The sequence below is a fragment of the Sphingobium sp. 22B genome, from assembly GCF_001580035.1.
Lineage (GTDB): Bacteria > Pseudomonadota > Alphaproteobacteria > Sphingomonadales > Sphingomonadaceae > Sphingobium > Sphingobium fuliginis.
This window is the reverse complement of record NZ_LTAB01000003.1, coordinates 1-209,266: the sequence shown is the minus strand read 5'-3', so window position 1 is coordinate 209,266 and position 209,266 is coordinate 1. Positions and strand designations below refer to the sequence as shown.

General features: G+C 65.0%; 229 protein-coding genes, 1 tRNA gene, 1 other RNA gene, 2 pseudogenes and 1 riboswitch. Of the genes and pseudogenes, 118 read left to right on the top strand and 115 right to left on the bottom strand.

The annotated features are described in order from the left end of the window. The 6 genes from A0J57_RS05540 to A0J57_RS05515 form a co-directional block, all read left to right on the top strand. Positions 1–567: alpha-L-arabinofuranosidase C-terminal domain-containing protein (locus tag A0J57_RS05540; RefSeq protein ID WP_328587032.1), on the top strand; the 567-nt coding region annotated here is incomplete at its 5' end. Positions 568–697: 130 nt separating this feature from the next. Continuing rightward, positions 698–1,705 carry an arabinan endo-1,5-alpha-L-arabinosidase gene (locus A0J57_RS05535; protein WP_173664345.1) on the top strand — a complete coding sequence of 336 codons (1,008 nt, stop codon included), beginning with the start codon at positions 698–700 and terminating at the stop codon, positions 1,703–1,705. Positions 1,706–1,824: 119 nt separating this feature from the next. Further along, on the top strand, positions 1,825–3,246 hold the full coding sequence (locus A0J57_RS05530) for a family 43 glycosylhydrolase (protein ID WP_061937217.1): 1,422 nt from the start codon (positions 1,825–1,827) through the stop codon (positions 3,244–3,246). A 248-nt stretch (positions 3,247–3,494) separates the two neighbouring features. Further along, on the top strand, positions 3,495–6,320 hold the full coding sequence (locus A0J57_RS05525; RefSeq protein ID WP_061937220.1) for a TonB-dependent receptor: 2,826 nt from the start codon (positions 3,495–3,497) through the stop codon (positions 6,318–6,320). A gap of 118 nt (positions 6,321–6,438) precedes the next feature. Beyond that, positions 6,439–6,744 (top strand): hypothetical protein, encoded by a 306-nt coding sequence (locus tag A0J57_RS25185; protein WP_061937223.1) that lies wholly within the window; start codon positions 6,439–6,441, stop codon positions 6,742–6,744. Positions 6,745–7,347: 603 nt separating this feature from the next. After that, the gene (locus A0J57_RS05515; protein ID WP_061937226.1) at positions 7,348–8,121 is read left to right on the top strand and encodes an alpha/beta fold hydrolase; all 774 of its coding nucleotides are present in this window, start codon (positions 7,348–7,350) and stop codon (positions 8,119–8,121) included. Positions 8,122–8,147: 26 nt separating this feature from the next. On the opposite strand, the gene A0J57_RS05510 is transcribed toward A0J57_RS05515, so the two are convergent. After that, entirely contained in the window at positions 8,148–8,525 is a 378-nt protein-coding gene (locus tag A0J57_RS05510; protein ID WP_061937229.1) for a VOC family protein, read from the bottom strand. 357 nt (positions 8,526–8,882) lie between these two features. Next, complete coding sequence (locus A0J57_RS05505) at positions 8,883–9,461, bottom strand: TetR/AcrR family transcriptional regulator (protein WP_061937232.1); 579 nt, start codon at positions 9,459–9,461, stop codon at positions 8,883–8,885. A 134-nt stretch (positions 9,462–9,595) separates the two neighbouring features. Here A0J57_RS05505 and A0J57_RS05500 point away from each other — a divergent pair, with 134 nt between their 5' ends. The 13 genes from A0J57_RS05500 (at position 9,596) to A0J57_RS27360 (ending at position 18,446) form a co-directional block, all read left to right on the top strand. Then, positions 9,596–10,351, top strand: a complete 756-nt coding sequence (locus A0J57_RS05500; protein ID WP_061937235.1) for an SDR family oxidoreductase — start codon at positions 9,596–9,598, stop codon at positions 10,349–10,351. Positions 10,352–10,896: 545 nt separating this feature from the next. Next, a complete protein-coding gene (locus tag A0J57_RS05495; protein ID WP_061937238.1) occupies positions 10,897–12,183 on the top strand; it encodes an integrase family protein in 1,287 nt (428 codons plus the stop codon). Between the two features lie 94 nt (positions 12,184–12,277). Then, a complete protein-coding gene (locus tag A0J57_RS25885) occupies positions 12,278–13,024 on the top strand; it encodes a hypothetical protein (protein WP_153017831.1) in 747 nt (248 codons plus the stop codon). 139 nt (positions 13,025–13,163) lie between these two features. Continuing rightward, positions 13,164–13,370, top strand: coding sequence for an AlpA family transcriptional regulator (locus A0J57_RS25880; RefSeq protein WP_076605727.1), 207 nt, complete (start codon positions 13,164–13,166; stop codon positions 13,368–13,370). A 243-nt stretch (positions 13,371–13,613) separates the two neighbouring features. Beyond that, positions 13,614–13,859 (top strand): hypothetical protein, encoded by a 246-nt coding sequence (locus A0J57_RS05480; protein ID WP_153017832.1) that lies wholly within the window; start codon positions 13,614–13,616, stop codon positions 13,857–13,859. Next, on the top strand, positions 13,852–14,043 hold the full coding sequence (locus A0J57_RS05475; RefSeq protein ID WP_061937247.1) for a hypothetical protein: 192 nt from the start codon (positions 13,852–13,854) through the stop codon (positions 14,041–14,043). Before A0J57_RS05480 ends, A0J57_RS05475 begins: the two co-directional genes overlap by 8 nt. Further along, complete coding sequence (locus A0J57_RS05470; protein ID WP_201030925.1) at positions 14,040–14,240, top strand: hypothetical protein; 201 nt, start codon at positions 14,040–14,042, stop codon at positions 14,238–14,240. Before A0J57_RS05475 ends, A0J57_RS05470 begins: the two co-directional genes overlap by 4 nt. Next, a complete protein-coding gene (locus tag A0J57_RS05465) occupies positions 14,233–14,622 on the top strand; it encodes a hypothetical protein (protein WP_061937250.1) in 390 nt (129 codons plus the stop codon). The genes A0J57_RS05470 and A0J57_RS05465 overlap by 8 nt, the downstream gene beginning before the upstream one ends. Further along, a complete protein-coding gene (locus A0J57_RS05460) occupies positions 14,615–14,884 on the top strand; it encodes a hypothetical protein (protein ID WP_061937253.1) in 270 nt (89 codons plus the stop codon). Before A0J57_RS05465 ends, A0J57_RS05460 begins: the two co-directional genes overlap by 8 nt. A gap of 98 nt (positions 14,885–14,982) precedes the next feature. Further along, a complete protein-coding gene (locus A0J57_RS05455; RefSeq protein WP_235600797.1) occupies positions 14,983–15,789 on the top strand; it encodes a toprim domain-containing protein in 807 nt (268 codons plus the stop codon). Beyond that, positions 15,782–17,548, top strand: a complete 1,767-nt coding sequence (locus A0J57_RS05450; RefSeq protein ID WP_158298510.1) for a DUF927 domain-containing protein — start codon at positions 15,782–15,784, stop codon at positions 17,546–17,548. Before A0J57_RS05455 ends, A0J57_RS05450 begins: the two co-directional genes overlap by 8 nt. Continuing rightward, positions 17,545–18,156, top strand: coding sequence for a hypothetical protein (locus tag A0J57_RS25875; RefSeq protein WP_153017833.1), 612 nt, complete (start codon positions 17,545–17,547; stop codon positions 18,154–18,156). Before A0J57_RS05450 ends, A0J57_RS25875 begins: the two co-directional genes overlap by 4 nt. Further along, entirely contained in the window at positions 18,153–18,446 is a 294-nt protein-coding gene (locus A0J57_RS27360; RefSeq protein ID WP_062017046.1) for a DNA-binding transcriptional regulator, read from the top strand. The genes A0J57_RS25875 and A0J57_RS27360 overlap by 4 nt, the downstream gene beginning before the upstream one ends. 151 nt (positions 18,447–18,597) lie before the next feature. Here A0J57_RS27360 and A0J57_RS25870 read toward each other — a convergent pair whose 3' ends face one another. The 5 genes from A0J57_RS25870 to A0J57_RS05420 are packed head-to-tail and all read right to left on the bottom strand — an operon-like array spanning position 18,598 to position 21,018. Beyond that, on the bottom strand, positions 18,598–18,915 hold the full coding sequence (locus tag A0J57_RS25870; RefSeq protein ID WP_153017834.1) for a hypothetical protein: 318 nt from the start codon (positions 18,913–18,915) through the stop codon (positions 18,598–18,600). A 2-nt stretch (positions 18,916–18,917) separates the two neighbouring features. Beyond that, positions 18,918–19,541: a hypothetical protein gene (locus tag A0J57_RS26520; protein ID WP_061937265.1), complete on the bottom strand. Its 624-nt coding sequence runs from the start codon at positions 19,539–19,541 to the stop codon at positions 18,918–18,920. Next, entirely contained in the window at positions 19,535–19,978 is a 444-nt protein-coding gene (locus A0J57_RS05430) for a hypothetical protein (RefSeq protein ID WP_061937268.1), read from the bottom strand. Before A0J57_RS05430 ends, A0J57_RS26520 begins: the two co-directional genes overlap by 7 nt. Before the next feature lie 3 nt (positions 19,979–19,981). Further along, the gene (locus A0J57_RS05425; protein WP_061937272.1) at positions 19,982–20,371 is read right to left on the bottom strand and encodes a hypothetical protein; all 390 of its coding nucleotides are present in this window, start codon (positions 20,369–20,371) and stop codon (positions 19,982–19,984) included. A 2-nt stretch (positions 20,372–20,373) separates the two neighbouring features. Continuing rightward, the gene (locus A0J57_RS05420) at positions 20,374–21,018 is read right to left on the bottom strand and encodes a hypothetical protein (RefSeq protein ID WP_061937276.1); all 645 of its coding nucleotides are present in this window, start codon (positions 21,016–21,018) and stop codon (positions 20,374–20,376) included. Positions 21,019–21,152: 134 nt separating this feature from the next. On the opposite strand from A0J57_RS05420, the gene A0J57_RS05415 reads away from it, so the two are divergent. Beyond that, positions 21,153–21,518: a hypothetical protein gene (locus tag A0J57_RS05415; RefSeq protein WP_153017835.1), complete on the top strand. Its 366-nt coding sequence runs from the start codon at positions 21,153–21,155 to the stop codon at positions 21,516–21,518. 170 nt (positions 21,519–21,688) lie between these two features. Here the strand turns inward: A0J57_RS05415 and A0J57_RS05410 are convergent, their stop codons facing one another. After that, positions 21,689–22,039: a thermonuclease family protein gene (locus A0J57_RS05410; protein WP_061937282.1), complete on the bottom strand. Its 351-nt coding sequence runs from the start codon at positions 22,037–22,039 to the stop codon at positions 21,689–21,691. A 13-nt stretch (positions 22,040–22,052) separates the two neighbouring features. Then, positions 22,053–22,322 carry a hypothetical protein gene (locus A0J57_RS05405; RefSeq protein ID WP_061937287.1) on the bottom strand — a complete coding sequence of 90 codons (270 nt, stop codon included), beginning with the start codon at positions 22,320–22,322 and terminating at the stop codon, positions 22,053–22,055. A 244-nt stretch (positions 22,323–22,566) separates the two neighbouring features. Here A0J57_RS05405 and A0J57_RS26315 point away from each other — a divergent pair, with 244 nt between their 5' ends. The 4 genes from A0J57_RS26315 to A0J57_RS05390 are packed head-to-tail and all read left to right on the top strand — an operon-like array spanning position 22,567 to position 28,686. Beyond that, on the top strand, positions 22,567–22,716 hold the full coding sequence (locus A0J57_RS26315) for a hypothetical protein (RefSeq protein WP_158298509.1): 150 nt from the start codon (positions 22,567–22,569) through the stop codon (positions 22,714–22,716). Then, complete coding sequence (locus A0J57_RS05400; RefSeq protein WP_061937290.1) at positions 22,713–23,159, top strand: hypothetical protein; 447 nt, start codon at positions 22,713–22,715, stop codon at positions 23,157–23,159. The genes A0J57_RS26315 and A0J57_RS05400 overlap by 4 nt, the downstream gene beginning before the upstream one ends. Continuing rightward, positions 23,159–24,205, top strand: a complete 1,047-nt coding sequence (locus A0J57_RS05395) for a hypothetical protein (protein WP_061937293.1) — start codon at positions 23,159–23,161, stop codon at positions 24,203–24,205. Before A0J57_RS05400 ends, A0J57_RS05395 begins: the two co-directional genes overlap by 1 nt. Then, entirely contained in the window at positions 24,205–28,686 is a 4,482-nt protein-coding gene (locus A0J57_RS05390) for a thermonuclease family protein (RefSeq protein WP_158298508.1), read from the top strand. The genes A0J57_RS05395 and A0J57_RS05390 overlap by 1 nt, the downstream gene beginning before the upstream one ends. Positions 28,687–28,745: 59 nt before the next feature. On the opposite strand, the gene A0J57_RS26825 is transcribed toward A0J57_RS05390, so the two are convergent. Next, positions 28,746–29,096, bottom strand: a complete 351-nt coding sequence (locus tag A0J57_RS26825) for a hypothetical protein (protein ID WP_061937299.1) — start codon at positions 29,094–29,096, stop codon at positions 28,746–28,748. An 84-nt stretch (positions 29,097–29,180) separates the two neighbouring features. Between A0J57_RS26825 and A0J57_RS05380 the strand changes: the two genes are divergently transcribed. Further along, positions 29,181–29,606 (top strand): type II toxin-antitoxin system PemK/MazF family toxin, encoded by a 426-nt coding sequence (locus A0J57_RS05380; RefSeq protein WP_061937302.1) that lies wholly within the window; start codon positions 29,181–29,183, stop codon positions 29,604–29,606. A gap of 322 nt (positions 29,607–29,928) precedes the next feature. Here the strand turns inward: A0J57_RS05380 and A0J57_RS05375 are convergent, their stop codons facing one another. Beyond that, positions 29,929–30,540 carry a hypothetical protein gene (locus tag A0J57_RS05375; protein WP_153023163.1) on the bottom strand — a complete coding sequence of 204 codons (612 nt, stop codon included), beginning with the start codon at positions 30,538–30,540 and terminating at the stop codon, positions 29,929–29,931. Between the two features lie 433 nt (positions 30,541–30,973). Here A0J57_RS05375 and A0J57_RS05370 point away from each other — a divergent pair, with 433 nt between their 5' ends. Continuing rightward, the gene (locus tag A0J57_RS05370) at positions 30,974–31,273 is read left to right on the top strand and encodes a hypothetical protein (protein ID WP_061937306.1); all 300 of its coding nucleotides are present in this window, start codon (positions 30,974–30,976) and stop codon (positions 31,271–31,273) included. On the opposite strand, the gene A0J57_RS05365 is transcribed toward A0J57_RS05370, so the two are convergent. Further along, positions 31,270–31,569, bottom strand: coding sequence for a hypothetical protein (locus A0J57_RS05365; RefSeq protein ID WP_153017837.1), 300 nt, complete (start codon positions 31,567–31,569; stop codon positions 31,270–31,272). The two genes, A0J57_RS05370 and A0J57_RS05365, sit on opposite strands and share 4 nt — an antisense overlap. A 719-nt stretch (positions 31,570–32,288) precedes the next feature. On the opposite strand from A0J57_RS05365, the gene A0J57_RS05360 reads away from it, so the two are divergent. Further along, positions 32,289–32,453 carry a hypothetical protein gene (locus A0J57_RS05360; protein ID WP_235600796.1) on the top strand — a complete coding sequence of 55 codons (165 nt, stop codon included), beginning with the start codon at positions 32,289–32,291 and terminating at the stop codon, positions 32,451–32,453. Positions 32,454–32,527: 74 nt separating this feature from the next. On the opposite strand, the gene A0J57_RS05355 is transcribed toward A0J57_RS05360, so the two are convergent. From A0J57_RS05355 to A0J57_RS05335, 5 genes are all read right to left on the bottom strand, one after another. Next, a tRNA-Arg gene (locus A0J57_RS05355) sits at positions 32,528–32,604 on the bottom strand. A gap of 34 nt (positions 32,605–32,638) precedes the next feature. Beyond that, positions 32,639–33,121, bottom strand: a complete 483-nt coding sequence (locus A0J57_RS05350) for a DUF1178 family protein (RefSeq protein WP_025547733.1) — start codon at positions 33,119–33,121, stop codon at positions 32,639–32,641. Then, the gene (locus tag A0J57_RS05345; RefSeq protein WP_061937315.1) at positions 33,118–33,948 is read right to left on the bottom strand and encodes a carbon-nitrogen hydrolase family protein; all 831 of its coding nucleotides are present in this window, start codon (positions 33,946–33,948) and stop codon (positions 33,118–33,120) included. Before A0J57_RS05345 ends, A0J57_RS05350 begins: the two co-directional genes overlap by 4 nt. A 5-nt stretch (positions 33,949–33,953) precedes the next feature. Further along, positions 33,954–34,211, bottom strand: coding sequence for a glutaredoxin 3 (gene grxC, locus A0J57_RS05340; protein WP_061937318.1), 258 nt, complete (start codon positions 34,209–34,211; stop codon positions 33,954–33,956). A gap of 44 nt (positions 34,212–34,255) precedes the next feature. Next, positions 34,256–35,014: a ComF family protein gene (locus tag A0J57_RS05335; protein ID WP_061937321.1), complete on the bottom strand. Its 759-nt coding sequence runs from the start codon at positions 35,012–35,014 to the stop codon at positions 34,256–34,258. Positions 35,015–35,054: 40 nt separating this feature from the next. Between A0J57_RS05335 and A0J57_RS05330 the strand changes: the two genes are divergently transcribed. The 7 genes from A0J57_RS05330 to A0J57_RS05300 all read left to right on the top strand — a co-directional run bounded on the left by A0J57_RS05330 (position 35,055) and on the right by A0J57_RS05300 (position 44,254). Continuing rightward, entirely contained in the window at positions 35,055–35,903 is an 849-nt protein-coding gene (locus A0J57_RS05330) for a class I SAM-dependent methyltransferase (RefSeq protein ID WP_025547740.1), read from the top strand. A 146-nt stretch (positions 35,904–36,049) separates the two neighbouring features. Beyond that, positions 36,050–37,165: an ABC transporter substrate-binding protein gene (locus A0J57_RS05325; RefSeq protein WP_061937405.1), complete on the top strand. Its 1,116-nt coding sequence runs from the start codon at positions 36,050–36,052 to the stop codon at positions 37,163–37,165. A 12-nt stretch (positions 37,166–37,177) separates the two neighbouring features. Then, positions 37,178–37,921, top strand: a complete 744-nt coding sequence (locus A0J57_RS05320) for a class II aldolase/adducin family protein (RefSeq protein ID WP_061937323.1) — start codon at positions 37,178–37,180, stop codon at positions 37,919–37,921. A gap of 201 nt (positions 37,922–38,122) precedes the next feature. Then, positions 38,123–39,481, top strand: a complete 1,359-nt coding sequence (locus A0J57_RS05315; protein WP_061937326.1) for an LLM class flavin-dependent oxidoreductase — start codon at positions 38,123–38,125, stop codon at positions 39,479–39,481. A 59-nt stretch (positions 39,482–39,540) separates the two neighbouring features. Next, positions 39,541–40,599 carry an ABC transporter substrate-binding protein gene (locus A0J57_RS05310; RefSeq protein WP_025547746.1) on the top strand — a complete coding sequence of 353 codons (1,059 nt, stop codon included), beginning with the start codon at positions 39,541–39,543 and terminating at the stop codon, positions 40,597–40,599. 8 nt (positions 40,600–40,607) lie between these two features. Next, positions 40,608–42,389, top strand: coding sequence for an ABC transporter ATP-binding protein (locus tag A0J57_RS05305; protein ID WP_061937329.1), 1,782 nt, complete (start codon positions 40,608–40,610; stop codon positions 42,387–42,389). Positions 42,390–42,394: 5 nt separating this feature from the next. Then, complete coding sequence (locus A0J57_RS05300; protein WP_061937332.1) at positions 42,395–44,254, top strand: ABC transporter ATP-binding protein; 1,860 nt, start codon at positions 42,395–42,397, stop codon at positions 44,252–44,254. Between the two features lie 7 nt (positions 44,255–44,261). Here A0J57_RS05300 and A0J57_RS05295 read toward each other — a convergent pair whose 3' ends face one another. From A0J57_RS05295 to A0J57_RS05280, 4 genes are read right to left on the bottom strand one after another with little or no spacing between them, the layout of a single operon-like run. Further along, the gene (locus A0J57_RS05295; protein WP_025547750.1) at positions 44,262–44,465 is read right to left on the bottom strand and encodes a hypothetical protein; all 204 of its coding nucleotides are present in this window, start codon (positions 44,463–44,465) and stop codon (positions 44,262–44,264) included. Beyond that, positions 44,452–45,261, bottom strand: coding sequence for an SDR family oxidoreductase (locus tag A0J57_RS05290; protein WP_061937335.1), 810 nt, complete (start codon positions 45,259–45,261; stop codon positions 44,452–44,454). The genes A0J57_RS05295 and A0J57_RS05290 overlap by 14 nt, the downstream gene beginning before the upstream one ends. A 12-nt stretch (positions 45,262–45,273) precedes the next feature. Then, positions 45,274–46,467 carry a zinc-dependent alcohol dehydrogenase gene (locus A0J57_RS05285; protein WP_061937338.1) on the bottom strand — a complete coding sequence of 398 codons (1,194 nt, stop codon included), beginning with the start codon at positions 46,465–46,467 and terminating at the stop codon, positions 45,274–45,276. Beyond that, on the bottom strand, positions 46,467–47,036 hold the full coding sequence (locus tag A0J57_RS05280) for an SRPBCC family protein (RefSeq protein ID WP_061937341.1): 570 nt from the start codon (positions 47,034–47,036) through the stop codon (positions 46,467–46,469). The genes A0J57_RS05285 and A0J57_RS05280 overlap by 1 nt, the downstream gene beginning before the upstream one ends. A 179-nt stretch (positions 47,037–47,215) precedes the next feature. Between A0J57_RS05280 and A0J57_RS05275 the strand changes: the two genes are divergently transcribed. The 6 genes from A0J57_RS05275 to A0J57_RS05255 all read left to right on the top strand — a co-directional run bounded on the left by A0J57_RS05275 (position 47,216) and on the right by A0J57_RS05255 (position 52,421). Continuing rightward, positions 47,216–47,764: a hemerythrin domain-containing protein gene (locus A0J57_RS05275; RefSeq protein WP_061937344.1), complete on the top strand. Its 549-nt coding sequence runs from the start codon at positions 47,216–47,218 to the stop codon at positions 47,762–47,764. A gap of 28 nt (positions 47,765–47,792) precedes the next feature. Continuing rightward, positions 47,793–48,080: a hypothetical protein gene (locus tag A0J57_RS05270; RefSeq protein WP_061937348.1), complete on the top strand. Its 288-nt coding sequence runs from the start codon at positions 47,793–47,795 to the stop codon at positions 48,078–48,080. Between the two features lie 110 nt (positions 48,081–48,190). Then, positions 48,191–48,703, top strand: coding sequence for a hemerythrin domain-containing protein (locus A0J57_RS05265; protein WP_061937351.1), 513 nt, complete (start codon positions 48,191–48,193; stop codon positions 48,701–48,703). A gap of 167 nt (positions 48,704–48,870) precedes the next feature. Beyond that, the gene (locus tag A0J57_RS26515; protein ID WP_165363302.1) at positions 48,871–49,035 is read left to right on the top strand and encodes a hypothetical protein; all 165 of its coding nucleotides are present in this window, start codon (positions 48,871–48,873) and stop codon (positions 49,033–49,035) included. 123 nt (positions 49,036–49,158) lie between these two features. Then, positions 49,159–51,054, top strand: a complete 1,896-nt coding sequence (htpG, locus tag A0J57_RS05260) for a molecular chaperone HtpG (RefSeq protein WP_061937354.1) — start codon at positions 49,159–49,161, stop codon at positions 51,052–51,054. 128 nt (positions 51,055–51,182) lie between these two features. Further along, positions 51,183–52,421 carry an NAD(P)/FAD-dependent oxidoreductase gene (locus A0J57_RS05255; RefSeq protein ID WP_061937357.1) on the top strand — a complete coding sequence of 413 codons (1,239 nt, stop codon included), beginning with the start codon at positions 51,183–51,185 and terminating at the stop codon, positions 52,419–52,421. 15 nt (positions 52,422–52,436) lie between these two features. Here the strand turns inward: A0J57_RS05255 and A0J57_RS05250 are convergent, their stop codons facing one another. After that, the gene (locus A0J57_RS05250) at positions 52,437–52,940 is read right to left on the bottom strand and encodes a 2'-5' RNA ligase family protein (RefSeq protein WP_061937360.1); all 504 of its coding nucleotides are present in this window, start codon (positions 52,938–52,940) and stop codon (positions 52,437–52,439) included. A gap of 107 nt (positions 52,941–53,047) precedes the next feature. Here A0J57_RS05250 and A0J57_RS05245 point away from each other — a divergent pair, with 107 nt between their 5' ends. After that, entirely contained in the window at positions 53,048–53,467 is a 420-nt protein-coding gene (locus A0J57_RS05245; protein ID WP_061937408.1) for a hypothetical protein, read from the top strand. Between the two features lie 297 nt (positions 53,468–53,764). Here A0J57_RS05245 and metA read toward each other — a convergent pair whose 3' ends face one another. The 3 genes from metA to A0J57_RS05230 form a co-directional block, all read right to left on the bottom strand. Next, positions 53,765–54,691 carry a homoserine O-succinyltransferase gene (gene metA, locus A0J57_RS05240; RefSeq protein WP_062017043.1) on the bottom strand — a complete coding sequence of 309 codons (927 nt, stop codon included), beginning with the start codon at positions 54,689–54,691 and terminating at the stop codon, positions 53,765–53,767. Between the two features lie 43 nt (positions 54,692–54,734). Next, positions 54,735–54,841: riboswitch (SAM-I-IV-variant riboswitch) on the bottom strand. 136 nt (positions 54,842–54,977) lie between these two features. Continuing rightward, a complete protein-coding gene (locus A0J57_RS05235; protein WP_025549744.1) occupies positions 54,978–55,946 on the bottom strand; it encodes a diacylglycerol kinase family protein in 969 nt (322 codons plus the stop codon). Positions 55,947–55,955: 9 nt separating this feature from the next. Then, positions 55,956–56,450, bottom strand: coding sequence for a DUF2141 domain-containing protein (locus A0J57_RS05230; protein WP_025549743.1), 495 nt, complete (start codon positions 56,448–56,450; stop codon positions 55,956–55,958). A 130-nt stretch (positions 56,451–56,580) separates the two neighbouring features. Between A0J57_RS05230 and lptF the strand changes: the two genes are divergently transcribed. Further along, entirely contained in the window at positions 56,581–57,801 is a 1,221-nt protein-coding gene (lptF, locus tag A0J57_RS05225) for an LPS export ABC transporter permease LptF (RefSeq protein WP_044660030.1), read from the top strand. A gap of 3 nt (positions 57,802–57,804) precedes the next feature. Then, positions 57,805–58,908, top strand: coding sequence for an LPS export ABC transporter permease LptG (gene lptG, locus A0J57_RS05220; protein ID WP_025549741.1), 1,104 nt, complete (start codon positions 57,805–57,807; stop codon positions 58,906–58,908). Positions 58,909–58,930: 22 nt separating this feature from the next. On the opposite strand, the gene A0J57_RS05215 is transcribed toward lptG, so the two are convergent. Then, a complete protein-coding gene (locus A0J57_RS05215; RefSeq protein ID WP_061937366.1) occupies positions 58,931–59,998 on the bottom strand; it encodes a fatty acid desaturase in 1,068 nt (355 codons plus the stop codon). Positions 59,999–60,151: 153 nt separating this feature from the next. On the opposite strand from A0J57_RS05215, the gene A0J57_RS05210 reads away from it, so the two are divergent. Beyond that, positions 60,152–61,309, top strand: coding sequence for a hypothetical protein (locus A0J57_RS05210; RefSeq protein WP_061937370.1), 1,158 nt, complete (start codon positions 60,152–60,154; stop codon positions 61,307–61,309). A 118-nt stretch (positions 61,310–61,427) separates the two neighbouring features. On the opposite strand, the gene A0J57_RS05205 is transcribed toward A0J57_RS05210, so the two are convergent. Then, on the bottom strand, positions 61,428–62,330 hold the full coding sequence (locus tag A0J57_RS05205; RefSeq protein ID WP_025549739.1) for a diacylglycerol kinase family protein: 903 nt from the start codon (positions 62,328–62,330) through the stop codon (positions 61,428–61,430). Between the two features lie 66 nt (positions 62,331–62,396). Between A0J57_RS05205 and A0J57_RS05200 the strand changes: the two genes are divergently transcribed. After that, entirely contained in the window at positions 62,397–63,278 is an 882-nt protein-coding gene (locus A0J57_RS05200; protein ID WP_061937373.1) for a metallophosphoesterase, read from the top strand. 89 nt (positions 63,279–63,367) lie between these two features. Here the strand turns inward: A0J57_RS05200 and A0J57_RS05195 are convergent, their stop codons facing one another. The 7 genes from A0J57_RS05195 to A0J57_RS05165 form a co-directional block, all read right to left on the bottom strand. Next, the gene (locus A0J57_RS05195) at positions 63,368–63,901 is read right to left on the bottom strand and encodes a DUF2239 family protein (RefSeq protein WP_061937376.1); all 534 of its coding nucleotides are present in this window, start codon (positions 63,899–63,901) and stop codon (positions 63,368–63,370) included. A 67-nt stretch (positions 63,902–63,968) separates the two neighbouring features. Further along, the gene (gene xth / locus A0J57_RS05190; protein ID WP_044660035.1) at positions 63,969–64,742 is read right to left on the bottom strand and encodes an exodeoxyribonuclease III; all 774 of its coding nucleotides are present in this window, start codon (positions 64,740–64,742) and stop codon (positions 63,969–63,971) included. A gap of 109 nt (positions 64,743–64,851) precedes the next feature. Further along, a complete protein-coding gene (gene erpA / locus A0J57_RS05185) occupies positions 64,852–65,178 on the bottom strand; it encodes an iron-sulfur cluster insertion protein ErpA (RefSeq protein WP_061937379.1) in 327 nt (108 codons plus the stop codon). Positions 65,179–65,255: 77 nt separating this feature from the next. Then, positions 65,256–65,978, bottom strand: coding sequence for a peptidoglycan DD-metalloendopeptidase family protein (locus tag A0J57_RS05180; RefSeq protein ID WP_025549735.1), 723 nt, complete (start codon positions 65,976–65,978; stop codon positions 65,256–65,258). A 109-nt stretch (positions 65,979–66,087) separates the two neighbouring features. After that, positions 66,088–66,897 (bottom strand): ferritin-like domain-containing protein, encoded by an 810-nt coding sequence (locus A0J57_RS05175; protein ID WP_061937382.1) that lies wholly within the window; start codon positions 66,895–66,897, stop codon positions 66,088–66,090. Next, positions 66,894–67,355: a thioredoxin-dependent thiol peroxidase gene (gene bcp, locus A0J57_RS05170; RefSeq protein ID WP_061937385.1), complete on the bottom strand. Its 462-nt coding sequence runs from the start codon at positions 67,353–67,355 to the stop codon at positions 66,894–66,896. Before bcp ends, A0J57_RS05175 begins: the two co-directional genes overlap by 4 nt. Before the next feature lie 2 nt (positions 67,356–67,357). Beyond that, complete coding sequence (locus tag A0J57_RS05165; RefSeq protein ID WP_061937390.1) at positions 67,358–70,045, bottom strand: bifunctional [glutamine synthetase] adenylyltransferase/[glutamine synthetase]-adenylyl-L-tyrosine phosphorylase; 2,688 nt, start codon at positions 70,043–70,045, stop codon at positions 67,358–67,360. Between the two features lie 82 nt (positions 70,046–70,127). Here A0J57_RS05165 and A0J57_RS05160 point away from each other — a divergent pair, with 82 nt between their 5' ends. After that, positions 70,128–70,319, top strand: a complete 192-nt coding sequence (locus tag A0J57_RS05160) for a hypothetical protein (protein WP_025549732.1) — start codon at positions 70,128–70,130, stop codon at positions 70,317–70,319. 154 nt (positions 70,320–70,473) lie between these two features. Next, positions 70,474–70,806 (top strand): hypothetical protein, encoded by a 333-nt coding sequence (locus tag A0J57_RS05155; protein WP_025549731.1) that lies wholly within the window; start codon positions 70,474–70,476, stop codon positions 70,804–70,806. 9 nt (positions 70,807–70,815) lie between these two features. Here the strand turns inward: A0J57_RS05155 and A0J57_RS05150 are convergent, their stop codons facing one another. Beyond that, positions 70,816–71,685, bottom strand: a complete 870-nt coding sequence (locus A0J57_RS05150) for a neutral zinc metallopeptidase (RefSeq protein WP_025549730.1) — start codon at positions 71,683–71,685, stop codon at positions 70,816–70,818. 158 nt (positions 71,686–71,843) lie between these two features. On the opposite strand from A0J57_RS05150, the gene A0J57_RS05145 reads away from it, so the two are divergent. The 4 genes from A0J57_RS05145 to A0J57_RS05130 all read left to right on the top strand — a co-directional run bounded on the left by A0J57_RS05145 (position 71,844) and on the right by A0J57_RS05130 (position 76,031). Further along, complete coding sequence (locus tag A0J57_RS05145; RefSeq protein ID WP_044662741.1) at positions 71,844–73,022, top strand: patatin-like phospholipase family protein; 1,179 nt, start codon at positions 71,844–71,846, stop codon at positions 73,020–73,022. Next, complete coding sequence (locus tag A0J57_RS05140; RefSeq protein ID WP_025549729.1) at positions 73,019–73,813, top strand: 3-hydroxybutyrate dehydrogenase; 795 nt, start codon at positions 73,019–73,021, stop codon at positions 73,811–73,813. Before A0J57_RS05145 ends, A0J57_RS05140 begins: the two co-directional genes overlap by 4 nt. A gap of 159 nt (positions 73,814–73,972) precedes the next feature. Next, positions 73,973–74,527 (top strand): hypothetical protein, encoded by a 555-nt coding sequence (locus A0J57_RS05135; protein WP_025549728.1) that lies wholly within the window; start codon positions 73,973–73,975, stop codon positions 74,525–74,527. A gap of 142 nt (positions 74,528–74,669) precedes the next feature. After that, positions 74,670–76,031 (top strand): amidohydrolase, encoded by a 1,362-nt coding sequence (locus A0J57_RS05130; RefSeq protein WP_061937393.1) that lies wholly within the window; start codon positions 74,670–74,672, stop codon positions 76,029–76,031. A gap of 239 nt (positions 76,032–76,270) precedes the next feature. Here the strand turns inward: A0J57_RS05130 and ftsH are convergent, their stop codons facing one another. From ftsH to ptsP, 6 genes are all read right to left on the bottom strand, one after another. Beyond that, on the bottom strand, positions 76,271–78,220 hold the full coding sequence (gene ftsH, locus A0J57_RS05125; protein ID WP_025549726.1) for an ATP-dependent zinc metalloprotease FtsH: 1,950 nt from the start codon (positions 78,218–78,220) through the stop codon (positions 76,271–76,273). A 67-nt stretch (positions 78,221–78,287) separates the two neighbouring features. Beyond that, entirely contained in the window at positions 78,288–78,479 is a 192-nt protein-coding gene (locus tag A0J57_RS05120; RefSeq protein ID WP_025549725.1) for a hypothetical protein, read from the bottom strand. Positions 78,480–78,607: 128 nt separating this feature from the next. Next, positions 78,608–79,552 (bottom strand): tRNA lysidine(34) synthetase TilS, encoded by a 945-nt coding sequence (tilS, locus tag A0J57_RS05115; RefSeq protein WP_061937396.1) that lies wholly within the window; start codon positions 79,550–79,552, stop codon positions 78,608–78,610. Positions 79,553–79,559: 7 nt separating this feature from the next. Further along, positions 79,560–80,471: a tetratricopeptide repeat protein gene (locus tag A0J57_RS05110; protein WP_061937399.1), complete on the bottom strand. Its 912-nt coding sequence runs from the start codon at positions 80,469–80,471 to the stop codon at positions 79,560–79,562. Between the two features lie 100 nt (positions 80,472–80,571). Further along, positions 80,572–81,474 carry a helix-turn-helix domain-containing protein gene (locus A0J57_RS05105; protein WP_025549723.1) on the bottom strand — a complete coding sequence of 301 codons (903 nt, stop codon included), beginning with the start codon at positions 81,472–81,474 and terminating at the stop codon, positions 80,572–80,574. 102 nt (positions 81,475–81,576) lie between these two features. Beyond that, positions 81,577–83,853 (bottom strand): phosphoenolpyruvate--protein phosphotransferase, encoded by a 2,277-nt coding sequence (gene ptsP, locus A0J57_RS05100; protein ID WP_025549722.1) that lies wholly within the window; start codon positions 83,851–83,853, stop codon positions 81,577–81,579. Positions 83,854–84,004: 151 nt separating this feature from the next. Here ptsP and A0J57_RS05095 point away from each other — a divergent pair, with 151 nt between their 5' ends. From A0J57_RS05095 to A0J57_RS05085, 3 genes and pseudogenes are all read left to right on the top strand, one after another. Then, positions 84,005–85,162, top strand: coding sequence for a pyridoxal phosphate-dependent aminotransferase (locus tag A0J57_RS05095; protein ID WP_025549721.1), 1,158 nt, complete (start codon positions 84,005–84,007; stop codon positions 85,160–85,162). A 123-nt stretch (positions 85,163–85,285) separates the two neighbouring features. After that, complete coding sequence (locus tag A0J57_RS05090; protein ID WP_062017040.1) at positions 85,286–86,464, top strand: pyridoxal phosphate-dependent aminotransferase; 1,179 nt, start codon at positions 85,286–85,288, stop codon at positions 86,462–86,464. Between the two features lie 44 nt (positions 86,465–86,508). Beyond that, positions 86,509–87,213, top strand: a pseudogene (locus A0J57_RS05085) (IS630 family transposase); the annotation flags it as partial. Positions 87,214–87,483: 270 nt separating this feature from the next. Here the strand turns inward: A0J57_RS05085 and A0J57_RS27130 are convergent. The 3 genes from A0J57_RS27130 to A0J57_RS05070 all read right to left on the bottom strand — a co-directional run bounded on the left by A0J57_RS27130 (position 87,484) and on the right by A0J57_RS05070 (position 89,636). After that, complete coding sequence (locus A0J57_RS27130; protein ID WP_268873875.1) at positions 87,484–87,606, bottom strand: hypothetical protein; 123 nt, start codon at positions 87,604–87,606, stop codon at positions 87,484–87,486. Positions 87,607–87,825: 219 nt separating this feature from the next. Continuing rightward, positions 87,826–88,587 carry a Crp/Fnr family transcriptional regulator gene (locus A0J57_RS05075; RefSeq protein WP_158298507.1) on the bottom strand — a complete coding sequence of 254 codons (762 nt, stop codon included), beginning with the start codon at positions 88,585–88,587 and terminating at the stop codon, positions 87,826–87,828. 410 nt (positions 88,588–88,997) lie between these two features. After that, positions 88,998–89,636 (bottom strand): Crp/Fnr family transcriptional regulator, encoded by a 639-nt coding sequence (locus tag A0J57_RS05070; protein WP_025547767.1) that lies wholly within the window; start codon positions 89,634–89,636, stop codon positions 88,998–89,000. A 404-nt stretch (positions 89,637–90,040) separates the two neighbouring features. Here A0J57_RS05070 and A0J57_RS05065 point away from each other — a divergent pair, with 404 nt between their 5' ends. From A0J57_RS05065 to A0J57_RS05050, 4 genes are all read left to right on the top strand, one after another. Further along, positions 90,041–90,520, top strand: coding sequence for a DUF4142 domain-containing protein (locus tag A0J57_RS05065; RefSeq protein WP_235600794.1), 480 nt, complete (start codon positions 90,041–90,043; stop codon positions 90,518–90,520). Then, positions 90,517–90,708, top strand: a complete 192-nt coding sequence (locus A0J57_RS05060; protein WP_061938388.1) for a DUF3606 domain-containing protein — start codon at positions 90,517–90,519, stop codon at positions 90,706–90,708. Before A0J57_RS05065 ends, A0J57_RS05060 begins: the two co-directional genes overlap by 4 nt. Before the next feature lie 120 nt (positions 90,709–90,828). Beyond that, a complete protein-coding gene (locus A0J57_RS05055; RefSeq protein ID WP_025551728.1) occupies positions 90,829–91,050 on the top strand; it encodes a hypothetical protein in 222 nt (73 codons plus the stop codon). A gap of 8 nt (positions 91,051–91,058) precedes the next feature. Next, a complete protein-coding gene (locus A0J57_RS05050) occupies positions 91,059–91,436 on the top strand; it encodes a response regulator (RefSeq protein WP_235600793.1) in 378 nt (125 codons plus the stop codon). A 9-nt stretch (positions 91,437–91,445) separates the two neighbouring features. On the opposite strand, the gene A0J57_RS05045 is transcribed toward A0J57_RS05050, so the two are convergent. From A0J57_RS05045 to A0J57_RS05015, 7 genes are read right to left on the bottom strand one after another with little or no spacing between them, the layout of a single operon-like run. Further along, the gene (locus A0J57_RS05045) at positions 91,446–92,489 is read right to left on the bottom strand and encodes an NAD-dependent epimerase/dehydratase family protein (RefSeq protein WP_235600791.1); all 1,044 of its coding nucleotides are present in this window, start codon (positions 92,487–92,489) and stop codon (positions 91,446–91,448) included. Between the two features lie 32 nt (positions 92,490–92,521). Further along, complete coding sequence (locus tag A0J57_RS05040; RefSeq protein ID WP_061938382.1) at positions 92,522–93,598, bottom strand: glycosyltransferase; 1,077 nt, start codon at positions 93,596–93,598, stop codon at positions 92,522–92,524. After that, complete coding sequence (locus tag A0J57_RS05035; RefSeq protein ID WP_061938379.1) at positions 93,595–94,701, bottom strand: glycosyltransferase; 1,107 nt, start codon at positions 94,699–94,701, stop codon at positions 93,595–93,597. Before A0J57_RS05035 ends, A0J57_RS05040 begins: the two co-directional genes overlap by 4 nt. Beyond that, positions 94,698–95,801 (bottom strand): glycosyltransferase, encoded by a 1,104-nt coding sequence (locus A0J57_RS05030; RefSeq protein WP_061938376.1) that lies wholly within the window; start codon positions 95,799–95,801, stop codon positions 94,698–94,700. The genes A0J57_RS05035 and A0J57_RS05030 overlap by 4 nt, the downstream gene beginning before the upstream one ends. Further along, complete coding sequence (locus tag A0J57_RS05025) at positions 95,798–96,880, bottom strand: glycosyltransferase family 4 protein (protein ID WP_061938373.1); 1,083 nt, start codon at positions 96,878–96,880, stop codon at positions 95,798–95,800. Before A0J57_RS05025 ends, A0J57_RS05030 begins: the two co-directional genes overlap by 4 nt. Further along, complete coding sequence (locus tag A0J57_RS05020) at positions 96,877–97,950, bottom strand: SDR family NAD(P)-dependent oxidoreductase (RefSeq protein ID WP_061938370.1); 1,074 nt, start codon at positions 97,948–97,950, stop codon at positions 96,877–96,879. The genes A0J57_RS05025 and A0J57_RS05020 overlap by 4 nt, the downstream gene beginning before the upstream one ends. Then, on the bottom strand, positions 97,947–99,059 hold the full coding sequence (locus A0J57_RS05015; protein WP_025551718.1) for an NAD(P)-dependent oxidoreductase: 1,113 nt from the start codon (positions 99,057–99,059) through the stop codon (positions 97,947–97,949). Before A0J57_RS05015 ends, A0J57_RS05020 begins: the two co-directional genes overlap by 4 nt. A gap of 273 nt (positions 99,060–99,332) precedes the next feature. Between A0J57_RS05015 and A0J57_RS05010 the strand changes: the two genes are divergently transcribed. Genes A0J57_RS05010 through A0J57_RS04980 form a run of 7 tightly spaced genes read left to right on the top strand, consistent with a single transcriptional unit; the run spans position 99,333 to position 105,151 of the window. Continuing rightward, a complete protein-coding gene (locus tag A0J57_RS05010) occupies positions 99,333–99,959 on the top strand; it encodes a histidine phosphatase family protein (protein ID WP_061938367.1) in 627 nt (208 codons plus the stop codon). Next, the gene (locus A0J57_RS05005) at positions 99,956–100,780 is read left to right on the top strand and encodes a TIGR04290 family methyltransferase (protein WP_025551715.1); all 825 of its coding nucleotides are present in this window, start codon (positions 99,956–99,958) and stop codon (positions 100,778–100,780) included. The genes A0J57_RS05010 and A0J57_RS05005 overlap by 4 nt, the downstream gene beginning before the upstream one ends. Next, positions 100,777–101,700: a glycosyl hydrolase gene (locus A0J57_RS05000; RefSeq protein ID WP_061938364.1), complete on the top strand. Its 924-nt coding sequence runs from the start codon at positions 100,777–100,779 to the stop codon at positions 101,698–101,700. Before A0J57_RS05005 ends, A0J57_RS05000 begins: the two co-directional genes overlap by 4 nt. Before the next feature lie 12 nt (positions 101,701–101,712). Beyond that, on the top strand, positions 101,713–102,828 hold the full coding sequence (locus A0J57_RS04995) for an inositol-3-phosphate synthase (protein WP_061938361.1): 1,116 nt from the start codon (positions 101,713–101,715) through the stop codon (positions 102,826–102,828). Further along, positions 102,825–103,829 carry a zinc-binding dehydrogenase gene (locus tag A0J57_RS04990; RefSeq protein ID WP_082718734.1) on the top strand — a complete coding sequence of 335 codons (1,005 nt, stop codon included), beginning with the start codon at positions 102,825–102,827 and terminating at the stop codon, positions 103,827–103,829. Before A0J57_RS04995 ends, A0J57_RS04990 begins: the two co-directional genes overlap by 4 nt. Next, positions 103,826–104,854 carry a Gfo/Idh/MocA family protein gene (locus A0J57_RS04985; protein WP_061938357.1) on the top strand — a complete coding sequence of 343 codons (1,029 nt, stop codon included), beginning with the start codon at positions 103,826–103,828 and terminating at the stop codon, positions 104,852–104,854. Before A0J57_RS04990 ends, A0J57_RS04985 begins: the two co-directional genes overlap by 4 nt. A 15-nt stretch (positions 104,855–104,869) precedes the next feature. Beyond that, positions 104,870–105,151 carry a hypothetical protein gene (locus tag A0J57_RS04980; protein WP_025550104.1) on the top strand — a complete coding sequence of 94 codons (282 nt, stop codon included), beginning with the start codon at positions 104,870–104,872 and terminating at the stop codon, positions 105,149–105,151. Between the two features lie 38 nt (positions 105,152–105,189). Here A0J57_RS04980 and A0J57_RS04975 read toward each other — a convergent pair whose 3' ends face one another. Genes A0J57_RS04975 through A0J57_RS04960 form a run of 4 tightly spaced genes read right to left on the bottom strand, consistent with a single transcriptional unit; the run spans position 105,190 to position 108,915 of the window. Beyond that, on the bottom strand, positions 105,190–106,563 hold the full coding sequence (locus A0J57_RS04975; RefSeq protein ID WP_061938353.1) for a Coenzyme F420 hydrogenase/dehydrogenase, beta subunit C-terminal domain: 1,374 nt from the start codon (positions 106,561–106,563) through the stop codon (positions 105,190–105,192). Next, positions 106,560–107,648, bottom strand: a complete 1,089-nt coding sequence (locus A0J57_RS04970; protein ID WP_061938351.1) for a polysaccharide pyruvyl transferase family protein — start codon at positions 107,646–107,648, stop codon at positions 106,560–106,562. The genes A0J57_RS04975 and A0J57_RS04970 overlap by 4 nt, the downstream gene beginning before the upstream one ends. After that, entirely contained in the window at positions 107,626–108,021 is a 396-nt protein-coding gene (locus tag A0J57_RS04965; RefSeq protein WP_061938411.1) for a DUF6165 family protein, read from the bottom strand. The genes A0J57_RS04970 and A0J57_RS04965 overlap by 23 nt, the downstream gene beginning before the upstream one ends. A gap of 15 nt (positions 108,022–108,036) precedes the next feature. Beyond that, the gene (locus A0J57_RS04960) at positions 108,037–108,915 is read right to left on the bottom strand and encodes a glycosyltransferase family 9 protein (protein ID WP_235600790.1); all 879 of its coding nucleotides are present in this window, start codon (positions 108,913–108,915) and stop codon (positions 108,037–108,039) included. Between the two features lie 271 nt (positions 108,916–109,186). Between A0J57_RS04960 and A0J57_RS04955 the strand changes: the two genes are divergently transcribed. Further along, the gene (locus A0J57_RS04955) at positions 109,187–110,422 is read left to right on the top strand and encodes an NRAMP family divalent metal transporter (protein WP_061938345.1); all 1,236 of its coding nucleotides are present in this window, start codon (positions 109,187–109,189) and stop codon (positions 110,420–110,422) included. Position 110,423: 1 nt separating this feature from the next. Here the strand turns inward: A0J57_RS04955 and A0J57_RS04950 are convergent, their stop codons facing one another. From A0J57_RS04950 to A0J57_RS04915, 8 genes are all read right to left on the bottom strand, one after another. Then, positions 110,424–111,152 carry a Crp/Fnr family transcriptional regulator gene (locus A0J57_RS04950; protein WP_048576829.1) on the bottom strand — a complete coding sequence of 243 codons (729 nt, stop codon included), beginning with the start codon at positions 111,150–111,152 and terminating at the stop codon, positions 110,424–110,426. A gap of 81 nt (positions 111,153–111,233) precedes the next feature. After that, positions 111,234–111,473 (bottom strand): hypothetical protein, encoded by a 240-nt coding sequence (locus A0J57_RS04945; protein ID WP_048576830.1) that lies wholly within the window; start codon positions 111,471–111,473, stop codon positions 111,234–111,236. A 73-nt stretch (positions 111,474–111,546) separates the two neighbouring features. Then, complete coding sequence (locus A0J57_RS04940) at positions 111,547–113,619, bottom strand: NAD(+) synthase (protein WP_061938342.1); 2,073 nt, start codon at positions 113,617–113,619, stop codon at positions 111,547–111,549. Next, positions 113,600–114,139, bottom strand: a complete 540-nt coding sequence (locus A0J57_RS04935) for a CinA family protein (protein WP_061938408.1) — start codon at positions 114,137–114,139, stop codon at positions 113,600–113,602. The genes A0J57_RS04940 and A0J57_RS04935 overlap by 20 nt, the downstream gene beginning before the upstream one ends. Positions 114,140–114,156: 17 nt before the next feature. Next, on the bottom strand, positions 114,157–114,510 hold the full coding sequence (locus A0J57_RS04930; RefSeq protein ID WP_025550112.1) for a response regulator: 354 nt from the start codon (positions 114,508–114,510) through the stop codon (positions 114,157–114,159). 6 nt (positions 114,511–114,516) lie between these two features. After that, positions 114,517–115,419 carry an iron-containing redox enzyme family protein gene (locus A0J57_RS04925; RefSeq protein WP_044662676.1) on the bottom strand — a complete coding sequence of 301 codons (903 nt, stop codon included), beginning with the start codon at positions 115,417–115,419 and terminating at the stop codon, positions 114,517–114,519. A gap of 124 nt (positions 115,420–115,543) precedes the next feature. Beyond that, a complete protein-coding gene (locus tag A0J57_RS25860) occupies positions 115,544–115,693 on the bottom strand; it encodes a lmo0937 family membrane protein (protein WP_130029753.1) in 150 nt (49 codons plus the stop codon). Positions 115,694–115,828: 135 nt separating this feature from the next. After that, a complete protein-coding gene (locus A0J57_RS04915; RefSeq protein ID WP_044662678.1) occupies positions 115,829–116,443 on the bottom strand; it encodes a hypothetical protein in 615 nt (204 codons plus the stop codon). Positions 116,444–116,709: 266 nt separating this feature from the next. Between A0J57_RS04915 and A0J57_RS04910 the strand changes: the two genes are divergently transcribed. Both A0J57_RS04910 and A0J57_RS04905 read left to right on the top strand, forming a co-directional pair. Then, positions 116,710–117,198, top strand: coding sequence for a hypothetical protein (locus A0J57_RS04910; RefSeq protein ID WP_061938339.1), 489 nt, complete (start codon positions 116,710–116,712; stop codon positions 117,196–117,198). Between the two features lie 13 nt (positions 117,199–117,211). Further along, positions 117,212–119,275 (top strand): glycoside hydrolase family 65 protein, encoded by a 2,064-nt coding sequence (locus tag A0J57_RS04905; RefSeq protein ID WP_061938405.1) that lies wholly within the window; start codon positions 117,212–117,214, stop codon positions 119,273–119,275. Here the strand turns inward: A0J57_RS04905 and A0J57_RS04900 are convergent. Both A0J57_RS04900 and A0J57_RS04895 read right to left on the bottom strand, forming a co-directional pair. Continuing rightward, on the bottom strand, positions 119,257–120,243 hold the full coding sequence (locus A0J57_RS04900; RefSeq protein ID WP_048576837.1) for a DMT family transporter: 987 nt from the start codon (positions 120,241–120,243) through the stop codon (positions 119,257–119,259). The genes A0J57_RS04905 and A0J57_RS04900 overlap by 19 nt on opposite strands. Next, entirely contained in the window at positions 120,243–121,124 is an 882-nt protein-coding gene (locus A0J57_RS04895) for an SDR family oxidoreductase (protein WP_061938336.1), read from the bottom strand. The genes A0J57_RS04900 and A0J57_RS04895 overlap by 1 nt, the downstream gene beginning before the upstream one ends. Before the next feature lie 238 nt (positions 121,125–121,362). On the opposite strand from A0J57_RS04895, the gene A0J57_RS04890 reads away from it, so the two are divergent. Continuing rightward, entirely contained in the window at positions 121,363–121,758 is a 396-nt protein-coding gene (locus A0J57_RS04890; protein ID WP_061938334.1) for a DUF6766 family protein, read from the top strand. Positions 121,759–121,897: 139 nt separating this feature from the next. Further along, positions 121,898–122,935 (top strand): PAS domain S-box protein, encoded by a 1,038-nt coding sequence (locus A0J57_RS04885; RefSeq protein WP_061938331.1) that lies wholly within the window; start codon positions 121,898–121,900, stop codon positions 122,933–122,935. Between the two features lie 6 nt (positions 122,936–122,941). Here the strand turns inward: A0J57_RS04885 and A0J57_RS04880 are convergent, their stop codons facing one another. Then, entirely contained in the window at positions 122,942–123,352 is a 411-nt protein-coding gene (locus A0J57_RS04880) for a low affinity iron permease family protein (protein WP_061938328.1), read from the bottom strand. Between the two features lie 208 nt (positions 123,353–123,560). On the opposite strand from A0J57_RS04880, the gene A0J57_RS04875 reads away from it, so the two are divergent. Continuing rightward, the gene (locus tag A0J57_RS04875; protein WP_061938325.1) at positions 123,561–124,469 is read left to right on the top strand and encodes a dimethylarginine dimethylaminohydrolase family protein; all 909 of its coding nucleotides are present in this window, start codon (positions 123,561–123,563) and stop codon (positions 124,467–124,469) included. 136 nt (positions 124,470–124,605) lie between these two features. Next, positions 124,606–124,785 carry a hypothetical protein gene (locus tag A0J57_RS04870; protein WP_044662684.1) on the top strand — a complete coding sequence of 60 codons (180 nt, stop codon included), beginning with the start codon at positions 124,606–124,608 and terminating at the stop codon, positions 124,783–124,785. 155 nt (positions 124,786–124,940) lie between these two features. Here A0J57_RS04870 and A0J57_RS04865 read toward each other — a convergent pair whose 3' ends face one another. Further along, positions 124,941–125,582 (bottom strand): DUF4142 domain-containing protein, encoded by a 642-nt coding sequence (locus A0J57_RS04865; RefSeq protein ID WP_061938323.1) that lies wholly within the window; start codon positions 125,580–125,582, stop codon positions 124,941–124,943. After that, positions 125,579–125,803, bottom strand: coding sequence for a hypothetical protein (locus A0J57_RS04860; protein WP_025550128.1), 225 nt, complete (start codon positions 125,801–125,803; stop codon positions 125,579–125,581). Before A0J57_RS04860 ends, A0J57_RS04865 begins: the two co-directional genes overlap by 4 nt. A 228-nt stretch (positions 125,804–126,031) precedes the next feature. On the opposite strand from A0J57_RS04860, the gene A0J57_RS25180 reads away from it, so the two are divergent. From A0J57_RS25180 to A0J57_RS04845, 4 genes are read left to right on the top strand one after another with little or no spacing between them, the layout of a single operon-like run. Continuing rightward, positions 126,032–126,220, top strand: a complete 189-nt coding sequence (locus A0J57_RS25180) for a hypothetical protein (RefSeq protein ID WP_076605726.1) — start codon at positions 126,032–126,034, stop codon at positions 126,218–126,220. A gap of 16 nt (positions 126,221–126,236) precedes the next feature. Next, complete coding sequence (locus A0J57_RS04855) at positions 126,237–126,458, top strand: hypothetical protein (RefSeq protein ID WP_025550130.1); 222 nt, start codon at positions 126,237–126,239, stop codon at positions 126,456–126,458. An 8-nt stretch (positions 126,459–126,466) separates the two neighbouring features. Then, on the top strand, positions 126,467–126,670 hold the full coding sequence (locus A0J57_RS04850; protein WP_061938320.1) for a hypothetical protein: 204 nt from the start codon (positions 126,467–126,469) through the stop codon (positions 126,668–126,670). Then, the gene (locus A0J57_RS04845) at positions 126,667–126,849 is read left to right on the top strand and encodes a hypothetical protein (RefSeq protein ID WP_061938317.1); all 183 of its coding nucleotides are present in this window, start codon (positions 126,667–126,669) and stop codon (positions 126,847–126,849) included. The genes A0J57_RS04850 and A0J57_RS04845 overlap by 4 nt, the downstream gene beginning before the upstream one ends. 6 nt (positions 126,850–126,855) lie before the next feature. Here A0J57_RS04845 and A0J57_RS04840 read toward each other — a convergent pair whose 3' ends face one another. The 4 genes from A0J57_RS04840 to A0J57_RS04825 are packed head-to-tail and all read right to left on the bottom strand — an operon-like array spanning position 126,856 to position 129,408. Continuing rightward, positions 126,856–127,623 (bottom strand): ZIP family metal transporter, encoded by a 768-nt coding sequence (locus A0J57_RS04840; protein WP_061938314.1) that lies wholly within the window; start codon positions 127,621–127,623, stop codon positions 126,856–126,858. Further along, positions 127,620–128,132, bottom strand: a complete 513-nt coding sequence (locus A0J57_RS04835) for a ferritin-like domain-containing protein (RefSeq protein ID WP_061938312.1) — start codon at positions 128,130–128,132, stop codon at positions 127,620–127,622. Before A0J57_RS04835 ends, A0J57_RS04840 begins: the two co-directional genes overlap by 4 nt. A gap of 1 nt (position 128,133) precedes the next feature. Next, positions 128,134–129,105: a manganese catalase family protein gene (locus tag A0J57_RS04830; RefSeq protein WP_044662691.1), complete on the bottom strand. Its 972-nt coding sequence runs from the start codon at positions 129,103–129,105 to the stop codon at positions 128,134–128,136. A gap of 12 nt (positions 129,106–129,117) precedes the next feature. Continuing rightward, the gene (locus tag A0J57_RS04825) at positions 129,118–129,408 is read right to left on the bottom strand and encodes a hypothetical protein (RefSeq protein WP_061938309.1); all 291 of its coding nucleotides are present in this window, start codon (positions 129,406–129,408) and stop codon (positions 129,118–129,120) included. A gap of 387 nt (positions 129,409–129,795) precedes the next feature. Here A0J57_RS04825 and A0J57_RS04820 point away from each other — a divergent pair, with 387 nt between their 5' ends. The 3 genes and pseudogenes from A0J57_RS04820 to A0J57_RS27355 form a co-directional block, all read left to right on the top strand. Then, positions 129,796–130,302 carry a hypothetical protein gene (locus tag A0J57_RS04820; RefSeq protein WP_061938306.1) on the top strand — a complete coding sequence of 169 codons (507 nt, stop codon included), beginning with the start codon at positions 129,796–129,798 and terminating at the stop codon, positions 130,300–130,302. A gap of 114 nt (positions 130,303–130,416) precedes the next feature. Then, positions 130,417–132,657 carry a CheR family methyltransferase gene (locus A0J57_RS04815; RefSeq protein ID WP_076605725.1) on the top strand — a complete coding sequence of 747 codons (2,241 nt, stop codon included), beginning with the start codon at positions 130,417–130,419 and terminating at the stop codon, positions 132,655–132,657. Positions 132,658–132,668: 11 nt separating this feature from the next. Beyond that, positions 132,669–133,196 (top strand): annotated as a pseudogene (locus tag A0J57_RS27355) (chemotaxis protein CheB); the annotation flags it as partial. 43 nt (positions 133,197–133,239) lie between these two features. On the opposite strand, the gene A0J57_RS04810 reads toward A0J57_RS27355, so the two are convergent. Continuing rightward, entirely contained in the window at positions 133,240–134,247 is a 1,008-nt protein-coding gene (locus A0J57_RS04810; RefSeq protein WP_064232630.1) for a chemotaxis protein CheB, read from the bottom strand. Between the two features lie 119 nt (positions 134,248–134,366). Between A0J57_RS04810 and A0J57_RS04805 the strand changes: the two genes are divergently transcribed. Both A0J57_RS04805 and A0J57_RS04800 read left to right on the top strand, forming a co-directional pair. Next, complete coding sequence (locus tag A0J57_RS04805) at positions 134,367–136,142, top strand: sensor histidine kinase (RefSeq protein WP_061938301.1); 1,776 nt, start codon at positions 134,367–134,369, stop codon at positions 136,140–136,142. Beyond that, positions 136,139–136,507, top strand: a complete 369-nt coding sequence (locus A0J57_RS04800; RefSeq protein ID WP_044662694.1) for a response regulator — start codon at positions 136,139–136,141, stop codon at positions 136,505–136,507. Before A0J57_RS04805 ends, A0J57_RS04800 begins: the two co-directional genes overlap by 4 nt. A gap of 24 nt (positions 136,508–136,531) precedes the next feature. Here the strand turns inward: A0J57_RS04800 and A0J57_RS04795 are convergent, their stop codons facing one another. Then, positions 136,532–136,714 carry a hypothetical protein gene (locus A0J57_RS04795; protein WP_025547543.1) on the bottom strand — a complete coding sequence of 61 codons (183 nt, stop codon included), beginning with the start codon at positions 136,712–136,714 and terminating at the stop codon, positions 136,532–136,534. 42 nt (positions 136,715–136,756) lie between these two features. Next, positions 136,757–137,452, bottom strand: a complete 696-nt coding sequence (locus A0J57_RS04790; RefSeq protein WP_025547545.1) for a CDP-alcohol phosphatidyltransferase family protein — start codon at positions 137,450–137,452, stop codon at positions 136,757–136,759. Positions 137,453–137,853: 401 nt separating this feature from the next. Between A0J57_RS04790 and A0J57_RS04785 the strand changes: the two genes are divergently transcribed. From A0J57_RS04785 to A0J57_RS26510, 3 genes are read left to right on the top strand one after another with little or no spacing between them, the layout of a single operon-like run. Further along, positions 137,854–138,069, top strand: coding sequence for a hypothetical protein (locus A0J57_RS04785; RefSeq protein WP_025547547.1), 216 nt, complete (start codon positions 137,854–137,856; stop codon positions 138,067–138,069). Continuing rightward, positions 138,066–138,308, top strand: a complete 243-nt coding sequence (locus A0J57_RS04780; protein ID WP_025547548.1) for a hypothetical protein — start codon at positions 138,066–138,068, stop codon at positions 138,306–138,308. Before A0J57_RS04785 ends, A0J57_RS04780 begins: the two co-directional genes overlap by 4 nt. A gap of 2 nt (positions 138,309–138,310) precedes the next feature. After that, entirely contained in the window at positions 138,311–138,481 is a 171-nt protein-coding gene (locus A0J57_RS26510) for a hypothetical protein (RefSeq protein WP_162195972.1), read from the top strand. Positions 138,482–138,582: 101 nt separating this feature from the next. Here A0J57_RS26510 and A0J57_RS04770 read toward each other — a convergent pair whose 3' ends face one another. Then, entirely contained in the window at positions 138,583–139,404 is an 822-nt protein-coding gene (locus A0J57_RS04770) for a spermidine synthase (protein WP_025547550.1), read from the bottom strand. A 344-nt stretch (positions 139,405–139,748) separates the two neighbouring features. On the opposite strand from A0J57_RS04770, the gene A0J57_RS04765 reads away from it, so the two are divergent. The 7 genes from A0J57_RS04765 to A0J57_RS04735 all read left to right on the top strand — a co-directional run bounded on the left by A0J57_RS04765 (position 139,749) and on the right by A0J57_RS04735 (position 148,241). Continuing rightward, on the top strand, positions 139,749–140,042 hold the full coding sequence (locus A0J57_RS04765) for a hypothetical protein (RefSeq protein ID WP_128830691.1): 294 nt from the start codon (positions 139,749–139,751) through the stop codon (positions 140,040–140,042). Between the two features lie 158 nt (positions 140,043–140,200). Beyond that, entirely contained in the window at positions 140,201–140,701 is a 501-nt protein-coding gene (locus A0J57_RS04760) for a spore coat U domain-containing protein (RefSeq protein WP_082166166.1), read from the top strand. Positions 140,702–140,712: 11 nt separating this feature from the next. Continuing rightward, positions 140,713–141,450 (top strand): molecular chaperone, encoded by a 738-nt coding sequence (locus tag A0J57_RS04755; RefSeq protein WP_061938298.1) that lies wholly within the window; start codon positions 140,713–140,715, stop codon positions 141,448–141,450. Then, complete coding sequence (locus A0J57_RS04750; protein WP_235600789.1) at positions 141,431–143,761, top strand: fimbria/pilus outer membrane usher protein; 2,331 nt, start codon at positions 141,431–141,433, stop codon at positions 143,759–143,761. Before A0J57_RS04755 ends, A0J57_RS04750 begins: the two co-directional genes overlap by 20 nt. Then, the gene (locus tag A0J57_RS04745; RefSeq protein ID WP_061938293.1) at positions 143,758–144,264 is read left to right on the top strand and encodes a spore coat U domain-containing protein; all 507 of its coding nucleotides are present in this window, start codon (positions 143,758–143,760) and stop codon (positions 144,262–144,264) included. The genes A0J57_RS04750 and A0J57_RS04745 overlap by 4 nt, the downstream gene beginning before the upstream one ends. A gap of 235 nt (positions 144,265–144,499) precedes the next feature. After that, positions 144,500–147,361 carry a TonB-dependent receptor gene (locus A0J57_RS04740; RefSeq protein ID WP_235600788.1) on the top strand — a complete coding sequence of 954 codons (2,862 nt, stop codon included), beginning with the start codon at positions 144,500–144,502 and terminating at the stop codon, positions 147,359–147,361. 316 nt (positions 147,362–147,677) lie between these two features. Next, on the top strand, positions 147,678–148,241 hold the full coding sequence (locus tag A0J57_RS04735) for a Crp/Fnr family transcriptional regulator (RefSeq protein WP_082718732.1): 564 nt from the start codon (positions 147,678–147,680) through the stop codon (positions 148,239–148,241). A 177-nt stretch (positions 148,242–148,418) separates the two neighbouring features. Here A0J57_RS04735 and A0J57_RS04730 read toward each other — a convergent pair whose 3' ends face one another. The 7 genes from A0J57_RS04730 to A0J57_RS04700 form a co-directional block, all read right to left on the bottom strand. Continuing rightward, positions 148,419–149,876 (bottom strand): TRAFs-binding domain-containing protein, encoded by a 1,458-nt coding sequence (locus A0J57_RS04730; RefSeq protein ID WP_061938288.1) that lies wholly within the window; start codon positions 149,874–149,876, stop codon positions 148,419–148,421. Between the two features lie 52 nt (positions 149,877–149,928). Next, complete coding sequence (locus tag A0J57_RS04725) at positions 149,929–150,528, bottom strand: hypothetical protein (RefSeq protein ID WP_044662700.1); 600 nt, start codon at positions 150,526–150,528, stop codon at positions 149,929–149,931. Further along, positions 150,529–152,241 carry a toll/interleukin-1 receptor domain-containing protein gene (locus A0J57_RS04720; RefSeq protein WP_061938285.1) on the bottom strand — a complete coding sequence of 571 codons (1,713 nt, stop codon included), beginning with the start codon at positions 152,239–152,241 and terminating at the stop codon, positions 150,529–150,531. It lies immediately after the preceding gene. A 409-nt stretch (positions 152,242–152,650) separates the two neighbouring features. Beyond that, positions 152,651–153,466 carry a ferredoxin--NADP reductase gene (locus A0J57_RS04715; protein WP_025547564.1) on the bottom strand — a complete coding sequence of 272 codons (816 nt, stop codon included), beginning with the start codon at positions 153,464–153,466 and terminating at the stop codon, positions 152,651–152,653. A gap of 159 nt (positions 153,467–153,625) precedes the next feature. Next, the gene (locus A0J57_RS04710) at positions 153,626–153,838 is read right to left on the bottom strand and encodes a hypothetical protein (protein WP_235600787.1); all 213 of its coding nucleotides are present in this window, start codon (positions 153,836–153,838) and stop codon (positions 153,626–153,628) included. Positions 153,839–153,982: 144 nt separating this feature from the next. After that, positions 153,983–154,300: a hypothetical protein gene (locus A0J57_RS04705; RefSeq protein ID WP_061938282.1), complete on the bottom strand. Its 318-nt coding sequence runs from the start codon at positions 154,298–154,300 to the stop codon at positions 153,983–153,985. Between the two features lie 112 nt (positions 154,301–154,412). Then, a complete protein-coding gene (locus tag A0J57_RS04700) occupies positions 154,413–156,008 on the bottom strand; it encodes a phosphoenolpyruvate carboxykinase (protein ID WP_061938393.1) in 1,596 nt (531 codons plus the stop codon). Positions 156,009–156,297: 289 nt separating this feature from the next. On the opposite strand from A0J57_RS04700, the gene A0J57_RS04695 reads away from it, so the two are divergent. From A0J57_RS04695 to A0J57_RS04655, 9 genes are all read left to right on the top strand, one after another. Beyond that, positions 156,298–157,005 carry a response regulator transcription factor gene (locus A0J57_RS04695; protein WP_044662702.1) on the top strand — a complete coding sequence of 236 codons (708 nt, stop codon included), beginning with the start codon at positions 156,298–156,300 and terminating at the stop codon, positions 157,003–157,005. Beyond that, positions 156,971–158,566: a stimulus-sensing domain-containing protein gene (locus A0J57_RS04690; RefSeq protein ID WP_044662703.1), complete on the top strand. Its 1,596-nt coding sequence runs from the start codon at positions 156,971–156,973 to the stop codon at positions 158,564–158,566. Before A0J57_RS04695 ends, A0J57_RS04690 begins: the two co-directional genes overlap by 35 nt. Before the next feature lie 228 nt (positions 158,567–158,794). Continuing rightward, positions 158,795–159,244: an HPr kinase/phosphorylase gene (locus tag A0J57_RS04685; protein WP_025547576.1), complete on the top strand. Its 450-nt coding sequence runs from the start codon at positions 158,795–158,797 to the stop codon at positions 159,242–159,244. Continuing rightward, positions 159,241–160,173, top strand: a complete 933-nt coding sequence (gene rapZ / locus A0J57_RS04680) for an RNase adapter RapZ (protein ID WP_048576855.1) — start codon at positions 159,241–159,243, stop codon at positions 160,171–160,173. The genes A0J57_RS04685 and rapZ overlap by 4 nt, the downstream gene beginning before the upstream one ends. A gap of 32 nt (positions 160,174–160,205) precedes the next feature. Next, complete coding sequence (locus A0J57_RS04675; RefSeq protein WP_025547579.1) at positions 160,206–160,610, top strand: PTS sugar transporter subunit IIA; 405 nt, start codon at positions 160,206–160,208, stop codon at positions 160,608–160,610. Beyond that, entirely contained in the window at positions 160,607–160,879 is a 273-nt protein-coding gene (locus tag A0J57_RS04670) for an HPr family phosphocarrier protein (RefSeq protein WP_025547580.1), read from the top strand. Before A0J57_RS04675 ends, A0J57_RS04670 begins: the two co-directional genes overlap by 4 nt. Positions 160,880–160,996: 117 nt before the next feature. After that, entirely contained in the window at positions 160,997–161,992 is a 996-nt protein-coding gene (locus tag A0J57_RS04665; RefSeq protein ID WP_048576856.1) for a sensor domain-containing diguanylate cyclase, read from the top strand. A 134-nt stretch (positions 161,993–162,126) separates the two neighbouring features. Further along, the gene (locus A0J57_RS04660; protein WP_061940124.1) at positions 162,127–162,927 is read left to right on the top strand and encodes an RNA methyltransferase; all 801 of its coding nucleotides are present in this window, start codon (positions 162,127–162,129) and stop codon (positions 162,925–162,927) included. A gap of 44 nt (positions 162,928–162,971) precedes the next feature. Further along, complete coding sequence (locus A0J57_RS04655; RefSeq protein ID WP_101756451.1) at positions 162,972–164,234, top strand: MFS transporter; 1,263 nt, start codon at positions 162,972–162,974, stop codon at positions 164,232–164,234. Here the strand turns inward: A0J57_RS04655 and A0J57_RS04650 are convergent. The 9 genes from A0J57_RS04650 to A0J57_RS04610 form a co-directional block, all read right to left on the bottom strand. Continuing rightward, positions 164,218–164,742, bottom strand: a complete 525-nt coding sequence (locus A0J57_RS04650) for a GNAT family N-acetyltransferase (RefSeq protein WP_061940128.1) — start codon at positions 164,740–164,742, stop codon at positions 164,218–164,220. The genes A0J57_RS04655 and A0J57_RS04650 overlap by 17 nt on opposite strands. Before the next feature lie 101 nt (positions 164,743–164,843). After that, the gene (locus tag A0J57_RS04645; RefSeq protein WP_061940130.1) at positions 164,844–167,468 is read right to left on the bottom strand and encodes a TonB-dependent siderophore receptor; all 2,625 of its coding nucleotides are present in this window, start codon (positions 167,466–167,468) and stop codon (positions 164,844–164,846) included. A 343-nt stretch (positions 167,469–167,811) separates the two neighbouring features. After that, positions 167,812–168,180 (bottom strand): 50S ribosomal protein L19, encoded by a 369-nt coding sequence (gene rplS / locus A0J57_RS04640; RefSeq protein WP_025547586.1) that lies wholly within the window; start codon positions 168,178–168,180, stop codon positions 167,812–167,814. A gap of 11 nt (positions 168,181–168,191) precedes the next feature. Then, positions 168,192–168,923 carry a tRNA (guanosine(37)-N1)-methyltransferase TrmD gene (trmD, locus tag A0J57_RS04635; protein WP_061940132.1) on the bottom strand — a complete coding sequence of 244 codons (732 nt, stop codon included), beginning with the start codon at positions 168,921–168,923 and terminating at the stop codon, positions 168,192–168,194. Beyond that, positions 168,920–169,192: a hypothetical protein gene (locus A0J57_RS04630; RefSeq protein ID WP_061940134.1), complete on the bottom strand. Its 273-nt coding sequence runs from the start codon at positions 169,190–169,192 to the stop codon at positions 168,920–168,922. Before A0J57_RS04630 ends, trmD begins: the two co-directional genes overlap by 4 nt. Before the next feature lie 133 nt (positions 169,193–169,325). Further along, on the bottom strand, positions 169,326–169,805 hold the full coding sequence (gene rimM, locus A0J57_RS04625; protein ID WP_025547590.1) for a ribosome maturation factor RimM: 480 nt from the start codon (positions 169,803–169,805) through the stop codon (positions 169,326–169,328). Between the two features lie 5 nt (positions 169,806–169,810). Further along, on the bottom strand, positions 169,811–170,263 hold the full coding sequence (rpsP, locus tag A0J57_RS04620; protein WP_025547592.1) for a 30S ribosomal protein S16: 453 nt from the start codon (positions 170,261–170,263) through the stop codon (positions 169,811–169,813). Between the two features lie 79 nt (positions 170,264–170,342). Next, complete coding sequence (gene ffh, locus A0J57_RS04615) at positions 170,343–171,794, bottom strand: signal recognition particle protein (RefSeq protein ID WP_061940136.1); 1,452 nt, start codon at positions 171,792–171,794, stop codon at positions 170,343–170,345. A 203-nt stretch (positions 171,795–171,997) separates the two neighbouring features. Beyond that, on the bottom strand, positions 171,998–172,717 hold the full coding sequence (locus tag A0J57_RS04610) for a hypothetical protein (RefSeq protein WP_061940138.1): 720 nt from the start codon (positions 172,715–172,717) through the stop codon (positions 171,998–172,000). A gap of 177 nt (positions 172,718–172,894) precedes the next feature. Here A0J57_RS04610 and A0J57_RS04605 point away from each other — a divergent pair, with 177 nt between their 5' ends. From A0J57_RS04605 to A0J57_RS04575, 7 genes are all read left to right on the top strand, one after another. Then, positions 172,895–174,295, top strand: a complete 1,401-nt coding sequence (locus tag A0J57_RS04605; protein WP_044662714.1) for an amino acid permease — start codon at positions 172,895–172,897, stop codon at positions 174,293–174,295. 41 nt (positions 174,296–174,336) lie between these two features. After that, entirely contained in the window at positions 174,337–175,137 is an 801-nt protein-coding gene (dapF, locus tag A0J57_RS04600) for a diaminopimelate epimerase (protein WP_044662715.1), read from the top strand. Position 175,138: 1 nt separating this feature from the next. Then, a complete protein-coding gene (gene mtaB / locus A0J57_RS04595) occupies positions 175,139–176,401 on the top strand; it encodes a tRNA (N(6)-L-threonylcarbamoyladenosine(37)-C(2))-methylthiotransferase MtaB (RefSeq protein ID WP_061940140.1) in 1,263 nt (420 codons plus the stop codon). Positions 176,402–176,528: 127 nt separating this feature from the next. Next, positions 176,529–177,461, top strand: a complete 933-nt coding sequence (ftsY, locus tag A0J57_RS04590; RefSeq protein WP_025547600.1) for a signal recognition particle-docking protein FtsY — start codon at positions 176,529–176,531, stop codon at positions 177,459–177,461. A 106-nt stretch (positions 177,462–177,567) separates the two neighbouring features. After that, on the top strand, positions 177,568–178,218 hold the full coding sequence (gene ispZ / locus A0J57_RS04585) for a septation protein IspZ (protein WP_044662717.1): 651 nt from the start codon (positions 177,568–177,570) through the stop codon (positions 178,216–178,218). Positions 178,219–178,390: 172 nt separating this feature from the next. Then, positions 178,391–179,005: a superoxide dismutase gene (locus A0J57_RS04580; RefSeq protein WP_061940142.1), complete on the top strand. Its 615-nt coding sequence runs from the start codon at positions 178,391–178,393 to the stop codon at positions 179,003–179,005. 123 nt (positions 179,006–179,128) lie between these two features. Next, positions 179,129–179,566, top strand: coding sequence for a hemerythrin domain-containing protein (locus A0J57_RS04575; protein ID WP_061940144.1), 438 nt, complete (start codon positions 179,129–179,131; stop codon positions 179,564–179,566). Positions 179,567–179,568: 2 nt separating this feature from the next. Here the strand turns inward: A0J57_RS04575 and A0J57_RS04570 are convergent, their stop codons facing one another. From A0J57_RS04570 to mscL, 11 genes are all read right to left on the bottom strand, one after another. Then, positions 179,569–179,907, bottom strand: a complete 339-nt coding sequence (locus A0J57_RS04570; RefSeq protein WP_025547605.1) for a hypothetical protein — start codon at positions 179,905–179,907, stop codon at positions 179,569–179,571. Further along, a complete protein-coding gene (locus A0J57_RS04565) occupies positions 179,880–180,428 on the bottom strand; it encodes a J domain-containing protein (RefSeq protein ID WP_025547607.1) in 549 nt (182 codons plus the stop codon). Before A0J57_RS04565 ends, A0J57_RS04570 begins: the two co-directional genes overlap by 28 nt. A 100-nt stretch (positions 180,429–180,528) precedes the next feature. Continuing rightward, an RNA gene (gene rnpB / locus A0J57_RS04560) (RNase P RNA component class A) lies at positions 180,529–180,914 on the bottom strand. A gap of 60 nt (positions 180,915–180,974) precedes the next feature. Then, positions 180,975–181,673: an N-acetylmuramoyl-L-alanine amidase gene (locus A0J57_RS04555; protein ID WP_025547608.1), complete on the bottom strand. Its 699-nt coding sequence runs from the start codon at positions 181,671–181,673 to the stop codon at positions 180,975–180,977. Positions 181,674–181,787: 114 nt separating this feature from the next. Continuing rightward, positions 181,788–182,696: a protein-glutamate O-methyltransferase CheR gene (locus A0J57_RS04550; protein WP_235600786.1), complete on the bottom strand. Its 909-nt coding sequence runs from the start codon at positions 182,694–182,696 to the stop codon at positions 181,788–181,790. Further along, on the bottom strand, positions 182,696–183,775 hold the full coding sequence (locus A0J57_RS04545; protein ID WP_025547611.1) for a chemotaxis protein CheB: 1,080 nt from the start codon (positions 183,773–183,775) through the stop codon (positions 182,696–182,698). Before A0J57_RS04545 ends, A0J57_RS04550 begins: the two co-directional genes overlap by 1 nt. Positions 183,776–183,842: 67 nt before the next feature. Beyond that, complete coding sequence (locus A0J57_RS04540; RefSeq protein ID WP_025547613.1) at positions 183,843–184,208, bottom strand: response regulator; 366 nt, start codon at positions 184,206–184,208, stop codon at positions 183,843–183,845. Positions 184,209–184,302: 94 nt separating this feature from the next. Next, entirely contained in the window at positions 184,303–184,740 is a 438-nt protein-coding gene (locus A0J57_RS04535; protein WP_044662721.1) for a chemotaxis protein CheW, read from the bottom strand. Between the two features lie 18 nt (positions 184,741–184,758). Then, on the bottom strand, positions 184,759–187,128 hold the full coding sequence (locus tag A0J57_RS04530) for a chemotaxis protein CheA (protein WP_044662722.1): 2,370 nt from the start codon (positions 187,126–187,128) through the stop codon (positions 184,759–184,761). 147 nt (positions 187,129–187,275) lie between these two features. After that, complete coding sequence (locus A0J57_RS04525; protein WP_025547617.1) at positions 187,276–187,551, bottom strand: hypothetical protein; 276 nt, start codon at positions 187,549–187,551, stop codon at positions 187,276–187,278. A gap of 135 nt (positions 187,552–187,686) precedes the next feature. Next, on the bottom strand, positions 187,687–188,115 hold the full coding sequence (gene mscL / locus A0J57_RS04520; RefSeq protein ID WP_025547619.1) for a large conductance mechanosensitive channel protein MscL: 429 nt from the start codon (positions 188,113–188,115) through the stop codon (positions 187,687–187,689). A 101-nt stretch (positions 188,116–188,216) separates the two neighbouring features. Here mscL and A0J57_RS04515 point away from each other — a divergent pair, with 101 nt between their 5' ends. Genes A0J57_RS04515 through A0J57_RS04500 form a run of 4 tightly spaced genes read left to right on the top strand, consistent with a single transcriptional unit; the run spans position 188,217 to position 190,858 of the window. After that, positions 188,217–188,819, top strand: a complete 603-nt coding sequence (locus A0J57_RS04515) for a LemA family protein (protein WP_025547620.1) — start codon at positions 188,217–188,219, stop codon at positions 188,817–188,819. 7 nt (positions 188,820–188,826) lie between these two features. Beyond that, positions 188,827–189,642 (top strand): YgcG family protein, encoded by an 816-nt coding sequence (locus A0J57_RS04510; protein WP_062017037.1) that lies wholly within the window; start codon positions 188,827–188,829, stop codon positions 189,640–189,642. After that, positions 189,642–190,319: a TPM domain-containing protein gene (locus tag A0J57_RS04505; protein WP_061940496.1), complete on the top strand. Its 678-nt coding sequence runs from the start codon at positions 189,642–189,644 to the stop codon at positions 190,317–190,319. The genes A0J57_RS04510 and A0J57_RS04505 overlap by 1 nt, the downstream gene beginning before the upstream one ends. Further along, a complete protein-coding gene (locus tag A0J57_RS04500; protein WP_044662726.1) occupies positions 190,316–190,858 on the top strand; it encodes an NUDIX hydrolase in 543 nt (180 codons plus the stop codon). The genes A0J57_RS04505 and A0J57_RS04500 overlap by 4 nt, the downstream gene beginning before the upstream one ends. 137 nt (positions 190,859–190,995) lie before the next feature. Here the strand turns inward: A0J57_RS04500 and A0J57_RS04495 are convergent, their stop codons facing one another. The 4 genes from A0J57_RS04495 to sdhC form a co-directional block, all read right to left on the bottom strand. Then, the gene (locus A0J57_RS04495) at positions 190,996–192,012 is read right to left on the bottom strand and encodes a 50S ribosomal protein L11 methyltransferase (protein WP_061940498.1); all 1,017 of its coding nucleotides are present in this window, start codon (positions 192,010–192,012) and stop codon (positions 190,996–190,998) included. A 203-nt stretch (positions 192,013–192,215) separates the two neighbouring features. Further along, positions 192,216–194,030 carry a succinate dehydrogenase flavoprotein subunit gene (gene sdhA, locus A0J57_RS04490; RefSeq protein WP_025547629.1) on the bottom strand — a complete coding sequence of 605 codons (1,815 nt, stop codon included), beginning with the start codon at positions 194,028–194,030 and terminating at the stop codon, positions 192,216–192,218. Continuing rightward, complete coding sequence (gene sdhD, locus A0J57_RS04485; protein WP_061940500.1) at positions 194,030–194,419, bottom strand: succinate dehydrogenase, hydrophobic membrane anchor protein; 390 nt, start codon at positions 194,417–194,419, stop codon at positions 194,030–194,032. Before sdhD ends, sdhA begins: the two co-directional genes overlap by 1 nt. Beyond that, positions 194,419–194,814 carry a succinate dehydrogenase, cytochrome b556 subunit gene (sdhC, locus tag A0J57_RS04480; protein ID WP_044662729.1) on the bottom strand — a complete coding sequence of 132 codons (396 nt, stop codon included), beginning with the start codon at positions 194,812–194,814 and terminating at the stop codon, positions 194,419–194,421. The genes sdhD and sdhC overlap by 1 nt, the downstream gene beginning before the upstream one ends. A 283-nt stretch (positions 194,815–195,097) precedes the next feature. Here sdhC and A0J57_RS04475 point away from each other — a divergent pair, with 283 nt between their 5' ends. Next, on the top strand, positions 195,098–196,429 hold the full coding sequence (locus tag A0J57_RS04475; protein ID WP_025547635.1) for a methyl-accepting chemotaxis protein: 1,332 nt from the start codon (positions 195,098–195,100) through the stop codon (positions 196,427–196,429). A gap of 45 nt (positions 196,430–196,474) precedes the next feature. On the opposite strand, the gene A0J57_RS04470 is transcribed toward A0J57_RS04475, so the two are convergent. The 5 genes from A0J57_RS04470 to A0J57_RS04450 form a co-directional block, all read right to left on the bottom strand. Continuing rightward, positions 196,475–196,753, bottom strand: a complete 279-nt coding sequence (locus A0J57_RS04470; RefSeq protein WP_025547636.1) for a DUF2218 domain-containing protein — start codon at positions 196,751–196,753, stop codon at positions 196,475–196,477. A gap of 2 nt (positions 196,754–196,755) precedes the next feature. After that, positions 196,756–197,376 (bottom strand): PadR family transcriptional regulator, encoded by a 621-nt coding sequence (locus A0J57_RS04465; protein WP_025547637.1) that lies wholly within the window; start codon positions 197,374–197,376, stop codon positions 196,756–196,758. Between the two features lie 275 nt (positions 197,377–197,651). Continuing rightward, positions 197,652–198,206: a nucleotide exchange factor GrpE gene (gene grpE / locus A0J57_RS04460; protein ID WP_025547639.1), complete on the bottom strand. Its 555-nt coding sequence runs from the start codon at positions 198,204–198,206 to the stop codon at positions 197,652–197,654. Next, positions 198,203–199,246, bottom strand: a complete 1,044-nt coding sequence (gene hrcA / locus A0J57_RS04455) for a heat-inducible transcriptional repressor HrcA (RefSeq protein WP_044662731.1) — start codon at positions 199,244–199,246, stop codon at positions 198,203–198,205. The genes grpE and hrcA overlap by 4 nt, the downstream gene beginning before the upstream one ends. Positions 199,247–199,289: 43 nt before the next feature. Beyond that, a complete protein-coding gene (locus A0J57_RS04450) occupies positions 199,290–199,805 on the bottom strand; it encodes a DUF6438 domain-containing protein (protein WP_044662732.1) in 516 nt (171 codons plus the stop codon). A 97-nt stretch (positions 199,806–199,902) separates the two neighbouring features. Here A0J57_RS04450 and rph point away from each other — a divergent pair, with 97 nt between their 5' ends. Continuing rightward, positions 199,903–200,619: a ribonuclease PH gene (gene rph, locus A0J57_RS04445; RefSeq protein ID WP_025550035.1), complete on the top strand. Its 717-nt coding sequence runs from the start codon at positions 199,903–199,905 to the stop codon at positions 200,617–200,619. A gap of 48 nt (positions 200,620–200,667) precedes the next feature. After that, on the top strand, positions 200,668–201,297 hold the full coding sequence (gene rdgB, locus A0J57_RS04440) for an RdgB/HAM1 family non-canonical purine NTP pyrophosphatase (protein WP_025550034.1): 630 nt from the start codon (positions 200,668–200,670) through the stop codon (positions 201,295–201,297). Positions 201,298–201,486: 189 nt separating this feature from the next. Here the strand turns inward: rdgB and A0J57_RS04435 are convergent, their stop codons facing one another. Next, complete coding sequence (locus A0J57_RS04435) at positions 201,487–202,344, bottom strand: SMP-30/gluconolactonase/LRE family protein (protein WP_061940502.1); 858 nt, start codon at positions 202,342–202,344, stop codon at positions 201,487–201,489. Between the two features lie 13 nt (positions 202,345–202,357). After that, on the bottom strand, positions 202,358–203,455 hold the full coding sequence (locus tag A0J57_RS04430) for an aldose epimerase family protein (RefSeq protein WP_101756450.1): 1,098 nt from the start codon (positions 203,453–203,455) through the stop codon (positions 202,358–202,360). A 175-nt stretch (positions 203,456–203,630) separates the two neighbouring features. Between A0J57_RS04430 and A0J57_RS04425 the strand changes: the two genes are divergently transcribed. Next, positions 203,631–204,935 carry a sugar MFS transporter gene (locus A0J57_RS04425; RefSeq protein ID WP_061940506.1) on the top strand — a complete coding sequence of 435 codons (1,305 nt, stop codon included), beginning with the start codon at positions 203,631–203,633 and terminating at the stop codon, positions 204,933–204,935. A 184-nt stretch (positions 204,936–205,119) separates the two neighbouring features. Here the strand turns inward: A0J57_RS04425 and A0J57_RS04420 are convergent, their stop codons facing one another. Continuing rightward, on the bottom strand, positions 205,120–205,875 hold the full coding sequence (locus A0J57_RS04420) for a FadR/GntR family transcriptional regulator (RefSeq protein ID WP_173664344.1): 756 nt from the start codon (positions 205,873–205,875) through the stop codon (positions 205,120–205,122). Positions 205,876–206,121: 246 nt separating this feature from the next. Here A0J57_RS04420 and araD1 point away from each other — a divergent pair, with 246 nt between their 5' ends. The 3 genes from araD1 to A0J57_RS04405 form a co-directional block, all read left to right on the top strand. Then, positions 206,122–207,114 (top strand): AraD1 family protein, encoded by a 993-nt coding sequence (gene araD1, locus A0J57_RS04415; RefSeq protein WP_061940508.1) that lies wholly within the window; start codon positions 206,122–206,124, stop codon positions 207,112–207,114. 4 nt (positions 207,115–207,118) lie between these two features. Continuing rightward, positions 207,119–208,045 (top strand): Gfo/Idh/MocA family protein, encoded by a 927-nt coding sequence (locus A0J57_RS04410; protein WP_025550028.1) that lies wholly within the window; start codon positions 207,119–207,121, stop codon positions 208,043–208,045. Between the two features lie 28 nt (positions 208,046–208,073). Beyond that, positions 208,074–209,266, top strand: a 1,193-nt coding sequence (locus tag A0J57_RS04405; protein WP_061940510.1) for an alpha-N-arabinofuranosidase, incomplete at its 3' end; no start/stop codon positions are given.

Below are 209,266 nucleotides of genomic sequence, written 5' to 3'. Positions count from 1 at the left end.
GTGCGCATGAGCGCCATCGCGCAGATGGTGAATGTGTTGCAGGCGATGATCCTGACCGAAGGCAGGAAGATGGTGCTCACCCCCACCTATCATGTCTTCGAAATGTACAAGCCCTGGCAGGAYGCGACGGTGCTGCCGATCGACATCGACACGCCCTGGTACAACAAGGACAGGTTCGTCATGCCGGCGGTCAGCGGATCGGCGGTGCGGGCCAGGGACGGCAAGGTCCATGTCGGCCTTTCCAANGACACGCCCTGGTACAACAAGGACAGGTTCGTCATGCCGGCGGTCAGCGGATCGGCGGTGCGGGCCAGGGACGGCAAGGTCCATGTCGGCCTTTCCAATCTCGATCCCAGCCAGACCAATATGGTGACGGTGAAGCTGGACGGGTTGAACGCGGCCAATGTGTCGGGCCGCATCCTGACTGCTCCCGCGATCAATTCGCACAACAGCTTCGACGCGCCGGAGGTGGTGAAGCCCGCCGCCTTCACCGGCGCGCAGGTGAGCGGCGGCACGCTGACGGTGGCGCTGCCGCCCCGGTCCGTGGTCGTGCTCGACCTGCAATGAAGCCCTTGGAGCGGACGGAGGGTGGAATCGCCGTCCGCTCCATCCTCTTAGCTGTGCCGTGTTCCTGCGCAGAAGCACGTTGCGCCCGGAACCATTATCGGAGAGAGCCTATATGGCGCGGCAGATTATCATGAAACTCATGGGCCTCGCGCTGCTGGCGGCTGCTGGCCAGGCCTGGGCCCAGCAACCCGCCGTCACCCTCAACAGCCGCCTGACCGGCGACCTGACGCCGACCCACGATCCGGTCATCATCCGCGAAGGCGACAGCTATCATGTCTTCAGCACCGGCCACGGCCAGCGCCTGATCGAAACGCGCACGTCGAAGGACCTGGTCCACTGGACCGCCGGCGATCCCGTCTTCACCGCCCTGCCCGGCTGGGCGACGAAGGCGATCCCCGGCAGCAACGGCATGTGGGCGCCCGACATCAGCTTCGTGAACGGCCGCTACCGGCTTTATTATTCCGTCTCCACCTTCGGCTCCAACCGCTCGGCCATCGGGCTGGCGACCAGCCCGACGCTCGATCCCAAGGCGAAGAATTACGGCTGGCGCGACGAAGGGCTGGTGGTGATGTCGACCAGCACGGACGACTTCAACGCCATCGATCCCAATTTCATCGTTGACCGGGAGGGTCGCCACTGGCTGGCGCTGGGCAGCTTCTGGACAGGCATCAAGCTGTTCGCGCTGGACCCGAAAACCGGCAAACCCAAGGACCCCAAGGCGAAACCCCATGCCATCGCCCGCCGCCCCGCGCCCACAGGCGGCCCGGCCCCGGTGGAGGCGCCCTTCATCGTCGACCATGGCGGCTATTACTGGCTGATGGCGTCCTATGATTATTGCTGCAAGGGCGTGAACAGCACCTATTATACGGTGATCGGCCGGTCCAGGGCGATCACCGGCCCCTATCTGGGCAAGGACGGCAGTTCGATGATGCAGGGCGGCGGCACCATCTTCCTGCGCGCCGACCTTCAGGAGCAGCAACGCTGGCGCGGGCCGGGCCATGCGGGCTGGCTGCACGACCGGGACGGTACGGACTATGTCGTCTATCATGCCTATGACAAGCAGGCGAACGGCGCCCCCACCCTGCGGATCGCGCCGGTCCGCTGGGGCGCGGACGGCTGGCCGGTGGCTGAATATTGACCCCGTCGCCCTCCCCCCTTCCGGCGCTTCGCGTCTCCCTCCCTCTCCCGCCGGGAGAGAGGGGGTCCGCCCCCAAGGGCGGTGGGAAGGGCAAGGGCGACCCAAGAGGAGAGCTTTTCATGAATCCAATCGATCGCCGCCTGTTCCTTGCCGGGACAGCCGCACTGTCGGCAACGCCGCTGATCGCGCGCACCAAGGCCGAAGTCCCTGCCCCCGCCCCCCTCAACCCGTTGGTCAAGCAACGCGCGGACGCGCAGGTCTTCCGTCATGAGGACGGCCATTATTACCTCACCGGTTCCGTCCCCGAATATGACCGGCTGGTCCTGCGCCGGTCCAAGACGCTGGCGGGCCTCGCCACCGCGGAGGAAGCCGTCCTTTGGCGGCATGAGAAGACAGGCCCGCTGTCCGGCTTCATCTGGGCGCCCGAACTGCACCAGATCGACGGGCGCTGGACCATGTATTTCGCCGCAGGCCCCAGCGGCGGCGGCGAGGACGTGTTCCGCATCCGCACCTATGCCATCGTCTGCGACGGTCCCGATCCGATGACCGGCCGATGGAAGCTGCTCGGCCAGTTCCAGGCGCCGTGGGACAGCTTCAACCTCGATTCCACCAGCTTCGTGCACAAGGGCAGGCGCTACTTCGCCTGGGCCCAGCGCGAACCGGGGATCGAGACCAATTCCAACCTCTATATCGCCCCGCTGGCGTCGCCGCTGAAGCTGGCGGCCAGGGCGACGCGCCTCACGATCCCGACGCTCGACTGGGAAACAGGCGGCTACAAGGTGGCGGAGGCGCCCGCCGTCCTTCACCGCAACGGCCGGCTGTTCATGACCTATTCGGCCAGCGCCACCGACGCGCGCTATTGCCTGGGCCTGCTGACCGCGCCGGAGGATGCGGACATCATGGACCCCGATGCCTGGGTGAAATCGCAGCAGCCGGTCTTCACCAGCTGCCCGGAGACCAGCGTGTACGGGCCGGGCCACAACAGCTTCACCGTGGATGAGAAGGGCCGCGACATATTGGTCTATCATGGCCGCGACTATGAAGCGATCAAGGGCGACCCGCTGTTCAATCCGGACCGCCATACGCGCGTCCAGCGCCTCTATTACAAGGCGGACGGCACGCCCGACTTCGGCGTGCCCGTCGGCAACGGCCCGCTGCCAGAGCGTTTCGCCTCCGCCGTCGATCCCAGCGCGCTGCTGGCCCATGACGGCACCCGCCTGATCGCCGGCAATCCTTCGCTGCCCGCGACCCAGTTCCGCCAGACCGCCGGACGCGCCGGGCCGCAGAGCATCATGCTTTCCCCCATTCTGCTGCCAGACCATTATCTTTTGGCCGGCAAGGACGGCTCCGTCACCCTCGCCCGCGATGATCGCAGCGCCGATTTCGCCATGCGCAGCCAGTTCGTCCGATTCTCCGACGACAGGTCGAACACGGTCCGCTTCGTGTCCATCGCGGTCACGGGCAAGGCGCTTGCGGCGGTCGGGAAGGAGATCCGCCTTGCGGGCAGCCACGACGCTACGGCACGGTGGATCGCGGACTGAAACCCAGCCCCCAAGTCTGACAAATAAAAGGATTAAAAGCCGCCTCCCCATTTCGGAGGCGGCTTTTTCTTTTCGCCGGAAACGGCAGAAAAGCGCCGGTTTTTCGGATGAGACATATTTGTCACTAGGGAAAATTTTTTCGTGAACGGCAGTGCAAATTCCCTCTTGCCTTCTATTACTCCGAGAAATAATTAGTCCGAGTAATTCATGGCGCCCAAGCGCTCGCATCTCCAAGGGGAGGATCAAACATGGCTTTGAAGCCGCTCGCTTTCACGTCTGCATCCCTGCTCGCGCTCATGTTGGCGGGCACGGCCCATGCCCAATCCGCAGCAGCGCCGCAGGATGAAGAGGCCAACGACATCATCGTCACGGGCGTCCGCGCCTCGATCGTGGGCGCGCTCAACGTCCGCAAGGAATCGACCCAGATCGTCGACTCGATCGTCGCGGAGGATGTCGGCAAGCTGCCGGACAACAACGTCGTCGAAGCGCTCCAGCGCGTCACCGGCATCCAGGTGACCAACCGCACCGGCGGCGAAGCGGCGGCGATCTCCATCCGCGGGCTGCCCGATGCGCTGACCACGCTCAACGGACGCAACATCTTCACCGCCGCCGGCCAGGCTTTCGCGTTGCAGGACGTGTCCGCCAACCTCGTCAAGCGCGTCGATGTGTTCAAGACCCGCTCCGCCGACCAGATCGAGACCGGCCTTGCCGGACAGGTCAATGTCGAAACCCGTCGTCCCTTCGACTTCGACGGCTTCGCCATTTCCGGCCTTGCCCGCGGCATCTACAATGAACAGGCCGACAGCTATAACCCGAACGTCGCGCTGCTGGTCAGCGACCGCTGGGAAACGGGCATCGGCGACATCGGCCTGCTGGTGAACGGCAGCTACAGCCGAACCAAATATCGCGACCAGACCGTGACGGCGGGCGCCTTCGTGCCGTTCGCGACGATGAACCCGGCGACGGGCACCGGCCTGACGCCTTTCCAGCGCATCTTCCCCGCCGGGCGCGATCCGATCACCGGCCAGTTCGTCGTCGCACCCGCCCTCGGCGCGTGGGACCCCGGCCTGGACCGCGGCCTGCCCACCGCGACCGGCTCCACCATGCTCGTCAACGGCGTCGAAACCCCCTATTATCTGTCGCGCGACGCGGTGTTCAGCTCCGACCTTTACGGCAAGCGGGAACGTCCGTCCTTCAATGTCGCGCTGCAATGGGCGCCCAACAGCAGCTCGGTCTATACGGCCGAGGTCTTCTACGCCGGCTTCCGGGGCGAGACCTTCAACAGCCTGCAGTTCAGCTTCGTCGACTTCTGGGACAATCCGCAGGCGCCGACGCTCTATGACGGCACCAACATCGTCAAGTCGCGCGTCGCCAACAATGTCTACGGCTTCAACAGCGGCGACTTCACCAAGACCTCGACCGACAGCTTCGTCTATGCGCTGAACGGCAAGTGGGATCTGGGCGACCGCGGCAAGATCGTCGGCGACATCGCCTATCAAACCAGCAAGGTGAAGACCTCCTTCATCGCGATGCGCACGGACCGCGTCGCCAGCCAGATCACCACGGATTTCAATGCCGGGGGCGGCATACCGTCCTATCATTTCAGTGACGACAGCCTGCTGAACGACACCGGCATCTGGAACGTCGCACAGCTCTACGACAATGCGAACCGGGACAAGGGCAGCGCCATCACCGGCACGCTCGACGGCTATTACACCTGGGACGAGGGCTTCCTGCGCCAGATCAAGGCAGGCATCCGCATCGACCAGCGCAAGGCGTCGACCGCCGTGCGCACCCAGGACGCCGGCGCGCCGCTGGCCGCGACCACGCTGGCGGGGCTGGGCGAAGGCGCCGCCTTCACCAATTCGGACTTCTACCAGGGCCGCGCCGACGTGCCGACGAGCTGGACGCTCGCGAACGGCTACTGGCTTCACGACAATGCGGACACGGTGCGCGGCCTCTACGGCCTCAGGACATCCGACCAGCTCTCGCTCCAGAGGGTGTTCGACATCGATGAAAGCACCATCGCCGCCTATGTGCAGGCCGATGGCGAACTGTCGATCTTCGGCCGCCCGCTGAAGCTGCAGGCCGGTGTCCGCTACGTCACGGTCGACACCGACTATAATTTCTTCGACCGCTACAATGGCGGCGCGCAGACCCGCGTCTCTTCGGGTTCGGATCGCTTCCTGCCCAGCTTCACCGCGCGCTACGAGATTTTGGACAATCTGCGCCTGCGCTTCAACTATGGCGAAACGCTGCGACGCCCGAACTTCAGCGACATCAACCCCAATTATTCGCTGACCGGCGACCTCACCAATGTCGGCTATGGCAGCGGCACGGCGGGCACGGCGACGCTGAAGCCCACCCATTCGAAGAATTTCGACGCCGCGATCGAATGGTATTTCGAACGCAACAGCGCGATCACGCTGACGGGCTTCCGCCGCGAGATCAACGGGCTGGTGGTGCCGCTGACGGTGATGGAATTCATCCCCAACAACGGCATCGTCGCGGGCGCGACGAACAATTTCGCCATCACCCGGCCGGTCAACGCCTCCAACGGCGTGCTCAAGGGCCTGGAACTGGGGCTCACCTATTTCCCGAGCTATCTGCCGGGTCCGCTGGACGGCCTGGGCTTCGTGGGCAGCGTGACGGTGCTGGATTCCAAGCAGAACATTCCGCAGACGGATGCTGCGGGCAATGTCACAGGTCAGGCGACCTCGTCCTTCTTCGGCGTGTCGGACCTCAGCTACAACGCCACGCTCGCCTATGACAACGGCCCGATCGGCGCGCGCCTGTCCTATATCTGGCGCAAGGAGTTCCTGGCGAACAACGAAGCCCGCCTGTTCGCCAACCCGATCGGCGTTTGGCGCAACCCGGAAAAGAGCCTGGACTTCCAGCTCACCTGGAATGTCAACGACCGTCTGGGCGTGACTTTCGACGCGGTGAACCTCACCAAGTCCAAGCAGCAGACCTATTACAAGTTCGAGGATGTCGGCGGTCCCGAGCAATATAATCTTGGCACGACCCTGCTGGCGCGCACCTTCGCGCTCGGCGTCCGCTACACCTTCAAGTGAGTGCCCGATGGGATGCGGTGTCTCCTCACCGCATCCCATTTCCATGGCGGCCGGTCCGGGACCCCTCTCCATTCCCGGGCCGGCCGCCATATCCTTTGCGGTCATGGGAGGGTGAGAGATGCATGCTTCGATGAAGGTCCTGCTGGCGGGCGCGGCGCTGTTGGGGGCGGCCGCCGCTTCCCCGCCCCCGTCGCGGCCGGGGATGGACAGGCACCACATCGCCGTGCAGCGCTTCGGCAACGATGCCCCCTGGTACGAACAGCGCATTCCCTTCTTCGAGTCCGCCGATCCCCGGATAGACGCCGTCTATTATTATCGCTGGTCCCTCTTCCCCGCGCATCAGCGCGACCTGGGGGAAGAAGGCTTCATCTCCACCGAATTCCTGGACGATGTCGACTGGCAGCGGCACCCTATGCCAGCCTGAACGACGCCACCGGCTTTCATCTGGCGGAGGGGCGCTGGCTGAACGACCGGCGCTATGCCGACGATTATCTGAACTTCATGTATGCCAGCGGCGGCAATGACCGCCACTTCACCGACTATATGGCCGACAGCGTCTGGGGGCGTTATCTAGGCTCAGGACCTATTACTGGCGGGGTCGAGGTTTGAGGCAAAATGGCTCAGGGCAAGAAGGCGAGGCGCAGGAATATGTCGATATTTCCAGCCTGCCGACGCAGCACTGGGCCATTTTGGTCAAATTCCCGCGGGACGCCGAAATGGCGCCTCGAAGTAATGGGTCCTGAGCCCAAAGGGGCTGTAAAGGCGCGACATGCAATGTTGCGGTCGCCCCGCGAACCGGGCCCGCGCCATGGCGTTCAAGAGCGCTGGCCGCGTCCGGCACTGCCGCGCCTGCTCCACAAGGAAGCCGTTACACAAGCATGCGTCTTTCCATCGGCGGCCGATCGGCATAGTGCTTCAAGGCCGTTTCCTTCTTTCCGGCTTCCACAACCAGAATGTGCGCCATTCAGCCGGCCCCGGAAGCAGCACAAGTTGCACGATGACCCCATTTCCAGAAAGGAACGGCATAGTGACCGTCGATCGTCGTACATTCATGCAGACCGCCCTTATCGCCGGAGCCGTCGCCGCCTCCGCCAACGCATTCGCCCAGACCGTCGCAAAGACGAAGGCGCGCAACGTCGTGCTGGTGCACGGCCTGTTCGCCGATGGCTCGTCCTGGTCGGAGGTGATCCCCCTGTTGCAGGCCCACGGGCTCAACGTCACCGCAGTCCAGAACCCGCTGACGACATTGCCCGATGCGGTGACTGCGGCGCGGCGCGTGCTGGATCGTCAGGATGGGCCGACCGTCCTCGCCGGGCACAGCTTTTCCGGGATGATCGTCACCGAAGCGGGCATGCACCCCCATGTCTCCGCCCTCGTCTATGTCGCCGCCCGCGCGCCCGATGCGGGCGAGGATTATGGCGCGCTGGCGAAGACATTTCCGACGCCGCCGGCCAGCGCCGGCATCGTCTTCGACGGGGATGAGGGGCGATTGACCGAAGCGGCCTTCCTCCGCGATTTCGCGGGCGACCTTCCGGAGGCCAGGGCGCGGGCGCTCTTTGCCGTCCAGTGGCCGTTCCACAGGGAACTGCTCGCGGGCCGCACGACGAACGCGGCGTGGCGCAGCAAGCCCAGCTATTATGCGGTCTCGACGGAAGATCGCACGATCGACCCCAACCTCCAGCGCTTCATGGCGAAGCGCATGAACGCAAAGACGATCGAGCTGAAGTCGAGCCATGTGTCGCTGATCTCCCACCCCCGCGCCGTTGCGGATCTAATCCGCGAGGCGGCGGGACCGGCCTGACCCGGGTGCCGGCGAGCATGGAAAGCCTAAGGCTCAAGGCAATAGGCGCACAGCTTATTGCCATCGAGGTCGCGGCAGTAGGCGAAGTACCATCCCGGGCCGCGCACATGGGGTCCGCCCTCGGTTGCGCCACCCAATGCGAGGGCGCGCTGATGAAAAGCGTCCACCTCCTCGCGCCGATCAAAGCAGAAGGCGACCATCGATCCATTCCCCACCGTTGCTGGCTGCCCGTCATAGGGCCCAAGGACCGCGAAGCTGAAGGAACCATCTCGCCCGTACACACGACCTCCAGATGGATGCTCGAACAAAGGCGCAAGCCCGACCACCGCAAGCAGCGCGTCATAGAAGGCCTTTGCACCGGCGAGATCGTTCGAACCAACTGTGCAATATGCTAAGACGCCCATGCCGAAGCCTCCTGTTCGCTGAACCTCCATCCATCCGTGGAAGAGCGATGATGCGCAACCGGTCTTTGGCGGGCCCCTCCCTGAATTCGGACGCACCGCTTCAGCCAAGCGCCCTCATAACGGTCATGATGCTCACCCTATGGCGAACGTGAAGGCAGCGTCACGCCGCCGGCTGCACGCGAATGAGGGGATGACGCCACGACCCGCCGCCCGAAACGGATGAAAGTTCCAATATGAACATGGCAGTACCAGCAGGTCGAGCGTCTTGGGCGCCCTGCCAGTTCGGTCATCGACCCCAGATCGGTCGTTTAGCGCCCCTGTCGAATCTTCATGATCGGATCTTCATGACCGGCATGTCTATGCCAAGGCGCCATTACTCGCGGCCACGAGATAGGCGTGGCAAGCTCGGGGCAATTCACAGCGCAGCCGGGCGAAATTCTCTTCGGATGGCTCAGCCTCCATGACGACCCGCACCGAGCCGCCCAGAAGGGCCGCGAGCATGAAGGCGGCAGAAGATCGGTCGGCGAACCGCGCATCCGGGGCATTGGCGAGCAGCGTATCGATCACCTGCGTCATGCGTTGCGCCGCCCGGCTCATCATTTCCGACAGGTCGAACTCGGCGGCGATGCCATAGATGGCGCGGGAGGCGACCATGTCAGCCATCTTCGCGTCCAGCCATGCCGTGGCCAACCCGTGCGCGACCGTCCCAAGGTCCGATCCCGCCAGCCGCGCCGCCGCATCCCGCATCGCCGTATCGATCAGGTCGAACTGCCGCTGAACGAGGGCGAAGAGCAGCGCCTGCTTGTGCGGATAATATTGGTACATCGTCCCCACGGAGACGCCGGCGCGCGCCGCCACACGGGTGGTGGTGAGCCGCCCCACGCCGCCCGCGAGCAAAACCTGAATGGTCGCGACGTGAATCGCCTCGATAGTCACTGCGGAGCGCGCCTGTTGCGGCGCTTTGCGAGGTTTCAGCAAGGCTGGCGGTGGGCGGTTCATATGCGAATACCGAAACTGAAGGATCGTTCATATCTATAATGCTCCAACGATCGCCCGCAAGGAGCTTCACGATGAACACTGTCCTCATCACCGGCTGTTCGACCGGCTTCGGCCGTGACACCGCCCTCCATTTCCTGAACCAGGGCTGGAATGTCGTCGCCACTATGCGCGATCCCGCAGCCAGCACCCTGCCCGCCTCCGACCGGTTGCGCATATTGCCGCTCGACGTCACGGATATGGGCAGCATCGCCGCGGCGGTCGCGGAGGCGGGGCCGGTCGACGTGCTGGTGAACAATGCCGGGGTGGGCTGGCTCAATGCCGTAGAGGGCACCCCCCTGGAAACGGTGCGCGCCATCTTCGAGACCAACCTGTTCGGCGCGATCGCGATGATGCAGGCGGTGTTGCCGGGAATGCGGGCGCGGCGCGCGGGCGTGATCGTGAACGTCAGCTCCAGTTCGCTCTACAAGCCGTTGCCGCTGCTCTCGGTCTATCGCGCCAGCAAGGCGGCCATGAATGCGCTCACCGAGTCCGCCGCGCACGAACTTGCGCCGTTCGGCATCAGGGTGCGGATCGTCATGCCCGGCATGGCGCCCTCGACCAGCTTTGGCGACACGGCGCGGGGCCAGGTGATGAAAGATGGCGGCTTCCCCGCGGCCTATGCCGATTATGCACAGCAGACGCTGGCCGCGCTCATGGAGGCCGCCAACGGTCCGGTCACGGTCGGACAGGATGTGGCGGACGCTGTCTATCGCGCGGCGACCGATCCGGAGTGCCCGGCAGTGCTGCCGGCCGGCGCCGACGCCGTCGCCTGGGCAAGAGACGCCTGATCTGTCAGGAACGATCCATCCATGCGATCCCGCAATCGCCATGATGCAGGGCCCGTCTCGCCTCATGTCGACGGGAGTCGCTTCCTGAACCCGCCGGGGAGAGCATCGTGCAGAAAAGTGGGAACCGGTTTTCGGCTTAAAGCGATGCGACAACAGAAAGCTGGAGCGCGCGACCAGCGCCCAATTTAACGCAGCGTGTTCTGGAGACCTATGGGATTTGGGCTTCCTATTTTGCCTGAGAAGCGATTCATGCTTTGGACGGACATTTGTACTGACGGAGGCCCAATGAGCACGGATGTGATTGCCGATGCAAAAACGCCACCTCCTGCAATTTGCAGAAAGTGGCGGTTTTCCTTGGTGCACCCGGCGGGATTCGAACCCACGGCCCTCAGATTAGGAATTTGAGGGTCATCAACGGCGGCCTGCGGGGTTAATAGCCGAATCGCCGCAGTATCCTGTCAACCTTGTTCCCGCTGTTTCCTTGTTGTTCACGCTTGTTCCTGCTATCGTGATTGCTAGGTGCTTACTAGAGCGGTCTAGCAATCATGGCGCAGAACAAGATTACGAAGCGGGTTGTCGACGCGGTGGAGAAAGCTGAGCGCGATCAGTTCATCTGGGATGATGAGTTGCGCGGCTTCGGGCTGAAGGTCACGCCTGCGGGCAAGAAGGTCTATATCGTGCAGTACCGCACAGGCGGGCGCGGCTCCCCTACTCGCCGCTATACCATTGGCGCGCACGATCCATGGACTCCGGCAAAGGCGAGGGAGGAAGCGGAACGCATATTGACGAAGGTGCGTCAGGGAATCGACCCGAACGAGGAGAAGGCCGAGCGCAACAGGCTTGCCATCGATCTCGCCTTCGATGCCTACGCAGATCGCTTCCTCAAAGATTATGTGCAGCATGAATGGGTCGCCTCATACGCCTTCGCGGAGGGCATCCTGCGGCTGCACGTCAAGCCGGTATTGAAGACGAAGCCCCTCCCCTCCATCAAGCGTGCCGATGTGACGAACGTCTTTGACCGGCTCCCTGCCGGTAAGATAGCGCTTCGGCGCAATGTGTTCGCTGTCATCCATCGCCTTTTCCGCTGGGCGGTGGGGCGCGGCGATCTGGAGCGCAGCCCGCTTGAGGGTATGGAGACGCCACCCACGGCCAAGGATCGCGACCGGGTTCTATCGGACGCAGAACTGCGCCTAGTGTGGGGCGCCGCCGCGCAGTTGGGCTATCCTTTCGGGCCCCTCTACCATTTGCTTATTCTCACCGGACAGCGACGGGAGGAGGCGGCGGGGCTGAACTGGAAGGAACTGCACCGGGCTACAGCACAGTGGAAGCTGCCGGGCGAGCGGGCAAAAAATGGTGAGCCGCACATGATCCACCTCCCCGCCCCTGCTATCGCTATTCTGGACCAGCTTGCGAAAGGCGACAAATGGCCCCGGCGCGGACTGGTGTTCACCACAACCGGCGAGACGGCGGTATCTGGTCATTCGCGTGGCAAATCTCGGCTGGATGCTCAGATGCTCAAAGATGCCAAGGAAGAGGCGAAGCGCGCAGGCGAGGATTCCAACAAGGTGGAGATCGAACCGTGGCGCGTCCACGATCTGCGGCGCACGGTCGCCACGGGCATGCAGCGCCTCGGCGTCCGCTTCGAAGTCGTGGAGGCGGCGCTGAACCATAAATCTGGCATCAGTCGCACAGGCGTTGCGAAGGTCTATCAGCGCCATAGCTGGGAGCCTGAGAAGTGTGCGGCATGGGACGCTTGGTCAGCCCATGTTGACGCCGTGATAACGGGAGTTGACCATACGAATGTTGTTCCGCTCGCGACTGCGCGAGCGTGACAGATGGCGCGGCTAGGTTTGGCCGCCGAAAAGCTGGCTCCGCACCAGCCCGCCGCGCCATTGTCACCAATGCGGATCGCCAGCGGAGGCGCGCTTGCCAGATCAGTTCTTGGCAATTCCCGATCAGATGATCGGGGCTACATTATTTCCACAGGAGGCCGTGGACTGGTTGGCATTCGGAGCGCCAGAACAGGGCGCACGATTCAGCCTGTCGCTCGATGATCAAATACTATCTGCCCACCAGGCTGCTGGCACCTTGTTGCTGGCAATGTGGGGAGATGACTTGCCGGCTTACGTGCATTCGCCATCATCGCGGACTTGGTATCAGGTGCCCGCGCTTTATTGGGGGCGGCAAGCCCCCGAAGAATTGCAGTCAGCTATGGAAAGGCCGGTGCTGCCTGACCGCCTACCTGGGCAGCCCCGTCCGATTGATCCGCGTTACGGAATAGATCTGCAAATCTATCCCCATCACCTTCCAGCAAGCGACTTGATTGGTCAGGCCGTCGCGTTTCGAAAGGCAGAAGTTGAGCGCTATTGTTCGATCACCGGGCCTGTTTTTCAGTGGAAGCTAAAAAATCATGGAAGCAAGGGCCAAGGCAATTCCGCGTCAGATGCCGAAGCCCGAAACAACCATACTATCGCTCCGCTGAGATTTAAAGTTGACGCCGAGATATGGTATCGCGAACGGGTCGCTGAGGCTCGCCGTCTGGGCATACGCTACTCGCGAGAAGAAGATCAGAAGGCCGGAAGATCGCAGGGTATTTCTCGCCCGCGCGTTCGTGAACTGCGGCGCATCCATGCGCTCGATTGGACGCAGAAAAAAGGGCGTCCGACACGATAGAGTAAGTTGGCGAGATAAGTTGGCGAAAAACACAAGCCGCCAATTTTGCCAATTTGGACTGCCAATTTTTCGGCTGCGAACCTTCATCCACGTCCACGGAAGGCCATGCATAGCGCATCGCCGGGCGTGTGGTGAACACATGAGCGAACTACTCGATACCATCAAAGCCGCCCCCCTTGTGGGGGTGGCAGCAGGCACCTTGGAGAATTGGCGCAGTCAGGGCGTCGGTCCCAAATTCATCAAGACCAATGCAGGCCGTCGCGGCAAGGTTCTTTACGATCCCGCCGATATAGAGGCGTGGAAGGATGCAAATCGCTTTAGTAGCACGAGCGAGGTTGCAGCTTGATGGCGGTGGCCACGGCGAGGCTGCCGGACAAGCCCAAAAAGAAAAGCCGCCCCGGCACAGGGCGGCTCCTCCAGAACTTCAATTACAGCAGCAACACCAATGATAATGTTCATGACTGGCGAGTGCAACGGCTAGTCGATCATCACCATATCTCTGAGCCTCTGGCGAATGTCATTGCTACCCTAATCTTCGGGGAGGCACGCGATGTCTAATCCCCCGTTGGTCACGCCCGAAGCGGCGGAAATGCTGTCGATCATGCTGCATGAGATTGTCCTTCCGGATGGTTGGGATGTGTCGGGCTTCTGGCTCGAATCTGCCCAGCAACTTGCGCAGTTCCTTGCCGATCATCGCGGCAAGATCGGGCTTGAGGATGCTGCCATGCTGGCCGGTATCGGTGGCATGCTCGTTGTTATGGCGAAGCGTGAACGGGAAGCATCGGCCGCCGCTGGCGCATTCCTTCGCGGTGAAGGAGGCGCTGGCCATGCCTGATCAGATCGTCATCAGCAAGGCCGCGATCGGTGGCCGCTTCATCGTCAGCTTTGAGCCGCGCACGGTCTCTTGGCCCAGCCTTGAGTTTCGCCACCACGGCGTGGCCAAGCGCTGCGCCGAAGCCCGCCACGCTGCTCATGGCTGGCCCGTCATCGACCAGACAGCGGAAGGGGGTGAGGCATGATGGCCCCCTTCATCGACCATAGCGCAGCCGCCTTGGCGCTGCTGAACAGCGGCGAGCGCCTGACGCGGAAGGCTGGTTCCTTCCTCGGTCAACTCGCCGTCGATCCCACGCCCATGACCACGGCGCAGGCTGAATGGCTTGCCAAGCTGCTGGACCGGGCGGGGCTTCCTCCTGTCGCGGGAGATGAAAATGTCTGATCTGTTCGACCGTGAACTCCATGCAAGCCGTGCAGGCGGCTATTCCTCTCCCGGCCATATCTATCCGAACAATGCTGGCTTCAAGGGATCGGCGGAGACGGGACGGGAAGCAGCCGAAGCGATCAATGAGAGGCTGGGCGGCCTTCAGCGTCGAGTGTTCGATGCGGTGAAGGGCCGTGGCACCAATGGGCTGACCCCGGAAGAGGCGGCGGATTTGCTTGCCGAAAGTCGCGTGTCCGTCCAGCCCCGCTTTTCGGAACTGAAGGCGAAAGGACTAATTGCCGATAGCGGCAAGCGCCGGGTGAATCCCTCCAGCCGCAAGAGGGCGGTGGTCTGGGTGATCCGGGAACTGGCTCCGAAGATGGAGGCGGCCCATGGGTGATGTCGTCGCCTTCTTCCGTCCCGATGCAGCGCAAGAGCCTGCGGCGGGCGGGACCATCCATATCTGGATGGGAAACCCTCAGCATTTCGAGATTGGGCACGAAAGCCGCTCCGGGGACAGTTGGGGATATTTCTCGACCTTCAACAGCGCGGAGGCGGCCATAGGTGCCGCCCACCGGCTGAACCGCGAGGAATTGGACGGGAAAGCAGAGGTTTATATCCCTGATGCGATCCTGGCCCATATGGCGGGAGGTGTGGAATGACGGGGGCATTTTCCCACGGCGAGCCGCGTCGTTATCGTTCCGCCCCAATGGAACAAGATACGGTCGCGGCCTTCCTATCGGCCATGGAAGCGGCAGGGATGCGTCCTGCCGAACCTATCGCGGATCGCCTTGGCTCTGACCTGATCCGCTTCGCATGCGACGGTGACGGCAAGGGCAAGCGCAATGGCTGGGCGATCCTGCATATGGATGCCACCCCAGCCGGGGCGTTCGGCAATTATCGGCTGCAAATATCGGAACGGTGGCGCGCTGGCACAGTCGAACGCCTGACGCCAAAGGAGCGCCGGGAGCGTGCCGCTCGTTACCGCGCAGAGAAGGCGAAGCGGGATGTCGCCAAGCTGGCCGAACAGGGCGAGGCGGCGGAACAGTGCCGGGTCAGGTGGGCCAATGCGAAAAGCGCCGATCCCAGCCACCCCTATCTCGTCCGCAAGCGGGTGTCGGGTGAAGGGCTGCGGCAGGATGGCAATCGGCTGCTGGTGCCGATGTTCGATGCTGGCGGGTCGCTTTGGAACCTCCAGGCCATTGCGCCCGATGGTTCGAAGCGCTTTGCGAAGGGCGGCAGGCAAGCGGGCCTGTTCTGCCTGATCGGCCAGCCTGACGCCGTGGTGATGGTCGGGGAAGGCTTCGCCACCTGTGCCGCAGCACGCCGGGCAACGGGGCATGCGGTGGCGGTCGGCTTCTCCGCAAAGAACCTGACGGCAACCGCGCTGGCGATGCAGGCCGCCTATCCTGACTGCGATCTGGTGATCCTCGCGGACGATGACGCGCACCTGATCGACCATCCGACAATCAAAGCAAATGTGGGGCTGGAAGCCGCCCGCGCCGCTGCTCAGGCAGTTGGTGGACGTGTGGCGCTTCCGGTTCGGGAGGACAGCAATAATGGCTAAGGTCGCAACTGCCATGGACATGGCGGACATGAAGGATGACGCGGCGCTGGCCGACGCCATCAACATCGGGTCGAAGCGGGAGCCGAAACTCCCCAGCGGCTATCATATCAAACCTGACGGCCTCTATTTCGACGGCGGCGAAGGTCCGGAGAAGATCGCGGGGCCGGTGCGCGTGATTGCCCAGACCCGCGATCGCAACAGTCAGGCATGGGGCCTGCTCCTGCGCTGGCGCGACGATGACGGGGTGGAGCATCAATGGTCGCTGCCCCGTTCGCTGATGGCCGGCGATGGTCGCGAGGTCCGTTCCGCCCTGCTGGACGGCGGGCTTTATGTCAGCCCCAGAACCAGCCACCGCAATGCGCTACAAACCTTCCTTGCGTCGATCCGGGTCGAAGACCGCGCCCGTGCCGTAACGCGGGTAGGATGGACCGATGGCGCTTTTGCTCTGCCGGATCGCACCATCGGGGAAGATGGGCACCTTGTGGTCTATCAGGGCACGGCGGCGCTCGATCACGAATATCGGGTGAGCGGGGATCTAGGTCAGTGGCAGCAAGCCGTTGCAGTCTATGGCGTCGGTAATAGCCGCATCGCCGTGGCGCTCGCATCCGCCTTCGTCGGGCCGCTGCTGGCCGCTATTGGAGAGGAAGGTGGCGGCGTCCATTTCCGGGGTCCGTCATCCATCGGCAAGTCCACCACGCTCCTTGCGGCGGCGTCGGTATGGGGCCCGCCCTCCTTTGTCCGCCAGTGGCGCGCAACCCAGAACGGGCTGGAAGGGCTGGCGGAGCAGGCCAATGAAACCCTGTTGATCTTGGACGAACTGGCCCAGCTAGACGCGAAGGAAGCGGGCAGCGTGGCCTATCTGCTGGCGAACGGGACCGGCAAGTCCCGCGCCTCGCAATCGGGTGAGGCGAAGGCCGCGAAGCGCTGGCGCGCATTCTTCCTGTCATCGGGTGAGATCAGCCTGAGCGATCATGCAAAGTCCGATGGCCGGGGCCGCCGATCCGCTGCTGGGCAGGAGGTCCGCATTCTCGACATCGAGGCGGACGCGGGCGAAGGGTTGGGCCTGTTTGAAACACTGCATGGGGCAGCGTCGGGCGAAGCCCTGTCCCGGATCATCAAGGCGGGTGCAGCCGAATCCTATGGGGTGGCGGGACCGGCCTTTGTCGAGCGCCTCATTGGTCGGCTTGATGTGGTCGCGCAGGGCGTGCGCCAAGGCATTGATGCATTCGTGGCCGACAATATGCCGAAGGGCGGCAACGGTCAGGTGTCGCGGGCCTGCCGCCGCTTCGGCCTGATTGCTGCTGCTGGCGAAACCGCCGCCCGCCTTGGCGTGCTGCCATGGGGTGAAGGCGTGTCGATCGATGCGGCGAAAAAGGTATTCACCGCTTGGCTCGCTGCTCGCGGTGGCGTCGGCGCGGCGGAGGATGAGGCGGCAACCGATCAGGTCCGCGCCTTTCTCATCTCGCATGGCATGTCCCGCTTCCAGCCGGTCCATGATGACACGTCCGCGCCGATCTATAACCGGGCAGGCTTCTGGCGTGCCGATGCGATGGAGCGGCGGGAATATCTGATCCCGGCCGCGACATGGAAAGGGGAAGTCTGCCAAGGCATGGACCCCGGATCGGTGGCCCGCGTGCTGGCTGCTCGCGGCTTCCTCGGCGTCGATGGCGCGGGCAAGTATTCGGTCCCGGTCACTGTCCCCGGCATCGGCAAATCGCGCTTCTACATCGTCCTCCCTGCCATCTTCGGAGAAGAATGATGAAGGTCGAATGGCTCGACTCCCTACCAGATATGCGTGTTCCGGGTGTTCCCGGTGTTCCGCCGCAGAAAACCGTGGGTTTCGCTGGAACACCTTCTTTTTCGCGAGGTGTTCCAGGTGTTCCGGAACACCAGTCGGAACACCTTGGAACACGGAATGGAACACCAATCGAAGAACGCAAAGCATTGAAAAACAAAGAGGAACACAAAGAACACCAAGAACACCCAAAAATGAAGCATGGTCCTGTGTTCCTGCTGGAAGAATGGGAGCGCGGCGTTGCCTCCCTCGATCCTGACAGGCCGTTGGGCGGCTATGATCCTGACCACTGGCGGCGGATCGTCCGCGACTGCGACAACCTGATTGCGGACTTCGGCAGGGGCGCGGCGGCGATGGGCTGGTCGACCATCGATCTATTCGGCTTCGATCCAGCGGGCGGCATTGTCGCTGGCCTGATTCGGCGTCTCGATGGCGGGCGGATCGTTGCCATGGATGACAATTGCGCAACCTACCGCTGGCCCTTCTCGGATCGGACAAGCCGGTTTGCGAAGGGCTATCTTGAGAACTGTCTGGCGCAGCAGTTCGTGCCGGTGTGGGAGTTGGGTGGATGATTTTCGATCCGGCCTTTGGCAAAAGGGGGTTCGCCCGTCACCTCTTCATGCTGCGCTTCCGCGACCTGAAATTGAGCCAGCGGGCTTTCGCTGCGCGGTATGGCTTGGGCTACTCTACCATCCGGGACCTTGAGCAAGGCACGACAAAGCCGACGCCAGCAATTCGATTGATAGTTGCGGCCATTGCACGTGACCCACATGGAATGGAACAGGCCGCGAAGCTGGCGCGCGTGCCTTGTGATTGCCGCCCTGACCGAAGTCGTTGCTGTGCCCGAGACCAAGAGGTCTAATACAGAGGGTCGGTAATAAGTGGACGCGGTAAAAGGGGATGCCGCTCACCGGCAATTATTGCAGGCCTTAAACGCCGCGTGAGAAGTTGTGGATATGCCTCCGCCCCGATCCTTCCGAACCGGGGCGGAGGTGTTGCCATGATGGCAATCGCTAGAGGTCGTTGATCGCCTCGACGCTCGATCCCCAATAGGTGCGACCGTCGATCACGACCGCGCCGCATCCGTCATCCCCCGCAAGGCAATAATCCACGTCTCCATCTTCAAGATCGGGATCGCTGTCCATGTCGTCCATGCGATCGATCATCCGTTGAACCAGCCGCCCAAGCTCTGGGCGGGACAGGCTCGGAATGACCGTCAAGAGGGCCGCCAGCGTCGGGACGGGTTGAGGCTGGCGCTTGTCCCTGCGTCGGCGGGTGGTGGGGTTCCTGCGCGGCTGGTAGGCTCTGGCGCGTGGTGCTTTGCTCGCCATGGTCAGGGCCTCCATTCCAGCTTGGCGAGATAGGCGACGACCTTCTCCCGCGTCTCATGCCGGATTCCCGCCCCTGTCTTGATCCTGTCGATAAGATCGGGCGCATTGGCGACGTTCCGTCCAAACCGGCTCGGCAGCATGTCACGCTCCGCTATGGCCTTTTCGATGCGGGGAATGAGATCGAGCGCACAGACGGCCTTGCCCTTCGGTCGTGGCTTATGCTGGCGCGCTTTGTCCTCCTTCTTCATGTAGGCCCTGACGCGAGCGACGACGCGGGAGGATGGATCGCGACCCCTGCGAAGATCGCGCAAAAGGTGGCTATCCCCCACGGCTTCACGCCCGAACTTGCTTGCGGGCATTCCCGCTTTCTTCAACCAGCGCTCAATTTCCATCAGGATCGGCGCGGAATAGTTTCGCTGCGGTCTAGCGCTGCGCGGCTTGGGCTTCCGTGGTGTGACGGACGGCTGTTCGGGCTGCGCAGGCGCGACGGGAACCAGCTTCGGGGCATCCGTTTTCCGGTCGCGCTTCTCCCTTAGGCGCTGGTCGATCCATGCAATGTCGGGGTCCGGCGCAACGGGGCTGCGATCATGGGCCAGGGCGGAATAGTTCTGCCGATAGATCAGCATGGCCCCTCCTCCCCGCGCAGCTTGTCGATGGCGCGATAGAGGTCGTATTGTTCGCCCACGGTCATGCGGGCTGTCTGGATCAGGGCTAGAGCTTCAAGATAGGCCTGCCGCCCGGCCATGGCACCTCCCGCCAACTGCTCCGCAATCTTACCCCTCTGCTCATCCGTGAGAAGGGCCAGCAGCGCATGGACAAGAAGCATGGCGGGGGTCTGGTTGATGCCCATGAGGATCGCAGCTTTCCGCTCCGCTTCCATCCGCTGGGCACGGGCTGGACCATGCTCATAGGAGCCGGGCCATGGGTGGGCTTCCCGCAAGGCCTTGCGCGCCGCTCTGGTGCCTTTGTTGTGGAACTGCTTCACCTGTCGCCGCGCTGCGGTGGGCAGGCGCACGACATTGGTGGGGGCCGAAGCCCCCTGAATAGTGTTCTTGATGTGCATGGCTCAGGCCCTCCCGCCAAACTGCTTGGCTTCCGCCTCAAGCAGATCATCCCAGCAATCGAGGTCCCGGCCGTTGCCGTATGCGATCAGATACTTGAGCGCGAAGGCCGAAGCATCCGGCGAGGGGCATTCCATCAGCGCCTTTTCGGCTGCTAGGCGCTCGTCTCCTAAACGCTCCAGATGATCCCACATGTCGGCGGTGATCGGCTTTGCCGCCCTTCTCCAAGCCTCTTGATCGTTGGTGTCGATGCCAGCGAAGAGCGGTTCGATAGCGCTCTGGTCATAGGCATCTTCTGCTGCTTGGGCTGCACGGTAGGCCGCTGCGAGGGCGGCCCACTGGTCGTTGCTGGTAGGTGAGCAGCACGCAGCAGGCGCGGCTTTTGCGTTTTTCATGATCAGGCCTCCCCTGCTATGCGGCGAAGGTCTGCAAGAAGATCGACAGGTTCAATTTGCCCCTGCGTCTCTTCGATAATCTCAACCTTTGCGATCAGGTCGGCAATCGTCGCGACAGGGAACTCCTCAATCTCGGTCAGCAAGTCGTCCCGGATGTCGCCCAGCCGGTCATCTTCTTCGGCCAGCGCTGACACATTATAGCGCCGCGACAACTGCTTGCTTTGGGCCTCTCGCCTTCCTTCGGCTTCAACAAGCTCGGCCGCAGCCAATTCGTAATCGCGAAAGTGGCCCGGTTTTGCGGTTTCTACGATCTTTTTCGCCATCGCCACCATTCCTCGGTCTGCGGTGGTCAAATGGTCAAAAGTGGCCCAGCCCTTGAAGCTGGCTTTGGTAGTGAAATGCGGGATGGCGTCTGCTTCAGCCCTCCACGCCTCCCACGCTGGACCGTATACATCGGTGGAGAATTTGTCGCATCTGGCGGAAGCTTCCCGATATGCTTTGATCGCGGCGGCCATGCCTTCGCTGATGCCGGTGGGGTTGCAGACCAGCCCGGTAGCGGCGCTGGCGGCAACAGGTGTCGCAATTATGGACGGTATGACGGCGAGCGCGCGCATGACATTGCGGCGCGAAGTTGCTACTTCGTGCATAGCTTCAATCCCTCTCGAACAGGGGTTGCGGTTAGGCCGGGGCGGTCGTTGGTAGCTTCCGCTCTGGCCGTTCGTTACGTAACGAAGTTAACGGCACCCGTCAATAGGCGTTACGTAACGCGCTTGCCTTTTTGATGGTGAACCGTTACGTAACTGTCATGGCACTATCCAATGCAGAACGACAGGCGCGGCTCCGCGAGCGCAAACAGCAGAAGTTGAGCGAGTGCGTGACGCCCGCCGACGTCGATAGGGCGGTGCAAATCCTCTATGAAGGTTTCCGGCAGGAGCAGGGCGATTTAAGCCTCCCCCCATGGAATGAATGGGTCGCCGGTCTAGACAAAAAGTCGGCTCAGAAAGCTGGGCGCGAATGGTTTGAGTTGGTGCCTGACAGGGACGACCCGGAGGATTACCCCGATTGCATACCGCTGGAGGATCGGCAGTTTCTTGCGAAGGTCGGCACTGTGATCCGGGCGGCGCGCTGGCCCGCCAGCCATCGGTAATTAAGGGATCAGGCCCCCGATCCAGCGACCAGCCGAAACAATGCCGGTGGCAATGGCCGCAAGAGACAGGCAGGCCAATAGAGCAAACTCGACCCGCAGCGGCCAAGGATTGCCCCTGTTCCGGTTCACCAGATCGTCATGTCGGTCTTTCCAGCGGTAGCGATAGCGGCTCACTGGCAGTCCGCCGCCAGCAGCCCGCCATTGTCCCAGCGCTCGACATAGACCGCCTGCCCCCGCCTGATCTGCTCGCACGCGACGTTCCGGCCGCCGACATAGACCTGGGCGAGCGTGCGGCCATATCGATCCTGTCCGACACGCTGGACGCTGATCCGCCCGCCCATCATGGCCTCAAGACTGCGCTTGCTGGCATTGCCGTCGCCGGGGATGCATACCCGGCCCTGTCGGCATCCATGAATTTCTGGTGCGTCGATGCCCAGCAGGCGGATGCGCTCCCCGTCACAGCGGAGCGTGTCACCATCGACTGCGAAGCATGAGGCGAGGATCAGGGCCAAGGTGATCATAGGCGGGGGCCGCTCAGTTCTGGTTCTGGATCGTGAACCCCGGAGGCGGCGGAGGGATATTGGTTCCCGGCCATTCTTCCGACTTGATCTGATCGCGATCTACAATGACTCGACAAGCCAACTCTCGGCACCCGACCATGCTTCCACTCAGGCGGTCTAGGCGGATGCTGGCGCCCTGTCCGATAGTGGTAAGCGAATAGCGGGGCATCAATGCCCAACTAATTACCCCTACGCCCAACACGACTATCAGCGCGGCGATAATGATCGAGCGAGCTACGGTCATGACGATCCTCCTTGCCCTTAATAAGTCTCACGGCGTTCCGGCGCTGACAAGCCCGGCCTCGGCGCTGTCCCGATATGGCTCGCGTCCGAATCGGTGGCGGTCAGTCATGACGCGGCCTGAAATGGCGCAAGTCTGCGGCATAAAGGGGCGTTCTCAGGCGGTAGCGACTCGGCAGAAAAGCCCCGATTTTCTTTGCTCCTGTATAACATGAATGGTATTCTGATACCTGTCAAAGGAGCCAGTCATGCGGGACCAGATACACACATCGCTAACAGCCTTTCGGATCAATCCCGCGCTGCTCGCCGCCGCATCTGCAAAGGCGAAAAAGGAAGGCGTCACGCTGTCCGAACTGCTGCGCCACGCCGTGCGCAAGGAAGTGAGGGACGCGTCATGATGGACGCCTCCTCCATTGCAAAGCATGCGCTTCGACCGGAAGTTGCGGCGGTCATGACCGCCGCCGCAAAAGGCGATATTTCGGCTCAGCGGCAGATGAGGAATGATAGCATCGATGCCCTAGTGGATAGCGCGGCTATGCCGAACGTCCGGACACTGTTGGTGTTTGAAGCCCTATTTTTCGCAAGGCTCTGCGCCTGCCATGGCAACGCTGACGATGCGCGTCGTCTTGCCGGGATGCTTATCCACGCGGCCGGAATTATACGATCATCGTCTCTTGCAGCGATTGGGGACAGCCTCATGACCGAGAGCCTTTGTATTCTGGAGGAGCTTTCCGCTGCCGGTGATGAAACGGCTGCAAGCGCGGCAATCACTATAGCGGCGTCGGAGCCAATCCATGTTGTTCAAACTGCAAACAAGCTATGCCGTGAGGAGGTCGCCTGATGTTGCTCGACAATACCCCTTTGCCCCAATCGCCTTTCGATGTCCGTCCGCAGGCCTATGGCACGCCCGGCATCGGTGATGGCCTCCCACAGAACCAGCCCTTCGTTTGGGCGGAGGGCGGTCGTCGTCTGACGCCGGAGCAGCTTTTAGCTGAGCAGGAGGACGCGCGGGCTCGAATGGCGGCGGGTGCTGACTATTCGCCTGTCCAGCACTGGACGCAAGGACTTGCCCGCCTCGCTGACGGGTTTATTGGGGGGCTTGAGGAGCGTCAGGCGCGGAAGGCGGCGGAAGCAAATACCGCCGAGAGCGGTCGGGTCATGCAAGCGCTTCTCGATCCCCTGGCATCGGGTACAGGTACGGGCGATGCTCAAAGCGCCATCATCGCTGCCCTAACTAATCCCTATGTCAGCGATGAAGTTCGCGCGGTGGCGGGCAAGATGTGGGATCGCGACTATGAGCAGAACAAGCCGCAATATTTCATGTCGGGCAACAACCGGGTCGGTTTTGATCCGCGAACCGGAGAATCGACGGTCATCTATGAGGGGCAGAGCGATGCGGAGGATTATGCCGCATCGCTTGGCTTCCAGCCCGGCACGCCTGAGTTCAGCGCCGCGATGCAAGACTTTGTTCTGCGTGGCAACGGGCCTACGGCCTTCGGGTTCGACACTGATCTTGAAGGTGTCCGACAGGATAACCGGAAGGAGATCGAAGGGGTACGTCAGCGCAATCGGCTGGCCCTGCGCCAAACCCCCACATATGCCAACCTTCATCCTCAGCCTGCCGGTGGTTCGGGTGGCGGAAACCGTGGCGGCCCGCCGCGCTCAACCGGACAGGTCTATGCGCCGATCTTCGCGAAGGTGGCGCGTGGTGAACCCCTGACGCCGGGCGAACAGCAGATTTTCAACCTCTATGGCCGTGGCAGTCGCGGGACGGGCGGCAAGTCCGCTGGCTCCGCGTCCGGTGGCGGCAATCCTGTTGCGACCGACGGTAAGGGCAATAAGGTCCAATATGATCCCGCGTCCAAGACATGGAAGCCGGTTCGCTGATGGCTGGCGCACCTCCGCCCCCTCCCGGCTTCCGGATCATCGACCAGCCAGAACCGGCTGCGCCCAGCTTTGGCGCGGGGGTGCCTCCTCCCCCTCCGGGGTTCAATCTGGTGCCCACAGGCGAAGCCCATGACGGCGACACGTTCCGACTGAACACAGGGCAGAATGGACGACTTTTTGGCGTCGATGCCTTCGAATTGAAACAGCAAGGGATGCAGCACGGCAATCTCGTGCCATTGGGAAAGGAAGCGAGGGATGCGCTCATTCCCTATTTGCTGGCTAATCCCACAGTCACCGCCACAGGAGCGCAGACCTATGGCCGTCCTGTGGTGTCGGTAGACGCGGCCGGCGATGACGTTGCGCAGGCATTGCTTAATCAGGGCATGGCGCTCGCTACGCCGCAATATTTGAAGGGCAGTCCGCTCCTTACGGACTATATGGAGGCCGAACGCGGCGCACGCCTTAACCGGCGCGGGGCCTTCGCTGGCCAGTTCCAGAATCCTGCCGATTATCGGAAGGGGAAGCCTGATCCTTGGGCGCAGCCGGAATGGCAGGACGCGCCGACGCCCGGAAGCCGCGCCGTGTTCTTCGATGATCCCACGCCATTTCAAGGCCTGCGCCCGGAGATCGCGGAGGGCTATCAGAAGATTTGGACGGACCCCAAATCCACGCCTGATGATCTGCTGGCCTATGCCAAGGCGAACGGCTTCATCATCGACCCTGAGACGACGCGCAAATCCTATGCGGAGCGTGCGAAGCGTGGTGCTGATCCGACCATCCGCTATGCAGCGGAGCCTCCCCGCCTGCTGACCAATCAGGGCGATGGCGCGATAGGCGCTGGCGTCCGTGGCCTGTCGGACCCCATCAACATGCTTGATGAGATGGGCGGCGTAGTGGACTCGCTCGGCCTGACGCCGGGGCGCGAAAATGTCTGGGACAGTGATCGGCGCTTTGCCGACATTCTGGCGAACAACATCGATCAGAACCGCAGCGTCCTTGCTTATGACGACGCGAACCATCCCTATGCACGCTTCGGCGGCCAGCTTGCCAGCGGCCTGATGCTGCCGGGGGCATCGGTGGAAGGCGTCGGCCTTGCTGCTGCCCGGCAAGCGCTGCGTGCAGGTGGATCGCGGTTCGTGGCGAAGGAGGCCGCGCAGGCGGCGGCGCGTCTGAGGCTGGCGCAGGCTGGTGCTATAGAGGGCGGATTTGCCGGGTTCGGCGCCGGAGAGGGCGGGGTGGTCGACCGTCTGCCTTCTGCTGGCGTCGGCGCTCTGACAGGTGGTGCTCTTGGCTATGGGACGGGGGCGCTTGCGCAGGAGCTTGGCCCGGTCGCCCAGCGTGTCATTGCACAGCTTCGGGGTCAGGACGCGGCGGATGCTATACCGTCCCCAAATCCGGGATCAGACATTCCGTCGCCACCGCCCGGCTTTCGGATCAGCATGGAGAATGTGGGGGTGATGCCCTCGCCGTCCATCTCTTCCCCCCGCCTTGTTGACCGCATCGACGTCAATGCGGGGCCGCGTCCGTTGCTCGATCCCGCAACCGAGATGCAGCGCCGCGCCATGGCGGAGCGGGTGAACCCTGCTGATCTGTTGCCGCTGCCTTCGAATGTCGTTGCCAGTCAGGAAGAGGCCGCATCGATCGGTGCCGGACTGTATCCGACCATCAAGGCTCCCAACGAGGCGTCGGCGCTGGAAAGCCGCATGTTGCCGCGTGGCGACGATCCGGCGCGAACGATGCCGAAGCGTGGCCCAGCCGATCTTGTCACCTTCCTGCGCAGTCAGGGCGGCGTGATCGATCAGGGCGGCGAACTGCGCGCCTTGGGGGTCACGGACAACGCCGGGCGCGATCTGGACTTTGCACGCGGGGAACAGCGCTTCGGCAGGCTGGTGGACAATGAGAACGGCATGCCGCTCGATCAGGCGGCGGACCTTGCATGGCGTTCGGGCTATTTCCCCGACCATGCAGAGCGCCCGACCATCGGGGAATTTTTGGATGCGGTCGACAACACGAACCGGGGCGTCAATCGGTCTTTCCGTCCTGATGATCTGGCGGAGGTCGACGCCTTCAACGCTGCTCGCGATCAGCGGTTTGCGGTCGAACGGGCGAGGGATCGGGGGACACCTCTTGCGGAGGATCGCGGCCAGCCCGTCAGCATGGACGATCTGGAAGCGAACCAGCCGCCGCTGTCGGCCTATGAGGAATGGGGCGATCAGGCTCCAGACTTCGCGGGCAATATCCGTCTGTCGAAGCTGGACAGCCCGCAATCGATCCAGCGTGCATTGAGCCAGGTCGACCGCATGACGGGTGGATTCGACGCAGCCCGGCGGGGTCGCATCACCCAGGCAGAGACGCAGAGCCTTGCCGATGAGTTAGGCATGACGCTCGATCAGCTATTGTCCCGGCGCAAGGGGCAGGCGTTCAATGCAGAGGAAGCGCTGGCCGCCCGTCAAATCCTTGCCAAGTCGGGCAATGAACTGGTGAACATGGCGCGGCGTATCCAGCGCATGGACGATCCGGGCGAAGAGGCGCTGTCCGCCTTCCGGCAAGCTCTGGTCCGTCACGTCGCCATTCAGGAGCAGATTGCCGGGGCGACGGCGGAAGCTGGGCGGACCCTCGCGCAGTTCCGCATGGTGGCCGATGGCCGCAATGTTCGTGGCGGCGTCCTGAATGCTTTGGCGCAGGGGGGCGGTGGGTCTGGTCGGCTGAAGGAAGCTGCGGACCTGATCCTTGAGAATGCCGACACACCGCAGCGCCTAAACCGGGCCGCGCAGAACGCGACGAATCCGAAGTTCATCGACAAGGTGAATGAGCTTTGGATCAACTCGCTGCTGTCGGGCCCTGCGACCCATGTCGTCAACGCGGTATCCAACACAATGACGGCGCTTGCCCAGATCCCAGAACATGGCGTGGCTGCTGGCATCGGAGGTATGCGAAAGCTGGCAAGCCGTGGCGTTGCCGATGATCGCGTACTGTTCACGGAAGTCGGGGCGCGTTCGGTCGGACTGCTTCAGGGCATCAGGGAAGGGCTGCGCCAAGCGTGGCGAACGCTCCGCACGGGGGAGGAATCCGACTTTGCCAACAAGATCGAAGCGCGGACGCAGGAGGCAATTCCTGGTATAGCTGGCAAAATCATCAGAACGCCTACGCGGATGCTCTCATCGGCGGATGAGCTATACAAGGGCATCGCTCGCCGCATGGAGTTGAACGGCCTGGCTGTCCGTCAGGCTGCTGCGGAAGGACTGCGCGGCGAAGATGGCAAGCGCCGGGCGGCTGAACTGGTGGCGAACCCCACAGACGAGATGCTCGACAAGGCTTTCGACTATGGCCGGTATGTCACTTTTCAGCGCCCGCTTGGCGAAGGCATGCAGGGTATATCGCGGGGCATCAATGCTTTGCCCGGCCTGAAGTTCATCGTCCCCTTCGTCCGGACACCTACCAACCTTCTGAAATTCGCGGTCGAGAGGTCTCCTGCTGCGCCGCTTTTGAAGGAGTGGCGGGCTGACATGCTGGCGGGCGGTGTACGCCGTGATCTTGCCTTGGCGAAGGTTATGGTCGGTTCCGGCGTCGGGGCGCTTGCTGCTGAATTGGCTGCGCAGGGCCTTATCACCGGCAATGGACCTGCGGACGAGAAGGCTGCTCAACTGCTTCGGGCCGATGGGTGGCAACCTTATAGTATCAAGGTGGGGGACCGCTATTACAGCTATTCCCGCCTTGATCCGTTCGCGACAACCCTTGGCGTTGCGGCTGGGATGGTCGAGCTTCAGGACTATATGACGGAAAAGCAGCAGGATGAGGTTGCCAATCTGCTTACTGCGTCCGTCATTCAGAACCTTTCCAGCAAGACCTGGCTGTCTGGCATGAGTGGCTTGATCGAGGCCATCAATGATCCGGCGCGCTACGCCGATAACTGGCTTGAACGTCTGGCTGGCTCCATGGCGGTTCCTGCCGGCGTTGCTCAGGTAGCCCGCACGGTGGACCCGACCATAAGGGAGGCGGAGGGCATCCTCGATGCGGTGCGGGCTCGTGGGCCTTGGGCATCTCAGGCCCTCCCTGCTCGCCGTGACATCTGGGGAAAGCCGATCATATTGGAAGGCGGCTTGGGTCCCGATCTAATATCACCGTCACGAGTATCGACGCAGAAGCACGATCCCGTCACGGCGGGATTGCTCGCGGACAATATCCATATCAGCAAGCCCAACCGGACAGTTGGTGGTGAACGCTTGTCGGCGGAAAAGTGGGATCGTTTTCAGCAATTGCGGGGAGAAGAATTGCACAGGCGAGTAGCGGAATTGCTGGCCTCCTCCGAATGGAAGGCCTTGGACAAGGACGGCAAGCAGGACATGGTGACCAAAGCGTCCCGCGCCAGCACAGAGGTTGCAAAGGCATTGTTGAACGGCGTCGGCGCGGGATCTATTCCGCCGCCACCTCCGGGCTTCTCGATCCCGCCTCCACCGCCTGGGTTCACGCTGGCGCAATGAGCTTGCGCGGCCTCACAGAATGGGAGCAACAAATGGCAGGAACCATCCCTATTGATCTTCTATCCCGTTTGAACCCGTTCCCGCAGCCATTCGACGGCGGGGCTTTGGATTCTGCGGAATTGTCCGCGCATGGTGGTTTCCAACACTACAACCCCGTCATCGTCGTCAATGGCGCCAACGCGGAACAGCGCGTCGATGACCTGATTTGCGCTAAGCGGCGTTTCAATGATCCAGTGTGAGAATAGAGGTTTGCACCAATCGGAGGCAGTGCGGAGAGCTTCGCCTATCCGTTGGTAGGCGTCTTGGCTTTCATTGCCGCGAAGGTCATAGCTAACCACGTACCAAGGCATAGTTTTCTCCTCGAATCGCTCCGCCATTACGGCAAAGGAATAATCGGGAGTCGAGTCCATGCGGCGAGTCCTGCCACCCCATCCCTGACGGTGCTTTGTGGGGTGGGGCTTGCGGCGAATCGTTGAGACGCGGTAACGAGCCTGATGCCGATAAAAGAACACCCGAAGCCGGGCACCATCTTGATGTGCGATTTTAGTAACGGCTTCAAAATTCCAGAGATGGCCAAGCACAGGCCGGTTGTGGTCTTAACTCCGAAGATTATGAACCGCCACAAACTATGCACGATAGTGGCCTTGTCTCAGACAGCCCCCGACCCCATTATGCCTTATCATAGGCAGATCGATATCACCCCCGCGCTTCCGCATCCCTGGTCTAGTACGGGGGTATGGGTAAAGGGTGACATGGTGAATGCTGTCGGCTTTCACAGGCTGGATTTTATCCGAACTGGCAAAAATCCGGACGGCACGAGGCGCTATCATTACGATCCGCTGGATGCAGATAACTTCAAGATCGTCCGCCAATGTGTGTTGCGGGCGCTGGGGCTATCGACATTGACGAAGCACCTCTGAAAACCTATATGAGGATGGCTAGCGGCTCTCCATCGCGATCCGCGTCTAAGACCTCTCCCTTTTAGGGGAAGGCCATCGGACAACCGGGTGATAACAAGCCTTTGTCCGATGTAGATACCGCCAGCAGCGCCCCGGCCTAACCCGCCGGGGTTTTCTTTTGCCATCCCCCATTCTCGGTATGCGAATCAACCCATCTTCGTGATCTACTGGGCTGCGGGCTTTGCCCGTGTGCGACCCTACTGCCCCCGCCTCTCGCCTGAGGGGTGGGGCTTTTTTGTGGCGATAGGCGGCTCAAGCTTTTCCAAGCTGAGCCGCCAGAAACTCAATGCCAGGTAGCCCCCATCTCCTCCAGCCAATCGCTGGATGATTCATCTACCAGCATATCGATGCGCCGCAGATCGCCGTCGGCATCGATCGTTTCATCGAGAGATCGGGAGAGATAGGCGTTTGCAAACTCCTGAAGCGCCCGATTGCCGAACGACCGCGCCCGTTTCTCTATGTCGCTGATCGGTACGCTGCCGCTGACAACCGCCAGCATCAGATCGGCGGCGGCATCGGCCGCGATGTCGCGCGGGAGGGACGTGCCGATGGCCTTCACGATCCTGTCTTGCAGATCGTGAATTTGCCGCGCCCTGTCTTGCCTCCGCCTGAATGCATTGCTCTGGTTTGCGGGAAGGCTATTGGACCGGCGCCAATCCAGTACAGCCGCCGCTGAAACGCGCTGCTCCTTGGCGATATGCGGGTCCCGCCATTCCAGATCATACAAAAACTTGCGGCACTGAGCGACAGGACGCGGAGCCTTCTGGGCCACAGTATTCACTGGAAGACCATTACGCTTCCTCCAATGCGCTACCGCATTCGGGCTGACCTGCTGGATGCGGGCAATCTGCCCATCTTTGAGGCCCTGCTTGTAGAGCTTCTGACGCTTAGACATTTGGTTTTGCATTGCATTTCTCCCGCCGACTGAATGCCGGTGGAAGATCGCATGATCCTTCCTAGCGCTGCGTGCGCAGGCTTTTTGACTGATTGTGGCGGGGCGACGCTGAAGCGGCCGGTTCGTCGCGCAAGTGTGCGGAACCGCCGCCAGCCTGATCGGCGAGTGCCGGACCGGCCCCTTTAAATCCGATCGACTCAGTGCTGGCCATGCCATGCGAGGCTGATCGAGGTTAGGGATCCGCTATGGGTGGAGGTGTAGCATTGCTGTTTCAGGGATGAGGCGGCGGGAGCCTGCGTGTCACGATGAAGGCTCCCGCTTACCCTTGTTGACGCAGCGGCGGGCCGTCCCCTACCCGCGCCACCTCGCCTTGGCACGCAGATGCGAGCGGGCGTTTATTGACTGGCTAAGCTTCCGGCGCAATCATACCCCCATGACACCGCTCGAACGCGCCGCCCGTGCCATTTGCCACGATTTTGGGGTCGACCCAGATTACACGATGACGGACGAAGACGATGTTCACGTTGGTTTTGGCTTCAAGCCACCGCATCCTGCATGGACGAGGTACGTCAGTCTGGCGCGAGCGGCGTTTCTAGCGGTACGTGATCCGAGCGAAGCCATGATATATGCGCATAGCGAGGGCGGCCTCGGGTTCAACGACAAGGTCATTGAAGACTGGCAAGCGATGATCGACGCCATGCTGGAGGAGCAACCTGCCATATCCAGGCGCTAACTCGGGCGTGTTCTGTTCAACGCGGGGGCGTCCATGGACATGACCGTTATCTCGAAAAGGTAGAGGCCGTTCTCATCCATGGCCGTGAGTTGCAAAACACCCGCCTGCCAGAGAGACACAGCGCTATCCCGCACCATGTCGCCCATGAAGCGGGCCGCCTCCAGCCGCGCAGCGTCAAGGTCTGGGAGATCCAGCCAAGCCTCATCGTTCTCAATGCCATCGTCGATCTGGAAGCGGAATCTCGGCATCATCACTGAAAACGAGACGACGCCTTGTGTTTCGCAAAGGCTGACCAAATTCCACTTATGTTAGCGTAGATATACCTGCTCCATAAACATCAGCTAATCGGCATCTATGCTGATCCCATTGGCAAGCAATCAAGAGGCTGTTTGCTGAGACGATATTGACGCGCTAACCAGAGCGCATTCCGGAACTCGACCATTCATCATGCGTATTGGCGATGCCTCGCCCCGGCTTTCAGCCACGCAAACCTATGGGGCGGAGCAACCGTTGGGCGGCCCCATGCTACGCCACGCACCACGGAGCCGCCCTCCGCCCCCTTTGGACAGAAGCGGCGGCATATCAAGGGTTAAGCTCTGAGCCAAGCCCTGAGACCGGTTCCGGCTCCACCTTCACCGCCGCCTGCTCTGCTGCCCATTCCCGAAGTTTGATCAGGTTCCACGCCTGCCGCTCGGCTATCCGGAGCTTGGCAAGAAGTCCGTCACAACTGGTTCCTCCATAAGCTCGGCAGGTGGCGTCGCTGGTGATGGACAAGGGGGCTGTTTCGGAACTGCGGCCGATCGGTCGCGGTGCGGTGCCGCGCCGCCGAGATGTCCTAGGCCGTGACGTAACAAGCCGCTCGCCCGATTTGGCGAGCAAAGCCAAGCTGCGCCATGAAAAACTTCCAAGGTTTCAATTGCGGCCCGGTTCGCGCCATGGCGGCGCAAACCTATCTTCCCAAGCTCGCTTCCCATATCCTGCCCGGATGATGACCCGCGATCAGGAGCTATGGGGCATGGCGTCGATGGTCCTGCGCCAGCATGGCGACCGGGCGCCGGTCGTGGTGGCGGAGAGGATCGGCCAGCTTGCCAGCGAGGGGAAAGCGGAAGGCGTAGCACTGTGGAGGGAAGTTGCGCGACGGCTAGATCAGATGGTGCGGTCGCCGGAGAGGCGAAATTGAGTCCCGTGCTTTCTATGTGATTGCTGATGCAAAAATGCCACCTCCTGCAATTTGCAGAAAGTGGCTGTTTTCCTTGGTGCACCCGGCGGGATTCGAACCCACGGCCCTCAGATTAGGAATCTGATGCTCTATCCTGCTGAGCTACGGGTGCCCGGTGACGGCTCTATTGCGAGAGAGCGGCGCGGTCAATTCTTCGCGTCGGGGGGAATGACCGGAAAAGGCAGCGGCGCAACCTCCACGCCCTCCGCGATCAAGGCCCTGGCCTCGCTCAGGGCCACTTCGCCATGGATGCTGGTGCGATCCTGCTCGCCATAATGCATGGCGCGCGCCTGTTCCGCGAAATCGCGCCCGACCCAGGTCGAATCCTCCAGCGCCTTCTGCTGCGCCTTCGCCAGCGCAAGCACCAGTTCGCGCATTTTCGCTTCCTCGCCCGCACCCATGGTGATCGAAGCATCGCCCGAAGAAGCGATCTGCGGCATGGTTTCCGGCCGGCTGTTCCCCTTGGCAGCGACGGCGGGAGCCATCACCGCCTTGCCGACATGCCCGTCGCCGCAAAGCGGGCAGGCGAGCAGCCCACGCGCCTTCTGATCCTCATAATCGGCGCTGGAACCGAACCACGCCTCGAACACATGGCCTTGGGATTCGCATTTGAGGTCGAAAACGATCACGATAGCGTCACATCCATGGGCAGGGATCGCCGGTTGGCGAGCGCGGGCACCCGCCCGCGCACCTCCTCTATGCGCGACAGGTCGATCTCCGCAAGAGCAAGGCCCGCCTGCTCGCCCATGTCGAGCACCATGTCCCCCCATGGGTCGACGATCAGGCTATGCCCATAGGTGTCGCGGCCATCCGCATGATGGCCCGTCTGCGCGGCGGCGATGACGAAGCAGCCCGCCTCTATGGCGCGCGCCCGCAGCAATATGTGCCAGTGCGCCTTCCCTGTCGGCACGGTGAAGGCAGCCGGCATCAGCAGCACCGTCGCGCCTGCGTTGGTGAGCGCCCGGTAGAGATCGGGAAAGCGCATGTCGTAACAGACCGACAATCCCATGCGGGCCCAGGGGGTGTCGACCGCCACGACCCGCTCGCCCGGCCCATAGACCGACGATTCGCGCCAGCTTTCGCCCGTCGCCAGATCGACGTCGAACAGATGGATCTTGTCGTAGCGGGCCCGAATCGCGCCGCCATCGTCGATCATGAAGCTGCGATTGGCCCAGCGCCCGTCGCTCCGCTCATCCTTCAGCGGGGTCGAGCCCAGATGCACCCACAGCCCCTGCTTCGCCGCCGCATTGCGCACCGCGGCGAGGACAGGGTCGTCCGCCTCCGAATGCAGGGTCGCCGCCGCCCTTTGCCGATCTCGGTCCAGATAGCCCGCCATTTCGGGTGTGAAGAGAATATCCGCCCCCTCCCCCTTGGCACGTGCAGCCATGTCCGCGATGGCGGTGGCATTGGCGGCGGGATCGATCCCGCTGGTCATCTGGAAGATGGCGGCGCGCATCCGGCCTATGCCCCCAGCAGGGCGTCGAGCTTGCCCTGCCGCTCAAGCATCGCCATGTCGTCGCTGCCGCCGATATGCCGGCCGTCGATGAAAATCTGGGGCACGGTCGTCCCGCCATTGGCGCGGTCCAGCATTTCCTGCTGCCTGGGCCCGCCCATGGTGATGTCATATTCCTCGAACGTCACGCCCTTTCCGTTCAGCAGCGCCTTCGCCCGGGCGCAATAGCCGCACCAGGCCTTGGTATAGATTTCGACCTTCGCCATGTCTTACTCCTTGATCGTCGAAATTGTGGTTCGGCGGCTGTTTGTCAATCGGCGCCGTCCGGCAGCACCCGCGCCCAGCACAGCAGATGAACGCTTGCCGCGCCGCCGCGTTTCAGCGCCCGGGCGCAGGCGGCCGCCGTTGCGCCGCTGGTCTGCACGTCGTCGATCAGCAGAACGGCGCGTCCCTTGAGCATATGACCCGGGGCCAGGGCGAAGGCGCCGCGCACCGCCTTCGCCCGCGTCTTGGGACTCATGCCGCGCAGGGGCCGGGTCCGGCGGGTGCGGAGCAGCGCATGATTGTCGACCGGCAAGCCGGTGAGCCGCGCCAGATGGCGGGCGATCAGCGCCGACTGGTTGAAGCCCCGCCACCACAAGCGCCAGCGGTGCAGCGGCACCGGCACGATGACGGCATCGCGCACCGCCGGAACCTGCCGCGCCATCTGCCTCGCAATCAGCCGCGCAAAACCGATGCGCCGCCCATATTTCAGCCGCAGCGCCACGGTGCGGGCGACATCGCCATAGGCCAGCACCGCCCGCGCGCTGTCATAGGGCGGCGGATCGGCCAGACAGGCTCCGCATTCCGCGCCATCCCCGCGGTCATAGTCGAAGGGAAGCCCGCAGCGGGCGCAGCAGGGCGCGCCCAGGAACCGCATCCCGCTCCAGCAGGCAAGGCAGAAGGCATCATCCGCAGCCACGATCTCGCCGCAGCCGGGGCAGCGTGGCGGCAGGGCATAATCGACCAGCGGGCCGAGCGCGGTTTTGAGGAGCGGGACGCTCTTGTGAAGCAGGGCAAGGGACATCATCTCCCTTGTTCCCGCTCCTTCGCCCATGCACAAGGCCCCGATGACCAATCCCGACATCTTCGACCGAGCCCTGCGCGCCAAAAGGCGCGACCGGATGATGGCGCGCTTTGCCGAGCATGACTTCCTCTATCGCATGATGCTGGACGAACTGCTGGACCGGCTGGGCGACGTGCAGCGCGAGCTGAAGGAAGTGCTGGTGATCGGCTGCCCCGATGGCAGCGCGAGGGCCGCGCTGGAGGCGATGGGCAAGAGCGTCGTCTGCGCCGACCCCGGCTTTGCGGCGGCGAAGGCGCAGGGCGGCGTGCAGGCCGATGAAGACGCCCTGCCCTTTGCCGATGAAAGTTTCGACCTGGTGATCGCCTGCGGCACGCTGGACAGCGTCAACGACCTGCCCGGCGCGCTGATCCTGATGCGGCGGATATTGCGCCCCGACGGGCTGATGCTGGCTGCTTTCGCGGGCGCAGGCTCGCTGCCGCTACTCCGCGCCGCGCTGATGACGGGCGAAGGGGACCGGGCGGGGCAGCATATCCATCCGCAGGTCGACGTTCGCTCGGCGGGTGATCTGCTGGCGCGGGCAGGCTTTACCATGCCGGTCGCGGACGGCGAAGTGCTGACGGTGCGCTACGGCGATATATTGCGGCTGATGCGCGACTTGCGGGGCATGGGGGCCGGCAATGTGCTGGCTTCGCGGCCGCCCGCGTTGCGGCGGGACGTTCTGATCGGGGCCACGGAGCATTTCGCGGCGGCGGCCGACATCGATGGGCGGACGGCGGAGCAGATGGCCGTCATCTATCTTAGCGGATGGAAGGCCGATCCCAGCCAGGCGCAGCCCGCGCGACGGGGCAGCGCGACCGTTTCCCTGGCGGAGGCGCTGAAGCCGAAGCATTGACGGCGGTGAAAATGCAGCAAGGGGACTGTTCAATATGCCGCACCCATGCCCGCGTCCCTTTCCGAAATCCCGCATAATTCCGCCATTTTACCGGTTGGCACACGTCTTGCGATTTTCTCCGGGCAACAACCGGAGACTTGCCAGCCGTGCCGACCCTATCCGACAGCGCCCCCATAAAGGCCAAGCAGCCCGATGAGATCTGGTTCACCCGCTGCCCCGTTCCGACTGCCACCGGCATCGCCTACAAGCTGGGCTGGCTGACCGAGAGCTTCGAGGGCGACGGCATTGCGCTGCGCACCTTGCAGGAGTCGGGATCGGAACTCGGCCGCCATCATTATGACCACCGCCTGCCCACGCTGATCCGCGAGGGCGGCAACATGCTGGCCATCGCCGCCCGCGCCCAGGGCGAGCCGACGAAGCTGATCGGCCTCACCTGGATCGAGGAGAGCCAGCTCATCCTGGCGCGGCCGGATTCCGGCATCCGCTCCGCCGCCGATCTCAAGGGCAAGCGGCTGGCCCTGCCCGGCTGGAGCCACAACGACATCCCCAGCCATGTGCGCGGCACCAGCATCGCGCGCGGCATGTCGCTCGCGGGCTATAAGGGCGCCCTGGCGTCGGCGGGGCTGAGCTTCGACGATGTAGAACTGATCGAGACGCCCGACCGGCTGCGCAATATCGGCGGCAGCGGGCGCGACCTGCAACCACGCGGGTCGGGCCAGCGCAGCGGCGTAGGCCGCCTCTGGCCGATCGAGGCGCTGGTCGAGGGCAAGGTCGACGCCATCTATGTGAAGGGCGCCGCCGCGCTGGATCAGGCGCGGGAGAACGGCCTGGTCGTCGCCATCGATCTCGACGCCCTGCCCGACCCGCGCTTTCGCGTGAACAACGGCACGCCGCGCCCGATCACGGTCCATCAGAGCCTGATCGACGATCATTTCGACCTGCTGGTCCGCTTCCTGGCCGTCACCCTGCGCGCAGCCGATTGGGTCGCGGAGCAGCCCGACCGGCTGCGCGACATCCTCGAATATGAAACGGAGGGCAGCGCGCAGGCCGTCGACCGGGCCTATGCCCGGCTGCACGAAGGGCTGCACCCGACATTGGACGACGAACGGCTCGCCCTGTTCGACCTTCAGAAGAAGTTCCTGTTCACCCACGGCTTCCTCGATGCGGATTTCGCCCTGTCCGACTGGGTCGATCCCCGGCCGCTGGAGGCCGCCCGCGCCCTCAACGCCCAGCGTCCCCAACCTGTCGCCATTCCAGCCTGAAAGGAAATAAGCATGTCTGACACCAACGGACTTTCAAGGGAAACGATCGGCTTCGTGCTGCAGACGGAGAAGGACGCCCGCCGCGCCTTCCGCGTCCTGCGCGAGACCCATACCATCTCGGCCAGCGGCACCCTGTTCTTCGCGGTCCGCATCCCCGGCGAAGACAAGATCATCACGCTGAACTATGCCGGTCTTTGGGAGGACGATCCCGACCAGGCCGTGACCAGCGTCATCGGCTTCGACGGCGCGCTCCATTGGGGCAACGCGCCGGGCGGGGCGGCGCGCTACCTCAAGATCTTCAAGAAATATCCGGACTTCCAGGCGATCAGCCACGTCCACACGCCGCATCTGGGCGCCTATTCGCAGGCGCATTCGGAACTGCCGCTGCTGTACGTGCCCAACCGCCGCTTCCGCTTCACCGCGCAGCTTCCGGTCTATATCAACCGCCGCCAGCCTGAACCCGACTTCATCCTGGAGGCGATCGAGCAGGATCGCGAAGTCCCCGGCATCGTGGAAGCCAATGGCGGCGCGACCATCTGGAGCTGGAAGGGTCTGCGCGACCTCACCAACACCATCGTGCTGCTGGAGGAAGGCGCGCAGTTCCAGATATTGGGGCAGGCGCTCGGCGGGTCAAAGCCCTTCGGCCCCGGCGTGCTGGAGCAGCAGTGGAAGATGGGCAAGCTGGTGCCGCCCGACGCCCGCGTCGATGATGACGGCACGATCCATCTGCCTGAAACCGCGCAAGCCGCCGAATGATGTTTGAAGTCCGGCGCCGTTGCTGACGCATTTGCGCGGTTAATCGGACCAGACCCCTCCCGTTCGGCTGAGCCTGTCGAAGGGCCCTCCTTCTCCTGAAGAAGTAAGGGGCTTCGGCAAGCGCAGCCCGAACGGAGGTGGGATTGGTTCCGGTCAACCGCGCCATGCTCCAGCAGCGGCGTCGCTTTCCGGAGCGATCCCATGTCCCAGAAGAAGCGCCAGCTTGCGCTCGCCGTTTTCCTGACCCGCCACGGCCATCATCCCGGCGCCTGGCGCCAACCGGGCACCGCCGACACCGGCAAGCCCGATTTCCGCTATTGGGCCGGCCTCGTCCGCACCGCCGAGCGCGGCAAGCTGGACGCCGCCTTCTTCGCGGATTTCGTGGGGCAGAGCGGCGACAGCACCAAGGGGATCGCCCGGCGGCACGCTTTCCTCGATTTCGAACCGCTGACCGCAACGGCGGCGCTGGCCAGCATCACCAGCCATATCGGGCTGGTGGCGACGGTGAACACCAATTTCGAACAGCCCTATGCGCTGGCGCGGCGCTTCGCCTCGCTCGACCATATCAGCGGCGGGCGGATCGGCTGGAACATCGTGTCCTCGCTGGCGGACGGCGCGGCGAAGAGCTTCGGCATCGACCAGCCCGCCAGCCACGCCGAACGCTATGCCCGCGCCCATGACTTCGTGGAGTTGGCCAAAGCGTTGTGGAACAGTTGGGAAGATGACGCCTTCGAGGGCGCGGACAAGGACAGCGGCATCTACCTCAATGCCGACGCCGTGCACCCGGTCCATTATCGCGGGCCTTATTACGGCATCGACAGCGTGCTCGACATGCCGCGCCCGATCCAGGGCTATCCGGTCTTCGCGCAGGCCGGCAATTCGGAGGTCGGCCGCGATTTCGCCGCCCGCCATGCCGAGATGATCTATGCCGCCGCCCAGTTCATCGAGGATGCGCAGGCCTTCTACAAGGATGTGAAGGCGCGGGTCGCGGGCTATGGGCGCGATCCCGACACGCTGAAAGTGATGCCGGGCCTGTCCTTCACCATCGGCTCCAGTCTTCAGGAGGCGCAGGACAAGTTCGGCGCGCTGGAGGAGAAGGTCGATTTTTCCGGCGACCTCAATCTGATGGGCCATGATGTCAGCGCCTATCCGCTCGACGGCCCGCTGCCCGACCTGCCGGAACCGGAGAATGGCAAGGGCCGCTGGCGGCAGCTCACCGCGCTGGCGCGGCGCGAGAATCTCACCATCCGCCAGCTTTTCCTGCGCTTCAACGCGGTGCGCGGGCATCGGGTGGTGCTGGGCACGCCGGTCGACATTGCCGACCAGATACAGGACTGGTTCGAGCGCGACGCCGCAGACGGTTTCAACCTGATCCCGCCGCTGTTGCCAAGTTCGCTGGAGGATTTCGTGGACCTTGTGGTACCGGAACTCCAGCGGCGCGGGCTGTTCCGGACGGAATATGAGGGCACGACGCTGCGCGAGCATCTGAACCTGCCGCGTCCGGAGAATCCGAATGAGCGGCACGCTCCCGCCGAAGCCGTTCTGGAGTCCGCCGCTTAGAACTGTCCTGCTCCTGCCGGCGCAGGAGCATATCCTACCAACATCGAAAGGATTGCCGAATGAGCAACACACTCGACACGCTCTGGTACACGCGCTGCCCGGTGCCGACCGGCCTTGGCATCGCCATCCAGCAGGGCTGGCTGGAGGAAGCCTTCCGCGCGCAGGGCACCAGCCTGTCCTCGCTGCTCGAATCCAGCGATTTTTCCAAGCGGGAGTCGCATTTCTCGCACACCGTCCAGAACAGCGTGCGCCATGGCGGCAATATCCCGGCGATCAGCGCGAAGGCGCGGGGCCGCGACACGCGGGTCATCGGCCTGTCCTGGGCGGACGAGACGCAGTTGATCCTGGCCAGCCCGGAATCCGGCATCGAGACGGTGCGCGACCTGAAAGGCCGCCGCTTCGGCCTGCCCAACTGGAAGAATGTCGAGATCGACTTCACCCGCGCCCAGGCCATTCGCGGCCTTGAAAATGCCTTGCGGCTGGAGGGACTGGAAGTCTCCGACGTCGAGATCGTCGATCAGGACATCGAGACTCATTATAGCGACGGACAGGCGCAGACGGTCGGCGGCACGCTTGCCTGGAACGGGCGCAGCACCAGCCGGGCGCGGGCGAATAATCTCGAACTCATCGCCCTGCTGCGCGGCGAGGTCGACGCGATCTTCCTGAAAGGCGCGAGCGGCGCCCAGATCGCGCATCAATTCGGGCTCAAGACGGTGATCGACACCGGCATCCATCCCGATCCGCTGGTGCGCTCCAACAACGGCACGCCGCGCACGCTGGCGGTGGACGGGCATCTGATCGACCATCATTTCGACGCCGCCGTCACCATCGTCGAGCAGGTGCTGCGCGCCGAACGTTGGGCGCAGTCGCATCCTTCCGACGTCCGCCGTTATCTCGCCCGCGAAACCAACAGCAGCGAATATTGGGTCAGCATCGCCTATGGCGAGGACGCGCAGACGAAGCTGAAGACCGATCTTGCCGAACAGTCGGTCACGGCAATCCAGGACTTCACCAACTTCCTGCACCGCTGGAACTTCATTCCGCAAAGCTTCGACGTGCGCGACTGGATCGACGCCCGTCCGCTGGAAGCAGCGCAGTCGCTCGCGCTCGCAAGCTGAACGGAACCATGGGGGAGAGAGGATTTCCGCAAGGCAGCCCGTTGCTGCGCTGCCTTGCCATCTATGGCGAGATGCCGGGCCGGTTCGCGCTGACGGCGGTGCTGCTGGCCGCCGTCAACGTCGCGCTGGTCGGCCAGCAGGTGATGGTCGGCCATGCCGTGCAGGAAGCGCAGCATGGCAGGCTGGTCGCTGCCGGTCCGGACGGGGTGCTGCATTATGACCGCGCCTGGTTCTGGGTCGCGCTGCTGATCGGCCTCTCGCTGGCGCGGGCGGCGGTGCAATATGGCGCGGGCCTCCTCTCCCTCTCCATCGGCCAGCGGCTGCTGACCATCCTGCGCGGGCGGATATTGACGCAGATACAGCGCCTCGACCTTGCCTATCACTGGCGCCATGGCGTGGGCGAGATGGTGACGCGCATGACCCGCGACGCCGACAAGGTGCGCGACGCGCTGATCAATTTCTGGCGGCAGATATTCGAAACCGGGCTGATCGTCGCCATCTCGCTTGGCCTGCTGGCGCTCTATTCGCCCTGGCTCGCTCTGGGTCCGCTGGTCCTGCTGGCGATCGGCATCGGCCTGCTCTGGTCGGAAGCCGACACGCTGGTGGCGCTCGACCGGCGGATCGGGGATGCCTATGACGCGGTGACGCAGGACCTGTCGGAAGGCGTCAACGGCGTCCGCGTCATCAAGGCCTTTTCGCTGGGCGAAGCGCGGGCCGAGCGCTTCCGCCGCCATGTCGACCTGTTCCGGGTGGAGGCGCGGGCGGCGATCCGCCACGCCTGCCGCCGCATTCCCCTGCCCCAGACGATCATCGCCCTGTCCCATGCCTGGGTGCTGGGCCTGGGCGCCTGGATGGTGGCGCATGGCGCGCTTGGCCTGGGCGCGCTGGTGGCGGCGATGCTGGTCGTCAACACGCTGGTCCTGCGGATCGAGAGCATCGGCCGCCTGTTGCAAGTGATCGCGGACGCCCGCGCTTCGGCGGCGCGCATCTGGGAAGTGCTGGATGCGGAGCCGGTCATCAATTCGGGCAGTGCGCCGCTGCCCGAAGGCCCGATCGGTTTCCGCCTCTCGCATGTCGCCGCCTCGCCCTTGGGCGATGGGGCGACCGTGCTGCGCGACCTCAGCCTTGCCGTGCGGCCGGGCGAGGTGGTGGCGCTGGTCGGCGCGACCGGATCGGGCAAGAGCATTCTCACCGCCCTGCTCCCCCGGCTGGTGGAGGTGGACGAGGGCCGCGTCGAACTGGGGTCGGCGGAAGCCGGCTGGCGGGACGTGCGGACGAGCGACTTGCATGCGCTGCGCCGCCGCGTCCATGTGCTGCCGCAGGAAAGCTTCCTCTTTTCCGACACGCTGGCCGCCAATCTGCGCCTCTGCGCGCCCGACGCGACCGATGACGAACTGCGCGCGGCGCTGGACAAGGCGGCGGCGGGCGAATTGCTGGCCCGCCTTGAGGACGGGCTGGAAACGCGGGTGGGCGACCGGGGCGCGACCCTTTCGGGCGGCCAGCGCCAGCGTGTGTGCCTGGCCCGCGCATTGCTGGCGGACGCGGACATATTGGTCCTGGACGACGCCACCAGCGCCCTCGACGCGCAGACCGAAAGGCGGGCCATCGACAATATCCGCAAGCTCCGCGCCGAACGCCCGGTCACCCTGCTGATCGTCGCCAGCCGCCTGTCGACCGCGCTCGCCGCCGACCGGGTGGCGGTGCTGAGCGGCGGCCGGATCGTCGCGGAGGGCACGCATGAGCAATTGTCGCAGGACAGCGCGGCCTATCGCGACCTGATGGGACTGTAAGACAGATGAACGCATTCAGAGGCGACAGCGCCCTGTCCGACATCGAGCTGGAGGAGAAATTCTCCCAGCGCAGCCTGAACCAGAGCGTGGTCGAACGGCTGATCCCGCTGCTCGCGCCGATCTGGCGACCCATCGCGGCCGTCATCGGCATAGAGATGGTGCAGGTGCTGGCGATCTTCGCCCGGCCGCTGCTGATCGGCCTCGTCATCGACCAGGGGCTGCGCCATGCCGAGACCAAGGCCGGAGGCGGCGTCGACGCGCCGCTGATCGCCTGGGCCTGCGCCGGGCTGGCGGCAAGCTGGGCCGTGCGTTTCGCGCTGGGCGGCCTGTCGCAATATTGCGCCGGGATCGCGGCGATCCGCCTGCTCAACGACCTGCGCACCCGCGTCTTCGCCCATGTCCAGACGCTGAGCGTCGGCTATTTCGACCGCACCAAGGCGGGCCGCATCATCGCCCGCGCAGACCGCGACGTCGACACGCTGGAACCGCTGCTGATCCAGGGACCGCCGGAATTCCTCTCCGCCCTGTTGCGGCTGTGCCTGTCGGGCTTCCTGCTGTGGCTGATCGCGCCGGTGCTGCTCGCGGGGCTGGTGGCGGTGGTGCCTGTCCTGATCGCCGCCACCTTCCTCTTCAAGCGCGTGGCGCAGCGCAGTTGGGCCAAGGTGGCCGAAAACCGCAGCCGCTTCACCGCCCATCTGGTCGAGACCGTGGCTGCCGTCCGTCTGATCAAGCAATCGGGCCGCGAGCAGGAAAATCTGGCCAAATATCAAAGGCTGCTGGAGGACTTCAATTCCTCCCTGATCTACGGCTCCGTCCGCTCGGGCTGGTTCGCGCCCTTTACCGGCCTGCTCACCACGGCGGGTCTGGCGCTGACGCTGGTCGTTGGCGGACGCGGCATCGCGCTCGGCACGCTCACACTGGGCGAACTGACGCAAAGCCTGTTCTACGTTTTCCTCTTCCTTGCGCCCCTGCAGGAATTCAGCGACCTTTTCGAACGTTTCGCCAACGGCATCGCCTGCGCCCAGCGCGTCTTCCTGCTGCTCGATACGCAACCCGACATCGTGGACCGGACCGATGCCGCCGTCCTCGACGCGGTGGAAGGCCGGATCGAGTTCCGCAATGTCCGTTTCGGCTATCGTCCCGGCCAGCCTGTCATTCGCGACCTCAGCCTGGATATAGAAGCGGGCGAGCTATTGGCGATCGTCGGTCCGACCGGCCATGGCAAAAGCACGCTGGTCCAGTTACTGACCCGTTTCTACGATGTGGACGAAGGGTCGATCCTCCTGGACGGGCAGGATATTCGCGCCGTTTCCGAACGCAGCCTGCGCCGCCATATCGGCGTCGTGCTTCAGGACAATGTCCTTTTCGGCGGAACGGTGCTGGAAAATCTCCGTCTCGCGAGGCCCGAGGCCAGCGACGAAGAACTGATCGCGGCATCGAAACGCATAGGCGCGGATGAAGTGCTCGATGCTTTGCCCCACGGCTATGCGACCCATGTCGGTCCGCTCGGCAGCCAGCTCAGTCAGGGACAGCGGCAACTGGTTTGCCTTGTACGCGCCTATCTCGCCGATCCATCAGTGCTGATCCTGGATGAGGCGACCTCCGCCATCGACGTCAGCACCGAAAGGCGCATCCAGCGGGCCTTGCGGGTGCTGTGCGAGGGGCGAACCTCCATCGTCATCGCCCATCGCCTGGAAACCATCCGGTCTGCCCACCGCATCGCCGTCATCGAAAATGGCGGGGTGCGGGAAATCGGATCGCACCGCTCGCTGCTGGAAAGCGGCGGACGTTACGCCGCCATCTATCGGGCGCATGAGGAAACAGCGGTCTTGATGGAGCAGCCAATGGCGGCTGCCCTGCCCTGATGCACGATCAGGGCGTGGAATCGCGCCTGTCCTTTTCCGGATAATCCTCCGGCTTCACCTGCCCGACCACCGGACGATCCTCTACCCGTTCCTGATCCTGCCCACCGGTCGTCCGGGGGTCTTCCTCTTCGCGCCCGGGCAGGGCGTCGCCCAGCGGTCCCTTGGGCGTCCGCGCCTTTTCGGGCGCATGATCGCGGTCATTCCGATCCATCGCTCGCCTCCACTTTTTCGGCAGTGCCCGGCTCGGCCATCTTGCGATGCCGCTCCGCCAGTACGCCCGCCGGCGTGACATGCGCGGCGGCGGCCTGCAGCTTGTTCTTCCAGCCGGACACGATATGCGCCTTCCCGTCCATCAGCGCGTCCCAGCCGTCCCTGGCGACCTTGGCCGGATCGTCCTTCTCGTCCGCGCCGACCTTGGTGTCCAGCATCTCGGCGCGGTCGAAGAACTCGGTCTCCGTCGGGCCGGGCATCAGGTTGGTGATGGTGACGCCATCGGCATCCTTGATCTCGTTCCGGACCGCATCGGCGAAACTGTCGATGAAGGCCTTTGTGCCATTATAGACCGCCTGGAAGGAGCCGGGCATGAAACCGGCGATCGATCCGGTGACCAGCACCTTGCCCGCATTCCGGGCGACCATCGGCCGCAATATCTGCTGGAGCAGGTAAACGGTGCCCGTGATGTTGGTGTCGATCACCCGGCGCCAGTCGGCCACGTCCTGCTCCAGAAAGGCATGGCCCAAACCCCGCCCCGCATTGGCGCAAAGCAGGTCGACCCGCCGCCCGCCGGTACAGGTGATCAGGCGGTCCACCCCTTCCATGGTGGAAAGGTCGGACTCCACCGCCTGCACGTCGACGCCATGACGCCGAAAGTCGTCCGCCGCCGCATGGATCAGCGGTTCGTCGGCCACCACCAGCAGATCATAGCCGTCCTGCGCGGCGAGATGCGCAAGTTCGAAGCCGATGCCGGTCGACGCACCGGTCACGATCGCGAATTTCTGCGAAGCCATATGCTTCTCCTTTCAGGCGTCCCGGGCGGGCTGCATGCCCGGCTTCAGGACGATCTTGGTCACTTCGTTCTGCCTGTCGTGGAACATGCGATAGCCCTCCGCCGCCTGCTCCAGCGGCAGGCGGTGGCTGATCAGGAAGGTCGTATCGATCTTGTCCTCCATGATCGCGTTCAGCAGGCCCGGCATATAATGCTGCACATGGGTCTGGCCGGTCTTCAGCGTCAGCCCCTTCTCCATGAAGGCGCCCAGCGGAAATTTGTCGACGAAGCCGCCATAGACCGCCGGCATGGAAACCCGCCCGCCCTTGCGGCAGGCGAGGATCGCCTGCCGGATCGAATGGGCGCGGTCGGTTCCCATGAAGGTCGCCACCTTGATCTGGTCCCAGACATTGTCCGCGAAGAAGCCATGCGCCTCCAGCCCGACGGCATCGATGCAGGCGTCGGGGCCGATGCCGCCGGTCATCTCCATCAGCGCTTCATAGGTCTTGCTTTCCTCATAATTGATCGTCTCCGCGCCGAAGCGGCGGGCGAGTTCCAGCCGGTGGGGGAAATGGTCGATGGCGATCACCCGCTCCGCCCCCATGAGGAAGGCGGACTGCACCGCGAACAGGCCGACGGGGCCGCAGCCCCAGACGGCGACGGTGTCACCCGGCTCGATCTGCGCATTTTCGGCGGCCATCCAGCCGGTCGGCAAGATGTCGGACAGGAACAGCACCTTGTCGTCGTCCACCCCATCCGGGACGACGATGGGACCCACATCGGAAAAGGGGACGCGAACATATTCCGCCTGTCCCCCCGCATAGCCGCCCGTCATGTGGCTGTATCCGAACAGGCCCGCCATCGGCTGTCCGTAGATCGCCTGGGCGATGTCCTGATTGTCGGCGGGCAGGCCGTTGTCGCAGGCCGAATATTGATGCTTGCCGCAATGGAAGCAGCTTCCGCAGGAGATGGTGAAGGGCACGACCACCCGCTGCCCCTTCTTCAGCATCGAACCCGGCCCTGTCTCCACCACTTCGCCCATGAACTCGTGGCCCAATATGTCCCCCGCCTTCATCGTCGGGATATAGCCGTCATAGAGATGCAGGTCCGATCCGCAGATCGCGGTGGAAGTGATGCGGATGATCGCGTCGCGGGGATTGACGATTTCGGGATCGTCCACGGTTTCGACCCGGACGTCATGCTTGCCATGCCATGTGAGCGCGCGCATCAGGTGCCTTCCTCTTCATATTCACGGCGGTTGCGCGCGCTGGTCGCGATCTCGCCGGTTTCCATCAGTTGCTTGAAGCGCCGCAGGTCGCGGCGCGCCTGGATGGCCGGTTCGCGCTGGAACATCCTGGCGATGGCCTTGCCGATGAAGCCGCCGGGCGGATCATAGAGGATCGTCGCCGTCACCCAGCATCCCCGGCCGCCCGGCGCGTCGCGAAAATCCACGCGGCCGCTATTGGGCACGTCCGCGCCCTCCTCGGAAGCCCAGGCGATGGTTTCGCCCGGGCGATCTTCCGTAATGGCGGATACCCATTCGACGGTGCTTCCGGCGGGCGCCTTCACCACCCAGCGGGAACGGCGATCGTCCAGAGGTTCGACAGCGACGACATTTTCCAGAAACAGCGGAAGATTGCCGACGTCGCGCCAGAAGGCATATAGCTCCTCCCGCGGCCGGTCGATCGTCACCGTCTTGCCGATCAGATCGTCGCCCTTCGCTTCCACCAGGCTGTCGGCGGCCTGCGCCGCCGCATCATCCTGTTTCGCCGTGGTGAGCGGTGCGTCATCACTCATGCTGACCCTCCTTGAAAGGTCAGACAGCAACCAGTTCATCCGCTCCGCCGTTCCGCCCGACCCCAGCCGAAAAGCGGCAAAACGCCGGTTTGCTAACATGGGTAAGTCCTGCCGCAAGCCGGGGAACAGGGGCTGACGGCCCCTCGTTGTCACGGGCAGGAGACCCGGAGGAGAAGATCATGAAGCAGGCGCATTTCAGAAGCGGCGGGACATTGATCGGGGCCGGCATCGGCGCCAGCCTGGCGCTGCTCGGCATGGTCGGACGAAAGCTGGCGGTTCAGGCTCCGACAGCGCTGGCCGGCGATTGGGACCGGGCGCTGGCGGCGGAACATGCCATGACGCTCATGCTGTTCGACAAGCTGGGCGAGACACAGCCGAGCGGCAAGCGCAGGATGCTGTTGATGCAGCTCAAGCATGCGCTCGGCAAGCATGCGCTGGAGGAGGAGAACGCCGTCTATCCCGCCATGCGCGCGGCGGGCCTTAAGGAAGAGGCCGACGCGCTGAACGGCGACCATGGCTATGTGAAGCAATATCTCTACGACCTGAGCGATCTGGTACAGGATGATGCGGGGTTCCGGAGCAAGCTGGCGGCGTTCCGCGCCGACATCCAGGACCATATGCGCAAGGAGGAGGATGAGCTTTTCCCCCGGCTGAAACAGGCGCTCGATCCGCAAGCCGTGAGCCGCCTGACCCGGCGGATGAACCAGGAGGGGCTGAAACTGGCCTGAGGAAACTGGCCTGAAAAAGGAGAACATCATGGACGAGCCCCGAAAGACGCGCTCCCTGCCCACCGAACATACGCGCAATCCGAACATCTCTACGGAGAACCAGCCCGAAGGCGCAGCCCGCCGGCCCAGCGACACGTTGGACCGGGAGCCGGATCGCGATCCCCTGAGCGGCGGCGCCATCCCATCCAATTACGACCCGCGCACCATGACGCGGCGGGGCGAGGAAGAGGACAGCCGCGCCGGGCGGGAGGACGCCGGCGCGAAAAGCCGGCGGGAGGAAGGCAGCGGATCACCGGCCGAAAAACGTTCCGACTGACCCTTTTCGCGATCCGGACGGGCAGATTCCGCTCTTGCGAACGGTTCGCTTGGAACCGACGCATGGTTGGCGACTTCCACCGGAAGCAACGCCCACGGAGGAGGAAGACCATGGCCAATCAGCAGTTCACCGACGCGATCGCCCTTCTGAAAGCCGACCACCGCAAGGTGGAGGATCTGTTCGAGCAGTTCGAAAAGGCCGGATCGCCCGCGCGCAAGAAGACGCTGGCGCGGCAGATCTGCCTGGAACTCAAGATCCACACGCTGATCGAGGAGGAAATCTTCTACCCCGCCTTCCGCGGCAAGATAGAGGACGATACGCTGGACGAGGCCTATGTCGAGCATGACGGAGCCAAGCTGCTCGTCAACGACATAGAGGAAGGCGATCCTTCCGACGATTTCTTCGACGCCAAGGTCAAGGTGCTGTCCGAAGAGATCAAGCATCATGTGCATGAGGAGGAAATGCGTGGCGAGGGCATGTTCGCCCAATGCCGGAAGACCGATGTGGACCTGATCCGGCTCCGCGACGCGATGCTGGCGCGCAAGGAAGAATTGTTGAAGGAGGCGGGGAATGGCGGCCTTCCGCCGGCCAGGCCGCGCGTCATCCAACTGGTGCCGGCCTGACGGCTGCGGACCGCCGGCCGAAGCCTCCCCCCTTCGGCCGGCCTGTTTCCGGCAGCGGCTGTCCATGGCGCAGGCCAGCTTCGAAAGGCCGATTCCGACTAACCTGAGTGATGGGCGGCCCCGCCCGCTCCAGCTATGATCGCCTGGCAACGACAAGGAGAGAGCCCGTGTCCCGCCATGATGATGCGTCCTATTTCGAAGCCCGGGCCCGGGAAGAAATCCGCAAGGCGAGCGAAGCCAAGCAGCGCGGCGACAAGGGCGTGATGATCGCCGTCCATGCCGAACTGGCCGTGCGGTACCAGGCCAAGGCCCTGCAATTGCAACGCCACTGATCCATTTCCCCGATCCTGCTTTCCCCTCATATAGGGGAAGGCAGGGCGGCAGGCCTTGAAAGCTGTCCCCTGTCCCGCCATCTGGCGGTTCGGATTCCACTGGGGAGAGATTTCGATACTGCCATGACCACCACGACCGGCACCGCACCCGAAACCCGTTCCTTCGAGGCCGACGTCGCCCGCCTGCTGCACATGATGGTGCACTCGGTCTATTCGGACAAGGACGTCTTCCTGCGCGAGCTGATCTCGAACGCGGCCGACGCCTGCGAAAAGCTGCGCTACGAACTGCTGAGCGATCCCGCGCTTGCCGGGGACGACGGCCAGCCGCGCATCACCGTCACGCTCGATCCCGAAGCGCGGCAGCTCATCGTCGAGGATAATGGCATCGGCATGAGCGAGGTGGAGCTGGCCGAAGCGCTCGGCACCATCGCCCGATCCGGCACGCGCGCCTTCATGGAGCGCGTCGCGGCGGTCAGGGAAGGCGCCAAGGAAGGGGAAGGCGCGCAACTGATCGGGCAGTTCGGCGTCGGCTTCTATTCCGCCTTCATGGTCGCGGACAGGGTGGATGTCTTTTCCCGCCGCGCCGGGGCCGATGTCGCCGCGCATTGGGCGTCGGACGGCCTCGGCAGCTACACCATCCAGCTTGTCGACATCGCTGACGCGCCCGCTCGCGGCACCCGCATCGTCCTCCATCTGAAGGAAGACGCCGCCAGCTATACCGAGCCATTCACCACCCAGCGCATCGTCACCGCGCAGTCGGGCCATGTCCCCGTCCCCATCTTCCTCAAGGAAAAGCCGGATGCGGAGGAAAAGCAGATCGCGGACGGCGCGGCGCTCTGGACCCGCCCCAGGTCCGACATCACGGCGGAGGAATATGCCGACTTCTACCGCAGCACCGCCGGACAGTTCGATGAGCCCGCGCTGACGCTCCATTATCGCGCGGAGGGGCTGCACGAATATTCGGTTCTCGCCTTTCTCCCCTCCATGCGCCCCTTCGACCTGTTCGATCCGGACCGCGCCGGGCGGATGAAGCTCTATGTCCGCCGGGTCTTCATCACCGACGAGGCGCAGATATTGCCGCGCTACCTGCGCTTCGTGCGCGGGCTGGTCGACAGCAACGACCTGCCGCTCAACGTCTCGCGCGAGATGATCCAGGAAAGCCCGGTCCTCGCCGCGGTCCAGAAGGGCGTCGCGAACCGCATCCTTTCCGAACTGGACAAGCTGGCCCAGAAGGATGGTGAAGCCTATCTCAAATTCTGGGACAATTTCGGCGCGGTGCTGAAGGAAGGGCTGTACGAGGATTTCGCCCGGCGGGAGGCGCTGCTCGGCCTCGCCCGTTTCAAAAGCACGGCGTCGGGGGAAGGCTGGCGCTCGCTCAAGGACTATGTCGAGGCGATCAAGGACAATCAGACCGCGATCTACTATGCCACCGGCGCCGATCTCGACCGGCTCGCCTCCTCTCCCCAGCTCGAAGGCTTCCGCGCCCGCGGGATCGAGGTGCTGCTGCTCACCGACCAGGTCGACAGCTTCTGGGTCACGGCCGGCGTCGACTATCAGGGCAAGCCGTTCAAGTCGGTGACGCAGGGCCTGGCCGACCTCAGCCTGATCCCGCTGGCGGAGGGCGAAGCGCCCGCCGCAGAGGCATCGGCGGAGGTGGACGGCTTCATCGCCTATGCCAGGGACGTGCTGGGCGAGGCGGTCTCCGACGTCCGCGCATCGGAACGGCTGACGGAAAGCGCCGTCTGCCTGGTCGCGCCGGACAATGCGATGGACCGCCAGCTTGAAAAGCTGCTGGCGGGGGCCGGACGGATCGACAATGCGGCCAGGCCGGTGCTGGAGATCAATCCCCGCCATGACCTCATCGTCAAACTCGGCACGCTGCCCGACGGCAGCGATCTGCGCGCGGACGCCGCATGGCTGCTGCTTGACGAGGCGCGGATCGCGGATGGCGAATTGCCGGCCGACCCGCGCGCCTTTTCCGCCCGCCTCGCCCGCATGATCGGCGGCGCGATCGAATAGGATGACGGGTGGCCGGGACCGCGCCCGGCCACCCCATATCGGGGCGGCATCGAACGACAATCCGCTTGCCAGCCCCGCGAAAGCGCGCCAAGCACGCGGCAACAGGAAAATGAGGGGATAGCGCGTCGATGAGCTATTATGACGTTCTGATCGTAGGTGCCGGCCATGCCGGGGCGCAGGCGGGCATTTCGCTGCGCCAGCTCGGCTTCGAAGGGTCCATCGCGATGATAGGCGATGAAAAGGACCCGCCCTATGAGCGTCCGCCCCTCTCCAAGGAATATTTCGCCGGCGACAAGAGCTTCGACCGCATCCTGATCCGCCCGGCCAGCTTCTGGGAAGAACGCAAGATCGACATGCTGCTCGGCCTGCGCGTGAAGGCTGTCGATCCGGCGGGCAAGTTCGTGACCGCGGGCGACCGCGAAATCGGTTATGGCAAGCTGATCTGGTGCACCGGCGGCTCCCCGCGCATGCTGACCTGCAACGGGGCCGACGCGCCCAATGTCCATGCCGTGCGCCGCCGCGACGATGTCGACGCGATGATGGCGAAGCTCGACCGGATCGATCATGTGACCGTGATCGGCGGCGGCTATATCGGGCTGGAAGCGGCGGCCGTGCTCAGCAAGTTCGGCAAGAAGGTGGTGCTGCTCGAAGCACTGGACCGCGTGCTGGCTCGCGTGGCGGGAGAGGAATTGTCGCGCTTCTACGAGGCGGAGCATCGCGCCCATGGCGTCGACCTGCGCACCGGGGCGCGGATGGACTGCATCGAAGTCACCGACGCAGAGGATGCTCCTCGGGCGACCGCCGTGCTGATGGAGGATGGCGAGCGGATCGAAACCGACATGGTGATCGTCGGCATCGGCATCGTCCCCGAAACGGGCCCGCTGATCGCGGCGGGCGCGGTCGGGGGGAATGGGGTGGACGTGGACGAATATTGCCGCACCAGCCTGCCCGACATCTATGCGGTGGGCGATTGCGCCGCCCATGCCAACGGCTTTGCACGCGGCGCGCAAATCCGGCTCGAATCGGTTCAGAACGCCAATGATCAGGCGAAGACGGCGGTCAGCCACATCATGGGCAAGGAAGAACCCTATCACGCCGTGCCCTGGTTCTGGTCGAACCAATATGATCTGAAGCTCCAGACCGTGGGCCTGTCGATCGGGCACGACCAGACGATCCTGCGCGGCGATCCGGCGACCCGCAGCTTCTCCGTCCTGTATCTGAAGGGCGGCAAGCTGATAGCGCTCGACTGCGTCAATGCGGTCAAGGATTATGTGCAGGGCCGCGCCCATGTCATTTCGGGCGCGGTGCTGGACCAGGCGCAGCTTGCCGATGCCAACGTGCCGCTCAAGGAAGTCGGCCTCGCCTGACCGGAAGGATGAAGGTCAGCCCCGAAAGCTGGCCTTCATCGCCAATTCCCAGGGTCCGCCGCGATAATGCCAGGCAGCAAGGCCGACGATGGCAAGCGGCCTTGGGTGGAAGCCCCGCCGCAATTCGGTGGCCAGCGCCTTTGCCTCAGCCGGTTCGGCCTTGTTCTGCACCGTGACGTGGAAGCGCGGCCGCCCCCGATCCTGCGACGACAACAATCCTGCGAAGGCTTCCGCCAGTTCCTCCCGCATCGCCATCAGCTCCGGACTTTCCACCTTATAGGCGACCCCCCGCCCCAGCAGCATGACCTCCGCCAGCCTCGCGCCCGGCGGCGGACCCGCGCAGAGCCGCTTCAGCCGCAGCGCCACTTCCGCCAGGGCGGAGGGCGGCAGATGATGGAACAGCGTGATATGCGCCGGCACCAGATTGCGCTCCGCCGGGAAATGCGCGCGGCGCAAACCGTCCGCCCAGGCGAAATCCGCCGCGCCCATCAAAGCCGTCACGACGATCGGCGCCGCCAAGGACTCACCCGCCAAAATCCGGCATCTCCTTTCGCAAAATCCCGTCAGCCGCTATGATCCATCCCGGCGGTCCCGACAGGGAGACCGCCGATATAGGGGGAACCGCCATGACAGCGCCAAGATCCTTTCGAGCCATTGGAATCCTGTTGCTGCTCTGGAACCTGATGGGGGTAGCCGCCTTCATCATGCAATATGGCGCGGACCTCGGGCAACTGGCGAAGACCGATCCCTATAGCGCCAGGATCTTCGCCTCCATGCCCGGCTGGGCCTGGGCCGCTTATGCGGTCGCGGTCGGCGCGGGCACGCTGGGCGCGATCCTGCTGCTGCTCCGCAAAGCCGCCGCCGCGCCCTTGTTCCTGCTCTCGATCCTCGCCGTGGTCGTGCAGTTCGCCTACAGCTTCATCCACACCGACCTGCTGGCGGTGAAGGGCCCCACGGCCGCGATCTTTCCGGCCATAATCCTGATCATCGCCCTCTTCCAATGGCGCTATGCCCGCAACCTGATTGAAAAGGACGTTCTCCGCTAGGGTGTATGGGGATTCAGCCCATGGCGGGCTGCAAATGGCGGCTTTCTGCGCTTCCAGTGCTCACGTACTTTGAGTACGCTCCGCGCCGGTTCTCGAAATCCACCATTTTCGCTCCACCCTGAACTGAATCCCCACACACCCTAGAGTAGCGTGCAGAAAAGCCTGTCCTGAACCTACGGAAACTTGGAGAGCGGGGCCCGCGCCCGATGCAACGCAGCGCGCTCTCGCATGTGGAGCGTTCAGCGTGCTCGCGGTATCGGTCTGCCCTCTCCGGGCTCCATTCGCGCGAAGAGCGCCTTAAGCCGCCGACAACACCGGCGTCTGCCCGACAGCATTCAGATCGAAGGGCACGGTCTGGTACATTTCGTCGATCCAGTTGCCGAACAGCAGATGCGCGTGGCTGCGCCAGTGATTTTGCGGCGCCTGCGTGGGATCGTCGTCAGGGAAATAATGGGCGGGCAACTGCCTTGCCCCATCGCGCGCATATTCCTCCGCCAGCGTCATCGTGTCATATTCGAGATGGTTGAACATGTGCAGGAAGCCGCGCCCCGGATCGCCGATCAGGCAAAGCCCCGATTCGTCGCTCTCGGCCAATATCTGCAATCCCCGCCCCTCCGGAATATCCTCCCGCCGCACCTCCGACCAGCGCGACACGGGAACGCGGAAATCGTCCGAAAAACCCCGCATCCAGGGCGATGACGGCACATGAACATGATGACGGAACACACCGAACGCCTTCCGCTCCAGCCCATGTTTCTCCACGCCATGGAAGTGATGCAGCGCCGCCTGCGCCGCCCAGCAGATGCTGAGCGAGCGATGCACATGGGTCTGCGTCCAGTCGAATATGGCGCGCAATTCGTCCCAATAGCTCACCGCTTCGAAAGGGAGCTGCTCCACGGGCGCTCCGGTGATGATGAAGCCGTCGAACCGCTCGTCCCGGACGTCGCTCCATGGGCGGTAGAAGGATGCCATATGGTCGGCGGAGGTGTTGCGCGACACATGGTCGCTGATCCGCACCAGCGTCAGTTCGACCTGCAACGGCGTCGCGCCGAGCAGCCGGACAAGCTGCGTCTCCGTGCTGATCTTGTCGGGCATGAGGTTGAGCAGCGCGATGCGAAGCGGGCGAATGTCCTGCCGGACGGCGTCGGCTTCACGCATGACGACCACGCCCTCGGCCTCCAATGTGCGGCGGGCGGGCAGGTCGTCGGCTATCTTGATCGGCACTTCACGTCATTCCTTGTTCCGGAGCGACGCTTCATGATGTGGCTTGGGTCCGCTTGGTTGCCGGATCGGCCACATCCTCCTTCACGGAGTGCCACCTTGCCCGGATCGGCAGGTTGGCGTTGGGCGTCGTCCCAACTCTTGATGCTGTGCGCTCAATAGGCGGACGACAGGCGTTTGGCAATCGCTGCTTTCGGGAAGAAAAGGAAAACTTTGAGGCGCGCCCTTCAATTTCGGCGTGAAATCCTTCCCAACGCGCCATGATGCTCAACCAGCCTTCATGCCGCTTCTAGGCCGCCAATCTCAAGAAAGGCACCGGCTCTGTCGAGCGCAGGACGATGGGCTTGCCTTCCGACGCCTCGAACAGTTCGCCGTCCAGAATGACGCTGCTATGGTCGCCCTCGATGCGGATGACATCGCCCTGTTCCAGATGGATGCCCTGCATCTGCGATTTGCCGACCCGTCTGGTGATGCTTGCCCAGAACAGGCGCAGCAGGGCGGACAGGCTCTGGTCCACCGCCATCAGCTTCATATTGCCGCGCCGGCTGTCCCCCGGCTGCACGCCAAGCAGCAATCGTTCCAATGTCGTCACGATCAGCACGGCGAAACGCCCCGCCAATTGCCCGTCGCGGATCAGGGAAATCCGCACCGGGCGGCTGGATTGCGGCAGGAATCGGGCACGGATGCCGAAGATCAGCGACACCAGCACCGCGATCACGGTCAGGAAATGGCTGAGGCCGTTGGACAGGCCCAGCGGATAGATCTGGTTGCGGCAATAGAGCATGTAGTCGGCCAGCCCCGCTCCGCCCAGGAACATGCCCAGCACCGGCCGGCTTTCCGCCTGCCCGTCCGACAGGGCGATCAGCTCGCGCGCCACCACATGGTCGTCGACGCCCGCCTTGGCGATCTGCACGATCCGCTCCAGCGCCTTGATCGGATCGCCATGGATGCCGAGGTCCAGCGCGATCAGATTGGTCTTGCCGTTGGGCAGCACCGCGATGGGCGGCACGCGGCCCTTGAAATGCTCGCCCTGATACAGTTCCGTCAACGCCGCCTGCACCGTGCCGTCCCCGCCGTTGATGACGATGACGACGGGATCGACGCGGGCGATGGTCTGTAGCGCCCGGCCGATCTGGTCGACATGCTCCACCTCATAATGGAAGATGTCTGGATTGCTGGCGCAATAGCTGCGCACGCGCGGAAGCGTCTGCCGGTTGCCCGTGGATTTGGGGTTGGACAAAAGGGCGACGCGGACCATGGTCGGGGATCACATATATTTGAGGTTGATGGTGATCTTCGTCACGCCCGGCCCTGCATAGAAGGCGGCCTTTTCGACCCCCGGCTTGCCCAGGTTGAAGATGCTGATCGACGGATTGTTCGAAAATCCGCCGCCGTCCCGCGAAATGTCCGTCTTGCCGTTGCCGTCGCGGTCGTGGCGCACGGCGATGCCATATTTGCCGGGTTGCGGCACAGGCATGCAGAAACGCATTGCGCCGTTGCTGGCCTTCACCGGAACGTCGATACGGCCCAGCCATTCGCCCTTGGCGAGCCAGGCCGCCTTCGTCGCGGGATAGGATTGCACGCGCACCTTGCCGGTCGAGGCAGCGAAGCCGCGCACGTCGACCAGAACCGCCGGGCCCTTGGCGTCCGTGGAGCAGCGTTCCAGGTCGTTGCCGATCTCCATACCATGGGCGATGGCCGGGGCGGCGGCGAACAATGCCCCTACCGACATCAGACCCACTGCAACTTTGAACATGACCATCCAACTCCGTGAAGCTATAGCCGCCCAGTGACACCGGACGGCGAGCCCCTGTTCGCCCCGCAACTTACCTGACTCGCATATGGGGGGGGTTTGCGGCCAAATCATGGTGATGGGACGACCACATAGAGAAATGCTGACCGCCACCGACAGATACCTCGCCCGCCTGATCGCCCTGCCCATGCTGGGGACGCTGGTGATCTCGGCCATGCTGCTGGTGCTCGACAAGATGCTGAGCCTGTTCGACTTCGTCGCGGCGGAGGGCGGGCCGGTCAGCGTCGTGTGGCGGATGCTGGCGAACATGATGCCCGAATATCTGTCGCTGGGCATTCCCATCGGCCTGATGCTGGGCATCCTGCTCGCCTTCCGGAAGCTGGCCCTGTCGTCGGAACTGGACGTGATGCGGGCCGTCGGCCTGTCCTATGGCCGGCTGCTGCGCGTGCCCTATCTGTTTGCGATCGCGCTGGCGCTGCTGAATTTCGGCATTGTCGGCTTCGTCCAGCCGCTGTCCCGCCATGCCTATGAGGCGCTGCGCTTCGAACTGCGGTCGGGCGCGCTGGGGGCGTCGATCAAGGTGGGCGAATTCACCAATCTGGGCAAGCGCATGACCCTGCGGATCGAACGCAGCCTGGACGAGGGCCGCAACCTGCAAGGGATTTTCGTGCGCGCCGTCGGCAAGGACGGCCAAACCGTGGCGGTGACGGCGGCGCAGGGCAGTTTCCTCGCCACCGACGATCCCGACACCATCATCTTCCGCCTGCGCGATGGCGTGCTGGTGAACGACGCGCCCAAATACAAGTCGCCGCGAATCCTGTCCTTCTCCAGCCACGACCTGCCCATCGACCTGCCGCAGATCGAGAAATTCCGCGGCCGCGACGTCGACCGGGAAAAGACCATCCCCGAACTGGTGGTGATCGGCCATGATCCGGGGACGCCCGACAAGCTGCGCAACGAGATCCGCGCCAATTTCCATTTCCGCATGGTGGAGGTGGCGATGATGCTGCTGCTGCCGCTGGCCGCGCTCGCCTTCGCGATTCCGCCGAAACGGTCCACATCGGCGCTCGGCGTGTTCCTCTCCATCGTGTTCATCGTGACCTATCACAAGGTCAACGAATATGGTCAGGGCGTGGGATCGCTGGGCAGGATCGACCCGATCATCGCGCTGTGGGGACCGTTCCTGCTGTTCGCGGGCCTGATCCTGTGGATGTACCATGTGATCGCGCACCGGCCCGGCGGCCAGCCGATCGCCGCGCTGGAATATGCCTTCGCCAAGATCGCCAAGCAGTTCCTGCGGCTTATCGGCCTCGTCCGGCGGCGGCCAAGGGCGGAAACCCCGGCGGAAGGAGCCGCCTGACCCATGCATCAGCTCAACTTCTTTCCATCGCGCCAGCTTAGCTGGTACATGGCGCGGCTGTTCCTGACCCGGACCTTCGCGGTGCTGGCGATGCTGGTTGCGGTGCTCCAGACGCTCGACCTGCTGGGCGAATCGGGCGACATCCTTGCCTATGCCGGCAATGGCGATGCGCAATTATGGCATTATGTGGCGCTGCGGGCGCCGCAGATCGTCGCCCGCTTCCTGCCCTTTTCGGTGCTGCTCGGCACGCTGATCATGCTCGCCAGCCTCAACCAGAACAGCGAGATCATCTCGATGAAGGCGGCGGGGCTGTCGGCGCACCAGATATTGGCGCCGCTGCTGGCCGCAGCGCTGGGCGTGGCGCTCATCAGCTATGCCTTCAACGAGCGGATCGTGGCGCGGTCCACCGCCCGCCTTTCCGCCTGGCAGGCCGTCGACTATGGCCCCCTGCCCCCCGACAGCGGGGTCAAGACCAGCCCATGGGTGCGCGACGGCAATAATCTGGTGACGGCCGCCATCGTCGCCGGACGGGGCACGGCGGTCCAGCTCCGCAAGGTGGAGATATTCAACCGGATCAACAACACGCTGACCACCATCGTCCAGGCGCCCAGGGGCCATTATGACGCTTCGGCCAGAAGCTGGGTGCTGGAGGACGCGCGGCAGTTCGACGTCGCGCGTGGGACGGAGCGGCAGATCGGCACGGTGCGCTTTGGCCACGACATACGGCCCGATCAGTTCACCTTGGCGAAGGTCGACCCGGATGCGCTGACCTTCGGCCAGTTGCAGGCGGCGATCAGCGACCTGCATGATGCGGGGCGGCCGACGGCGGAGCTGGAGGGCAGCCTCTGGCACAAGCTGTCGGGACCTTTGTCGGCGCTGCTGATGCCGATTCTGGGTTCGGTGGCCGCTTTCGGGCTGGCTCGATCGGGACAGTTGTTCGTGCGCGCGGTGATGGGGATGGCGCTCGGCTTCGCCTATTTCGTGGCGGACAATTTCTCGCTCGCCATGGGGAACCTCGGGGCCTATCCGCCCTTTCTGGCGGCCTGGGCGCCGTTTCTGCTGTTCCTGCTGGTGGGCGAGACGGTGCTGTTCCGGACGGAGGAATAATCCTCCAGCGGGGGCGGTGGAGTTAACGCTTCCCCATCGTCGAGCGCGCGATCTTCCCCACCAGCGGCCACATTCCGGGATAGTTGCCCTTGTGATAGGGCGAATCGCTCGCCAGCGTCGCCACCAACCGCTTATGGGCCTCCCCCAGCGCGTGATAGGGCACGCTCGGCAGCAGATGATGCAGCGCATGGTAGCGCAGCCCCACCGGCGCCCAGATCGCGGCGAAGGGCGACGGCGGCGGCACGTTCACCGAGTCCAGATATTGCGCGGTGACGGTCATCGCCTCGCCCTCATTTTCCCACAGATGCGCGACCAGCGTGCGGAGCTGGTTGATGACGGTCATGCCGGAATGCACCGCCATATAGGTGAGTAGCGGCTTCCATCCGAAGGCGAAGATGCTGCCGACCAGCGCCAGCGCGAAAAGACACGCGCCCGCCTCCTGCCACATCCACTGGCGGGCAAAGTCTCCCTCCGGCGCGCGGCGGCGATAGGCGGGGTTGATCGAGAGCGCGGAAAATTCCGCCACCACCTTTCGCCGCAGCGGCGGGACCATCAGGCTGAGCGGCGTCAGCACGGCGAAACGCAGGATGAGGCCCAACGGCGCCAGCGCCGCCACCAGGATGAACAGCGGCAGCGACCATGGCTTCATCAGCGCCAGCGGCAGATATTCCGGATCATTCGCCGTGCCATAGCGGGTGCGGGCATGATGCTGCGTATGCACCTCTTCATACATGAATGACGGGATCATCAGGGGGATGCCGACGATCAGGTTCCAGCCAAGGCGGAAACCCGGCAGCGCGCCCTTGCGGATGTGGGTCAGCTCATGGATGAAACTGGCCGCGCGATAAAGCGCCAGCATCGCCGCCAGGCCGAACGCCAGCATGAGAGCGGCATCGCCGGTCAGGATCGCCCCGGCCAGCGCGGCATAGCCGACAAGAGCCGATGCCAGCATGTCGGGCCAATAGATGGCGGGCCGGGCCGTCGACAGTTCGCGGGTCAGGTCGGCCGCCGCGCGCAGCATCGCCGCATCGTCGGGGATCGCGCTTTTCGTCCGCGACGCGGCTGCAATAAGGGGATCGTGCACAGTCATGCCGTGGTTCCTAAAGGGTAAATGCGCTGCAATTGGGGCAGCAACATGACGATTTGGTCATGATGATCCCATCCGCTCATGTCCCGATTGACATTCCCGGAACAAGCGCCGAACTGCTCTGCCCAAACCTCTCCAGCGAAAGCGTCCTGCGCCGTGGCCAATCAAGAACTGGTGATTACCCCCGTAACTTCCAAGGCCGACCGCAAGGCTTTCGTCGATCTGCCCTGGCGGCTCTATGCGGGCGATCCCAACTGGGTGCCGCCGCTGAAGGATGAGGTCTACAGCCTGATCACGCCGGGCAAGAACCCCTTTTTCGGCCATGCCGAGGCGCAATATTTCCTGGCCCGCCGCGGCGACAGGGTCGTGGGACGGGTGTCGGCGCATCTCGATCATCTGGCGCTGGCCCAGCCCGCCCAGCAGGGCATGGGGCCGGGCACCGGCAATTTCGGTCTGTTCGAGGCGGAGGATGCCGAAACCGGCGCAGCCCTGATCGCGACGGCGGAGGGGTGGCTGCGGGCCAAGGGCATGACCCGCGTGCTGGGGCCGATCTCACTGTCGATCTGGGAGGAGCCGGGGCTGCTGATCGAAGGCTTCGACCACAGGCCGACGGTGATGATGGGCCATGCGAAGCCGGAATATCGCGCCATGGTGGAGGACGCGGGCTATCGGCCGGTCAAGCAGCTCAAAACCTATGAACTGGACATCACCCGGCCATTCCCGCCGCTGATCCAGCGCATCGTCCAGTCGGGCGAGAAGAACGAACGCATCCGCATCCGCAAGGTCGACAAGTCGAAATTCGACAGCGAAGCGGCGATCATCCTCAGCATCCTGAACGACGCCTGGGGCAATAATTGGGGCTTTGTGCCGATCACCGACGAGGAGGTCGCCCATTTCGGCAAGCAGTTGAAGCCCATTGTGTTCAACGACCTCATCATGATCGCGGAGCTGGAGGGTGAGCCGGTCGCCTTCATGATGACGCTGCCCGATCTCAACGAAGCGATAGCGCCGCTCAACGGCTCGCTCTTTCCCTTCGGCTGGGCGAAACTGCTCTGGTGGCTGAGGAAGCCGAAGGTGCGGACCATGCGCGTGCCGCTGATGGGCGTGGTGCAGCGGTTGCAATCTTCCCGCATGGCTAGCCAGCTTGCCTTCATGATGATCGAATATATCCGCCGCAACGCGACCGCGCATTACGGCGCGACGCGCGGCGAGATCGGCTGGGTGCTGGACGACAATCAGGGCATGAACGCCATTGCCGACGCCATTGAGAGCAAGGTGAACAAGGTCTATCAGGTGTACGAAAAGCCCCTTTAGGCGCTGTCTGCATCCCATAGGCTCCCCGTTGGAGGGGATGAAGGGACGCGAGCAGAAGCACGCTTCTGCTTTGGCGCCCATGCTGAATTCAGCCTGAAAGCCCGCCCAAGGAGAATGGTTAAGGCACCGCCACATCCACCGCACCGGCCGCGATCTTCACCATGGCCGGCGTCTTCGCCAGCACTTCGCCGTCGATGGAAATGCTCTGCGGCGGCGCCGTTTCGATCCGGAACGCCTTGCCGCGAAACTCCTCCGTCTGCGCGTCCCGGTCGCGCAGCTTGAAGAATTTGGCGTACCAGTCCCAGGCCAGCCGGGCGTGGCTGCGCCCCACCACCGCCTGGATCACGATCTCCCCTGTGTCCACATCGGCCTGATCGGACAGTTCCACCCCGCCATGATAGGGGCCGTTGAGGATGCGCACTTCCGTCGCCCACATGCTGCGCTGCCTGATCCCATCGTCCAGCATCAACCGGAAGGCGCGAAAGCCTATGGAGCATTTGACCGCCCAGAGCAGATAGCCGATCCGTCCCAGATAACGCTTCAACTTGTGCGGCACCGTCTCCCCGATCCGGGGGGACAACCCCAGCGAGGCCGCATTCACGAAATAGTCCCGGTCGATCATGCCCAAGTCGATTCGCCGCCGCCGGCCGCCGGATATGACCGCCACCGCCCCTTCCAGATCGAGCGGAATGCCCAGCGTCCGCGCAAAACTGTTCGCGGTGCCCAGCGGCAGCACGCCGAAGACGCAGTCCTTGCCCACCAGCTCATCCACGGTGCCGGACAGCGATCCATCGCCGCCGCCGACGATCACCATCGGCGCGCCGTCCGCGATGGCCCTGCGCACCGTTTCCTGCAATCGCTCCGGCTCCTTCACCGCATGGGCTGCGATCAGGCGCAGGCCCGCTTCCTCCAGCCTGGCCTTGGCATCCTTGAACAGGGCTTCTCCCCGGCGGGAATGCACATTGACGATCAGCGCCGCCTCATGCGGCAGGTTCCTGACGGGCGGGGATGTCGTTTCCATGCCTCGACAACACGCAACTGCGCTCCAAGGTCCGAAACCATAAAAGGCCTTGCCCGTTCATGGTTCATGGCCCGCATCGCTCATCTGTCGGATATTCATTTCGGCGCCCATGATCCCCGCATCGTCGCCGCCACCGAGGCCTGGCTGCAACAGCATCAGCCGGACCTGGTGGTCATCAGCGGCGATTTCACCCAGCGCGCGAGGCGCGAACAGTTCCGGCAGGCCGCCGCCTGGCTCAACCGGCTGCGGTCGGCGGGCATGAAGCTGCTGGTGATTCCCGGCAATCATGACATTCCGCTCTACGATCTGGCGCGCCGCTTCGGGGCGCCGCTGCGCCGCTACAAACATTATATCAGCAATGATCTGTGCCCTTTTTACGAGGATGATGCGGTCGCGATACTGGGGCTCAACACCGCGCGATCGCTGACGATCAAGGATGGGCGGATCAACCATGACCAGATGGACATGCTTCGCGAAAGATTCGCGCGGGTCGCGCCGGAGAAGACGCGCATCCTCGTCACCCATCACCCGCTCTTCGCCATGCCGATCGGCAAGGGCGGCGAGTTGAGCGAAGCTGTGGGAAGGCATGAGGATGCCGTACGCGCGGCGGCGGAAGCAGGCATCCATATCGCGCTGGCCGGCCATTTCCATCGCACCTATGCGGAGGCGGCGGAGAAGATGGTGGCGCATTCGGGCGGCGCGCTGGTGATCCAGGCGGGAACGGCGACCTCCACCCGCCTGCGCAATGCCGAGCCGCAAAGCTTCAACTGGCTGCACGTTCACCGCCATGACGAGATAGAAGTGCAGGTGGTGGTATGGGACGGCGCCAGTTTCCAGCGAGGCCACCATATCGGCTATTTCAAACAGGGCGGCGCGTGGATCGGGCAGGACATGGCCGATCCGGGGGCCCTGCCGGGAATTCAGGTAGCGGAAAAGGCGAGAAGCTGAGGCTGGCAGGCTGTGTGGGGATGTGGGAACCGATGTCTGCTGAAAAGGATGCGACAACGCAAAGTTAGAACGAACGCCCAGCGTCCGATTTAACGCGGCGCGCTCTGGTCGAATGCTCCCCGGGCAAGGGCCGCGCCATGATCCCGGATGGCGCTGGGCCAGTCGGCAGCAGCAAGGTCGAACCCCGCCTTGTCCCTTGCATAAAGCGCGCGGATGGCGTCCTCATAACCGGGCCGGTCGCCCGCCATCACCGTCAGGAAATGATAAGCCGCGTCCATCGCCGCGCGAGGCGATGGCTTTGTGTCCGCATCCTTGCGCGCCGCATCGACCAAGCGCCGCAGCGTCACGGAAGCACCGCCGGGCTGCGCCGCCAGCCAGTCCCAATGCCGGGGGAGCAGAGTCACTTCACGCGCCTGAACGCCCAGCCGGGGCCGCCCCCGGCCGCGGGAAATCTCCTGCACTGGACCGCGCAGATCGATATCCACCTGCCGCCCGGTGCTGTCGTCGAACAGCAGCAGAGACTGCGCCTGCGTCCCCATGGCATGAAGCGTTGCCCGCAGCTCTTCCTCGTCACCCGTCGCAATCCAGAGGTCGCCCGCAAAGGCGGTCAAAGTGCGCGTCATGCCGAAATCTCCTTCGGCACAACATTTATTATCCGGGTAAAATAGAGTCAATAACGTCCGGGTAAAATTATTCGGTCAGTTCCGCCCAGACAGGGGCATGATCGCTGGCCTTTTCCCGCCCACGAAAATCCTTGTCGACCTGCGCGTCGATCAGGCGGTCGGCTGCGGCGGGACTGAGCAGCAGATGATCGATCCGGAACCCCGCGTCGCGTGGCCAAGCGTTCATCTGATAATCCCAATAGGTCCATATCCCGCCCGCCGGGTGCCGGGAAGCGATGGCATCCGTCCAGCCGTCGCCCAGCAGGCGACGATAGGCGGCACGGCTTTCCGGCTGCATCAGCGCGTCGTCGGCCATCGCCTTGACCGAATAAACGTCCCTGTCACGCGGAATCACATTATAATCGCCCGCCAGGATCGCCGGCACTTCCTCCGCCCAGATTTCCGCAGCGCGAAGGCGCAGACGCTTCATCCAGCGCAGCTTGTAATCAAATTTCGGTCCCGGCTGCGGATTACCGTTGGGCAGGTAGATGCTGGCGACGCGCAGCCCCTTTACATCGGCTTCCAGATAGCGGCTATGCTCGTCCTCCGGCTCCCCTTCCAGGCCGCGGCGGACCTCCACCGGTGTCTCGCCGCGCGCAAGGATGGCGACGCCGTTGAACCCCTTCTGCCCGTGCCATATCGCGCCATAGCCGACATCTTCGATGTCCTTGACCGGGAAAGTGTCGTCGGAGGTCTTGATTTCCTGAAGGCAGGCGATGTCGGGGCGGGTCTCGTCCAGCCACTCCAGCAAGCGCGGCAGGCGCGCCTTGATTCCGTTGATGTTGAAGGTGGCGATGCGCATAAGGGCCTGTCTTTCTTTCGGTCGGCCTGAATCGCATCAAACCGGCGCGTGCCCTTTTAAGGAAATGAAGGGCTTCGACAAGCTCAGCCCGAACGGGGAGAGAGCGCTATCAGACCGAGAAGCTGGTGCCGCAACCGCAGCCGGCGGTGGCGTTGGGGTTCGTCACCTTGAAGGCCTTGCCCCCCAGATCGGACACGAAATCGACCGCCGAACCACGCACCAGATCGATGCTGACGTCATCCACCACCAGCGTCACGCCGTCGCGCTCGACCATGATATCGTCGGGCTCCACCGCCTCGGCCAGACCGAAGCGATATTGGAAGCCGGAACAGCCCCCGCCCTCCACTGCCAGACGCAAGATGGCGCGCTTTCCCTGCTTGGCGGCAATGGCGGCCACGCGGGCAGCGGCAGAGGGCGTAAGATCGATGTCGGTCATGACGTTTAAATAGGATCAAGCAAAAGGCCCGACAAGCTTTCGCGTGCCGGGCCTTGGGAAAGAGAAAAAAGTTCGGCTCAGTCCGCAGCCTTTTCCTGGGCCTTGGTCGGGCCGCCCATGGCGATCGGCGGCTTGGTGTTCATCGCCACCAGATAATCGGGTCCGGCCACGAAGGGGATCGGGTTGATCGCCTGGCCGTCGACGCGCACCTCATAATGCAGATGGCTGCCGGTGGAACGGCCGGTCGAACCCATCAGGCCGATCAACTGGCCGCGATGGACATAGCTGTTGGCGGCGACCAGCAGCTTCGACATGTGGCCGTAGCGCGTTTCCATGCCGCCGCCGTGAGAAATCTGGACCAGATTGCCGTAACCGCTGGCCCAGCCGGCGCGGCTGACGATGCCGTCGGCGGTCGCGTAGATCTTGGTGCCGGTCGGGCCGGGGATGTCGATGCCCTTGTGCATGCGGGCGCCGCCATTGAACGGGTCGGAGCGGACACCGAAATTGGAGGTCAAGGAGAGTTTCTCGACCGGACGCCCGGAGGGGATGTAGTTGCTCGACTTGGCCTGCCCGTCGAGCCGCTGAAGGCTGGAGAAGAGATTGGAGAAGCCGACATCGGCCGGGCCGAGCGTGCTGGTGTTGATTTCCGACGCATCGCCATAGGGATCGTCTTCGTCTGCCTTGGCCTGAGCCGGGACTGCGGCGCAGAGCGCTCCCGCCATACCCATCGCTCCAGCGATTTTAAGTGCAGAACGGAACCATCGCGCAGCGCGCGCATTATCAGAATGAAGAACCAACATGCCGACCCCGACTCTCGACCGGAGGCTTTGCGCCTCTCGGCCTAATCCCCACGTTTCCAAAATGCGGCTGATGCCGCCACCCGCTGGAACAAAGAGGACATGTCCCGCCTTATTGTGCAAGCGGCGTGTAAAATTCCCGCGTTAAACCGGCTTGTCGGCGCGCCGAGTCGTTGAACGGAGGTTTCAACGCACCCCGAAAGTGGCGTTTCACAAGGATTTGGTAATGTTTTGCGGGGTTCACGCCCAGTCGTTTCGTCGCATGGCCGAACCATGTCGTCCCGGCGGAGACGTGGCGAATCTCATCTGTCATGATCCTCTGCAACATGCGCGCCGACATTTCATCGCCCGCTCCCCGGAAGCGGACGATGGTGGCCGGAGTGATGTCCAGCGCACGCGCTTCCAGCACCATCGGCACGATGGCAAGGCGGGCGAGCGCATCGTGCGCCGTCTCGCTCGCGGCCTGCCATAGCCCGTCATGCGCGGGCAAAGCGCCGTAAAAGCTGCCCAACCGCCGCAGACGCCGGTCAAGCAGCGCGAAATGCATGGCTTCGTCGGCGCCCACCCGCATCCATTCCCCGGTGAATTCCGGCGGGAATTCCGCGCCGAACCGCCCGATCAGGTCGAAGGCGAGATCGATGGCCACGAATTCGATATGGGCAAGCGCATGGAGCATCGCGATCCGCGCCCGTTCCGAACCGATCCTGCCGCGCTTGGGCATTTGGTTGGGCGGCAAAAGTTCGGGCTTTCCCGGGCGCGCCGGGCGATCCGGCATGGCGGCGTCGAAGCGATGCGCCAGCCGCCCAAGCCGCCAGCTCCTTGCGACCGCCCGGGCCGCCATCAGCTTGGCCAACGGATCGGGGGTCAGCAGCACATGGGCGCAGGCCGCGCCGACGCTGTCGATGGAAACAGGAAGCGTCAAAGGCCTTGTCCGGCCTCCAGCACCTCGGCGGCATGGCCCTTGACCTTCACCTTGGGCCAGACGCGCAGGATCTTCCCGTCAGCCCCCACCAAAAAGGTCGCCCGCTCGATCCCCATATATTTGCGGCCGTAAAGCGACTTCTCGACCCAGGTGCCGAAAGCCTCGCACATCTCGCCCGGCTCGTCGGAGGCGAGCGTGACGGTCAGCCCGTATTTTTCGGCGAATTTCTTGAGCTTGGCGGGCTTGTCCTTGGATATGCCGACCACCGGCACGCCCAATGCCGCGAAATCGGCGGCGAGCGCGGTGAAATCCTTGGCTTCGCTGGTGCAGCCGGGCGTGTCCGCCTTGGGATAGAAATAGACGACCAGGGGCTTGCCCCTGTAGCGCGCCAGGGTGAAATCGACCCCGTCCGCATCCTTCAGCATCACTTCCGGCACGGCATCGCCCACGTCCAGCATCGTCATTCCTCCTTGAAGGGCGCGGCCAGCGCCGCCCATGCGTCACCGACCCTTTGCCGGGCCTTACCGTAGCTTTCAAGCAGCGCGTCCCAGCTTTCGACGCCGCAGGCCCGCGCGACGAGAGGCCGGGTGGCTTGCGGAGGTTCGGTCGATTTGGGCGAAACGAGGCGGGAAACGACGAGAAAGCGGGTGATGAGATCATGGGCCGGGATCAATTCGCCCGGCAGGTGGCCGGCCGCCGCAAGCTGCTCCAGCGCGGCGCGCAGATCGGGGTCGAATGCCATATTGTGGCGGAACTGGGTGACGTGGATCAGGAATTCCAGGTCGACCAGCCCACCCGGCACCAGCTTCACGTCCAGATCGCTCGCGGGCGGTTTGTGCCTGGCGATGTCGCCCCGCATCTTCACCGCGTGGCGCGCCAGTTCGTCGAAATCGCGCTGCCGCTCAAGCGTTTCCGTCAGGATCGCGCCCAGCGCCGCGCGTGCGGCATCGGAGCCGAAGACCGGGCGCGCGCGCGTGAGCGCGAGATGCTCCCAGGTCCACGCCTCCTCCCGCTGATAGCGGGCGAAGCTGTCCAGGCTGACCGCCAGCAGACCCTGCGCACCGGAGGGGCGAAGGCGCGTGTCCACCTCATATAACGGGCCTGCCGCGGTGTGCACCGACAGGGCATTGGTGATGCGCTGGCCAAGGCGGTTGAAATATTGCGTCGCGCCCAGCGGCTTCGCGCCGTCGGATTCGGTTTCGAAGCTGCCGGTGAAGAGATAGACGAGGTCGAGGTCGGACGCATGGGTCAGCACTCCGCCGCCCAGCCGGCCCAGCGCCAGGATCACCATCTCGCCGCCGGGCACTTTTCCATGGGCGCGCTCGAACTCCGCGACGGTGGCGGCGCCCAACGCCTCGATGGCGGCTTCGGCCACGCGGGAATAGCCCCGGCCCGCCTCCAGCGGATCGCCGCCGCGAATGATCTGCGCGCCCAGGGCGAAGCGGCGGTCGTTCACCCGTTGGCGCACCCGGTCGAGCAGCGCCTGATAATCCTCCCCCTCCTCCAGCCGGGCGAACTGGTCGGCCAATATCTCCACAGGAGGCGGCGGATCGAAGGCAGAGGTGTCGATCAGCCCGTCGAGCAGTTCCGCCCGCCGCCCCAGCGCGTCGGCCAGCGTCGGCGCATGGCTCAGCAGTTCGGCCAGCAGTTCCACAAGGCCGGGTCGCGCCGCCAGCAGCTTGAAGAAGTTGATCGCGCTCGGCAGGCGGCCGACCAGATCGTCCAGCCGGTTGAGCGCCCGCGCCGGATCGGGCGCCGCGGCCAGCGTCCGCATCAGGCCCGGCAGCAATTGCTCCAGCGCCTCCCGCGACGCGCCGCTGCGCAATGCGCGGACCGTGCCCGATCGCCAGCGCGCGATCCGCGCCAGCGGCGTTTCCGGATCGGCAAAACCCAGTTCGGTAAGCTGCGCCTTCAGCCTCTCCTCGTCCAGCGACAGGGATTCATCGGGCGTCGCTGGGGTCAGCCGGTCGTAATTGCCGCCCACCCACTGCACATGCGGACGCAGCAGGTCGAGCAGCGCTCCGCCATCCTCCAGCCCGTGCAGGCGCGCGACATTATCCAGCGCCTCGGCCGACTTGGGCAATTCATGGGTCTGGCGATCCTCCACCATCTGCAACCGGTGCTCGACGGTGCGGAAGAGGACATAGGCCTCGTCCAGCCTGGCGGCGACCTCCGCTTCGAACACGCCGGCCGCCGCCAAGGCACGCAAGGCTTCCCGCGTATTGCCCGACCGCAGGGAAGGATCGCGCCCGCCATGGATGAGCTGGTGCACCTGCGCGAAGAATTCGACTTCCCTTATGCCGCCGCGCCCGCGCTTGAGGTCATAGCCCGGCCCGAACGCCTGACCCTGCGAATAATGGTCGCGGATTCGGCGGGAGATGTCCGTGATCGCATCGATGGCCCCGAAATCCAGACTGCGGCGCCAGACGAAGGGGCGGATCGCCTGCATGAAATAATCGCCCAGCGGCAGGTCGCCCGCCGCCGGTCGGGCCCGGATGAACGCCGCCTGCTCCCAGCCGAGCGCGGTCGATTCATAATAGCCGATCGCCGCCTCCACCGGCAGGGCGATGGGCGTCGCCTCCGGAGAGGGGCGCAGGCGAAGGTCGACGCGGAACACATAGCCGTCGCCGTCCCGGGCATTCAGCAGTTCGCTGACCCGCCGGCCGATGCGCACGGCTGCGTCCGCCGGGTCTTCCCGCTCGCCATGGGGCAGCGTCTTCGGGTCGTAGAGCAGGATCGGATCGATGTCCGACGAATAGTTCAGTTCCCGGCTGCCATGCTTGCCGAGCGCCAGCACCACGAAACCCCGCTTCTCCGCGTCCGGATAGCGCTCCGCCATGGCGGCGGCCAGCGCCTCCTCCAGCGCCTGGTCGGCAAAGTCCGACAGGGTGCGCGTGACCCGGTCCAGTCCCCAGACGCCCGCCAGATCGGCGGCTGCGGTCACCAGGGCCACCGCGCCACGCCTGCGCCTCAGCGACCGGGCAATGCCGTCATCGGGCGCCGCCACCTGCTGCGCGGCGGCCCAGGCCCCCTCGAAATCTCCGCTCTCCACCAGATCGGCAACATCCGGAAAGCGATCCAATTGCCGGGCCAGGAAAGGCGAATGCGCCCTGATCCTTGCCGCGACCGCCAAACGGTCCGTCACCATGAATCTCCCATAATGGAGCCGATATTGCGTGCCATTGCGACGAACACCAGAAACTTTTGCGCCGCTTGGCAGTTATCTTACCATGGAAATGCAACGAAAACCCCTCAGCCGGTCGGCCCGGATTCAGGATGGCGCGATCCGCCGCGTCCTGAATATCGGCGTTCCGCAGCCCTATGAGGGCATCGGCAATGCGTTGCGTTCGACCTTCCGTGCGGGTAGCGGCGCTGTTCCGGACGACATGCTGGACCTGCTGGAGAAACTCGACCGGCATTAGTTTCCGTCGGATCGGCCCAGACCCACCGCGCTCCTGCGGAGGAGCGGGGCGTCGGGGGGATCGCCGCAATCAGGCCAGCCACCTCCAAAGGGGGCGACAGCATTTTATTTACGATCCGCGCCTATGATGACGTGATCATGAATGGACGCGCCCCATGATCTACAAGGCCTTTGCCGCCGTGACCCTGATCGCGGCTCCGATCATCGTATTGACGGTGGAAAGCTTCGTGCCCCAATCCAGTCAGGCCGTGCCGTCCGCTGCGATTGTTCCGGCTTCAGCGCCCGTGGTGATGCCCGCCCAGGCCGCGCCGTCGCCAACGCCGCCCCAAGATAGCGGCGCCCAAGATCCGGGCGCTGCGGACTTGGGCCAGCCCATGCCCGAAGCCGGCAGACCCTTCCTCGCCCCGGGCGCAGGGCTGCCCGCTGCGCCCGTATCGAACCCGACGCCGGTCGAAGGCGTGCAGCCGTCCGACGAGGTGCCCGAATAAGGCCGGACCTCATATTTCCTTGAAGGTGTCGCATTGCGCGGGATCGCCGCTGTCGAGTCCCTTGCGCAGCCAGGTCATACGCTGTTCGCTGGTGCCGTGGGTGAAGCTTTCCGGCACGGGACGGCGGCCGGCCGCCTTTTGCAGCGTATCGTCGCCTATGGCTTGCGCCGCCTTCATCCCCTCCTCCAGATCGCCCGATTCCATGAGGCCGGTGCGCTTGGCCCAGACGCCCGCATAACAGTCCGCCTGCAATTCGACCCGCACCTGCAGCGCATTGCCCTGTTCCTCGCTGACGGCGCGCTGCCGCTGGTTCACCTCGCCCAAAGTTCCCTCCAGATCCTGCACATGATGGCCGACTTCATGCGCGATCACATAGGCTTGGGCGAAATCGCCGGGGGCGCCGAAGCGCTGGCGCAGTTCGGTGAAGAAGTCGGTGTCGAGATACACTTTGCGGTCATTGGGGCAATAAAAGGGGCCCATGGCGCTTTGCGCCGCGCCGCAGCCGGACACGCCGCTCTGGGAATAGAAGTAAAGGACCGTCGGCTGATATTGCCGGCCGGCCTGCTGGAAAAGCGGGCCCCAGACGCGCTCGGTCGATCCCAGCACCTTCAGGGACCAGTGCTGTATATCGCTGAGTTTGGAGGTGTCGCGGCTGACCTCGCTCCCCTGCGGCATCTGGCCGCCACCCCCCATCAGGCTCAGGGGATTGACGCCCATGACCGCCAGAATGATCAGCACCACGACAATCCCGCCGCAGCCGAAACGGCTGCCGATCAGCGGCAGCAGCAGGCCCAGACCACCGCCCATCCCGCCGCCGAAGCCGCCGCGACCCTCCTGGATCTCGAAATTGGTGCTTTCCCGTTCGTCGTCGAGCCGCATCTCGTCCCTCTCTTTCCTTGCCCTGCCTATTCCATTCCGTCGCCGGTGGAAACGTCCCCGATGCAATGCGGGTTGCGGCGAGCGCACCGTTCCATGAAGAGAATGTAACGAGACATTCAGTTGGAATGCCGGAAGACTATTCTATATTGCGCTGCGACATGGCCGACACCGAATCCCAGCCGCGCAGGCGCGCCAATATGCCGCTTCCCCTCCCCCGCGAAGTCGCCCTGTTGCTGCAGGGCGGCGGAGCGCTCGGCTCCTTCCAGGCGGGCGTCTATCAGCGGCTGGACGAGTTGGGAATCGACGTCAGTTGGGTCGCGGGCATTTCGATCGGCGCGGTCAACGCCGCCATCATCGCCGGCAATCCGCCGCACAAGCGCCTCAGCCGGCTCAAGAAATTCTGGCTGACCGTCTCCGGCGGCATGCCCAATGTCGTCCTGCCGGAAATCGACCATATCCGCGAGGCCGCTCATCTGATGGCGGCGGGCACGGTCGCGACCTTCGGCGTGCCGGGCATGTTCCGCCCACGCCTCTGGCCCGCGCCGCTGATGCCGGAAGGGACGGCCGGCGCGATCAGCTTCTACGACAGTGCGCCGCTGAAGGACACGCTGGACGCCTGCATCGACTGGGACCTGCTGAATGACGGGCCGGTGCGGCTGTCGGTGGGCGCGGTGGATGTGGAAAGCGGCAATTTCGCTTATTGGGATACGCGCGGCCGGGGCGGCAACACCCGGATCGACGCGCGCCACATCATGGCGTCGGGCGCTCTGCCACCGGGCCTGCCGCCCATCGAGATCGACGGGCGCTGGTATTGGGATGGCGGCATCGTGTCCAACACCCCGCTCGCCCATGTGCTGGACCATCAGAGCGAGGATATGCTGGTGTTCCAGGTCGACCTGTTCCCCGCCGAAGGGCCGATGCCCCGGCAGATGACCGATGTCTATTCCCGGACCAAGGACATTCAATATTCCAGCCGCACCCGCCAGGTGACGGACCAGTATCTGCGGCTGCGCAAGGAGCATAAGGCGATCCGCGCCCTGCTCGACAAACTGCCGCCCGAATTGCAGGAGGACGCGGACGCACAGCGGCTGCGCCAGTTGCTGGACGTGGGTTCGGTCAACATCGTCCACCTCATCTACCGCAGCCGCGCGTGGGAAAGCGGAGCGCGCGACTTCGAATTTTCCCGCTCCACCATGCTCGACCACTGGGCGCAGGGCCGCGACGCGGTGGAGGAAGTGATGCACAAGGGCGACCTCATCGCCCGCAACATCGTCAACGGGAAAAGCTCCACCTTCGACCTCGACGCCCCCGACCATCTCAAGGAGAAGCAGGCATGAGCAGCCAATTCCTGTCCGGCAAGACCGCCCTCATCACCGGATCGACCTCCGGCATCGGCCTTGCCTATGCCAAGGCGCTGGCCGGGGAAGGCGCGAATGTCGTCATCAACGGCTTCGGAGATGCGGACGCGATCGAGAAGGAACGCGCCGGGCTGGAGGCGTTGAGCGGGGCGAAGGCGCTCTATAGCGGCCATGACCTCACCAGAACCGAGCAGATCGAGGCGATGATGAAGGAGGCGGCGGACGCATTCGGCGGCGTCGACATCCTCATCAACAATGCAGGGGTGCAGCATGTCGCGCCGGTCGAGGATTTCCCGGTCGACAAATGGAACCTCATCATCGCGCTCAACCTCAACAGCGCCTTCCACACGTCCCGTCTCGCCATTCCCTTCATGAAGGAGAAGAAATGGGGACGGATCATCCAAACGGCTTCGGCGCATTCGCTGACGGCCTCTCCCTATAAGAGCGCCTATGTGACGGCCAAGCATGGCCTGGCGGGTTTCACCAAGACGCTGGCGCTGGAGCTGGCGACCTTCGGCATCACGGCGAACTGCATTTCGCCCGGCTATGTGTGGACGCCGCTGGTGGAGAACCAGATTCCCGACACGATGAAGGCGCGCGGCATGACGCGGGAGCAGGTGATGAACGACGTGCTGCTGGCTGGGCAGCCGACCAAACAGTTCGTCACGGTCGATCAGGTGGCGTCCATGGCGCTTTATCTGTGCAGCGATGCCGCCGCGAACATCACCGGCGCCAATATGAGCATCGACGGCGGCTGGACCGCGCAATAGCCATATCCATCCCGGTCATCGGCGCGCAATTCCTTAACATGGATTGTGTCATATTGGGGACAGCGGGAAGGATTTGTTTTCATTGAGGAAACCTGATGCGACCAGCGCAGGTTATCCCCTCCGACACGCCATGCGGCGAAATTGGAAAAGGGACTCCTCATGAAGAAATATCTCGTTGCGGCCGCACTTGTTGCGGCGCTGCCTTCCGTCGCGTCCGCGCAGGAGGAAACGGCGCCCGACGGCACCCAGGCCTTCGGCGTCGAACCCTATGTCGGCATATTGGGCGGCTATCACACCTTCGACCGTGGCACCGAATTCGGCAGCGTGCCCGGCGAGACGATCATGAACGGCGCGATCATCAGCGGCGTCGCGGGCGTCAACGTGCCGCTCGGTCCCGTCTTCGTGGGCGTCGAGGGCAATGCGACCAAGGGTTTCAGCGACATTGACTGGGAATATGGGGTGAAGGGCCGTTTCGGCGCGCGGGCCGGTGAAAGCGGCATGATCTTCGCGTCGGCCGGCTATCAGTGGGTCAACGGCAAGGGCGGCTGGCCGGACCGCAAGGACTGGATGTACGGCCTGGGCGTCGAGGTCGGCCCGAAGGACATCGGTCTGGGCGGCGTCACGGGCAATAGCGGCATCCGCCTGCGCTTCCAGACCGAAACCTATGATTTCGACAGCTTCCGGCCCACGGCTGGCGTGATCTTCCACTTCTGATCCCTCCCATGGCATCGGCAGGAGCGCCCGTCGGCAACGGCGGGCGCTTTTGCTTGGGGGAAACAGGCTGGACATGCCGAAGCCCCTTAAAAGGCGCGGCAAATCCGCTTATGGTTGCTTCTTCCATCAGGGAGACCCATCGATGCGTCATGCGTTGACGGCCGTCATGGCCGCCGCCAGCCTTATCTCCATTGCCCATGCCCAGTCCCCTGGCGCGCCTGTGAATGGGGCGACGCCCGCGACGCCGCCCAATGCCATCGCAGCGACCATCGCGAAGGACATGGATGGGCTGATGACCCTCTATCGCGACCTGCATGCCAATCCCGAACTGTCCGAACAGGAAAGCGCCACCGCCGCCAAGCTCGCCCGGCGGTTGAAGGCGATGAAATTCACCGTCACCGAAAAGGTCGGTGGAACGGGCGTGGTCGCGGTACTGAAGAACGGCTCCGGCCCGGTGCTGCTGATCCGCGCGGACATGGACGGACTGCCCGTGACCGAGCAGACGGGGCTGGAATTCGCCTCCAGGGTGAAGGCCAAGACCGCCGACGGCACCGAAACCGGCGTGATGCACGCCTGCGGCCATGACACGCACATGACCGCCTTCATCGAAACCGCGCGGCTGCTCTCCACGATGAAGGAGGGATGGAAGGGCACGCTGGTGATGATCCTCCAACCGGCCGAGGAAGTGGGCCGTGGCGCGCGGCTGATGCTGGAGGATGGGCTCTACACCCGCTTCCCGCGCCCGACCCATGCCATCGCCTTCCACGACGCCGCCAATCTGGAGGCGGGGAAGATCGGCTATACGCCGGGCTTCGCACTCGCCAATGTGGACAGCGTCGACCTTTTGGTGCGGGGCGTGGGCGGCCATGGCGCCTATCCGCAGACGACGCGCGACCCGATCGTGATCGGCGCGCGGATCGTGACCTCGCTGCAAACGCTGGTCAGCCGGGAACAGGACCCGTTCGACCCGGCCGTCGTCACCGTCGGCAGCTTCATGGGCGGCGCCAAGCATAATGTCATTCCCGACGACGCGAAGATGCTGCTCACCGTGCGCAGCTATTCCGATGAAACCCGGGAAAAGCTGATCCGGGGCATAGAACGCGTCGCCCGCGGGGAAGCCATTGCGGCGGGCGTGCCGGACGACAGGATGCCGGTGATCTCCGTAAAGGACGAATTCACGCCCTCCACCTACAATCCGCCCGCCTTCGCCAACCGGATGGCGGACGTGCTGAAAGCCCATTTCCCCGAGGGCACCGTCAGCGAAACCAGACCCTCCATGGCGGGAGAGGATTTTGGCCGCTATTACCGCGCCGACAAGAGCATCGAAAGCTTCATCTTCTGGGTCGGCGGCGTGCCGGCAGACCAGATGGCGAAGGCGAAGACCGGTGAGGTCAGCCTGCCGTCGCTGCACAGTCCCTTCTGGGCGCCCCAGGCCGACCAGGTGATCGCCACCGCCAGCGAAGCCATGACGGTGCTGGCGATGCACATATTGAAACGGGATTGAGGCTGAAGCCCCTCATTCCCCCTCCCGCAGGCGGGAGGGGGCTAGGGGGTGGGCGCGAGCGAAGCGAGCTTCCAGGTTAGGGGTTGCAAAACGACGCAGATGTCGCGCCAGCCCACCCCTAACGCCTCCCGCAGGCGGGAGGGGGAATGTCTTGGCCTGGCCAAAAGCCACCCCGCCCCGCAACCCATGAAAAAGGGCGCCACCTCCCGGCAGCGCCCTTTCCCAATCCATAAACCCGGTCAGGCGCCCGCAGGCGACGGATCACCGAATGGCCCCTTGCGCCGGCGCGTCTTCGGGATCGAAGACCCGGCCGCCGGGATCGCGGACGGCTTGATCGTCGTGCCGTCGTCACGGGTGATCTCGCCCTTGTCGAGCAGCGTCTTGATCTCCTCGCCGCTCAGCGTCTCATATTCGAGCATCGCATTGGCGAGCAGGTGAAGCTGGTCCTCATGACCCTTCAGGATTTCCTGCGCCCGCGCATAGCCCTGCTCGACCAGCCCGCGGATTTCCTTGTCGATCAGCTTGGCCGTCTCGTCCGACATATGGACGCGCTGGCTTTGCGAATAACCGAGGAATGTCTCGCCCTGCTGCTCTTCATATTGCAGGGGGCCGAGCTTGTCGGACATGCCCCATTGCGTAACCATGTCGCGCGCGAGCTTGGTGGCATATTGAATGTCGCCCGAAGCGCCCGACGACACCTTGTCATAGCCGAAGATGATCTCCTCGGCCACGCGGCCGCCCATGGCGACGGCCATGTTCGCGTGCATCTTGTCGCGGTGATAGCTGTAGCTGTCCCGCTCCGGCAGGCGCATCACCATACCCAACGCGCGGCCGCGCGGAATGATCGTCGCCTTGTGAATGGGGTCCGAGGCCGGTTCATGGACAGCGACGATGGCATGGCCCGCCTCATGATAGGCGGTCATCTTCTTCTCATCGTCGGTCATCACCATGGAGCGGCGCTCGCTGCCCATCATGACCTTGTCCTTGGCCGCCTCGAACTCGTCCATGGCGACCAGACGCTTGCCGCGGCGGGCAGCCATCAAAGCCGCTTCGTTGACGAGGTTCGCCAGATCGGCGCCGGAGAAGCCCGGCGTGCCCCGCGCGATCGTGCGCGGATTGACGTCCGGCGCCAGCGGCACCTTCTTCATATGCACGGCCAGAATCTTCTCGCGCCCCTCGATGTCGGGACGCGGCACCACGACCTGCCGGTCGAAACGGCCCGGACGCAGCAGCGCGGGGTCCAGCACGTCGGGACGGTTGGTCGCCGCGACGATGATGATGCCCTCATTCGCCTCGAAACCGTCCATCTCCACCAGAAGCTGGTTCAGCGTCTGCTCGCGCTCGTCATTGCCGTTGCCGAGGCCCGCGCCGCGATGGCGGCCGACCGCATCGATTTCGTCGATGAAGACGATGCAGGGCGCATTCTTCTTCGCCTGCTCGAACATGTCGCGGACGCGACTCGCGCCCACGCCGACGAACATCTCTACGAAATCCGAACCCGAAATGGTGAAGAAAGGCACGCCCGCCTCACCCGCGATCGCGCGGGCCAGCAGCGTCTTGCCTGTACCCGGCGAGCCGACCAGCAAGGCGCCCTTGGGAATCTTGCCGCCCAGCCGCGCGAACTTGCTCGGGTCCTTCAGGAACTCGACGATTTCCTGCAATTCCTCACGCGCTTCATCAATGCCGGCGACGTCATCGAACGTCACCTTGCCGTGCTTTTCGGTCAGCAGCTTGGCCTTCGACTTGCCGAAGCCCATGGCCCCGCCCGCGCCGCCGCCCTTCTGCATCTGGCGCAGCACGAAGAAGGCGATGCCCAGGATCAGCAGGAACGGCAACGACTGGTAGATCAGGATCATCCAGAAGCTCGGCTGTTCCTCCGCCTGCCCGGAATATTTGACATTATAGTCGTCCAGCAGGCCGGTCAGGCCAGGGTCGTTCACCGGGACAGTGCTGAATTTCTGCCCGCTGCTCAGCGTGCCGGAAATCCGGTCGGTGGCGATGGCGACATCCTTGACCTGGCCTTCCTGCACCTTGGCGCGGAATTCGGAATAGGCGATGCCGGTCCCGGCGGTCGACGCCGTGCGGCTGTCGAACATGGAGACGAACAGCAGCAGGGCGACAATCACCCCCGCCCATATCATCGCGCTCTTGATCCAGGGATTACCCTGCGGGTCCTTCTCGTCGTTCATTCACCACTCTCTTTCACCCGGCAAGATAGGATGCCGCAGCAAAATCGCAAGCGCGCGCCTGCTAAGGTCAGCCGCCGATAAATTGCGACAGGGCGATATAGGCCAGGATCACCGCGACCCCCGCCGACAGACCGCAAAGCATATAGCCGGTATAGAGCAGCATCGGCGGATGGGGTCGCTCCATCCGGTGATTACGCTGCGCCGCCGAAAGAATGACGCTGGCCAGCAGGCCATAGGTCACCGCCGCAAATTCAAACATGAATCGAAAATTCCCACGCTCAACTGGCCTCATTAACCAACATAGGCGTTAAGGAAAGGTCATTGCGCCCGATCAAATCGACGGATTGTTCGACGGATGCGCCAAGCCGTGGAACCTTTCCGTAACGATCATTGCCAGCGTCGCTGGGACGCCAGCGTCAGAGTCCAGCAGGCCCCGCCCTTCAGGATGAGGCGACCGATGCTCATCTTCTCGCCCCGGCGCGCCGCCGCGACCAGCCTGTCCACCGCTTCCCCGCGTGGCGGGGCGGCATCCGGCTGCAATCGCGCGATCATGCGGAGGATCAGGCGGCGCAGCAATTCGCGGGGCAGGTCGGTCCGGTCCAGCGTCAGCCCGCCTCCACCCGCGTGCACATGGCGCGCTTCCAGATCGTCGACCGTCCAGTCCAGCGCCTCCTCCGCCTCGGCCAGAGCCGCCGCGCTGCGTCCCGCCGCCGCGGCGTCGATCCAGTCGACACCGGCCAGCGCGATGCGCAGGGCAGCCCGGTCGAAGCGCGAATCGCTGTTCGACGGATCGTCGACATGGGGCAGGCCGCGTTCCAGCGCATAGGCGAGCAAGTCGGCCTTGCGCACGCCCAGCAGCGGCCGCAACACCACGCCCTGCCGCGCCCGCACGCCGGCCAGCCCACCCACGCCCGCGCCCCGGTTGAGCCGCATCAGCAGCGTTTCCAACTGGTCGTCCCCATGATGCGCCGTCAGCAGCCAATCCAGCCCCCGCGCTGCCCGCCAGCCTTCCAGCAGCCTGTACCGTTGCGCTCTCGCCCAGCTCTGAACATTGCCGCGAACCGCGCCGGTGGGATGCAGGGTAGCATGCGCGATCCCGGCGCCTGCGCACCAGTCCGCCACCATCGCCGCCTCCGCTGCCGAAGCCTCGCGCAAGCCATGATCGACCGTGGCCGCCTCGACACGCCCCGGAAAGGCGCGCGCGGCGAGGTCGAGCAGCGCCATGCTGTCAGGCCCGCCGGAAACCGCCACGCCGAAACGAGCGCCGTCGGCATCCCCGACCAGCGCCATCATCGCCCGGCTCAGTTCCGCGACGGGATCGCCCTCGGCCATGGGGACTTCAGACGGTGCACTTGGCCCTGGTCCGGCCCTTGTCCATCATGCCGCGCAGGCCGTTCGACAGGCTGGCGCCGTAGACCTGCTCCAGTTCCGCATAGACCTTGCAGGCGTCGGCGGGCTTTTTGAGCTGGATCAGCGCCTCGCCCAGATAGGCCAGGCTGTCGGCCGCACGGTCGCCCTTGGGCCGCTTCTGGTAATTTTCATAGAAGGCGACCGACGCCAGCGCCGGCTTGCCGTCGTCCAGATAGGCGCGGCCCAGCAGGTTCGCCGCCTTGCTGGCGACGGGACTGGCGCCATATTTATCCACGGTCGCCTTCAGCTGCGCCTGCGCCTCCGGATAGAATTTCGCGTCCCACAGGCGGAAGCCATAGGTGTAGGCGTCGTCGGCCTCATTACCCGTCGAGGGCCGCTCGATCGCGGCGACGGCGGTCTTTCGTTCCTCGCTCGCACCATTGGCGGCCGGGCGCGGCGTACCTGGCCGCGCCGATGCGGTGGTGGAGGCCGGAGCGGCCGAGGCGGAGGGGCCGACCGCCGGCGGCACGACGGCGGGCGCGGCACGGCTTTCCTGTTCCGCCTTGTAGCGGTTGAACGCCTCTTCCAACTGCTTCAGCTTGAAGCTGTTTTCCTCCACCTGCCCGGTGATCGAGGCCAGTTGCGATTCCAGCGCATTCACCCGCGCCGTCAGATCCGCCACCGGCGTGGAGGCAGGCGATCCCGGCACCACGGCCGGCGCGGCGGGACGCGTGATCTCCGCCTCCAGCGGCGCGCCGGCCGGGAACACCTTGCGCTGGACCGCGCGCATTTCCTTTTCCAGACGGTCGACCCGAACATCGACGCTGACATTCTGGGCCGCGAGCGGCGGCGCGAGCGCAATGAGCGCCAGTGCAGCCGTCGCGAAAAAAGCGTTACGCATGGATGATCCCCGACTTATATCCGGTGTTAACCATAGGGCGATAATCCGCCCGGTAAAGCGCGACTTTGCGCCAAATTCCGCTGAATCGCCCCTGAACGGATCAGTCGGCCGCAGCGGGCGCTGGTGCGGCAGGCACCGGAGCGGCCGGACCCGTGGGAACCGGGGCCGTGGAGGCCGGAGCCGCCTGCCCCTGACCCTGCCCCTGCGCCGCGGCAGGCGCAGCCCGCGCCAGCAGCGCCTCCGCATTGACCGGCACATCGGCAATGGTCCGGTCCGGCGGCCCCAGCGGCGCAATCGGCTTGCCGCCGACCGTCACGGTCAGCGCCTGCGGCCGGCCTGTCAGGATCATCGGATTGCGGGCATTGGCGGGAAGGGTGAAGCTTTCCCCCTTCTTCATCAGCCCGTCCTTCAGCCTCTCTCCCGCCTCGTCATAAATGCGCAGCCAGACATCGTCATTGGCGGTGAACAGCACGGTCTGCACCACCGGCGGCGCCGGGCGCGCGCCTGCTGCCGGCTTCGCGGTCGCGGGCGCGGGGGCACTTTGCTGCGCGGCGATCTCCTCGCCTGTCGGCGGCGTCATCACCTGCGTGCGCCAGACGGCGAAGCCGGCGACCAGGATCACGACGATGGCCGCCGCCGTCCAGGCCAGGGCCCGCGAGGGAACCCGCGCCGGATCGGCCGGCTCGAACGCCTCATAGCGGTTGCTGCCAAGGTCGGAATTATGCACCGCGTTGCGCACGTCGGCGGCGATCGCCACCTCGTCCACATCGATGGCGCGGGCATAGGCGCGGGCAAAGCCCACCGCATAGGGAATGCCGGGCAGGGCGGCATAATCGTCGCGCTCTATCGCCTCCAACTGCCGCTGGGCGATGCGCGTCCGCGTGGCGACATCCTGTATCGACAGTCCTTGCGCCTCCCGCGCGGCGCGCAGGCGCGCCCCCGGAGTATTGGGCTGCCGTTCCGGCGCCGCGACGCCGGGTTCCAGTTCAGGTTCTTCTGCCATGCTGCTCCGCGACTTTTGAAGGCTGGCCTTGTCTCATTGCGGGACGGGGATTGTCAACGCCGCGCCGCCCCGGAAAGGCGGGATGCACCGCCGCGATCCCCATTAATTCAATTCAATAGCATGTTCGCCGGCCCAGTCGACCAGCGCCGAACGAATATCCGTCACGCCCTTGTCCAGCAGATCGCGCATGAACCGGCGCAGTTCCGCAGCATCGATGGTCCGGATCATCGCCTTCACCGGGCCGACCGATGCCGGGGTGATCGACAGGCGCCGCACGCCAAGGCCGATCAGCGCCATCGCTTCCAGCGTGCGCCCGCCCATTTCGCCGCAGACGCCGACCGGCACCTCATAGGTTTCACAGGCGCGCACCACGCGGTCCAGGAAGCGCAATATCGCGATGCTCAGCCAGTCGTAGCGCTCCGCCAGGCGCGGATGCGCGCGGTCGGCGGCGAACAGGAACTGCGTCAGGTCATTGGTGCCGATGGAGAGGAAATCGAGCCTGGGCAGCAGGAGGTCCAGCACCTCTGCCAGCGCGGGCACCTCCAGCATCGCGCCATAGCGCACCGCGACCGGCAGCTTCTTCTTCTGCGCCACCAGCCATTCGCGCTGATGTTCGACGAGCGCCTTCGCCTGCTCATATTCCCAGGGCTCCGACACCATCGGGAACATGACGTGCAGCACCTTGCCTGCCGCCGCCTCCAGCAGCGCGCGGGCCTGCGCCTTCATCAGGCCGTCGCGGTCAAGCGCCAGCCGCAAGGCGCGCCAGCCCATGGCCGGATTGTCCTCCAGCTCCTCCTCATCGTCGCGGGACATGTAGGGCAACGCCTTGTCGCCGCCGATGTCGACAGTGCGGAAGATCACCGGCCGGTCGCCCGCAGCATCGAGGACGTCTCGATAAAGCCGCTGCTGCTTTTCCCGCTGCGGCAAAGTGGCGGAGACGAGGAACTGGAATTCGGTGCGGAAGAGCCCGATGCCGTCCGCCCCCACGATGTCCAGCGCCTGCGCATCCTCACGCAGCCCGGCATTGACCATCAGTTCGATCCGCTGGCCGTCGACGGTGACGGAGGGCAGGTCGCGCATCGCCGCGAATTCGGCCCGGCGCTTCTGCGTCACATGCAGCTTGTTCTCGAACGCCTCGTCCATGTCGGGCGTCGGGCGGATCAGCAGGGCGTTGGCGCCCACATCCATCAGGATCAGGTCGCCCTCGTTCACCTGATGGCGGATGTCGCGCACGCGGCCCAGCACCGGCACGCCCATGGCCCGGGCCACGATGGTGACATGGGCGGTCAGCGACCCTTCTTCCAGGATCACGCCCTTCAGGCGCCGCCGGTCATATTCCAGCAGTTCCGCCGGTCCCAGGTTGCGCGCGATCAATATGGCGTCCTGCCGCAATCCCAGTTGCGCCGCCGTTCCCAACTGCCCCGACACGATGCGCAGCAGCCGGTTCGCCATATCCTCCAGATCGTGCATCCGGTCCTGAAGCAGCGGGTCGTCGATCTGGCGCATGCGCATCCGGGTGCGCTGCTGCACGCGCTCGATGGCGGCCTCCGCGGTCAGGCCACTGTCGATCGCCTCGTTGATCCGCCTGATCCAACCCTCGTCATAGGCGAACATCTTGTAGGTTTCGAGCACCTCCTGATGCTCGCCCTCCGTGCCGAACTCGGCCGTGCCGGTCATCCGGTCGATCTGCTCGCGCATCTTGGTGAAGGCGGAAATCACGCGCTGACGCTCGGCCTCCGTATCCTCCGCGACGGTATGTTCGATATGCACGCGCGGCTGGTGGAACACCGCATGGCCGCGCGCCATGCCCATGACAAGCTGCAACCCGTGCAGGACCGACGTGCCCGTATCCTGCACGCGCGAGTCCGTCGGGCCATCGTCGGCCAGTTCGGCATTGGCGATCAGTTCGGACAACACCATCGCCACGGTCTGGAGCGCCTCGATCTCCACCTCCTCATAACGGCGCGGCTCGACATGCTGGACGCAGAGCACGCCGATGGCGCGCTCCCGCCGCACGATCGGCACGCCGGCGAAGCTATGGAACAGTTCCTCCCCCGTTTCCGGGCGATAGCTGTAATCGGGGTGCGAGGCCGCCTCGTCCAGGTTGAGCGTCTCGACATTGGTGGCGATCATGCCGACCAGACCCTCGCCCATCGCCATGCGGGTGACGTGCACGGCCTCCTGCTTCAAGCCCCGCGTCGCGAACAGTTCCAGCAGCCCTTCGCGCACCAGATAGATGGAGCAGACCTCGCTCGACAGCGATTCCCCGATGATCTCCACCACCTTGTTCAGCTTCGCCTGCGCGCTGGTGCGCGCGGCCATGACTTCCTGCAGGCGGATGAGGATCTGGCGGGCGGCGGCGGCGGGCGTGCTGGGCATGTGCCAAGCGCTAACAGATCGCGCGTCCGCTTTCCAAGGCGAATATGCGCGGTTCCAGCGGATTTTCCGTCTATGGATATGGCGGAAATGGACGAGGCTTTCGTTTACAGCCTTAAAATCTCGAAAGTCAGCGAGTCAGGGAGACGAGCATATGGCAGAAATCGATACTAAAGCCTTCGAACAGGATCTGATCGACCGCGGCTATTCCCGCCGCCAGATGGGCAAGGTCGCGGCCTTGCTGGGCGCGGGCGCGGCCGCCCTGCGCGTCACCGGCGCCATGGCGCAGCAGGCGGCGAAGCCGGTGGAAGGCGCGGTGCGCATCGGCGCCAATGAATGCTGGACCGGTCCCTTCCCCGTCGCCGCCGAAGCCGCGTTCAAGCTGGTGCAGGAAGGCAATCGCTACGAACCGAATGACGAACATGCGAAGCTGTTCGCCGCCGTCGCCGCCGTGGAGGGCATCCCGGCCGACCGCATCACCGCCTGGCCGGGCTCCAGCGATCCGCTGAGCCGCGTCGCCGTCGCCTATGCATCGCCGACGCGCGGCATCGTCACCGGCAACCCTGCCTATGAGGCGATCTGGCGCACCGGCGACTGGCTGGGCGCGAAGGTGACGAAGGTACCGCTCACCAAGGATTATGCCCATGACGTGAAGGCGATGCTGGCGGCCGATCCCAATGCGGGCGTCTATTATATCTGCTCGCCCAACAATCCGACCGGCACGATGACCCCGCTGGCCGACATCCAGTGGCTGGCCGACAACAAGCCGAAGGACGCGATCCTGGTCGTCGACGAAGCCTATATCCACTGGTTCGATGGCCCGAACGCCGCGAAGATGGCGGCCAGCCGCGACGACGTGCTGATCCTGCGCACCTTCTCCAAGCTGTTCGGCATGGCGGGCATGCGGCTGGGCCTCACCTTCGCCAGCCCCGCGATCATGGAAAAGATGATGCGCTATGACGGCGGGCAGGTGACGGCGATGCTGCCGATGACCGCCGTGGCCTGCGGGACCGTGTCGGTGGCGCAGGCCGACCTCATCAAGGCCCGCCGCGCGGAAATGGTCGCCAATCGCGAAATGGCCATCGCCCACCTCAGGAAGAAGGGGATCAAGGTCATCCCCGGCAGCCAGGCCAATATGTTCATGGTCGACTGGGGAAAGCCGGCCAAGGCCATGCAGGCCGCGATCCTTGCCGAAAAGGTGCAGATCGGGCGCAACTGGCCGATCTGGCCCAACGTGTCGCGCGTCTCGGTCGGCTCGGCCGATGAGATGAAGGCCTTCTGCGATGCCATCGACAAGGTTTGGAAAGCCTGATCCAGGTTAACGGCTCATAAATTTCAGGAATCCGGAGGCGGCGCATTGTGGAAATGCGCCGCCTCCTTCGTTTCCCCCGGTGGAATATGCGCAGTTGATGGAACAACTAGGGGAACAGACGACATGACCATGATGTTGGAAAAGGACGCCCGCGAAGACCTGCTCGACCGGGGCTATTCCCGCCGCACGATCGGCAAGATTTCCGCTCTGATGGCGGCCGGGGCGGCTGCCGGCAACCTGTTGATCCAGCCCGCCCTCGCGCAGCAGCAGGCGGCGCGCGGGGTGAAGGGCGCAGTGCGCATCGGCGCCAACGAATGCTGGACCGGCCCGTTCGAACCGGGCGTTCAGGCCGCGGCCAGGGCCGCCGCCGTCGGCAACTGGTACGATCCCGACAATTACAAGGGCGACCTGATCGCCACCATCGCCAAGGTGGAGGGGATTCCGGAATCGCACATCATGCTGTGGCCGGGTTCGGGCGGGCCGCTGGTCAGCACGGTCGCGGCCTTCTGTTCGCCCACCAAGGGCCTCGTCACCGCCGATCCGACCTTCGAATCCGCCTGGCGCACCGCCGATTATCTGAAGGCCCCTATCGCCAAGGCCCCCCAGGCCATTGGCAAGGGGCACGATGTCAAGGCGATGCTGGCCGCCAATCCCAATGCCGGGCTCTATTATATCTGCACGCCCAACAATCCGACCGGCACCATCACGCCGCTGGCCGACATCGAATGGCTGCTGGCGAACAAGCCCAAGGATTCGTTCCTGCTGGTCGACGAAGCCTATATCCACTGGTTCGACGGCCCGAACGCCGCGAAGCTGGTGGCGGGTCGCAAGGACCTGATCGTCATGCGCACCTTCTCCAAGCTGTTCGGCATGGCGGGCGTGCGCCTCGGCCTGACCTTCGCGGACCCCGAAGTGCAGAAGCGCATCAGCCTGTTCGGCCCGACGGCGGGCGGTCTGTCGATCACCGCCATGGCCTGCGGCAATGCGGTCTATCCCGAAGCCGGCCTCATCAAGGCACGCCGCGCGGAAATGATCGCGAACCGCGAGGAAACCATCGCCTGGCTCACCAAGAAGGGCATAGAGGTGCACCCCGGCAGCGAGGCCAATATGTTCATGGTCGACTGGAAGACCAAGCCGGCCAAGGAGATGCAGGCGGCCCTGATCGCCACGCCGGAAAAGGTGCAGATCGGGCGCAACTGGCCGATCTGGCCTACCGTCTCGCGCGTGACAGTGGGTTCGGCCGACGACATGGCGAAGTTCCGCGCCGCCGTGGACAAGGCTAGTCACCTGGAACTAAAGTAAGCATCACTGTATATGTGCTGTTTGGACGAGCAGGAGCATCTGGGATGGCGGGCAAACAAGCGGACTTGGTTGTTTTGAGCGCGGAGGATCGATCCTTTCTGGAAGGTCAGGTTCGACGGCACAAAGCGCCGCGTTCTCTGTCCGATCGGTGCCGGATGGTTCTGCTCTGTGCAGAGGGACTGCAGAGCAAGGAAGTTGCCGAACGCCTTGGTGTCCACGAGCATACGGTCGGCAAATGGCGGCGGCGGTTCGTGCAGGATGGCATTGAAGGGCTGACTGACGAATATCGTGCGGGCCGACCCCGCACGGTATCGGATGGGCAGGTGGCTCAGGTGATCGAGCGCACGCTGAACACCAGGCCGAAGGATGCCACTCATTGGTCGATCCGCTCGATGGCGGCCCAGTCTGGTCTGTCGCACACCACCATCCGCCGCATCTGGGGTGCATTTGGCCTGCAGCCGCACCGGTCAGAGACATTCAAGCTGTCGAGCGATCCCCTGTTCGTCGACAAGGTGCAGGACATAGTTGGCCTGTACATGTCGCCACCGAACCGGGCGGTCGTTCTGTGCGTGGACGAAAAGTCGCAGATCCAGGCGCTGGATCGCGAGCAGCCGGTCTTGCCCATGGCGCCCGGCGTACCCGAGCGGCGCACTCATACTTACGTCCGCAACGGTACGACATCACTGTTCGCTGCGCTCGATATCGCCACCGGCGCGGTGATCGGCAAGTGCTACAAACGACACCGGGCAACMGCCATACAAATGGGTGAAGTCAGCCGACGAGATCCTCGCCTCGGTCAAACGCTTCTGCCAAAAAACAATCAACCGAACTTCGGATTCAGGTGACTAGGGTGTGTGGGGATTCAGTTCAGGGCGAGGCGAAAATGGTGGAATTCGAGAACCGGCGCGCAGCGTACTTCAGTACGTGAGCACCGGAAGCGCAGAAGTCCGCCATTTGCAGCCCGCCATGGGCTGAATCCCCACACACCCTAGAGCATCCACGCGCCGCATGGCGCCGCTTCAGCGCTTTTCGTTCGGCGTCAGGCCCTCATGGTCGTCGGCCCTGTTCTCGCCCGTCTGCTGGTCTTCCTTCAGCACGTCATGATGCCAGAAATTGCGCCCGATGAAGACGACGGCGATCACCAGCAGGACATTCCCACCACCCAGATCGCCGCCAGCCCGAGACGCCGATCGCTGGGACGTTCCGGTTCGTGCATGTCGGCGGTTCCTCTGGTTTCATGGTCTTGAGGGGAAGCATATGGCCATGCCTCCCAGCACACAGAACGGCGGCGGACGTTCCCCCGTTCCTGGCCGGCCCATAACCTGGATCATGGCCGGCGCGCTTCTTCGCCCTTCCGCCGGCTAGCCCTGTTCTTCCTCCAACTCCACTTGCCGGTCCATCCGGCCCAGCCAGGCTTGGGGGCGGAAATCGGACAGTTCGGTCAGGCGGCGCCAGTTGGGGATGGTGATCCGCCGCCGGTCGCGCTCGATCACCCCCGCCTTTTCCAGCGCCTTCAGCGTCCGGTTGACATGCACGGTGGTCATGCCGGTGGCGTCGGCCAGCTCCACCTGGGACAGGGGCAGGATCAGCCGGCACCCGTCCGATCCCCCTTCCGGATAGCTGCGCATCACCAGCTCGCAAAGCAGATAGGCTATCCTTCCCCTGGCGTCCCGCCGGCCCATATTGCTGATCCAGGCGCGGAAGACCGATGTTTCGGCCGTCATCTCCGCCCACAGCGCATCGGCGATGTTCGCCCGCTCGCGCATCAGCGCCAGCACGTCCTCCAGCGGAATGGCGGCGACGCGCACATCGGTCAGCGCCTGGACGAAATCCTCCGATGGAAAGAGCTGCACCGGCGGCAGCGTCAATATGTCGCCCCGGCCATGTATTCCCACGATATGGCGGCCGCCATTGGACGATATGCGATGGCGATGGGCAAAGCCCGACAGCAGGATCAGGCAGGATTGCGGCCGGTCGCCCTCCCGGATGATATAGTTCCCCGGTTCGCAATGACGCAGGCTGTGCGGCAGGGATAGCAGAGCGGCGCCGTCTTCCTTCGAGAGAGCCGTGCGCCCGCCAAGGCGCGCCAGCAGCGGCAACAGGATCGGTGATGGCATTTTCATGAGCGGGATGGGATGCCGTCTCCGCCGCGGCCGCGATGCTCGCCGCTGGCCGTCCGGCTGTCCATGGCGGAATGCCGGCCTGCCGCATGCAGGACCGGGCCGTCGCGACGCGGCGCTCTCCCCCCGGCGGGAAGAACGACGGAGCAGTGCGGCATGGGACTCATTATAAGGGTGGAGGAATTCATCCCGGATCGTGTCATGACTCGTCGTCTTGGTGGCGCTGCTCATTCTCCTTCGGTCGACCGGCCGGCGCCGGCGTTCGAACGAAGAAGGATTCACCTTGCTCCAGCCGCCTACCGACGCTCGCTAACATATGCTAATGCAGGTGCAATTTTTGCCGTTGGGCCTCATTTTCCGGGGCTGGACGGTTGCAGAAGTTGCGCGACATCAAGAAGTTCGCGCCCGTCCGATCAGGCCGCCATGTCCTGGCCGGTCAGGGCGGCCACTTCGCGCAGGGCCTGAAGCTCCGGTATCCGCAGCCATTTGGATTGCAGTTCGACCAGACCGCGCGCGCGCATGGACTGCAGCGTGCGATTCACATGGACCGGGGTCAGCCCGGTCATGTCCGCGATCTCCATCTGCGTCAGCGGCATGGCGCATTGCTGGCCATAGGCAAGGCCCGCCTGCCGCATGCGTTCGAACAATTCCAGCAGCAGATGCGCCACCCGTTCGAGCGCCGTCTTGCGGCCCAGGGTGACAAGCCAGTTGGCCTGCCGTTCGATCATGCCGGACAGCGCCTGCCAGAAGCCGTTATGCCCGTCGAAACCGGCGTGCGACGGTATGCGACAGGGCAGCCGGAGCGCCCTGACGTTGGTGATCGCCACCACAGGCTGGGACGCCACCCCGCCCAGCGCCCATTGCGGATCGCAATAATCGCCCGGCAGATAGAGCGCCGTGATCTGGCGGCGGCCATCCGACAGCAGCCGGTATCGGCACGCCCACCCTTCCTGAACATAAAGCATGGCGTCGGGTTTTTCATTTTCCCGGGCCAGAAACTGATGCATTCGGAAATGAACCTGGTTTTCGCCTTCGGCAACCTGGCTTAACATGGACTACTCCCTGTTAAGCCCCCCTGGACCAATATCGATTGAACCTGCCCCCACCATAGCGCTTCTGGTTCATGCTGGATTCACCTATGTTTCCTCGCAGCAAATAATTGGGAGGGAGCGAGAAAAAGAGCCGATGAACGCGGCACGCCCTCCGGCGGCCTCCGGAAAATTGCCGTTTGTCTAGGGTGTGTGGGGATTCAGTTCAGGGTGGAGCGAAAATGGTGGCTTTCGAGAACCAGCGCGCAGCGTACTCAAAGTACGTGAGCACTGGAAGCGCAGAAAGCCGCCATTTGCAGCCCGCCATGGGCTGAATCCCCACACACCCTAATGCAGGTTATCGCGCGGGCGTGGGGCCGTGGAACCTCCTAACCCCGAAAACCGCTGGCTTTGCAGGAGGAACGACCATGTCCAAAATGCTCTTGCTGATGCCGCTGATCGCCGTGGCGATGCCCGCCGCCGCGGCGGAATCGCCCACCGCCTATCTGGGGAAAGCGGGCGCGGGCGACCTGTACGAACAGACATCCAGCAAGATCGTGCTGGAAACGACCAGGGATGCCAGGGTCAAGAGCTTCGCCACCATGATGGTGGGGGATCACGGCAAGAGCACCGCCATGCTGAAAAGCGCGGCTGCGGCATCGGGCGTCAAGGCGCCGCCGCCCAGTCTGACGCCCGATCAGCAGGCGAAGGTCAGGGCGCTGAAGCAGGCGAAGGGCGCTACCCGCGACACCCTCTACTGGCAGCAGCAGAAGGCCGCTCACAGCCAGGCGCTGCAACTGCATCAGGATTATGCCGCCCATGGTTCCGACCGGTCGCTCAAGGACGCGGCGGCGAAGATCGTGCCTGTGGTGAAACATCATCTCGACCTTCTGAACGCAGGCCGATGACGGACGTCCATAGCCTCGCCGCCCCTGCCGCTCCGCCGGACCTGAAGCATGTCTCGCTGGATCGGGAAAGCGATGCGCGCTACTGGCAGCAGCGTTTCAGCACATCGCGTGCGCGGCTGGAGCAGGCGGTCGAGCAGGTCGGCCATAATGTGAGCGCCATAGCGGAGTTCCTCCGCCACAGCCGCTGATGGCGGGCGTGGCGGCCAGACCCTTGTTGCAACCGGATAAAAGATCGACCAGGGCCGCGCCTTTCCGGGAACCAGCCCGTCGGCGCGCCTGTTCTCTCCTCAACGAAAGGAGAGTTTTCGATGCACAAGGAAGAGGAAGACGGCCGCATCGTCACCCATGTCTCACGGCAGGAGGCGCGAAGCGGCGCTTCCACCCATGTCACCCGCTATGTTCTGGGCATCAGCCTCTTACTGGTCGTGATCGCCTTCGCCATCCTTCTGGCGGGCGGCTTCTTCAGCACTGCCGAAACGGGCGCCGACGGATCGCACATGGCCAGCCCGGCCGAAGCGAACGGAGGCTGAGTCCCGGCATGATGGGCCAGACCGACCTTGCGGCACAGACGGTGTTGATCGTCGAGGACGACTATTATCTCGCCTTCGATACGGCGGAAGCGCTGCGAGGCGCGGGAGCCGGGATCATGGGGCCTTTCCCGACCGAGGAGAAGGCGATAGCGGCGATCCGCCAGGAACGCCCCACCGCCGCCGTGCTGGACATCAACCTGGGAAACGGTCCCTCCTTCGACCTTGCCCGGTTGCTGAAGGAACGGGGCGTGCCGTTCCTGTTCCTGACCGGCTATGACGAGGAGATCATACCGCCCGATCTCGGCGATACATTGCGGCTGCAAAAGCCGGTCGCGCCCCGGGAGATCGTCGCCTCGCTCGCCAGGCGCCGCCAGGGCAGCGCCTGACGCCCGGATTCATTCGGCCGCGATGCCCGCGCCCCCCACGAAGGAGGCGCCGCTCAACGCAGGACTGCATGCAAAGCCCGGCATGCGATCGTAAAGCTCCTTCTCGAAAAAGGCGCAGGTGATCGCCAGCCCCTCGCTCAAGGGGACACGCGGTTCCCAGCCAAGCAACTGGCGCGCCCTGCGGATGTCCGGCCTGCGCCGGCGCGGATCGTCGACCGGCAGCGGCTGGAACACGACCTGGGACCGCGTGCCGGTTGCGGCCACGACCTGATCCAGCAGTTGCAGGATGGTATATTCCTCAGGATTCCCCAGGTTGACCGGCGCCATGTCGGACAAGGGCGCCTCCATCAACCGGATCAGCCCGTCCACCATGTCCGACACGAAGCAGAAGCTGCGCGTCTGCGATCCGTCGCCATAGATGGTGATGGCCTCGCCCGACAACGCCTGGCAGACGAGGTTGGAGATCACCCGGCCATCGTCGGGATGCATGTTCGGGCCATAGGTGTTGAAGATCCGCGCCACCCGCACATCGGCGCGGCCCAGCCGGGCGAAGTCGAAGGCCATGGCCTCCGCCGCGCGCTTCCCCTCGTCATAGCAGGCGCGGGGGCCGGTGCAGTTCACCCAGCCACGATAGTCCTCGCGCTGGGGATGCGCCTCCGGATCGCCATAGACCTCGCTGGTGGAGGTGAGCAGGAAGCGCGCGCCGACCTGCTCCGCCAGCCGCAGCAGGCGATCGGTTCCGACCACGCTGGTCAGCATCGTATGTTCGGGATCGGCCTGATATTGCGGGGGAGAAGCGGCGCAGGCGAGATTGTAGATCCGCCCGATGTCACGCCGCCGCGTGACGGCGTCGGGGAGCGGGTCCACTATGTCGCCGCGCACGAAGGTGAAGGCGCGATGCCCCTCCAGCATCCGCAGGTTGACCTCCCGCGAGGTCTGGAGGTTGTCGAGGCAGATCACCTCATGCCCCCGGTCCAGCAGCGCCCGGCACAGATGCGACCCGATGAAGCCGGCTCCTCCGGCCACCAGGGCTGTTTCACGCTTTCCGTTCATCGACCCTCCGTCCTTTTCTGTCCTGTCGTTCTTCATTCGGCCGCCGCCATGTCCCGCGTGCGCATCCGGGCGGCCTCTTGCAGCCAGTTTTCCAGCTCGGCGGCGCGGCTGCCCGATATATGCCGGTCCAGGATGCGGCGGCGTGCGGCCTCGCCCACATCGGCGCGATCCTCATGGAGGGCGACGATCACCTGCTCCGGATTCCAGGCGAAGATGATTTCGCGATTGGGCTCCAGCAGTTCATTGAGCCCCGGCCAGACGTCGGAGATGATAGGCGTGCCGCAGGCCGCCGCCTCGAACAGCCGGACGGAAGGGGACCAGCCCGCCTCGATCATGTCGGCGCGCGTGACGTTCAGCGTGTAGCGCGAGGCGGAATAGAAGGCGGCGTGGTCGCGCGGGGCGAGATGCTCGATCCGCTCGACATTGGCGGGCCAGTCCATGTCGTCCGGATATTGCGGCCCGGCGACGACGAAACGCCTGTCGGGCAGCAGCCGCGCCGGTTCGATCAGCAGCTTCTCCAAGGTGGGCTGGCGATCCGGGCTGTAAGTGCCGAGATAGGAGAGATCCCATTTCTTCGGCACGTCCATCGGCCGATAGGCCGACGCATCCACCGAGCAATAGAGCGCCCGCGCCATGGGGGAACGATAATGCCGCTCCAGCAGGTCGAGCGTCGGGCCGCCGGTGAAGGAGCAATAGCAGTCATAGCCCGCGATCAGTTCCGCCGATAGATAGTCGCACCGCCCTTCGCGCAGCGCCGCCAGCGTGACGGGCGTATCGATGTCGTAGAAGGCGGTGACCCCGCGCGCGATGCGCTGCACATAATGGCCGACCGCAATGCCGTCGGGCACATAGGAGCCGACCATGACCGCGTCCGCCGTCTCGATCTCATGCCGCCAATCTTCCAGCGCTTCCACGCTGTCGTAGAATTCCAGCCGGCAGAAAGCGGGATCGATGAGGTCGCGCTGGCTGGCATACCAGGGTACGTCCCGCTCCAGGAAGAGTATCTCATGCCCGCGCCCGGCAAAGGCCGAGAGCAGGGCGCGGAAGGTCGTGGCATGACCATTGCCCCAGGATGAAGACAGGCTGAGGCCGAGGACGACGAGTTTCATGCTCCCTCCATCTGATGCTGCCTGGCGGCGCGCCGCCCGGACCGGTCACGCAGGATTTCGTCGACCTGGCGCCCGCGCAGTTCATAGCTGTGTTCGGCCCGGACACGGGCAAGCGCCGCCTGCCCGATCGCCCGCGCCCGCCCCGGCGTCAGCGCCGCCAGATGATCCGCCACATCCTGCCCGTCGCGGGCGACCAGCACCTCCTCGTCCGGGGTCAGGAACATCTCTATCCCCTCCCACGCATCGGTGATCAGGCAGGCCCCTGCCCCCGCCGCTTCGAACACGCGGGTCGCGGGGGAAAAGCCGATATGCGCCATGCTGTCGCGGGCGACGTTCAGCACGGCCAGCGGGCTGCAATTGAAGGCGTTGTGCTCGGCGGTGTAGACATGACCGCGATGGCGGACATTGCCGGGCATCGCCTTGCTGTCCCAGCCATTGCCGCCGATCAGGAACTGGCGGCCGGGCGACAGGGCGGCGGGTTTCAGGAAGAATTCCTCCACCCGCGCCTCCCGGTCGGGCAGGCGGTTGCCAAGGAAGGCGAGATCGGCGGTGAAGCGCGGATCGGGCGGCACGGGATGGTGGCTCTGCGGATCGAGCGCATTGTAGACGGGAACGCACTCCACCGCGCCGAAGCCGCGATAGGCGTTCACCACCGGATCGCCGCCGCCATAGGTCAGCACCATGTCGAGTCCGGGCAAGGCGCGGCGCACGGCATGATCCGGATCGGCGCGCATCTCGTCCAGCGTCGCGGCGGCGTCCACATCCCAGAAGATGCGCAGCGCATGGGGCCCGGCGCGGCGCATGACGCCATCCAGCAGTTCGTCGTCGAACACGCCGACGCCGCTGGCCTTCACGACGACATCGGCATCGGCGGCCTCGTCCATCACGCCCTTCAGCGCGTCCGGCGTGGCGGGATAGACCACCACCCGCGCCCAGTCTGGCGGGTCGATGTCACGGTGCTGCTGCCGGTCGAAGGCATCCGGTTCATAGAATGCGATGCGATGGCCATGCCGCGCAAGCTGCTCCAATATCCCGCGATAATAGGTGGCCGCGCCGTTCCAGTAGGAGGAAAGCAGGCTGGAGCCGTAAAAGGCGATCTTCATGCAACGCTCCTGATCGGCTGCGCGTCGAGCGACGCCGTGATGTCCATCAGCTGCTGCGCGCGATGGGCGCAGCTATGGCGGCTGCGGATCGTCTCCAATCCGTTGCGGACGAGGCTGGCGCGAAGGTCCGCATCCTCGCTGATGGCGCGCATATGGCCCTTCATCTCGTCGCCGGTCCGGGCGAAGAGGAAATCCTCGCCGGGCCGGAACAACCCTTCGCTGTCGTCCCAAGGGGCGGACAGCAACGGAATGCCGCAGGCCAGCGCCTCGAACACCCGGATCGTCGGAATGCCGGGCAGAAGCTGCGTATAATAGCGGCGCGGCACATGGACGGTGGCAAGGTGGCGGGCGAAGATAGCCGGCGCGGCGGCATTGGGCGCCCAGCCATGATAGGCGACGCCATAGCGTTCCAGCGTCGCCAGCGCCTCCTGAGGATAGCGCACGCCATAGATGTCGAGCGGGAGCTTCGCCTGCCTCGCCGGGCGGAAGAGGTAATCCTCCAGCTCGGCGGTACGCTCCCCATCGCCCCAGTTGCCGATCCAGACGAGGCCGCTTTTCTCACCGGGCAAGGGACGGAAATGCCTTGTGTCGGCGGCTTCATGCCAGGTCCAGACGCGCTCGCCCCAGCCCCAGCTTCGATAGACCTCCGACAGGGCCTCGCCGAACGCCAGCACGCCGTCATAGCCCGACAGGTCGAACGCCCGGATCGCGTCGGGATCGGACACGGCGCGATGATGGGTGTCGTGGAACAGCAGCGTGAAATCGCTCCGCCCCGCCCGGATCAGGCCGAGCGCCCCGACCAGCGAAGGCTCGTTCCATTCATGGACGATGACGAGGTCCGCGCCGTCGAGCAGGGCCACCAGATCGTCCTTCATGCCATAGCCTTGGGCACGGAGTTCGGGATAGGCCTGACGATAGGCGGCGAGCCCCTCCTCCCCATGGTCGGACAGGAGGTTGGCGAGGCTCCAATTGCCCTCCGGCTCCAGCGCCAGCACGTCATGGCCCATGGCGACGAGTTCGCGCAGCACGCCGCGCAGGAAATGGGCATTGCCATGGTTCCAGCAGGACAGCAGCGAATGGGTGAAATAGAGGATCTTCATGCGGCGACCTTCCGCTGAACGGCGCGATAATGGGCGGCCATGTGCGCGGCCGTGGCGGCGGGGGTGTAGGCGCCCGCCCGTGCTTGGGCGCGCTGGCCCATTTCCCCGCGAGCGGCGCCGTCGCTCAGCAATGCCTCTATCGCCCAGGCGAAGCCCCGCGCGTCGCGAGGATCGACGAAGGTGGCGGCGCCATCCCATAGCTCCCGGAACGTGGGAATATCGGACAGCACCAGCGCGCAACCGGCCAGCGCCGCCTCCAGCACCGCAAGGCCGAAGGGCTCATAGAGCGCCGCCGAGGCGAAGACCGGTCGGCTGGCCAGATGCCGGGCCAGCGCCATGCTGTCGAGCGGGCCGAGCGGCACCAGCGAACGCAGACCGATCGCTCCTCCCTGCGGCCCCTCAAGCGGCCCGGCGGCCCTGAACGGCACAGCGATGCGGGCGGCCGCCTCATCCAGCACCCGGACATTCTTGCCCTCGTCCCAGAGGCGGCCGGCGGTGAACACATGGTCCTGCATCGCCTCCGGCTTCACCGGAAAGGACCGGCCATTATGGACCGCCATGGGGAGCACGCCATAGTGGCGGCGCGCCGCCTGCGCAAAGGCCATGCTGGGCGCGATGATGCGGCTCACCTGCCGAAGGCCGGCCGCGACCAGCGCTGTGCGCCAGTTGAAATCCTCCGGCATGGGACCGCCGCGCACCGCTTCCCACCAGGTCGCGACGCAACTGTGCAGCAGCGCGATCGCCGGGCAGGGATAACGGCCGGCGCTGACCAGCGCCGGCGTATGCAGTTGCACTGCGTCGGCGCGAAGGTCGCCCGCCATTTCCGCCAGCCGCGCCTCGGCCTGCACGATGGGCGCCGCTTCCGCCGCCAGCCATTCGAGTTCGAGGCCGGTTTCCACCAGATGGCAATTGGCTATAGCCGCCGCCTCCGCCCGCTGGGCCTCGCTCAGCGCAGGCCCCATGACGGCCAGCGTCACCTCATAGCCATGGGGCTGGAGCGCGCGGATGAGGTCGGTCGAATATTGCCAGACGCCGCCCACCGCGTCGGCGGACAGCAGCAGATGCCCGCCGCCCCTCACAGCGCGCTCGCGGTCATCAGCCTGGGCCCGGCGCGCTCCGCCCGTTCCTCCGCCAGCCAGCGGGCCAGGTCGGCGACGCCCTGCCGCCAGGGCTTGCGCGCCTTCAGGTTCAGCGCCGTGCGCGCCGCGCCGGTGTCCGCGACGAAATAGCGCTGGTCGCCCGCCCGCCAGGGCGCGAAGTCGGGCACGATGGACTTGCCCAGATGGACGCCGATGAAGGCCAGGATCTGCCGCAGGCTGACGGCATTGTGCGGCCCGCCGCCCAGGTTGAAGGCGCGGCCGCCCACCCGTCCGATCTGCCGCCAGACCGCCAGATAGGCGTCCACCGCATCCTGCACGTCCAATATGTCGCGCACCTGATGGCCGTCGCCATAAAGGGTGATCGGTTGTCCTTCCAGGGCGCTGATCAGGAAATGCGCGACCCAGCCCTGATCCTCCGTCCCCATCTGCCGCTGGCCGTAGATGCAGCTCATGCGCAGCACTGCGGCGGGCAGATCGAAGCTGCGGGCATAGTCCAGCACATATTGGTCCGCCGCCCCCTTGGAGCAGCCATAGGGCGTATGGAAATCGAGCGGGCGGCTCTCGTCGATGCCGCTGGCGCGCAGATGCTCCGAGGCCGGCTGATAGGCGCCGTCGATCAACGGGAAGTCCAGGTCCTCCAGCCCGCCATAGACCTTGTTGGTGGAGGCGAAGATCACCGGCGGCGGCGTGGAGCGGCGGCGCGCAGCCTCCAGCACGTTGAGCGTGCCGAGCGCGTTCACCTCGAAATCGGCGCGCGGATCGGTGAAGCTGGTGGTGACGGCGACCTGCGCGGCCATGTGGAAGACCGCCTTTGCGCCGGCGACCGCCCGGTCCACCGCCGCATCGTCCCGCACATCGGCGATGACCGGCGTGATCGCCGCGCCGTGGCGCTGCTCCAGCCAGGCAAGGTTGCGCTCGACGCCGGGCCGGGCCAGCGAGTCATAGACGACGACCTGCTCGCCCTCCCCCGCCAGCCGGTCGGCGATGTTGCAGCCGATGAAACCGGCGCCGCCCGTGACCAGCACGGGCCTTCCGTCGGCGCGCTTCACGCGACCAGCCCCCGCGCTTCCAGCTCCGCCCGCGCCTGATTGACGCGGTCGTCGGCGGTCTGCCGCGCCACCCATTCGGCCAGTACGGCAAGGCCCTGCTGGAAGTCCTGCCGCGCCCTGAAGCCCAGCACCTCTTCCGCCTTGCCGGTGTCGCAGAAGCAATGGCGGATGTCGCCGGTGCGCGCCTTGCCGACGATTTCCGGTTCCCCATCGTTCCGGCCCATCGCCAGCGCAAGCGATTGCGCCACCTCCGTGACGGAGCGGTCCTGCCCGGAGCCGATGTTGAAGGTGCCGCCCGCCGCCTGCGGCAGTTCCAGCGCATCGGCAAAGGCGCGCGCCACGTCGCCGACATGCACGAAGTCGCGCCGCTGCCCGCCATCCTCGAAGATCATCGGCTTCTGCCCGTTCAGCAGGCGCGACGCGAAGATCGCCAGCACGCCGGTATAGGGATTGGACAGCGCCTGCCCCGGCCCATAGACGTTGAACAGGCGCAGGCAGACGCCCTCCATGCCATAGGGCGCGGTCATGATATGGGTCGTGCGTTCCTGCACATATTTGTTGAGCGCGTAGATGGAGGCGAGATTGGGCTGCTTCCATTCCGGCGTGGCGATGGGGGTGAGCGGACGGCCCTGCCGGTCGACCGGGTCCCAGACCTTCTGATTGTCGCGGATCGACCCGCGCTCCGCGTCCTGGACGATCCGGCCGTCCTCGTCGCGGTACAGCCCCTCGCCATAGATGCTCATCGAGGAGGCCGTCACCACACGCCGCACCGGACGGTCGATCAGCCGTTCGAAGAGGACGGCGGTGCCGACGTCGTTGACGGAGGTATAGCGCTCCACTTCATACATGGACTGGCCCACGCCGACTTCCGCGGCGAGGTGGATGACGGCGTCGACGCCTTGCAAGGCGCGATCCACCGCATGGCCGTTGCGCACATCGGCGCGGATCAGCTCAACCTCCGGATCGAGATCGGCCGGCCGCTCGATGTCTCCATGAACCTGCTCGATCATGCTGTCCAGCACGCGAACGGCATGGCCGCGCTCCAGCAACTCCCGGCAAACCGTCCGGCCAATAAAACCGGCGCCACCCGTGACAAGAATCTTTTCCACGGCCGCTCCCCTTCATTGATGATGATTTGCCAAGGATTGGCCGCGAGGATGTGATATTCCCCGCAACCGTGGCAACGGGATCATGAACATCTTCTTCTACCGTCAGGTTCCGGAAATATTTCAGAAAACCTTTGAATCTCTACTCAATATAAACTCATGAAAATAACTCATGTTATACGGCAAAAACACATGTTATTCATAATGTTTCCATTTACCTGTTTGAGAATTACGACTATGGAACTTTCCTTCTCTTAATCCTGTTAAGCAGCATCTATGTTGATGCTGTCCTCCTCTCGCGAACCGCCCCGCACCTGCTTTCACCTGATCCGTCATGGGATGCATGGCGAATATGGCCGCCTGCTGAGCGGGCGGGCGGGCGCGTCGCCCCTCACTGCGCGGGGCCGCATGCAGGCAGCCGGGGTCGCGGCATGGCGCGGCCTGCACGACATAGACGCCGTCCATGCCAGCCCGCGCCAGCGCACGGTGGAAACCGCCTCCATCATTGCCCGGTCCCTGGGGCTGGAGGTCGCCATCGTCCCCGATCTGGACGAGGTCGATTTCGGTTCCTGGAATGGACAGTCCTTTCCGGAACTGGAGGAAGATCCGCGCTGGCGCGATTGGAACCGCAACCGCTCCACCAGCGCGACGCCGGGCGGAGAGACGATGGGCGGCGCGGTCGCCCGAACCGTCCGGCATCTGGAAATAGTCGCGCGGGAAAAGGCGGGCGCGACCATCCTCTGCGTCACCCATTGCGACATCATCCGCGGGACGATCGCGCATTATCTCGGCCTCAGCCTCGACAATCTGCTGAGGTTCGAAGTCGATCCCGGTTCGATCAGCACGATCCTGCTGGGACCAGGCGGCGGTAGCGTGACCCGATTGAACGAGGTACCCGCATGAAGACAGTGAATCTCGCCGCAGACCGCAAGACCGACGCATTGCGCCGCCAGATCGAAGAATTGGGCCCATGGTTCCACAATCTTCGCATCGGCGGCATGGAAACCGCGCCGGATCATTTCCTGGGCGATTATCCGGCTTTCAAATTCGCGCGCTTTGCGGATGCCGTTCCCGAAGACCTTTCCGGAAAATCCGTACTCGACATCGGCTGCAACGCCGGTTTCTATTCGCTCGAGATGAAACGCCGGGGCGCAGCCGAAGTCCTGGGCATCGATTCCGACGACCGGTATCTGGCCCAGGCCCGTTTCGCCGCCGAAGCGCTGGGCCATGACGGCATCGAGTTCCGCAACCTGTCCGTCTATGACGTCGGAAAACTCGGTCGCCGCTTCGACCTCGTGATCTTCATGGGCGTGCTCTACCATCTGCGGCACCCGCTGCTCGCGCTCGACCTGATCCGCGAGCATGTGGCGGGCGACATGATGCTGTTCCAGACGATGCAGCAGGGTTCGTCCGACGTGCTGCTGGTGCCGGAGGATCATCCCTTCCACGTCCCCGGCACCAGCCGCCCGCCCGGCTTCTTCGACAATCCGGCCTATCCGCGCCTGCACTTCATCGAACGGAAATTCGCGCATGACTGGACCAACTGGTGGGCCCCGAACAAGGCCGGCGCGCAGGCGCTGCTGCGCGCCGCCGGCTTCACCATAGAGGCCGAGCCGGAGGAGGAAGTCTATCTCTGCCGCGCCGCGCCGATCCCCTTCGGGGAGCTGATGGGCAGGCCGGCCGTCTATCCAGCCCAAGGGCCAGAGGAGGGAACCGACGCATGATCGAAGCCGCGATGATCTGGAACGAACCCAATAACAAGTCGCATTGGGACCCGGAGGTCGACCCCGACTGGTCGCTCTATGCCGACATGGTGATCCGCGCGGGCGCCGCCATCGCCGACGCCAATCCCGCCGTGACCCGCGTGCTGGGCGGCATGTCGCCCATCGATCCGCATTGGGTGAACCGGATGCGCGACCATGGCGCGCTGGACGCGGTGGATGTCGTGGCGGTGCACGGCTTCCCGCTCGACTGGAACCTCTGGCCGCTCAATGACTGGCCCGCCCGGATCGCGGAGATCGAGGCGGTGGCGCCCGACAAGCCGGTCTGGGTGACGGAAGTCGGCGTCGGCTCCTTCGGCGCGGAGGAAGTGCAGGTCTTCGGCCTCAACCGCACCGCCGAACTGCTGATCGGGCGGGTGCCGCGCATCTATTGGTACAGCCTTTACGACCTGCCGCAGGAATGGGGCGCGACCACGCGCCATCGGGAAGCGGAAGGATCGAGCTATTACCGCCATTTCTACATGGGGCTGATCCGCGCCGACGGCACGCCCAAGCCCGCACTGGACGACTATGCCAGGGTCGCTGGCGAGATGGGGCTGATGCAATGGTTTCATTTCGAGGACCCGCGCCTGAACGATGCCGTCGACTGGATGAAGCGGCTGGGCGTCAGGCAGTTGCGCACCGGCCTGAGCTGGGCCGACAGCTTCCGCCCCAATGCGGTGGACTGGTTCGACCGGCAGATGGAGGCGCTCAGCGATTTCGACGTCACCGTCACCTTCTGCTTCACGCCCGAACATCTGGGCATCGCCCCCCATCACAGCAGCGCGGTCCACGATCCGCAGGCCTTCGCGGATTTCTGCGCCTGGATGATCGACCGCTACGCGCCGGCATCGGCCGCCCTGCCGGTCGCCCGCACCGCCTGACGGAGACGCATCATGCAACCTATCAACATCGGCATCGTCGGCGTCGGCAATTGCGCCAGTTCGCTGGTGCAGGGCCTGTCCCACTATCGCGCCGAGAGCAACGACCATAGCGGCCTGATGCATTGGGAACTGGGCGGCTATCGCCCCTGCGACATCCGACTGGCGGCGGCCTGGGACATCGACCGGCGAAAGGTCGGCCGCGACATTGCCGAAGCGATCTTCGCCCGGCCCAATTGCACCCAGACCTTCTGCGGCGACGTCCGCCCCAGCGGGGTGAAGGTGGAGATGGGCCGCCTGCTCGACGGCTGCGCCGATCATATGGCGGACCATCCCGACGATCGCACCTTCCTGCCTGCCGACGCCGCCGAACCCGACCGCGCGCAGGTGGTCGAACGGCTGCGCGAGGCGAAGGTGGACGTGCTGCTCAACTATCTGCCCGTGGGATCGCAGCAGGCGACGGAATTCTACGCGCAATGCGCGCTGGAGGCGGGCGTCGCCTTCGTCAACAACATTCCGGTCTTCATCGCCAGCGACCCCGCATGGGCGGACCGGTTCGAGCGGGCAGGCGTGCCGATCATCGGGGACGACATCAAGGCGCAACTGGGCGCGACCATCGTCCATCGGGTTCTCACCGACCTGTTCGCCAAGCGGGGCGTGAAGCTGGACCGCACCTACCAGCTCAACACCGGCGGCAATACCGATTTCCTCAATATGTCGAACCGTTCGCGGCTGAAGTCGAAGAAGATTTCGAAGACCGAAGCCGTGCAATCGGTCGCGGAAACCCGGCTGGAGGATGAGAATATCCATATCGGCCCATCCGACTATGTCGCCTGGCAGAATGACAACAAGGTCTGTTTCCTGCGCATGGAGGGCCAACTCTTCGGCGGCGTGCCGATGAACCTCGAACTGCGCCTGTCGGTGGAGGACAGCCCCAATTCGGCGGGCGTCGCCATCGACATGATCCGTTGCGCCAAGATCGCGCTGGATCGCGGTCTGGGGGGCCCCATCCATCCGGCGGCCGCCTATTTCTGCAAGCATCCGCCGATGCAGATGACGGATGACCGGGCGCATGAAGCGCTGGAGGCCTTTATCCGTGGGGAGGGCGCGATCGCGCTGGCGGCGGAATGAGCGAATTGCTGATGGCGGAGCGCGAACCGGCCGAAAAGGCGGCGACCATGCGCGCGGCGGTTGTCACCGGCCCCGGCGCGGTGCGGATCGACCGGGTTCCGATGCCGCGGCCCGGCCCCGGTCAGGTCCGCATAAGGCTGGAGGGATGCGGCGTCTGCGCCTCCAACCTCACCCCCTGGGCGGGACCGGAATGGCAAAGCTTCCCGCTGGAACCGGGTGCGCTCGGCCATGAGGGCTGGGGCATTGTCGATGCCATCGGGGAGGACGTGACCTCCGTAACGGTGGGGGACCGCGTGGCGGCGCTTTCCTATGCCAGCTATGCCGACCATGACCTCGCGGACGAAAGCGCCATCGTGCGGCTGCCGTCCGAACTGGACGGGCTGCCCTTCCCCGGCGAACCGCTGGGGTGCGCATTCAACATCTTCCGCCGCGCCGACATCCATCCCGGCCAGACCATCGCGATCATCGGCATCGGCTTTCTGGGGGCGCTGCTCACCCGGCTCGCGACGGAGGCCGGAGCCCGCGTCGTCGCCATTTCGCGGCGCCCCTCCTCGCTCGCCCTCGCCCGCGATCATGGCGCGGCGGAGACGATCGCGATGGACGATCATCAGGCGATCATCGACCGGGTCGGCGCGCTCACCCAAGGACGCTTCTGCGAACGGACGATAGAGGCGGTGGGCAAGCAATGGCCGCTCGACCTGGCGGGCGAACTCACCGCCGAGCGCGGCAAGCTGATCGTCGCGGGCTATCATCAGGACGGGCCGCGCCAGGTGAACATGTGGCTGTGGAACTGGCGCGGCATCGACGTCATCAACGCCCATGAGCGCGATCCCGCGGCCTATGCAGAGGGAATGAGGGAAGCAGTGGCGGCGGTCGCTTCCGGCCGCATCGATCCCGCGCCGCTCATCACCCACCACTATCCGCTCGACCGGCTGGGCGAGGCGCTGGACGCCACGCGCGACAAGCCGGACGGTTTCGTAAAGGCGATCATCGTCCCATGAATGCCGCTATCGCCCCTGCACCGACCCTCCTCACCCGCCCGCGCATCGGCTTTCTGGGCGTGGGCTGGATCGGCCGCAACCGGATGGAGGCCATGCTGGCGACCGGCGGGATCGAGGCGGCCGCCATTGCCGACGCCCTGCCCGGCAACGGCGCGGAGGCCGCCCTGCTCGCTCCCGACGCGGTGCGGCTGGACTCGCTCGATGCGCTGCTGGAACAGCCGCTCGACGGCATGGTCATCGCCACTCCCAGCGCACTCCACGCAGAACAGTCGATCCGCGCGCTGGAGCGGGGCGTCCCGGTCTTCTGCCAGAAGCCGCTGGGCCGCACCGGGGCGGAGGTCCGGGCCGTGATCGACGCCGCCCGCGCGGCCGACCGGCTGCTGGGCGTCGACCTGTCCTATCGCGGCACCGCAGGCATGCGCGCCCTGCGGGAGCATGTCCGCGCCGGCCAACTGGGCCATGTCCATGCCGTCGACCTCATCTTCCACAATGCCTATGGCCCGGACAAGCCGTGGTTCCACGATCCCGCACTGTCGGGCGGCGGCTGCATGATGGACCTTGGCGTGCATCTGATCGACCTGGCGCTCTGGGTGCTCGACTTCCCCGAGGTGGATCGGATCGAAGCCGCCCTCTTCGCGAAAGGACGCCCGCTGGAGGATCGCGGCCGGCAGGTCGAGGATCTGGGCATGGCGACGCTGCATCTGGCGGACGGGCGCATGGTCCGGATCGCCTGCTCCTGGAACCTCCACGCCGGGCAGGATGCGGTGATCGCCGCCGATTTTTACGGCGACAGGGCGGGAGCCGCATTCCGCAACATCGGCGGCTCCTTCTACGACTTCCGGGCAGAGCTGTTCCGCGGCACGGCGCGGGAAACGCTGTCGGAGCCCGGCGATCCATGGGGCGGCCGAATGGCGGCGGAATGGGCCGAAAAGCTGGCGCGCTCCCCTCGCTTCGATCCGGAATGCGAAGAACTGGCGCATGTGGCCGACATCATGGACGGCATTTACGCCGCGGCGACAGGATAAGGAAAGGAATTCATCATGAGCACATCGGACACGACCACCGACCATGACACCATCCGCAAATGGGTGGAGGATCGCGGCGGCCGCCCTGCAGTCGTCAAGGCGACAGAAGACAATGGCAAGGGCGGCGGCCTGCTGCGCATCGACTTTCGCGAAAAGGATGAGGCGCTGGACGAAATCGAGTGGGATGAATTCTTCCGCATCTTCGATGAGAACAATCTCGCCTTCCTCTATCAGGACAAGACGAAGGACGGGAAGGAAAGCCGGTTCAGCAAATTCGTGGAACGCGACAAGGGGTAAGCCCGCAGCAGGCGCCCCCTGACCATTGCGGCCAAGGGTCAGGCAAAACGGTCGAACAGCTTCCCCAGCCAGCCGCGCGAATAAGCGAGGCCATGGTAGAGCTTCAGCATGGCCCGCGCCCAGAGCAGGAACAGGCCGGGCCTGCCCAGAGCCTCGGCCAGCCGGAACACCGTGCCGCTGCCCCTGCTGATCGCGTGGCGCAGCCGATAGATCATCCTGCGCCGCCACGGCAGGCCCGCGCTGCCCGGCCGCACGCGCTTGCGCGGCCGGACGCCCGCCTTGCGCCAGCAAAGCCGATAGGCCAGTCCTTCCCGCCGCTGGCGAAAGCCCGCCGCCTGCGTTTCCCGCACGAAACCGGCATCGACGGGTTGCAAGGCCAGCCTTCCCGCATCGATGCCTTCGCGCAGCATCGCGTGCAGCGCGGGCGACCGCACCACCACGACATTGGTGCCGCGCCCGTCGGAGGAATAGGGTTCCACCCAGGCATCGCCAAAGGCGATGTCGGCGGTCTCTGCCACCACATCGTCGCAAAAGTCGCAGGCGCTGTTCTGGAAGAACCCCGACCCCCAGTCACCATCCACCAGATGCCACCAGTCCCGCATCCGCTGTTCGCCGGCACGATCGGTCAGCCGCGCCCTGTACCAGTTGGCCGGCCGCTCCGGGTCCTTGACGCGATAGTCGATCTGCCGGACAGCGGCGGGATCGAAACCCATCTGCCGGGCGAAGCTGGACGCCATATGGCGGCTTTTCATATGCCCGCACACCAGGCCCAGCGTAAAGACAATACGCTCCCGCAGCAGCGGATCGGCGGCGCGGGCGAGATGCACCGCCTTGATGAAGCAGGGAATGCCGACGACGGCATAGCGGCCCGGCACCTCCCGGATCTCGCGCAGCACCTCGGCCATGTCGACGGGATAGTAGCGCGACTGCGCGCCCTCCCACAAAGCAGGAAGATCGCGCGCTATGCGATAGCGGAACAGACGCCCCTCGGTCGCAGGATCGGCCCGCGTCACATGCGCCACGCCATCCACCATCCCCCGGCGCAACAGTTCGCCCGCGACCCAGCTCACCATGCCGCCCGAACTGCCCCTTTCGCGATAGCCGGCTTCGGCGGCGTGGCCGACATAGGCGGCGTCGAACCGGCCGATATACTCGTCCTGCGCCGCCGCTGCCGGAAAGCGCTGTCCGGCGATCTCATCCTCATTCATGGCGTGCGGGGAAAAAGGACAGCATGCCGAAAAGCCCTCGCTCCGCCGCCGGTACCAATCCGGATCGCCGGCCGGGTTGCGCTGGCCGTCCCTGTTCCACTCCAGCCGGGCCTGCTCGGGCCGGGCCTGCGCGACGCAGCCGCCGCAGCCGATGCAGAGGCCCGACGAAACCATGTCGCGGGGGCTGACCGCCGCCGCGCTCATGACGGCATCGCCAGCGCCCGCCGCAGGAAATCGCCCGACTGCGCCCGCAATCGATCGATGCGCTGCTGCACGGCCGATGCCGGCGGTTCGTCGAGGCTCCGGGCGACGACCCGATCATCATCCTCCGGCTGGATCATATGCCCTTCCGCGCCCAGCTCCCAGAGGAGATCGCGCACCTTGTTCATGCGGTAGGCGGAGGGCGCCGTGACGAAAGGACGCCCATTCAGCAGGGCGAAGACGCAGCCATGGAAGAAATTGGTGACGACGGCGTCGGCGCCCGCCATCAGCTCGGCGAATTCCAGCGGTCCGGCCTCCAGCCATTGCTCGTCCGCCCAGTCGTTGCGATAGCCTATGCTGCGGATCGGGAGCCCGCGCGCCCTTGCCCAGTGGCGGACGGAAAGACAGAACCACTCCGGGAAATTATGACCGTAAAGCGCCACATAGCCTTCGCCCGACGCGCCCCTGCGCGCCGCCGGTCCGGGAAATTGCAGGCAAGGGTCCAGCACGATGTCGGGGTCATGACCCAGCGCGGTTCTGATCATCCGGCGGCTGTTCTGGTCGCGCACGGAAATGGAGGCGAAGTTGCCGATCTGGCTTGCCCAATGGTCGGACAGTCCCTCCGACGCGTTCTGATTGCCGAAACTGGCTGCATAGGAGATCAGCGTCCCGCGAACCCCCTTTCCGTAAAAGGCCGAACATCCGCCATACCAGGGGTGGCGCAGGTTCCACACCTCGTCGCTGCCGACGATGACGGCGTCATAATCGCCCATCTCTTCCGGCCGGTCGATGGGAAAGCGGCGCGACAGCGGCAACCGCTCGAACGCCTCGCGAAATTTCCGGGTCTTGCGGGCATAGGCCGGAAAATCGCTGCGCGGCGTCCGCTGCGGCAGGGTGGGGCTGAGCGCGCAGCGAAGCTCCGCCCGGGTGACTCGCGGCGACTCATGGTCCAGCAATTCGGCCTCGACGCCCATGCGCCGCAACCCTTCGACCAGACAGCGCGCCTGCCAATAGGAACCGTAGTTGATGCAACGGTGGAATGTCAGGACGCCCAGCCGCCGCATCTCAGTCCGCTGCGCAGGCGGCATAGCTTTTTTCCTCCACCAGTTCGGAATCCAGCAGGCGGTTGATCTCCCGCTTGATCGCGGCGCGCCGGTCGTTCATCCGGTAGACCGACCGGGCAAGGTCGATGAAGGACGCGCCGAACCGCGCTGCCGCCTCTTCCCCCCGGATCGCGTCCTCGATTTCCCAAAGCGCCTCGTTCACCCGCTTCAGGCTTTCGACCAAACCGCCCACGGCCCCGTCGCGCAGGGCCTGTTCGCCGATGGCGCTCAGCAACCGATATTCCCTGCCCACATTGTCCCGCGCGGCGGGCGCGGCGATCCGCTCCTGCTTGATCTGCAGGATCGTCATCTTGTCCAGCAACTCCCCCCAGGACACCGGCACGGAAGGGGTCGGCATATATCCCATGTTCAGCTACCTTTCCGCTGCGAGCGCCGGACAGGCGGCAACGTCGCGCGCCAGTTCGGCCAATGGCGTTTCCCAGTCGCCGGCGCTGGGCTGGGCATAGATCCGCATCGATGGATACCAGGGCGTGCCGCGCGCGCCGACCGGCCAGCGCCAGTCGGGATCGGACTTCAGCAACAGCCAGGTCGGCTTGCCCATGGCGCCGGCCAGATGGGCGATCATCGTGTCGACGGTGATGACCAGATCCGTCGCGGCGACCAGGGCCGCCGTCGCCTTCATGTCGAAGGGGCAGCCGTCCGGATTGAGCACGGGCAGCGTCGTCGCCTCCGGCATCAGGCTGATGCAGGGCGCCATGGCGCAGATCGGCGCCAGCAGGTGCGGCGGAATGGACCGCGCGGGGTCCCACGGTCCCGCGCCATGGCAAAGCCCGACGCAACCATGCGGCAGCACGCCGCTTTCCGCCGCGAGATAGGGCATCGCCGCATCGGCGGGCGTCAGCCGAAGCGCGAAGTCCAGTTCCGTGATCTCCAGATCGCATTCCGACTGCGGCAGCGGATGGGCGTCGATAAAGGGGACGAAGCGGATGCCGCCGCCCGGTCCGGCGATGAGGTCGATCAGCCGCGGCTGCATCTCCACCGTCAGCGAGGCCGTGCGCGCCGCCAGCATCGGCAGGAAGCGCGCGAACTGGATGCTGTCGCCCAGGCCATGATAGCAGCGCACCAGACAATGCCTGCCTTCATAAGGCCGCCCGTCCCATACCCAGCGCTGATGATAGGGCAGCGTCGGATCGTCCCGGCGGGCGGGATCGCGCCGCTGCAGTTCCCGTTCCGAAATCGCCCAGGCGGCGGCATGGTCCCCCGCGCGCATCGCAGCCGCCCAATCTGCCATGTGATCCGCCATGCCGTCCCCAATTCCCGCCCGGTGGAGCGCGTTCCGGACCGCCGGCGCGACCCGGACGATCCGCTAACCTATGTGATCGAAATTCCGGCATCGGCGCGTCGTGGAAACCGGCCCGCTATCATGGGTTAACGGCCATGCACCTCCCGCCGTGCCTGCCGTGTTGAACCACGGCTTTGCCCGTTCGAGGTGGAAATTGACTGCCCAATCCCGTGACCCGCTGAAAACCCGCAGGCCGGCGGACAGGCCGCGCCGGGGCTTCATGAAGATGCTCGCCGCCGGCATCGTGACGGGCGCCGCCGACGACGATCCTTCCGCGATCGGCACCTATGCCAGCGCGGGCGCGCGCTACGGCCTTGCCTTCCTGTGGATCGCGCCGGTCCTGCTGCCGATGATGTATGTCGTCGTCTATCTGTCCGCGAAGATCGGGCAGGTCTATGGCAAGGGCCTGTTCGCCTGCATCCGCGATCAGTTCCCGCGCTGGCTGCTGCTGCCGCTGGTGACGCTCGCCTTCGCCGGCAACATCATAGAGGCGGCGGCGGACCTGGGCGGCATCGGCGCGGCGCTCAACCTGCTGGTGCCGATCCCGGTGCCGCTGATCGTGGTGGGCGCGGCGGCGATCATCTTCGCCCTGCAATATTTCGGTTCCTACATGCTCATCCGGCGCGTGTTCCGCTGGCTGGCGCTCATCCTCTTCGCCTATGTGGCGGCAGCGGTCATGGCCCGCCCCGATCCCATCGCGGTGCTGCGAGCCACCTTCATCCCCGCGCTCAGGATCGATGCGCAATCGCTGCCGCTGATCGTCGCCTGCATAGGCACCTCGCTTTCCGCCTATATCTATACCTGGCAATCCAATCAGGAGGTGGAGGAGCAGATCGCCCTGGGCCGCCGCCGGCTCTGGCAGCGCAAGGGCGCGACCGCGTCGGAGATGAAGCGGACGAGCCGCGACGTGCTGACCGGCATGATCTTTTCCAACCTCATCCTCTATTTCATCCTGCTCGCGACCGGGATCACCCTGCACGCCGCCGGACGGACGGAGATCGAGACCGCCGCCGACGCCGCCGCCGCGCTGGAACCCATCGCCGGTCAGGCCGCGAAATTCCTGTTCGCCGCCGGCGTGGTCGGGGTGGGCTTCCTGGCGGTGCCGGTGATGACCACGGGCGCGGCCTATGACGTGGTGCAGGGGCTGGGCCGCGCGGGCAGCCTGCATGACGCGCCGCAGGACAACAGGCTGTTCTATGCCATCATCGCGGCGGTGACGGTGCTGGCGGTGGCGATGAACTTCCTGGGCTTCAACCCGATGAAGGCGCTGGTCTGGTCGGGCATCGTCCAGGGCTTTTCCGTGCCGCCGCTGCTGCTGCTCATGATGCTGCTCACCAACCGTCCGGCCGTGGTCGGCGCGCGCACCAATGGCCGCTGGACCAACCTGCTGGGCTGGACGACGACCGGCGTCACCTTCCTTTGCGCCCTGTCGCTGGCGGCGAGCTGGCTGCTATGAGCTATTCCCGACGCATTTCCAGATAACCGCTGTCGAAGCTCGCGATGCGGACGAGGCCGTCCCAGTCCAGCACGCGGATGGTCCGCCCGGTCCAGGACAGGACACCCTGCTGCCTCAGCCAGCGCACGACGCGGTTCATGTGCACCGGCGTGATGCCGAGCGCGTCGGCAATATGCGCCTGCGTCGCCTTGAATTCGAAGGCCGTGCGCGAACCCTGGCCCGCGCATTCCAGCCGCAACGCCATTTCGCATAGCAGATGCGCGGTGCGCGCCGCCGCATCCCGCCTGCCAAGGCTGACCACCCATTGGGCGATGATCGAAGCGTCGACCACGCAGTCGCGCCAGAAGGCCTCCGCCACGCGCGGATGGGCGCGCGAGACCCGCAGCAGTTCCTCATGCGGGATCTTCAGATAGGTGAGCGGCGCGGAAAGGGCCTGAACCGCCCATTCCACGCGCGGCAGCATGGCGGAATGCAGGTCGCACATGTCGCCGGGAATATACATCGCCGTGATCTGCCGCATGCCGTTGGGCAACTGCCCGAACCGCCCCGCAAGGCCTTCCGCCACCAGGCAGGAATAGGTCACCAGATGACCGGGAGGGACGATGTCGACATTGGGCGACACCTGCGCCAAATGGAAGCGCATGGACAGGATCGCCTGCCGTTCCTCCTCCGTCAGCGGGGAACGGATCAGAAGCCGGTTCAGGAAATATTGCAGGGCTGGATGCGGCATCAGCCGACGCTCCCCACAAGAGGGCGCAACCGCCGCAGGGCGATGATGCGCGAGGGGGGCGGCCTGCAGAATCGCCGCAGGTCAGCCATCGAACGTCACGACATCGCGAAAATAGATCGTTTCCAGCTTGCGGCCCTGATCGTCCTGCAAGACCAGATGATGATCGAGATTGACAGGCCGGCCGTGGATGACATGTTCCGCGATGATTTCGCGCCCGCTGCGGATCGCTTCGGCCCGCGCCTCCGCCACGTCAGCAAATTGCTGGCCGGCTTCGTCGATCACATTGTCGTCGTTGAACAGGTGAATGTGGAATATCGGCATGGGTGATAAAATCCGTGTTCGAAACATTGTTCCGGCGTCAGGCCGCGTTATCCCACGACGACTTCGGCGGAGGTCAGCCCCCGTTGTCGTCGCCATCCAGACCACGCGCCAATTCGTCGAGCCACACCGTCGCGGTCCCGTCCGACGGCGCCCGCCAGTCGCCTCTGGGCGACAGCGCGCCGCCGGAGGAGATTTTCGGGCCATTGGGCAGCGCGGACCGCTTGAACTGGCTGATCGTGAAGAAGCGGTAGAGGAAATTTTCCAGCCAGTGCCGGATGGTCGGCAGATCATAGGCGCGTTTGGCGCTCTCCGGATAATCCGTCGGCCATGCGCCGCTTCCGGCGTCGCGCCAGGCGTGCCATGCCAGAAAGGCGACTTTCGACGGCGGCAGGCCCAGGCGCACGATATGATGCAGGAAGAAATCGTTGAGCGCATAGGGGCCGACCCGATCCTCCGTGCTCTGCAAGGCGCCGTCCTCCCCCGCCGGCACCAGTTCGGGCGAGATTTCGGTATGCAATATCGCGTCCAATATCCGCGCAGTCGCCGCATCGAACTGGCCGGTCGCGATGCACCAGCGGATCAGGAACTGGATCAATGTCTTGGGAATGGCGCTGTTGACCGCATAATGGCTCATCTGGTCGCCCACGCCATAGGTGCACCAGCCCAGCGCCAGTTCGCTGAGGTCGCCCGTCCCCACGACGAAGCCGCCATGCCTGTTGGCCAGCCGGAACAGATAGTCCGTGCGCAACCCCGCCTGCACATTTTCGAAGGTCACGTCATAGACCGGCTTCCCCCGCGCGAAGGGATGTCCCATGTCGCCCAGCATCTGGCGGGCGGCGGGGCGGATGTCGATCTCCTCCCCCTTCACCCCCAATGCGTTCATCAGCGCCCAGGCATGTCCCTTGGTCAACTCGCCCGTGGCGAAGCCCGGCATGGTGTAGCCCAATATGGCCGAGCGCGGCAGGCCCAGCCGGTCGCAGGCCTTGGCGGCGACGATCAGGGCATGGGTGGAATCGAGGCCGCCCGACACGCCGATGACGAAATGCCGGCCCGCGGTCGCCCGAAAGCGCGTGACCAGCCCCTCGACCTGGATATTGAAAGCCTCGTAGCAATCCGCCGCAAGCTGCCCCGGATCGGCGGGGACGAAGGGAAAGCGCCGGGGCGACCGGTGCAGGCCGACATCCTTGCCGCCGCGCAGAAAGGGAAAACGGACGGTACGGAAGCGGGTTTCCGGATGCCCGGCCGCGGCCGCATTGTCGTTGAAGGTGCCGTTGCGCATCCGCTCCAGCCGCAGCCTCTGCACATCGACATCGGCGTAGAGCAGTTCCGCCGCATCCCCGAACCGCTCCGATTCCGCCAGCAGTTCGCCCATCTCATGCACCATGGCCTGCCCATCCCAGGCCATGTCCGTGGTGCTCTCCCCCGTGCCCGCCGCCGAATAGGCATAGGCCGCCTGACAGCGCACCGACTGGGAGGCGGATAGCAGATGCCGGTCGCGCGCCTTGCCGATGGTGATGTTGGAGGCCGAAAGATTGCACAGGATCAGCGCGCCCGCCATCGCCCCCATGGTGGAGGGCGGCAGCGGCGCCCAGAAATCTTCGCAGATCTCGACATGGAAGATGAAGTCGGGACAGGTGTCGGCCGCGAACAGCAGGTCCGTGCCGAACGGCGCGACATGGCCGCCGACGTCGATTTCCAGCCCGGAAAGACCGGCTCCGGACGCGAACCAGCGCTTTTCATAATATTCGCGGTAATTGGGCAAATAGCTTTTCGGCACCACGCCCAGCAGCCGCCCGTCCGCAATGACCAGCGCGCAATTGTAGAGCCGCCCGCCGCGCCGAAGCGGCGCACCGATCAGCAACACCGGCCAGCCGGCGCTCGCCTCGATCAGCGCCGCCGCCTCCCGTTCCACCCGGTCGAGCAGCGCTTCCTGCAGGTGCAGGTCGTCGATCGCATAGGATGACAGGCATAGCTCGGGAAACAGCAGGAGGTCGGCCGCGCCGCCCGCCGCCTGCCGCGCAAGCGTCCGGATCGCCTGTGCATTGGCTCCGACATCGCCAACGCTGCCCTTGGGCGTCGCCGCGGCGACACGGACAAGGCCGTGGCTATGGATCGACGCGAACCTTTCAACCTCGCTCAAGGGCATGCCTCATCATCTCGAGCGCGACCCGGATGGACCTGATCCGCACGGGTCCTCGCCCTATGTCCCCGAAATGCTCTTCCCGATGCTCGGTCGCCCCGCCTCGTCCGGCGCAGGCGAAATGGACCAGGCCCGCTTCTTCCCCGGGCGGGGCCGCGCCGGCATAGCCCGTTATGGCAAGCGCGATGTCCGCATGGGACCGTTCGATCGCGCCATCCGCCATCGCCATGGCGACCTCCCGGCTGACCGCACCGCAGGCCGCGATCCGCTCGCTGCGGATGCCCAGCAATTCGCATTTGGCATCCTCGCTATAGACGACGAAGCCGCGTTCGAAGGCGTGGCTCGCGCCCTCCACATCGGTCAGCAGCGACGCCAGCAGCCCGCCCGTGCAGCTTTCCGCCGTCGCCAGCGTCAGTTCGGCGGAACAACAATCCTTCAGCAACGCGGCGGCGGCGTTCTCAATATCTTCGGGAATGATGGGCGACAGGGTTTCCGCCCTATCGCCCTTCCCATCCGATGCGCTCATGGCGGGCCATCCTCATTCTAATGCACGATCCGGCGCAGGGCATCGATCAACTGGCGGGACAGAGCCCATTTGGGCACGAGCGGAGCGCCGGGATGAGCGTTGACGGCGGGATGCGCAAAGGCGCCGGTACAGAACAGATAAGGGATGTCATATCGGTCCAGATCGTCGGCGAGCAGACCGACATCCCCATCCCTCACCCGCACGTCGAGCACCGCGCCCGCCGGGAAATCCGCCGCGACCGCCGCCATGCCGTCCGCCAGGCTGGCATATGGACCGTCCACCTCATAATCCGCGTCTTCCAGCAGGTCCGCGATGATGCCCGCTATCGCCGGATCATCCTCCACCAGCAGGATTTTGGGATTTGCCGCCATGGCGCCTCATCCCAATCCGAAATGCGCGCGATAGCGCTCGAAACAACGCTCCCCGCATTGAAGGCGGATCAGCGCGCCTTCCGCCATCGCCGTCGCCCGCCGTGGGTCTTCGGCGACGAGCGGCACTATGGCTTCATCGTTCCAGTCGCGGCTGTGCTTGACGTCCAGCACGGCATGCAGATCGAAATAGCGCCTTTCGCTGCCGCTGAGCCCGATGCGGCGCAGGCCCTGGGCGGTATGGGCGGAACGGCCGGGCGCGGTCAGTTCGATCACGCCCAGCGCGCCGACGCTGTGCCAGGCATAACAGCGCGACGTCGCCATCGCCGTCATCGCATTGGCGAGGGCCAGGCTCTGCCAGACCGTGCTCTCGACCCCGATGTCGAGGTGGAGTATGTCGACCAGCTGGCCCAGCATCGGGCCGTGCATGCCCTTGGCATTGCCGCGGCCCATCTCGTCCCAATAGTTGCGCGCCAGTTCCAGCTTGGCGCGCGGCGGCAGCTTCACCTGAGTCAGGGCGACCAGATCGTCGAAACCCGCTTCCCCCGCCGCTTCCTGCGAAAGGAACCATCGAATCTCGTCCCGGCTCGCCTCCTGCGCCAGCCAGGGGAAAAGCGCGTCCTTCTGGCCGGGTCCGCTTTCCTTCAGTCCTTCGAACCAGGCGATGAACCCGTCCGGGTCGGTCGGCGCCTGCGCCGCTTCCTCGCGAACCTCCGCGCGCAGCTCCTCGATAAAGCCATGCTCCAGACGAAGCATCCGCCGATCGCGGTCGAATCTCTCCGCGGTCATGTCCGAAGGAAATGCTGGCGAAAGCCGTTCACGATTCCAGTAGGTAAGTTCCTCCTGAAACGGCTGCTGCAGAAATTGTGACCCGTGATATTCCCATTGTGTCGCCACGATAAAACCTCTCATTCATCATGGCTAAAAATCCCGGGACAGGCGAGCGTTCCTGAAAATCTTACTGATCCGGATCAACTCTGCAGGAAACGGCCATGATGACTGCCGGACGGGTGCCGACAATCATCCTGGCGAACGATCAGGGAACCCGTCGGCCCGCCACAAGCTGATAGACGAGGACGACCAACGCCAATACCAGCAGCAGGTGGATCAGTCCGCCGCCCACCGGCACGATGAATGCGCCCAATGCCCAGAGGATGAGGAGGATGATAAGGATGGTCCACAACATGATCGGCCTCGCTGTCGCTAAGTCAGGCTGGATAAGTCGCGCCGCCTGCGATTGTTCCGACGCGATCCATTCCCGTGCATGAAACAAGGCGGCTCCGCTCAGGAAGCCGCCATGTCCGGGGTCCGGCGTCGGCCGTCAGCGCTGGGTGACGGTCGTGGTCGTCTTCTCCACCACGGAAGCGCGGGCCGGGCTCGTCGTGCGCTGCACCACCTTGCGCTTGACCGGAGCGGCCTTGCGCGTCGCAGTGGGGGTGGTCTTCACGGTTTCCGTGGTGACCGTGGTGGTCGCGGGCGCGGGCACCGCTGCGGCGGCGCGGGCGGCGCGGGCGTCTGCGGCCGCGGAAGCCGCTGCGCGTTCGGCGGCTTCGGCGCGCGCATTGGCCGCCGCGGCATCCTGTTGCGCGGCCACGGCCGTCGATGCATGCACCTGGGCGTCGGCATCGGCGCGCAGGCGGCTTTCACCGATGGCGGTGTCCGCAAATTGCTGCGCTTCCACCGCCGTCCGGATGGCGGCCTGTTCCTTGCCGCTCTTGAGATGCTCCTGCGCCAGACGCAGGGACGCCTGGGCCTTCGCCAACACCGCCGGATCGAAGTCGCCGGCCTTCAACTTGCCCGCGGCGTCGATTTTCCCCTGGGCCTGCGCAATCGCCGCAAGCGCGCGTTCTTCATCGCCCGCCAGCGCGGGCGTGCTTGCCAGGAACAGGGCCGATGCAGCAGCGAAAGCACGCATGGAAAAGCTGATCTCACGCATATACTCTCCTGTATTCGTTTCTTGAGGCGACGAGAACGAATTATGTGGCGACTGTGTTCCACTTGGATGATACGGATACCGACTGTCGCATCCTCCGCCAAGGTCAAGGCCTGATCTTCGATGCCGATATATTTCTCTTCCGGATGGGAACAGGATTGCATCGGAATATAAGGTGACCGCCCTAACATGCATTATATGGCTTGCCCCGGCATTGGGGAACCTGCCCGCGAGAGCCGCCGTTCTTCCGCCGAGGAGGCCGTTTGCACATGACACCGAAGAGCTGGAGCCTTGGACTGGGCCTTTTCTCCATCGGTCTGGGACTGGCGGAAGTCGCACGACCACGCGCCATTGCGAGGCGGCTGAGGCAGGACCATGCCGCCGCCCGTGCGACGATAAGGCTGTTCGGAGCGCGCGAGCTGCTGGCCGGCGCAGGCATCCTCGCGGCGCCGGCGCATTCCACGCGGGGCTGGAACCGCGTGGCGGGCGATGCCCTCGATCTTGCGGCGCTCGCCCTGGCCAGCCGGCGCCGCCCGCTCTGGGGGCCGATTGCCTTCGTCATGGGCGCCACGGTGGCGGACATCATCGTGGCGCGCGCGCTGGACCGAAAGACCGGGAAGATGTTGCCGCTGTCTCCCGGCAAGCCGCGCACACCCCCCGATCCGCCTGCCGACAAACAAGGGGCCCCCACCACCATAGAGCCGGACGACATGGCGTTTCACCATGCGCCGCCGGTGCCCGCGCGACAGGTGCGATGACCGGGGCGGGGAGATGACCTCCGCTCCCCTCAATCCCCCGCCCTGTCGTGGCGCCCGCGGCAGCGACCTGCCGGCCTATGTCGGCAACGGCATGATCGGCCTTCGGGTGCGGGAAATCCCCCTGCTGGCGGGTTCCGCGATCCTGAACGGCGTCGTCGGTCCCGATCCGGACAAGGGGATCGAAGCGGCGGTGCCCATCCCCTATCCGCTCGCCGCCGACATCGCGATTGGGGAGGCATGGCTGTCGGACCAGCCCTGGGCCGCCGAAGACCTTCTGCAGAGCTATGATTTCGGCACAGCGGAACTGTTCAGCCAGTTTCTGTTCCGCATCGGGGACGTGGCGCTGACCGTGGAGGTCACGACTTTCGCCAGCCGCAGCGACTGCTCGCTGGTCCTGCAGGAAAGCCGCATCACCGCCGGGCAGGCCTGCTCGATCCGGCTGCGCACGCTGGTCGATTCCTGCCCGGCGCAGGGGCGCATGGCCGAAAGGCGGACCGGCGGCCCCTCCGCCGGCGGGGGCGAAGGGTCGCTGCTCTGGGTGCCCGAGGGCGATCTCAGCCATTGCGGCATTGCCTTCCACAGCCGCTGCTCGCTGACGGACGACAGCATGATCGCGCCGAAATTCGGCTCCGGCCCTCTGGTCGCCGAATATCGCGTCGACCTGAGGGCCGGCCAGCGGGTGGACCTGCATCAGATCGCCGCCCTCATCCCCTCCATCGTGCATCACCGGCCAAGGGAGGAGGCGGTCAGACGCGCCAGTCTGGGCGCGCGGCGCGGGCTGGCCCGTCTGCGCGCCCTCAACCGGGAAAGCTGGGCGGAAATCTGGAAGGGCCGCATCGTTGCGCAAGGCGCGGAACCCCGGCATCAGCAACTGATCGACGCCGGCTTCTACTATCTCAACGCCTCGGCCCACCGCTCTTCACCCGCCGCTACATCCATGTTCGGCCTCGCCCATTGGCCGGGCTATCATTATTATTACGGCCATGTGATGTGGGACATCGACGCCTTTTGCGTGCCTCCCCTTCTGCTCCTGCAACCCGGCGCCGCCCGCAGCCTGATCGACTTCCGGGCGCGCCATGTCGAGGCTGCCCGGCGCCATGCCCGGCTGGATGGGAAGCCGGGCATGCGCTTCCCGTGGCAGGCCGCGCCCCTGAGCGGGGAGGAGGCCGCTCCGGACGATGGCCCGGCGGCAGCCTTCGCCGCCCATCTGTCCCTCCACGTCGCCCGCGCCTTTTCCCTGGACGCCGATTGCACGGGCGATCTGCGCTACCTGCGGGACCGGGGTTGGCCGATCATCGCCGGCGTTGCCGACTGGCTGACCGGGAGGCTGGAACGCACCCAGCGCGGCGCAGAGCTGCCCTGCGCCACCGGCCCCGCCGAAGTGCCGGATCCGCCGGACAATGACAGCTTCACCCTGATGACGGCCGCCGACCTGCTGAAGCGCGCGATCCGGATCGGCGCCGGCATCGGCGCCGACATCCCGGCGGCCTGGCAGGACATGCTGTGCGCGCTCTACCTGCCGCGCCGGAGCGACGGGGTCATCCCCGCGCATGAAGACTTCCGGATCGACGAGGACAAGGGCGCCACGCCCAGTCCGCTGGCGGGCCTGTTCCCGATGGACTATCCCGCAGGGGAAAGGGAGCGGCAGGCGACGCTGGATTTCTTCCTGTCCCGCTGGCGCGATTATGTGGGATCGCCCATGCTGGCCGCCTTCTATCCCGCCTGGGCGGCCATGGCGGGCGACCGGAAGCTGGCGCTCGACCTGTTCGAGGAGGGCTATGCCGCCTATGATGCGGGACGGTTCCACCAATGCCTGGAATATCGCGTCGACCATCCGGACTCGGCCGTGCCCGCAGGCCCCTTCCTCGCCAATATCGGCGGCATGCTGATGACGATGCTGTTGGGACTGCCCGGCCTCCGCATCAGCGGCGACAGTCCGGAGGCATGGCCCCACCGCCCCGTGACGCTGCCATCGGGCTGGTCCTCCATCGCCGTCGATCGCCTCTGGGTGCGGGGAAGGCCGATGCGGCTGATCGCGGAACAGGGCAAGGATCGCGCTCAGATCCTGCCGGCATAGCCCGGCCGCCGCAGCAGGCGCCCGCCCCGCAGCCGCAACCGGCCGAGAAATCCTTCCCGCTGCAGCGTATAGGCTCCGCCCGCCGCCACCAGGGCGATGCCCAGCAGCGAAACGCCGTCCGGCAGGGCGCCGAAGGCCAGATAGCCGACCAGCGTGGCGAACAGCACCTGCGCATAGGAGAAGGGCGCCAGGAACGACGCCTCGCACCGCCGGTAGGCCAGGATCAGCAGCAATTGCGCGGCGGCATAGAGCAGGCCCATCAGCGCCGCGGCCGCCACCTCCCGCCGGTCCATGGCCGTGAACCACAAGGGGCTGCCCGAAGTCAGGACCAGCAGTCCCAGACCCGACGACCAGAACAATGTGATCGACAGCGGATCATGGTCCCCGATCCGGCGTGTCACGATGATGCCCAGCGCGCCGCATAGCGCGGAACCCAATGGCAGGAGGGCGGAGGGCGCGAAGGCGCCCGCCCCCGGCCGGACGACGATCAGCACGCCGGCCAGACCCAGCAACATGGCGGTCCAGCGCCTTCGCCGCACGACCTCGCCCAGCAGGGGGACGGACAGCATCGTCACGAAGGCGGGCGTTGCGAAGGATATGGCCGTCGCCTCCGCGACCGGCAACCGCCCCAGGCCCAGCAGGAAGAGGCTGGCGGAAAGCAACAGGCACAAGGCGCGCAGCGATTGCAACCCCGGTTGGCGGCTGCGCCACGGCACGCTGCCCGCCCGCACGGCCAGCATGGCGGCAAGCATGAAGAAAAGCAGATAGCGCAGCCAGGCGACCTGAAATCCGGGAAGCGTCTTGCCCAGCCCCTTGGCAAAGACGTCCGAAATGGAAAACAGGAACACCGCGCACAGGATCATCCCGATCGGCCGCCAGGGCGAAGCGGGCCTTTCCGCCGCCGCCTCCACCTGCGGCGGCACGCCGTCAGGGCCGGGCCATCCTACGATGGGCTCGCCGCTGCGCATCAGGTCCAGTTGGCGCTGTCGGCCGCGTCGATGCTCAATGTTCCGCCGCTGACGAAGCGCGCCTCGTCGCTCAGCAGGAAAAGCGCGCCGGCCGCAATGTCCTCCGGCTTGACCCAGGCATAGCCCATCGGCGTCGCATCCCTGCGCGCCTCCAGATAATCGTCGCGCGTCGGATTTTCCTTGTCGGGGACCACCTGACGGAAGCGTTGCTCGCTGGACATCATCGGCGTGTCGACAGGCCCCGGCAGGATCGCGTTCACGGTGATGCCGGCCTTCGCCACCTCCAGCGCGGCGACCTTGGCAAGGCCGATCAGCCCCCATTTGGACGCCACATAGGGAGCGGCGTTGGGTTCGGCATGGCGCGCATCGCCCGAAGCGACGACGATCACGCGCCCGCGTCCGACATGGCGCATGCTGCGCAGCGCAGGCGAGAGGATGTTGAACACGCCCAGCAGATTGTTGCGGACCACCGTCTCGAATATCTCCGGGGAAAGGTCGACGATCTCGCCCTCGATCGTCAGGGCGGCATTGGCGATCAGGAAATCCAGCCCGCCGAAATGCCGCTCGGCCAGCGCCACCAGTTCGCGCGCCAAGGCCGGATCGCCTGCATCGCCGACCTTCCATACCACCTCCGCACCCAGCGTTTCGCAGATGCGCTGGGTCTCCGTCAGGTCGGCGCGGGATGTCCGGGGATAGGGCGTGCCTTCGGGCAAGCCCTCGCAAATGTCGCAGATCACCAGCCTGCACCCTTCCCGCGCCAGCGCCACGGCGAAGGCCCGCCCGATGCCGCGTCCCGCCCCGGTGATCAGGGCGGATCGCCCGGTGAAGCGGGGGGTCGACGTGACCGGCGGCGCGGCGGGCGGATCGGCGGGGTGGGGCATGACGGCGCTCTCCGGCTCGGGAAGACGACCATATCGCTTCGGCGTGGCGGGCTGTTCCGGAAAGCCGCCCCGAAACGCGCATGGCGATGACCTGGGTTAGCATCTCTCCCGCCCCCCCGATTGCTTCCGCCCGACCGCATGAGACAAAAGGCGCAAGGGCCAACTTATGTTAGTGATCCCAATCCCTTGCCGGGCGTTTCATCTTCCACGTGGAAGATGATGCAGGGAAGCGGCCTTCATGAAACGATATGCCTATGGATGGATCACGGCGATATTCTTCCTGGTTTCCATCGTCGGTCACTGGGCGTTCGGATGGCTCGCCTATGTGGACGGCGCGCGACAACATGGGCAGGCCGCCGAATTCGCGCAATATGCCGTGGAAATGGGCCGCGACACTTTCGAGAACTGGCAATCGGAATTCCTGCAACTGATCTGGCAGGTCGTCGGCCTTGCCTATTTCCTCTATGTCGGCTCCCCCGCGTCGAAGGAGAATGACGACCGCATGGAGGCCAAGATCGACGCGCTGCTGAAGCTGCAAGGCGGGGAGAAGGCGGATGCGCTGATCGCGGAACTGGACGATCGCTACCTCCGAACCCATGGCCACGCAAAGCCGCACGGCCATTTCACAGGCTGAAGGCCAGCCGCCTCAACCCGCATCACAGGCCCTCCAGGGCAGCAGAGCTTAACCTGCTTTAGTGCATGGAGGCCGGGCGCCACTATAAGCGGCCAGTCAACGCCATCGCCCCCGAATGGGGGCACGCAAGGAAGCAGGATTGTCGGATATACCAGCTACAGCCAGGGCGGCAGGCGGTTCGGACGGAAAATCAGAGATCGATGCCGGCGCCTGGCTGGCCGCCATCGTTGAAAATTCCGACGACGCCATTCTGAGCAAGACGCTGGACGGCATCATCACGACATGGAACGGGGGCGCCAGCCGCCTGTTCGGCTATTCCGCCGAGGAAGCGATCGGCAGGCCGGTGACGATCGTCATTCCCGAAGACCGCCTGCATGAGGAAGATCATATCCTCGCGCGCCTGAGGGCGGGAGAGCGGATCGATCATTTCGAGACGGTTCGCCGGCGCAAGGACGGCACGCTCATCGCAATATCGCTGACGGTTTCCCCCGTCCGCAACGCGGCTGGGCAGATATTGGGGGCATCCAAGATCGCGCGCGACATCACGGCGCAGAAACGCGCAGCCGCGCAACAGACCCTGCTGCTCAAGGAGATGCGCCACCGCGTCAAGAACCTCTTCGCGCTGGCCACCGGGCTGGTGGCGCTGAGTGCGCGCGGAGCGAAGGATGTCGGGGAACTGACGCGCGATCTGACGGCGCGGCTGATGGCGCTCGCCGCCGCGCACCAGCTTACCTTGCCCGATGTGGACAATGAGGGGACGGCGGGAACCGCCACGACCCTGTTCTCGCTGCTGGAGGCCATCGTCGCGCCCCATGAACTGGCGGATGAGCGCAAGCGCATATTCGTGAAGGGCACGGACCTGGCCATCGGCGGCGGCGCGTTGACGTCGGTCGCGCTGCTGCTGCACGAATTGGCGACCAATGCCGCCAAATATGGCGCGCTCTCGACGCCGGACGGCCGGCTGGACGTCACCGTCAGCATCCAGGATGACGATGCGCTCATCCAGTGGGTGGAATGCGGCGGCCCCGCCCTGGACCGGGCGCCGGATCGCGAAGGCTTCGGAACGGCGCTGGAGCAGGCGTCGCTCAGGGGAACGGGCGGCACCCTCGTCCGGTTGTGGAAGGATGCCGGCCTGACGATAGAAATCCGGTTCAGGCTGAGCCGTCTCAGCCAATAGCGGCGCTCAATACCGCTTGAGCAAGCGTTCGACCGTGGGGGCGGCCGACCCTTCGCGGCCCGACTTGTCCTTGATGTCGCGTTCCAGCGCGTCGCGGATGGCGGCGATCTGCGCATCCGTCAGATGTTCGATGCCGACAAATTCCACGCGCGCCTTGTCCAGGGCTCGGATGATCTCGTCCAGTTTCGCCTGCATGGCCGCGCCGTCGCGGTTCTGGCTGTTCTGGATCAGGAAGACGGCGAGGAAGGTCAGCACCGTCGTGGCGGTGTTCACGATCAACTGCCAGGTATCGGAGAAATGGAGAAAGGGCCCCGACACAGCCCAGAGGAGGATCAGCAAGGTGGATAGGATGAAGGCCTGGGGTTGTCCCATGAGGCGTGCACTGCTGGTGGCGATGTTGGTGAAAATTCGATCCATTATTTTGCGCCTGCGACAATATGGCCCTCATTGCAAAGAATAGGTGCGAACCGAACCGCCGACATTAACTTATGATAGTGCCGGCGGGCCGTCGATTTTCGGGGCAGGAGCGGCGCAATGCTTCGACCGTCGCGGGAAGATTGCCGGGATACAGTCGCAAGGCGGATGCGTTGAACGCGAAGGAAGCAAGGCGGCACGGAGCGCAGGCATGAAACTGGACTGGCACGGCGAAGACGGCGGAGCGGGCGCCACCATCATCCGCGATTTTTTCGTGGAAGGGGAAAGCGACAGGCTGACCGACGTGCTGCTTTGCGCGCCTTCCCATCTGGAGCCGGTTCCCTGCTGTTCGGTCACGCGCGAAAGCCTGCGCAAGGGACTGGCGGTTTCGGTCGACAAGGCCGAACGGCAACATCGCGCCCTGCGCGGGGCATTGGCCGATCATCAGGTGCGGTGCCATCTTCTGCCGGCGCATGCCGATCTGCCGGACCTCTGCTTCACCCGCGATACGGGCGTGGCGACGCCTTGGGGCCTTGTCGCGTTGAATCCCGCCATGCCGCATCGCGCGCGGGAAGCGGACCATGTGGCGCAGGCCTTGTCCCGCCTCGGCGCCCGCCCCGTCCGGCGCATCCGCGAAGGCAGGATCGAGGGCGGCGACATCTGCCTGGCGCGGCGCGGGCTGCTGATCCTGGGCATATCCGGCGAGCGGACGGACGAGGCGGGCGCCCATGCCTTTGCGGAGCCCTTTGCCGCCAATGGCTGGGACATTCTCCGCTACCCCTTCGATCCGCATTTCCTCCATTTAGACACGCAATTCTGCATGCTCGACGCCCATCATGCACTGGCCTGCGTCGACGTTCTCGACGATGCCTTCCTCGCAGCCGTGGAGGCGCGCGGCATCACGCTGCTGCCCGTTTCCTACAAAGAGGCGCGTGGCCTGGGCTGCAATATCCTCTCCATCGACGGCCGGACGATCCTGATGGGTGCAGGGCATGACGACGTCGCCGCCCGGATCAGCGCGGCGGGATTTCAAGGCATCGCGCTGGACGTGTCGCAATTCGCCGCCTGTGGAGGCGGCATTCATTGCATGACGATGCCCCTCCGGCGGACGGCCGGCTAGGCGGGCGCGATAAGGCCCCAGACGGTCCTTTCCCGAAGTCGTTCATCTGGGTTAGCGCCAGCGCATGAAAGGGCCCGGCGTCCGGAACGCCGCAAGCGCCGCTCCGTTGATCCTTCGATCCTATCAGGAGGCAGGAATGGCGCAAAAAGGTGCAGGCGGAAATCCGGGCGCGGTCACGAAGAAGGGCGGCGATGGCGCTCATGGAAGCACCGGCACGGGCCGCGGCGGCGGCAATAACGCACGCGGCAGCGGCAGCGCCAGTTCCGGCAAGAAGAAGGAAGACGGGAAAGCGGCCAGCGGAAAGGGCGACCGCTAGAGCCAACCGACATTCAGCCCTGACGGCCTGCAAATGATGCTTTTGCGTTTCCGGCGCCGGGGGTACAGCGGCGCCGGTCGGCATCCAGTTCGCGCCGGTAGAAACAGGCGACGGCCCTCGACACTCCGGCCGTGCCACCTAGGCATTTCCGCAGGTCATTGCCCGGCCGGAACCGGCCTGGCGGTCGGACCGAAGCTGGCGTCCAGCGCCTCCGCCTCCCTGTGATGCGCCGCGATCATCGGGACCATCTCCCCGGCCATCTTCTTCAGCGCGGGATAATCGCCCCGCCGGGCATAGCTGCTCTGCAGGTTGAAGGCCTCCAGATGCGCCGCCGCCTGCTGGCCGACATAGACGCTGTCGAATTCCCGGTCGCCCGAACCGTTGAGGGCGCCCAGCATCGCCCGGCGGCGCGCATCGATATTCTGCGGGATGGCGATGTTGACCGGATTGTCCGCAACGAAGCGCCTGAGCCGCTCGCTGCTCTTCTGGTGGTCGGAGACCATCTTCCGCGCAAAGGCCTTCACCTCGGGGGCGCGGGCACGCACCATGGCGATCTTGCCCGCCTCTATCTCATACATGTCGCTGATCGCAGCCTGCGGAATGTAGAAGGTGGTGGTCACCGCCTCGTCAGGGCGGGAGACGCCCTCGGGCTTCGGCCCTTCATAATGCTTGGCCACCGTGGCGCTGCCATTGGCCGGTCCCCGTTCGGACGCGCCATCGGTCTGGTTGCAGGCGGAAAGGGCCAGCACGGCGAGGCAGGCGGGCAGTCCCGGCCGGAACGAACGGCCGCCGGTCATGGCTGCGTTCCATTGCCGGCCGCGCCCGGAGCGCCGATGCCGGGCATGGCGTTCGCGCCACCCATGTCGCCAGCGGCATTGATCGCCTCCTGCTGGTTCGTTCCGCCGGGCACCCTGCCATTCTCATTCTGCGCGGCGGGGCTGCAGGCGCAAAGCAGGGCGGAGGACGCCATCAGGATCAGGGCGGTCGATATGGGACGGGGCATGCTGGGACAAAGCATGAGGTTCTCCTTCTGCGGGGCTGCTGCGGCGACAACGCCCGGCAGGCCGAAGGGCAGCGTCCGTGCGATAACCCTATGTTAGCGCGGGCGCGCTTTTCCCCTTTTGCGGCGCGGCCGTCCGCCGACCTGGGAACCCCCTGCCGACGGGCCGCGTATAAAGGCTTTCCCCCATCCCGTGCGCCGCCATCCTGACGATGGAGCGCGACACATCGCGATCGGAGACGGCCCATGTCAGTGACAGGTTTGACGGCGATCATCGTCCTCGTGGCGGCCACGCTTCTGGGCGTCGTGCTCTACGGTCTGCACAGGGGCCGGTTGAGCCGGGGCGGCGCCCTCGCGGCGGCGATCCTCATATTGGCGGCCGCCTCCGTCATCCTGGTCTATCCGTCGGTTCTGACGACGACGCACATGAGCTGAAGAGGAGAGAGACACCATGACAATCGAGGATGAAGCCCTGACCGACGGAGACATCGCCACCGCCGGCGTCCAATGGGTGGCCGCGCTGGTCGGCAGGTTGGTGGAGAAGGGCCTGATCACCACCCAGGACGCGCAGAGCATCGCGTCGGAGGCGCGCGAACAGTGCAGGGCGGAGGGCGTGGCCAAGGCCGCCCGCGTCATCGCAGCCCTGTCGGAAGAGGGCGAACTGCGCGGTTAGCGCAACCCATGAATGGGGAAGAAATCGCCTCCGGATTCACGGATTCATCTGTGTTGGTGACATCTTCCTTCATCGGCGCTTCTTCGTCGGAAGATTTGCGACAAAACAGCATGACAAGGCGCAGCATGATCAACAAGGATGAACGACGGCGCAGGCTGGCCGCGAAACACCCGCTTCCCGGCATGATCAAGTCGGGCAGGCAGGCGGCATGATCATCATAGCCATCGTCGCGGCGGTCGCGCTGGCGGGATTGACCGGCATCCTCGTCGCACTGCGTCGTCGCCGGGTCGGGGCGTTCATGGCCATGCTGATGCTCATCGTCCTGCTGGCCGTTTGCGGCATGGCGCTTCTCTATCCCGCAGCGCTCACGCTGCGGTCGCCGGGCCGCTGAACGCCCTCAACCGAGCGCGACGTCGAGGCAGGTCATCACCGCAAGGCCGATCAGCAGGCTTCCCTGGGCAGCATGCCCATCCTCGCCAAGTTCAGGGGCGATCTGGCTCATCACGACGCTGATCATCGCCCCCGCCGCAAGGCACAGGGCGATCGGCAACAGCATGGCGAAGCGATGCACCAGCGTCGCGCCCAGCGCGCCGAACACCGGTTCCACCAGTCCCGATGCCAGCGCCCCGGCAAAGGCCAGGAACGGCGGATAGCGCAACGCCAACGCGCTGCCCACGGCGAAACCTTCGGGTATGTTCTGGATTCCGATGCCCAGGGCCGTGGCATAGCCCTCTCCCCCCGCATCCCGCGCGAAGCTGACGCCGACCGCCAGCCCCTCCGGCGCGTTATGCAGCGTGATCGCCGCGACCAGCAGCCAGATGCGATGGCCCGTCCGGTCCAGCCCCTCCTCACTGGTGAAACGCTCGACGGAAAAGCGGCCGAGGGCTAGCAGCAGCGCCCCGCCGACCAGTACCGCCACGGCAATCATGGCCGCCGCCGGCCAGGAGCCGATGCCCTGCCGGTCCAATATGCCGATGGCGGGCACGATCAGAGAGAAGAAGGAAGCGGCGAGCATCACGCCCGCCGCAAATCCCAGCATCACGCCCTGACAGCGCGCCGCCGACCGGCCGATGCCCAATATGGGCAATCCGCCCAAGCCGGTCGCCGCGCCTGCCAGCAGGCTTGCAATCGTGCCGGCCAGAACCGGCGACAGGTCGATGCTCAATGGCTGGCCTGCTCTCCCCGGCTGCGCAGCGCGAGGAACCTGTCGATCACCCTGGGCAGCATCTCGTCCAGGAACGTGGCCATCGCCAGTTCTTCGCGCAGGCTTTCCTCCAGCACGGGAATGGCCGCTTCGAACCCGCCCGCCTTGGCCATGGCGATCAGGGCCTTGTAGGCCGCCGCCTCATAATTTTCGAACGCATAGTTGGCGAGGCTGTTCTTGATGACCTCGTCCGGCGCCAGCGCGTGGGACAGCGCAGCAACGCTGCCCCCGAACTTCAGCGCCGCGTCCTTGATGGCCGACGGACTGTCGCCCAGCGCGTCCAATATGCCCTCCAGCCGTTCTATCTGGCGTTCGGTTTCGCCCCTGTGGCTGCGAAGCCGCGCCTCGACCTCGGCATATTGGGCGAGATGCTCGATCTGCCGGTCCATGATGCCCAGCGCCTGATGCTCGACGGCATGGGCATCGCGCAGACCGACGATGAACATATGCCGGACGGTGTTCTGGTCCATCTCACTCCCCGTCGGACTGGAGGGGGCTCTTGGCGGCGGCCTGCGACCGGGCGTCGGCCATGTCGCTCGCCCCGCCCAGATCCTCGTCGCTCAACTTGCCCGCACCCGGCCCGCCGCCCAGGTCCGCGCCGGTCACCGGATTGGCGTTGGGATCGGACTGCAGCCGGCCGGTCATGGCCGCGAAATCCTGCATCTCCTGCTCGCGGAGCGTGACCGAGGCCTGGCCGTCGCCGCCATCGACCGGCAGCTTGCCCTCGACATCGTCCAGCCGTTCCCATTGCTCGCCCGTATTCCAGGGGCCGACCGCATCGCCCTCCCCCTGGGAGGCGTTGACATAGAGGTTGGCATAGGGAGCAAGGCCGGGCAGCTTGCCGGCGGGGAAATTGTCCTTGATCGAATAGAGCGCCTTCTCGAAGCTCTTCTGGTGCGAAACCTCCCGCGTCATCAGGAAACCCAGCGCATCCTTGACGCCCGGATCGTCGGTGATGTTGATCAACCGTTCGTAGATGATCTTGGCCCTGCTTTCCGCCGCGATGTTGGACCGCAGGTCGCAGGTCGGGTCGCCGCGGCTGTCGACATAGGCGGCCGTCCACGGAACGCCCGAACTGTTGGTGAGCGAAGGCCCGCCGCCATAGAGGATCGACTGGGTATGGCTGTTGCCGCCCGCATTCAGCGACATGTAGAGTTCCGCCTCCTCCATCGACGCTTCGGTCAAGGCCGACTTCGCGCCCTTGTTCAGCATGGCGACGATCGATCCGATCACTTCCAGGTGACTGAGTTCCTCGGTCGCAATGTCCAGCAGCATGTCCTTCCGGCCGGGATCGTCCTCGGCAAGACCCTGGGTGAAATAGCGCATGGCCGCCGCCAGTTCTCCGTCCGGTCCGCCAAATTGTTCCAGAAGAAGCGAAGCGAGCGCAGGATTGGTTTCCGAAACCCTGACCGTATATTGAAGCCGCTTGTTATGCATGAACATGGAATGGTCTCCTCAGACTCCGCTGCCGGATGAAAATATGTCGGGATGATGGGCGCGGGCGCTGGCCCCGCCGGGTTTGAATTCGCCGTGCAGGATATGACGGACGCAGGCCAGCATACCCCCGGCGATCAGGACCATGGCCCCGGCGCCCAGCACCGCCGCCATGACCGCCTCCCGCCGAAGCGGCGCGCCGGTCAGCCAGACATGGAGCAGGATGCACAGGACCGCGATCCCCGCCGCCTCTATGGCCGCACCGACGAGCAATCTTGCCGTTGCCCTGGCGCTTCTATTTACCCTGCTCATGATTGCTCCCACATCGAACAAGGACAGTTAAGCCTCACAGGGAGCAAGCGTTCCGCGATCCGCGATGGAACGCTAATGCAGTTTACAGCGAACCGATCTACGATATTTCCGCCGGAAAACTTCGACTGCGATCCAGAACCATTCCGGATCGACAATCATGGGGGCCCGTATCATGAAAGTAGCGGAAGCAGAAGCCTGGAAACTTCCGTCCCCACCCGACAGGATTTCCGATGAAGGACCGGCAACCGGGTTCCGGCTGCGCTCCCGGTGGCGAACGCCGCGCCATGAAAAGACCGTCCGAAGCTGATCCAGTTTATCGTCCTGCGCGGATCGCCCCTCCACCCGATGCGTTGCTCTGGAAAGCGGATAATTTCAGGAAGACGCGCGATGAACGACCGCAATGCATTTCTGCAAGGGCAAGGATCGCCCATCAGGGACGACGCAGCGCCGCCCGAACAGGGCTGGCGCGGCGAACGCGCTGCCGACGAACCGGCTGGAAAAGGTCCAAGGCGGCGCCGGATCACAGGGGTGAAAGCGGAGGTGGAGGACATATCCGGCACCGCCTTCGTCGAGGCGGGTGGCGCGGACATGGCTTCCACCCACGACGACGGCGACAGCGACGGCGAAGACAGGCGCATGCAGCCGCGGCAGGAAGACGGCAGGCGCTCCCATCCGGACGGGGTCAGCGATCTCGACATGTCCGCCGCGAGTCCGGGCGGGGAAAGCGCCGGCGCCCCCTATCCGCACGGGCGCAGGAAGTCGAAGAACGACTTCGGCAGCCGCATGGGCCATGGCGGGCAGACGGAGATCGGCTATCACGGCACCGGCCATCTGGGCGGCCGCAAGGTGGGGGATGACGACAATCGCAACGGCGTCGCGGAAACGGACGATTGACCCTGTTGCGGCCCGGCAACCCGTTGATATTTCGGCTTCGCAGGCAAGCGGCATGGACGGCGGCGCCATTCGGGCATAGCAAGGGCAATCCTGTTGCGGAGCCGAAAGAGTTCAATGGTCGAAAGAGCCGTCCCCGATCCCGAGTTCGAAGCCCTGCTGCGCCACATTCAGGAGAGTCGGGGACTGGACTTCCGCGGCTACAAGCGCACCAGCCTGCGGCGGCGCATCGCCCTGCGGATGGAGGCGGTCGGCGCGGAGGATTTCGCCGCCTACCGTACCTGCCTGGAGGCGCAGCCCAGCGAATATGAGGAATTGCTCAACACCGTCCTGATCAACGTCACCTCCTTCTTCCGCGACGAGGATGCGTGGAACGTGATCCGCGACGAGGTGATCCCGGAAATCCTCAAAAATGCGGAGGACGACCGCGCGATCCGGGTCTGGAGCGTGGGCTGCGCCAGCGGCGAGGAACCCTATTCCATCGCCATGCTGCTGGCCGAGGCGATGGGCATGGCCGACTTCTGCCGGCGCGTGAAGATATATGCGACAGATCTGGACGAGGAAGCGCTGAAGGTGGCGCGGGTCGCCACCTATTCGCCCCGGGAGGTCGAGAGCGTGCCCGGCCATCTGCTCGAAAAATATTTCGAGCGGACGAGCAATCATTATGTGTTCGAGCGGGAATTGCGCAAATGCGTGATCTTCGGCCGCCACAATGTCGTGCATGACGCGCCCATCTCGCGCATCGACCTGCTCACCTGCCGCAACCTGCTGATCTATCTGGAGGCCGAAACCCAGTCGATCGTGCTGCCGCGCCTGCATTATGCGCTGAACCCCGACGGTTTCCTGTTCCTGGGCAAGGCGGAAACGCAGCTTGCGCGATCCTCGCTGTTCCGGCCCGTCGACATGAAGCACCGCATTTTCGCCAAGGTGCCCCAGGAATGGCGCCGCCCCCTGAACGGCAGCTTCACCGCCAACCGCCCGACCCGGCTCGACATGCCCCTGCCCGACGTCCACCTGCTGGAAGCCGTGATCGACGAGGTCGGCACCGCCCTGCTGGTGATCGACGACAACGGCGCGGTGGCGCTCGCCAATCTACCGGCCCGCAACCTGCTGGGCGTGGGCGAGGCCGATCTTGGCCGGCCGTTCCAGGACCTGCCCATTTCCTACCGTCCCATAGAATTGCGCGGCCCCATAGACGAGGCGTTCCGCGGCCGCAGGGGCCTGCGGCTGGAGGACCAGGAATATCGGCTCAACCAGACGGAGGTGATGCGGCTCACCATCGACGTCCGTCCGCTCCAGCGCGCGGACGGCAGCGTGCATGCCATCCTGCTCGCTTTCCACGACCATACCGGCATTCACGGCTTGCGGCGGGAACTGGAGGCGGCGCAGGAAAATCTCGAACAGTCGATCGAGGAACTCCAGTCCGCCAATGAAGAGCTGGAGACCACCAATGAGGAGCTTCAGTCCACCAATGAGGAGCTGGAGACCACCAATGAGGAACTCCAGTCCACCAATGAGGAACTGGAAACGCTGAACGAGGAAGCCCGCTCCTCCAATGAGGAGATGGAGTCGGTCAACGAGGAACTGCGCATACAGGCCGAACAGGCGGCCGGGTACCGCCTCCATCTGGAATCGGTGCTGCGCTCGATGAATGCGGGCATCGTCGTGCTCGACCCGCGCCATTTCATCCAGAGCTGGAACCGCTGGAGCGAAAACAGCTGGGGCCTGCGCGCGGAGGAGGTGCTCGGCACCAGTTTCGACAGGCTGGACATCGGCCTGCCCGTCCAACAGTTGCGCGATAGCATGATCGCGGTCCAGTCGGGGTCGGAGGAGCAGACCGAGCGTCAGCTCGAGGGGCTGGACCGACGCGGACGCCGCATCATCTGCCGGATACGCATTACCGGCCTGATGGACGAAACCGGCGCGAATCATGGGCTGGTGCTCGTCTTCCAGGACATTACCGACGAACGCAACAGCGAGGATTACACCCGTTATCTTGGCCGCGTGCTGGGCGGCGCGGCCAATCAGATCTACTTTCTGGACCCCGAGAATCTTCGCTTCCTGCTGGTGAACGACAGCGCGCAGAAGAAGCTGGGCTTCAACGCCCACCAGCTTTCGCGCATGGCCCTGCCCGACCTGCTGCCGGACATATCCGCCGACGACCTGCACGCCATCCTCGCCCCGCTGCTGGGCGGCGAACTGCCGGAGCTGCCGCTCCAGACGGCGATGCGGTTCGGGGAAGGCGGCAGTCTGCCCGTCGATCTGCGCCTGCAATATTTTTCCGAAGAAACGCCGCCCATCCTCGTCGCCATGGTATATGACAGGAGCGAGCGCGAACTGTCCGCCGCGCTCGAATAGAAAGGCGGCACATGGCCGGCCATGACATCATCGTCGTCGGCGCCTCCACTGGCGGCGTCGATGCGCTCGTCCGGCTGGTGGCGCAGCTTCCCGCCGGGATGGACGCGGCCATGCTCATCGTACTGCATGTCGGCACCGGCGTCAGCCGGCTCGCGGACATATTGAACCGCGCTGGCAAGCTGCCCGCCGGCCAGCCCGCCGATGGCGAGGAGATACTGGCCGGACATATCTACGTCGCCCCGCCCGACCTGCACATGACGGTGGAGGGCGGCCGCGTCAGGCTGGCCCATGGCGACAAGGAGAATTTCAGCAGGCCCGCCATCGACCCGCTGTTCCGATCCTCCGCCGCCGCCTACGGCCCGCGCGTCGTCGGCATCGTGCTGACCGGGAAGCTGCAGGACGGTTCGGCGGGTCTGCTGGCGATCAAGCAGGGCGGCGGCATCGCGATCGTGCAGGACCCGGCGGAGGCGGTCGCTCCTTCCATGCCGCAACGGGCCATCGCCTGCGCGCCGGTGGACCATGTCTGCCCCCTTGCAGAGATGAGCGCGCTGCTGCTCCATTACGGCCGGCCGCCGGACGGGCTCAACCCTCCGCTTCGTTCGACGCCTTGCGCAGGCTCGTCATCGCCTCTTCCAGCACCTCGATCATATGCCCGCTTTCCCGCGAAGCTTCCGTCCAGCGCCGGACCGCATGCGCCAGACCCCGTTTCTCCGCACTGTCCTGCATCTGTGCGAACAACCGGATGCGGTCCCGATGCGTCCGCACCGCAATCGCCAGCGCCCGCTCCAGCTCGTCATTCTGCGCCGCCGCCAGTCCCAGCGGCGTGAAGGCATGGCCGACCTGGCAGCGGAAGCGGACTTCATCCTCGGTCTCGATATGGTTCAGCACGCCCCCGCAATCGGGGCAGGACAGGTGGCTGGGCTCACCCGGCGTGACGATCTGCGGTTCGGCCACGGCAAACTCCTGTGCGGCAATCCGGTCCTCGATCAGATATTCCTCGGGCAGGGGTATGGTCGGCCCCGCTTCCTCCCGCACCAGCCGCGCGAGCAGGTCGGGCATATGGTCCAGGGCAAGCGCATGGTCGACATGATCGCGCTTCAGCGCATTGCGCGGCATGGACGGCCATTCCGCGTCGGCGGGGTCCTGCACGACCGAAAGCCCGCCGGCCGCCTTGACCGCGATCAGCCCATCGGTCCCGTCGTCCAGCAGGCCGGTCAGCACGATGCCGGTCACGCGCCCGCCATAATGGATCGCCGCCGATCGGAACAGGGCGTTCACCGCCGGCCGCGTGCGGTTCTCATAGGGACCGCGCCGCATCAATATCCTGCCGGGACGCAGCAGCAGATGCATGTCGGGAGCGCACACATAGATGCGCCCCGGCTCGATCGCCTGTCCGTCCACCGGGGACAGAGCAGGCAAGGGCCCGGCCCTGTCGAGCAATTGCGGCAACACGCTGCGCGCCGAAGGCGAAAGATGCTGGGCGATGAACAGCGAGGCGCGAAGATCGGCGGGCAGCGCGGCACAGAGCCGGCGCAGGGCATCCACTCCCCCGGCCGATGCCCCGATCACGATAATGTCCCTGCTGGGCATGCTGCGCTTCTCCAGGGAGGCAACGAAGCGCGCCGACAAAAAGGTTCAGACGGAACCAACTTATTTTAGAGCCAATTCCCCCGCGGGCGCGTTATCAGGGTGACGCAACAGGGAAAATCATGGGCAAGAAGGCTGAAGCTCCGGGGCAGATCAGCGCCAGGCTGCTCGACGAGGTCGAACAGTTGCGCACGTCCCTCGAATCCGCGCTGGAGGAGAATGCGCGCCTGATGGAGGATCGCGACCGGCTGAGCCGCCGCGTGACCCAATTGTCGCAGGACCTTCAGGCCGCCCGCTCGGCGCCGCCGCCGGCGCCCCCTGCCCTGCCGTCCGTCGAACAGGGGCAGGCCGAAGAGGAGCTGCGCGTCGCCTTCGAGGAATTGCAGGTCCTGACGGAGGAACTGGAAGTCGCCAACAGCAGCCTGCAACAGGCCAATCACGAACTGGACAGCCGCGTCGAGGAACGCACCCGCCAGATCCAGGAGATCAACGACACGTTGCGCGCGACCGAGGACTCCCTGCGCACGATCGCGGACCTCGTGCCCGACCTCCTCTGGCGCAGCGACGCCGCCGGCCATGCCAACTGGTTCAACCAGCGCTGGTGCGACTATACCGGCTGGGATGAGGAGGAACTGAAGGAAGAAGGCTGGGCCAATGCGCTGCATCCGCTGGACCGCGCCTCCTCCCTCGCAGCCTGGGCGCAGGCGATGGCGGCGGGCACCGTCTATCAGGAGCAGCATCGCATTCGCGACGCGCAGGGCGATTATCGCTGGTTCCTGATCCGCGCCGAACCGATGCGCGACGCGAACGGCACGATCCTCGCCTGGTTCGCCGCCGCCACCGACATGCATGAGCAGCGCACCGCCATGGAGGCGCTGCAACGCAGCGAATTGCGGTTCCGCACGCTGATCGAGGGCATGCCCCAGCTCGTCTGGCGCGCCGTGGACAGCGGCCAGTGGACCTGGTCCAGCCCGCAATGGAGCGCCTTCACCGGCCAGAGCGAGAAGGCCAGCCGGTCGCTCGGCTGGCTGGAGATGCTCCATCCCGACGACCGGGATCATGCCATGGCGGCATGGACCCGGGCGCAACAGACCGGCAGCCTGGAGATCGAAGGACGGATATTCAACGCGCAGGACCGGCGCTACCGCCATTTCCGTACCCGCGGCGTACCCGTGCGCTCCAGCGAGAGCAGCTTGCTCGAATGGCTGGGAACGTCGACCGATGTCGACGACATCGTCCAGTTGCAGGCGCATCAGGAAGTGCTGGTGGGGGAACTTCAGCACCGCACGCGCAACCTGATGGCGGTGGTCCAGTCGGTCACGGCGCGCACGCTGAAGGGCAGCCATTCGCTCGATCATTTCGCCCAGTGCATCGGGGACCGATTCGATGCGCTGGCCCGCGTCCAGGGACTGCTATCCCGTCGCAAGGGCGGGCTGCGGGTCACGTTCGACGCGCTGCTGCGCGAGGAACTGTCCGCCCATGTCCCGCTGGATGCAGACGGCAGGGGAGAGCATGTGACGCTTACCGGGCCGGCCGGCATATCGCTGAAATCGGCGACGGTTCAGACGCTCGCGCTCGCCCTGCACGAACTGGCGACCAACGCGGTGAAATATGGCGCGCTGTCGCAACCCGCCGGCCGGCTGGAGGTCCGCTGGGACATCCGCAGGCCCGCGCCGGGCGAATGCCGGCTGTTCGTCGACTGGCGCGAGCGCGGCGTGTCCGAACTGCCCGCCCCCGGTGCGGAACCGAAGGGCGGCGGCTATGGCCGGGAACTGATCGAACGCGCCTTGCCCTATCAGCTCAATGCGCAAACCAGCTACGCCGTGGAAACCGACGGCGTCCATTGCACGATCGACGTGCGCGTCCCCTCTGAGGATAGTGAAGGCGGTGGAAGATGACCGAAGCTGCGCTGCAGGATTGCCGCATATTGATCGCAGAGGATGAATATCTCATCGCCGCCGATATTGCCGAGGCCCTGGAACAGGACAATGCCGTGATCCTGGGGCCGGTGCCGCGCGTCGCGGACGCGCTGTCCCTGATCGGGTCCGGAACGCGGATCGACCTGGCCGTGCTCGACGTCAATCTGTGCGGCGACATGGCGTTTCCCGTCGCCGACGCGCTGGTGGAACAGCGCATCCCCTTCGCTTTCGCCACGGGCTATGACGGATGGACCATCCCCGCCCGCTTCGCGGACGTGCCGCGCCTGGTGAAGCCGTTCAGGCCCGACCGCTTGCGCAGCGCGCTGAAATCGCTTCTGCCCTAGGGCAGATCCCGATGATCGGCTGCTTCAGAGGTCGGGCGGCAACAGGTCCTGGTCGGCGTCCAGACGCCGGTCTATCTCCTCGCCCAATCGATCGAGCTGATCGAAGGACGCCCCGACCACCAGGATCGAACCGTCCTCCAGCGTCAGGCGCAACCGATAGCTTTCGCCGTCGGCCTCTATGGCGAAATGGGCGAGGCGCACGGTCATGACTGTCTCCCGATGATGAGCGCCCCCGCACCGATCCGGGCCTCATTTGGAAGCATGGCGATGCGCCGTTTCCGCCAGAGCGAGCCTTCTGCCCGTGACCAGGGTCTGGCCGATGAAAAGAAGGATCAGGATCGAACCGGCCGTCCCGACGAAGAGGTCGAAGCCCGACCAGCGCCCGAACAGGCCTGGACCGGACCCCAGCACCATCATCATGACCGTCAGTCCGATCAGCAGCAGCCTGAGTTCGGTCGGCCCGGCGGAAAGATAGGAAAGCTTCAATTCCCCCAATACCCGCGCGGACAGAAAGGCATGGATCGACAGCAGCAGATAACCCGCCAGCGCGATCAGCGCGACATCCATCGTCACGAACGGGCTGAGGCCGATCCCGGCAAGGATGAGCAGCGTCGCCAGCCCATCGCAGCTATGATCGATGAAATAACCGTAGGATGGCCGCTCGATCCGCCGATACCGCGCCAGGCTGCCGTCCATGGAGTCACCGAACCACTGCACCGCATAGCCCGCAATCGCCAACAGCAGCCAGGCCGGCGCGACGTTGCTGGCGGCATAGCCGGCGAATATCATCAGCGCGCCGACCATTCCGGTCGCCGTCAACCGGTCCGGCGTGACCCAGGCGGGCATCCGGCCGCACAGCCAGCCAAGCAACCGCCGCTCATTCGCGGCAAGCCAGTTCTGCTGGATTCGGGAGAGCGATGGGGGAGATGGGGGCTGGATCGTCATGGGGCCTTGGATAACAGTCTGGAACAACGGGAGCGCCGCAGCGCCGTCATATTCGCGGCATCAGCCGCTCCGTCCGAAGACGCACCGTCCCGGAAGGATCGGCACGACGACCGATACGACCGGCGCGACCTGAAAGGAAAGACAATCTTCCTGCACGACATGCTCCCTCTGCGCGGGAGCACGCAAGTCTCTCTGTCGGATCGTGCGAAGCGGAAATCCGATGACTGCTGGTAGCATCCTCTGCATGACCCGAACAGAAGTTTTTGGAACTTGCACGACTTTCGCGCGAGACGGGAGCGGACCCTTGTGCTACAGCTCCTTTATTGCGCGAAATTTGCCGCAAGCATTCGCCGTGACAGAGAGACCATCGTGCTCCCGCTTGCCAGCCGAGGAGCCTCGTCATGGAAGACCTGAACTATCTGCTCAAGCGCGAACAGGAAGAACTGCTGCGCGCCCGGACGGCGCACAGTCCGGAGGCCGGCCGCGTCCACGAACGGCTCGCGCAGGGATATGCGACGCGAATCCGCCATCACCCCCATCCCTATCGTTCCAGGCGGGCGGACGGTTCGACGCCCTTCAACCCCTTTCCCTTCAACGTGGAGGGCGGCGCGGCATGAGCAGGGTCGTCAACGTCCGCGCCACGCCGGACAGCATCAAGACGATGTGCACGAAGCATGCCTTCCGCATATCCGCGCTGGAGGAACTGGTGTCGGGCGGGGCGCGGGTCGTCCTGCTCGATCCGCGGGACGCGGACGCCTTCCGCGTCCTGATGAAGGACAGGCTGATCGAGGGCAGCGTCACGCGATCGGCGTCGCACATGGCCAGACAATGGACGCCGCCGGCACGATGGAAATAGTCATGAGCCAGTTCGATTATCTCGACCGTCGCAGAAAGGCCGAATTGAATCATGCCGATCTGGCCATCTGCCCGGTGGAGCGGACGAGGCATGAAGAGCAGGCAAGGGCCTATGCCAAGATCATCTCCGTTCTGCGCCGGGAAGAGGAAGAGGCGACATCACGCCATCGATAGCGGAATACAGCCGAATATTTGTCCCTGCATGCGCCAATATTATATGCTGGGCGAACGACGGTAGATTAAATCCGGCCGAAAATAGGAAGACTGAGCCGCTTTCAGCGCGAAGCGGCTGCCTTCCGGATGGCCGGGCCCGGCTTGGCGGCAAACCAGATATTGTGCCAGCGTTCCGTGCTGCCGATATAGGCGGGCAGGACGATCTCATCGACGTCGAAACCCGATTCCTCCAGCCGCCCCGCAAAGCAATCGTCGGAATAGGAGGACCAGACGGACAACAGCCCGCCCGGCCGCAAGGCGTCATAGGCGGCGGAGAGTCCGGCATGCGAATAGAGCCGGTCGTTGCGCGACGTGATGAAACCGTCCGGACCGTTGTCGACATCCAGCAGGATGGCGTCGAAACGATCCGGCCCCTCCATGATGATGTCATAGACGTCGACGACCCGAACGCTGACGCGCGGGTCCGCGAGATTGTCCCTGAACAGATGCGCCAGCGGCCCCTTGGCCCACACCAGTATCTGCGGCACCAGTTCCGCGACGGTCACCAGCGCGTCGCAGGTCCAGGAACCCAGCACGGCGTCCAGCGTGAAGCCCATGCCCAGTCCCCCCACAAGGACATGACCGTCCTTCCTGTCGAGACGCTCGCTCGTCAGCGTGGCCAGCGCCATTTCCGAAACATGGTCCTGACTGCCCATCAACTCGTCGCGACCGAACTGGATGGAATATTCCTTGCCGCATTTGAGCAGGTGCAACTGGCCGCCGCCGGGAATGTCCGCGACATCCACCATTTCTATCGGCGGGCGGCCTCGCCGGGCGGCGGGGGATTGCCCTTGTCCGATGATCCCGGCCGGCCTGCCCTGCGGCTCATGGCCGGGCGGCCGCTGGCGGTGGGGCCGCTTTGGCGAGGCGTCGTTGCGATCCATGCCGTTCCTGTCGCATTTCAAGATCAATCGCGACGTAAACCAGCATGGCGTCCATTGCGCGGTGACGCCGTGCAATGCCCCGCCTGCCTTCCCTTTGCAAGGCCGCTGCGCATGCGGCCCCGAAGATCGCCGGCGGCCCGTATCGACATTCAGAAGAGGACGAGCCGAAAATGCCGGTTTTTCGATCCTTCCAACACGTCACATGCCTCCCCTGAACGACGCATATTTAAGGCATGGGCAGCGCCGGAAGCGCAACAGGCGCCATTTGCAGGCTGTCAGGGCTGAATGTGGATACAGGCTAAATGGACGACCTGCGCGGTCGTCTATAGGGAGGAAGGAACGACATGCCCACCCATAGCCCGATGAAATCCGCCACGGCTCTGGCCATGCTTGCACTTGGCTCAACCGGAAGCGTCCATGCCGCCGAAGCGAAGCAGCGCATGGCCGTCGGCGCCGTGGTCGTGGCCCCATGCACCGTGGAGGGCCTGCGGGTGGATTGCATATCCGGCCAGCGCCCCCGGATATATATGGCCGGAAAGGCCACGACTTCGCCCGCTCCCGGCCATGGCGCGGAACCGGCGCACGCGGGGCAAGGCGCATCCCCTGCCGCCACCCGCTATATCGAGGTATCATTTTAACCTAAGCCTCGGAATAATCGGAACAACTTCGCGCCTTCCGCCGTTTCCTCCCTCGCGACGACCGGCATTGGGACAGACATGCTGCAGCCGGTCCCGCGATGCTCATGGAGTGCGCCTATAGCCAGAACAGGGCGCAGGATGCGTTACAGGAGATGCGCATGAAGCGGTATGGCAAAGGCCATCTGGCCGGGCTGCTGATATTCGGAATGGCTTTGCCGGACGCCGCGCAGGCGGCGCAGACGACGACGACATTCCCGGTGACGGCAACCGTCCTCACCGCCTGCGCCGTGACGGCGAACCCCCTCAGCTTCGGAAACTACGATCCCACATCGGCCACGCCGCTCGATGCCACGACCACGCTTTCGGTGCTGTGCACGGTCGGCACGTCCTTCACCGTCGGCCTGAACGCGGGCACGTCGAGCGGCGCCACCGTCACCAGCCGGAAGATGGTCAACGGCGCCAACCTCCTCAACTATGGCCTCTTCCGGGAGACGACGCGCACGAACAATTGGGGCAACACGCCGGGCACCGACACGCCGCCGGCCACCACCGCACCGGTGCTGCCCAGCACGCTCACCGTCTATGGCCGCATCCCGCCAAGCCAGAATGTGCCGGCGGGCGGCTATGCCGATACGGTCACCGTAACCGTCAACTACTGAAGCGCGAAAAGATGAACAGCGGATATGCAAGCGTTGCGGCAGCGGCGGCGATGCTCTCTGCACCGCCCGTGCAGGCGGCGGGGCTCAAGGTCTTCCCGGTGCGCGTCGTGCTGACGCCGGAGGAACCGGTGCAGACGATGACGATAGAGAACAGCAGCAAGGAAAGCGCCCGCGTCCAGCTCCGCGTCTATGGCTGGCGGCAGGAAAAGGGCGAAGACGTGCTGGAGGAGACCCGCGACGTGCTCGCCAATCCCGCCCTGTTCGAGGTGCGGCCCGGCGCCGTGCAGATCGCCCGCTTCGGCCTGAGGACGGGAACAGGCGCTGCGGAGAAGAGCTATCGCGTGATCCTGGAGGAGGTCCCCGGCACCCGCGCGGTTCCCGCCGGAACCGTCCAGACGCTCCTGCGGATCAGCATTCCGATCTTCGTGCCCCCGGCTCGCGGGTCGGGCAGGCTGGTCTGGCGCGCCTGGCCCAGCGGACCGCGCCAGATGACCTTCGCCATCCGCAGCGAAGGCAACGCCCATGTGCAGATCAACCGCATGGTCCTGTCGCGCAAGGGCGGTCCGCAAGTGGCCCGGCAGGACATGTCGGTCTATCTGCTCCCCGGCTCCTCGCAGCAGGTCGTCCTCGACACTGCCGCATCCATCGCTTCCGGCCAGACCCTGAAACTCGACGCGATGACCGATCAGGCGGATGTCGCCGCGGAGATCGTTGCAGAGGAGCGGCCCCGTGAAGTCGCGCGCCCTTGAAGGGGCCATGGTCGCGCTCTGCCTCCTGTCCCGTCCCGCCGCCGCCCAGGCTCCCCCCGGCCATGGATCGCCGCCGGCCGCCGGGGAAGACGGCGACGGGCCCTCGCTGATGCTGGTCCGGCTTCTGGTCAACGGCCAGGCGCAGGAGGGCGAGATACTGGCCGGGCGGCGCGGCGACGCCTGGTTCCTGAAGGCCGCGGACCTCGAACGCTGGAAGATCCGCGCCGATGCCCCGCCCGTGACGATCGACGGAGAGGCGCTGGTCCCCCTCCCCTCCTTCATCACGCCCTCCTTCGATGCGGCCAGCCAGCAGCTTGACCTGACCGTACCCGCCGAACGGTTCGCGGTGCAGCGGCTTTCCGGATCGGCCGGCAGGCTGCTGCCCACAGCCGGCACCTTCGCCGCCTTCCTCAATTACGACCTGTCGGTCTCCTATCAGGACGAACTGGCCTCCTCCGCCTTCCTGGAAGCCGGCCTGTCGGACGATTGGGGCCTGTTCGCCAACAGCATGACGGTCGGGCAGAGCAGCGGCATCGGCAACGGCGTCGTGCGGCTCGACAGCTATTTCATCCGCGACGATCCCCAGGATCTCCGCCGGCTGATCCTGGGCGATACCGTCACGACCAGCCCCGACTGGGGCCGCCAGATACGCTATGGCGGCGTTCGCTACGGCACGGAATTCGGACTCAGTCCCACCCTCATCACCTTTCCCACCCCCGCCTTTCTCGGCCGCACCGCCGTGCCCTCCAATGTCGAACTGCTCGTGAACAATGCCGTGCGCTTCCAGTCGGACGTCGATCAGGGGCCCTTCTCCATCGATCAGGTGCCTCTGGTGACGGGCGCGGGCGAGGTGACGCTGGTCGTGCGCGACGCCACGGGCGTCGAACGGCGCGTGCGCACGCCCTATTATGTCAGCCCCCGGCTGCTCAGCGCCGGACTGTCCGCCTGGTCGTTCGAAGCCGGGGCGGAACGGCGCGACTATGGCATTGCCAGCTTCAGCTACGGCACCGCCTTCGCCGCGGGCAGCTACAGGCGCGGCCTGACGGACTGGCTGACCGTGGATGCCCGGGCGGAGGCGAGCGGCGACGTGCAAATGCTGGGCGGCGGCCTGTCGTTCGTCTGGCCGCTGCTCGGGGAATTCAGCCTCGCTTTGGCGGGATCGCGCGGGAGGGAGGGGAGCGGCCGCCTCTATCGCGCCTCCTTCGCGCGCATCACGCCGCGCTGGAACATTGCGCTCAGCTATCAGCGCGCGTCGGATCGCTTCGACCAGATCGGCATAGACCGCCCGGCGGACCGCATCGCGCGGCAGTTCCAGGCATCGGCCGGGGCGTCGCTCGGCGATCTGGGCAGCATGGTCGTGACCTGGACCGACCTTGAATATGGCGACGGCAACCGGGCGAGGATCGGATCGGCCAATTACAGCGTCGGCATCGGCAGCCGCGCCTATATGAGCCTGTTCGCCATCCGCAGCGACATGGCGGGACGGGAACCGGAGGCGGTCGTCGGCCTTGGCCTCACCATTCCGCTGGGCACGCGGACCAGCGTCTATGCGCAGGGCGACAATCGCAACCGCCTGGCGGAAATACGGCGGACGGCGCCGCTTTCGGGCGGCTGGGGCTATCGCCTGGCGGGCAGCGAGGGCGAAAACGACCGGCAGCAGGCGGAAATGAACTGGCGCGGCTCCACGGGCGAGCTGAGCCTGGAAGCGGCCCGCTTCCGGGGCAAGACGGGCCTGAGGCTGCTCGCGAGCGGCGGGGTCATGCTCGCGGCCGGCGGCATGCATGCCTCCCGGCGGATCGAAAATGGCTTTGGCGTGGTCGAGGTGCCGGGGCAGGGCAATGTGCGCATCTATCAGGAAAACCGCCCCGTCGCGCGCACCGACCGACGGGGCATCGCCATCGTTCCGGACCTGCGCCCCTATGAGGCGAACCGGATTTCGCTGGCGCCGTCCGACCTGCCGCTGGACGTGCGGCTGCCCGACGACACGATGATCGTCGTTCCCCGGATCAGGGGAGCGGCCCATGCCCGCTTCCCCGTCGAGCAGGACCGGCCGGGCACGGTGGTCGTCGCCACCGCCGACGGCAAGCCGGTCGCAGCCGGCGCGAACGTGCGCACCGACGGCGGCGAGACGCTGTTCGTCGGCTTCGGCGGAGAAATTTTCGTGCGCAATCTCCGCGAAGGGATGGTGCTGGAGATCGACACGGGCGGCGGCGGCGTCTGCAAGGCGACCGTGACAGGCATCGCGCCGCGCGACACGCTGCCCCGCATCGGCCCCGTCGCCTGCGCGTTCCGGCGGGAGCCGGCGCCATGAGGCGGCGCGCTCAGGCCCTGACGGTCCTGCCGCTGCTGACGGCCATCCTGTTCCTGATGCAGCCAAGCCCTGCCCAGGCCGCCTGCAACGGTCTGGCCGGCTGCTCCTGCACGGTCACGGCCACCGGCATCAGCTTCGGCAACTATAATCCGCTCTCGCCCACCGCGACGGACGCGACGGGTACGATCAACGTCCATTGCGATCTTCTGGTGGCGCTGGCCGGCTCCTACACGATCGACATCAGCGCCGGCAGTTCCGGCAGCTTCGCGCCACGCACGCTGCGAAGGGGCGCCGCTGCCCTCAACTACAACCTCTACACCAACGCCGCACGCACGCAGATATGGGGCAACGGCACCGGCGGATCGGTCAACGTCACGCGCACCGTCTTGGCATTGCTGGTGTTCAACGACAGCGTCACCGTCTACGGCCGCATCCCGGCGGGACAGAATGTGGCGGCCGGCGCCGGTTATCTCGACACGCTGACGGTGACCGTCACCTATTAGCCCCCACGTTGCAAAAAAGTCACCGTGCGGGGGCAAAAGCAGGCGAGCTGTCGCAGATCAGCGCCTTATCGTTGACATAAGTAAAACAGGACGCTCCTTTTTCCCTGCCATTCTTGGGAATTGGGAAACAGGGGGCTTCGTAATGGCTTGCAAATCTTGTTTTATTCGTCTGTTTCTTGCGACCGGAACCTTCTCCTCCATTCTGGCCATGCCTTCTTTTGCTCAGGAGGCCGCCTTGCCGGATGAAGGGGAGAATATCGTCGTGACCGGCACGCGCATCCAGCGCAGCGATTATGACCTCGCCAACCCGCTCGTCAGCGTCACCGCAGAGCAGTTGGAACAGTCCGGCAATATCCAGATCATCGACACCTTGGCCCAGAATCCGGCCTTGCTGAACTCGTCCGGCGGATATCGGACCGCCGGATCGGAAAGCGATTTCGGAGCCGTTGGGGTTGCCCTGCTGGACCTGCGGGGGTTGGGCGAAAACCGGACGCTCACGCTCATCAATGGACGCCGTCATGTGGCGAGCATTTCCGGCACGGCAGCGGTCGACATCAACACGATTCCCACCGATCTGATCGAGGGCGTCGATGTGCTCATCGGCGGCGCCTCGGCCATTTATGGTGCGGACGGCGTATCCGGCGTGGTCAATTTCCGGCTGAAGCGCGATTTCGACGGCTTGAAGGCCAGCGGCCAGATAGGGATCTCCAGCCGGGGCGACGCCGGGCAGCGCTACGGTTCGCTCACCTACGGCAAGAATTTCGCGGGCGGGCGCGGCAATATTGCGCTGTCCTACGAATTTCGCGAGCAGGACCGTGTCAGCAGCTTCGATAGGGCGCGCACTGGCAATCCGCTCAAACATTATGGAATCGTTCGCAATCCGGCGGATTTCCCCGATGATCCCGCCGTCCCCGATCGCATTCCGATGAACGATCTGCGCTACGCCGACAGCTCCCCCGATGGCGCGGTGGTCCTGAACGTCGCAGACTGCCTGGATGAAGATATCGGCATTTGCGATCCGGTCTTCACCGGTTCAGGAAAAGCCTATGACCGGGGAACCTTGCTGCCGTCGTCGGGCGGCCTGACGCAGGGCGGCGACAGCACGCCACTGGCGGGTTATCAGGGCGACCTCCAGGCTTATAATCGGGTGCATAATTTCAACTTGTTTTCGCATTATGACTTGAGCGACGCGGTCTCCTTCTTTTTCGAAGCCAAATATGTCCGGAACAGGACCTTCACCCTCGCCCAACCGTCGTTCGATTTCTTCACCTATCTGACGCCGGAAAATCCCTATCTCCAGGATCGTTTCGGGGTGGACGCCACAGCTGAAGGCGCGCTGGTTTCCCGCGACAATTTCGATCTCGGCATCCGCGGCGAAAGCAATAATCGGGAAACAATGCGCTTCGTGGGCGGGTTCGAGGGCCAGATTTCCGACCATGCCCGCTATGAACTATCCTATGTCTTCGGCCAGACCAAGTCGAAGATCAAGCTGACCGACTACCGCATCGCAGACCGTTATTTCGCTGCGCTCGATGCGGTGCGCGATCCCGATACGGGCAATGTCGTGTGCCGTTCGACACTGTTTCCGAACGAGAATATCGATCCCAATAATTATGACGCCCCGGCAATGACCTTCACGCCTGGCGCGAACGGGGGCTGCGTTCCGCTCAACATCCTCGGCAATGGCGTACGCAGTCAGGCCGCGGTCGACTGGATCAATGCGGACATCATGAACCGGGCCAAGCTGCAGCAGCATGTCGTGTCCGGCTCGATCTCCGGCGATTTCGGCGAATTTTTCGAGCTGCCCGGCGGGCCGGTCGGCTTCGCGCTGGGCGCTGAATATCGCAAGGAAAAGAGCCGCTTCGTACCCGATGAACTGTTGCAACAAGGCGCTCTTGCCGACTTCTCCCTGCAGCTTCCCGAAAAGGGCAGCTTCGATGTCAAGGAACTGTTCGGTGAATTGTCGATCCCGCTGCTGAAGCAGGTGCCCTTCGTCTATAATCTGAGCTTCGGCGCAGCGCTGCGCCTGTCGGACTATTCCACCATCGGCAAGACCACGACCTGGAAGGTGGACGGCAGCTACGCCCCGATTCCCGATCTGACCTTCCGCGGCACCTGGTCCGAAGCCGTGCGCGCGCCCAACATCACGGAACTTTATGCCCCCCGCAACGGCGGCTTTTCCTTCATCAGCGATCCTTGCGATCCTGTTTTCATCGGTGAAGGCACGCAGTATCGCGTGGCGAACTGTCAGGCGACCTTGCAGGCCGCCGGCCTGACGCCCGCACAGATCGCCGGCTTCAATCCGGAAAATGAGCAAACAGTTACCCTTCCGGGCGTCTCAGGCGGTAACCGCGATCTGCAGGAGGAGACCGCCCGGACATGGACGGCAGGCCTTGTGGTCAAGCCCAGCTTCATTCCCGGCTTGATGGCATCCTTCGACTGGTACGACATCAAGCTTAAAAATGCCATCAACACGCCCGATGCCGAGGAGGTGGCAGCTCTCTGCGTGGACCAGCCGACGCTCGACAATGTCTATTGCAGCAATATCACGAGGGCGGGTGGAACGGGTTATATCTCCAGCTACTTCGTGCAACCGCAGAATGTCGCCAATTTCCGGACCGCCGGGGCCGACATGAAGCTCAACTACAGCATCAACACCGCCAAGGCCGGGCAGTTCAGCCTTTCCCTCGTCGGCGGCTATCTCGATCGTCTTGAATTCATCCCCACCCCCGGCGCTGACGTCGATGTCGACCGGCTGGAGCAATATTTTCCCAAATGGAACGCGACCGCCGACCTGACATGGAAATATAAGGCGCTCACCATCAATTACGGGGTGAGTTGGTTCAGCAAGACCCGGCGCTACACCACCGAGGAACTGGCCGCCAATCCCGACATCTCCGATCCCGAATATTTCTGGTACAAGGAAAAATGGCAGCACGATCTTTACGTCGCCTATGACGTCGACGACCGCTTCCGCTTCTATGTCGGCGCGAACAACCTGTTCGACCAGAGAGCGTCGATCGGCACGACCAGCGACAGCTATCCAGTCAGCTTCGTCGGCCGTTATCTGTATGCGGGCGTCAAGCTGAGCATGTAGGCGCCTTCTCCCGCCCAACGCCTTTGTCGGAGATCGACGAAGCGTGATGCACGTCACGCGCAAGATGGGAAGAGGCGCTTATTGTTCCGCCCGCGACCCGAGGAACTCAGGCTTGCCTGATTTCCAACTCAGGGCCCGGCAGCCTTCGCGCTGCTGGGCCTTTTTTTGAGAGCCATCAGCCGGTAGGTTCGACCGCGCTGGCCCACATGGTTTTTGGGGGAAGAGCTTGCTTGAGACGGAACGGCTGGCCGTTATCAGAAGCGTGTTTTCATGTGGGCAGGCAGGTGCCGAGGCTCTGGCGTCCGCCGTTCGCGACATGGTTTTTCCGCACAAGGCCGTCGTCGCGCATCAGGGCGACCTGGCCGATCATTGCTGGGTGGTCGTGGAGGGCGCCGCCCAGGCCCAGATCAACTCGGCCGATGGCCAGTTGACCTTGCTCGCTTCCCACGGGCCGGGCGAAATCTTCGGCAGCTATCCCGAACCGGCGGCGCTGCGCAGCGACATCGTCGCGCAGGGTTCGCTCCATCTCCTCTGCATCGAAACCTCGGCATTGGTGGACCTGGCGCGGCACAGCGCGGATATCGCCCATGGCCTCAGCCTGCTGTTCGCGCGGCAGTTGGACGTGATGCTGGACCGCATGGCCGCCAGAACCACTTTGACGGCGAATGGCCGGGTCTATGCCGAACTGCTGCGCCTTGCGGGCGCCTCCAACCGCATCGAGCCGCCGCCCGTGCTGTCCGCGCTGGCGCTGTCGGTGCATACCACGCGGGAGACGACATCCCGGGCCATTGCGCATCTGCTGCGGCGGGGCATCGTCAGCCGGACAGACGAGGCGCTGGAGATACTGGCGCCGCGCCTGCTCGCCGAATTGATAGCCTGAAGCCTGCCCGGACCACGCCATGCGGAGCCTGCAAGCGCCGATTCTCCTCCCGGTTGCGGAAGCCGGATTCTCGCACATCCTGAGCAACGTCCGATGAACCGGAGCCGCTCACATCCGCTCGCTCTCAGCTTGTCGAAGGACTCAGCGCGGACCAGAAAGAGGTGATTCCCCCCAGGCTCAGGGAAACAGGCCATAAAGCGCCAGGTCGCCCGACGCCGTCCTGATGTCGCCCATCGGCTGCACATTCGCCTCCGGCGCGTGCAGGGCAAGGGCAAGGGCCGCCGACTCGCTCAACGCCACCGCCCCCTCCAGGTCCGCGGCGGCGATCATGAGCGCACGATCCCAGCGTCCGTCCTGCGTGTCGGCCAGGGCGCGGTAATCCAGCGCCAGCCGGGCCTCGGGATGGTCGCCGCGCAAAGCGGCGGCCCTGTGGGCCGCGTCGGCAAGGGAAGACTGGCCATAGGCATGCTGCCCCTCCTGCCCGATCAAGAGCGTCGCATCCCCGCCGAAGTGGAAGGGCAGGGATTCCGGAACGGCGATCAGCGCCACGACTTCCGCCTCCGGCGACAGGGCGACCTGAGCGGCGTTGCTCCGTTCCAGCGCCAGCCGATCCAGCCGAAGCCCCAGCGCTTCCCAGCCTGCCATGTCGCCTCCCCCCTCCTCGCCCCGCCCGACGATCTGCAAGGCGCGGGCGGAGGATTGCAGGCGCTTGGCCTCGCACAGGGCCAGCCCCATGGCGGCCTGCCTCGATACCTCGACGGATGCATTGCTGAGCGGTTGCCAGTCGTCCATTTCCCTGACCGACACCGCCCTTCCCATCAACGCATCGAACCGATCGGCCCATGCCGGACCGAAGGGATCGACCGACGCCGCCCGGAACAGTTCGGCCGGACAGGGCAGAACGACATGCAGCTGGCGGCCCGCCTCAATGGCCGCCTCCGCCACCAATATGTCCGCCCCGGCGGCCAGCGCCCCGATCACCATGGAAGGGGCCAATGCATCCACCGCCCCGGCAATCGTGCGGGCCGCCTGGGCGTCATCGGCTGCAAGGCCCAATATTCCCTCGAAATAGAGCGGCGAAGCCGGACGGTGGCGGTCCAGCCAGTCCGCCGGCCGCCCCGCCTCCGCCAGGATCATCGCGAACTGTCGCAGCGTGGAGGCATGATCCTCCCACGCTTCGGGCTGATGCCCGATGGCCTGCCGCAGCATCCGTTCGGCATCCTGGGTCCGGCCCAGCAGCAGCAGCGCTTCGGCCCGCGTCGCATCGATCCAATAGGGCGTCTCGGCGGCGCGCAGCGGATCGTCGAGCAGCGTCATCACGGCATTGGCCAGCGTCACCGCCGCCTCGTGCCGCCCTGCCACATAGGCCAGCGTCGCCGCGTTGATCAACGGATAGGTCGCATGCGAAAGGGCGGAAGCACGCTCATAGGCGGTGATGGCCCGGTTCAACAATTCTTCCCGCGCCGCGCCGCTCTCGCCCGCCGCGCGGTCCTTCAGCAGGCGTCCGTAAACCGTCAGCACATCCGGGTCGTCCGATTGCGGCGACAGGCCGGCGGCATGGAATGTGGTCCAAGCCTGTTCCAGCGCGCCCGCCCGGGCCAATCGCGTGATGCTGTTAAGCTGCGGCCTGATCATTTCCCGCCTTGTCCCACAAGCGCCCGTCCGCCGCCACCGGATTCGCGCGATCCTATTTCCGCGGTCCCTTGCTGACGCCGTCGGGATCGATCGCCAGGACAACCCCCGAATCGCCGCCATGTTCATAACGGCCGCGAATATAGAGATTGAAGATGAAGCCCTGCTCCTCCCCTTCCTTCAACGGTTCGCCGGTATAGCCGTTGCACATGTAGTTGCGGCAGCGCAGCGCCGGATAGCCGCCGATGTCGGTCATCTCCAGGTCGTAGAAGCTGCGGTTGGGCGCCACCGGCGCGGGCGGCGGGGGCAGCGAACTGTTTTCCTTCTTCTCCACGAACCAGATCGGATCGGTGTCCTTTCCGTCATGGAAGCTGTAGCCGGGCGCATCCAATATGATGGTGAAGAAGCACATATATTCGACGAAGGCGATGTTCTCGAACCCATAGCCCCTGAATTCGGGATATTGCGCGGGGTCGCGGGACTGCGCCATCTTCAGCAGGCGCGCCTCCGTGGCCTGCAGTCCGCGTTCGCAGATCGGCGCGAACCAGCGGCTGACATTCCACGCGCCTTCCCGCACGCGAATGGAGAGCAGGGTGACATGATCGATCTTGTCGCCGGGGCCGATGGTCCTGACACTGTTCCCGTAAGGCAGCATTCACTCCCCCTTTGCCGAAGCCCTGTCATTCGACTGTGCTATAGCATCCAGACGCCGGATCGACGTAGCCCGAAATGCCGGGTCCGCCGCGGCCGTCGGACTTGCATCATGCATGATCCGACGGGCCTGGTCGACCAGTCGGTGGACCTCCGCGCCCTGGTGGCGCGCCCTCGCCACCTCGGCTGCATCCATCAGCAGCCGCAAATGCTGCTCGAACCAGTTCTGGTTCTCCGGATCGCGCTGGCGCAGCGCCGAAGACTGGCTCCGCGCATCGCGCAGCAGCCTGACCGCCTTGGCCGTCTCACCGGTCTCGAACGCGATCCGCGCAAGCGAACGGGTCGCCACCAGAGTGTCATAGGCGATGTCGCCATTTTGCGGATCTTCCCGCCGCAAGGGTTCGAGCAGCCTCAGTTGCTCCAGCCGATGCTGCTCCGACGCGCGGAAGTCGCGGCGGTCGAAATGCACGTCGGCCAGCCGCGCATGGCGTTCGGCCACTTCCATGCGAATGTTGAGCGATCCGGGATCGGCCTGCTGCGCCCGCTGGAACCAGTAGAGCGACTTCGCATAATTCCGGATCGCATCGTCATGGTCGTTCTTCGATTCCCATTGGACCGAAGCGATGTTGCTGAGCGCATAGCCCATTTCCGTGAAGCTGCGCGCCGCCTGGGGCTGATACCGGAAAAGCTCGCGGGCCCAATGCAGATAGGCCCGATAATGCCTGAGCGCGGCGTCGGCCTGCCCGGATAGCTGATCGACCTGCCCGATCCAGAATTCGCTCTGCGCATGAACGAAAATCCATTCGGGCCGCTGGGGATCGTCGTCCAGCAGAGCGGTGGTGGTGCGATGCGCTTCCTCGAACTTGCGCCGCGCCGCCGGCAGGCTGCCGCGCGCGATGTCGTCCTCCCCCATCGCCTGAAGGATGCGCGCCCGCCTTTCCAGGCTGTCGTCCGGCAAATCGTCGAGGTCGCCCTGGTCCCGATAATAGTTCATCGCCCGGTCGTTGACGACGGTCAGGGCATCCAGGCGACCGACGCTGCGCAGACGTTCCCGCAAATCGGTCAGCATGAATTCGATGATCCCTTCTGCTTCGGCGCGTTGCCGCTCCGCTTCCCGCTGCGCTTGCAAGGCCGCAATTGACAGCGCGAGAAAAGCTAGCATGACCAGCAGCAGGGCCAGCGTGACAGCCGTCACGCGCCGGACGCGCCGCTGCGCATCGCGCTGCACCAGCCGGTCCAGGCCGATCCCGGCCAGCCCGGCAATGATCTTCAGGGTGCCCAGCCGAACGCCGTCGCCCTCCCGCCGAAGGTCGGCGGCAAGCGGTTCGCCACCGTCCCGCAGCGCAGGCGGAAAGGCCTCTTCCGGTTCGCCTTCGATGATCGCCGCCAGGATCGGCCGGTCGGGATGGAGGACGCGGAACAGGCGGATTTCCTTGTCCACCCAGGGCGAAGCCGCCGCATGGGGCGAACACAGGACCACCAAAGCCGCCGATCGGGAAAGCGCCTGCTTCACCGCCTCCGACAGGTCGGCCGCGGCAGGCAGTTCGTCGCGGTCGCGGAAGATCGGGCCAAGCCGCCGCCCGCCGTCGGATCGCATGGCGCCCTTGGGCAGCCGATAGGATTCCAGCCGCCGTTGCAGCCCGCGCGCGGCCCGAACGTCCCTGTGATTATAGCTTAAGAAAGCGGTGTAGGCCGCCTTCGTACTGTCTGCCCGCATCTCCACAAATCGCGCCGTCGCCCCTTCCTACGCCGGAGGTGGACTGCTTATCGCGATGTTCCACCGAAAAATCGACCGCTTTGCCGAATCGCCCGCTGCCGCAACGGCCGAATGGAGCCGCATCCCGGGCGCGACTCGCCGCGGGGGCCATGCGCGGACGCCGGAGCATATCCGATAAACCGTTCATAATGGACGATGATCGTCTTGCCATCGGCACGGGAAAGGGAAACAAGGATAGGAACCGGCCAGAAGCAAAGCCTCGGGTCGCAGCCGGTTCATTGCGATGACATCGTCTGGCGCCGTTGCGATGCCGACCTTGCGCCGCCTGCCCCCATCATGAAGACCATCCACGGAAAAGCAGAAGGGCCGGCATCGCCGCCAGCCCTTCCCTTGCCGATGCCGCAGGCAATCAGCCTACGAAGGCGCGCTCGATAACATAGGCGCCGGGCGCGGCGTTGGAGCCCTCGGCAAAGCCCTGTTCCTCGAAATAGGCGCCGAACTGCTTGATCATCTCCATGCTGCCGCACATCATGATCCGGTCGGTCTCGGGATTGAACTTCGGCTCGCCTGCAATCCCTTCGAACAGCGCGCCCGTTTCCACCAGCTTGTCGATGCGGACATTGTTGCGGAAGGGTTCGCGCGTCACGGTCGGCACATAATGGAACTGGCTGGCCGCCTGCTCGGCCACCAGGGGGTCGTCCGCCAGCTTGCCCGACAGCTCGTCATGGAAGGCAAGGTCGCTCACCCGGCGGACCGAATGCACCACCACGACCTGCTCGTAAAATTCATAGACGTCCGGATCGCGCGCCAGGCTGAGGAAGGGCGCCAGACCCGTGCCGGTCGACAGCATGAACAGCCGCTTGCCCGGCAGCAGCGCGTCCGTGACGAGCGTGCCGGTCGGCTTGCGCCCCAGATAGATCTGGTCGCCGGGCTGGATCAGTTGCAGTTTGGACGTCAGCGGCCCGTCCTGCACCTTGATCGACAGGAACTCCAGTTCCTCGTCCCAGGCGGGGCTGGCGACCGAATAGGCGCGCAGCAGCGGCTTGCCATTGTCGCCCTGCAAACCGATCATCACGAACTCGCCCGACCGGAAGCGGAAGCTGGCCGGCCGCGTGATGCGGAAACTGAACAGATGTTCGTTCCAATGCCGCACCGACAGCACGGTTTCCACTGAAAGCGCGCCGGTCGGTTCCAGCACCGGCTTTTCGATCGTCACGTCGTTCAAAACCTTTTCCCCTGCCAAATCCAGGGCGACTGTCGCGGGTAAGAGCGTCAGTTGCGTGGGCTTCGCAATAAGCTATGCAGCGCGAATGCCCCTTGGGACGTTCCAAGGCAAGGCGAAAAAAACTTGTCCGTGCGAAAGCTGGCGATCATCCGCGCCGGATCAGGACCGCGGGCAAAGCGGCGGCACCGCGCGACGCGCCGGAACGCAGCAGGGAAGATTGCGCGTATCCGGCGCATTCAGCGCGCGGTAGCTGGGCACGCAGGCCCCGTCCTGCATCCATTCACCGGACAGAAATTGGCTCTGCGCCTGCGCGTTGCTGCTCAATATCGCTGCAATGGCGGCGCTGCCGCGCAGCATATCCCCCATCATCATGATTTTCCCCTGCTCCCGGAGCGCCGACACGCCCGTCCCGCAGCAAGCTCATAATCGCTTATCTATCCAAAAGCATACCCAATTGGGGGTATGCCCGGCCATTTCCGCAAAATCCGTCATCCCAGCGCGCGCCGGGACGGCGGATCAGCCGAAAAGACCTTTGGCCAGCCCGCCCAGTTCGTTGAGCGGATTGCCGTCGCCATCCCGGTCGAGCAGGCCGCCGATCTTCGCCAATATGGCTTCCGGGCCGCCGAAATGGGCGAACAGCTCCTGCAACTTGTCCGCCGACACGCCATGTTCGGCGGCCGTGGTCGCCAGCGCGGCGACATCCGTCTCGCCCGAAGCGATCTTGCCGCCGATTTCGCTCATCAAGGCCTGCATCTGGTCGGGCTGGAGGCCGATCTTCGCGGCAACCGCCTCCAGGCCACCCATATTGCCCAGCAAATCGTCGAACAGTGCCATAGCTCATATCCCGCTGAAGTTTGATGCAGGATAGCATTCCGTCCCGCCGACGGGAAGCGAAAGAGGCCGGAAGATCGCTCCCCGGCCCCTGTCGTTACGAAATGCGGGCCTGTCAGGCCGCCGTCAGCGCCGCGTCGCGTACCGACGCATCGACATGATCCTCGAACTGGGCGAAATTGTCGACGAACTGCTTGACCAGCTTGCCTGCGGTTTCGTCATAGGCCGCCTTGTCGGGCCAGGTCGCGCGCGGATCGAGTATGGTCGAATCCACGCCCGGAACCGCAACCGGCACCTGGAAGCCGAAATTGGGATCGGTGCGGAATTCGGCGTTGTTGAGGCTGCCGTCGAGCGCCGCGTTCAGCAGGGCCCGCGTCACCTTGATCGGCATGCGCTTGCCGACGCCATATTTGCCCCCGGTCCAGCCGGTGTTGACCAGCCAGCAGGTCACGCCGCCCTTGTTGATCCGTTCCTTCAGCAGGTTGCCGTAAACGGAAGGGTGACGCGGCATGAACGGCGCGCCGAAGCAGGTGGAGAAGGTCGCGGACGGCTCCGTCACGCCGATCTCCGTCCCGGCGACGCGCGCGGTATAGCCCGAAAGGAAATGATACATGGCCTGGTCCGGCGTCAGCCGCGCGATCGGCGGCAAAACCCCGTAAGCATCGGCGGTCAGGAAGATGATGTTCTTCGGCACCGGCCCCAGATTCTTCTCCGACGCATTCGGGATGAAGTCGATCGGGTAGGAACCCCGGCTATTCTCGGCCAGGCTGTTGTCGTCCAGGTCGATCTCGCGGGTTTCCTCGTCGATCACGACATTTTCCAGCACCGTGCCGAACCGCTTGGTGGTGGCGAAGATCTCCGGCTCGGCCTCGGCCGACAGGTTGATCATCTTGGCGTAGCAGCCGCCCTCGAAATTGAAGACGGCGGTGTCCGACCAGCCATGCTCGTCATCCCCGATCAGCGTGCGGCTGGCATCGGCCGACAGGGTGGTCTTGCCCGTGCCCGACAGGCCGAAGAAGACCGCCGTGTCGCCGTTCGGACCGATATTGGCCGAACAGTGCATCGGCATCACGCCCCGCGTCGGCAGCAGATAGTTGAGGATGCCGAAGACCGACTTCTTCATCTCGCCGGCATAGCGAGTGCCGCCGATCAGGATCAGCTTCTCGGTGAAGTTGACCGCGATCACCGTCTCGCTGCGGGTGCCGTGACGGGCCGGATCGGCCTGGAAGGTGGGCAGGTCGATGATCGTATATTCAGGCGCGAAATCCGCCAGCTCCTCCGCGCCCGGACGGACCAGCAGCGTGCGGATGAAGAGGTTATGCCAGGCGAATTCGTTGATGATCCGTACGTTGACGCGATGCTCAGGCTGCGATCCGCCGAACAGATCGGCAATGTACAGCTTGTCCTTCTGCCCCAGGGCGGCGAAGAAATCGGCCTTCAGCGCGGCGAAATGGTCCGGCGTCATGGGCACGTTGGTCTTGCCCCACCAGACGGTGGATTCGGTTTCCGCGTCCCTGACGATGAACTTGTCGCTTGCCGACCGCCCGGTATGCTTGCCGGTCTTGACCACCAGCGGGCCGTCCTTGGCCAATATGCCCTCGCCATTGGCAAGCGCGGCTTCGACCAGCGGCGCGGTGCCCAGATTCCAATATTGATCGGCGCTGGTGGAAATGCCCTGCCGATCGAGGGTGAAAGAGGATTTGGCCTGCACGCCTTTACTCCTGAATATCATTATGTCCGGCCGCCATCTTATCATGTTCACGGCCGGTCCGCCTCTCAACGCCGCGATCTTCGCCGCTTGGCGCCATCTGCTGCAGACCTAGCGGGCATAAGCCTTTGCAGAAGATGCGTCAAACCCCGGGAAACCCCGCATCCCCGGCATTTATCCCGAATTCCCATGGCTACACCGCATAACCCGCCCGCCCGGCCTTCCTTGCAGGGGAAGCCGCCTTCGTCTAACGCAGGGGCATTCCCATTGCCGACGATTTTCGGGGCGCAGCATGACCGCAACCATCGCTCTGGTGGACGATGACAAGAATATCCTGACCTCCGTCTCCATCGCGTTGCAGACGGAAGGGTTCCTGACGCGCCTCTATTCGGACCCGGAGGCGGCGCTGAAGGCGCTGATAGAAAATCCCGCAGACCTGGCCGTGTTCGACATCAAGATGCCGCGCATGGACGGGTTGGAACTGCTGCGGCGGCTGCGGGAAAAGAGCCATATGCCGGTCATCTTCCTGACGTCCAAGGCCGACGAACTGGACGAGGCGCTGGGCCTCGCCATGGGCGCGGACGATTATATCAGCAAGCCTTTCTCCCAGCGGCTGCTGATCGCGCGCATCCGCGCGATCCTGCGCCGGGCGGAGGCGAGCAAGGTGGATGCCGCGCCCGACGAGCCGGTGGCCGAACCGATCGTGCGCGGCCGGCTGGAAATGGACCCTGCCCGCCACCGGGTCAAATGGATGGGCCGCGACGTGACGCTGACCGTGACCGAATTCCTGATCCTGGAAACGCTCGCCGCACGCCCCGGCGTGGTCAAGAACCGCAACCAGCTGATGGATGCCGCCTATCAGGACGACGTCTATGTCGACGACCGCACCATCGACAGCCACATCAAGCGCCTTCGCCGCAAGTTCCGCGAAGTCGACCCCGAATTCAACGCAATCGACACCCTCTATGGCGCCGGCTATCGTTTCTCCGAAGAAGCATGACGCGGGCGCAAGGTGGAGCTGGTCCGGCCGGATCAGCCTGACCCCGCGCATCCTGGCGGTCAATGTGTTCGCGCTGGCGCTGCTGGCGGGCGGCTTCTTCTATCTGGACAGCTACCGCACGCGCATCGTCGACGACCGGCTGGAGCAGTCGGCGCGCGAATTGAAGCTGCTGGCCATTGGCCTTGAAAATGCGCCGGCGGACCGGCAGGACGCGCTGATCGCCGCCTATGCGCGGCAGACCGGCGACCGCGTGCGCCGCTATGACGCGCAGGGACGGCTGATCGCCGACAGCTTCGCCATGAACGCGCCGCGCTATCGCCTGCGCCTGCCCGCCGAGGAGGAATGGCAGCGCCATGTCGCCCGCTTCCTCGACAAGGTGATAGACCGCATCGTGTCCGCCGACCGCCCGCCCAATTTCGAGGAGCCGGCGGTCGACCGGGCACAGGCATGGCCCGAAATGGTGGTGGCGCGCAAAAGCGGCCGCACCCAGGCGGTGAACCGCTATGCCCCCGACCGCACCTTCATGATCTCCGCGGCGGTCAATGTGAAGGACGGCACCGGCCTGCTGGCGACGGAAAATGCCCGCGACATCACGCGCACCGTCCGCGCGGAGCGTTTCCGCCTGGGCATGGTGCTGGCGGCGGCGGTGCTGGCTTCCGTCCTGCTCTCCCTGTTCCTGGCCCGGACCATCGTGCAGCCGCTGCAACGCCTCGCCCGCGCGGCGGTGCGCGTGCGGCTGGGACGGGCGCGCGAAGTCACGGTGCCGCGCCTGCCCGACCGGCGGGACGAGATCGGCATGCTGGCCCGCGCCCTGTCCGACATGAGCCATGCGCTGCGCCAGCGGATCGACGCCACCGACGCCTTCGCCGCCGATGTCAGCCATGAGCTGAAGAACCCCATCGCTTCCCTGCGTTCAGCCCTGGACGCGCTGGACCGGGTGGACAAGCCGGAACTGCGCGCCCAGCTGATGGCGATCGCGCAGGACGATGTGCGCCGGCTCGACCGGCTGGTGACGGACATTGCCGAAGCCTCGCGCATCGACGCGCAGCTTTCCCGCACCCGGTTCGAGCCGATCGACCTCGGCCTGCTGATCGAGAAGATGGTGGTCGCCCGCGAAGCCCGCGGTGTGCCCCGCGGCGTGCGCCTCGCCTTCGCCCGGCCACGCAGGAATGTCGCGGTTGCGCTGGGCGAGGAGCAGCGGATCATCCGCGTGCTCGACAACCTCATCGACAATGCGATCTCCTTCTCCCCCGATGACGGGCTGGTCCAGATCGTCGCGACCGTGGCGGACAATGAAGTGCTGGTCAGCGTGGAGGATGAGGGTCCGGGCGTCCCGCAATCGGAACGCGAACATGTCTTCCGCCGGTTCCACAGCGTCCGCCCGGAAAATGAGGCGTTCGGCAAGCATTCGGGCCTTGGCCTCGCCATCGCCCGCTCCATCGTGGAGGGGCATCAGGGCAAGATCAGCATCGCGGACCGCCAGGACGCGCAAAGCGGCGCCTGCTTCATCGTGCGCCTGCCCATGGCGGTCGAACGCGATCCGGGCATCGTTTCGGAATAAGCCGGAAAGGGGGAGGCTCAGATACTCCCCCTCCCATGGGCGGGAGGAGGCCGGGATTTTAAGCTGCCGCCCTCCAGGCCCGCTGCGCCGCGCCGACCGTCTGCGGGGAATGGCCTGAATTTGCCCCTCCCCCACACCCCCACTGCACCATAATGAGAAACGCCCCGGTTAATTCGATTTCCACCAGCGCCAACAGGAGCTAATATGACGTCAAAGCGATAAGGCGATATGGCGTCGACACATTCTTCCGAAACCCTGCATGCGACCAGCGTGGCGATTGACGGCCGGGCCGTGCTGCTCTGCGGCCCCAGCGGCATGGGCAAGTCCGACCTGGCGCTGCGCCTGATCGATCGCGGCGCCGTGCTGGTGAGCGACGACTATACCCGCCTGCTGGAGATCGAAGGGCGCCTGTTCGCCCGCGCGCCCGACCGGATCGTCGGCATGATGGAGGTGCGCGGCCTGGGGCTGGTCGACATGCCCCATGCGGACAACGCCCCGGTCGCGCTGGCCGTCGACCTCAGCGACGATGTGGAGCGCATGCCGCCGGAAACCGCGCAACGGTCCATCGCGGGGGTCGCAATCCCCGTGGTCCGGCTCGCCCCGTTCGAAGCATCCGCCCCGATCAAGGTGGAACTCGCCGTCCGGACCCTGGGCCTCGGGAGCATGGACCCGTTGTGAGCCTGGAAACGCCGAAGACCATCCTGCTCGTGTCCGGCCTGTCAGGCGCGGGCAAGACGACCGCGCTCAAGACGCTGGAGGATATGGGCTGGGAAGTGGTCGACAACCTGCCGCTGGTGCTGCTCGACCGCCTGCTCGACACCCCCCTGCCGGAGGGGCATGAGGAAGGGACGGACCGTCCTCTGGCGCTGGGCATCGACGCGCGCACCCGCGGCTTCGACGCCGCCGCCATCGTCCAGCGGATCAAGGCCCTGCGCGCTCGCCACGGCCATGATGTGGAAACGCTGTTCCTCGACTGCTCCGGCGAGGAGCTGGAGCGTCGTTTCGCGGAAACCCGCCGCCGCCATCCGCTGGCCACCGACCGCCCCGCCCGCCATGGCATCGCCCGCGAGCGGGAACTGACCGAACCGCTGCGCCGCTGGGCCAATCAGGTGATCGACACCAGCAGCCTCACCAGCAACGGCCTGCAACAGGAAATCCGCAACCGCTTCTCCCGCGAGGGGCTGTCGGACCCGGTGCTGACCATCATGTCCTTCGGCTATTCGCGCGGCGTGCCGCTCAACGCCGATCTGGTGTTCGACATGCGCTTCCTGCGCAATCCCCATTGGGAGGAGGCGCTGCGGCCGAAGACGGGGCTCGACCCCGCTGTCGCCGCCTATATCATGGAAGATCCCGCCTATGAGGAGGCGGTCGGGCGCATCGAACACTTGCTGGCCCTGCTGCTGCCCCGCTATGCGGAGGGCGGAAAAAGCTACATTACCGTGGCCTTTGGCTGTACGGGCGGCCGCCATCGGTCGGTCCATGTGGCCGAACGCGTCGCCAGATACTTGCAAGATGCGGGCTTTTCGCCCACGGTCTCGCACCGCAATATGGAATCAGCGCCCCAGGACGCCCTGGAGAAGCGCAGACCGGGAGGCCCGAAAGCGTAATCCATGAAGAACAGGTGGGCCACGTAAGCAAGATGATTGGACTGGTACTCGTCACCCATGGGGCGCTGGCGACGGAATTCGTCGTCGCGATGGAGCATGTGGTCGGTCCGCAGCAGCAGATCGAGACCATCTGCATCGGGCCTGAGGACGATATGGAGATGCGCCGCGCCGACATCGCCAATGCGGTGGCGCGCGTCAACGACGGGTCGGGGGTGATCCTGCTGACCGACCTGTTCGGCGGCACCCCCTCCAACCTCGCCATCTCCCTGCTGAAGGCGGGGGAGATAGAGGTGATCGCGGGCATCAACCTGCCCATGCTGATCCGCCTGGAAAGCGCGCGCAAGGTCATGGACGTGCGCCAGGCCGTCGCCGCCGCGCGGGAAGCGGGTCAGAAATATATCAGCGTTGCATCGGAACTGTTGGGCAGCACCACATGAGCGAAATCAGCCAGGAAGTCAGGATCAGCAACCGCCGGGGCCTCCACGCCCGCGCCAGCGCGAAATTCGTGACCCTGGCCAGCGGCCTTCCCGCGCAGATCACCGTGCGCAAGGACGGCAGCGAAGTCACCGGAACCTCCATCATGGGCCTGATGATGCTGGGCGCGGCGATGGGGGACAGCATCGTCATCAGCGCCACTGGTCCCGAGGCAGCCGATTCGCTGGGCAAGCTGGTGACGCTGGTCGAGGATAAATTTGGCGAGGAATAAGGCGGGTCGAGCCTGCTAAGCCTTTGTCAAACATCGGCAAGCGACTATCACAGGATAATATCGAACGGGAATCGCGGGGCGCAGGAAGGGCGCGCCGCCGGTTGAGGATAGTTGGCAATGCTCGATCCAAAGCTGATGGACGAACCGGCGCGTCTCGCCGCGCTGAACCGGTACGAAGTTCTGGATACGCCAAGGGAATCCTCCTTCGACCGCATCACCGATCTGGTCCGCAGCATCCTGGGCGTGCCGATTTCGGCCGTCTCGCTGGTCGATACCGACCGGCAGTGGTTCAAGTCGCTGGCCGGCCTCGACGAAAGCGAAACTGCCCGCGACATCGCCTTTTGCGACCACACCATCCGCCAGCGGGCGCCGATGGTCATCACCGACGCCAAGGAGGATGCCCGCTTCCGCGACAATCCGCTGGTGACGGGCGATCCCAACATCCGCAGCTATGCCGGCATCCCGCTGGAGACGCCGGACGGCTATAATATCGGTTCGCTCTGCGCGATCGACACCGTGCCGCGCGAATTCGACCCGGCGCAGATCGCCATCCTCAAGAATCTCGCCGCGCTGGTGGTCGAGCAGCTCGAACTGCGCCGCATCGCGGAGCGCGATCATCTGACCGGCGCGCTCAGCCGCCGGGCCTTTCTCACCGAAATGAACCGCGCCATCGCCCTGTTCGAACGGCATGAGCGGCCCGCCAGCCTGCTGCTGTTCGACATCGACCATTTCAAGCATATCAACGACACCTACGGCCATCCCGCTGGCGACCAGGTGATCCGCGGCATCGCCCGGCTTTGCGCCGGCCTGCAACGCCCCAGCGATTCGCTCGGGCGGCTGGGCGGCGAGGAATTCGGCATATTGCTGCCCGAAACGGCGGAGGACGATGCCGCAAGGGCGGCGCAGCGCTTCTGCGACGCGATCGCCGCTGCGGAAATGCCCGGCACGCCGCCGCTGCGCGCCACCGTCAGCTTCGGCGTGGCGGAACTGCGCGGCGACTGGCCGACAGGCGAAAGCTGGCTGGCGGTCGCGGACATGGCGCTCTATGAAGCCAAGCGCTCCGGCCGCAACCGCGTCGCCGTCGCCCGGCACGGCGCCTCCCAGGCGACCTGAGATAGGGGATCCGGTTTAAAGCCCGCCGGCAGCAAAGCCAAACCCCCACCCTGCCAAGCCCCCTACCCTTTTCCCCTCTCCCCCTATAGAGAGGCCGTTTCGGCGGACCTGCAAAAAGGGCAAGGGACAGCATCGTGGCGCGAGAAATCACCGGATTTTCCAACCCGCTGGTGAAGCGCGTCCGTTCCCTGCGGGAGAAGAAGTTCCGCAAGGCGGAGGGCCTCTTCCTGGCCGAAGGGCTGCGCATCCTGACCGAAGCGCGCGAGGAAGGCGTGCTGCCCGAAATGCTGTTCCACGCCGGTTCCACCCACCCCCTCGCCGCCGACCTGATCGCGGCGATGGAGGCGGCGGGCGGCGACGTGATAGAGACGACGCCCGACATCCTCTCCAAGATCAGCGGCAAGGATAATCCGCAGGCGGTGGTCGGCGTCTATCGCGACCGCTTGACCCCGCTGGCGAAGCTCGACCGGAGCAGGGCCGACATCTGGATCGTCGCCCAGTCGCTGCGCGATCCCGGCAATCTGGGCACGATCCTGCGCACCGGCGATGCGGTCGGCGCGGGCGGTCTGATCCTGATCGACGATTGCGTCGACCCCTTCTCCGTCGAATCCGTGCGCGCCAGCATGGGCGCCCTCTTCACCCAGAGCATCACGCAGGCGCGCTGGGGCGAGTTCATGCACTGGCTGCGCGAGGGGCCGGGCGAGCTGATCGGCACCAGCCTGAAGGCCACGCACGACTATCAGGAACCGCGCTACCAGAGCCCCAGTTTCCTGCTGGTCGGCAATGAGGCGCAGGGCCTGCCCGAAAGCTATGAAGCCGAATGCGACCTGCTGGTGAAGATGCCGATGCTGGGCAAGGCGGACAGCCTGAACGCGGCGGTCGCCTGCGCGGTGATGGCCTATGAATTGCTGAACCAGAAGCGGGCGGGGAAATGACGACGATGGGGGGCGTGCAAGCGGTGGAAGCAGGGGCCAGGGAAATGGGCGGCATGGGCGCGATGCTGCGCCACAAGCGGGTGCTGGCGGCCAGCCTGATCGGCACGGCCGTCGAATTCTACGACTTCTATATCTACGCGACCGCCGCCAGCCTGGTCTTCGGGCCGCTCTTCTTCCCCGCCTCCTCCCCCTCGGCACAATTGCTCGCCGCCTATGGCAGCCTGGCCCTCGCCTTCTTCGCCCGGCCCCTGGGCGCGGCGGTGTTCGGCCATTATGGCGACCGCATCGGGCGGAAGGCGACGCTGGTGACGTCGCTGATGCTGATGGGCGGATCGACGCTGGCGATCGGATTCCTGCCGACCTATCAGAGCATCGGCTGGTGGGCGCCGCTGATCCTGTGCCTCCTGCGCTTCGGACAGGGTTTCGGCCTTGGCGGCGAATGGGGCGGCGCGGCCTTGCTGGCGGTGGAGAATGCGCCTCCGGGATGGCGCGCGCGCTTCGGCATGTTCCCGCAATTGGGCGCGCCGGTGGGCTTCCTCGCCGCCAACGGGCTGTTCCTGTTGCTGGGCATGTTCCTCACTGACAAGGATTTCTTCGCCTGGGGCTGGCGCCTGCCCTTCCTGGGCAGCGCGGTGCTGGTGATCCTGGGCCTCTGGATACGCCTGAAGCTCACCGAAACCCCCGAATTCGCGGCGGCCCGGGCCGAAGCACCGCCGCCCGCCGTGCCGCTCGCCACCCTGTTCAAGAGCCATTTGGGCGCGGCCGTCGCGGGCACCTTCGCCTGCGCCGCCTGTTTCGCCGTCTATTATATCGCGACCGCCTTCGCCCTCGGCTATGGCACCACCACGCTCAGGATCGACCGCGAAACCTTCCTCGCCATCCAATTGGGCGCGATCCTGTTCATGGCGTTCAGCATCATCGTCGCCGGCTGGTGGTCGGACAGGAGCAGCCCGACCCGCGTGCTGGTCGCGGGCTGCATCGGCACGGTGGCGATGGGCGTGATCTTCGGTCCCGCCATGGGCACCGGGCAATTGCTGCCGATCTTCCTGATCCTCAGCCTCGCCCTGTTCCTGATGGGCTTCGTCTATGGGCCGCTCGGCGCCTATCTGCCGCATCTCTTCCCGGTGCAGCTTCGCTATACCGGCGCGTCCTTCGCCTTCAACCTGGGCGGGATCATCGGCGGCGCGCTGGCGCCCATCGTCGCGACCTGGCTGATCCAGGTCCAGGGCGTCGAGCTGGTCGGCCTCTATATGTCGGCAGCGGCGGCGCTCAGCCTGATCGGCCTCTGGTTCACGAGTCGCCAATAGGCTTGCGCATCAGGATCAGCGGCACGCCGCTATCCTCGAACGCCCGCACGTCGGCGAAACCGAAGCTGCGGTAAAGCGGCACGCCCGCCATGGTGGCGGAAAGTTCCAGCGCCGCGAAGCCCTCCGCCCGCGCCGCCGCCTCGCAGAGGGAGAGGATCAGCGTGCCCACGCCCTTCCGCACATGATCGGGATGGGTGTACATGGCCCGCACCCTGGCGGCCTCCGTCGCCGGATCGAGCAGCCGGTCGTCCCGCCCCGCGCTATGGTCGCCGCCATAGGCCGTGGCGCGCCGGCTCCAGCCGCCGCAACCGGCAATCTCCCCCCGATCCTCGATCGCGAAATAGGTGCCGTCGCTGATCAACCGGCTGTCCAGCCCCATGAAGCCATGGCTGGCCTTCACCTGTTCGGGTGTCAGGAAACCGGATTGCAGGCGGTCGATGGCCAGGGTCATCAGTTCCAGCAGCGCCGGTTCGTCGGCCGGGGTGGCGATACGGTGGAAAAGCGGCATGGACTGGCACCGATAAAAGGCAGAAGGGCGGCGACGGCCCGTGCCGTTCGCCGCCCTTCCCGTTCCAAGACAGGCAGGCCGGATGGCCTGTCCGCCTGTTTTCAGAAGGTGACGTTCACCCGCGCATAATAATAGCCGCCATTGATGCCGAAAGGCGAGATGGTCGGATATTTGCTGGTCGAATAGCCGCGTTCGCCATTGGCGAGTTCCGCGTTGCGGATGAACTCCTTGGACCGCTGGGTCGGATATTTGTTGAACAGATTGTTCGCACCGATGGAAAGCTTGATCGGCTTGGCGATCTGGTAGCCAAGTTCGAGGTCGGTGATGAACGCCTCCTTGACCGGCACCTTGATGAGGTCGCCGGCATCCGGGCCGCTGCGCGCGGTTTCCAGCGTATAAACCTGCGAATAATAGCTTTCGCGCAGGTTGGCGGAGAATTTGCCCCAGGTCCAGAAGGCGTTGAACGTGCCCCGGAAGCGCGGCGTGCTGTGCTCCAGCTCCACTTCGCTCGACGCGTCGATAAGGCGCGTCAGCTCGGGATTGACGGTGCTGGAATAGAGCGCGGACGGAAGCGGATTGATGCCCAGGACCTTGTTGGCGTTGTAATTGCCGGTGAAGGTCAGGTCGAGCTTGCCCATTTCGCCAAGGTCGGTGACATAGCTCGCCACCAGGTCGACACCCCGGGTCCGCATCTTCACGCCGTTGACGAAGCTCTGCACCGACACTCCGCCCTCGGTGTTGCGGTCGACGCCATTGTCCGCGAACAGCACATAGGCCGGGATCGCGTCCGCCGTCCTCCAGTCCGTCACCGTGCTGCTGCCGCCCAGCGCCGCGTTCACCGCGCTCAGCACCGCCAACTGGTTGTAGATGGCATATTGGTCCGCATCGAAGGGCAGGCAGGCCGCCGCATTGCCGCCCGCATAACCCGCCGGGCAGCGATTGCCGGTAAAGCCGGAGAAGGCCGTCGAGGTCATGATGCGGTTGCGGATCGTGATCTGATAGGCGTCCAGCGTGATGGTGAAGTTGCGCGCCGGGTTGATGACCGTACCCAGGCTGAAGTTGGTCGACTTTTCAGGCTTGAGGCCGCCAAAGCCCAGCGATGCCGCGGCGGACGATGCGGGCGGAAGCACGCCGCCGATGAAGCCCGGTCCGACGTTCAGGCCGGAATAGCCTCCTTCGGCCAGGGTCGGCGCGCGGAAGCCGGTGCTGACCGTGCCGCGCAACGCAAAGGCGTCGGAGAAGTCATAGCGGCTGGTCAGCTTGAAGACGGTCGTGTCACCGAAATCGCTATAATGTTCGTGGCGGACCGCGCCGTCCACCAGCCAGTTTTCCAGCGGCTTGAGGCTGATGTCCAGATATTGCGAGAAATTGTCCCGCTTGTACTTGCCCGCGTCATTGGGGCTGTAACCGAAGAAGGACTGCGCACCGCCGCCATAATAGGAGGCCGGATCGCCGGCCCGGATGCCATAGGTCTCATGCCGGAATTCCAGGCCCGCCGCGATGTTGACCGGTTCCGAAAGCCCAATGTCCACGGCATGCGTCAGGTCGAGCGTGTTGCTCCACTGGGTGTTGAAGAAGTCGCCATTGTGGAAGGTTTCGGGCGTGAAGCCGGTATCGGCGTAGAGCTGGGCATTGGCCGAATGATAGACATAGACCTTGACCAGATCCTTGCCATAGGTGGACGCCAGGTCGAACGTCGTGTCCCCCAATGTGCCGCGGAAACCGCCGGTCACCGAATAATCGGTCTCGTCGATGCGCTCCTGCGGCTGGAAGCCCCCGGCATAATAGGGCACGCCGCCGGCGCTGACGACGGTCGTCGGCGGGCGCGTATTCTCATAGGCGGCGGCCTTCTTGTGGCCATAGCTGCCGAAGCTGTAGATTTCATAGTCGCCGAATTCATAGCCGGCATTGTAGTTCACGACCGTCTGGTCAATGTGCGGGTCGCCTATGATCCGGTTGGTATAGGGATAGCCGGGCAGGTTCCTGATTTCGGGATAGGTGTTGGACAGGTTGATCGATTGCGGGTTGATGTCGCCCCGGAAGCTGAAGCCCTTGTGCTTCTTCTGCGCCGATATGTTCAGATAGGCGCCGTCGAAGGGCGCCATGCCGATATTGCCGCCGATCGCATAGGTCTTGCCGCCCTGGTCGTAATATTCGCCGCCGGTCGCATTGATGGAGCCGCCATGGTCGGCCTTCTTCTGGAGGAAGTTGATGACGCCCGCGATGGCGTCCGTGCCATATTGCGCCGCCGCGCCGTCCTGCAGCACTTCCACGCGCTCGATCGATTCGGGCAGGATGAAGCTGACGTCCGGAGCGGCGCTGCCGCCATAGGGTCCACCGGCGACCGAGACGTTGGCGGTGCCGTGACGCCGCTTGCCGTTGACCAGGACCAGGGTGTGGTTGGGGCTGAGGCCGCGCAGCTTCATCTGCAGGTTATGCGCCTGAAGGTCGCTGCCGAAGGATTGCGCCTGGACGGAGGGAAGCTGCTGCGCCAGGCTCTGCATCAGGTCCGGGGAGCCCGTGCGCTGCAACGTGTCCGCGCCCAGGAGCTGGATCGGCGCCGGGCTGTCGGCCACCTTCATCCCGGTCAGGCGGGTGCCGGTGACGATGATCGCCGCGCCATCCGTGGCGGAGGCCGCTTGCGGATCGGTCTGTGCGTAAACTGTTGCTGAAGAAGACAGCGCAATAATCATGGCTGCGCGAGAAACGAAACTCTTTTGGTTCATGAACCAGCCCCCTTGCTTCGTTATGAAGAGAGCCTCTCCCGACAGATATTTTCTTGTTCTTACCTGAACAGTTCGTTCAAATCCTTTGAGCTACGATGATCCTGCTCCAGAGCCGCAGGCTTGGATCTTCGAAATATTGAGCAATCTCTGGAAACGGAACGCTGACACAAAACCGCCATCAAAGAAAAACGAATTTCTGCTGCGGCGCGAAATCATGGCTGACGGGGAAAGGGGAAATCCCCGCAATTCCGGATCAAATCATTGATGCATAAAGAAAAAGGCGGCACCCGCATGGGATGCCGCCTGTCTCTTTTTTACAACTGTCAAGACAGTATGAAAGCGATCAATCCTCGCTGCGCACTTCACGGCGCTCGGCAATGCGAGCGCGCTTGCCGGTGCGGCCGCGCAGATAATAGAGCTTCGCGCGACGCACCACGCCCTTGCGGACGACAGTGATCGAATCGATGTTCGGCGAATAGAGCGGAAAGACGCGCTCAACGCCCTCACCGAAGCTGATCTTGCGCACGGTGAAGTTGCTGCCCATGCCCTTGTTCGAGCGGGCGATGCAGACGCCTTCGTAATTCTGGACGCGGCTGCGGTCGCCTTCGACGACCTTCACGCCGACGCGCAGCGTGTCGCCGGGGCGGAATTCCGGAATATCCTTGGCGAGGGCCGCGATGTTCTCGGCCTCGATCTGCTGGATCAGGTTCATGACTTCAAGTCCTACTTTTCGCGTTGCGCACCAGAGGGCGGCTGGTCCCGAACGCCGATATGGCGTTCCCAAAGGTCCGGCCGCCTTAGCCGTGTGTCCTCTTCCGCCCTTTGTTTCCGCCAGGCGGCGATCTTCGCATGATCCCCCGATCGCAACACTTCGGGGATCATACGCCCTTCCCATATAACGGGCCGGGTATAGTGCGGATATTCGAGAAGGCCGCTTTCGAAGCTCTCTTCATCCCCACTGGAAGCGGCGCCCATTACCCCAGGAAGCAGGCGGATGCAAGCATCCAGCAGCATCAGGGCGCCCATTTCTCCGCCGGAAAGGATGATGTCGCCCATGCTGATCTGCTCGACGGGCCGGGCGTCGAAAATCCGCTCGTCAAAGCCCTCGAACCGGCCGCAGAGGATGGTGGCTCCGGGACCGGCGGCAAGCTGGCGGATGCGCCCCTGGGTGATCGGCGCGCCGCGCGGCGTCATGGCGATGACCGGCAGGTCCGGGCGCTTTTCCAGCGCATGATCGATGGCAAGGCCAAGGATGTCGGCCCGCAACACCATGCCCGCCCCGCCGCCCGCGGGCGTATCGTCCACGGTGCGATGCCTGTCGGTGGCGAAGTCGCGAATGTGGATGGGATCGCAGCCCCATTTCCCCTCCGCCAGCGCCCGCCCGGCCAGCGACACGCCCAGCGGCCCAGGAAACATCTCCGGGTAGAGCGTCAATATCTGCGCCTGAAAGCTCATGCCTTGCGCGCCTTGAACCAGGCGCCCGTCACGCCGCCCAGCAGCGACACCCCGCCGCCGAGCATCAGCGCGATGCCGATGGCGCGCAGCAGGTCCGCGAAGGGCCGGTCCGGCTGCACCAGCGCGGGCAGCAGGAACAGCATCGGAATGGGAACGACCATCGCCACGCCCGCGGCGATCTTGAGCGTCCGCGACCAGGAAATGGTGAAGAGACGCCAGCCAGCGGCGACCATCAGGAGCAGATAGAGAGCGGCAAGTATTTTCGGCATGGTTCGCGCCCTCTTAATGCCTCCGATTGATCTACAACCTGCTCCTGCGAAGGCGGGAGCCTGGTTCCACCGTCCGATCTGGGCTCCTGTCTTCGCGGGAGCACGGCGGTTCAATTGCCCTGGCGAACGAAGCTCAAGCCGCAAACGCGGCCTCTATGACCGCCCGCTCATCCGCAATGGTCACCGCATGCATCGGCGCCATGAAACGCTTGCCGTTGGGCCGCTCCACCTCGATGATGTCGCCGGCGCCGAAATTCTCGACCGCCACGACATGGCCCAGCCCTTCGCCATCGCTGGAGAAGCAGGGCAGGTCGATCAGGTCGGCATGATAATATTCGCCCTCCCCCAGGGGTGGCAAAGCCGAACGGGGAACGGTCAGTTCGGTGCCGCGCAGCGCCTCCGCCGCGGAGCGATCACCGACTTCGGCAAAGCGGGCGACCGCGCCGTTCGGGCCGGGGCGCACCGACTTCAACGTCAGCCTGCGCCCCGCCGCATCGAAGCCGTCATAGGATTTCAGGGCCTCAGCCCCCTCCCCGAACAGCTTCAGACGGACCTCGCCCGTCACTCCATGCGCGCCGATGATGACGGCAAGCGTGACGGGCTTGTCGGTCAAAGGGCTCAGCCTTCAGCCGATTCTTCGGCCGGAGCGGCTTCTTCCGCCGGTGCTTCGGCGGCCGGAGCGGCAGCGGCCTCGGCGGCGGCCGCCTTGGCGGCTTCGGCGGCTTCAGCGGCTTCCGCAGCCTTGGCGGCGCGGTCTTCGGCGCGATCCTTGGCCTTCTGACCCGGCTCGGCCTTCTTCGGGTTGTTGCGGGCGGCGCGTTCCTTCACTCCGGCAGCATCCAGGAAGCGGGCCACGCGGTCGGTCGGCTGCGCGCCGGCGGCAACCCAGTGCTTCGCGCGCTCGACGTTCAGAACGACGCGCTTCTCGTCGCCCTTGGGCAGGACGGGGTTGTAGCTGCCGATGCGCTCGATGAACTTGCCGTCACGCGGGGCGCGGCTGTCCGCCACGACGATGCGGTAATAGGGACGCTTCTTCGAACCGCCGCGCGAAAGACGAATGGACGTTGCCATGAAACCTGACCTTACCTTTCTGTACCAAATTACGTGTTTTTCAATTCGTCATCCCAGCTTGCGCCAATGACGAGCAGCTTCACTTCTTCATGAAATTCTGAAAGCCGGGCGGCAGGTTCGGCATATTGCCCCCCAGTCCCGGCAAACCCTGCGGAGGCGCGCCGCCACCGCCCAGCATCCCATCCAGCCCACCACCGGTGAACATCTTGGCCAGCCCTTTCAGGCCGCCCATCTTGCGGATCTTCTTCATCGCCGTTTCCATCTCCTGATGCATTTTCAGGAGCCTGTTGACTTCCTGCACGGTCGTGCCGGAACCCTTGGCGATACGGATCTTGCGCTTGGCGTTGATCAGGGCGGGCTTCTCCCGCTCCTTGGGGGTCATCGACCCGATCATCGCGTCGAGATGGATCAGCGTCTTGTCGTTGGCGCCGCTCTGAGCCATCGCCGCCTGCGCCTTCTTGAGGCCCGGCAGCATGCCCGCCAGCGCGCCAAGACCGCCCATGCGGCGCATCTGGTTGAGCTGGGCGCGCAGGTCGTTCATGTCGAACTGACCCTTGGCCATCTTCTTGGCAAGCTTGTCGGCTTCCTCGGCGTCGATGGTCTCGGCGGCCTTTTCGACCAGCGAGACGACGTCGCCCATGCCCAATATGCGCTGCGCCACGCGGGCCGGATGGAACGGCTCGATCGCGTCCAGCTTTTCGCCGGTACCCGCGAACTTGATCGGACGGCCGGTAACGGCGCGCATCGACAGCGCCGCGCCGCCGCGCGCATCGCCGTCCATGCGGGTCAGCACCACGCCCGTCAGCGGCACGTGGGCCGTGAAGCTGGTCGCGACATTCACCGCGTCCTGACCAGTCAACGAGTCGACCACCAGCAGGATTTCCGCCGGGCTGGAGACTTCGGCCACCGCCTTCATCTCGTCCATCAGCGCCTGGTCGACATGCAGCCGGCCAGCGGTGTCGAGCATCACCACGTCGAAACCCTGCAGCTTCGCCGCCTGCAACGCCCGCCTGGCGATGTCGACCGGCTGCTGCCCCGGCACGATGGGCAGGGTCGCCACGTCGGTCTGCGTGCCCAGCACCGCCAACTGCTCCTGCGCGGCGGGTCGCTGGACGTCGAGCGACGCCATCAGCACCTTCTTGCGCTCTTTTTCCTTCAGGCGCTTGGCGATCTTCGCGGTGGAGGTGGTCTTGCCCGAACCCTGCAGGCCGACCATCATGATGACGGCGGGCGGGGTCACGTCGATCAGCAGGTCGGAGGATTCCGAACCCAGCGTCTCGGTCAGCGTGTCCGAGACGATCTTGACGACCATCTGCCCCGGCGTGACCGATCGCAGCACATCGCTGCCGACCGCCCGCTCGGTCGCCTGATCGACGAACTGGCGCACCACCGGAAGCGCGACGTCGGCCTCCAGCAGCGCGATTCGCACCTCGCGCATCGCGGCGCGGACATCGTCCTCCGTCAGCGCACCGCGCCCACGCAGCTTGTCGAATACCCCACCCAGACGATCGCTTAGCGAATCGAACATCATCACCTCAATTTGGGCCGAAAGGCCCGGAAAACCTTGCTTACCCCGTCAAACGACAAAATCGCCGGCGGGCGAAACCTCGCCGGCCAGCGTCCATCCGGTACTCCTCTTGAGTGCCATGGATCTGTCAGGGTATCGGACGGCAAACCATCCGACTGCTGGCGCGCCCTTAGCGCAAGGGCGCGCCCGACGCAACCGAAAGCGGCTCAGCCGGCCAGGGCGGAAGCCAGCCAGAGGACAGGCCGCGTCGCCGCCAGGACCGGCACGGCCAGTCCCTCCACCAGAATCGCCGCAGCGCCCACGGCATAGGCGGGATGCACCCGGCCCCGCGTGGCGAGGTCATGGACCATGCCGGCCGCGACGAACAGCATCTGCCCGCTCATCACCGCCAGCCCGCCCCAGGGGCCGAGCAGCGGCATCGGCAGGATGCGTCCGAAGGCAGGCCCGATGATCGCCACCATGGCGCACAGCATCAGCCGCCGATGCCATTCGGTCCGTCGGCGCATCCGGATGGCGCCCGTCAGCAGGGCGGCGAAGGCCAGCAGTTCCAGCACGCTCAGCGCCAGGAAGATCGGCGGCGTGAAGAAGGGCGGCACCCGGTCCAGCACGACCGCCATGCTCATGGTCAGGATGCCCAGCGGCACCATCGCCGTGGCCAGGCCTACGGCCACCCATCCCATGCGCCGATGCAGCGCCATCGACCCGCGATGGGCAAAGGCGTTCTGCATGACGAACAGCAATGTCCAGCCGACGAACACCGCGCCGTGGACATGCACCCAATAGGGCACGCGCGCCACATCCACCATTCCGCGCAGCGCGTAGGAGCCGAAGCCCCCGATCACCGTCGCCGCGATGGCGACCGACATTACGAGGTAAAAGCCATTTTCCCGCACGGACGCGGGAACGGTCGACGCAGCAGCATCCATGGGACGCCTTCCCCCTTTTCAAGAAGATTTAAGCCGTCGCGACCTTTGTTTGCGTCCCTGTAACAGAATATCAGGGGAGTCGCGAGAGGCGGCCCGGCGCTGCCTTACATTTGTAAAACCCCTTGCCAGCAGCTTCGGCAGCGGCAAGGTGCGCCGTGCAGAGAGGGGAATCAGGACATGGGTTGGACGCGCCGCAAGCCGATGGAGGCGATGATGCCCTCGCATGAGGGGCAAAGGCTGGCGCGCACCTTGTCCTGGCCGCATCTGCTGGCGCTGGGCGTGGGGGCCATCGTCGGCACGGGCATATTGACGCTGATCGGCGTCGGCGCGGACCGGGCGGGTCCAGCTGTGCTGCTGTCCTTCGCCATTGCCGGCGCGATCTGCGCCTGCGCGGCGCTGGCCTATGCCGAACTCTCCACCATGATGCCGGCCGCCGGCAGCGCGTACAGCTACAGCTATGTCGTGCTGGGCGAAGGCATTGCGTGGATCGTCGGATGGAGCCTGATCCTCGAATATTCGCTGGTCGTGTCGACCGTGGCGGTGGGCTGGTCCGGCTATGCCGCACCCCTGCTGACATCGGCGGGCTTCCCGGACCTGTTGACCAGGGGGCCGGAACTGGGCGGCCTGGTCAATGCGCCCGCCATCTTCATCATCGCCGTGGTCGCCGGCCTGTTGATGCTCGGCACGCATGAAAGCGCGCGGCTGAACTCGTTGCTGGTGGTGATCAAGATCGCGACGCTCAGCCTGTTCGTCGCCATCGCCCTGCCCGCCTTCGACGCCCAGAACCTTCAGCCTTTCATGCCCTTCGGCTTTGCCAAGTCGATGGCGCCGGACGGCGTCGAGCGCGGCGTCATGGCCGCGGCGGCGATCATCTTCTTCGCCTTCTACGGCTTCGACGCCATCTCCACCGCGGCGGAGGAGGCGAAGAACCCGGATCGCGACCTTGCCATCGGCATCGTCGGATCGCTGGTCGCCTGCACGCTGATCTATGTGCTCGTGGCGGCGGCGGCGGTCGGGGCGATGCCCTTCACCCGCTTTGCCGGCAGTCCCGAACCGCTGGCGCTGATCCTGCGCGAAATGGGCCAGGGACAGGTGGCGCGAATCGTCGCCATCGCGGCGGTCATCGCCCTTCCCACGGTGCTGCTGGGCTTCCTCTACGGCCAGAGCCGCATCTTCCTCGTCATGGCCCGCGACGGCTTCCTGCCGCAAAGGCTGGCGCTGATCTCCCGGCGCGGGACGCCCGCCCGGATCACCGCCGTCACCGCCCTGCTGGTCGCGATCATCGCCGGCCTGCTGCCCATTGACGAGATCGCGGCGCTGGCCAATGCGGGAACGCTGATCGCCTTCACCGCCGTGGGCGCATGCCTGCTGATCCTGCGCCGGCGCATGCCCGACATGCGGCGCCCCTTCCGCACGCCGGCCGGATGGCTGGTCGGGCTCGGCGCCATCGGCGGCTGCGCCTATCTGTTCATCAGCCTGCCGGCGAAGACCATCCTCGCCTGCCTCCTCTGGAACGCCATCGGTCTGGCCGTCTATTTCCTCTATGGCCGCAGGCGCGCCGCACTGAACGCGGGATAGGCTGGTCTTTTGCCGGCACAGGCCTTACATGCGCGCCCATCATGGGCCGTTTTTCGAAGATGCATGGACTGGGCAACGACTTTGTCGTGATCGACGCGCGGGAAACCGCGCTCGACATGACGGAGGCGCGCGCGCAGGCCATTGCCGACCGTCACGCCGGCATCGGCTGCGACCAGTTGATCCTGATCGGCAATAGCGACCGCGCCGACGTGTCGATGCGCATCTTCAACAGCGACGGCAGCGAGGTGGAGGCCTGCGGCAACGCCACCCGCTGCGTCCCCCTGTTCGTCGGCCGGGACGTGCTGATCGAGACGAAGGCCGGCCTGCTGGACGCAAGGGCCGTCGATGGCGGCGCGAGCGTCGACATGGGCGAACCGCGCCTCGAATGGGACGCGATCCCCCTCGCCTACGCCATGGACACGCTGGCCATGCCGGTAAGCTGGGAGGATCTGCCTGCCCCGGTCGCGGTCAATGTCGGCAATCCGCATGTGATCTTCTTCATGGATCGTCTGGACGGTGTGAACTTCGACCGTCTTGGGCCGCTGATCGAGCATGATCCGCTCTTCCCCGCCCGCGTGAATGTGAATTTCGCGCAGATGGTGGGCGACAATCATATCCGCCTGGTCGTCTGGGAACGCGGCGCCGGCCTGACCCGCGCCTGCGGAACCGGCGCCTGCGCGACGGCGGTGGCGGCGGTGCGGCGCAAGCTGGCGAGCGGGCCGACCACCGTGAGCCTGCCGGGGGGCGACCTTGTGATCGACTGGGCGCCGGGCGGGCACATATTGATGACCGGCCCTGCCACCCATGTCTTCGACGGCGAGGCTGACTGGGCGCGATTCTGACATGGGCGGGCCGCAGATCATCACGCTTGGCTGCCGCCTCAACATCGCGGAGAGCGAGGCGATTCGAGAGATTATCGGCCGCGAGATGCCGAACGCGCAGGATGATCTGGTCGTCGTCAACAGCTGCGCCGTGACCGCAGAGGCCGTGCGCCAGAGCCGGCAGGCCATCCGCCGCGCCCGCCGCGACCGCCCCGGTGCGCGGATCATGGTGACGGGCTGCGCCGCGCAGACGGAGCCGGAAACCTTCGCCGCCATGGCCGAAGTCGACGCGGTGATCGGCAATCGGGAAAAGATGCACCGGACATCCTATCTCCCGAACGGAGGAAGTGACCCGGTCAGGGTGTCCGACATCATGTCGGTCCGCGACACCGCTCCCCATATGGCCAGCGCCTTTGCAGAACATGCCCGCGCCTTCCTGGAGGTGCAGAATGGCTGCGACCATCGCTGCACCTTCTGCATCATCCCCTATGGCCGGGGCAACAGCCGCTCCGTCCCGGCCGGCGCCGTCATCGACAAGGCCAGGGAACTGGTCGATGTGGGTTACAGGGAAATCGTCCTCACCGGCGTGGACGTCACCAGCTACGGCCCGGACCTGCCGGGCGCGCCGTCGCTCGGCCTGCTGATCGAACGCATGCTGAAGGGGGTGCCCGACCTCCCCCGCCTGCGCCTTTCCTCGCTCGACAGCGTGGAGATCGACGAGCGGCTGTTCGACATCCTCGCCCATGAGCCGCGCATGATGCCGCATCTGCACCTGTCGCTCCAGGCGGGCGACGACATGATCCTGAAGCGCATGAAGCGCCGTCACAGCCGCGCCGACGCCGTGCGCATCGTGGAACGCCTCAGGGCCGCCCGTCCGGAGATCAGCATCGGCGCCGACATCATCGCCGGCTTTCCGACCGAGGACGACGCCATGTTCGAAAACAGCCTCAGGCTGGTCGAGCAATGCGCCATCGTCCATGGCCATGTCTTCCCCTATTCACCGCGCGCAAATACCCCGGCCGCCCGCATGCCGCAGGTGGAGCGGGCCACCATCAAGGCCCGCGCCGCCCGGCTGCGCGCCGCCTGCGGGGCGCAACGGGAACGCTGGCTCCAGAGCCTCATCGGTTCCACCCAATCCGTGCTGGTCGAACGCAACGGGCTTTCCGGACATGCCGAAAATTTCGCCCCGGTGCGTTTCGCGACCCCGCAATCGCCCTCCTCCATCGTCCATGCGACCATCACGGCCCTTGAGAATGGCGCGCTGATCGCGCAAGAGGCAGCGTGAGAGACAATCATTTTTCCGTCATTCCCGCGCAGGCGGGAATCCATCTCCGGGCTCCGGGCCGTTCCGCCTGGTGCACCCCATGGGAGATGGATCCCCGCCCGCGCGGGGATGATGCTGGTGGATAGACATGGCTGAAACATCCTGGCGCGATCGCCTCTTCGGCGGCCTCAAGCGCACTTCCGACAAGCTGGGCGAGAATCTCACCGGCCTCTTCTCCAAGGCCGCGCTCGACGAGCAGACACTGGACGAGATCGAGGAAGCGCTGATCGTCAGCGACCTGGGTCCGGCCATGGCCGCCCGCGTGCGCGACCGCCTGTCCGAAGGCCGCTACAACCGCGAACTGACCGAGGATTATCTGCGGGAGATCATCGCGGAGGAGATCGAGAAGGTTCTCGCCCCGGTCGCGCGCCCGCTGGAGATCGAGGCTTTTCCGCGCCCTCAGGTGATCCTGGTCATCGGCGTCAACGGTTCCGGCAAGACCACCACCATCGCCAAGCTCGCCAACCTCTTCCTCGAACAGGATTATGGAGTGATGCTGGCGGCGGGCGACACCTTCCGCGCTGCCGCCATCGGCCAGCTCAAGGTCTGGGCGGAACGGCTCGGCATCCCCATCGTCGCGGGCAAGGAAGGCGGCGACGCGGCGGGCATCGTCTTCGACGCGGTGAAGCAGGCGACCGCCACCGGCATCGACGTGCTGATCGTGGACACGGCCGGGCGCCTGCAGAACAAGACCGAACTGATGGACGAGCTGGCCAAGATCCGCCGCGTGCTCGGCCGGTTGAACCCGGCGGCGCCGCATGACGTTGTGCTGGTGCTGGATGCCACCACGGGACAGAATGCGTTGAGCCAGATCGAGGTCTTCAAGGAATTCGCGCAGGTGACGGGCCTCGTCATGACCAAGCTGGACGGCACGGCGCGCGGCGGCGTGCTGGTCGCCGCGGCGGAGAAATATCGCCTGCCGATCCATGCCATCGGCGTGGGCGAGAAGATCGAGGATTTGCGGCCGTTCGACCCGGGCGACATGGCGCGGGCGATCGCGGGAACCGCCTATGCGCGGTGATCGCTTCCCCTTCGTCATGCCGGCGCAGGCCGGCATCTCTGGCCTCCGCGGCTCGACCCGGCCGCACGAGATCCCGGCTCCCGCCGGGATGACGGAGTGAACATATATGGCTGACCCGAAAAAACCGACCCATGGCGGCAATCTCAGCCTCGCGCTGGACTTCGGCCCTCTCCTCGTCTTCTTCCTGACCTACAAGGGCGCGGGCTGGCTCTGGGGGCCGGGCAACCCCATCACCGCGATGATGTTCGGCACCGCCGCCTTCATGGCCGCCATCGTCGTCGCCGTGATCGTCTCGAAGGTGAAGCTCGGCCGCGTGTCGCCCATGCTCTGGCTATCGGCGCTGCTGATCCTCTTCTTCGGCGGCCTCACCATCTATTTCCGCGACCAGAGCTTCATCCAGATCAAGCCGACCATCATCTACGCCTTCTTCGCGCTGATGCTGTTCGCCGGGCTGATGCGGGGCAAGGCGTTGCTCAAATATCTCCTCCAGGCGGCCTATGACGGCCTGACCGAGACAGGCTGGCGCAAGCTGTCGCGCAACTGGGCCCTTTTCTTCGTCGCCATGGCGCTCGCCAACGAAGTCATGCGACGGACCATGAGCTTCGATAGCTGGCTGGCCGTCAAGGTGTGGGGCGTGACCATCGTGTCGGTCGTCTTCGCTGCCGCCAACATCCCCATGCTGATGCGCCACGGCCTGGACCTGGGCGAAAAGCTGGACAGTGACGAGATCGGTGAAACCACCCCGCCCCAGGGTTGAATCGGCCGCCTAATTAAGATCGTTTCGCAATAGGCATATATCTGTTTTCATGGCCGCCGGGGGCGCATATGGGAGGGGCGCGGAGGCGTCCACGCCCCGACAGGACCATTGAACCAATCGACCGCACCATCCGTTCTGCGGCCGACCCATAACGAACCCGAGGAGTTCCGCCATGGCCTTTGTTCTTCCCCCCCTGCCCTATGCCAAGGATGCCTTTGGCGACATTCTGACCGCCGAAACCTTCGACTTCCACCATGGCAAGCACCACAATGCCTATGTCGTGAAGGCCAATGAACTGGTCGCCGCCGACGCCTCGCTCCAGGGCAAGTCGCTGGTCGAGCTGATCAAGTCGTCCAAGGGCGGCCTGTTCAACCAGGTCGGCCAGATCTGGAATCACACTTTTTACTGGCAGTCGCTGTCGCCGACCAAGACCGCGCCGTCCGGCCAGTTGCTCGACCTCATCAACGAGGGTTTCGGCTCGGTCGACGCGCTGATCGAAAAGCTGAAGGCCGAAGCCGTCGGCCATTTCGCCAGCGGCTGGGCCGCGCTGATCCTGAAGGAAGGGAAGCTGGAAGTCACCAGCTACCATGACGCGGACACGCCCGTTGCGCATGAGGGCCATCAGCCGCTGCTGATCCTCGATGTGTGGGAACATGCCTATTATATCGACTATCGCAACGCGCGCCCCAACTATGCCGACCGCGTCCTCAAGGAAGCGATCAACTGGGACTTCGCCGCGCAGAATCTGGACGGCCAGGGCGTCAGCCGCGCCGACCAGCCGGCCTGAATGGAGGGCGCCCGCCGCGTGGACTGCGCGGCGGGCGGACCGCTCAAGCCTTTGTGAAGTCCGCACAACCGTTTCTTAACCCCGCGAGCGGAATATGCCGGGCGGGGACGAGGAAAGCGGTGCATGGACCTCGACAAATTGCAGAAGCAGCATGATGAGATAGAGGCGATGGCCGCCCGCTTTCATCAGGCGATAGCGGACGAAAGCGTTCCGCAAAGGCTGGGCCCGCTGCGGTGGCAGTTCGCCCGCCTGCTGATGGCGCATCTGGCGCTGGAAGACCGGATTTTCTATCCCAATATGCAACGGCAGCCGCACGAAAAGCTGCGCGGCACCGCGGCGCGACTCGAAAGTGAAATGGCGCCCATCGCCAGCGACTTCGCCGCCTATATGACGCGTTGGAGCGATGATCGGATCGAACGCGAATGGGCGGATTTCTGCCGTGAAACCCGTGCCATCCTGGCCAGCATCCTGAACCGGCTGCACAAGGAAGAAGGGCTGCTGATGCCCTTGCTGTCCGACGCGGGGCTGATCGATTCGGCCCGGATCAGGCGCGCAGGCTGAATTCAGCCTTCCTTTGCCGGAACGAGGCCCAACGCCTGGGCCAGTTCATCCAGATCGGCGCCCGGCCGCACCAGCAACCAGTCGCGCGATTTTGCGCCGTCGACGACTGTCACCGCACCCTTGGGACAGATGCCGAGGCAATTGACCTCGACGATCCCAGCCGCCGCCTTGCGCCCCTTTTTCAGAGAAAGATGCCGGCGCAGCGCCCGGGCCAGCCGCTCGTCCCCGTCCCGGCCGAAACCGCCGTCCAGCTTCTTCGAACATTTGCGGCAGACCAGCACCGCATGATCCCAGTTCGACCGGACGCGATCCTTCAATCCGCCCGCTCCCGCGGTTTCCACGTCCGCCGCTCCTCCGCCGCCCGCAGCACTTCATAGGCAGCCTGGATCGTCTGGAAACGCACGGCCGCCTGCGCGTCGCCGGGCTTCACATCGGGATGATATTCCTTGGCAAGGCGGCGCCAGCTCTTCTTCACGGCCTCGAAATCGGCGTCATCCTCCAGCTCCAGCGCCTGCAGCGCATGCAACTCGTCGCGCGAGCGGCTGCCGTCACCCGGCCCGCCCCAACCATGATAGGCGCTGTTCTGATAACCGCCCGCGTCACGCCGCTCGGCACGTTCGCGCTGCTCCCGCTCTTCCTGGTCCAGGCCCTGAAAATAGTCCCAGTTGCGGTTATATTCCGCTGCATGGTCGGTGCAGAAATACCAGCGTTCGCGGCTGTTGGGCGATTTGGGCGCGGGGCAGTCGCCCGGCCGGTCGCAGCCATGCCGGTCGCACAGGCGCACCTGCTGCGCCTCACGCGATGCGCCGTAGCTGCGCCAGCGGGGAAAGCCCCAGTCATTGGATCGGCTGCTTCTTGCCATGGTTCCAAATTAGGCAGGCCGCAGGCGGAACGCCACCCCCGGCAGCCGATGAAATTGCCGTTATTTTAAATCCTCCCCATCGGCAGATGGGAAGGATTTAAATGCCAGAGAGCCTGTAAGCCGGGTTCTGTCCCCCTCTTGCGAAGGGTGGCGACCATTCCTCTAGGGGACGGATCGCTCCGTCCCTCAAGCAACCAACCCGGGCGGTCTCAGCCGAAACTGGCCTAGCAGCCGAAACTGCGCGCCGCCCCTATTCGGTCTTGCTCCCGGTGGGGTTTACCGTGCCGCCTTGCGTTGCCGCAGGCGCGGTGCGCTCTTACCGCACCCTTTCAATTTCGCTGAGCCGAAGCTGTAGCGACCTGCTTTCTGTTGCACTGTCCCTTGGATCACTCCAGCCGGCCGTTAGCCGGCACCGTCATTTCGTGGAGCCCGGACTTTCCTCGCCGTGGAAGTTACCCGCCACGCCGCGGCCGCCCGGCCCTCTGGCAGAGGGGCCTATACACAAGTCCGGCGCCCCCGTCATCCCCGTTTGGGCGTCGTCCCCGTTCAGTCGTCGCCCATCGGCTTGGGCAGCAGCAACGCCAGCAGGATCGCCCGGCACTCGCCATCGATGATTCCATCGATCAGTTCGGGCCGGAAGCGACGCTGGAACGCGACCACCGCCGCCTGCGGCTCCGCAATGTCGTATCCGAAGCGCTCCAGCGCCAACATGAAGCCGCCGTCGCTCCAATGCGGGTCCATCAGATTCTTGGTCGGGCGCGGCAGGGCCAGCCGCAGACGCGCCAACTGGCCCCAGGGGAACAGCTCGCCGGGGTCCTGCTTGCGGGCCGGGGCGACGTCGCTATGCCCGACGATGTTGCCGCGGGTGATCCTGTGCCGCTGCACGATCTGGTGGATCAGCGGGATCAGCGATCCCATCTGCGCGTCCGGAAAGGGCCGATAGCCCCATTCATGCCCCGGATTGACGATCTCGATACCGATGCTGGCCGAATTGATGTCGTCGATGCCGCGCCAATGGGCGCGGCCGGCATGCCAGGCGCGCTTTTCCTCATCCACCATGCGGATGACCTGCCCATCCTCCGTCACGACATAATGAGCGGATACCTTGGATTCCGGGCTGGCGAGCCAGTTGATCGCGGTCGCGGCATCGGCCATCCCGGTATAGTGCAGCACCAGCATGGAAATCGGCAGGCTGCGCTCGTCAAAATTGGGCGACGGCGTGTCGATCATCGGGAAGTCGTTCATCGCCAAGGGCCAGTCACTCGCATTCGTCCGTCAGCGCCTTCGGGCGCGCGGACAGACCATGGCCGACAGCGGCAGACCAATCAAGCAGGGCGCGGTATTTTCCCGCCGGGACGATCAGACCGCCCGGCGCATCGCTCCGCCCGATTGCGCCGCGGCGTCGGCGCGGCGTCCATAGCCGCCGCGGAATTCGGCATGGGGGACGAAATCCTCGCTATGGCCGATCACCGTCTCGCCCGCGCCCAGCAGCAGGACAGAGCCCGCATGGCTGTGCCGGGCGAGAAGACGCAGCACGCTCTGGCGGCGTTCGGGCGTGAAGTAGAGAAGCACGTTGCGGCAGAGCAAAAGGTCATATTCGCCCTGGGGCGCATGCGCGTCGAACAGATTGTCCGTGCGGAAATCGATTATCTGGCGCAGGGCCGAATTGGCGCGCCAATCGTCGCCCGAAGGGTCGAACCATTTGAGCAGGTCCCCCACCGGCAGGCCCCGCTGCACATCCATCTGCGTGAAGATGCCCGTCTTCGCCTGCGCTATGGCGGCGGTGGAAATATCGGTCGCCAATATCTCGATCCGCCAGCCGCGCCAGCGCGCCATGTCGTTGCAAAGCTGGATCGCCAGCGAATAGACCTCCTGCCCGGTCGAACAGCCCGCGCTCCAGATACGCAGCGTCCGGTCCGATCGCTGCGCATGGATGCGCGGCAGGATATGGCGGTGGATCATGTCGAATATCTGGAGATCGCGGAAAAAGCTGCTCTCATTGTTGAGCAGCGCGTTGACCACGTCATTTTCCAGCATCGCATCCTTGTGCCCCATCAGCCGGGACGCAAGTGCATCCATGTCGCTCAGCCCATGGGCCCGCAGCACAGGTTTCAGCGCCGTCTCCATCCGCCAGGCCCGGCTTTCGGACAGGATCTGACCGGTGCGCGCTTCCAGCAGGCCGGAAAAGATGCGCGCCGCCCCGCGCATGGGATCGGCGGAGGAAACGGAGCCGGACAGGAGGGGGTCGGCCGAAGGAGGCAATGCCATCAGTTTCTGTTCTTTCCTCTTCGCGCCACGAAATCCATGATCGCATGGGGTTCCAGCAGGGCGCAGTTCAATCCTTCTCCGGCGACCGATCCGGGCATGCCCCAGACCACGCTGCTCGCTTCGTCCTGCGCCACGATCCATCCGCCGGCCGCCACTATGTCCCGCGCACCCGCGGTGCCGTCCCGCCCCATGCCCGTCAGCACCACGCCGGCCGCGCCAGCGCCATAGGCCTGGGCCATGCTGGCGAACATCGGGTCGACGCCGGGCAGATTGCCGGTCGGCGTGCGCTGCGGATTGAGCACGACGGACACCCGAGCATAGAGCCCCCGCCGAAGCTGGAGATTGGCGTCCCCCGGCGCGACATAGACGATGTCCGGGGCCAGCAACTCGCCCTGCTCCGCCACCTTGACGCGCAGGGACGTCATCCGCCCCAGTTGCTGGACGAAATAATGGGTGAAGCTGGCGGGCAGATGCTGGGTCAGCAGGATCGGCACGCCCAGCGGCGCGGCCAGTCCCGCGAAAAGCTGTCCTAGGGCATGGATGCCGCCGGTCGATGCGCCGATGCCCAGGCAGGCGAGCGGCTGGGCCGCCTGCTCCGGATCGGCCCGCAGCGGCGGCCGGACCGCCACAGGCATGGCTTCGCCGCTGAACAGGCGCGACAGGCGGTCGATCAGGGCCTGGGGGAAGTGCTCACCGAAGCTGCCGCTTCCCGGCTTCGCCAATATGTCGCTCGCGCCCAGCGCCAGCGCTTCGACCGCCGCGGCGCTCCCCTCCTCGCAATTGCCCGACAGGATCACGACCTTGGCGCGCGGATTGGTCCGCAGGATCGCCGGCAGCGCCGTAAGGCCGCTCTGTCCCGGCAATTCTATGTCGAGCAGGATCAGGTCGACCTCATGGTCCCGCAAATAGCCCAGCGCATGTTCGGCGCTGTTGGTCTTGTGCGTGACGGAAAACCGCCGGTCGGCGTTCAATATCCGTTCGATGACCGTCCTGACCACGACCGAATCGTCGACGATCAGGGTACGCAGCGCCCTGTCCTCGTCGCGGCTGCTGGCCATGATCGGCACGTGAACGGTCATCGAGGGAAATCTTTCTGAACAAAATCGGGGAGGTCGATCGAAGATCGCTCGATCCGAAGCGCTACGCCTAGATGACGCCGACGATCGTCAGCTTGCTTTCCAGCGTTTCGCGGTCGAACGGCTTCATCACATATTCGTCCGCGCCGGCTTCGACGGCGGCCTTGATATGGCTGATGCCGTTTTCCGTGGTGCAGAAGATGATCTTGGGCCGCGCGGACAGATTGGCGTCCGGCAACGCCTGGAGGAATTCCATGCCGCTCATCACCGGCATGTTCCAGTCCAGCAGGACCACGTCCGGCACGGACGTTTCGCATTGCGTAAGGGCGTCACGCCCGTCGACCGCCTCGCTCACCGAAAGATCGAGCGATTCCAATATATGGCGGGCAACTTTGCGGATGACCTTCGAATCATCCACGACCAGGCAGTTTTTCATAGAGCGTCCCTTGTTTTGCGTCCCATCGTCACAAGCCTTAACCGGCAAAGGCGAGGATTTGGTAAACGCCGGTACGAGATCGTGCGATCTGGCGTCATGCCGCCTGGGCGACGGTGCCGGCCTCGATGAAGCCGCTCAACGACACCAGCAGATAGGGCTGGCCCTCATGCTCCACCAGGCCGCGGGCATAGGGCGCCCAGGCGGCATCGAGCTGGCCCCGCAGCGGCAGTTCGCCCTCCGGCACCTGGCAGATGTCGTGCACGGCATCGACCATCAGCCCATAGCTGTGGCCGCTGATGTCCGCGATGATCGCGAAGACCCGCCGCTCCATGGGCGTCGGCCGCCCCCGGACCAGCGCGGCGACGTCGATGACGGTCAGCACCCGGCTGCGCAGCGCGGACAGCCCGGCGACATGCGCGCCCATGCCCGGCACCGGCGAGATGTCGGTCAGCTTGACCACCGCCTCCACCTCCCGGGTTTCGACGGCGATCCTCGTGCCCGCCAGCGTGGCGAAGAGGTAAAGCTGGTTCATGCGGCTATTTCTCCGTTCCTATCGCCGCGATCCGGCAAGCGCGGCCATCAGCGCGTCCTGATCGTAGCGATAGATGCTGCTGTCCTGGGGTCCGGCGGGTCGCGGCGTGGCGCGCAGATGGACGATGCGGCAGCCCAGCAATTCGCTCGCCTGGGAGGCGTCCGATCCGGTGAACAGCACCACATCCTGCGGATCGACCGCTTCGTCGGCGGGCAGGCCCATCACCACATCATGCCCGGCCTGGCGGAGCAGCGGCGCCAATATCTCGCGCGTCCAGCCATCTTCGCTGTCGGCCAGCAGGCAGCGGCCGCCGCTCCGTTCCGCGACCGGCTCCTCCGGCAGGGCGGCGAACAGGGCGAAGGGATTGATCACCTCCAGATGCTCGCCATCGATCACGGCAACCCCGCTCAACAGCCCATGCATCGCGACCATGTCCGGCACGGCGGGCATTTCCACGATGTCGAGCACCGCGGCAACCGGATAGCAGGCCTCCCTCGCGCCGTCGCGCAGGCGGAGCGCGGCGACCTTCTCCTCGGAAAAGGCATGATGGCCGTTGGCGACCGGCACCAGCCGCCCGTCCAGACGCACGAAGCCGCGTCCGCCCGACCGACCGAACAGCCGGGCGTCTATGTCCTCGACCCGCTCGATCAGCGACAGCTTCAGCAAGCGCCGCTCGCCCGAATATTCCTCGAACCGCAAGGCGGGCACCATCTCGACACCGCCCTGCGCCTCCTCATCCTCCCCGGCCCGGCGGGCCGCATGATCGTCGATGATGTTGGGCAGGCGCGCCGCATTGGCGAGGCCCGCCGCGTCCAGCAGCAGCATCGGCTTGCCATTGTCGGGCAGGGTCATGCCGGCATAGACGCCCGACGCCATCACCAGCGGCGATGCGGGACGGATCACCAGTTCCTCATGATTCTCCACCGCCGACACGCCCATGGCGAAGGGCACGCCGGTCGCGGAACGCACGACCATCACGGCACGCGGCCCGGACTGCGCGACCCGCTCCATGCCCAGCACGTCTTCCAGATCGATCATCGAATGGCGGATGGAGCGGATCGTCGCGATCTTGGCCCCGCCGACCTGCGCGATGTTCAGCGTCTCATTGTTGTCATGCAGGATTTCCACGACGGCAGCGCGGGGAATCGCGAAATGCAGGTCGCCGGCCCGCACGATCAATCCCGGAATGATGGTCAGCGTCAGCGGCACCCGCAAGGTGATGGTCAATCCGCAGCCGGGCCGGTTGTCGAGCGCGATGACGCCGCCGATCCGCTCCACATTGGCGCGGACCACATCCATGCCGACGCCGCGCCCGGAAATGGCCGTGACCTGACTGGCGGTCGAAAGGCCAGGATGGAAGATCAGGTCGAGCTTCTCCGCCTCGCTCATCCGCGCGGCTGCTTCCGGCGTCAGGCGGCCCGCCGCCATCGCCTTGTCGACCAGCCGGCCGGTATCGATGCCCTGCCCGTCATCGGAAATCTCGATGACGATCTGGTTGCCCGACTGGCGCGCCTCCAGCTTCAGCCGCCCCGCTTCGGGCTTGCCCAGCGCCCGGCGCCTTTCCGGCGTTTCTATGCCATGGTCGATGCTGTTGCGGACGATATGGGTGAGCGGGTCGACCACCATCTCCACCATTTCGCGGTCCATTTCGACATCGCCCCCCTCAAGGCTGAGGTCGATGCGCTTGCCCAGGTCCCGGCCGAGATCGCGCACCATGCGCGGGATGGCCGTGAACAGGCGGTCGACGCGCTGCATCCTGGTCTTGGAAATGGCGTCGCGCATGTCCGCGACGCAGGTCGACAGTCTTTCGAAGGCGCTTTCCAGTTCCGGATCGCCCGACCGCTCGCGCAGCTTGCGCGACAGCTCGTTGCGGGCCAGCACCATGTCGGACACGCCGTTCATCAACTGGTCGATCAGCGACAGGGGCAGGCGGATCGTGCGCGGCGCCGATTGCCCGCCGGAAGCGCGCGCGACGGCGACGGACGCCGCCGGCGCCTCGCCCTCATCCGGCGCGGACGCTTCCTTCTCCGTCAGGGCGGCGATCAGATAATCGTCATTCTCCTGCGGCAGCGCAGCGCCGATGGCGACCGCCTCGGCCAGTTCCGCGATCCGGTCCATGATGCCCAGAACGGCGCTGACGGTGGCAGGATCGGCAAGGCGCTTGTCCGCCCGGATTTCCGACAACACATCCTCAGCCGCATGGCTCAGCCGTTCGAAACGCGGCAGGTTGAGGAAGCCGCAGCTCCCCTTCACCGTATGGAAAAAGCGGAAAATGGCGTCCAGCCGGTCGCGGTCCGTGGGGTCGGCTTCCCAGGCGACGACCTCCCCCGCCAGCGCCTCCAGCGTTTCCTGCGTTTCCGATATGAATTCCTGGAGTAGCTCGTCCATTCCACCGCCTCATGGGATAGGCGGCGGACCATGGCGCGGCTGTGGTTAAATCCCCGTTAAAGAGGGGTGGCGCGGTAACCATGAAAGGAAAAGGGCGCCGCGACCGGCAGTCGCGGCGCCCCTTTCGGCTCGGTAACAGCCTTGAACTTAATGCGCCTCGGTCTTCTCGACCGAGTCAGCCGCCTTCTCACCGGCTTCGCGGGTGGCGTCCGCCTTGTTCTCCAGCGCGTCCGCGGCGTTTTCAGCGGCGCTTTCGGCATTGCCGCTCAGATTATCGGCCATCGCTTCCATATTGTCGGCCTGGTTGTCGATGGCGTCCGCCTGATTCTCATACGCGTTCTCGACCTTGTTCTCCTGCTTGGAATCGCATGCAGCAAGCGCGATCAGGCTGGCAAGGCCAAGGACTGATACGAAGGTTTTCACGGCGTTTTCTCCTGTTGCGCCCCCATGGGCTGACGTCATTCGGCAAGGGGACCGGATGCCCGGAACCCTGACGCCCATCAACTGGTCGCGCGAAGGATGGTTCCCGCCGCACGCTCCTTTCGTCGCGGAAACGACTTATTTTTTCAGGGAATCGCGAATTTCGCGCAGCAGCAGCACGTCCTCCGGCGTCGCGGCCGGCGCGTCCTCGGGCTTGGGCATCAGCTTGTTCACCGCCTTCACCAGCAGGAAGATGATGAAGGCCAGGATCAGGAAATTGACGAACACGGTCAGGAATTCGCCCCAGCCGAACATGGCGACATTGGCCGCCTTCAGGTCGGCATAGCTGTCCGGGTTCCCCTTGAACCCGGCGGGAATCTCGCCCAGCCGGATGAAATAGCCCGAAAAGTCGGCCCCGCCGAAGATATAGCCGACGACCGGCATGATCAGGTCGTCCGTCAACGACTTGGTGATGGTGGCGAAAGCCCCGCCGATGATCACGCCGACGGCCAGGTCCATGACATTGCCGCGATTGATGAACGTCTTGAATTCGGAAATCAGCCCCATGGCGAACCCCTTGTCCCGATTGCGATATTGACAGCATGAGCCGTTGCGAAGGCTTCGACAACCGCCTATTTCCTCACACGAAACAAGCCTGAGGATGTTCCATGACGATCCTGCGCCAGTTCCGCCTGTTCCTTCTGCCGCTGCTGGGCGCCTTTGCGCTCAGCGCCTGCGGCATCAACAGCGTCCCCGCCGCCGAGGAGGTCGCAAAGGCCAAATGGGCCGATGTGCAGGCGCAATATCAGCGCCGCGCGAACCTTGTCGGCAATCTCGTGGCCACGGTGAAAGCCGCCGGCAAGCAGGAGCAGGACACGCTGGTCAAGGTGACGGAGGCCCGCGCCAGGGCCACCTCCGTCCAGGTCAATGCCGAGGATCTGTCCGATCCCGCCAAGGTGCAGCAGTTCCAGCAGGCGCAGGCGCAACTGAGCCAGGGCCTTGGCCGCCTTCTCGCCTCTGTAGAGGCTTATCCGGAGCTCAAGACCAACCAGAATTTCCTCGACCTGCAATCGCAGCTCGAGGGTACGGAGAACCGCATCGCCGTCGCCATTCGCGACTATAACGAAGCGGTGCGCGCCTATAACACCCGCATCCGCACCTTCCCCGACGCGATCGGCGCCAAGATCATCCATGGCGCGAAGCCCATGACTCCGTTCCAGGCCACCACGCCCGGTGCGGAAGAAGCGCCGAAGGTCGATTTCGGCAACTGAGCCGGTGATGCTACGCCGCCTGCTCCTGATCTTCGCGCTGCTGGTTTTCATGCCCGTGGCGGGAGGGACGGGAATCGCGCCTTCCGCTCAGGCCCAGACCTTTCCCAAGCTGACCGGCCGGGTGGTGGATGACGCCGCCCTGCTCTCCCCTCAGCAGAAGCAGGCGTTGACCGACAAGCTGGCGGCGCTGGAGCAGCAGAGCGGGCGGCAACTGGTGGTGGCGACCCTGCCCGACCTCCAGGGATATGACATATCCGATTATGGCTATCGGCTGGGCCGCGCCTGGGGAATCGGGTCCAAGGACAAGAATGACGGCGCGCTGCTGATCATCGCCCCCAATGAGCGCAAGGTCCGGATCGAGGTCGGCTACGGCCTGGAAGGCATCATGACCGATGCGCTGTCGTCCCAGATCATCCGCAACGCCATCACGCCCCGGTTCAAGGCCGGGGACATGCCCGGCGGGATCGATGCGGGCGTGGACGCCATCGGCAAGCTGCTGACCCTGCCCCCCGAAGAAGCCAAGGCGCTGGCGGCGCAGGCCGAAGCCAGGGCGCGCGACGCAGCGGACGATGGCGGGGCATTCATGGCGATATTCTGGCTCGTGGTCGTCGCGATCATCGTGATCGCCATGCTTTCCGGGCGGGGCAAGGGACGGCGCTATCGGGGCGGATCGGGACCGATCATCCTGTGGGGGCCGGGCGATTCCGGATGGGGCGGCGGCGGTGGATCAGGCTGGGGCGGTGGCGGCTGGGGCAGCGGCGGCGGCGGCTTTTCGGGCGGCGGCGGCAGCTTCGGCGGCGGCGGCGCGTCGGGGGACTGGTGATGCGCCTGATCATGAACGAAGCCGATCACGACCGCGTGACCGCTGCGGTGGCCGAAGCGGAGAAGGCGACGGATGGCGAGATCGTCACCATCGTCGCCCGCCGGTCGGACGCCTATCATGATGCAGGGCTGCACTGGGCCATCGGCGTGGTGTTCCTGGCCTTGTCGGCGGCGGCGGCCTTTCCCCTGCATTTCCGGCGCTTATGCTCCTGGCTGCTGCAAAGCTGGGAGCATGAGGTGGAGGACTGGAAGCTTTTGACGGTCCTGCTCAGCCTGCTCATCCTCAAATTCCTGATCGTCCGCTATGCGCTCGCCTGGATGCCGCTGCGCATGGCGTTGACGCCCAAGGCCACCAAGGCCCGCCGCGTGCGCCGCCGTGCCATCACCCTGTTTCGCGCGGTAGCCCAGGGGCGCACGCGCGGACGGACCGGCGTGCTCATCTACCTCTCGCTGGATGAGCATCGGGCGGAACTCGTCGCGGATGCGGCGATCAACGAAAAGGTCGCTCCGGAAATCTGGGGCGAGGCCATGGCCGCGCTGATCGACGGCGTGCGCGCAGGCCGCGCCGCCGAAGGCATGGCGGAAGCGGTGCGGCAGGTCGGCAGCGTACTGGCCGAATATTTTCCGGCGACCGGCGACAATCCCAATGAATTGCCCGACAGGTTGATCGAATTATGAGCGAACAGGACGGGGCTTCCCCCGAAGAGATCATGTGGGAAGGCCGCTTCATCACCGCCAAGCGCCGGGGCAGGTGGGAATATGTCGGCCGGGCGCGGGGCATCCATGCCGCCGTCATTCTGGCCGTGGACGAGGCGGCGGACGGGCGGCATGTGTTGCTGGTCGATCAATATCGCGTACCGCTGGGCCGCCGGTGCATCGAATTGCCCGCCGGCCTTGTGGGCGACCATGACGAGGGCGAGGAAGCCGTGCTGGCCGCCACTCGCGAACTGGAGGAGGAAACCGGCTACCTGCCCGGCCGGATGGAGGCTTTGGGTGAATTCTACAGTTCGCCCGGCATGGTGTCGGAGAGCTTCACGCTGTTCCGTGCGCATGACCTCATGAAAACCGGCGATGGCGGCGGCGTGGAAGGCGAGGATATCCGCGTGCACCGCGTGCCGCTCGACAGGATTCACGACCGGATCGCGGCATGGCGGACGGAAGGCTTCGCAATCGACGTGAAGCTGCTGTTGCTGCTGGGTGCGGGCATCGTGGGCTGAGGCCTTTTGCAGGGCGAGGCGCTCCAGGCAGCCCCGCCCTGTAAATGCATCATCTCCGCCAACGTGCGGCCACCTCGACCGTCCGCTGTCGAAACGGTCCCAAGTCGATCCGGGCGATGATCACGCTCAGCAAAAGGTCACAGACTGCCGAAACCAGGGGCTTCGCCACGGGCGTTGCCGTCGATGCGGGTCGGCCGTCTCCAGCCGATCCGCGGGCGCTTGCGCAGGCGGAGGGTCGGCCAGTCGCCACGGTCCGTCCGTTCCGCCAGGCGCATTCCCTGGGCGCGATAGGCAGCCAGCACCGCACCGGCCTGTTCATTGAGCAGCCCCGCAAGGACGATGGTGCCGCCTTCCTCCACCAGCGCGCAGAGCGAGGGAGCAAGTTCGATCAGCGGACCGGCCAGGATATTGGCGATCAGCAGGTCATAGGGCGCGCGCGTCGCAATAGCCGGGTGATCCACGCCGGCAGCCGTGTAGAGCGCGAGCTGCCCCTGTCCCTTGCCCGTCGCAATGCCGTTGGCCGCCGCGTTGGCAGCGCTGATCTCCACCGCGACGGGATCGATGTCCGACGCCGTCGCATAAGCGCGCGGCCAAAGGTGGAGCGCCGCGAAGGCAAGCAGGCCTGTGCCCGTTCCGATGTCCGCGACATTGCCGAAGCGCATGCCGACCCGCCGCATGCGGTCGAGCATGATCAGGCAGCCCGCCGTGGTTTCATGCTGGCCCGTGCCGAAGGCGCGGCTCGCCTCGATCAGGAAATTGACGTGACCGGGCGCCACCGGGTCGCTGGCGAGATTGCGGACATGGAAACGCCCCGCAGTGACGGGTTCCAGCCCCTGCTGGCTCAACGTCACCCAATCCTCGTCGGGCAGTTGCTCGACCAGCGGCTTGACGCCGGCGGCGCTGGGGACGAGCGAACGGAGCAGCCGGATCGCGGCGGGGCTCGGCTGGCCTTCGAAATAGGCGTCGAGCCGCCAGCTTTGTTCATTATCGGGCTCCGCCTCGCTGGTCATCAGCACGGGCGGACGATCCATCAGGGCGAAGGCGGCAATGTCGCCATCCAGCGCTTCGGCCTCCGCACGGGTGCATGGGAAGGTGACTTTCCAGCTTTGCGCCTTCTCTTCGGCCAGCGCGGATGGGGTGGCAAGGTCGTTCATGTCGCGGCCTTTAGACCTTTGGCGGATGGAGGGGAAGCAGGCACATCTGCCGGGGATGCAAGCCTTGGGCGATCGAGGACATCAAGCCCCGCCCCTGAAGCAGGGGGAAGCGCTGGTGTCCGCAATTTCCCAGAACGAAGCATATATAAGAAAAGGGCGAGCTTCGCAGCCCGCCCTTCCCTGTTTCCCGCCGTTCGCGCGGCTTAGTACACGCGCGCCTTGGGTTTGATATATTCCGCCTCGTCCGTGAGCGTGTAATCGTGCACCGGACGGTAGTCGAGCGTCACCTTGCCGCCCTTGCCGCCCCAGCCCTCGAACCAGCTTACGGTGTGCTTCATCCATTCGGCGTCGTCGCGGTTCGGGAAGTCCTCATGCGCATGGGCGCCGCGGCTTTCCTTGCGGTTTTCCGCGCTGACCATGGTGCAGACCGCCTGGGACATCAGATTGTCCAGTTCCAGCGTCTCGATCAGGTCGGTGTTCCAGATCAGCGAGCGGTCCGAAACCGCGACGTCCTGCAAGCGGCCATTGACCTCTGCCATCTTCGCGACGCCCTCCGCCAGCAGCGCGCTGTCGCGGAACACGGCGGCGTGCTTCTGCATGGTGTGCTGCATTTCCAGGCGGATCTTCGCCGTGGGGGAACCGCCCTTTGCATTGCGATAATGATCGAGGCGGCCCAGCGCCAGGTCGGCCGCGTCCTTGGGCAGCGGACGATGCGAGCCGTTGGGCTTGATCGTTTCCTTGAGGTGCAAGCCGGTCGCGCGGCCGAAGACGACGAGATCGATCAACGAGTTGGAACCCAGGCGGTTCGCGCCATGGACCGAAACGCAGGCCGCTTCACCCACGGCATAGAGGCCCGGCACCACGACTTCGGGATCGTCACCGACCTTCGTCACCACCTGCCCATGATAATTGCAGGGAATGCCGCCCATATTATAGTGGACGGTCGGCGTCACCGGCAGCGGCTGGCGGGTCAGGTCGACACCGGCGAAGATCTTGCCGCTTTCGGTGATGCCCGGCAAGCGTTCCGCCAGCACCTTGGGATCGATATGATCGAGGTGCAGGTAGATATGGTCCTTGTTCGGACCCACGCCGCGCCCTTCGCGCATTTCCATCGCCATCGAACGCGACACGACGTCGCGCGACGCCAGATCCTTCGCGGAAGGCGCATAGCGCTCCATGAAGCGCTCGCCCTCGGAATTGGTGAGGTAGCCGCCCTCGCCCCGCGCGCCTTCCGTGATGAGCACGCCCGCGCCGTAGATGCCGGTCGGGTGGAACTGCACGAATTCCAGATCCTGCAAAGGCAGGCCCGCGCGCAGCACCATGCCGCCGCCGTCGCCGGTGCAGCTATGCGCCGAAGTGGCGGAGAAGTAAGCGCGGCCGTAACCGCCCGTCGCCAGCACGACCGCCTTGCTGCGGAAGCGATGGATCGAACCGTCTTCCATGCAGATGGCGATGACGCCCCGGCATTCCTTGCCGTTCGGGCCGTCTTCCATGATCAGGTCGATGGCGAAATATTCGATGTAGAAGTCCGCGTCATACTTCAGGCTCTGCTGATAGAGCGCGTGCAGCATGGCGTGGCCGGTACGGTCGGCGGCGGCGCAGGTGCGCTGCACCGGCGGGCCGGCGCCCATATTCTGCATGTGGCCGCCGAACGGACGCTGGTAGATGGTGCCGTTGTCGTTACGGCTGAACGGAACGCCCGCATGCTCCAGCTCGATCACGGCGGCCGGCGCCTCGCGCACCATATATTCGATCGCGTCCTGGTCGCCCAGCCAGTCCGACCCCTTGACGGTGTCGTACATGTGCCAGGTCCAGTGGTCGGGCGAGTTGTTGCCAAGGCTCGCCGCGATGCCGCCCTGCGCCGCCACCGTATGGCTGCGGGTCGGGAACAGCTTGGTGATGCAGGCGGTCTTCAGGCCCGCTTCCGCGCTGCCCATGGTGGCGCGCAGGCCGGAGCCGCCGGCACCCACGACGACCGTGTCATAGGTGTGGTCGATGATCTTATAGGCTTCGCTCATTATTTGACGATCCCCGTGAAGGCGATCTTGGCGATCGCGAAGATGCCCGCGGCCGCGCCGCCAATGGCATAGAAGTTCAGCAGCAGGATGCTGAAGAAGTTGAGGCCCTTGTCGTGGACATAGTCCTCCAGCATGATCTGCATGCCCAGGCGCAGGTGATAGAAGATGCTGACCAGCATCAGCATCAGCGGCACCGCCACCAGAGGCTGCGCGATCCAGTTATGGACGCTCTGATAATCGAGGCCCGGCAGGGCGATCAGGCTGAACAGCAGCCACAGCACCAGCAACAGGTTGCCGACGGCGGTATAGCGCTGCGCCAGCCAGTGATGCGCGCCATGCCTGGCCGATCCAAGACCGCGGACGCGGCCGATTCCGGTTCCGGTTCCCATCAGAATTTCCCCGTGCAGATGGCGGCCCAGAAGGCGATGGTGAGGAGCATCGAGAAGACGAAGGTCAGCAGCGACCAGATCTTGTTGTTCTTGAGCTCATAGCCCGCGCCCAGATCGAGCACGAAGTGGCGAAGACCGGAGCAGAGATGCTGGAAGAAGAACCAGCTAAGGCCGGCCATCACCAGATAGCCGATGGGCGAAGTCGCGCATTTGACGAAGGTTGCATAGGCATCCGGCCCCATGGCGGCGGCCATCAGCCACCAGACCAGTCCCATCGCGCCGACCGTCGCAAGACCGTTGCCGGTCACGCGGTGCATGATGGAGACGGCCATGGCTGGCCCCCATTTCCAGATCGTCAAATGCGGCGAGAGCGGCCGGCTCGTGGTTCGCGCCATATCTTCCCTACGTCCCTGATGTTTGTCCCTCGAGTCCCGTCCCCTTAGGAGCGATACGCCAAGAGGGCAAGCCGCCCTGACCACGCGACGGGGCGATCCCCGCCAGGCCGGCGGAACATTTCCGGGATGAGGAACCATGCAGGCCGGTTTTCGGCGGTCGATGACGGGTAAAGCGCCAAAGGATCGGGATCGGGGCCGAATGTCCGCCGATCCTAAGAAGTGATTAACCAAATGGCGCTATCACCCGACGGGACAATGAGACCAATCTGGGGTTTTGCCGCACATGAATTCCGCCGCCACGCCCAAAAGCACCGTCCTTGCGATGATGAGGGAGGTCGACCCGCATGGCGAGCTGGCGCAGGGGTTGCGCCAGATTCGCGACCTGCTGGGCGAACAGGTGACCCTGGCGGCGCGCACTTTCTACGATGCCTATGTCGAGCAGACGGGGCTGCGGTCGAAGCTCAACCCCTCCACGCTCGCCAAGATCGAGACGGAAGCGCATGAATATGTGCGCCAGAAACTCGGCTATTACGATGCGGGCGAATGGGCGATTTCCTCCATCGCCTGCGTACGCCACGCCCGCAAGCACGGCTCGCCGCTGCGTGCGGTGCTGATGCCGGTGGCTGCGGCCAACGAGAAGCTGATCGACCTTATCTGGCATCGGATGGAGGATGAAACGGGGCGTCGCCGTCTGGTGCATGTCATGATGCAGGTCGGCATGGTCGACGCCGGGCTGATGGCGAACGTCATCGCAGGCGACGAGGCGGAGGCGCAGCGCAACGAGCGCCAACGCTTCGGCACGATGTTCGAACAGCGGATCATGGGAGAGATCGACGGCGCGTCGCAACTGGGCGAATCGCTGCGCGAACAGGCGAAGGACGCATCGGCCGCGACACGCGGCATGCTGGGCAAGGCGTCGGAAGTCGCCGCCGCCGCCGAACAGTCCGCCCTTGCGATGCGCGAAGCCGCCCGCACCTCCGCCGGCCTCATTCGCGCTATCGAGGATGCGCGGACGGAGGTGGAAAGCGCGGCCGACGTCGCCCAGCGGGCGGCCCGCCAGTCGGGCGACGCGGTGGCCATGTCGACCACCCTGTCCGACCATGCGAAATCCATCGAATCGATCCTGGGCCTGATCCGCGACATTGCCGGCCAGACCAACCTGCTTGCGCTCAACGCCACGATCGAGGCGGCCCGCGCGGGCGATGCCGGCCGCGGCTTCGCGGTGGTCGCGCAGGAGGTGAAGAGCCTCGCCAACCAGACCGCCCGCGCCACCGATGAGATCGCGGGCAAGATCGCGGACATCCAGGCATCCACCCGCCAGTCGGTGGAGACCAACGAGCGCATTCGCGACACGGTGGGCGAGGTCCAGGCCAGCGCCGAACGCATCCGCCACGCCATGGATGCCCAGGCGCAGACGGTGACGATGATCACCGCCGCTGTCGACGAAACCGCGCTGGCCGCCGACTCCATGTCGTCGACCATCAGCGCCATCCGCCAGGATACCGAGGTGGTCGCATCCGAAATCGACCAGCTCGAACGCGGCTTCATGAGCGTGGAAGGCAAGCTTTCCAGCCTGCGCGCGGCGTCATCGGACTTCGGACGCCAGGTGGCCTGAGGAAGAGCGGCGGCCGGCGGGGCGGAACTGCCCGCCCCGCCCCCCTTACCGCCAGTCGAAGGTCAGCGGCGCTTCCCTGAAGGCGAAGCGGTCGAGATGGTCCGCCACCACCTGCTTGAAGCGTTCGACATCGGTCCCCTCCCCCGGTTCGATCGTGACGGTCAGGGCGTCAGCCCCGGCCGCCATCCGGATCGGCCCCATGGGAAAGGCGATGCTTCCCTGCCGCGCGTCGAAATCGGTTTCGAACTTGTGCCCCCAATGCTTGCACAGCTGCTGGAGATAGCGGCTGGCGTTGGCGGTCGGCACATGCGCCGTCAAAGCCATGGTCAAAGCCTTTCGATCCTGCTGGCCGCCTCGTCGATCAGCGCGGCGACGTCGAACATGGTCTGCGCATCCGCCCCCTCCTTTTCAAGCCGCGCCCGGACCGCCATGCCCAGATTGTGCATGGCCCGCCGGATCGGCGCGCCGTCGGTGCGCTCCGCCTTGCGCGCCAGCGAGCCCAGCCGGTCCATGACCAGCGCCACGCCTTGTTCATGGTCGGCCAGATAGGCCGTGCCCGCCTCCGTGATCGCGAACAGCTTGCGGCTGCTTTCGCCCGGCTGCTCCGCGATCAGATCCATGTCCGCAAGCAAGGTCAGCGTCGGATAGACGACGCCCGGACTTGGCACATAGACCTCGCCCGACAGGGTTTCGATCTCGCGGATCAGATCATAGCCATGGCGGGGCGCGTCGGAGATGAGCTTGAGCAGGATGAGCCTGAGCGCGTCATTGCCGAACAGGCGGCGACGGCCGCCACCCCGCCCGCCGCCAAAATGCCCGCCCCGGCCGCCGCCGAACGGACCATCCCCGAAGCGACCGCCAAAGCCGCCGGGTTCGCGGCCGTCCGGTCCGAACATGCGGTCATGGCCAAAACCATGGTGCCCGCGAGCGCGATGATGAAAATGCATGGATGATTCTCTCAACTGTTTCTTGATAGTTTGAGATATATCTTAAAAAGGCCGAACGTCAAGAGTTGCGATATATCTTTATCGCGGATCAGGGCTATGGCGGGAACTCCCCCAAAAATCAGGGCCAGGCTTCGCCCCACCAGTGCCTGAATCCGGCTCAAGCTTGACCCGGCCATCCCGGCGCGGTTCCGCCGGCGGAGCGCGCGGGCCCGTGAACGAAAAAGGCCCGCCGGACGGTGGTCCGGCGAGCCCTTGCATGCTTCAGGTGCAACCGATCAGTCCGGTTTCTTCGCCACGCTGACCAGCGCCGGGCGCAGCAACCGGTCCTTGATCGTATAGCCTGCCTGCATCTCCACCAGCACCGTACCCGGCTCGGCATCGGCGGAGGGCACTTCCATCATCGCCTGATGCTTGTTGGGGTCAAGCGGCTGGCCGACCGACACCAGCTTCTCAATGCCGTTGCGGCCGAACACCGCCTCCAGTTCCCGCCCGGTGGCTTCAAGCCCGGCGACCAGGCCCTTGAACTTCTCATCCTCGCGCAGGTCGGCGGGGATCGCCTGAAGCGCGCGGCCCAGATTGTCCGCCACCGACAGCATGTCGCGGGCAAAGGCCGTCGCGGCATAGGCGCGTGCGTCGGCCAGTTCCTTTTCCAGCCGCCGCCGCACATTCTGCGCTTCGGCATGGGCGTAGAGCACCTCCTGCTTCGCGGTCGCCAGCTCGTTTTCAAGGCTCGCGATCCGTTCCGCCGCCGCGTCGCCGGCGGGCGACGCATCCTCGGGCAGTTCGTCCACGACTTCGGTATTTTCGATATTCTGCTTGTCTTCGCTCATCTCATCAATCTCGACAGCGTCTGTGCGGTGAAGTCCACCATGGGGATCACCCGCGCATAGTTCAAGCGCGTGGGGCCGATTACCCCGACCACGCCCACCACCCGGCCGTCACCGCTGCGGTAAGGCGCGGCTATGACCGAAGAACCCGACAGGGAAAAGAGCTTGTTTTCCGAACCGATGAAGATTTTGGTCGCGCTGCCCGCCAGCGCACTTTCCAGCAGCCGGGAAATCTCCTGCTTGCCTTCAAGCTGTTCCAGCAATTGCCTCACCCGCTCCAGATCGGCGGCGGTGCCGTCATCCAGCAGATGCGCCTGACCGCGCACGATCAGCACCGGGCGGTCGTCGGCATCCTGCGACCACAGGGCGATACCCCTCGCCACCAGTTCCCCCGCCGCGCCCTGAAGCGCGTTCCGGTCCCCCTCTACCTCGCGCCGGAGGGCCTCGCGCGCCTGCGCCAGCGTCATGCCGCCGAAGCGCGCCGACATGAAGTTGGCAGCCTCGTTCAGCATCATCGGCGTCACGCCCACCGGAAGGTCCACGACGCGATTCTCGATGGAACCGTCCTGCCCCACCAGCACAGCCAGCGCCTGCCGTTCATTCAGGGGCACGAAGCCGAACTGCCGCAGCACCGGCTCCCGCTTGGGCACCATCACGATGCCGGCGCAGGCCGAGAGGCCGGACAGCGCAGCGGTCGCGGCCGACAGCGCCTCCTCTATCGGGCCGCCTTCGCTGATCCCGGCCTCGATCGCGCGCCGTTCCTCGACCGAAGGTTCCGCGGCCTGCATCATGCCGTCGACGAACAGCCTGAGGCCGGTTTCCGTCGGCATCCGTCCAGCGGAGGTGTGCGGCGCGGCAAGCAGGCCCAGTTCCTCCAGATCCTGCATCACATTGCGGATGGAGGCGGGCGACAGGCTGAGCGACGCCATCTTGCTGATCGTGCGCGAGCCAACGGGCAGCCCGGTGCCGAGATAGCTCTCGACCACCAGACGGAAAACGTCACGCGCACGTTCGTTAAGTTCGGTGATCGGGGTGACCGCCATGGCCTTTATCTAGGCAAGCATCGGTCCCGGCTCAAGCCCGTCGTCACCGGCCCTTCGCCGTCGTCGGCTTCACCATGGCGGCGACGTCGAGCATGCTGGGGATCGACGCGATGGTGGCGCGCAGCTTGCCATAGCCCGCATCCATGCAGCCCGACTGGAACTCCAGCCGGGTGGGCGGCGCTTCGCCCCGGGTCCATTCTATCACATAGCCGGGCATGTCCGTGGCGAAGCGGACGCAATTTTCCCCCTGGCCGATTCGCCTGACCGTGCCCTGCGCGGGCCGAAACTGCGCCAGCGCGGCGCGGAAGCGGCGATATTGCGCCGGCGTCACCGTGAAACGGGTCGGGCCGGGAATGGCGGTGAAACGCTGCGGCTCGATCAGCCCGGACCCGTCCGGCGTCACGCGCAGGCTGTAGCTGGGGCAGGCGCCGAAACAGGGACCGGCGGAAAATCTGATGGTATCGCCGGCCAGGGTCGGCTTTTCCAGCTCCGCCTGTTCCATGGCACAGCCGCCCAGCAGGACAGTGGCCGCCAAAATCGATAGTGCTTTCGTCACCATAGGCCGCTCTCTAGCATCTTTCGGGTTCATCGCCACTGGCATGATGGGCCGCCCGACGCTAAGCCCGCTCGACACAACGCTTCGGAGTAGAATATTTATGCGTCCTTCCGGCCGTGCGCCCGACCAGATGCGCGACATCACCATGGAACCCGGCTTCACCATCCATGCCGAGGGGAGCTGCCTGGTCAGCTTCGGTGACACGCGGGTCCTCTGCACCGCCTCGATCGAGGAGAAGGTGCCCCCCTTCCTGCGCGGCAAGGGGTCGGGCTGGGTCACGGCGGAATATGGCATGCTGCCCCGCGCCACCCACACCCGCGGCAGCCGCGAGGCCGCCAAGGGCAAGCAGTCGGGCCGCACCCAGGAAATCCAGCGCCTCATCGGCCGGTCGCTGCGCGCCGTGGTCGACCTCCAGAAACTGGGCGAGCGGCAGATCGTCGTCGACTGCGACGTGATCCAGGCCGATGGCGGCACCCGCACCGCCGCCATTTCGGGAAGCTGGGTGGCGCTGCGCATCGCCATCGACAAGCTGCTGGCATCGGGCGCCCTCACCGAAGACCCCATCGTGCAGAAGGTCGCGGCGATAAGCTGCGGTATCTATAACGGCACCCCGGTGCTGGATCTGGACTATGCCGAGGACAGCAATGCGGAGGCGGACGCCAACCTGATCCTGACGGGCGACGGCAAGTTCGCGGAGGTGCAGGCGACCGCCGAGGGCGCGACCTATGACGAGGAGGAACTGCTGCGCCTGCTGCGCCTTGCCCGCATAGGCTGCGCGCGGATTTTCGCGGCACAGGACAAGGCGACCGGGAGATAATTCTTCCTTCCGTTCGTTTTCGGGGCGCGTGGGATATGGGATGACGGAATGAGCGATGAATTCGGGCAGGAACAGGCGATCCGCAAGCTGGGTCCGGGACGACTGGTGATCGCCAGCCATAATCCCGGCAAGGTGCGGGAAATCGGCGAATTGCTGGCGCCCTATGGCATAGAGACGGTGTCCGCAGCGGCGTTGGACCTGCCCGAGCCGGAGGAGACCGGCACGACCTTCATCGCCAATGCGGAACTGAAGGCGATGCAGGCGGCGGATCTTTCCGGCCTGCCCGCGCTGGCCGACGACAGCGGCCTGTGCGTGGAGGCGCTGAACGGCGATCCGGGCATCTTCTCCGCCCGCTGGGCCGGCCCGACCAAGGATTTCGGCCTCGCCATGCAGCTCGTCTGGGACAATATCCAGGCGAAGGGGCCGGAAGCGGGTCATGACGCGCATTTCGTCTGCGCCCTGGCGCTGGCCTGGCCCGACGGCCATGTGGAGGCGTTCGAAGGCCGCGTCGACGGCACGATCACCTGGCCGCCCCGTGGCGACAGGGGCTTCGGCTATGATCCGATCTTCCAGCCGCATGGTCATGGCATCAGCTTCGGCGAGATGGACCCGGAGAAGAAGCATGGCATGAGCCACCGCGCCGATGCGTTCGCGCAATTGGTGGCGGCGGTTTTTTAAGGAGCGCCTTCCGCCCGCTTCGGCGGCCATGCTGCCGCGAAGGCTGCTGGACGAGACGGGCGGCTGTTGAAAGCCCGGGGCTGGGCCCTGTGGATGATCTCATCGCCTTGACCGGGCTCCCGCCATCGCAGGAGCACGGCATGCATGAAGCCGGCGATCGGCCAGTAGCGGCCGATCCCGGCTTGTCCCTCATCCCGCGTAGAGGTTCGTCGGCAACCCCCGGACGCCGGGAAAGACTTCGAAAAACGCACCGTCATAGTCGCTTTCCGGCAGACCGGTCGCCGCCGAACTGACGAACATCCGGTCCAGCTTGTCCCCGGCGAAGCAGATGTTCGTCACCTGCCTGGCGGGCAGCGCGATCGAGCGGTCGAGCTTGCCCCCGGGCGTGAAGCGGCTGATCCGCCCGCCGCCCCAATGGGCTACCCACAGATGCCCGTCCGCATCGACGGTCATGCCGTCGGGATAGCCATCCTCCTCGGCAAGGCGGATGAAGGGCCGGCGATCCGCCAGGCCGCCTTCGGCCGTGCGGGCGAAGCGATATATCTGCCGCCTGGCCGTATCGCTGTGATAAAGCCAGTGCCCGCAGGCGGAAAAGGCCGGGCCGTTGGGCACGCGATAGCCCCCGTCCATCACCGCCCAGCGTCCATCGGGATCGAGCCGGTAGAGCGCGCCCACATCCTGCTCCTCCGCCATGTCCATCGTGCCGCACCAGATGGCGCCGCTCGCATCGGCCTTGCCATCGTTCATGCGGCTGCCGGGCAGATGCGGTTCGGGATCGCCTATCGGCTCGATGACCAGCGGATCGAGCGAGATCCGGGCGAAGCCGCTCTGGAAGCCGCCGATGAAGCCCCCGCCCGCCCGCTCGGCCACCCAGCCGATCGGCTCGGGCATGGCCCAGCGCTGGATGGCGCCGTCGTCCAGCGACAGGCGGTTGAGCGCGGGCGCGAGTATGTCGGTCCAATAGACCGCATTCTCACGGGCGGACCATAGCGTCCCCTCCCCCAGCGCATCGCTTATGTCGCGGTCGACCTTGCGCCATTCACCCATGCCGGATGTTCCTTCAGCGCTTGACGGACAGGCGGTAGATCATCTGGTGATGATAGGGCTTGCCGGGGTCCACCCGCGCCGACAGGAATTTCGGCTGGTTGGGCGAGTCGGGGAATTTCTGCGGCTCCAGCGCGATGCCGTCGCCCATGCGGTAGAGATGGCCCTGCTTGCCGATCAGCGTCCCGTCCAGGAAATTGCCGGTGTAGAATTGCACGCCGGGCTCCGTCGTCAGCACGTCGAGCACGCGGCCCGACGCCGGGTCCTCCAGGCGCGCGGCCAGTTCGGGGGCCTTGGTCGCACCCTTGTCCAGCGCGAAATTATGGTCGTAGCCGCGCCCGGCGACGATCTGCGCGTCGCGGCCGTCGCGAATGCCATCCGCCACGCGGCGCGGCATGCGGAAATCGAACACCGTGCCTTCCACCGGCTTGAGTTCGCCGGTCGGGATCAGATTGGCGTCCACGGGCGTGAAGGCCCTGGCCGGAATGGTCAGCAGATGCCCCAGTGCGCTGTCGGCCGCTCCCTCGCCCGCCAGGTTGAAGATCGCATGGTTGGTCATGTTGACGATGGTCGGCCTGCTGGTCTTCGCGTCGAAGGCAATGCCCAGATTGCCCGCCTCGTCCAGCGTATAGGTGACGGTGGTGTCGAGCTTGCCGGGATAACCGGCGTCGCCGTCCGGGCTGGTGAGGGACAGGACCAGCGTGGCGGTCGGCCCGCTCTTCAGCGAAACGACGTTCCACGCCTGCTTGTCGAAGCCCTTGCCCCCGCCATGCAGCGAATTGACCTTGTCATTGAGCGGCAATTGATAGCTCTTGCCGTCCAGCGTGAATTTGCCGCCCGCGATCCTGTTTGCGTAGCGGCCCACGGTCACGCCGAAATAATTGGGACGGTCGACATAGCCGGCAAGATCGTCATAGCCGAGCAGCACGTCCGCGATCTTGCCGTTGCGGTCCGGCCCCTCCAGCTTCTGTAAGGTCGCGCCATAGGTCAGGATGGTGGCCGACACGCCCCGTGCGTTCTTTAGCGTGATCGCCTCGATCGCCGTGCCGTCGGCCAGCGTGCCGGCGGTGGCGCGACTGGCCTCCGTCGCCAGTGCCGCCGTGCTTGTCATCATCAGGACGGCACCGTATGACAACGTTGCCAAAACCGTTCTGTTCATAAAGGCCTTTCGCATGCAGTTCCTCCCGGACGCCATTGACGCGTCGTTGGAGGGGATATACTCCTACAAAATAATCGGGCGCAACCCTGTTCCGGCGGCGCTCCTTTTCGACTCTTCCGGAGAAGGATGAATGGCAGGACCCATTTCCTCAACCGCGGCGCCCGCCGCGGCCCATAATCCGGGCACGCGCTACGGCCCTGCCCTGACGTTGCTGGCCAGCCTCTTTTTCATGTGGGGCTTCATCACCGTCATCAACAATACGCTGCTGCCGCATCTGCGCAGCGTGTTCGAGCTGAGCTACACCCAGACGACGCTGATCGAATCGGTGTGGTTCATCGCCTATTTCGTCGCTTCCATCCCCTCGGCCAAGCTGATCGAACGCATCGGCTACCAGAAGTCGCTGGTGACGGGGCTGCTGATCATGGCGGCGGGCGCGCTGGGCATGATGCTGGCGGCGTCCATCCCCTCCTATGGCGTGACGCTGCTCATGCTGTTCGTGATCGCCAGCGGCATCACCCTGCTCCAGGTCGCGGCCAATCCCTATGTCGCGGTGGTCGGCAAGCCGGAAACCGCCTCCTCGCGCCTGAACCTGGTGCAGGCGATGAACTCGGCGGGCACGATGCTGGCGCCGATGTTCGGGGCCTATCTGATCCTCGGCCGGTCGAAGGGCGGCACAGCCCAGGGCGATGTCGTGCTGACGCAGGCGGAACGGCTGGCCGATGCCCAGTCGGTGGTCCTGCCCTATGGCCTGGTGGCCGTGGTGCTGGTGGTGCTGGCCGTCGTGATCGCGCGCTTCCCGCTGCCCGCCATGGGCGCGTCGGCCACCCGCCTCGCCAAGGAGGAGCGGAAGAAGCATTCGCTGTGGGCGCATCGCAACCTGGTGTTCGGCGTTCCGGCGATCTTCATCTACCTGATTGCGGAAATCGGCGTCGCCAACCTGTTCGTGAACTTCGTCAGCCAGCCCCATATCGCCAACCTCACCCATGAACAGGCGGGCCGTTACCTGACCTTCCTCTGGGGCGGCATGATGGTCGGCCGGTTCGCCGGCTCCGCGATCATGCAGCGGTTCGACGCGGGCAAGGTGCTGGCCGCCTTCTCCATCGGCGCGTTCATCGTGATGATGGTCACCGTCTTCGCCCGTGGGGAGGTGGCGATGTGGTCGCTGATCCTGGTGGGCCTGTTCCACTCGATCATGTTCCCGACCATCTTCACCCTCGGCATCAAGGGGCTGGGGCCGCTGACCGAAGAAGGATCGGGCCTGCTGATCATGGCGATCGCGGGTGGCGCGCTGGTGGTGGTGCAGGGCTATCTGGCCGACCGTTTCGGTTTGCAGACCAGCTTCCTGCTGACCGCGGTCTGCGAACTTTACATCCTGTTCTATGCGCTATGGGGATCAAAGCCGACCCATGCGCTGCCCGATCAGCAGATCGGGTGACGGAGCCGAGGGTCGCAAGCCTCGAAACCGGAAAAGGCCGGAGCGGGACGTCCCGTTCCGGCCTTTTTTTCATCCTCGCCATCGGGATTGGAAGGGAAGCCGGCCAAAGGCTGGCGCAAGGGAAAATGGCACGACCTGCGCGTGCTTCCCGTCCACCACCGCTTCACGCAGGTGAGGATGCGAATCACCGCGTCATCGCGCTCGCCGTATCCTCCAGCGCCAGATCGACCAGCACGCCCATCGCCTCCGCCGCCGCGGCCGCATCGCCTGCCGCAATGGCGTCGAACACCCGCACATGGTCCGGAATCGGGTTGCGCGGCAAGGCCCGCGCCCGCTGCTTGAACTGGGTGGTCCAGTTGACCGCCGCGCCGATGCTGGCAGACAGCGTCTGCAGCGCATCGTTGCGCGTCGAATTCAGGATCGCATTATGGAAATCGCGATCCGCCGCGCGCCCGGCCTCTGTCGCCAGCGTGTGGCGGCGCATCGCGGCCAGCGCGTCCTTCATCAGCTTGATGTCCTCCCTGGTCCGCCGCTGCGCCGCCAGCCGCGCCGCCGCGGGCTCGACGATGGCGCGCAGTTCGAACAGGTCGCGCACGAACTGAACGTCGGGCTCCCCGGCGAAGGCCCAGGCCAGCACCTCGGGATCGAGCAGGTTCCAGCGGTTGCGCGGCAGCACGCGCGTCCCCGCCTTGGGCCGGCTTTCCACCAGCCCCTTGGCGGTCAGCACCTGTATCGCCTCGCGATAGGCGCTGCGCGACACTTCCAGTTCCTCGGCAAAGGCGACTTCGCCGGACAGGACGTCGCCCGGCGCATATTGGCCGGACAAGATCGCCGTTCCCAGCTTGTGCGCGATGGCGCCATGCAGACGCCTTCCGGGACCCCGCGCCTCTTTCGATGCGCCCTCTTCAGCCCCCTTCAAGAGCCGCTTTTCTTCAGCCATTCATGCTCCTCCGGCTCCTTCCTTAGCAGTCGATCAGCCAAGGCGAAACACAATCATTGCCTTCTACGACTAGCTGTAATATGTCGGAGTAATAAGGAGATTCACATGGCGGATAAAGCCCCGACTTTCGAACTTCAGGGCAGCTAGGCCGCCACGCGCCAGTCTCGCGCCGATGAAATGACTGACAATTCGACCTTTAGATGACGTTTGCGAGCGCCGGGAAAGGCGCGCGGGAGGAGATCGTTCATGAATTTGCGCCTGTTGCAACACCGTTCGGGCAATGGGGGGCGTTCGGTTATCGCCGCGCAGGACAGCGAGGCGCATTTCCTCCTCGGGGTGGAAAGCATCCGCGCGCTGGCGCTGGACGCCATCGCCAAGGGGCTTTCGCTGGCGCAGATCGTCGCCGCGGCGCCGAAGGGCGATGCCGTCGACATCGCCGCCGAGTTCGAGGCCGGCCGCCTGATCGCGCCGATCGACCATGAGGACGCGGCCCATGTGCAACTGACCGGCACGGGCCTCACCCATCTCGGTTCCGCCGAAGGCCGCGACAAGATGCACCGCGAAGCCGCCGCCGCCGAAAAGCAGACGGACAGCATGCGCATGTTCCTGGAAGGGCTGGAAGGCGGGAAGCCCGACCCGGGCGCGGTCGGGCAGCAGCCTGAATGGTTCTACAAGGGCGACGGGTCCCAACTGGTGGGGCCGACCGATCCGCTGACCATGCCCGCCTTCGCACGGGATGGCGGCGAGGAGCCGGAGATCGCCGGCATCTACATCATCGGCCCCGACGGCCGGCCCTATCGCCTCGGCCTCGCGCTCGCCAACGAGTTCAGCGACCATGTGACCGAGCGGCACAATTATCTCTGGCTCGCCCATAGCAAGCTGCGTCAGGCGTCGCTCGGCCCGGAACTGCTGGTCGGCCCCGCGCCGGAACATATCGAAGGCAGCAGCCGCATCCTGCGGAACGGCGAGGTGCTGTGGGAAAAGCCCTTCCTCTCGGGCGAAGGCAATATGTCGCACAGTCTGACCAATCTCGAACATCATCATTTCAAATATGACCTGTTCCGTCGCCCCGGCGACGTGCATGTCCACTTTTTCGGCACGGCCACGCTTTCCTTCGCCGACGGCGTGCAGACGCAGGAAGGCGATGTGTTCGAGATCATCGCCGCGCCCTTCACCCTGCCCGTGCGCAACCCGCTGAAGCGCGCGGCGCCGGTCGAGGTGACGGTGAAGGTCCTCTAGGCCCATGGACCCCATTCGCATCGCCATCGTCGGCATCGGCAAGATCGCGCGGGACCAGCATGTCCCCGCGATCCGCGGCAATGGCGCCTTCAGCCTGGCCGCGACGGTCAGCCCGCAGGATGCGGGACTTGAGGGCGTGCCGCATCATGCCAGCCTCGACGCCCTGCTGGCGGAGGGGCCGGCGGTCGATGCGATCGCCCTCTGCACCCCGCCGCAGGTCCGCCATGCGCTGGCGTCGCAGGCGATCGGCAGGGGCATCCATCTGTTCCTTGAGAAGCCGCCCGGCGCGACATTGGCCGAAGTCGCCGCACTCGAAGCGGAGGCGGACAAGGCCGGCGTCAGCCTGTTCGCGGCCTGGCATTCGCGCTTTGCCGCCGGGGTGGCTCCGGCGCGGGCATGGCTGGCCGAGCGGCGGATCGACAAGGTGTCCATCGTCTGGCGCGAAGATGTGCGCGTCTGGCATCCGGGTCAGGCGTGGATCTGGGAACCGGGCGGGCTTGGCGTGTTCGATCCGGGGATCAACGCGCTCTCCATCGTCACCCATATCCTGCCGCGCCCCTTCTTCCTGAAGGACGCCACACTGGTGCTGCCGGAAAACCGCGCCGCGCCGATTGCCGCCGACATCGCCTTTCGGGACACCGGCGGCGCGGCGATCCACATGGACCTCGACTGGCGCCAGACCGGCCCGCAAAGCTGGGACATCATGGTCGAAACCGACGCGGGCATGCTGAAGCTCAGCCAGGGCGGCGCCGTGCTGCACCTGCCCGGCGGTACGGAGCATGGCGAGGACATCGAATATGCGGGCCTCTACCGCCGCTTCGCCGCGCTGATCCGGGGCGGACGCAGCGATGTGGACACCGCGCCCTTGCGGCTGGTTGCCGACGCCTTCCTGCGCGGCAAGCGTCAGACCACCGCAGCATTTCACGACTGAACACATGCCTGGACATAGGGAGAGAGGAATGATCAAGGCCCTGCGCCGCACCACTGCCGCGCTTCTGCTCTGCGCCACAGCGCTCGCCGGCGCGCATGCGCAGACCGGCGGCAGGCCGACCATGGCGACCATCCATGCTGACAAGCCCGGCGCGATCTATGACAAGGCGATCTTCACCCAGTTCGCGGAGCATCTGGGCAATGGCATCTATGGCGGCCTGTGGGTCGGCAATGACAGGTCCATCCCCAACACCAACGGCTTCCGCAACGATGTGGTGGCCGCGCTGCGCAACCTGTCGGTGCCGATCATCCGCTGGCCCGGCGGCTGCTTTGCCGACGAATATCATTGGCGGGAGGGGATCGGGCCGAAGAAGGACCGCCCGGTCAAGGTCAATACCCATTGGGGCGGCGTGACCGAGCCCAATTCGGTCGGCACGCATGAATTTTTCGAACTGCTGCGGCAGGTCGGCGCACAGGCCTATATCGCCGGCAATGTCGGCAATGGCAGCCCGCAGGAAATGGCCGAGTGGGTGGAATATATGACCGCACCCGCCGGCAGCCTGGCCGATCTGCGCGCGAAGAACGGGCATAAGGAGCCATGGTCGGTCCCCTATTTCGGCGTGGGCAACGAACTGTGGGGCTGCGGCGGCAATATGCGGCCGGAATTCGCGGCGGACGAGACGCGCCGCTACGCCACCTTCATCAAGGCGCCGGCGGGCACCCGGATCCTGAAGGTCGCGGCCGGGGCCAATGTCGACGATTACAACTGGACCGAGACGATGATGCGGGTGGCGGCCGATCGTCTGGACGGCCTTTCGCTGCATTATTATGTCCACCCGGCGGGCGGCTGGCCGCCCCGCGCTCCCGCCGTCGACTTCGACGAGACCGGCTGGGCCGACGCGCTGGCCGGCGCGATGCGCATGGACGAGCTGATCACGAAGCACAGCGCGATCATGGACAAATATGATCCGCAGAAGCGGATATTCCTGGCGGTAGACGAATGGGGCGCCTGGTACGCGCAGGACCCCGGCACGCATCCCGGTTTCCTGCGGCAACAGAATACGCTGCGCGATGCGCTGATCGCGTCGATCCATCTCGACATCTTCGCCAAACATGCCGACCGCGTGCGCATGAGCGCCATCGCGCAGATGGTGAATGTGTTGCAGGCGATGATCCTGACCGAAGGCAGGAAGATGGTGCTCACCCCCACCTATCATGTCTT

Coding starts and splice junctions, on each gene's coding strand:
- A0J57_RS04785 (WP_025547547.1), top strand. CDS start 137,854: ATGGAAGACCTGAACTATCTGCTCAAGCGCGAACAGGAAGAACTGCTG.
- A0J57_RS04670 (WP_025547580.1), top strand. CDS start 160,607: ATGAGCGAAATCAGCCAGGAAGTCAGGATCAGCAACCGCCGGGGCCTC.
- A0J57_RS04875 (WP_061938325.1), top strand. CDS start 123,561: ATGAAACTGGACTGGCACGGCGAAGACGGCGGAGCGGGCGCCACCATC.
- A0J57_RS04725 (WP_044662700.1), bottom strand. CDS start 150,528: ATGCTGCCTTACGGGAACAGTGTCAGGACCATCGGCCCCGGCGACAAG.
- rph (WP_025550035.1), top strand. CDS start 199,903: ATGCGTCCTTCCGGCCGTGCGCCCGACCAGATGCGCGACATCACCATG.
- A0J57_RS05095 (WP_025549721.1), top strand. CDS start 84,005: ATGGCAGAAATCGATACTAAAGCCTTCGAACAGGATCTGATCGACCGC.
- A0J57_RS05410 (WP_061937282.1), bottom strand. CDS start 22,039: ATGATCACCTTGGCCCTGATCCTCGCCTCATGCTTCGCAGTCGATGGT.
- A0J57_RS05110 (WP_061937399.1), bottom strand. CDS start 80,471: ATGCGTAACGCTTTTTTCGCGACGGCTGCACTGGCGCTCATTGCGCTC.
- A0J57_RS05270 (WP_061937348.1), top strand. CDS start 47,793: ATGGACGAGCCCCGAAAGACGCGCTCCCTGCCCACCGAACATACGCGC.
- A0J57_RS04435 (WP_061940502.1), bottom strand. CDS start 202,344: ATGGGTGAATGGCGCAAGGTCGACCGCGACATAAGCGATGCGCTGGGG.
- A0J57_RS05290 (WP_061937335.1), bottom strand. CDS start 45,261: ATGGCTTCGCAGAAATTCGCGATCGTGACCGGTGCGTCGACCGGCATC.
- A0J57_RS04535 (WP_044662721.1), bottom strand. CDS start 184,740: ATGAACCAGCTTTACCTCTTCGCCACGCTGGCGGGCACGAGGATCGCC.
- A0J57_RS05310 (WP_025547746.1), top strand. CDS start 39,541: ATGAGCAACACACTCGACACGCTCTGGTACACGCGCTGCCCGGTGCCG.
- A0J57_RS04530 (WP_044662722.1), bottom strand. CDS start 187,128: ATGGACGAGCTACTCCAGGAATTCATATCGGAAACGCAGGAAACGCTG.
- mscL (WP_025547619.1), bottom strand. CDS start 188,115: ATGGGGCTGATTTCCGAATTCAAGACGTTCATCAATCGCGGCAATGTC.
- sdhC (WP_044662729.1), bottom strand. CDS start 194,814: ATGGCGCGAACCACGAGCCGGCCGCTCTCGCCGCATTTGACGATCTGG.
- A0J57_RS04895 (WP_061938336.1), bottom strand. CDS start 121,124: ATGCCCCACCCCGCCGATCCGCCCGCCGCGCCGCCGGTCACGTCGACC.
- dapF (WP_044662715.1), top strand. CDS start 174,337: ATGGGCCGTTTTTCGAAGATGCATGGACTGGGCAACGACTTTGTCGTG.
- A0J57_RS04880 (WP_061938328.1), bottom strand. CDS start 123,352: ATGGATCGAATTTTCACCAACATCGCCACCAGCAGTGCACGCCTCATG.
- A0J57_RS04890 (WP_061938334.1), top strand. CDS start 121,363: ATGAAACGATATGCCTATGGATGGATCACGGCGATATTCTTCCTGGTT.
- xth (WP_044660035.1), bottom strand. CDS start 64,742: ATGCGCATCGCCACCTTCAACATCAACGGAATCAAGGCGCGCCTGCCG.
- A0J57_RS05305 (WP_061937329.1), top strand. CDS start 40,608: ATGGGGGAGAGAGGATTTCCGCAAGGCAGCCCGTTGCTGCGCTGCCTT.
- A0J57_RS04755 (WP_061938298.1), top strand. CDS start 140,713: ATGAACAGCGGATATGCAAGCGTTGCGGCAGCGGCGGCGATGCTCTCT.
- A0J57_RS25185 (WP_061937223.1), top strand. CDS start 6,439: ATGCATGCTTCGATGAAGGTCCTGCTGGCGGGCGCGGCGCTGTTGGGG.
- A0J57_RS05395 (WP_061937293.1), top strand. CDS start 23,159: ATGTTGCTCGACAATACCCCTTTGCCCCAATCGCCTTTCGATGTCCGT.
- A0J57_RS04605 (WP_044662714.1), top strand. CDS start 172,895: ATGGGTTGGACGCGCCGCAAGCCGATGGAGGCGATGATGCCCTCGCAT.
- htpG (WP_061937354.1), top strand. CDS start 49,159: ATGACCACCACGACCGGCACCGCACCCGAAACCCGTTCCTTCGAGGCC.
- A0J57_RS04510 (WP_062017037.1), top strand. CDS start 188,827: ATGCTACGCCGCCTGCTCCTGATCTTCGCGCTGCTGGTTTTCATGCCC.
- A0J57_RS05160 (WP_025549732.1), top strand. CDS start 70,128: ATGGAAATGCAACGAAAACCCCTCAGCCGGTCGGCCCGGATTCAGGAT.
- A0J57_RS05120 (WP_025549725.1), bottom strand. CDS start 78,479: ATGTTTGAATTTGCGGCGGTGACCTATGGCCTGCTGGCCAGCGTCATT.
- sdhD (WP_061940500.1), bottom strand. CDS start 194,419: ATGGGAACCGGAACCGGAATCGGCCGCGTCCGCGGTCTTGGATCGGCC.
- A0J57_RS26315 (WP_158298509.1), top strand. CDS start 22,567: ATGCGGGACCAGATACACACATCGCTAACAGCCTTTCGGATCAATCCC.
- A0J57_RS04790 (WP_025547545.1), bottom strand. CDS start 137,452: ATGACGATCCAGCCCCCATCTCCCCCATCGCTCTCCCGAATCCAGCAG.
- A0J57_RS05535 (WP_173664345.1), top strand. CDS start 698: ATGAAACTCATGGGCCTCGCGCTGCTGGCGGCTGCTGGCCAGGCCTGG.
- A0J57_RS05235 (WP_025549744.1), bottom strand. CDS start 55,946: ATGGTCCGCGTCGCCCTTTTGTCCAACCCCAAATCCACGGGCAACCGG.
- A0J57_RS05195 (WP_061937376.1), bottom strand. CDS start 63,901: ATGACGCGCACTTTGACCGCCTTTGCGGGCGACCTCTGGATTGCGACG.
- A0J57_RS04945 (WP_048576830.1), bottom strand. CDS start 111,473: ATGCCGATATTCCACATTCACCTGTTCAACGACGACAATGTGATCGAC.
- A0J57_RS25875 (WP_153017833.1), top strand. CDS start 17,545: ATGATGAAGGTCGAATGGCTCGACTCCCTACCAGATATGCGTGTTCCG.
- A0J57_RS04965 (WP_061938411.1), bottom strand. CDS start 108,021: ATGCCGACCCCTTCCGTGCCGGTGTCCTGGGGGGAGTTGCTGGACAAG.
- A0J57_RS05315 (WP_061937326.1), top strand. CDS start 38,123: ATGTCCCAGAAGAAGCGCCAGCTTGCGCTCGCCGTTTTCCTGACCCGC.
- A0J57_RS05370 (WP_061937306.1), top strand. CDS start 30,974: ATGACACCGCTCGAACGCGCCGCCCGTGCCATTTGCCACGATTTTGGG.
- A0J57_RS05140 (WP_025549729.1), top strand. CDS start 73,019: ATGAGCAGCCAATTCCTGTCCGGCAAGACCGCCCTCATCACCGGATCG.
- A0J57_RS04770 (WP_025547550.1), bottom strand. CDS start 139,404: ATGGATCGCAACGACGCCTCGCCAAAGCGGCCCCACCGCCAGCGGCCG.
- A0J57_RS04690 (WP_044662703.1), top strand. CDS start 156,971: ATGGCGCCGGCTATCGTTTCTCCGAAGAAGCATGACGCGGGCGCAAGG.
- A0J57_RS05040 (WP_061938382.1), bottom strand. CDS start 93,598: ATGAAACTCGTCGTCCTCGGCCTCAGCCTGTCTTCATCCTGGGGCAAT.
- A0J57_RS04760 (WP_082166166.1), top strand. CDS start 140,201: ATGAAGCGGTATGGCAAAGGCCATCTGGCCGGGCTGCTGATATTCGGA.
- A0J57_RS04990 (WP_082718734.1), top strand. CDS start 102,825: ATGAGCGAATTGCTGATGGCGGAGCGCGAACCGGCCGAAAAGGCGGCG.
- A0J57_RS05005 (WP_025551715.1), top strand. CDS start 99,956: ATGAAGACAGTGAATCTCGCCGCAGACCGCAAGACCGACGCATTGCGC.
- A0J57_RS04860 (WP_025550128.1), bottom strand. CDS start 125,803: ATGCTTTGTCCCAGCATGCCCCGTCCCATATCGACCGCCCTGATCCTG.
- A0J57_RS05055 (WP_025551728.1), top strand. CDS start 90,829: ATGCACAAGGAAGAGGAAGACGGCCGCATCGTCACCCATGTCTCACGG.
- A0J57_RS04555 (WP_025547608.1), bottom strand. CDS start 181,673: ATGAACGACTTCCCGATGATCGACACGCCGTCGCCCAATTTTGACGAG.
- A0J57_RS05275 (WP_061937344.1), top strand. CDS start 47,216: ATGAAGCAGGCGCATTTCAGAAGCGGCGGGACATTGATCGGGGCCGGC.
- A0J57_RS04845 (WP_061938317.1), top strand. CDS start 126,667: ATGATCATCATAGCCATCGTCGCGGCGGTCGCGCTGGCGGGATTGACC.
- A0J57_RS04930 (WP_025550112.1), bottom strand. CDS start 114,510: ATGGCGGCAAATCCCAAAATCCTGCTGGTGGAGGATGATCCGGCGATA.
- A0J57_RS04915 (WP_044662678.1), bottom strand. CDS start 116,443: ATGCGTGAGATCAGCTTTTCCATGCGTGCTTTCGCTGCTGCATCGGCC.
- A0J57_RS05060 (WP_061938388.1), top strand. CDS start 90,517: ATGACGGACGTCCATAGCCTCGCCGCCCCTGCCGCTCCGCCGGACCTG.
- A0J57_RS05360 (WP_235600796.1), top strand. CDS start 32,289: ATGGCGTCGATGGTCCTGCGCCAGCATGGCGACCGGGCGCCGGTCGTG.
- A0J57_RS05335 (WP_061937321.1), bottom strand. CDS start 35,014: ATGATGTCCCTTGCCCTGCTTCACAAGAGCGTCCCGCTCCTCAAAACC.
- A0J57_RS05500 (WP_061937235.1), top strand. CDS start 9,596: ATGAACACTGTCCTCATCACCGGCTGTTCGACCGGCTTCGGCCGTGAC.
- A0J57_RS04430 (WP_101756450.1), bottom strand. CDS start 203,455: ATGATGACAAGCACGGCGGCACTGGCGACGGAGGCCAGTCGCGCCACC.
- A0J57_RS04815 (WP_076605725.1), top strand. CDS start 130,417: ATGGTCGAAAGAGCCGTCCCCGATCCCGAGTTCGAAGCCCTGCTGCGC.
- A0J57_RS04985 (WP_061938357.1), top strand. CDS start 103,826: ATGAATGCCGCTATCGCCCCTGCACCGACCCTCCTCACCCGCCCGCGC.
- A0J57_RS04500 (WP_044662726.1), top strand. CDS start 190,316: ATGAGCGAACAGGACGGGGCTTCCCCCGAAGAGATCATGTGGGAAGGC.
- grpE (WP_025547639.1), bottom strand. CDS start 198,206: ATGAGCGAAGACAAGCAGAATATCGAAAATACCGAAGTCGTGGACGAA.
- A0J57_RS04425 (WP_061940506.1), top strand. CDS start 203,631: ATGGCAGGACCCATTTCCTCAACCGCGGCGCCCGCCGCGGCCCATAAT.
- A0J57_RS05230 (WP_025549743.1), bottom strand. CDS start 56,450: ATGGTCATGTTCAAAGTTGCAGTGGGTCTGATGTCGGTAGGGGCATTG.
- A0J57_RS04545 (WP_025547611.1), bottom strand. CDS start 183,775: ATGACCGTTCACGTGCCGATCATGGCCAGCAGCCGCGACGAGGACAGG.
- A0J57_RS04850 (WP_061938320.1), top strand. CDS start 126,467: ATGAATGGGGAAGAAATCGCCTCCGGATTCACGGATTCATCTGTGTTG.
- A0J57_RS04720 (WP_061938285.1), bottom strand. CDS start 152,241: ATGCGGGCAGACAGTACGAAGGCGGCCTACACCGCTTTCTTAAGCTAT.
- A0J57_RS05130 (WP_061937393.1), top strand. CDS start 74,670: ATGCGTCATGCGTTGACGGCCGTCATGGCCGCCGCCAGCCTTATCTCC.
- A0J57_RS05075 (WP_158298507.1), bottom strand. CDS start 88,587: ATGAAAATGCCATCACCGATCCTGTTGCCGCTGCTGGCGCGCCTTGGC.
- A0J57_RS04470 (WP_025547636.1), bottom strand. CDS start 196,753: ATGGCTTTGACGGCGCATGTGCCGACCGCCAACGCCAGCCGCTATCTC.
- A0J57_RS05495 (WP_061937238.1), top strand. CDS start 10,897: ATGGCGCAGAACAAGATTACGAAGCGGGTTGTCGACGCGGTGGAGAAA.
- sdhA (WP_025547629.1), bottom strand. CDS start 194,030: ATGAGCGAAGCCTATAAGATCATCGACCACACCTATGACACGGTCGTC.
- A0J57_RS04995 (WP_061938361.1), top strand. CDS start 101,713: ATGCAACCTATCAACATCGGCATCGTCGGCGTCGGCAATTGCGCCAGT.
- A0J57_RS04475 (WP_025547635.1), top strand. CDS start 195,098: ATGAATTCCGCCGCCACGCCCAAAAGCACCGTCCTTGCGATGATGAGG.
- A0J57_RS05105 (WP_025549723.1), bottom strand. CDS start 81,474: ATGGCAGAAGAACCTGAACTGGAACCCGGCGTCGCGGCGCCGGAACGG.
- A0J57_RS04675 (WP_025547579.1), top strand. CDS start 160,206: ATGATTGGACTGGTACTCGTCACCCATGGGGCGCTGGCGACGGAATTC.
- ispZ (WP_044662717.1), top strand. CDS start 177,568: ATGGCTGACCCGAAAAAACCGACCCATGGCGGCAATCTCAGCCTCGCG.
- A0J57_RS04630 (WP_061940134.1), bottom strand. CDS start 169,192: ATGCCGAAAATACTTGCCGCTCTCTATCTGCTCCTGATGGTCGCCGCT.
- A0J57_RS05090 (WP_062017040.1), top strand. CDS start 85,286: ATGACCATGATGTTGGAAAAGGACGCCCGCGAAGACCTGCTCGACCGG.
- araD1 (WP_061940508.1), top strand. CDS start 206,122: ATGAATTTGCGCCTGTTGCAACACCGTTCGGGCAATGGGGGGCGTTCG.
- A0J57_RS27360 (WP_062017046.1), top strand. CDS start 18,153: ATGATTTTCGATCCGGCCTTTGGCAAAAGGGGGTTCGCCCGTCACCTC.
- A0J57_RS04505 (WP_061940496.1), top strand. CDS start 189,642: ATGCGCCTGATCATGAACGAAGCCGATCACGACCGCGTGACCGCTGCG.
- A0J57_RS05135 (WP_025549728.1), top strand. CDS start 73,973: ATGAAGAAATATCTCGTTGCGGCCGCACTTGTTGCGGCGCTGCCTTCC.
- A0J57_RS04905 (WP_061938405.1), top strand. CDS start 117,212: ATGACCTCCGCTCCCCTCAATCCCCCGCCCTGTCGTGGCGCCCGCGGC.
- A0J57_RS05065 (WP_235600794.1), top strand. CDS start 90,041: ATGTCCAAAATGCTCTTGCTGATGCCGCTGATCGCCGTGGCGATGCCC.
- A0J57_RS05035 (WP_061938379.1), bottom strand. CDS start 94,701: ATGAAGATCGCCTTTTACGGCTCCAGCCTGCTTTCCTCCTACTGGAAC.
- A0J57_RS05285 (WP_061937338.1), bottom strand. CDS start 46,467: ATGCGCGCGCTCACATGGCATGGCAAGCATGACGTCCGGGTCGAAACC.
- A0J57_RS05150 (WP_025549730.1), bottom strand. CDS start 71,685: ATGCGGCTCGACGACGAACGGGAAAGCACCAATTTCGAGATCCAGGAG.
- A0J57_RS05050 (WP_235600793.1), top strand. CDS start 91,059: ATGATGGGCCAGACCGACCTTGCGGCACAGACGGTGTTGATCGTCGAG.
- A0J57_RS05255 (WP_061937357.1), top strand. CDS start 51,183: ATGAGCTATTATGACGTTCTGATCGTAGGTGCCGGCCATGCCGGGGCG.
- A0J57_RS04780 (WP_025547548.1), top strand. CDS start 138,066: ATGAGCAGGGTCGTCAACGTCCGCGCCACGCCGGACAGCATCAAGACG.
- A0J57_RS05425 (WP_061937272.1), bottom strand. CDS start 20,371: ATGAAAAACGCAAAAGCCGCGCCTGCTGCGTGCTGCTCACCTACCAGC.
- A0J57_RS04950 (WP_048576829.1), bottom strand. CDS start 111,152: ATGCCGCATCCAGCCCTGCAATATTTCCTGAACCGGCTTCTGATCCGT.
- A0J57_RS04900 (WP_048576837.1), bottom strand. CDS start 120,243: ATGCGCAGCGGCGAGCCCATCGTAGGATGGCCCGGCCCTGACGGCGTG.
- A0J57_RS04940 (WP_061938342.1), bottom strand. CDS start 113,619: ATGCCCTTGAGCGAGGTTGAAAGGTTCGCGTCGATCCATAGCCACGGC.
- A0J57_RS04820 (WP_061938306.1), top strand. CDS start 129,796: ATGAACGACCGCAATGCATTTCTGCAAGGGCAAGGATCGCCCATCAGG.
- A0J57_RS05330 (WP_025547740.1), top strand. CDS start 35,055: ATGACCAATCCCGACATCTTCGACCGAGCCCTGCGCGCCAAAAGGCGC.
- A0J57_RS04870 (WP_044662684.1), top strand. CDS start 124,606: ATGGCGCAAAAAGGTGCAGGCGGAAATCCGGGCGCGGTCACGAAGAAG.
- A0J57_RS05165 (WP_061937390.1), bottom strand. CDS start 70,045: ATGGTGACGGACCGTTTGGCGGTCGCGGCAAGGATCAGGGCGCATTCG.
- A0J57_RS04830 (WP_044662691.1), bottom strand. CDS start 129,105: ATGTTCATGCATAACAAGCGGCTTCAATATACGGTCAGGGTTTCGGAA.
- A0J57_RS04935 (WP_061938408.1), bottom strand. CDS start 114,139: ATGAGCGCATCGGATGGGAAGGGCGATAGGGCGGAAACCCTGTCGCCC.
- A0J57_RS05265 (WP_061937351.1), top strand. CDS start 48,191: ATGGCCAATCAGCAGTTCACCGACGCGATCGCCCTTCTGAAAGCCGAC.
- A0J57_RS04825 (WP_061938309.1), bottom strand. CDS start 129,408: ATGAGCAGGGTAAATAGAAGCGCCAGGGCAACGGCAAGATTGCTCGTC.
- A0J57_RS05155 (WP_025549731.1), top strand. CDS start 70,474: ATGATCTACAAGGCCTTTGCCGCCGTGACCCTGATCGCGGCTCCGATC.
- A0J57_RS04925 (WP_044662676.1), bottom strand. CDS start 115,419: ATGAGAGGTTTTATCGTGGCGACACAATGGGAATATCACGGGTCACAA.
- A0J57_RS05450 (WP_158298510.1), top strand. CDS start 15,782: ATGGCTAAGGTCGCAACTGCCATGGACATGGCGGACATGAAGGATGAC.
- A0J57_RS04855 (WP_025550130.1), top strand. CDS start 126,237: ATGACAATCGAGGATGAAGCCCTGACCGACGGAGACATCGCCACCGCC.
- A0J57_RS04835 (WP_061938312.1), bottom strand. CDS start 128,132: ATGGACCAGAACACCGTCCGGCATATGTTCATCGTCGGTCTGCGCGAT.
- ftsH (WP_025549726.1), bottom strand. CDS start 78,220: ATGAACGACGAGAAGGACCCGCAGGGTAATCCCTGGATCAAGAGCGCG.
- A0J57_RS04575 (WP_061940144.1), top strand. CDS start 179,129: ATGGACCTCGACAAATTGCAGAAGCAGCATGATGAGATAGAGGCGATG.
- A0J57_RS26825 (WP_061937299.1), bottom strand. CDS start 29,096: ATGGACTCGACTCCCGATTATTCCTTTGCCGTAATGGCGGAGCGATTC.
- A0J57_RS26520 (WP_061937265.1), bottom strand. CDS start 19,541: ATGCTGATCTATCGGCAGAACTATTCCGCCCTGGCCCATGATCGCAGC.
- A0J57_RS04795 (WP_025547543.1), bottom strand. CDS start 136,714: ATGACCGTGCGCCTCGCCCATTTCGCCATAGAGGCCGACGGCGAAAGC.
- A0J57_RS05430 (WP_061937268.1), bottom strand. CDS start 19,978: ATGCACATCAAGAACACTATTCAGGGGGCTTCGGCCCCCACCAATGTC.
- bcp (WP_061937385.1), bottom strand. CDS start 67,355: ATGCTGGACGTGGGCGATGCCGTGCCGGAAGTGATGCTGAAGGATGCG.
- A0J57_RS05405 (WP_061937287.1), bottom strand. CDS start 22,322: ATGACCGTAGCTCGCTCGATCATTATCGCCGCGCTGATAGTCGTGTTG.
- A0J57_RS25870 (WP_153017834.1), bottom strand. CDS start 18,915: ATGGCGAGCAAAGCACCACGCGCCAGAGCCTACCAGCCGCGCAGGAAC.
- mtaB (WP_061940140.1), top strand. CDS start 175,139: ATGGGCGGGCCGCAGATCATCACGCTTGGCTGCCGCCTCAACATCGCG.
- A0J57_RS04980 (WP_025550104.1), top strand. CDS start 104,870: ATGAGCACATCGGACACGACCACCGACCATGACACCATCCGCAAATGG.
- A0J57_RS04410 (WP_025550028.1), top strand. CDS start 207,119: ATGGACCCCATTCGCATCGCCATCGTCGGCATCGGCAAGATCGCGCGG.
- A0J57_RS04800 (WP_044662694.1), top strand. CDS start 136,139: ATGACCGAAGCTGCGCTGCAGGATTGCCGCATATTGATCGCAGAGGAT.
- A0J57_RS05400 (WP_061937290.1), top strand. CDS start 22,713: ATGATGGACGCCTCCTCCATTGCAAAGCATGCGCTTCGACCGGAAGTT.
- A0J57_RS04710 (WP_235600787.1), bottom strand. CDS start 153,838: ATGATGATGGGGGATATGCTGCGCGGCAGCGCCGCCATTGCAGCGATA.
- A0J57_RS04975 (WP_061938353.1), bottom strand. CDS start 106,563: ATGAGCGCGGCGGCGGTCAGCCCCCGCGACATGGTTTCGTCGGGCCTC.
- A0J57_RS05525 (WP_061937220.1), top strand. CDS start 3,495: ATGGCTTTGAAGCCGCTCGCTTTCACGTCTGCATCCCTGCTCGCGCTC.
- tilS (WP_061937396.1), bottom strand. CDS start 79,552: ATGGCCGAGGGCGATCCCGTCGCGGAACTGAGCCGGGCGATGATGGCG.
- A0J57_RS04665 (WP_048576856.1), top strand. CDS start 160,997: ATGCTCGATCCAAAGCTGATGGACGAACCGGCGCGTCTCGCCGCGCTG.
- A0J57_RS04565 (WP_025547607.1), bottom strand. CDS start 180,428: ATGGCAAGAAGCAGCCGATCCAATGACTGGGGCTTTCCCCGCTGGCGC.
- grxC (WP_061937318.1), bottom strand. CDS start 34,211: ATGGCGAAGGTCGAAATCTATACCAAGGCCTGGTGCGGCTATTGCGCC.
- rplS (WP_025547586.1), bottom strand. CDS start 168,180: ATGAACCTGATCCAGCAGATCGAGGCCGAGAACATCGCGGCCCTCGCC.
- A0J57_RS04550 (WP_235600786.1), bottom strand. CDS start 182,696: ATGGCATTGCCTCCTTCGGCCGACCCCCTCCTGTCCGGCTCCGTTTCC.
- A0J57_RS05380 (WP_061937302.1), top strand. CDS start 29,181: ATGCCGATAAAAGAACACCCGAAGCCGGGCACCATCTTGATGTGCGAT.
- A0J57_RS04805 (WP_061938301.1), top strand. CDS start 134,367: ATGGGCAAGAAGGCTGAAGCTCCGGGGCAGATCAGCGCCAGGCTGCTC.
- A0J57_RS05145 (WP_044662741.1), top strand. CDS start 71,844: ATGGCCGACACCGAATCCCAGCCGCGCAGGCGCGCCAATATGCCGCTT.
- A0J57_RS05205 (WP_025549739.1), bottom strand. CDS start 62,330: ATGGAAACGACATCCCCGCCCGTCAGGAACCTGCCGCATGAGGCGGCG.
- A0J57_RS05320 (WP_061937323.1), top strand. CDS start 37,178: ATGTCTGACACCAACGGACTTTCAAGGGAAACGATCGGCTTCGTGCTG.
- A0J57_RS05295 (WP_025547750.1), bottom strand. CDS start 44,465: ATGGATCGGAATGACCGCGATCATGCGCCCGAAAAGGCGCGGACGCCC.
- A0J57_RS04695 (WP_044662702.1), top strand. CDS start 156,298: ATGACCGCAACCATCGCTCTGGTGGACGATGACAAGAATATCCTGACC.
- A0J57_RS05010 (WP_061938367.1), top strand. CDS start 99,333: ATGTTGATGCTGTCCTCCTCTCGCGAACCGCCCCGCACCTGCTTTCAC.
- A0J57_RS05390 (WP_158298508.1), top strand. CDS start 24,205: ATGGCTGGCGCACCTCCGCCCCCTCCCGGCTTCCGGATCATCGACCAG.
- A0J57_RS05480 (WP_153017832.1), top strand. CDS start 13,614: ATGCTGTCGATCATGCTGCATGAGATTGTCCTTCCGGATGGTTGGGAT.
- ptsP (WP_025549722.1), bottom strand. CDS start 83,853: ATGCCCAGCACGCCCGCCGCCGCCGCCCGCCAGATCCTCATCCGCCTG.
- A0J57_RS04540 (WP_025547613.1), bottom strand. CDS start 184,208: ATGAAAAACTGCCTGGTCGTGGATGATTCGAAGGTCATCCGCAAAGTT.
- lptG (WP_025549741.1), top strand. CDS start 57,805: ATGCATCAGCTCAACTTCTTTCCATCGCGCCAGCTTAGCTGGTACATG.
- A0J57_RS05070 (WP_025547767.1), bottom strand. CDS start 89,636: ATGTTAAGCCAGGTTGCCGAAGGCGAAAACCAGGTTCATTTCCGAATG.
- A0J57_RS05375 (WP_153023163.1), bottom strand. CDS start 30,540: ATGTCTAAGCGTCAGAAGCTCTACAAGCAGGGCCTCAAAGATGGGCAG.
- A0J57_RS05420 (WP_061937276.1), bottom strand. CDS start 21,018: ATGCACGAAGTAGCAACTTCGCGCCGCAATGTCATGCGCGCGCTCGCC.
- A0J57_RS05345 (WP_061937315.1), bottom strand. CDS start 33,948: ATGCGCGCCGCCATCTTCCAGATGACCAGCGGGATCGATCCCGCCGCC.
- A0J57_RS05215 (WP_061937366.1), bottom strand. CDS start 59,998: ATGACTGTGCACGATCCCCTTATTGCAGCCGCGTCGCGGACGAAAAGC.
- rpsP (WP_025547592.1), bottom strand. CDS start 170,263: ATGGCAACGTCCATTCGTCTTTCGCGCGGCGGTTCGAAGAAGCGTCCC.
- A0J57_RS05000 (WP_061938364.1), top strand. CDS start 100,777: ATGATCGAAGCCGCGATGATCTGGAACGAACCCAATAACAAGTCGCAT.
- A0J57_RS05470 (WP_201030925.1), top strand. CDS start 14,040: ATGATGGCCCCCTTCATCGACCATAGCGCAGCCGCCTTGGCGCTGCTG.
- A0J57_RS04910 (WP_061938339.1), top strand. CDS start 116,710: ATGACACCGAAGAGCTGGAGCCTTGGACTGGGCCTTTTCTCCATCGGT.
- A0J57_RS04420 (WP_173664344.1), bottom strand. CDS start 205,875: ATGGCTGAAGAAAAGCGGCTCTTGAAGGGGGCTGAAGAGGGCGCATCG.
- A0J57_RS05200 (WP_061937373.1), top strand. CDS start 62,397: ATGGCCCGCATCGCTCATCTGTCGGATATTCATTTCGGCGCCCATGAT.
- A0J57_RS05180 (WP_025549735.1), bottom strand. CDS start 65,978: ATGTTGGTTCTTCATTCTGATAATGCGCGCGCTGCGCGATGGTTCCGT.
- ffh (WP_061940136.1), bottom strand. CDS start 171,794: ATGATGTTCGATTCGCTAAGCGATCGTCTGGGTGGGGTATTCGACAAG.
- rdgB (WP_025550034.1), top strand. CDS start 200,668: ATGAGCGATGAATTCGGGCAGGAACAGGCGATCCGCAAGCTGGGTCCG.
- A0J57_RS05030 (WP_061938376.1), bottom strand. CDS start 95,801: ATGAAGATCCTCTATTTCACCCATTCGCTGCTGTCCTGCTGGAACCAT.
- A0J57_RS04735 (WP_082718732.1), top strand. CDS start 147,678: ATGGTTTTTCCGCACAAGGCCGTCGTCGCGCATCAGGGCGACCTGGCC.
- A0J57_RS05280 (WP_061937341.1), bottom strand. CDS start 47,036: ATGAGTGATGACGCACCGCTCACCACGGCGAAACAGGATGATGCGGCG.
- A0J57_RS05045 (WP_235600791.1), bottom strand. CDS start 92,489: ATGAACGGAAAGCGTGAAACAGCCCTGGTGGCCGGAGGAGCCGGCTTC.
- A0J57_RS05475 (WP_061937247.1), top strand. CDS start 13,852: ATGCCTGATCAGATCGTCATCAGCAAGGCCGCGATCGGTGGCCGCTTC.
- A0J57_RS05510 (WP_061937229.1), bottom strand. CDS start 8,525: ATGGGCGTCTTAGCATATTGCACAGTTGGTTCGAACGATCTCGCCGGT.
- A0J57_RS05530 (WP_061937217.1), top strand. CDS start 1,825: ATGAATCCAATCGATCGCCGCCTGTTCCTTGCCGGGACAGCCGCACTG.
- A0J57_RS05465 (WP_061937250.1), top strand. CDS start 14,233: ATGTCTGATCTGTTCGACCGTGAACTCCATGCAAGCCGTGCAGGCGGC.
- ftsY (WP_025547600.1), top strand. CDS start 176,529: ATGGCTGAAACATCCTGGCGCGATCGCCTCTTCGGCGGCCTCAAGCGC.
- hrcA (WP_044662731.1), bottom strand. CDS start 199,246: ATGGCGGTCACCCCGATCACCGAACTTAACGAACGTGCGCGTGACGTT.
- A0J57_RS04645 (WP_061940130.1), bottom strand. CDS start 167,468: ATGAACCAAAAGAGTTTCGTTTCTCGCGCAGCCATGATTATTGCGCTG.
- A0J57_RS05300 (WP_061937332.1), top strand. CDS start 42,395: ATGAACGCATTCAGAGGCGACAGCGCCCTGTCCGACATCGAGCTGGAG.
- A0J57_RS05245 (WP_061937408.1), top strand. CDS start 53,048: ATGACAGCGCCAAGATCCTTTCGAGCCATTGGAATCCTGTTGCTGCTC.
- A0J57_RS04955 (WP_061938345.1), top strand. CDS start 109,187: ATGAAGATGCTCGCCGCCGGCATCGTGACGGGCGCCGCCGACGACGAT.
- A0J57_RS25880 (WP_076605727.1), top strand. CDS start 13,164: ATGAGCGAACTACTCGATACCATCAAAGCCGCCCCCCTTGTGGGGGTG.
- A0J57_RS04970 (WP_061938351.1), bottom strand. CDS start 107,648: ATGCCGCCTGCGCAGCGGACTGAGATGCGGCGGCTGGGCGTCCTGACA.
- A0J57_RS04865 (WP_061938323.1), bottom strand. CDS start 125,582: ATGACCGGCGGCCGTTCGTTCCGGCCGGGACTGCCCGCCTGCCTCGCC.
- A0J57_RS04730 (WP_061938288.1), bottom strand. CDS start 149,876: ATGATCAGGCCGCAGCTTAACAGCATCACGCGATTGGCCCGGGCGGGC.
- A0J57_RS26510 (WP_162195972.1), top strand. CDS start 138,311: ATGAGCCAGTTCGATTATCTCGACCGTCGCAGAAAGGCCGAATTGAAT.
- A0J57_RS04450 (WP_044662732.1), bottom strand. CDS start 199,805: ATGGTGACGAAAGCACTATCGATTTTGGCGGCCACTGTCCTGCTGGGC.
- A0J57_RS04515 (WP_025547620.1), top strand. CDS start 188,217: ATGACGATCCTGCGCCAGTTCCGCCTGTTCCTTCTGCCGCTGCTGGGC.
- A0J57_RS04960 (WP_235600790.1), bottom strand. CDS start 108,915: ATGGCAGATTGGGCGGCTGCGATGCGCGCGGGGGACCATGCCGCCGCC.
- A0J57_RS04810 (WP_064232630.1), bottom strand. CDS start 134,247: ATGCCCAGCAGGGACATTATCGTGATCGGGGCATCGGCCGGGGGAGTG.
- A0J57_RS05455 (WP_235600797.1), top strand. CDS start 14,983: ATGCGTCCTGCCGAACCTATCGCGGATCGCCTTGGCTCTGACCTGATC.
- A0J57_RS04765 (WP_128830691.1), top strand. CDS start 139,749: ATGCCCACCCATAGCCCGATGAAATCCGCCACGGCTCTGGCCATGCTT.
- A0J57_RS04465 (WP_025547637.1), bottom strand. CDS start 197,376: ATGCATTTTCATCATCGCGCTCGCGGGCACCATGGTTTTGGCCATGAC.
- A0J57_RS04610 (WP_061940138.1), bottom strand. CDS start 172,717: ATGGATGCTGCTGCGTCGACCGTTCCCGCGTCCGTGCGGGAAAATGGC.
- A0J57_RS25860 (WP_130029753.1), bottom strand. CDS start 115,693: ATGTTGTGGACCATCCTTATCATCCTCCTCATCCTCTGGGCATTGGGC.
- A0J57_RS04655 (WP_101756451.1), top strand. CDS start 162,972: ATGGGCGGCATGGGCGCGATGCTGCGCCACAAGCGGGTGCTGGCGGCC.
- trmD (WP_061940132.1), bottom strand. CDS start 168,923: ATGAGCTTTCAGGCGCAGATATTGACGCTCTACCCGGAGATGTTTCCT.
- A0J57_RS04580 (WP_061940142.1), top strand. CDS start 178,391: ATGGCCTTTGTTCTTCCCCCCCTGCCCTATGCCAAGGATGCCTTTGGC.
- lptF (WP_044660030.1), top strand. CDS start 56,581: ATGCTGACCGCCACCGACAGATACCTCGCCCGCCTGATCGCCCTGCCC.
- A0J57_RS05460 (WP_061937253.1), top strand. CDS start 14,615: ATGGGTGATGTCGTCGCCTTCTTCCGTCCCGATGCAGCGCAAGAGCCT.
- erpA (WP_061937379.1), bottom strand. CDS start 65,178: ATGACCGACATCGATCTTACGCCCTCTGCCGCTGCCCGCGTGGCCGCC.
- A0J57_RS04705 (WP_061938282.1), bottom strand. CDS start 154,300: ATGGCACTGTTCGACGATTTGCTGGGCAATATGGGTGGCCTGGAGGCG.
- A0J57_RS25180 (WP_076605726.1), top strand. CDS start 126,032: ATGTCAGTGACAGGTTTGACGGCGATCATCGTCCTCGTGGCGGCCACG.
- A0J57_RS04685 (WP_025547576.1), top strand. CDS start 158,795: ATGGCGTCGACACATTCTTCCGAAACCCTGCATGCGACCAGCGTGGCG.
- A0J57_RS04495 (WP_061940498.1), bottom strand. CDS start 192,012: ATGAACGACCTTGCCACCCCATCCGCGCTGGCCGAAGAGAAGGCGCAA.
- A0J57_RS04650 (WP_061940128.1), bottom strand. CDS start 164,742: ATGCCGCTTTTCCACCGTATCGCCACCCCGGCCGACGAACCGGCGCTG.
- A0J57_RS04745 (WP_061938293.1), top strand. CDS start 143,758: ATGAGGCGGCGCGCTCAGGCCCTGACGGTCCTGCCGCTGCTGACGGCC.
- A0J57_RS05415 (WP_153017835.1), top strand. CDS start 21,153: ATGGTGAACCGTTACGTAACTGTCATGGCACTATCCAATGCAGAACGA.